Annotated in this window: 188 protein-coding genes, 3 pseudogenes and 1 riboswitch (2 of these 192 cut by a window edge); of the genes and pseudogenes, 104 read left to right on the plus strand and 87 right to left on the minus strand. The window is 44.0% G+C overall.

Annotation, left to right across the window (positions count from 1 at the left end; translation table 11 throughout):
* The 4 genes from AC0VYA_RS09715 to AC0VYA_RS09730 form a co-directional block, all read left to right on the plus strand.
* A protein-coding gene (locus tag AC0VYA_RS09715; RefSeq protein WP_011574730.1) for a 3-hydroxyacyl-CoA dehydrogenase NAD-binding domain-containing protein crosses the window boundary here: on the plus strand, positions 1-1420 show its 3' portion. 689 nt of this gene lie to the left of the window's left edge; 1420 of the gene's 2109 nt are visible here — the last part of the coding sequence; its start codon lies beyond the left edge, outside the window; its stop codon occupies positions 1418-1420.
* A gap of 34 nt (positions 1421-1454) precedes the next feature.
* The gene (locus AC0VYA_RS09720; RefSeq protein WP_475491054.1) at positions 1455-2636 is read left to right on the plus strand and encodes an acetyl-CoA C-acyltransferase; all 1182 of its coding nucleotides are present in this window, start codon (positions 1455-1457) and stop codon (positions 2634-2636) included.
* Positions 2637-2683: 47 nt separating this feature from the next.
* On the plus strand, positions 2684-4486 hold the full coding sequence (locus AC0VYA_RS09725; RefSeq protein ID WP_475490871.1) for an acyl-CoA dehydrogenase C-terminal domain-containing protein: 1803 nt from the start codon (positions 2684-2686) through the stop codon (positions 4484-4486).
* 81 nt (positions 4487-4567) lie between these two features.
* Positions 4568-5497: an alpha/beta fold hydrolase gene (locus AC0VYA_RS09730; RefSeq protein WP_475490872.1), complete on the plus strand. Its 930-nt coding sequence runs from the start codon at positions 4568-4570 to the stop codon at positions 5495-5497.
* Positions 5498-5599: 102 nt separating this feature from the next.
* Here AC0VYA_RS09730 and AC0VYA_RS09735 read toward each other — a convergent pair whose 3' ends face one another.
* From AC0VYA_RS09735 to AC0VYA_RS09750, 4 genes and pseudogenes are all read right to left on the minus strand, one after another.
* Positions 5600-6523: a GGDEF domain-containing protein gene (locus AC0VYA_RS09735; RefSeq protein WP_475490873.1), complete on the minus strand. Its 924-nt coding sequence runs from the start codon at positions 6521-6523 to the stop codon at positions 5600-5602.
* Positions 6524-6974: 451 nt separating this feature from the next.
* The gene (locus tag AC0VYA_RS09740; RefSeq protein WP_011574735.1) at positions 6975-7370 is read right to left on the minus strand and encodes a DUF3718 domain-containing protein; all 396 of its coding nucleotides are present in this window, start codon (positions 7368-7370) and stop codon (positions 6975-6977) included.
* A gap of 288 nt (positions 7371-7658) precedes the next feature.
* A pseudogene (locus tag AC0VYA_RS09745) lies at positions 7659-8177 on the minus strand (phytanoyl-CoA dioxygenase family protein); the annotation flags it as partial.
* 60 nt (positions 8178-8237) lie between these two features.
* Positions 8238-8831, minus strand: coding sequence for a hypothetical protein (locus AC0VYA_RS09750; RefSeq protein ID WP_475490874.1), 594 nt, complete (start codon positions 8829-8831; stop codon positions 8238-8240).
* Between the two features lie 123 nt (positions 8832-8954).
* On the opposite strand from AC0VYA_RS09750, the gene AC0VYA_RS09755 reads away from it, so the two are divergent.
* From AC0VYA_RS09755 to AC0VYA_RS09770, 4 genes are all read left to right on the plus strand, one after another.
* Entirely contained in the window at positions 8955-9626 is a 672-nt protein-coding gene (locus AC0VYA_RS09755; RefSeq protein WP_475490875.1) for a TetR/AcrR family transcriptional regulator, read from the plus strand.
* Between the two features lie 279 nt (positions 9627-9905).
* Complete coding sequence (locus AC0VYA_RS09760; protein WP_475490876.1) at positions 9906-10613, plus strand: substrate-binding periplasmic protein; 708 nt, start codon at positions 9906-9908, stop codon at positions 10611-10613.
* An 83-nt stretch (positions 10614-10696) separates the two neighbouring features.
* Positions 10697-11110: a hypothetical protein gene (locus AC0VYA_RS09765; protein WP_475490877.1), complete on the plus strand. Its 414-nt coding sequence runs from the start codon at positions 10697-10699 to the stop codon at positions 11108-11110.
* A gap of 76 nt (positions 11111-11186) precedes the next feature.
* Positions 11187-12143, plus strand: a complete 957-nt coding sequence (locus tag AC0VYA_RS09770) for a sulfotransferase family protein (protein ID WP_475490878.1) — start codon at positions 11187-11189, stop codon at positions 12141-12143.
* Positions 12144-12153: 10 nt separating this feature from the next.
* Here AC0VYA_RS09770 and AC0VYA_RS09775 read toward each other — a convergent pair whose 3' ends face one another.
* From AC0VYA_RS09775 to AC0VYA_RS09790, 4 genes are all read right to left on the minus strand, one after another.
* Entirely contained in the window at positions 12154-13380 is a 1227-nt protein-coding gene (locus AC0VYA_RS09775) for an MFS transporter (RefSeq protein ID WP_475490879.1), read from the minus strand.
* An 86-nt stretch (positions 13381-13466) separates the two neighbouring features.
* Positions 13467-14570 (minus strand): NADH:flavin oxidoreductase, encoded by a 1104-nt coding sequence (locus tag AC0VYA_RS09780; RefSeq protein WP_011574742.1) that lies wholly within the window; start codon positions 14568-14570, stop codon positions 13467-13469.
* 91 nt (positions 14571-14661) lie between these two features.
* Positions 14662-15282: a TetR/AcrR family transcriptional regulator gene (locus AC0VYA_RS09785; protein ID WP_475490880.1), complete on the minus strand. Its 621-nt coding sequence runs from the start codon at positions 15280-15282 to the stop codon at positions 14662-14664.
* Between the two features lie 727 nt (positions 15283-16009).
* A complete protein-coding gene (locus AC0VYA_RS09790) occupies positions 16010-16279 on the minus strand; it encodes an RNA recognition motif domain-containing protein (RefSeq protein WP_011574744.1) in 270 nt (89 codons plus the stop codon).
* A gap of 501 nt (positions 16280-16780) precedes the next feature.
* Positions 16781-16881: riboswitch (TPP riboswitch) on the plus strand.
* 55 nt (positions 16882-16936) lie between these two features.
* Between AC0VYA_RS09790 and thiC the strand changes: the two genes are divergently transcribed.
* The 12 genes from thiC (at position 16937) to AC0VYA_RS09850 (ending at position 39501) form a co-directional block, all read left to right on the plus strand.
* Positions 16937-18823 carry a phosphomethylpyrimidine synthase ThiC gene (gene thiC, locus AC0VYA_RS09795; protein ID WP_475490881.1) on the plus strand — a complete coding sequence of 629 codons (1887 nt, stop codon included), beginning with the start codon at positions 16937-16939 and terminating at the stop codon, positions 18821-18823.
* Positions 18824-18827: 4 nt separating this feature from the next.
* Entirely contained in the window at positions 18828-20060 is a 1233-nt protein-coding gene (locus AC0VYA_RS09800) for an FAD-dependent oxidoreductase (RefSeq protein ID WP_475490882.1), read from the plus strand.
* Positions 20054-20251 carry a sulfur carrier protein ThiS gene (thiS, locus tag AC0VYA_RS09805; RefSeq protein WP_473480286.1) on the plus strand — a complete coding sequence of 66 codons (198 nt, stop codon included), beginning with the start codon at positions 20054-20056 and terminating at the stop codon, positions 20249-20251. The genes AC0VYA_RS09800 and thiS overlap by 7 nt, the downstream gene beginning before the upstream one ends.
* Before the next feature lies 1 nt (position 20252).
* The gene (locus tag AC0VYA_RS09810) at positions 20253-21053 is read left to right on the plus strand and encodes a thiazole synthase (protein ID WP_475490883.1); all 801 of its coding nucleotides are present in this window, start codon (positions 20253-20255) and stop codon (positions 21051-21053) included.
* Between the two features lie 2 nt (positions 21054-21055).
* Positions 21056-22996 (plus strand): thiamine phosphate synthase, encoded by a 1941-nt coding sequence (gene thiE, locus AC0VYA_RS09815; RefSeq protein WP_475490884.1) that lies wholly within the window; start codon positions 21056-21058, stop codon positions 22994-22996.
* Positions 22993-24240: a ThiF family adenylyltransferase gene (locus tag AC0VYA_RS09820; RefSeq protein ID WP_475490885.1), complete on the plus strand. Its 1248-nt coding sequence runs from the start codon at positions 22993-22995 to the stop codon at positions 24238-24240. The genes thiE and AC0VYA_RS09820 overlap by 4 nt, the downstream gene beginning before the upstream one ends.
* 157 nt (positions 24241-24397) lie before the next feature.
* Positions 24398-24775, plus strand: coding sequence for a VOC family protein (locus tag AC0VYA_RS09825; protein ID WP_475490886.1), 378 nt, complete (start codon positions 24398-24400; stop codon positions 24773-24775).
* Between the two features lie 817 nt (positions 24776-25592).
* Positions 25593-28508 carry a TonB-dependent receptor gene (locus tag AC0VYA_RS09830; RefSeq protein ID WP_475490887.1) on the plus strand — a complete coding sequence of 972 codons (2916 nt, stop codon included), beginning with the start codon at positions 25593-25595 and terminating at the stop codon, positions 28506-28508.
* A gap of 178 nt (positions 28509-28686) precedes the next feature.
* Positions 28687-30183, plus strand: coding sequence for a tryptophan halogenase family protein (locus AC0VYA_RS09835; RefSeq protein ID WP_475490888.1), 1497 nt, complete (start codon positions 28687-28689; stop codon positions 30181-30183).
* A gap of 520 nt (positions 30184-30703) precedes the next feature.
* A complete protein-coding gene (locus tag AC0VYA_RS09840) occupies positions 30704-33736 on the plus strand; it encodes a TonB-dependent receptor (protein WP_475490889.1) in 3033 nt (1010 codons plus the stop codon).
* A gap of 95 nt (positions 33737-33831) precedes the next feature.
* Complete coding sequence (locus tag AC0VYA_RS09845; protein WP_475490890.1) at positions 33832-38184, plus strand: alpha-1,6-glucosidase domain-containing protein; 4353 nt, start codon at positions 33832-33834, stop codon at positions 38182-38184.
* A 933-nt stretch (positions 38185-39117) separates the two neighbouring features.
* On the plus strand, positions 39118-39501 hold the full coding sequence (locus AC0VYA_RS09850; protein WP_306724973.1) for a DUF6678 family protein: 384 nt from the start codon (positions 39118-39120) through the stop codon (positions 39499-39501).
* A gap of 104 nt (positions 39502-39605) precedes the next feature.
* Here the strand turns inward: AC0VYA_RS09850 and AC0VYA_RS09855 are convergent, their stop codons facing one another.
* A complete protein-coding gene (locus tag AC0VYA_RS09855) occupies positions 39606-40814 on the minus strand; it encodes an IS4-like element ISPat1 family transposase (RefSeq protein ID WP_475490891.1) in 1209 nt (402 codons plus the stop codon).
* A 165-nt stretch (positions 40815-40979) separates the two neighbouring features.
* Between AC0VYA_RS09855 and AC0VYA_RS09860 the strand changes: the two genes are divergently transcribed.
* On the plus strand, positions 40980-41435 hold the full coding sequence (locus AC0VYA_RS09860) for a hypothetical protein (RefSeq protein WP_473480316.1): 456 nt from the start codon (positions 40980-40982) through the stop codon (positions 41433-41435).
* 456 nt (positions 41436-41891) lie between these two features.
* Here the strand turns inward: AC0VYA_RS09860 and AC0VYA_RS09865 are convergent, their stop codons facing one another.
* From AC0VYA_RS09865 to AC0VYA_RS09875, 3 genes and pseudogenes are all read right to left on the minus strand, one after another.
* On the minus strand, positions 41892-42179 hold the full coding sequence (locus tag AC0VYA_RS09865; protein ID WP_473480318.1) for a type II toxin-antitoxin system mRNA interferase toxin, RelE/StbE family: 288 nt from the start codon (positions 42177-42179) through the stop codon (positions 41892-41894).
* Positions 42169-42417 carry a type II toxin-antitoxin system Phd/YefM family antitoxin gene (locus AC0VYA_RS09870; RefSeq protein WP_473480320.1) on the minus strand — a complete coding sequence of 83 codons (249 nt, stop codon included), beginning with the start codon at positions 42415-42417 and terminating at the stop codon, positions 42169-42171. Before AC0VYA_RS09870 ends, AC0VYA_RS09865 begins: the two co-directional genes overlap by 11 nt.
* A gap of 302 nt (positions 42418-42719) precedes the next feature.
* Positions 42720-43013: pseudogene (locus AC0VYA_RS09875) on the minus strand (hypothetical protein); the annotation flags it as partial.
* A 265-nt stretch (positions 43014-43278) separates the two neighbouring features.
* Here AC0VYA_RS09875 and AC0VYA_RS09880 point away from each other — a divergent pair.
* The gene (locus AC0VYA_RS09880) at positions 43279-43824 is read left to right on the plus strand and encodes a hypothetical protein (RefSeq protein WP_475490892.1); all 546 of its coding nucleotides are present in this window, start codon (positions 43279-43281) and stop codon (positions 43822-43824) included.
* A gap of 104 nt (positions 43825-43928) precedes the next feature.
* Here the strand turns inward: AC0VYA_RS09880 and AC0VYA_RS09885 are convergent, their stop codons facing one another.
* The gene (locus tag AC0VYA_RS09885) at positions 43929-44267 is read right to left on the minus strand and encodes a YggL 50S ribosome-binding family protein (protein ID WP_011574767.1); all 339 of its coding nucleotides are present in this window, start codon (positions 44265-44267) and stop codon (positions 43929-43931) included.
* A 358-nt stretch (positions 44268-44625) separates the two neighbouring features.
* On the opposite strand from AC0VYA_RS09885, the gene AC0VYA_RS09890 reads away from it, so the two are divergent.
* Positions 44626-44784, plus strand: coding sequence for a DUF2986 domain-containing protein (locus tag AC0VYA_RS09890; RefSeq protein ID WP_011574768.1), 159 nt, complete (start codon positions 44626-44628; stop codon positions 44782-44784).
* Positions 44785-44886: 102 nt separating this feature from the next.
* Positions 44887-45282 carry a DUF3465 domain-containing protein gene (locus AC0VYA_RS09895; protein ID WP_475490893.1) on the plus strand — a complete coding sequence of 132 codons (396 nt, stop codon included), beginning with the start codon at positions 44887-44889 and terminating at the stop codon, positions 45280-45282.
* A gap of 143 nt (positions 45283-45425) precedes the next feature.
* On the opposite strand, the gene AC0VYA_RS09900 is transcribed toward AC0VYA_RS09895, so the two are convergent.
* A complete protein-coding gene (locus AC0VYA_RS09900) occupies positions 45426-46697 on the minus strand; it encodes a flavin monoamine oxidase family protein (protein ID WP_475490894.1) in 1272 nt (423 codons plus the stop codon).
* Between the two features lie 525 nt (positions 46698-47222).
* Between AC0VYA_RS09900 and AC0VYA_RS09905 the strand changes: the two genes are divergently transcribed.
* The 3 genes from AC0VYA_RS09905 to AC0VYA_RS09915 all read left to right on the plus strand — a co-directional run bounded on the left by AC0VYA_RS09905 (position 47223) and on the right by AC0VYA_RS09915 (position 50091).
* The gene (locus tag AC0VYA_RS09905; protein WP_475490895.1) at positions 47223-48122 is read left to right on the plus strand and encodes a helix-turn-helix domain-containing protein; all 900 of its coding nucleotides are present in this window, start codon (positions 47223-47225) and stop codon (positions 48120-48122) included.
* A gap of 116 nt (positions 48123-48238) precedes the next feature.
* Positions 48239-49264, plus strand: coding sequence for an alpha/beta hydrolase family protein (locus AC0VYA_RS09910; protein ID WP_475490896.1), 1026 nt, complete (start codon positions 48239-48241; stop codon positions 49262-49264).
* Positions 49265-49470: 206 nt separating this feature from the next.
* A complete protein-coding gene (locus tag AC0VYA_RS09915) occupies positions 49471-50091 on the plus strand; it encodes a cytochrome c oxidase assembly factor Coa1 family protein (protein ID WP_475490897.1) in 621 nt (206 codons plus the stop codon).
* A 248-nt stretch (positions 50092-50339) separates the two neighbouring features.
* Here the strand turns inward: AC0VYA_RS09915 and AC0VYA_RS09920 are convergent, their stop codons facing one another.
* Together AC0VYA_RS09920 and AC0VYA_RS09925 are read right to left on the minus strand one after the other, a co-directional pair.
* Complete coding sequence (locus AC0VYA_RS09920; RefSeq protein ID WP_475490898.1) at positions 50340-51122, minus strand: zinc ribbon-containing protein; 783 nt, start codon at positions 51120-51122, stop codon at positions 50340-50342.
* A 162-nt stretch (positions 51123-51284) separates the two neighbouring features.
* Entirely contained in the window at positions 51285-52055 is a 771-nt protein-coding gene (locus tag AC0VYA_RS09925; protein WP_475490899.1) for an IclR family transcriptional regulator, read from the minus strand.
* 202 nt (positions 52056-52257) lie between these two features.
* On the opposite strand from AC0VYA_RS09925, the gene AC0VYA_RS09930 reads away from it, so the two are divergent.
* Both AC0VYA_RS09930 and AC0VYA_RS09935 read left to right on the plus strand, forming a co-directional pair.
* Positions 52258-53040: a phytanoyl-CoA dioxygenase family protein gene (locus AC0VYA_RS09930; RefSeq protein ID WP_011574774.1), complete on the plus strand. Its 783-nt coding sequence runs from the start codon at positions 52258-52260 to the stop codon at positions 53038-53040.
* On the plus strand, positions 53041-54168 hold the full coding sequence (locus tag AC0VYA_RS09935; protein WP_475490900.1) for an NHL repeat-containing protein: 1128 nt from the start codon (positions 53041-53043) through the stop codon (positions 54166-54168).
* A 260-nt stretch (positions 54169-54428) separates the two neighbouring features.
* Here AC0VYA_RS09935 and AC0VYA_RS09940 read toward each other — a convergent pair whose 3' ends face one another.
* The 8 genes from AC0VYA_RS09940 to AC0VYA_RS09975 all read right to left on the minus strand — a co-directional run bounded on the left by AC0VYA_RS09940 (position 54429) and on the right by AC0VYA_RS09975 (position 67810).
* Complete coding sequence (locus AC0VYA_RS09940; RefSeq protein ID WP_475490901.1) at positions 54429-55166, minus strand: SapC family protein; 738 nt, start codon at positions 55164-55166, stop codon at positions 54429-54431.
* Between the two features lie 50 nt (positions 55167-55216).
* Complete coding sequence (locus AC0VYA_RS09945) at positions 55217-56812, minus strand: tryptophan halogenase family protein (RefSeq protein ID WP_475490902.1); 1596 nt, start codon at positions 56810-56812, stop codon at positions 55217-55219.
* Between the two features lie 147 nt (positions 56813-56959).
* A complete protein-coding gene (locus AC0VYA_RS09950; RefSeq protein WP_475490903.1) occupies positions 56960-59095 on the minus strand; it encodes a hypothetical protein in 2136 nt (711 codons plus the stop codon).
* Between the two features lie 73 nt (positions 59096-59168).
* Positions 59169-62831: a TonB-dependent receptor gene (locus tag AC0VYA_RS09955; protein ID WP_475490904.1), complete on the minus strand. Its 3663-nt coding sequence runs from the start codon at positions 62829-62831 to the stop codon at positions 59169-59171.
* A gap of 923 nt (positions 62832-63754) precedes the next feature.
* Complete coding sequence (locus AC0VYA_RS09960; protein ID WP_011574780.1) at positions 63755-64024, minus strand: helix-turn-helix domain-containing protein; 270 nt, start codon at positions 64022-64024, stop codon at positions 63755-63757.
* A gap of 114 nt (positions 64025-64138) precedes the next feature.
* Positions 64139-65224: a glycoside hydrolase family 117 protein gene (locus tag AC0VYA_RS09965; RefSeq protein ID WP_475490905.1), complete on the minus strand. Its 1086-nt coding sequence runs from the start codon at positions 65222-65224 to the stop codon at positions 64139-64141.
* Between the two features lie 38 nt (positions 65225-65262).
* Positions 65263-66219, minus strand: a complete 957-nt coding sequence (locus tag AC0VYA_RS09970; protein WP_475490906.1) for a sugar kinase — start codon at positions 66217-66219, stop codon at positions 65263-65265.
* Position 66220: 1 nt separating this feature from the next.
* Complete coding sequence (locus AC0VYA_RS09975) at positions 66221-67810, minus strand: sugar porter family MFS transporter (protein ID WP_475490907.1); 1590 nt, start codon at positions 67808-67810, stop codon at positions 66221-66223.
* Between the two features lie 471 nt (positions 67811-68281).
* Here AC0VYA_RS09975 and AC0VYA_RS09980 point away from each other — a divergent pair, with 471 nt between their 5' ends.
* From AC0VYA_RS09980 to AC0VYA_RS09990, 3 genes are all read left to right on the plus strand, one after another.
* Positions 68282-70663 (plus strand): beta-galactosidase, encoded by a 2382-nt coding sequence (locus AC0VYA_RS09980; RefSeq protein WP_475490908.1) that lies wholly within the window; start codon positions 68282-68284, stop codon positions 70661-70663.
* Positions 70664-71009: 346 nt separating this feature from the next.
* Entirely contained in the window at positions 71010-71543 is a 534-nt protein-coding gene (locus AC0VYA_RS09985) for a prepilin-type N-terminal cleavage/methylation domain-containing protein (protein WP_473480350.1), read from the plus strand.
* Positions 71544-71771: 228 nt separating this feature from the next.
* Positions 71772-72962: a leucine-rich repeat-containing protein kinase family protein gene (locus AC0VYA_RS09990; protein ID WP_475490909.1), complete on the plus strand. Its 1191-nt coding sequence runs from the start codon at positions 71772-71774 to the stop codon at positions 72960-72962.
* Positions 72963-72988: 26 nt separating this feature from the next.
* Here the strand turns inward: AC0VYA_RS09990 and AC0VYA_RS09995 are convergent, their stop codons facing one another.
* Complete coding sequence (locus tag AC0VYA_RS09995) at positions 72989-73159, minus strand: hypothetical protein (protein ID WP_475266666.1); 171 nt, start codon at positions 73157-73159, stop codon at positions 72989-72991.
* Between the two features lie 228 nt (positions 73160-73387).
* Here AC0VYA_RS09995 and katG point away from each other — a divergent pair, with 228 nt between their 5' ends.
* The gene (katG, locus tag AC0VYA_RS10000) at positions 73388-75652 is read left to right on the plus strand and encodes a catalase/peroxidase HPI (RefSeq protein WP_475490910.1); all 2265 of its coding nucleotides are present in this window, start codon (positions 73388-73390) and stop codon (positions 75650-75652) included.
* A 67-nt stretch (positions 75653-75719) separates the two neighbouring features.
* On the opposite strand, the gene AC0VYA_RS10005 is transcribed toward katG, so the two are convergent.
* Together AC0VYA_RS10005 and AC0VYA_RS10010 are read right to left on the minus strand one after the other, a co-directional pair.
* Complete coding sequence (locus AC0VYA_RS10005; RefSeq protein WP_475490911.1) at positions 75720-78317, minus strand: TonB-dependent receptor; 2598 nt, start codon at positions 78315-78317, stop codon at positions 75720-75722.
* A 248-nt stretch (positions 78318-78565) separates the two neighbouring features.
* The gene (locus AC0VYA_RS10010) at positions 78566-79717 is read right to left on the minus strand and encodes an ROK family transcriptional regulator (protein WP_475490912.1); all 1152 of its coding nucleotides are present in this window, start codon (positions 79715-79717) and stop codon (positions 78566-78568) included.
* Between the two features lie 290 nt (positions 79718-80007).
* Here AC0VYA_RS10010 and fucP point away from each other — a divergent pair, with 290 nt between their 5' ends.
* On the plus strand, positions 80008-81342 hold the full coding sequence (fucP, locus tag AC0VYA_RS10015; protein ID WP_475490913.1) for an L-fucose:H+ symporter permease: 1335 nt from the start codon (positions 80008-80010) through the stop codon (positions 81340-81342).
* A gap of 139 nt (positions 81343-81481) precedes the next feature.
* Here fucP and AC0VYA_RS10020 read toward each other — a convergent pair whose 3' ends face one another.
* The 4 genes from AC0VYA_RS10020 to AC0VYA_RS10035 are packed head-to-tail and all read right to left on the minus strand — an operon-like array spanning position 81482 to position 85929.
* Positions 81482-82267 (minus strand): 3-hydroxybutyrate dehydrogenase, encoded by a 786-nt coding sequence (locus AC0VYA_RS10020; RefSeq protein ID WP_475490914.1) that lies wholly within the window; start codon positions 82265-82267, stop codon positions 81482-81484.
* Positions 82264-83373 carry an extracellular catalytic domain type 2 short-chain-length polyhydroxyalkanoate depolymerase gene (locus tag AC0VYA_RS10025; protein ID WP_475490915.1) on the minus strand — a complete coding sequence of 370 codons (1110 nt, stop codon included), beginning with the start codon at positions 83371-83373 and terminating at the stop codon, positions 82264-82266. The genes AC0VYA_RS10020 and AC0VYA_RS10025 overlap by 4 nt, the downstream gene beginning before the upstream one ends.
* A gap of 26 nt (positions 83374-83399) precedes the next feature.
* The gene (locus tag AC0VYA_RS10030; RefSeq protein ID WP_475490916.1) at positions 83400-84602 is read right to left on the minus strand and encodes an E22 family MetX-like putative esterase; all 1203 of its coding nucleotides are present in this window, start codon (positions 84600-84602) and stop codon (positions 83400-83402) included.
* A gap of 31 nt (positions 84603-84633) precedes the next feature.
* Positions 84634-85929, minus strand: a complete 1296-nt coding sequence (locus AC0VYA_RS10035) for a GntP family permease (protein ID WP_475490917.1) — start codon at positions 85927-85929, stop codon at positions 84634-84636.
* 193 nt (positions 85930-86122) lie between these two features.
* On the opposite strand from AC0VYA_RS10035, the gene AC0VYA_RS10040 reads away from it, so the two are divergent.
* Both AC0VYA_RS10040 and AC0VYA_RS10045 read left to right on the plus strand, forming a co-directional pair.
* A complete protein-coding gene (locus tag AC0VYA_RS10040) occupies positions 86123-88447 on the plus strand; it encodes a TonB-dependent receptor (RefSeq protein WP_475490918.1) in 2325 nt (774 codons plus the stop codon).
* 309 nt (positions 88448-88756) lie between these two features.
* Positions 88757-89398: a response regulator gene (locus AC0VYA_RS10045; protein WP_011574794.1), complete on the plus strand. Its 642-nt coding sequence runs from the start codon at positions 88757-88759 to the stop codon at positions 89396-89398.
* A gap of 75 nt (positions 89399-89473) precedes the next feature.
* Here the strand turns inward: AC0VYA_RS10045 and AC0VYA_RS10050 are convergent, their stop codons facing one another.
* From AC0VYA_RS10050 to AC0VYA_RS10060, 3 genes and pseudogenes are all read right to left on the minus strand, one after another.
* The gene (locus AC0VYA_RS10050) at positions 89474-91333 is read right to left on the minus strand and encodes a cation:proton antiporter domain-containing protein (protein WP_473480361.1); all 1860 of its coding nucleotides are present in this window, start codon (positions 91331-91333) and stop codon (positions 89474-89476) included.
* 255 nt (positions 91334-91588) lie between these two features.
* A pseudogene (locus AC0VYA_RS10055) lies at positions 91589-92504 on the minus strand (integron integrase).
* A 400-nt stretch (positions 92505-92904) separates the two neighbouring features.
* On the minus strand, positions 92905-96309 hold the full coding sequence (locus tag AC0VYA_RS10060) for a PAS domain-containing hybrid sensor histidine kinase/response regulator (protein ID WP_475490919.1): 3405 nt from the start codon (positions 96307-96309) through the stop codon (positions 92905-92907).
* A gap of 203 nt (positions 96310-96512) precedes the next feature.
* Here AC0VYA_RS10060 and grpE point away from each other — a divergent pair, with 203 nt between their 5' ends.
* The 24 genes from grpE to rmf all read left to right on the plus strand — a co-directional run bounded on the left by grpE (position 96513) and on the right by rmf (position 131494).
* Entirely contained in the window at positions 96513-97127 is a 615-nt protein-coding gene (gene grpE / locus AC0VYA_RS10065; RefSeq protein WP_011574799.1) for a nucleotide exchange factor GrpE, read from the plus strand.
* A 133-nt stretch (positions 97128-97260) separates the two neighbouring features.
* Positions 97261-99180: a molecular chaperone DnaK gene (dnaK, locus tag AC0VYA_RS10070; protein ID WP_011574800.1), complete on the plus strand. Its 1920-nt coding sequence runs from the start codon at positions 97261-97263 to the stop codon at positions 99178-99180.
* 199 nt (positions 99181-99379) lie between these two features.
* Positions 99380-100519: a molecular chaperone DnaJ gene (gene dnaJ, locus AC0VYA_RS10075; RefSeq protein ID WP_473480369.1), complete on the plus strand. Its 1140-nt coding sequence runs from the start codon at positions 99380-99382 to the stop codon at positions 100517-100519.
* Positions 100520-100875: 356 nt separating this feature from the next.
* Positions 100876-101343, plus strand: coding sequence for a cytochrome c (locus AC0VYA_RS10080; protein ID WP_473480371.1), 468 nt, complete (start codon positions 100876-100878; stop codon positions 101341-101343).
* A 278-nt stretch (positions 101344-101621) separates the two neighbouring features.
* On the plus strand, positions 101622-102086 hold the full coding sequence (locus tag AC0VYA_RS10085; RefSeq protein ID WP_011574803.1) for a GAF domain-containing protein: 465 nt from the start codon (positions 101622-101624) through the stop codon (positions 102084-102086).
* Positions 102083-102370 carry a hypothetical protein gene (locus tag AC0VYA_RS10090; RefSeq protein ID WP_006993993.1) on the plus strand — a complete coding sequence of 96 codons (288 nt, stop codon included), beginning with the start codon at positions 102083-102085 and terminating at the stop codon, positions 102368-102370. The genes AC0VYA_RS10085 and AC0VYA_RS10090 overlap by 4 nt, the downstream gene beginning before the upstream one ends.
* A 22-nt stretch (positions 102371-102392) precedes the next feature.
* The gene (gene proQ, locus AC0VYA_RS10095; RefSeq protein ID WP_011574804.1) at positions 102393-103043 is read left to right on the plus strand and encodes an RNA chaperone ProQ; all 651 of its coding nucleotides are present in this window, start codon (positions 102393-102395) and stop codon (positions 103041-103043) included.
* Between the two features lie 4 nt (positions 103044-103047).
* Entirely contained in the window at positions 103048-105087 is a 2040-nt protein-coding gene (gene prc, locus AC0VYA_RS10100; protein WP_475490920.1) for a carboxy terminal-processing peptidase, read from the plus strand.
* A 201-nt stretch (positions 105088-105288) separates the two neighbouring features.
* Entirely contained in the window at positions 105289-106635 is a 1347-nt protein-coding gene (locus AC0VYA_RS10105) for a sodium-dependent transporter (RefSeq protein ID WP_475490921.1), read from the plus strand.
* 2 nt (positions 106636-106637) lie between these two features.
* Entirely contained in the window at positions 106638-108155 is a 1518-nt protein-coding gene (gene nhaC, locus AC0VYA_RS10110; RefSeq protein ID WP_475491055.1) for a Na+/H+ antiporter NhaC, read from the plus strand.
* A gap of 99 nt (positions 108156-108254) precedes the next feature.
* A complete protein-coding gene (pepN, locus tag AC0VYA_RS10115) occupies positions 108255-110879 on the plus strand; it encodes an aminopeptidase N (RefSeq protein ID WP_475490922.1) in 2625 nt (874 codons plus the stop codon).
* Positions 110879-111100, plus strand: coding sequence for a DUF2835 family protein (locus AC0VYA_RS10120; RefSeq protein WP_006993987.1), 222 nt, complete (start codon positions 110879-110881; stop codon positions 111098-111100). The genes pepN and AC0VYA_RS10120 overlap by 1 nt, the downstream gene beginning before the upstream one ends.
* Before the next feature lie 180 nt (positions 111101-111280).
* Complete coding sequence (locus AC0VYA_RS10125; RefSeq protein ID WP_473480376.1) at positions 111281-113347, plus strand: DUF1302 family protein; 2067 nt, start codon at positions 111281-111283, stop codon at positions 113345-113347.
* 10 nt (positions 113348-113357) lie between these two features.
* The gene (locus tag AC0VYA_RS10130) at positions 113358-114725 is read left to right on the plus strand and encodes a DUF1329 domain-containing protein (RefSeq protein WP_011574810.1); all 1368 of its coding nucleotides are present in this window, start codon (positions 113358-113360) and stop codon (positions 114723-114725) included.
* A gap of 58 nt (positions 114726-114783) precedes the next feature.
* Positions 114784-115782, plus strand: a complete 999-nt coding sequence (locus AC0VYA_RS10135) for a YCF48-related protein (protein ID WP_475490923.1) — start codon at positions 114784-114786, stop codon at positions 115780-115782.
* A 6-nt stretch (positions 115783-115788) separates the two neighbouring features.
* Positions 115789-118104, plus strand: coding sequence for an efflux RND transporter permease subunit (locus tag AC0VYA_RS10140; protein ID WP_475490924.1), 2316 nt, complete (start codon positions 115789-115791; stop codon positions 118102-118104).
* Between the two features lie 284 nt (positions 118105-118388).
* Positions 118389-123227, plus strand: coding sequence for an NAD-glutamate dehydrogenase domain-containing protein (locus tag AC0VYA_RS10145; RefSeq protein ID WP_473480382.1), 4839 nt, complete (start codon positions 118389-118391; stop codon positions 123225-123227).
* A gap of 70 nt (positions 123228-123297) precedes the next feature.
* A complete protein-coding gene (gene pyrD, locus AC0VYA_RS10150) occupies positions 123298-124305 on the plus strand; it encodes a quinone-dependent dihydroorotate dehydrogenase (RefSeq protein ID WP_475490925.1) in 1008 nt (335 codons plus the stop codon).
* Positions 124306-124420: 115 nt separating this feature from the next.
* Entirely contained in the window at positions 124421-124957 is a 537-nt protein-coding gene (locus AC0VYA_RS10155) for a cell division protein ZapC domain-containing protein (protein ID WP_011574815.1), read from the plus strand.
* 135 nt (positions 124958-125092) lie between these two features.
* A complete protein-coding gene (gene rlmKL, locus AC0VYA_RS10160) occupies positions 125093-127198 on the plus strand; it encodes a bifunctional 23S rRNA (guanine(2069)-N(7))-methyltransferase RlmK/23S rRNA (guanine(2445)-N(2))-methyltransferase RlmL (protein ID WP_475490926.1) in 2106 nt (701 codons plus the stop codon).
* Positions 127191-127427, plus strand: a complete 237-nt coding sequence (locus AC0VYA_RS10165) for a glutaredoxin family protein (RefSeq protein ID WP_041713671.1) — start codon at positions 127191-127193, stop codon at positions 127425-127427. Before rlmKL ends, AC0VYA_RS10165 begins: the two co-directional genes overlap by 8 nt.
* A complete protein-coding gene (uup, locus tag AC0VYA_RS10170) occupies positions 127424-129328 on the plus strand; it encodes an ATP-binding cassette ATPase Uup (RefSeq protein WP_475490927.1) in 1905 nt (634 codons plus the stop codon). The genes AC0VYA_RS10165 and uup overlap by 4 nt, the downstream gene beginning before the upstream one ends.
* 30 nt (positions 129329-129358) lie before the next feature.
* Entirely contained in the window at positions 129359-131056 is a 1698-nt protein-coding gene (locus AC0VYA_RS10175) for a DUF3466 family protein (protein ID WP_475490928.1), read from the plus strand.
* Positions 131057-131320: 264 nt separating this feature from the next.
* On the plus strand, positions 131321-131494 hold the full coding sequence (rmf, locus tag AC0VYA_RS10180; protein ID WP_011574819.1) for a ribosome modulation factor: 174 nt from the start codon (positions 131321-131323) through the stop codon (positions 131492-131494).
* 106 nt (positions 131495-131600) lie between these two features.
* Here rmf and fabA read toward each other — a convergent pair whose 3' ends face one another.
* A complete protein-coding gene (gene fabA / locus AC0VYA_RS10185; protein WP_006993975.1) occupies positions 131601-132119 on the minus strand; it encodes a 3-hydroxyacyl-[acyl-carrier-protein] dehydratase FabA in 519 nt (172 codons plus the stop codon).
* 152 nt (positions 132120-132271) lie between these two features.
* Between fabA and AC0VYA_RS10190 the strand changes: the two genes are divergently transcribed.
* Positions 132272-132523 (plus strand): hypothetical protein, encoded by a 252-nt coding sequence (locus tag AC0VYA_RS10190; protein ID WP_033187345.1) that lies wholly within the window; start codon positions 132272-132274, stop codon positions 132521-132523.
* Positions 132524-132820: 297 nt separating this feature from the next.
* Here the strand turns inward: AC0VYA_RS10190 and AC0VYA_RS10195 are convergent, their stop codons facing one another.
* The 8 genes from AC0VYA_RS10195 to AC0VYA_RS10230 all read right to left on the minus strand — a co-directional run bounded on the left by AC0VYA_RS10195 (position 132821) and on the right by AC0VYA_RS10230 (position 139898).
* Positions 132821-133297, minus strand: a complete 477-nt coding sequence (locus AC0VYA_RS10195) for a YchJ family protein (RefSeq protein ID WP_475490929.1) — start codon at positions 133295-133297, stop codon at positions 132821-132823.
* A gap of 208 nt (positions 133298-133505) precedes the next feature.
* Positions 133506-133889, minus strand: coding sequence for a hypothetical protein (locus AC0VYA_RS10200; protein WP_011574822.1), 384 nt, complete (start codon positions 133887-133889; stop codon positions 133506-133508).
* A gap of 67 nt (positions 133890-133956) precedes the next feature.
* Entirely contained in the window at positions 133957-134604 is a 648-nt protein-coding gene (msrQ, locus tag AC0VYA_RS10205) for a protein-methionine-sulfoxide reductase heme-binding subunit MsrQ (protein WP_475490930.1), read from the minus strand.
* Positions 134604-135602, minus strand: a complete 999-nt coding sequence (gene msrP / locus AC0VYA_RS10210; protein WP_475490931.1) for a protein-methionine-sulfoxide reductase catalytic subunit MsrP — start codon at positions 135600-135602, stop codon at positions 134604-134606. Before msrP ends, msrQ begins: the two co-directional genes overlap by 1 nt.
* An 87-nt stretch (positions 135603-135689) precedes the next feature.
* Positions 135690-137084: an anti-phage deoxyguanosine triphosphatase gene (locus AC0VYA_RS10215; RefSeq protein ID WP_475490932.1), complete on the minus strand. Its 1395-nt coding sequence runs from the start codon at positions 137082-137084 to the stop codon at positions 135690-135692.
* Between the two features lie 20 nt (positions 137085-137104).
* Entirely contained in the window at positions 137105-137899 is a 795-nt protein-coding gene (locus AC0VYA_RS10220) for a ThuA domain-containing protein (protein WP_475490933.1), read from the minus strand.
* Positions 137900-138060: 161 nt separating this feature from the next.
* Complete coding sequence (yfbR, locus tag AC0VYA_RS10225) at positions 138061-138672, minus strand: 5'-deoxynucleotidase (RefSeq protein ID WP_475490934.1); 612 nt, start codon at positions 138670-138672, stop codon at positions 138061-138063.
* Positions 138669-139898 (minus strand): pyridoxal phosphate-dependent aminotransferase, encoded by a 1230-nt coding sequence (locus AC0VYA_RS10230; protein ID WP_475490935.1) that lies wholly within the window; start codon positions 139896-139898, stop codon positions 138669-138671. Before AC0VYA_RS10230 ends, yfbR begins: the two co-directional genes overlap by 4 nt.
* Positions 139899-140223: 325 nt before the next feature.
* Here AC0VYA_RS10230 and AC0VYA_RS10235 point away from each other — a divergent pair, with 325 nt between their 5' ends.
* The 16 genes from AC0VYA_RS10235 (at position 140224) to AC0VYA_RS10310 (ending at position 157355) form a co-directional block, all read left to right on the plus strand.
* Positions 140224-141018, plus strand: coding sequence for a DUF2189 domain-containing protein (locus AC0VYA_RS10235; RefSeq protein WP_011574844.1), 795 nt, complete (start codon positions 140224-140226; stop codon positions 141016-141018).
* 461 nt (positions 141019-141479) lie between these two features.
* On the plus strand, positions 141480-142676 hold the full coding sequence (locus AC0VYA_RS10240) for a thiamine pyrophosphate-dependent dehydrogenase E1 component subunit alpha (protein ID WP_475490936.1): 1197 nt from the start codon (positions 141480-141482) through the stop codon (positions 142674-142676).
* Entirely contained in the window at positions 142669-143646 is a 978-nt protein-coding gene (locus AC0VYA_RS10245) for an alpha-ketoacid dehydrogenase subunit beta (protein ID WP_475490937.1), read from the plus strand. The genes AC0VYA_RS10240 and AC0VYA_RS10245 overlap by 8 nt, the downstream gene beginning before the upstream one ends.
* Positions 143647-143670: 24 nt before the next feature.
* Positions 143671-145338 carry a dihydrolipoyllysine-residue acetyltransferase gene (locus AC0VYA_RS10250; RefSeq protein ID WP_475490938.1) on the plus strand — a complete coding sequence of 556 codons (1668 nt, stop codon included), beginning with the start codon at positions 143671-143673 and terminating at the stop codon, positions 145336-145338.
* 167 nt (positions 145339-145505) lie between these two features.
* Entirely contained in the window at positions 145506-146387 is an 882-nt protein-coding gene (locus AC0VYA_RS10255) for a 23S rRNA (adenine(2030)-N(6))-methyltransferase RlmJ (RefSeq protein ID WP_475490939.1), read from the plus strand.
* A gap of 24 nt (positions 146388-146411) precedes the next feature.
* Positions 146412-148262, plus strand: a complete 1851-nt coding sequence (locus AC0VYA_RS10260) for a serine/threonine protein kinase (RefSeq protein ID WP_475490940.1) — start codon at positions 146412-146414, stop codon at positions 148260-148262.
* A gap of 42 nt (positions 148263-148304) precedes the next feature.
* A complete protein-coding gene (locus AC0VYA_RS10265) occupies positions 148305-149159 on the plus strand; it encodes an acyl-CoA thioesterase domain-containing protein (RefSeq protein WP_011574850.1) in 855 nt (284 codons plus the stop codon).
* 14 nt (positions 149160-149173) lie between these two features.
* Positions 149174-149701 carry a gamma carbonic anhydrase family protein gene (locus AC0VYA_RS10270; protein ID WP_473480416.1) on the plus strand — a complete coding sequence of 176 codons (528 nt, stop codon included), beginning with the start codon at positions 149174-149176 and terminating at the stop codon, positions 149699-149701.
* A 369-nt stretch (positions 149702-150070) separates the two neighbouring features.
* Positions 150071-151198 (plus strand): pyridoxal-phosphate-dependent aminotransferase family protein, encoded by a 1128-nt coding sequence (locus AC0VYA_RS10275; RefSeq protein WP_475490941.1) that lies wholly within the window; start codon positions 150071-150073, stop codon positions 151196-151198.
* A 136-nt stretch (positions 151199-151334) separates the two neighbouring features.
* The gene (locus AC0VYA_RS10280; protein ID WP_475490942.1) at positions 151335-152096 is read left to right on the plus strand and encodes a glycosyltransferase family 2 protein; all 762 of its coding nucleotides are present in this window, start codon (positions 151335-151337) and stop codon (positions 152094-152096) included.
* Between the two features lie 402 nt (positions 152097-152498).
* On the plus strand, positions 152499-152921 hold the full coding sequence (locus AC0VYA_RS10285) for a MarR family transcriptional regulator (protein ID WP_473480422.1): 423 nt from the start codon (positions 152499-152501) through the stop codon (positions 152919-152921).
* A gap of 72 nt (positions 152922-152993) precedes the next feature.
* Positions 152994-154469, plus strand: a complete 1476-nt coding sequence (modF, locus tag AC0VYA_RS10290; RefSeq protein WP_475490943.1) for a molybdate ABC transporter ATP-binding protein ModF — start codon at positions 152994-152996, stop codon at positions 154467-154469.
* Between the two features lie 178 nt (positions 154470-154647).
* Positions 154648-155202, plus strand: coding sequence for a GNAT family N-acetyltransferase (locus tag AC0VYA_RS10295; RefSeq protein ID WP_475490944.1), 555 nt, complete (start codon positions 154648-154650; stop codon positions 155200-155202).
* A gap of 162 nt (positions 155203-155364) precedes the next feature.
* Positions 155365-156285 carry a glutaminase gene (locus tag AC0VYA_RS10300; protein ID WP_011574857.1) on the plus strand — a complete coding sequence of 307 codons (921 nt, stop codon included), beginning with the start codon at positions 155365-155367 and terminating at the stop codon, positions 156283-156285.
* A gap of 104 nt (positions 156286-156389) precedes the next feature.
* A complete protein-coding gene (locus tag AC0VYA_RS10305) occupies positions 156390-157007 on the plus strand; it encodes a flavin reductase family protein (protein WP_475490945.1) in 618 nt (205 codons plus the stop codon).
* A gap of 36 nt (positions 157008-157043) precedes the next feature.
* The gene (locus AC0VYA_RS10310) at positions 157044-157355 is read left to right on the plus strand and encodes a cupin domain-containing protein (protein WP_006993949.1); all 312 of its coding nucleotides are present in this window, start codon (positions 157044-157046) and stop codon (positions 157353-157355) included.
* Positions 157356-157414: 59 nt separating this feature from the next.
* On the opposite strand, the gene AC0VYA_RS10315 is transcribed toward AC0VYA_RS10310, so the two are convergent.
* The 7 genes from AC0VYA_RS10315 to AC0VYA_RS10345 all read right to left on the minus strand — a co-directional run bounded on the left by AC0VYA_RS10315 (position 157415) and on the right by AC0VYA_RS10345 (position 166336).
* A complete protein-coding gene (locus tag AC0VYA_RS10315) occupies positions 157415-158641 on the minus strand; it encodes an allantoate amidohydrolase (protein ID WP_011574859.1) in 1227 nt (408 codons plus the stop codon).
* Positions 158641-159828, minus strand: a complete 1188-nt coding sequence (locus AC0VYA_RS10320; RefSeq protein ID WP_198136287.1) for a pyridoxal-phosphate-dependent aminotransferase family protein — start codon at positions 159826-159828, stop codon at positions 158641-158643. Before AC0VYA_RS10320 ends, AC0VYA_RS10315 begins: the two co-directional genes overlap by 1 nt.
* A 96-nt stretch (positions 159829-159924) precedes the next feature.
* Positions 159925-160746 (minus strand): sulfite exporter TauE/SafE family protein, encoded by an 822-nt coding sequence (locus AC0VYA_RS10325; RefSeq protein ID WP_475491056.1) that lies wholly within the window; start codon positions 160744-160746, stop codon positions 159925-159927.
* Between the two features lie 61 nt (positions 160747-160807).
* On the minus strand, positions 160808-162394 hold the full coding sequence (locus AC0VYA_RS10330) for a gamma-glutamyltransferase family protein (RefSeq protein WP_475490946.1): 1587 nt from the start codon (positions 162392-162394) through the stop codon (positions 160808-160810).
* A 2-nt stretch (positions 162395-162396) separates the two neighbouring features.
* Positions 162397-163614 (minus strand): amidase, encoded by a 1218-nt coding sequence (locus AC0VYA_RS10335; RefSeq protein ID WP_475490947.1) that lies wholly within the window; start codon positions 163612-163614, stop codon positions 162397-162399.
* A 350-nt stretch (positions 163615-163964) separates the two neighbouring features.
* Complete coding sequence (locus tag AC0VYA_RS10340) at positions 163965-165374, minus strand: class II fumarate hydratase (protein WP_475490948.1); 1410 nt, start codon at positions 165372-165374, stop codon at positions 163965-163967.
* 143 nt (positions 165375-165517) lie between these two features.
* Positions 165518-166336, minus strand: a complete 819-nt coding sequence (locus tag AC0VYA_RS10345) for a MurR/RpiR family transcriptional regulator (protein WP_011574865.1) — start codon at positions 166334-166336, stop codon at positions 165518-165520.
* Positions 166337-166656: 320 nt separating this feature from the next.
* Between AC0VYA_RS10345 and cobB the strand changes: the two genes are divergently transcribed.
* From cobB to AC0VYA_RS10370, 5 genes are all read left to right on the plus strand, one after another.
* A complete protein-coding gene (gene cobB / locus AC0VYA_RS10350) occupies positions 166657-167376 on the plus strand; it encodes a Sir2 family NAD+-dependent deacetylase (RefSeq protein WP_475491057.1) in 720 nt (239 codons plus the stop codon).
* Entirely contained in the window at positions 167377-168012 is a 636-nt protein-coding gene (locus AC0VYA_RS10355; protein ID WP_473480438.1) for a LysE family transporter, read from the plus strand. It abuts the gene before it with no gap.
* A gap of 103 nt (positions 168013-168115) precedes the next feature.
* On the plus strand, positions 168116-168859 hold the full coding sequence (locus tag AC0VYA_RS10360; RefSeq protein ID WP_475490949.1) for a hypothetical protein: 744 nt from the start codon (positions 168116-168118) through the stop codon (positions 168857-168859).
* The gene (locus AC0VYA_RS10365; protein WP_473480442.1) at positions 168852-169712 is read left to right on the plus strand and encodes a glucosaminidase domain-containing protein; all 861 of its coding nucleotides are present in this window, start codon (positions 168852-168854) and stop codon (positions 169710-169712) included. Before AC0VYA_RS10360 ends, AC0VYA_RS10365 begins: the two co-directional genes overlap by 8 nt.
* Positions 169709-170380 (plus strand): DUF2987 domain-containing protein, encoded by a 672-nt coding sequence (locus tag AC0VYA_RS10370; RefSeq protein WP_475490950.1) that lies wholly within the window; start codon positions 169709-169711, stop codon positions 170378-170380. Before AC0VYA_RS10365 ends, AC0VYA_RS10370 begins: the two co-directional genes overlap by 4 nt.
* Positions 170381-170599: 219 nt before the next feature.
* Here AC0VYA_RS10370 and AC0VYA_RS10375 read toward each other — a convergent pair whose 3' ends face one another.
* The 11 genes from AC0VYA_RS10375 to ccoN form a co-directional block, all read right to left on the minus strand.
* Positions 170600-171583, minus strand: coding sequence for a patatin-like phospholipase family protein (locus AC0VYA_RS10375; protein WP_475490951.1), 984 nt, complete (start codon positions 171581-171583; stop codon positions 170600-170602).
* Between the two features lie 10 nt (positions 171584-171593).
* Positions 171594-172550: a tRNA 2-thiocytidine(32) synthetase TtcA gene (gene ttcA, locus AC0VYA_RS10380; RefSeq protein WP_475490952.1), complete on the minus strand. Its 957-nt coding sequence runs from the start codon at positions 172548-172550 to the stop codon at positions 171594-171596.
* A 364-nt stretch (positions 172551-172914) separates the two neighbouring features.
* A complete protein-coding gene (gene uspE / locus AC0VYA_RS10385) occupies positions 172915-173850 on the minus strand; it encodes a universal stress protein UspE (protein ID WP_475490953.1) in 936 nt (311 codons plus the stop codon).
* Positions 173851-174012: 162 nt separating this feature from the next.
* On the minus strand, positions 174013-174675 hold the full coding sequence (locus AC0VYA_RS10390; RefSeq protein WP_475490954.1) for a sulfite exporter TauE/SafE family protein: 663 nt from the start codon (positions 174673-174675) through the stop codon (positions 174013-174015).
* Positions 174662-174910 (minus strand): cbb3-type cytochrome oxidase assembly protein CcoS, encoded by a 249-nt coding sequence (gene ccoS, locus AC0VYA_RS10395; protein ID WP_475490955.1) that lies wholly within the window; start codon positions 174908-174910, stop codon positions 174662-174664. The genes AC0VYA_RS10390 and ccoS overlap by 14 nt, the downstream gene beginning before the upstream one ends.
* A 17-nt stretch (positions 174911-174927) precedes the next feature.
* Positions 174928-177303: a heavy metal translocating P-type ATPase gene (locus AC0VYA_RS10400; RefSeq protein WP_475490956.1), complete on the minus strand. Its 2376-nt coding sequence runs from the start codon at positions 177301-177303 to the stop codon at positions 174928-174930.
* A complete protein-coding gene (locus tag AC0VYA_RS10405) occupies positions 177303-177812 on the minus strand; it encodes a FixH family protein (protein WP_475490957.1) in 510 nt (169 codons plus the stop codon). The genes AC0VYA_RS10400 and AC0VYA_RS10405 overlap by 1 nt, the downstream gene beginning before the upstream one ends.
* Before the next feature lie 71 nt (positions 177813-177883).
* Entirely contained in the window at positions 177884-178837 is a 954-nt protein-coding gene (ccoP, locus tag AC0VYA_RS10410; protein WP_006993929.1) for a cytochrome-c oxidase, cbb3-type subunit III, read from the minus strand.
* On the minus strand, positions 178830-179003 hold the full coding sequence (locus AC0VYA_RS10415) for a CcoQ/FixQ family Cbb3-type cytochrome c oxidase assembly chaperone (RefSeq protein WP_006993928.1): 174 nt from the start codon (positions 179001-179003) through the stop codon (positions 178830-178832). Before AC0VYA_RS10415 ends, ccoP begins: the two co-directional genes overlap by 8 nt.
* Position 179004: 1 nt before the next feature.
* Positions 179005-179610: a cytochrome-c oxidase, cbb3-type subunit II gene (ccoO, locus tag AC0VYA_RS10420; protein WP_011574878.1), complete on the minus strand. Its 606-nt coding sequence runs from the start codon at positions 179608-179610 to the stop codon at positions 179005-179007.
* An 11-nt stretch (positions 179611-179621) separates the two neighbouring features.
* Complete coding sequence (ccoN, locus tag AC0VYA_RS10425; RefSeq protein ID WP_011574879.1) at positions 179622-181061, minus strand: cytochrome-c oxidase, cbb3-type subunit I; 1440 nt, start codon at positions 181059-181061, stop codon at positions 179622-179624.
* Positions 181062-181300: 239 nt separating this feature from the next.
* Here ccoN and AC0VYA_RS10430 point away from each other — a divergent pair, with 239 nt between their 5' ends.
* Entirely contained in the window at positions 181301-181762 is a 462-nt protein-coding gene (locus AC0VYA_RS10430) for a hypothetical protein (RefSeq protein WP_475490958.1), read from the plus strand.
* Between the two features lie 167 nt (positions 181763-181929).
* On the opposite strand, the gene bfr (AC0VYA_RS10435) is transcribed toward AC0VYA_RS10430, so the two are convergent.
* Both bfr (AC0VYA_RS10435) and bfr (AC0VYA_RS10440) read right to left on the minus strand, forming a co-directional pair.
* Positions 181930-182397: a bacterioferritin gene (gene bfr, locus AC0VYA_RS10435; RefSeq protein ID WP_475490959.1), complete on the minus strand. Its 468-nt coding sequence runs from the start codon at positions 182395-182397 to the stop codon at positions 181930-181932.
* On the minus strand, positions 182397-182876 hold the full coding sequence (bfr, locus tag AC0VYA_RS10440) for a bacterioferritin (RefSeq protein WP_473480459.1): 480 nt from the start codon (positions 182874-182876) through the stop codon (positions 182397-182399). The genes bfr (AC0VYA_RS10435) and bfr (AC0VYA_RS10440) overlap by 1 nt, the downstream gene beginning before the upstream one ends.
* 472 nt (positions 182877-183348) lie before the next feature.
* On the opposite strand from bfr (AC0VYA_RS10440), the gene AC0VYA_RS10445 reads away from it, so the two are divergent.
* The 6 genes from AC0VYA_RS10445 (at position 183349) to AC0VYA_RS10470 (ending at position 187864) form a co-directional block, all read left to right on the plus strand.
* Positions 183349-183582: a hypothetical protein gene (locus tag AC0VYA_RS10445; protein WP_011574883.1), complete on the plus strand. Its 234-nt coding sequence runs from the start codon at positions 183349-183351 to the stop codon at positions 183580-183582.
* The gene (locus AC0VYA_RS10450; protein WP_473480461.1) at positions 183579-184409 is read left to right on the plus strand and encodes a mechanosensitive ion channel family protein; all 831 of its coding nucleotides are present in this window, start codon (positions 183579-183581) and stop codon (positions 184407-184409) included. Before AC0VYA_RS10445 ends, AC0VYA_RS10450 begins: the two co-directional genes overlap by 4 nt.
* Before the next feature lie 23 nt (positions 184410-184432).
* Positions 184433-184963, plus strand: coding sequence for an RNA polymerase sigma factor (locus AC0VYA_RS10455; RefSeq protein WP_011574885.1), 531 nt, complete (start codon positions 184433-184435; stop codon positions 184961-184963).
* Positions 184964-185228: 265 nt separating this feature from the next.
* A complete protein-coding gene (locus tag AC0VYA_RS10460) occupies positions 185229-185447 on the plus strand; it encodes a DUF1049 domain-containing protein (RefSeq protein ID WP_041713686.1) in 219 nt (72 codons plus the stop codon).
* Between the two features lie 123 nt (positions 185448-185570).
* A complete protein-coding gene (locus AC0VYA_RS10465) occupies positions 185571-186671 on the plus strand; it encodes an OmpA family protein (protein WP_473480463.1) in 1101 nt (366 codons plus the stop codon).
* 302 nt (positions 186672-186973) lie between these two features.
* Entirely contained in the window at positions 186974-187864 is an 891-nt protein-coding gene (locus tag AC0VYA_RS10470; protein ID WP_473481288.1) for a phospholipase A, read from the plus strand.
* Between the two features lie 84 nt (positions 187865-187948).
* Here AC0VYA_RS10470 and AC0VYA_RS10475 read toward each other — a convergent pair whose 3' ends face one another.
* The gene (locus AC0VYA_RS10475) at positions 187949-190153 is read right to left on the minus strand and encodes a response regulator (protein ID WP_475490960.1); all 2205 of its coding nucleotides are present in this window, start codon (positions 190151-190153) and stop codon (positions 187949-187951) included.
* A gap of 60 nt (positions 190154-190213) precedes the next feature.
* Positions 190214-190729: a hypothetical protein gene (locus tag AC0VYA_RS10480; protein WP_475490961.1), complete on the minus strand. Its 516-nt coding sequence runs from the start codon at positions 190727-190729 to the stop codon at positions 190214-190216.
* Positions 190730-191082: 353 nt separating this feature from the next.
* On the opposite strand from AC0VYA_RS10480, the gene glgC reads away from it, so the two are divergent.
* The 3 genes from glgC (at position 191083) to AC0VYA_RS10495 (ending at position 193831) form a co-directional block, all read left to right on the plus strand.
* On the plus strand, positions 191083-192402 hold the full coding sequence (gene glgC / locus AC0VYA_RS10485; protein ID WP_475490962.1) for a glucose-1-phosphate adenylyltransferase: 1320 nt from the start codon (positions 191083-191085) through the stop codon (positions 192400-192402).
* A gap of 208 nt (positions 192403-192610) precedes the next feature.
* Positions 192611-193405 (plus strand): helix-turn-helix domain-containing protein, encoded by a 795-nt coding sequence (locus tag AC0VYA_RS10490; protein ID WP_475490963.1) that lies wholly within the window; start codon positions 192611-192613, stop codon positions 193403-193405.
* Positions 193406-193483: 78 nt separating this feature from the next.
* The gene (locus AC0VYA_RS10495; RefSeq protein ID WP_473480469.1) at positions 193484-193831 is read left to right on the plus strand and encodes a rhodanese-like domain-containing protein; all 348 of its coding nucleotides are present in this window, start codon (positions 193484-193486) and stop codon (positions 193829-193831) included.
* A gap of 19 nt (positions 193832-193850) precedes the next feature.
* Here AC0VYA_RS10495 and AC0VYA_RS10500 read toward each other — a convergent pair whose 3' ends face one another.
* Positions 193851-194969: a 6-phosphofructokinase gene (locus tag AC0VYA_RS10500; RefSeq protein WP_475490964.1), complete on the minus strand. Its 1119-nt coding sequence runs from the start codon at positions 194967-194969 to the stop codon at positions 193851-193853.
* Positions 194947-195945 (minus strand): 2-hydroxyacid dehydrogenase, encoded by a 999-nt coding sequence (locus AC0VYA_RS10505; protein WP_475490965.1) that lies wholly within the window; start codon positions 195943-195945, stop codon positions 194947-194949. Before AC0VYA_RS10505 ends, AC0VYA_RS10500 begins: the two co-directional genes overlap by 23 nt.
* Before the next feature lie 355 nt (positions 195946-196300).
* Between AC0VYA_RS10505 and AC0VYA_RS10510 the strand changes: the two genes are divergently transcribed.
* The 6 genes from AC0VYA_RS10510 to AC0VYA_RS10535 all read left to right on the plus strand — a co-directional run bounded on the left by AC0VYA_RS10510 (position 196301) and on the right by AC0VYA_RS10535 (position 201807).
* Positions 196301-197221 carry a diguanylate cyclase gene (locus AC0VYA_RS10510; RefSeq protein WP_475490966.1) on the plus strand — a complete coding sequence of 307 codons (921 nt, stop codon included), beginning with the start codon at positions 196301-196303 and terminating at the stop codon, positions 197219-197221.
* Between the two features lie 222 nt (positions 197222-197443).
* Positions 197444-197875 (plus strand): MerR family transcriptional regulator, encoded by a 432-nt coding sequence (locus tag AC0VYA_RS10515; RefSeq protein WP_475490967.1) that lies wholly within the window; start codon positions 197444-197446, stop codon positions 197873-197875.
* On the plus strand, positions 197865-200099 hold the full coding sequence (locus AC0VYA_RS10520; RefSeq protein WP_475490968.1) for a heavy metal translocating P-type ATPase: 2235 nt from the start codon (positions 197865-197867) through the stop codon (positions 200097-200099). Before AC0VYA_RS10515 ends, AC0VYA_RS10520 begins: the two co-directional genes overlap by 11 nt.
* A 54-nt stretch (positions 200100-200153) precedes the next feature.
* Complete coding sequence (locus AC0VYA_RS10525) at positions 200154-200507, plus strand: cupredoxin domain-containing protein (RefSeq protein WP_475490969.1); 354 nt, start codon at positions 200154-200156, stop codon at positions 200505-200507.
* 267 nt (positions 200508-200774) lie between these two features.
* Positions 200775-200954 carry a hypothetical protein gene (locus AC0VYA_RS10530; protein ID WP_473480478.1) on the plus strand — a complete coding sequence of 60 codons (180 nt, stop codon included), beginning with the start codon at positions 200775-200777 and terminating at the stop codon, positions 200952-200954.
* A gap of 430 nt (positions 200955-201384) precedes the next feature.
* Positions 201385-201807 carry a universal stress protein gene (locus tag AC0VYA_RS10535; protein ID WP_475490970.1) on the plus strand — a complete coding sequence of 141 codons (423 nt, stop codon included), beginning with the start codon at positions 201385-201387 and terminating at the stop codon, positions 201805-201807.
* Between the two features lie 179 nt (positions 201808-201986).
* On the opposite strand, the gene AC0VYA_RS10540 is transcribed toward AC0VYA_RS10535, so the two are convergent.
* The 3 genes from AC0VYA_RS10540 to AC0VYA_RS10550 form a co-directional block, all read right to left on the minus strand.
* Complete coding sequence (locus AC0VYA_RS10540; RefSeq protein WP_473480482.1) at positions 201987-202394, minus strand: response regulator; 408 nt, start codon at positions 202392-202394, stop codon at positions 201987-201989.
* Between the two features lie 137 nt (positions 202395-202531).
* Complete coding sequence (locus AC0VYA_RS10545) at positions 202532-203170, minus strand: response regulator transcription factor (protein ID WP_475490971.1); 639 nt, start codon at positions 203168-203170, stop codon at positions 202532-202534.
* On the minus strand, positions 203160-204356 hold the full coding sequence (locus tag AC0VYA_RS10550; RefSeq protein ID WP_475490972.1) for a two-component system sensor histidine kinase NtrB: 1197 nt from the start codon (positions 204354-204356) through the stop codon (positions 203160-203162). Before AC0VYA_RS10550 ends, AC0VYA_RS10545 begins: the two co-directional genes overlap by 11 nt.
* 202 nt (positions 204357-204558) lie before the next feature.
* On the opposite strand from AC0VYA_RS10550, the gene AC0VYA_RS10555 reads away from it, so the two are divergent.
* The gene (locus AC0VYA_RS10555) at positions 204559-205416 is read left to right on the plus strand and encodes a cation diffusion facilitator family transporter (RefSeq protein ID WP_475490973.1); all 858 of its coding nucleotides are present in this window, start codon (positions 204559-204561) and stop codon (positions 205414-205416) included.
* 33 nt (positions 205417-205449) lie between these two features.
* On the opposite strand, the gene AC0VYA_RS10560 is transcribed toward AC0VYA_RS10555, so the two are convergent.
* The 3 genes from AC0VYA_RS10560 to AC0VYA_RS10570 form a co-directional block, all read right to left on the minus strand.
* A complete protein-coding gene (locus tag AC0VYA_RS10560) occupies positions 205450-205755 on the minus strand; it encodes a chaperone modulator CbpM (protein WP_475490974.1) in 306 nt (101 codons plus the stop codon).
* Between the two features lie 4 nt (positions 205756-205759).
* Positions 205760-206722, minus strand: coding sequence for a DnaJ C-terminal domain-containing protein (locus AC0VYA_RS10565; RefSeq protein WP_475490975.1), 963 nt, complete (start codon positions 206720-206722; stop codon positions 205760-205762).
* A 156-nt stretch (positions 206723-206878) separates the two neighbouring features.
* Positions 206879-207343 carry a c-type cytochrome gene (locus AC0VYA_RS10570; RefSeq protein WP_475490976.1) on the minus strand — a complete coding sequence of 155 codons (465 nt, stop codon included), beginning with the start codon at positions 207341-207343 and terminating at the stop codon, positions 206879-206881.
* A gap of 464 nt (positions 207344-207807) precedes the next feature.
* Between AC0VYA_RS10570 and AC0VYA_RS10575 the strand changes: the two genes are divergently transcribed.
* The gene (locus AC0VYA_RS10575; protein ID WP_475490977.1) at positions 207808-208296 is read left to right on the plus strand and encodes an N-acetyltransferase family protein; all 489 of its coding nucleotides are present in this window, start codon (positions 207808-207810) and stop codon (positions 208294-208296) included.
* Between the two features lie 272 nt (positions 208297-208568).
* On the opposite strand, the gene AC0VYA_RS10580 is transcribed toward AC0VYA_RS10575, so the two are convergent.
* Positions 208569-209450 carry a universal stress protein gene (locus tag AC0VYA_RS10580; RefSeq protein WP_475490978.1) on the minus strand — a complete coding sequence of 294 codons (882 nt, stop codon included), beginning with the start codon at positions 209448-209450 and terminating at the stop codon, positions 208569-208571.
* 415 nt (positions 209451-209865) lie between these two features.
* On the opposite strand from AC0VYA_RS10580, the gene AC0VYA_RS10585 reads away from it, so the two are divergent.
* A complete protein-coding gene (locus tag AC0VYA_RS10585) occupies positions 209866-212994 on the plus strand; it encodes an ATP-binding protein (protein ID WP_475490979.1) in 3129 nt (1042 codons plus the stop codon).
* 37 nt (positions 212995-213031) lie between these two features.
* Here the strand turns inward: AC0VYA_RS10585 and AC0VYA_RS10590 are convergent, their stop codons facing one another.
* The 3 genes from AC0VYA_RS10590 to AC0VYA_RS10600 are packed head-to-tail and all read right to left on the minus strand — an operon-like array spanning position 213032 to position 214292.
* Positions 213032-213334 carry an ArsR/SmtB family transcription factor gene (locus AC0VYA_RS10590; RefSeq protein ID WP_475490980.1) on the minus strand — a complete coding sequence of 101 codons (303 nt, stop codon included), beginning with the start codon at positions 213332-213334 and terminating at the stop codon, positions 213032-213034.
* A 5-nt stretch (positions 213335-213339) separates the two neighbouring features.
* The gene (locus AC0VYA_RS10595; RefSeq protein WP_475490981.1) at positions 213340-213813 is read right to left on the minus strand and encodes a DUF6691 family protein; all 474 of its coding nucleotides are present in this window, start codon (positions 213811-213813) and stop codon (positions 213340-213342) included.
* Positions 213813-214292: a YeeE/YedE family protein gene (locus tag AC0VYA_RS10600; RefSeq protein ID WP_475490982.1), complete on the minus strand. Its 480-nt coding sequence runs from the start codon at positions 214290-214292 to the stop codon at positions 213813-213815. The genes AC0VYA_RS10595 and AC0VYA_RS10600 overlap by 1 nt, the downstream gene beginning before the upstream one ends.
* 949 nt (positions 214293-215241) lie before the next feature.
* On the opposite strand from AC0VYA_RS10600, the gene AC0VYA_RS10605 reads away from it, so the two are divergent.
* Complete coding sequence (locus tag AC0VYA_RS10605) at positions 215242-215517, plus strand: TIGR03643 family protein (protein WP_475490983.1); 276 nt, start codon at positions 215242-215244, stop codon at positions 215515-215517.
* Positions 215518-215525: 8 nt separating this feature from the next.
* On the opposite strand, the gene AC0VYA_RS10610 is transcribed toward AC0VYA_RS10605, so the two are convergent.
* Positions 215526-216341 (minus strand): TlpA family protein disulfide reductase, encoded by an 816-nt coding sequence (locus AC0VYA_RS10610; RefSeq protein ID WP_475490984.1) that lies wholly within the window; start codon positions 216339-216341, stop codon positions 215526-215528.
* Between the two features lie 606 nt (positions 216342-216947).
* Positions 216948-218417 carry a decarboxylating NADP(+)-dependent phosphogluconate dehydrogenase gene (gene gnd, locus AC0VYA_RS10615; RefSeq protein WP_006993883.1) on the minus strand — a complete coding sequence of 490 codons (1470 nt, stop codon included), beginning with the start codon at positions 218415-218417 and terminating at the stop codon, positions 216948-216950.
* 491 nt (positions 218418-218908) lie between these two features.
* Here gnd and AC0VYA_RS10620 point away from each other — a divergent pair, with 491 nt between their 5' ends.
* Entirely contained in the window at positions 218909-220144 is a 1236-nt protein-coding gene (locus tag AC0VYA_RS10620; RefSeq protein ID WP_475490985.1) for a tyrosine-type recombinase/integrase, read from the plus strand.
* 96 nt (positions 220145-220240) lie between these two features.
* Here the strand turns inward: AC0VYA_RS10620 and AC0VYA_RS10625 are convergent, their stop codons facing one another.
* Positions 220241-222685, minus strand: a complete 2445-nt coding sequence (locus tag AC0VYA_RS10625; protein WP_475490986.1) for a membrane-bound PQQ-dependent dehydrogenase, glucose/quinate/shikimate family — start codon at positions 222683-222685, stop codon at positions 220241-220243.
* Between the two features lie 292 nt (positions 222686-222977).
* Positions 222978-224750, minus strand: coding sequence for an alpha-amylase family glycosyl hydrolase (locus AC0VYA_RS10630; protein WP_475490987.1), 1773 nt, complete (start codon positions 224748-224750; stop codon positions 222978-222980).
* A gap of 413 nt (positions 224751-225163) precedes the next feature.
* On the opposite strand from AC0VYA_RS10630, the gene AC0VYA_RS10635 reads away from it, so the two are divergent.
* Positions 225164-225676: a hypothetical protein gene (locus AC0VYA_RS10635; protein WP_475490988.1), complete on the plus strand. Its 513-nt coding sequence runs from the start codon at positions 225164-225166 to the stop codon at positions 225674-225676.
* Between the two features lie 171 nt (positions 225677-225847).
* Here the strand turns inward: AC0VYA_RS10635 and AC0VYA_RS10640 are convergent, their stop codons facing one another.
* From AC0VYA_RS10640 to fabF, 6 genes are all read right to left on the minus strand, one after another.
* Positions 225848-226621: a TatD family hydrolase gene (locus AC0VYA_RS10640; RefSeq protein WP_011574921.1), complete on the minus strand. Its 774-nt coding sequence runs from the start codon at positions 226619-226621 to the stop codon at positions 225848-225850.
* Positions 226622-226683: 62 nt separating this feature from the next.
* Positions 226684-227586, minus strand: coding sequence for a DNA polymerase III subunit delta' (holB, locus tag AC0VYA_RS10645; RefSeq protein ID WP_475490989.1), 903 nt, complete (start codon positions 227584-227586; stop codon positions 226684-226686).
* Between the two features lies 1 nt (position 227587).
* A complete protein-coding gene (gene tmk / locus AC0VYA_RS10650; protein WP_475490990.1) occupies positions 227588-228217 on the minus strand; it encodes a dTMP kinase in 630 nt (209 codons plus the stop codon).
* A gap of 67 nt (positions 228218-228284) precedes the next feature.
* Positions 228285-229223 (minus strand): endolytic transglycosylase MltG, encoded by a 939-nt coding sequence (gene mltG, locus AC0VYA_RS10655; protein ID WP_475491058.1) that lies wholly within the window; start codon positions 229221-229223, stop codon positions 228285-228287.
* An 84-nt stretch (positions 229224-229307) separates the two neighbouring features.
* Positions 229308-230123 carry an aminodeoxychorismate lyase gene (pabC, locus tag AC0VYA_RS10660; RefSeq protein WP_475490991.1) on the minus strand — a complete coding sequence of 272 codons (816 nt, stop codon included), beginning with the start codon at positions 230121-230123 and terminating at the stop codon, positions 229308-229310.
* A gap of 115 nt (positions 230124-230238) precedes the next feature.
* Positions 230239-230686: the final stretch of a beta-ketoacyl-ACP synthase II gene (gene fabF, locus AC0VYA_RS10665; protein WP_475490992.1), read on the minus strand. Its footprint extends 791 nt past the window's final position; only the last 448 of its 1239 coding nucleotides appear in the window; its start codon lies beyond the right edge, outside the window; its stop codon occupies positions 230239-230241.

The following is a 230686-nucleotide window of genomic DNA, read 5'->3' on the forward strand; positions in this document are numbered from 1 at the left end:
CCCTGAGCGTTGTATCCAAGCTGTTGAAGCATCTGTTTCGTTGCCATTTGAGCAAGGCTTGGTGCGCGAAAGTGAATTGTTCATGGAATGCATGGGCTCGAAAGAAGCTCGCGCACAGCAGCACTTTTTCTTTGCAGAGCGCGCGGCTGCTCACGTGAGCGATTACGACAAATCTACACCCACTCGTGATATTAAAAAGGTCGGCATTATTGGCGCAGGCACCATGGGCGGCGGTATCGCTATGAACTTCGCCAATGCTGGTATACCGGTCATCATGCTTGAACTTAAGCAAGAAGCATTGGACAAGGGCCTTGCGCTTATTCGTAAGAACTACGAAAACTCCGCTAAGAAAGGCAAGCTTACCCAACAAGCTGTTGAAGATCGCATGGCGTTATTGCAAGGTTCAACTGAATACGAAGCACTAAGCGACGTAGATTTAGTTATTGAAGCCGTGTTCGAAAAGATGTCAGTCAAAAAAGAAGTATTCGGTGCACTGGATAAAGTATGTAAGAAAGGCGCCATACTCGCTTCAAACACCTCTACTTTAGATGTCAACGAAATTGCGGCGTCTACATCACGTCCTGAAGATGTGATTGGTTTGCACTTCTTTAGCCCAGCTAACGTGATGAAACTGCTTGAAGTCGTCAAAGCTGAAAAAACCTCTGCAGACGTTATCAAAACCTGTATGCAGATGGCGAAGAAAATTAATAAAGTCGCTGTGCTGGTTGGTGTTTGTTTCGGCTTTGTGGGTAACCGCATGATCGAACCGTACGGCCGTGAAGCCGCTCGCTTAATGCTTGAAGGGGCTACGCCGCAGCAAATCGACAAAGTGATTTACGATTTTGGTTTGCCTATGGGCCCATTCACCATGGGAGACATGGCAGGTTTAGACATCGGTTTTTACGTACGCGAATCACGACGTGAATTTATTGCCCATGATCCGAGTTACTGTGTGGTATCTGACCGCTTAGTGAAACAAGGTCGTGTGGGTCTTAAATCTGGTCGCGGTGCTTATATGTATGAGCCGGGTAACAGAATGCCGATCCCTGACCCTGAAGTGGTTGAAATGGCAAAAGAAGAGGCCGCACGTTTAGGTATCGCCCAACGTGACATCTCAGACCAAGAAATTTTAGAGCGCATTATCTTCCCTTTGATTAACGAAGGTGCATTGATTCTGGAAGAAGGTATTGCCGCTAAATCAAGCGATATCGATGTTATTTATGTTTATGGTTACGGCTTCCCGGTTTACCGCGGGGGTCCTATGCAATACGCAGATGAAATCGGCTTGAAAAAAGTTTATGACGCGATGTGTAAATATCGCGATGAATTAGGTGAGTACGGCGGCCACTGGTTTGAACCAGCTCCGTTGTTGAAACAACTGGCTGAGCAAGGCAAACGCTTTGCAGATTTCAAACAGTAACACCTACTTAACCGATTAAATAGAGAGAAAAATGATGAAAGAAGCAGTCATAGTATCAACCGCAAGAACTCCAATTGGCCGTGCTTATAAAGGTGCGTTTAATAATCTTGAAGCGCCAAGCATGGGCGGTCACGCTATTCGCGAAGCAGTGAAAAAATCTGGTATCGACCCTGCCTCAGTAGATGATGTGATCATGGGTAGTGCATTAACTCAAGGTAGCGGCGGCATGAACATCGGTCGTTTAGCCGGTCTTGCTGGTGGATTACCTACATCGGTATCAGGTATGACCCTGGACCGTCAATGTAGCTCGGGCATGTACGCTATCGCAACTGCGGCTAAGCACATCATCACGGACAACGTACCTGTGATGGTAGCCGGTGGTCTTGACCAAATTAGTTTGGTTCAAAACAAATACATGAATACTCATCGCATGGTTGATCCAGCGTTGGCTAAAATGCATAAAAACATTTACATGCCTATGCTGCAGACCGCTGAAGTGGTTGCTGCACGTTATGGTATCGACCGCGATGCGATGGATGAGTATGCACTACAAAGCCAAATGCGCACCGCAGCAGGTCAAGCCGCTGGTAAATTTGACGATGAAATCGTGCCAGTGACAGCCACTAAAGTGATTGTTGATCGCGAAACAAAAGAAGAAAGTTTTCAAGAAGTAACGTTAAGTAAAGATGAAGGTAATCGCGCAGATACCACGCTTGAAGGTCTCAAAAGCCTTAAGCCGGTTATCGAAGGCGGCGTGATCACGGCGGGTAATGCCAGTCAGTTGTCTGACGGTGCATCAGCCAGTGTACTAATGGATTCTAAGTTAGCCGAGCAACAAAACTTAACGCCACTAGGTGCTTATCGCGGTATCGCGGTAGCCGGTTGTGAACCAGATGAAATGGGCATTGGTCCAGTATTCGCTATTCCAAAGTTGCTTAAGCAACATGGCCTAACGATGAACGATATTGGTTTATGGGAGCTTAACGAAGCGTTCGCTGTTCAGGTAATGTACTGCCGTGACAAGTTGGGTATTCCAGACGAATTGCTTAACGTTAACGGTGGCGCCATTTCAATCGGTCACCCTTACGGTATGAGTGGTGCACGTATGGTCGGTCACGCACTTATCGAAGGTAAGCGCCGTGGTGCGAAATACGTGGTATGTACCATGTGTGTCGGCGGCGGCATGGGTGCGGCAGGTTTGTTCGAAGTTTATTAAATTTTAGGCGTCCTTAGGGGCGCCAAAATGCAAAAGAGGTTACAAAAATGGAAGGTTATAAAGCGCCGCAGAAAGATGCGTTGTTCGTGATGAACGAACTACTTGGCTTTGAAAAGCACTATGCAGATCTTGGCTTTGAAGATGCATCACCCGATATGGTTGAAGCGATTTTCTCTGAAGCCGCCAAGTTCAGCGAAAACGTATTGGCTCCGCTCAATGCGGTAGGTGATGACGAAGGCTGTACCTGGGAAAACTCAGTGGTGACCACACCTACAGGTTTTAAAGAAGCTTACCAGCAATATGTTGAGGGCGGTTGGCCGTCAATGACACATCCTGCTGAATTTGGTGGTCAAGAATTACCGTATTCACTTTCATCTGCGTTAGGCGAGTGGCTCTCTGGTGCAAACCATTCATGGGCCATGTACCCAGGTTTAAGCCAAGGTTGTATGGCGACACTTGAAGCACACGGTACGCCAGAGCAACAGAAGATGTTTTTGCACAAATTAGTCGCAGGTACATGGACGGGCACTATGTGTTTGACCGAACCTCATTGTGGCTCTGACCTTGGTATGCTTAAAACGAAGGCCGTCAAAAACGATGATGGTAGCTACAACTTAACCGGCACTAAGATTTTTATCTCAGCCGGTGAGCATGATATGTCTGAAAATATTGTGCATATTGTTATCGCGCGCTTACCTGATGCGCCTGAAGGCACGAAAGGGATTTCTTTGTTCGTTGTACCTAAATTCAATGTGAGTCCAGACGGTGAAAACGTAGATCGTAACGCCGTTACGTGTGGTTCAATTGAGCACAAAATGGGTATCAAAGGTTCTGCCACTTGTGTGATTAACTTTGATGGCGCAAAAGGTTATTTAGTGGGCACAGAAAACCGCGGTTTGAACTGCATGTTTACCTTCATGAACTCGGCACGTATCGGCACCGGCCTTGAAGGTTTGGCATCTAGCGAAACGGCGTTTCAAGGTGCCTTAGCTTACGCGAAAGACCGTTTGCAGTTTCGTTCAATGAAAGGTGTGCAGAACCCAGATGGGCCTGCAGATCCAATCATAGTGCACCCTGATGTACGCCGTATGTTATTAACCCAAAAAGCCTTTGCTGAAGGCAACCGTGCACTGGCGATTTATGCCATGAAGTTGGTTGATATTACCCTATACAGTAAAGATGAAGCCGCTAAACAAGTAAGCGAAGCTAAACTCGCTTTCTTAACGCCGATTGTGAAAGCCTTCTTAACTGAAACGGCACAAGAATCAACTAGTTACGGTATGCAAGTTTTCGGTGGACACGGTTTCATCAAAGAGTGGGGCATGGAGCAGTTGGCCCGTGATACGCGTATTTGTACTATGTATGAAGGCACTACGGGTATTCAAGCGATCGATTTGCTGGCGCGTAAAGTGGTTGGCTCAAACGGTAAATTGCTTGAAGTGTTCACTCAAGAAGTACGTGATTTCTGTGTCAGCATCCGTGACAAAGGCCAATTCAACGCATGGTCAAACGCGATTGAAGTGCATTTAGATGAGTGGAAGCAAATCACGGTCGATATTACTAAACGTGCAGCTAAAAACCCTGACGAATTAGGCGCTGCTTCGGTTGATTACTTAATGTACTCTGGTTACGTGACGGTAGGTTATTTCTGGCTGAAAATGGCCGTATTAGCCCAAGAAAAACTTGATGCAGGTGCAGATAACGCTGATTTTTACCAAGCGAAGTTACATACGGCTAAGTTTTACTTCGACCGTTTGTTAACCCGTACGCGCTCGCTTGTATCAGCAATCGAAACCGGATCTGACAGCTTAATGAGCATGCCAGTTGATCAATTCGATCTAGGTGCATAACACTTCACTTATTCATTAGAATAAGCAAAGGCGAACCTTTTCATGTGAAAGCGTTCGCCTTTTTTATTAAAGGGACAGACGATGCCTATTAGTCATCATTACGCGGATATAAACGGCGTGTCATTGCATTACGTCGAAGCGGCGTGTCACAGCGATAACCCCAATCCCGAAACCATTGTTTTCCTGCATGGGTTCCCTGAATACTGGGGCACGTGGCAGGCACAAATCGAGTATTTTCGTGAGCAATATCACGTCATTGTGCCTGACTTGATGGGCTACAACTTAAGCGATAAACCAAGTCAATTAGCTGCCTATACGGTGCCGAACCTTATTGCTTTGTACGCCAAATTTGTGGAAAAAGTAAGCCAAGATAATCCAGTGCACTTGGTCGCCCATGATTGGGGCGGGGCTGTAGCATGGCCATTGGCCGCGTTTCACCCGCAACTTTTCAATAAGTTGATTATTTTAAATGCGGCGCACCCAAGCACGTTTACCCGAGAAATGGCGAGCAACTCACAACAGAGACAAAAAAGCGCTTATATTCATCAGCTTGTCGCTGACAATGGTGTCGAGTTTGTGAAGAGTGACGGTTTTTCGATGTTAAGAAGTATGTTGTTTGAGGGAATGCATGAGACTCAGTTTAGTGAGCGTCAAAAAGCTGAGTACATACGTGCGTGGAAGCAACCTGGCGCCGTTAACGGAATGCTGCAGTATTATCGCGCCATGCCTCAATTACCTCCGGTAGAAGCTGCAGAGATAGTTATTAATGACGTAAAACAGACGTCTGAAAGCGAGCCCAACGGGTTCAAGATCCCCAATATTCGAATTGAGATGCCGACATTGATTTTGTGGGGGGAGCAAGATGAAGCGTTTGTCACAGACGTTTTACAAGGAATTGAGGCCTACGTACCGGATTGTGAAATTGTGCGTTTTAGCGATGCAACTCACTGGCTACATCATGAGAAACCTGACGAGGTAAACTCTGCGATTAAGCGCTTTCTTACAGCCTAGAAAGCTTGATGATATCCGACACGAACTTACCTTAAGGGGGAAAGTTTGGCGCGGTATTTTTAACGCGTTAGCTATCGTAAAAAATAGCTCGCGCGTGCCATATTATTGCTTGGCTCCATCATCATGAGCGATCACCTGATTACGGCCATTTTCTTTGGCATAATATAAACGTCTATCTGCTTTATTTAGCAGTTGGTTTAAATCCTCCCCGTCAGCACCGTAAGTAGACAATCCAGCACTTAGGGTAATTTTGATGTCACATTTAGTGGTTGAGAAAGGCGTACTCATTAGCTTTTTACGCAATTCATCAACTTGTGTAAAACCTTTTTCTATGGGGGGCGCTACCATTATTAGGGCGAACTCTTCGCCACCGAACCTGGCTAATAGGTCAGTTTTACGAGTATTTTTGCGTAAAAATGACGCCACATGGCGAAGCGCATCATCACCTACTAAATGTCCGTGGACATCATTAATGGTTTTAAATAAATCCAAATCAAACAACACAACGGTTAGAGGCGTATTGTGGCGAGTGGCTAGGGCGCTAAGTTGTTGAAACCCTTCATTGAGCTTCATGCGATTCGCAAGCCCGGTGAGTGGATCTGTGCCGGCAAGCGATAATAGACGCCCTTCATTCTCTTCTCTTGTCCGTTCATAGAGATGGGCGAATGCCATCATTAAAAGAGAACTCAATATCACGTTGGTGGATATAGCGACATTGAGTGACAACAAGTGGTCTTCGCGAATAAATCGCCAGTGATAGGCAAAAATACCACAAATAATGAAAGTCGTTGAAAACCAAAACCCTCTGACTCGGCCCATCAAAAGGTATGAAATAACGGGTATGGTTAATATCCATACGAAAATAGATTCAGATGATTGGGGCAGTGACAGCCCATAAATCATAATGATAAAAAACGGCACCACATAAATGGTAACCCAGCGCTGAAAGTGCTTGGTGTTCTGGATCCTAAACCAAAGCCAAAGTGAAAATACCCCATAGGATAATTCAATAGACGCAGAGACCATAAACCTCGATAAAAATTGATTATCGAGAAAATAACCCCACCGAGAAAGGTCACTATAAGCAACACGACCATGATATCTCTGCGATACTTATAGTTCTGTACTAACTGACCCGTCATTTTGTATCTCGCACAACACTTCCACTACAGGCTAGGGTAAATGAAAGTAAAAAAATGTTGGTGTTCCGACCGATAGGCGAATACACGTTCCTAAATAGACGCGGGTAGTCTACTCGAAATTGTGTTTAACATTATCACTAATGGGCAAGTTATCAATTGATTAGAGTTAATTATCACCAACTTGCGTAAATTATCGGTTGAGAAGGAATAGTTTATTGGTATTGATGTGAGGACTTTTCAGAGATATAAAAAAACGGCCTCAAAAGAGGCCGGTTTTAAGGGAGTCAGGTAGCGCTACCTGACTTACCATGTTGAAACTTTTATAAGTGTAGTGATTAGATACGGTCGTTCAATACCGCAACAATAGGCGACCCTGTTAAACCGTTTTCTGTGGCCCAAGCCACCACTGTTTTACCGTCTTGCTCTGGTGAACTTAAATCGCTCTTTGGCATCTTTTTTACCATCAGTGTGCCAGTCTCTACGGCATCATTTAGCATAGCTGTGCGTATTAAGCTGTTACCGCCGCAGCTGATGCCTGAATAGTAATCTTGTAATTTAAGACGGTAGTCAGACTGAACGCGTTTCATTTTTTTACGCAGTTCGCCTTTATCATCTGCTTTAACGATAGTGCAGATATTTTGCAATGCTTCTGCAACGTCAGCTTGAGCAGGCGCAGCGAAGATAATAGAAGTAGTAGCAATAGCGATAGAAGCTTTAACAATTTTCAACATGGTCAGTTCCTCGGTGTTTATGTATTTGGTATCTCGTTTCGATGGAGTGATTTAACCCGATCTAATCTGATTAAAAAATCTACAAGTTGATACTTTGGTATTAGGTTCAATACCTTTGGCTAATACGTGCAGAATGAATCGCTAAGATACGAACGCATCAATTAGCGTGTATGAAGAATGTTGAAAAGAAGGGCTTATGAGAAATGAGCGACGATGAAAAGCGACAAGCATAACGTTGTTTATGCTTGTCTTCTGAATTATAGCAATGTCACTGTTACATCAGGCGAATTAGATACTTAAATCAAGTAGGTTGTAATCTTTGAGCTTATCTAAGGTATTGGTTTGCCAACTGAAATCTACTTTGCTGTGGGCAAGTGGCTGATACTGGTAAGCGGTTTCATCTGGGTATCGTGCTTTTCGCGCCTCAATGGCGTAGCCCAGAGCATGGGAGCGCTGCTCAATTAGTTTTTCGTCATACACCACGGCTTCACTGTGAATACCCGCGCCTTTTACATCCAGCACAGACGAGCGCTTATGAAAGCCAAAGTTGATAGTAATACGTGGTTCGAACCCAGTATTAGCAAATGAACCGTGAACCAGTTGACGATTACAGATAACCACGTCGCCTGGGTTACAAATAATCGGTAGTGCATCTGGAATGCGTTCGCTGCCGGCCTCTTTGACCAACTGCTTTATGTCTTTTCTACCTTCTTTGTGTGAGCCAGGGACCACCCACACACCATTGACCGCTGTGCTGCCGTAAGCTTGTGCCATGAAATTAAAACCATGAATTTGTGAATCAAACTCAGGGTTGTCCCAATGGGTATCCCCATCTTGATGCCAAGAGACCGCTGCCCCTAAGCCCGGCTACTTGATAAATAAACATTCATGAAACGGCGCAAAGTCTCGCCCGTTAATCGCTTCCGCTACTTTTAATAATTCAGGATGAGCATACACGCGCAAGCAAGCAGGGGAGAACTGCAATGATCCTAGCAATACAAAAGGTGATTCTTTTGGGGCGTCACTGGCTGCGGTCGGCTCGAACAATTTCACTTGATGACGGCCGTTTGCGATGGGAGTTCCCCCTAAAGGATCCCCCAGTGGTTTAGCCCAAAGGAGATTAGGGGCTTTGCAATCTACGCCTAGTGCGGGCTCACCTTTTGCATTCACCGTTGCACCATTTTCAGTGGCAAATCGTTGCTTCAACTGAGCCAAATCTTGCTCTATATCTGCAAGTTCACGCGCACTTAACACATTTTCGAAGATATAAAACCCATATGTGTCGTACGCCTCTAAAATCTTCTTGTCTAACTGGCCCTGTTGATTAAATAGCAAAGGTCCGCGATTCGACAGAGCAACCGCTTTGGCTTGTCCGTCTAGTAGGTATTGTCGCATTGCGTCAGCATTGTCGCCATAGTGAGTCGCGCAGGCGTCGATAGACGCGCTGATATCTTTCATCATACCGTGTTCCTCTTTTGTAAATATTTCGTTAACACAATCATTCTTAATCTTTTGTAAATTTTATTCAACATAAAATTTAATGCATGTTAAAGTTTACGTTTTGAAAAAATACGAGAAAATTATATGAAGCCAGCTAGGGCACAGGGTGGGGTGGCAACACGCACAGCCAACAAACTGAAACGCAAGCAGACAATTCTGGATACCGCACGCAGTATTATCGCCAGTGGTGGGTTTTCTTCTTTTACGTTGGCTGAGTTGGCCAGCTCAGCCAACGTGACCGTGCCGACCATTCATAATTTGATTGGTAACAAGGCTGAAGTACTAAAACACCTTGTGGTGGATATGGTAGAGCGCACCGAACTTGTGCTGTCTTCAGATACGTTTAAAGATCCGATTTCTACAGTTGAATCGTTTACCGATAACTTAATGTCACTCTATCGAGATGATGAAGCCTTTTATAAAGCTGCCTTTGTGGTCGGTGAGCAAGAGTCATTATTTGAACATGGGCATGCGGCAGGTATTTTCAAGAAATCCTTAAAACTGGCTTATCATGTATGCGTGGACGCCAAAGAGCACGGCTTTTTAAATGGTGAGGTGGATACTGATTTACTCGCCGATCGTTTATTCGCCAACCAACGTATCGCTCGTTACGACTGGATGCATGGCTATATTGACCTTGCAGAATACCGCAAGCAGATGATTTGCGGCATGTTGTTAACGTTTGCTGCCGACGCCACCGTCACTTATCGCCCTGTGCTGTTAGCGAAAATCAACAGCGTATTTGCCCAAGGGTAAATCGATTTTATTGAGTACAAAATGGGGTTATCTTCTTTTGAACACCTATGCAGAGTGGGCGTAAATAAATTCACTCTGCGTAGCCCAAATGCAAAAGACTGTTATGTGGTTTTTATGGTGGTCTGTCATTCAAGCACCTTGATTAAGCCCTTTTAAATTTTTGCTAAGCGGTTAATTATTTGCTGGTGTTGGTATTATACTAGCGTTAGATGAAAGGATCAGATGCCGCTAAATAGTCGATATGAAAAAGAGTAAGCAAGTGTGGTTGTTTTTTTATTGATGTTTTTACCACTAAACTTGGTGGCCGAGTCCTATACGTCTCACTGTCGCAATCATCCCCCGGAACTATTTTTTGATGATGGTAAATGCCTCGGCGTCATCCCTGAACTAGTAGACGACATATTTCGCGAGCTCGGTCATGAAATAACGTGGTTAGAAGCACCGTGGGGGCGCTCATACCGAGAGGCTAAAAAAGGCACCGTCGATATATTGATTCGGCATTCTATGAATCCCTCCAGAGAGCCTTTTCTACGTGCTATTCCCTATGGATATAATATTAGAAATCTAGCGTTTTATATGTCGCCTACCTTATCTGCTGACATCTCCTCTTATGCCGATTTAGCCAAGCTTAATGTAGGAGCCGTTAGAGGGGCATACTATTCGCCCCACTTTTCTAACCTTGACCCACTTGCTATGACCTTGGTTGGTCAGAGTGAGCAATTATTAGCCATGTTGGAACGTGGCAGAATAGATGTAATGGTCACCTCCGAGACTCAATGGGAAGGCCTATTTAAAGGTCGTTTTAAAAAGGCGGCCTTAGTGGATAGCTTCGAGAATGTTTATTGCATAAGCATTGCTAAAAACGCCAAAGCCAATGCCATTTATGATGATGTAGCAAGGACCATGTTGGAATACCGAAAAAGCGGTAAAATAAACCGTTATTTCGAAAAATACGGGATAACGCCGCCATTACAAAATTTTGATTAAATGAAGCGTGTTTTGATTAGGTCAAATCAAATAGAACTAATCTCAAACATATCAAGTATGTTGAGCAAACTTAAGGGGGAGAAGTGGGACTGATTTTAGGGCCATTGGTGATATTCTGGTTAGCTATCACTATGTTTGTATTGGATATCGGTTATGTGCTTTTAGATGATTTAACTAGTGATAGTGATATTGCCTTAGTGTGCCTAATGGCTATTCTATGCTTTGTTTCTTACGTCTATTGGGGATTCGCACGATTCAAAAGGTGCGACGAACTCGCATGGCATGATATCCCACTTTTTTTCACTGCCAATAAGCTTAGTCTCATTGCTTTTGTTAGCGCATTAGGTGTTCATTGGCTGGGCGTGAATCAATGGATGAACGAGTTTCTATCATTCTTGCCCGTTATCATCATGTTTACCCTCTCATTTGGTGCGCTCTTTGGTACATTTTGGGCTCCTAGATTTATGAAGTATCGCGGTATTCAGCAGATCCATTAACTTTCAAGCAATCAGCAAAAGACTCTGATGCCATTAGCTGGTGCACCGTTGAATTAATATAAGGCTTAGCCATAGAATGGACGACCCCATAATGCGTTTTACCCGAGACTTAGTCGCCCAATTGGACTTACGCAGTCCCGCGACATCGAAAAATCACGCACAAGGGCCTGATGTCAATAAAATCAAACTCATCATTCATGCTGGCACGCCAAAAACAGGCACTACGAGTATTCAAACCTACCTAAGTAAGAAACAGCGTAAATTAAGAGGTAATGGAATTTTGTACCCGCATAACTTAGCGGCATCAAATAATCCCGGTGCACCTGCTCATCAATGGTTTGAGAAAAATCTAGTGACCACGCACGTGGAAAATTTTGTGGCCAACATGAGCAATGTCATCTCACAAATAAAAGATGATACCCATACCATTATTCTGTCATCAGAGGGGATCTATAACTACTGGTGGGATTTCCCAGATGCTTCAAAAACGTTATTGGGGGAGCTTGCCACGCTATTTGATGTGCAAGTGTGGGTATGGTTTCGCGAGCCTGTCGCATTTATCGAAAGTTATTACAAGCAATGTATTCGTAATCCTCAGGTGGCCAGTAACCCTTGTTATGGTAAAAATTTATCATTCGCTGAAATGTTAGACGTTAAGTGGTTTTCGCAACATCTTGATTACCGAGGTTTTGTAAATGAGTGCAAAACGATTTTCGGACAAAACAGTGTGTCGGCCTTTGAATATAACAATGATGTGGTTCAGCAAGTCAGTCAGCTGTTGGGCTTGGCAACCGCACATGACAACCCCACGCCTAGGCAGAATAATAGCTTAAATAATGCGTCAATCAGCTTGTTACGGGCACTCAATCAATACGATGTAAAAGCCAAAGACAAGGAACGTTTGATGCCTCTTTTGAAGGAAATTAACGGCATAATGGACAGCTATGTAAAGCCCAAGGACATGCGCGACAATTTGATTGACGAAGTGGTCAGGAAACGTGTTCTAGCGCTGGCATCGCCGGTCCATTTCTAACGGTGGCTACCTACTTTCGGTCTTTAAATTTCATAGTGAAGAAAAATAACAAAAAGTAGCAACCAAACGCGAACCAGTAAGGTAAAGCACCATCAATCGAGTACAAGTACGTGCCTAATAACGGCCCTACAGTAAATCCTAAAGGTGGACAGGCACCTGCTACGCCAGCAACGGCTCCTTGCTCGTCAGATGATACCGCAACTGATGCTCCCGCCATAAACCCAGGCCCAGCTAGGCCCATGCCTAAGCCAAGAATACACATGGCTAACATATACATGCTTTGGGTGTCCGTTGTCGCCATAATCGCAAATGCAATCATCATCATAGGCATGGATATGCGCAGCAGCACGAAAGGGCGTACAGATAATCGAGGGATAACCAGTAATTGGACAACCAGCGCCGCAGCGGCTGATAACATGAGGCTTATCCCCACGATTTTTGCGGTTTGTGTGCCATCAAGTCCAAGTACATCTTGAAAACGAAAGGCGATAGTTTGTTGCACTATGGCAAAGCCCATGAACAACATAACCCCAGCTATCACGAGGGGAAATATACGCGGGTCAGTGTATTTTAATTTCTGTGGCTTTCTAACATGCTCTGGTCTAGGCAAAATGGGTAGGGCGTAAACGGCCAATATGGCGGCTGCCAGCGTTAATAATACTGAGAAATACAAAGGAGTAATCAAGCTGATACTTGCCAACAAACCACCTATGGCGGGGCCTAATATTGATCCAATATTGGTTGCGGCGCCTATAGCTCCCATGCCTTTGATACGATCTTGTACTGTCGTTATGTCTGCCATGTAAGCGTTAGCAGAGGGAGAAACTGCTGCCATCACCACCGCATTGGCTACTCGTGTTGTGATCAAAAGCGCGAGGGCAATAAGGGGGATCAGGTAACCCAGCAGGGCGGCTTGAAATACACCCGCGAATAAAATGGTACCTGCTGAATAGCCAAACAAACCAATCAGCAGGACTTTTCTTCTGCCCCACATGTCACTGGCACGTCCCCACAAAGGACTGACCAAAAATATGGTTAACGAAGAACAAGAAATAATGGCTCCGATTTGCACTTCCACTAAACCGATTTCACGCCCAAGGGGAGCGAGTATGGCAAACAGCACGGTTTGGGCAAATCCCATGGCGCCTGCAGCTAACAATAAGGTGCGTTTGGCTAACGCATTCGCTGCACGTGGATGGTTTACATCACTGGCTTGATCATTGTTTGATTGGGTCATAAAAGGGTAATTTGAACACTGTATTTAAAGCGCTTTACACATTGGAAAATGTAAAGCGCTGATAATGTTACGACAAAGTCGCTAACTTACACTAAGGTCGTTAGCGCTTCACCTGAATACTGTTCTAGTTCTTCAAGTTTTCCGTTGCGAATTTTATTGGTCCAGTTTGCGTCTTGCAGTAACGCACGACCCACGGCAATTAAATCAAACTCGCCCTTGTCCATACGCTCGATCAAATCATCGATAGAACGTGTATTCGAACCTTGACCTGCAAAGGCACTGAAAAAGTCTTCATTCAAGCCCACAGAGCCAACGGATATAGTGGGTTTACCGGTGAGCTTTTTAGTCCAGCCAGCAAGGTTCAAATCGCTGCCTTCAAATTCATTTTCCCAGTAACGGCGCTGAGAGCAGTGGAATATATCCACACCTGCATCACTTAAGGGCGCTAAGAACTCTTCAAGTAACTGCGGCGTTTCAGCCAGCCTTGCGCTGTAATCTTGTTGTTTCCATTGTGAGTAACGTAATACGATGGGGAAGTCAGGTGAGGTAGCTGCGCGTATTGCTTTGACAATTTCTACCGCTAAACGAGAGCGATTAGCCATGCTACCACCCCATTCGTCGGTACGTTGGTTAGTGCCTTCCCAGAAGAATTGATCAATCAAATATCCGTGAGCACCGTGAATTTCAATGCCATCAAAACCAATTCGCTGAGCATCCGCAGCTGCAGTCGCAAAGCCGTTAATAACCGTTTCAATTTGTGCTTGGGTCATTGGCTCAGCACCTTGTTTACCTGGCTTGAACAGTCCAGAAGGGCCGACGCTAGGTAATTCAGGAAACGGCGCTTTTTGCGCTACGCGCGCCATGCCTACGTGCCACAATTGAGGCATGATTTTACCCCCGGCACCGTGTACTGCATCAACGGTTTTTTTCCATCCTGCAAGAGCAGCATCCCCATGAAACTGAGGAATACGATCACTCATGGTTGCCACAGGATCGTTTATGGTCGTGCCTTCGGTGATAATTAAGCCTGTTCCACCTTGTGCGCGGCGGCGATAATAATCGGCGACGTCTGAAGTAGGTACTCCACCAGGAGAAAACTCACGGGTCATTGGGGCCATTACTACGCGGTTATCTAGCGATAAGCCTTTGTGGGTAAAGGGGGCGAATAATGCGTCTACTTTGTTACTCATAGTGTTGTCCTTGATAATGTTTATTTTCGTTAGTTTTGTCTAATTTGAAACTCTAATTCGAAACTCTAATTTGAAATTTTCATTCGAATCCCTAAATTGAAACTGATAAAGCGGGTGCAACGCTAACTGAACGCACTAGGGACTCAATCATGACTGTTGCAAGCTGCGCTATATCTCGTTGTTCACCCAACATGTGCGATAAGTGCAACGATATCAAGCCGTGGACTCCGGCCCAAACTACATAACATATATCTGTTGGGTCACCTTTTAAGATCCCAGCGCTTACCGCTGACTTCACCACTTGGCGCATCGGCGCGCTACTACGTAAAATCTCACGTTCAAGAGCTGCATATTTGCTTAAGTCAGGCTGAGCTACGCTATACATGACGCGATAGGAATCTGGAAATTGCAATGCAAAATCAAAATAGGCATGACAAAGTGCGCTCAGCTGCTTATCTTGGGTTGGCTCTTGGGCTAAAGCATGTTCGAGGGTGTCGGCAATCCGTGCGAACTCACGCTGGCGCAGCGCTGCAAGGATATCAGCCTTGTTTTTAAAATAACGATAGGGCGTAGTGCGACTGCAACGTAAATCAGCGGCTAATCCGCGCAATGAAATACCCTCTACGCCACTTTTAGCAAATGAAACCAAGGCGAGATCGCACATTCGATTGCGAAAACACTGTATCTCTTCATCCGTTAACACTTTAGGCATTGAGGCTCTTTAGCGCTTCTGGCACATACATTTTTTGCATACACTTGGGTTTACTATTTGGGTGTTTGAAGCCCATAATATATTTTATATTGACACTGTCAATTTAAAATAAAGCACCCATAAGCCAGTCTCGATATAAGTGGACTACCATGGGTTTTTTATTATTAACTGCTCTTCAATTTGACAGTGATAATTGCGCAGTACTCAAGGAATGCTAATTATTTGGGTAAGATAGTTAATCCTTGATGCGCATCCGTACTTGAATTTGAATAGTTGGTTTCACTTTTAAAGTGATAGCGATAGTGAGTCGAGTAGATACAGTGGAATAATTATAAGTATTGACGGCGGGTTTGGGCGTAATCATTTTGCTTATCTGGGTTTGGGGAGCTTCTTCAGCTAAATAGAGCACTTAACCAAAGTGCATCATAGAAAGTCGTTAAGCAATGCAACCAACTGGTCTATCGCCGAAGCCTCAATCGGTTGTCGTAATTATTGTCGCAAGGCAAGTTCAGCTGTATCAGCTATCGTCCTGGTTTGATCAACTTGAGGGAGCCTTGATAGTAGAGCGGGTAGTAAGACGCTAACTGAGCTTTACTATTTTCAGTCTGTTGCGCCTCTAACCTGTAAGAAGATAAATAAATATTGTAAGAAGATAGATAAACGCTCAAAGAAAAACCCGCTTAAAAGCGGGTTTTAATAATATTTTCGCAATTGCTGTAAATATTCGTTACTCAGTGTCTTCTGGTTTATCTGTTGCCTTTTCTTCCGCTTTCTTCACGCGTATTTTATTTGCACCTAACGTATGGCCGTTCAGATTAATAGTAGCGGCTTTTGCATCGCCTGCTTTTGGCATTTCAACAAAGCCAAAGCCTTTTGAGCTTTGCGTTGCGGGATCAATCACAATAGTGCATGACTGAACAACACCATAACCTTCAAAGAGGGTGCGAAGCTCGTCTTGCGTGGTGGCTCGGTCTAAATTGCGGATCAATAATTTCATGGTAACGCCCTTATAAAAAATAATGGGCTAATGATAACAGCGTTTGCTGTGTATCAATACGGGTTAATGCTAGTGGCTGGTGATCCTTGATGTGGTTTTTTACATCCTTGTTATCTAGCTTCACTCCGAATTTGCATGAGGTCATTGAAAAAGACTTCACTTTTTTTGTTCTAGGATAAAATATTTTTGAACCTCTATCCTTGGTAATGCTCGTCCGAATTGTTTCCTATCGCCCTCGTTAACGTGTCGCTAAAAGCGGTTAACGTTAAATTTTTAGCACTTCTAAATTTCACAAAGTTAAGTGGTTAATATGATTTTTATGGAATTATATTAACAATTTTCAGTATTTTTGGTGAATTTACAGGTTTTTATAATTAAGGCGGTTTTAGCTTAAATGTGTCAATCGTGCTTTTATTCGAGTCAGCAATATATGTGTTTTTGGGTAAAATAAATACCTTTGGCGTGGGGCTAGTAATTCTAAATTTGTTGTCCTATTATCCGCACTCGCTCTCGGGGCGCCTTTTTTGGCTGAGATGTAGTAATACAAACCCGTAGAACCTGATCCGACTAGTATCGGCGTAGGAATGAGCAGCACATCCTCACAAGGGATGTTTGTTTTCGTTTTCCGCGCGCCTGTATTTTTTTAAGGAAAACAAAATGAACACTGTCCTTTCTTCCAGTGAAGCGGTTGCTAACGCACCGGCTAGTGCCTCCTCTGAAAGTCAAAAAATTACACGCACCCCCCTTCCAGTCAGTAAAAAAGTGTATGTTGCATCGCCTAACGATCCTAGCGTTCGTGTGCCAATGCGCGAAATCAGTTTAACCGACGGAACCGCCGTCACTTTGTACGATACCTCAGGTCCCTATACCGATGAAACCGTAGACATAGACGTCAACAAAGGCATTGCTGATGTGCGAGGTGAGTGGGTATTGTCTCGAAACGACACTGAACAATATCAAGGTCGTGAGGTACAACCCCAAGACAACGGACACTTCGATCAAGAACGCGCGTTTCAATATTACAATGATGCTTTGCAGCGCACGCCAAGACGTGCCTTACCTGGTAAAAATGTCAGCCAAATGCATTATGCCCGCAAAGGTATTATCACCAAAGAAATGGAGTACATTGCCGTTCGCGAAAACCAAGCTCGGGAAGCCATAAGCAATGAGTTCACTACGGATGAGCGCAATAAGCGACTAAAAGGCAATTCTTTGGGAGCCAATTTGCAGCCCATTACACCAGAGTTTGTGCGCAAAGAAGTGGCTGAAGGCAGAGCGATTATCCCAGCCAATATTAACCATACAGAACTCGAACCCATGATAATCGGGCGCAACTTTCTGGTTAAAATCAATGGCAACATTGGCAACTCAGCACTGCGTTCTTCGATTGAAGAAGAAGTCGAAAAGTTGGTGTGGTCAATTCGTTGGGGCGGTGACACCATTATGGACTTGTCAACGGGCAAGAATATTCACTCTACTCGTGACTATATCGTTAGAAACTCTCCCGTTCCCGTGGGCACCGTGCCTATTTACCAAGCGTTAGAAAAGGTCAAGGGTGTCGCTGAAGACCTGACCTGGGAAGTGTTTCGCGATACCTTGATTGAGCAAGCCGAGCAGGGCGTAGATTATTTCACCATTCATGCTGGGGTGCGGTTGCATCATATTCCTATGACGGTGGACCGCGTTACAGGCATCGTCTCCCGTGGTGGTTCTATCATGGCAAAATGGTGCATTGCTCACCATCAAGAAAACTTTTTATACACCCATTTTGAAGACATTTGTCACATCATGAAAGCATATGACGTGAGCTTTTCCCTCGGTGATGGCTTGCGTCCAGGCTCATTAGCGGATGCTAACGATGAAGCGCAATTTGCCGAGCTGATTACGCTTGGTGAGCTGACTAAAATTGCCTGGAAACACGATGTACAAACTATGATCGAAGGCCCAGGTCATGTGCCTATGCATATGATTAAAGAAAATATGGATATGCAACTTGAACATTGTCATGAAGCACCATTTTATACGCTTGGCCCGCTGACTACCGACATCGCCCCTGGTTACGATCATATTACGAGTGGAATAGGGGCTGCGATCATTGGTTGGTATGGTTGTGCAATGCTGTGCTACGTAACCCCCAAAGAGCATTTAGGCTTGCCGAACAAAGATGATGTTAAGCAAGGGATCATGGCCTATAAAATTGCCGCTCACGCAGCGGATATTGCTAAAGGTCACCCAGGCGCTCGCTACCGCGACGATTTACTGTCTAAGGCGCGTTTTGAGTTTCGTTGGGTCGATCAGTTTAATTTAGGCCTAGACCCTGATACTGCCCGCGCATTTCATGACGAAACCTTGCCTAAAGACGCAGCGAAGGTCGCCCATTTTTGCTCCATGTGTGGGCCTAAATTCTGCTCTATGAAAATCTCTCAAGAGGTGCGCGAATATTCAGCGGATTTGAAAAACACTGACATTGAAGCCGGTATGGCGCAAAAATCCGCTGAGTTTACCGCCGCAGGTGCACAGATATACGTCGCTCAGACGGAGTAACGCTGTGGCTGTGCAAAGTGAACACAAAATGCGCATTGCCATTGTGGGTGCAGGCATTATGGGGCGAATGATGGCGTGGCAATTATTACAACGCCAAGCGGATATTTCGCTCACTATATTTGATAAAGATCCCATCGAAAGTGGCAGTGCTGCAGCGTATACAGCAGCAGGTATGTTAGCACCGTATAGCGAGCTTGAAAGTGCAGAGCTGGCTGTGTTTTCTATGGGGATGGCGTCTTTAACGCGCTGGCCGGATGTTATTAACAGCCTAAATTTGCACTTGGCTAAACCACTCACGTTGTTCGCTCAGGGCACGTTAGTGGTGGCGCACCGCGAAGATAAAGCCGATTTTCAGCAGTTTTCCCGCCAGTTAATGGGTAAGTTGCCGGATTTCGCGCAAGATGAAGAGTTTTCACACATGCAGTTATTAACCCAAGCAGCGCTTCATCATTATGCTCCGCAATTAGCAAAACACTTTGAGGGCGGACTTTATCTCCCGAACGAAGCATGGGTTGATACCGCTGAGGTGATGACAGGTCTTGCATCCTACCTTGAGCAATCGGCTGTGACGTGGCAGTCAAACTCGCAGGTGCTCAGGGTTGATAACGAACAGCGAAGCAATAATGGCAATAGCGCAGCGGTAGTCTTGCCTGAGGGGAAACAGGTATTTGATTATGTGATTGACTGCCGCGGACTTGGCGCAAAGCAAGTCCCACTTGCTGATACCCAAAGGCGGACTAAGTTCAACTACAACGCCACTGAACAGAAAACGTTCGGGCAGCAAATACCTGAGTTACGCGGGGTGCGAGGTGAAGTCATTACCTTATATGCGCCAGAGGTAGAGCTTAAGCACGCAGTGCGACTGATGCATCCGAGATACAAGTTGTATATTGCACCGCGGCACAACCATCATTTTGTGATTGGTGCGAGTCAAATCGAAAGCGAAGATACTGGCCCAATCACAGTGCGCTCGACGCTTGAACTGCTGTCTGCAGCGTATTCCATTGACGTGGGTTTTGGTGAAGCAAAGATTGTACAAACTGCGACGAATTGTCGCCCAGCATACCCAGATAACCTACCTAAAATACATTTTAACCAGCGGGTTATAGGCATCAATGGTCTATTTCGTCACGGTTACTTGTTAGCGCCCATACTCGCTGAGCAAGCGTGCGACAGGTTGTTCAATAGCGATTTCAAATCAACATTTGAGAACTTAATTCAGGAAGTAGCATGTTAACTATTTATTTTAACGGCGAGCCGTTCAAGGTAACGCAACAGTCATTGCCTGACGTCCTTCGAGAACTCAATGCACCTGCTATGTGTGCGGTCGCGGTTAATGGACAGTTTGTGCCTAAAAATGAGCATGAGACTGTGATACTGCAAGAGCAGGATGCTCTTGATGCGTTCACACCTATGCAGGGCGGCTAGCATGAGTTGGAAACTTGCGGGTGAAGTACTCAGCAGTCGCTTTTTAGTTGGCTCTTCTTTATACCCATCCCCACACATTATGCAGCGCGCTATTCAAGCGTCGGGCGCTCAAGTGATCACCGTTTCATTGCGCCGCCAGTCTCCTAGTCAGAAAGGCGGCGAGAGCTTTTGGCAACATATAAAAAGCTTGAATTGCCATATACTGCCCAATACGGCTGGTTGCTATAGCGCAAAAGACGCTGTTCACACTGCCAATATGGCGCGAGAGGTGTTTAACACCCACTGGATAAAACTTGAAGTGTTGGGTGATGAATATAACTTACAACCCGACCCATTCGCATTGCTTGAAGCTACCAAAGAGCTTATCGCGCAGGGCTTTGAAGTTTTTCCCTATGCCACTGATGATTTGGTTTTAGCCGAACGATTGGTCGATGCTGGCTGCAATATAGTGATGCCGTGGGGAGCGCCAATTGGCACGGGACGGGGATTGATGAACCCGTATGCACTCAAAATCCTCAGAGCGCGTTTACCGGATACCACCTTGATTATTGACGCAGGACTTGGCGCACCTTCTCATGCTGTGCAAGCAATGGAGTTAGGTTTTGACGGAGTATTACTCAACACGGCTGTGGCTGAGGCGCAAAATCCTATATTAATGGCCCAAGCTTTTCGAGACGGTATTGTCGCAGGGCGAAGTGGTTTTGAGGCAGGTGTTATTCAACAACGGGACTTAGCGAAACCCAGTACGCCCGTGCTAGGTACCCCATTTTGGCACCAAGACAAAAATGAGCGAGGTGGCTGAGCATGATAAACCATGATGCAATAGTCAGCGATCCCCAGTCGTTAAATAACGGTATAAAGCCGTCGGTTTTGACCTTTTCTGGCAGCGACAGCGCAGGTCTAGCCGGCATGCAAATGGATGTAAAAGTCCAGCATGCGTTAGCTGTACATTGCACCAGCGTGTTAACAGCCGTGACAGCACAAAATAACCAGCAGGTTTTTGCGGTTAACGCTGTCGATAGCGCTATGTTTCGCGCACAAATTGAGGCCGTATCGGTCTTTCGTCCTAAGGCAATTAAAACAGGATTCGTTGCCAGCGAAGCACAAGCGCAACAAATCATTGCGGTTCGTCAAAGGTTAAAAATCCCGTTAATTTGTGACCCCGTTGGCGCCGCAACAAGTGGCGCTGAATTACACGGTAAGCAAAACACCGACAGCCATAGACATATAAATAGGCTGCTACTTGCTCACTGTAGTTTGCTCACCCCTAATATTCCTGAGACACAATCGCTTGTTGGGTTTGATATCGAAACTGCCAAGGATTTAAGAAGGGCTGCTAGAGCTTTGGTTGAAATTGGGGCTAAGGCGGTGCTAATCAAAGGCGGGCACTGGCAGTATGCTGATCATAAGGGTCTAGATTTTTTTTACAGCCCAGAAGAGCAGTTTTGGCTGCAAAATGAACCGGTAGACACACCTCATACACGGGGCACCGGCTGTGCGCTCGCCTCAGCAATAGCCAGCGCGATCGCCCTAGGTTACTGCTTAAAAGACGCTATTGTCATAGGGAAAATGGCCATTACCCAGGGCCTACAGGATGCAAAAGGCCTACTCGCCAAAAGCGTGCGTTATCAAGACGTGCGTTATCAAGACACCCATGATAAACAACGTTATCAAGACACCCATGATAAGCAGATTAAGGAACTCGCTTCTTTCGACACGCCTGAGTTAACAAGTGAGCAGAGTCTTCGACAGCAACAGAGCCAGCTGAATTATCAAGACACCCATGATAAGCAGATTAAGGAACTCGCTTCTTTCGACACGCCTGAGTTAACGAGTGAGCAGAGTCTTCGACGGCAACAGAGCCGGCTGAATTATCAAGACACCCATAATAGGCAGATTAAGGAAATCGCTTCTTTCGACGCGTCTGAGTTAACAAGTGAGCAAAGTCTCCGACAGCAACAGAGCCAGCTGAATTATCAAGACACCCATAACAAAGGTGGCGTCGAAATCCTTTGTTTTCCTGCCACTCAGCGCAGTTTACCCGGTCTGTATATTGAGTCTTTGATGGGGAGGAGCGAACTTAGCTCTCTCGTATTACAGAAACAAGGGAACCCATTTCCCAGTATTGGCGACGAATCACTGGGCTTATATCCCGTTGTTAATCGCGCACACTGGCTCGATACCTTGTTGCCACTTGGGGTGATTACCATTCAACTTAGAATAAAAGATTTAACTGGGCAGCCACTTGAAGAGGAAATCAAACGCGCGGTTGAAATAGCAAAGCGCTTCCGGTGTCGTTTGTTTATCAATGATTATTGGCAACTGGCTATCAAGCACGGGGCCTACGGCGTGCACTTAGGCCAAGAGGATTTAGTCGCTTCCGTTCAAAATGAGTCGAACCCAATTAAGCAATTGTTAGAAGCGGGAATGCGTTTAGGGATTAGTACCCATTGTCATTATGAAGTTGCACGCGCCCATGCGCTGAAACCTTCTTATATTGCATATGGACCGGTTTTCGCCACACAAAGCAAAGACATGCCGTGGGTCCCGCAAGGGTTAGCAGGGTTAGCGTACTGGCAAAAATTATTAGATTACCCTGTGGTTGCCATTGGGGGGATTGATTTTGAGCGAGCAAACGCGATCCACGGGCTTGGTGTATCGGGTATTGCTATGATTAGCTATATTACTCAAGCCGAGAACCCTATTAAAGTGACAAAATCGTTATTGAGAGCGCTGGCATTATGAGCTTGTTTAGCGCGGGTGAGTGGCGGCAATACCAACGCCATATACAATTAGATGCGGTGGGGGTTGATGGGCAATTTCGCCTTAAAAATGCCAAAGTGCTGGTTGTTGGTGCTGGCGGACTAGGGTGCCCCGTGGCGATGTACTTAGGTGCTGCAGGGGTCGGGAATATCACCATCATTGACGGTGACAGCATTTCTCAAACGAATTTGCATCGCCAAGTTTTGTTTGCCTACACAGACGTGGGTAAACCTAAAGCGCATGTTGCTGCAATCCGTATTCGTGAGAATAACCCTTTTATCACTGTGACAGCGCTGGATGAGCAGCTTAGCGAGTCGAATATTGATATCTTGGTAGCGCAAGCAGATATTGTGCTTGATTGTACCGACAACTTTGCGACACGCTTACAGATCAACGATACCTGCCGAGCGCATGATAAACCTTGGATTTATGCCAGTGTACTTGGGCTAGAAGGGCAAGTAGCCTTGTTCACACCTAGCTGCGCTTGCTTCAGGTGTATCTTTCCCGATATCCCGGCTGACGTCGCGGATTGCAATTCAGCGGGTGTATTGGGTAGCGTTGTCGGTGCAGTGGGGCTGCTGCAAGCCAATACCTGCTTGGGCTATCTTTTAGATTTACAGGATGAAAGCCAGGGCAAGTTACATTTCTTTTCAGGTACCAGTAATCAGGTTCGCAGTATTGCATTGCAGCAGAATAAGCTGTGTACTTGCGCGAGTCCGTCACAGGTACAACGTCGCCAACCTCTTAAAACTGCTGACCCGATTGAATCTAAAGAGCTTGAGCAAGAACCTGGGCTACACATCACTGATGACACTCAGTCGCAAATTCGGTCGCAAATTCGGTCGCAAATTCGGTCGCAAATTGAACTGAGCCCCGAGCAATTTGTTAAACAGCTCGGGCGCCTAGAGGGCGCTCCTGAAAGTTGCCTTAACAGTGCCCGTAAAAGTGAGGTGATAGACATCGGTTTAATTGATGTGCGAAGCATAGACGAGCATCGAGGCTTTAATATCGGTGGCCAATGCCTGCCCTTGAGTGATGACTTTGCTGATCGGGTTGGCACAAAACTCTCACATAAAACTCAGCCTATTTTACTCTATTGCCAGTCAGGCAAACGTAGCTACAAAGCGGCCTTACGTCTTCAAGCGAAGGGATATGGGCGGGTGTATAGCTTAAAGGGCGGTTTAGGCGAGTTACTTAGTCACTCTCAATTCGTAAAATGGTTTTAAATGTTGTTCAGTTTGAAGCGGTGACAGTATTGCATGACACTTGCAGTCAGCATTTTTGGCTTAGCAACTTGGTACTCAATCTCTTTACCGCCTTGCTAAATAAGGACACAGCGACAAAACTCATGACTCACCCACATCAGCAAAAAGAGGATACACAATGAGCAATCCAGTAGGATGGTTTGAGATATATGTAGATGACATGCCACGCGCACAAGCATTTTATCAAACGGTATTAGCGGTTGAACTGGAATCGTTAAGCGATCCTACAGACGGCAATGCGCAGATGTTAGTGTTTCCATCAGACATGGAGAATTACGGTGCCTCTGGGGCGTTGGTGAAAATGGACGGCTTTAGCGCTGGCGGTAACGGCACGCTTGTGTATTTTGCGTGTGAAGACTGCGCCATCCAAGAGAGCCGAGTCGAGGCTGCAGGTGGCAAGGTTGAACGGGCAAAAATGTGGTTAGGGGAACATGGGTTTTGCGCCTTAGTAACCGACACCGAAGGCAATATGTTTGGCCTGCATTCTCAGCAGTAACGCTCAACAGCAACTCGTTTTTAACGGCGCATGCTAAAGGCTGCGCTTTCTGATTGGCTTATAATGCAGTTGTACGCTTTTCTAGTGCTTAGTGCTTAACGTTTAATACACGCCTTTGGTCATACACTTTGCATTCCGCTTGGGTCTCAATTCAGCAAAGCTACCTCCGATAAAGACAGTTCTTAATATGTGTTTGGCAAGAAAGGGGCAATAGTAGCGACGCCAGCTAAGCAAGCGCATCATCCATGCTTGAATTTTGCGCATACTCTCTCTATCAATAGCAGCCTCTTAGTTCGCATTCTCGCAATACTTTTTGTGCTCAACGCCCTGTTGCTGTGTGCCTTAAATATTTGCAATAAATTTTCGTTGGCACTGCTTTCGCTGGCACCGCACTCCTTTACACGAGATTGGGTAAGGCTCTTAAAATGGTGCTGGCTGTTTTGCGTAACGTTGAAGGCGGGAGCTAATTTTTGTTGGCCTATGAACGCATAAAGCTAACATTGAAAATTGTACAAGATTAGATAGCAGAACAAATCTAGTCAGTTTGGATAGTTAACATAAACTTTTCATGCCCTAATAGCTTCTTGATTGTAACGTCAATTAAAACATTAGGTTACGTAGTTTTTGCCGTATCGTATCAAAAGTGTACTGTTAAAATTATGTTGTATATTTTTACTGAATACGTATGCAAGACATTGAGCATTCACCATGTGTAACTGTAATATCGCGGCAACTAGAACAAAGCTGTAACATTTGACTACAAGTTGTTAACCGATACCTAGGTTTCCATTTGAGTCTCGAACCGGGATACACACACATGAAAAATTTTAAACCTAATTTAATCAAGGCCGCGCTAATCACTAGCGGTTTTGCGTTTGGTATAACACCCGCAGCATTTGCTCAAGAAGCAGCTGCAGATGCCCCAGGGGATGACACAGAAGTTATTCAAGTCACGGGTATTCGTGGGTCTCTTATCCGTGCCCAAGCAGTAAAAATGGAAAACACCTCGATTGTTGAAGCCATTTCAGCTGAGGATATTGGTAAATTACCAGACTCGTCTATCGCTGAGTCGTTAGCGCGTTTGCCTGGTATGTCAGGTGAAAGGGTAGGCGGTCGTACTTCAGGTATCTCTGTTCGTGGATTTAAAGAAGACTTTACTGGTACCTCACTTAATGGTCGCGAGTTAATCGGCATTGGTGATAACCGAGGTGTAGAATACGATTTATACCCTTCAGAAATCATGACCGGAGCCACAATTTATAAGACCGCAGAGGCCGGCCTTATGGTGCAAGGCATTGGGGGTACGGTTGATTTACAAACTGTTCGCCCATTACAGGCTCAAGAAACCTTAACCATTAATGGTAACTATGAATTATCGGGCCGAGACTCTGACAACCCCGAGTTTGACAACACCGGCCATCGCTTATCTTTGTCATTTGTTGAAAAGTTTGCCGACGACACCATTGGCTTGGCCGTTGCACTCGCCAGCACAGAATCGCCAAACAACCAGCGTAAATATGGAGTGTGGGGATATAACACTAATGATGAAGGTCAAGTAACGCCATCTGGCCTAGATAGCCAAGCTATCAGCACCGTTCTTGAGCGAGACACTATCTCTGCTGTGTTGCAATTCCAGCCAACAGAAAACCTAGACATAGTGATTGATGCACTTGATATAAGCTACTCAGATTCTGGTGTTATTCGCGGCTTTATTGAACCTTTCTCTGCTGGCAGTATTTCAGGCACAGGTACCGAGACTACAGGTACTCAAGTTGGTGTTAACCCGGTCCTACGAACTGATCCATCTCAGAAGGACGGTGATTTACAGGTATTTGGTTTAAATGTTCAATACCATTTGAATGACAGTTGGTCAGTAGAAGTTGACGTAGCGAATAGTGAGTCTACGAAGCGTGATTTACGCGGAGAGTCATACGCAGGCTTAGCGCGCTCTGGCGCACTAGATTCTTCAGGGTTAGGCACGCGTGATTTTGTGATGAGTCAAGATGGGATCACCTTTACTGACTCTTCTGGTTTAGATGCATTCTCTGATCCAAGTGCTTTGCAACTGACAGGCCCACAAGAGTGGGGTGGTGGTTTAGCTAATTTAGCGGATCAGTTTACTAGCACTGAATTAACCGCCAATGGAGCTCCTTATAGTTACTTGAATGCCCAGGACGGGTTTTTGAATTATGCTGATTTCAGCGAAGAGTTGACCACCTATAAGTTTGAAGTGGTGGGATTGTTGGATGGTGATATCTTTACTCAAGTAACAGCGGGTGTTAATTACAGTGACAGATATAAAGACAAAGAAAATAAAGGTTTCTTTGCTACATCGTCATCATACCCAGCCTCTACTGCTATTCCTCAAGCGTATTTATACAATGGTTTAGCCGATTTAACCTGGGCGGGCATGGGATATGTTGTTGCATATGACGGTTTTGCACCATACAACGATGGCGAATATACCTTAAATGATGCGGGCTTATTAGAGCCGGATCGTTTAGGCGATACCTATGTTGTAGAAGAAGAAGTCACCACTTTGTATGCAAAAGTCGATTTCAATACTGAACTGGGTGATTTTCCTGTTATGGGTAACATCGGTGTTCAGTATGTACAAACAGATCAATCCTCTTCTGGTTTTACAGGTGTGGTTGGGTCAAATTTTGCCGTGTGTGATGCAAATAACGATCAGCAAATAGATGACGACTGCCGAACATCTGTTAGCTCAGACTATAGCCATGTTTTGCCAAGTCTGAACGTCAGTGTAGAAGTGGCAGACAACAAGTTTGTGCGTTTCGCTGCGAATAAGACGATCAGCCGTGCACGAATTGACCAAATGAAGGCCTCTGGTTTTGTGAAGTTCGACCAAAACATCGATTTGTTGTCTATACCGAACACGCAAGCTGCAGTGGACGAATATGGCTCACCTTGGTCTAAATTTGCCGGTAATCCATTGCTGAAACCGTTGGAAGCGAATAATTTTGACTTGTCATTTGAAAACTATTTTGAAGATGAAGGCTATGTTTCAGCCGCGGTCTTCTATAAAGATTTAGTCAATTGGACAAGAGACGGCGACCTAGACATCAATTTCAGAAATGATGTAACTAACGACGGTGCCGATTACTTCATCCCAGGGTTCCACGACCGCGTCGCTGTTGAAGATGGTCTATACGGGCCAGCAAACACGCCTTATTCAGCAGGAGATGTCATTACCCCCCCTGACTTTGGCACCTTTTCCTACTTTGAAGATGGCTTAACGGGTGATGTTAAAGGGCTAGAGCTAACAGCGAACGTGCCATTAAATATGCTTGCTGACGCACTTGAAGGCTTTGGTATTGCTGCTTCAGCTACGTTAATTGATGCGGAGCTAGAGGACGGTACTGCCATTCCAGGGCAATCGGATCGTACTTATTCATTGACCGCTTATTACGCAATGGGTGGCTTTGAGATTCGCCTTGCTGGCACCGACCGTTCTGAATTCAGCACATATCAACGTGGTGGCTCGAACAAGGTTGAAACGGCAACACGTAACGGCGTTACCTTGTTAGATGCACAAATCAGTTACGACTTTGAAGATTCAGACATTGATTATTTGCAAGGTTTACGCGTTTCGTTACAAGGAACGAATTTGACCGACGTCGATGAGGAGACGCTAGACAGCGATGGTATCGTGACAACTCGTCGTCAATTTGGCCCTTCATATATGATGAACTTTAATTATTCGTTTTACTAACCTCTATTGAGTTTATAAGTGCAAGGCCCCTTAGCGACACCGCTAAAGGGCCTTTTTGGTTTTTGCGACGTTCAACAAGGTAAAGAATGTAGGTATGATGTAATTCATGATCAGTGACTTATGTGTGAGTCAAAGATCTTAAGTTACAAATTCCCTGTTTAATTTAGTAAGGCGTAGTATGTCTCAACCATTTAATATTGTTATCCTTGGCGGCGGCTCAGCAGGTTGGATGGCGGCTAATTTATTTGCTCACAAGTGGGCTGACAAGTTGGTAGATAAGTCCTTAACAATAACCTTGGTTGAATCACCAGATATCGGTATTGTCGGGGTTGGTGAGGGTTCAACCCCCACACTGAAACGTTTTTTTAGCATGCTTGGTATTGGGGATAGCGATTGGATGCCTCAGTGCAACGCCACGTACAAAATGAATATCGCCTTTGAGAATTTCAGCCCTGCATCGGGTAACACGCGATACAGCCATCCGTTTATATCGCAAATAGACACCTTCACCCAACGGGCATTTATGGTGAACGCTCGTACTCGTCGCCTTGGGCTTGATACGCACACAAACCCTGGCGATTTTTTATTAAATGGCGTACTCGCTAAGCAGAACAAAGGCCCACACACACCGGCTAATTTTCCGTTTAGTATAGAATACGGTTATCACTTTGATTCCCACTTGTTAGGTGCCTTTCTACAGCAACATGCTATCGGTCTCGGCGTGGATCACGTTCAAGCAAATGTAGAAAGCATCAAGCAACATCCTAATGGTGATATCGCGGCGCTGCACTGTAAAGAAGGCATTGAGATAAGCGGTGATTTGTTTGTAGATTGCAGCGGCTTTTCCAGCGTACTGATGCAAAAGACCTTAGGCGTCAAATTTAACAGTTACAAAGACAATCTATTCAACGACTCTGCGGTTGTGGTGCCAACGCCTATAAGCGAACATATTCCGGTTGAGACGACATCCACGGCCTTATCAGCAGGCTGGTGCTGGAAGATCCCCCTAACGAATCGATTCGGTAACGGTTATGTCTATAGTTCCGATTTTGTCAGTAAACACGACGCTGAACGAGAGTTGAAGAACCATCTGCAACTAAATGAAAATACTGAATGTCGTCATTTATCCATGAAGGTGGGGGCCTTGGAGAAACAATGGCACAACAACTGTCTAGGTATTGGGCTGTCAGCAGGCTTTATCGAGCCCCTTGAAGCAACCGCTTTACACCTTACGCAGATATCCATCGAGCAATTCATATTAGAATTCGAAGAGGGCGACTTTTCTAATCGTTTGCAAGGGCAGTACAACGCCAAAATGCAATTTAGAACGGAGCGCACGCGGGATTATATTGTGGCGCACTACAAGCTCAATACCCGCAACGACAGTGAGTATTGGCGAGCGAACCGCAATAATATGCACCTGTCTGAATCACTGTTGCAGATATTGGACGTTTGGTATAAACGTGGGGATTTAGAAGCAGAGATCACGCGCCAAGACCTTTCTACGCACTTTAACGCCGTATCATGGAATTGCTTGTTAGCAGGGTATGGCGCATTTCCGGCACTGGCCGCAAAACAGCCTGGCACAGGCGATTTGTACAAAGAACAACACATCGAAACGTTCCTACAAGGGTGCGCATTAAACTTCACCAGTCACGCTGGTCAGTTGTTTTAGGTTTTGCTCTCACCGCTTCGGTCTTTCAATCAAAAACAGTCTTTGTTCATGTGCGGTTGACATGGACTGCCAATAACACCCATTGTATTTTAAAGGCTGTTTAAGTTGCCCTTTGGCACATCGACACATCGGCACATCGGCACATCTTCACATCGTCACCATATTTTTGTTTACAAAATATTGTGCTTGTAGCCGTTTTTCGGTCTTATCATTGTTCTTTGCGTTAAATACCCCTCTGTCGCCTTTTGCGAGTAAATAGCATCTAACGTTCGCGATATCATGCCTATCTTACAGGAAGTGTACCGCAGAGGTTTCATTTTCGTTGTGCATCCAAATCTTTGATGTTAATAAGTTGTTGAATACGTATGCAGTGCGTTGTGTTGCTTATTAGCTCGGCGTTAACATCTTTGGCTGGGAACAACAAGGTGTACTTCGTTTCAAAAGTTAACACTTATCTTGCGTTGATAAATGACCAAGAAGGTGTGAAACGGACGTTCGCCATACGTAATGGGACACACGCATGAAAAGATTTACACCGAATTTGGTTACCGCGGCGTTGCTGGCAAGTGGCACTGCGTTTATCGCAAGTTCAGCAGTAGCACAGCAATCGGTAGATGAACCAATCACAGCAGGAACCGTCAGTGAAAATGACGAACAAAAACAAGGCCAGGAACTCGAGCGCATAGAGGTCAGAGGCTTTGCCACCAGTTTGATCCAGTCACTTAACCAAAAACGTTTCAGTGATACAGTATCCGAGCAAATTTCAGCAGATGACTTGGGCGGCTTGCCCGATGTGTCCATGGCAGATGCATTGACTCGATTACCCGGTATTTCAGCCGTAAGAACAGGAGGGCAAGCAGCAGAAATCAACATTCGTGGTATGTCGGGGGATTTTGTATTCTCGACCCTCAACGGCCGGGAGCAAGTGTCTACTAGTGGCTCGCGCTCTATAGAATTTGACCAATATCCTTCAGAGCTAATTTCATCGGCTGCAGTGTATAAATCCCCTAAAGCATCGCTGATTGAAGGCGGTGTGGCCGGTAGTGTGGAGCTGCAAACTGCCAGCCCGTTAAGTAACGATCAGCAACATACTTTTAATGTTAATGCCCGAGGCATGTTTAACGACAGAGCCGGCGAAGTGTCTGATGCAGAAGAGTTTGGCCATCGCCTGAGTGTGTCTTACCAAGGTAAGTATCTAGACGATACCTTAGGGGTAGCCCTTGGCTACGCACGCTTATTTCAGCCAAGTGTGTCAACCCAATTCGTTGGCCTTGCCTACAACGCCACTAAAGATGTGGATAATGATGGTGACGAAGAGTTTCTAGGCGAGGGCTTTGAGTTACAACACAAAGGCGGCGAAGAAACTCGCGACGGTTATATGGGCGCGATTGAGTGGACGCCTGTTGATACCTTTACCCTAAAAGCGGATGCGTTTTTCTCAAAATTTGACTCTGAAGAATTCGCCCGTGGGTTTCGGGTCAAGCTAGGCGGTGCATCTGCTGCCGTAGCCAACCCTGTGCTCAATGGTAACGCTGTAATAGGGGGTACGTTTAATCGCACATCACAAAGCTTTACCCGTGTGGAGTTGGTCAACGATGACAACCAAGACTATGACCAAGTGTCCAGCTATGGCATTAACGCCGATTGGCAAGCGACAGACAACTTAACCTTGGCATTTGATGTGTCACAGTCAGTTGCTAAGAGTGACTTTAGAAATGGTTTGTTATGGGCCCTAGTGGGGGAAGATGCCAATGCTGAGCTACCCGTTTTTGATAACGACATCTCCATTAGTTACCTGTTGCACGGTTTAGATTTACCCGATGTCGGCTTTAGCCAAGCCGAGGCCTTCACTGATTTAGATAGGGTAATGGTCACAAAATACGGTATTTACCCTTACGAAAACGAAGATGAGCTGAACGCTTATCGCTTTGATTTGACCTACGAAATAGACGACAACGCTTTTTTCTCTTCAGTTGAATTTGGTGCGCGTTACTCTGATCGTGAATACAGCAACGACCGTTCAGTATTCGAATATGGCAGCGACTCTAGCTTTTCGGCCAGTCAACCGCCGCTGCGCTTAACGGACGATATGGTGGATGTGGTCGATTGGGAAGGTGACTTTGGTTATTTGCCTAGCTATCTTTCTATCGACTTAAATTCAGCGCTCAATGCGTGGTTCCCCTCTGGCATACCGCAGCCAGTTAAAACGTGGGGGGCAGGTAGCCCAGGGGTGATAAACGGACCGGGCGAGGGGCCTAACACCAGCTGGACCATGCTTGAAAGCGGTAAAGTGTTTGAAAAGGTCACCGCTGCATACATCATGGCAAACATAGATACTGAGCTGTTTGGCTTGCCCGTTACCGGAAACGTGGGTGTGCGTATGGTGGAAACCGAGCAATCATCTACAGTACTGCAAGACGTGTCTGAAGACATCATTGACCCAGATACAGGTGAAGTCATTGATACCCGAGGTAACCCAGCCAACGGTGCTCAATTTATTACGGATGATGCGGGCTTGGTGAATGACTTTTATCGCCCAGCACTGCTGACTGATAAATACCGAGATTACCTACCTTCAATCAACCTGAACTTCAAGCTGACTGACAGTGAACAGCTGCGCTTTGCGGCGGCGAAAGTGCTTGGCCGAGCGCCGATTAATCGTTTGTTTGCCAACGCCACTTTGCGGGTGGAAGACGTACAAGCGTTTCGCGACCAAGACACAGGCGAGATTGTTTTATCTAAACCGACGGCAGTTATCTCTGGCAGTGCCACGAACAGCCCGTATCTTCGCCCGTTCTATGCTGATCAATACGATATCTCTTACGAGAAGTACTTTGAAGATACTGATGGTGCCTTCATCGCGGCGTTATTTTACAAAGACATTAAGTCGTTCATCAATACCTTTAAAGAAGACCCGTTTGATTTCACCGGTAACGGATTCACCATCCCGGCAGACATTACCGTACTGGTGACAGATGAAGAGGGCGAGCCGTTATTTAATGACGATGGTTCACGCTTATCGGTGCAAGTACCCACTGAAAATGGTGGCTATGAAACCGCCGTGAATAACGACAAAGGCGGCTATATCCACGGCGCTGAGTTGTCATATACGCAAATCTATTCATTTCTTCCTGACATGTGGTCGGGCTTGGGCATGAGTGCCAGCTATTCCTACACAGAAAGTGAAATTCAAACCCAAACCACATTAGGCGGTGCATCGGTAGAGCAAACCTTGCCGGGTTTATCTGAAAACGTCGTCGCGGCCACGGTGTTCTGGGAATACGAAGATTTCGAAACTCGATTAAGTGTGCGCTGGCGTGATGCGTTTGTGTCAAAGCAGGTGGCGGTGAATGAACAAGTGGTTAATTTCGATTCAGAAACCGTGATTGATTATCAGGCGTCATACAACATCAACGAGAATCTCGGCATGTTGTTTCAAGTGAATAACCTGACCGACGAGCCAACCAAAAGTTATTTCGGCAGTGAAGCGCAAACGGGGACCATTCAGTACTTTGGTCGCCAGATATTTCTGGGCGTGACGTACTCGCTTTAATTGCTAACGCATTTTCATTTATGCATGACTAAATTCATTGCGCCAGCGTTGCGTGATGATTGTTATTTGATAAAAATTTTATGGAGTATAAACGTATGTTTACTCGCACCAATAGTCTGCCTTTGTTGGCAATTTCAATTAGTTTACTTAGCCTCAATGGCTGTGGTGGTTCAGGCTCCGAGCCCGGCACCACATTATTAACCTGTAGCATTCCTAATGTACCGGACGCGTCTGGCACCAGTTGTGTGGCGCCAGAGCCGATTAGCTGTGCGCCACCCACCGTGCCTGACGCCTTAAACGAGTCTTGCGTGGTAGGGGCTGACCCTACAGCACCTGCGCCTATGGCAAGCCCCGCGATGGATCAAGCCGTATTGTATTTTAACTTAGCCGCTAAAGGCGCTGACAACAGCCAAAATGATGAAACCTACACTGGCTATCGGCTGCATACTTGGAATAACGATACGTGTGACGCCTACGCCGATGCTGACACCGATTGGGCGAATGGCCGCGAACACACAGGCATCGACCCCAATTATGGTGCGTACTGGGTACTTGAATTAAAACCGGATTACGCTGGTACACTGGGTGCGTGCGGTAATTTCATTATTCACGTAGGCACTGATGACGCTGGCAAAGAGCTTGGTGGCGGTGACTTTACAATGCCTTTATCACAAGACGATCCCGAGTTTGCCAGAATGAACTTTACCTTCACTGACGTGGCTTCTATTTTCGAATTCCCGATTGTGTCGTTAGGGCCTCAACCGGTGAAAATTGATGGTGCGGCTGCCCATTGGATAGATGGCAATACGTTACTGTGGGATATAGACCCTACCGCTGTTAGCCAAGTGAAATTACATTATTCAGCCAATGCAGACTTAAGCGTTGACGTGGACACAGGTTTAAGCGGCACGGCAATCGAACTTGAAGAAATCGAACTCACCGACGCGCAAAAAGCCCGCGTACCTCATTTGGCCAATATGCAGGCATTTGCAGGCGACTGGAGCACGGATGAGGCAAAAGAGGTGCTTAAAACCCAAGCGGTGTTGGCCTCGTATGATGCCGAAGGCGTGCTTAATGGCGCGACCCAAATTCAGTTAGCTAACGCCATAGATGCGCTGTACACCCAGGGCGAAAATGATGCTGATGAAGCCCGCTTGGGGGCGGTTTATGCCGACGGGGGGATTCAAGTTAACCTATGGGCACCGACTGCTCAGTCAGTGAGTTTGAAACTGTTTAATGATGCAAAAGCAGAAACGGCCAGCTACCCCATGGCGCTTGATAGCAATAGTGGTATATGGCGCTATGAGGGCGGTGCAGAGCTTGACCGTCAATTGTATCGTTTCGAGGTAACAGCCTATCATCCAGTGACTATGTTGCTCGAAACCATGCTCACAACGGACCCTTATTCGTTAAGCTTATCCACCAATAGCCGCTTCTCGCAGTTTGTAAATTTAAATGACGAAGACCTCAAACCAGAGGGGTGGGAGACCCACGAGATCCCTACCATCTCCAACCCTGAAGATGCCGTGATCTACGAAGGGCATATTCGGGATTTCAGCGTGCGTGATGAAAGCACCAGTGCACAACATCGCGGTAAATATTTGGCGTTCACCGAACAGGGCAGTGTGCCCAATCAGCATTTAGCGAAATTAGTTGAAAACGGTTTGACTCATTTTCATGTGTTGCCAGCAAACGATATGGCAACGGTTGAAGAAGATGAAAGCCAAAGTGTTGACTTGACCAGTACCGTAGCGGATTTATGCCGCCTAAATCGCCAAGCGACCGTGTGCGATGAAGAAAACGCAGACGCGACCCTGCAATCTGTGTTTGATAGTTATGACGCTATCGCTGAGCCACAAAAAGCCCAAGCACTCACCGAGCAAATGCGCGGCGATGATAGGTTTAACTGGGGCTACGATCCTTATCACTTCAATGTGCCAGAAGGGAGCTATGCCACTGACGCGGATGGTGTAACACGCATAAAAGAGATGCGTGCGATGAATCAATCATTACATGAAATGGGCATGCGAGTAGCGCTAGATGTGGTGTACAACCATACCAATGCGTCTGGCTTAAATGGCAAGTCGGTATTGGATAAAGTCGTGCCGGGCTATTATCACAGATATGACACCGTTACCGGTGGCATCGTGCGCGAAACGTGCTGTGACGACACCGAGCCTCGCAATCGCATGATGGAAAAGTTCATGCAAGACTCGTTGGTGATGTGGGCCACGCAGTACAAGTTCGACTCATTCCGTTTTGACATTATGAGTCAAGCCACCAAAGACACCATGCTGCGCTTAGAATCCGCTGTTAAAGCGGTGGATGAAGACAACTATTTCTATGGTGAAGGTTGGATAAAAGAAGACCGAGGCTACGAGCAAGCTACGCAGATTAATATGGCAGGCACACAAATTGGCACCTACAACGACCGCATTCGCGAAGCTGTGCGCCAAGGCCAAATATTCAGTACCGAGCCAAGCGATAGCGCATTAGCCGCCCAAGATAAAGTTAAAATGAGCCTAGCAGGCACGTTAACTGACTATATTTTGGAAGATTACAAAGGCGCAGCGTCAGCCACCAGTAATCTAGGTGGCTACGCAACTGACCCAGCTGACATCATCAACTACGTGTCAAAGCATGATAATGAAACCTTGTGGGATCAATTGCAGTACACCTTACCCAACGATATGACCTTGGCCGAGCGGGTACGGGCGCAGAATATTGCGGCGACCCTTCCTTTGATGTCTCAAGGTATTCCGTTCTTTCAATTAGGCGGTGATTTCTTGCGCTCTAAATCGATGGATCGCAACACCTATGATGCCGGCGATTGGTTTAACTATGTAGATTTCACTATGAACAGTAATAACTGGCTGGTGGGGCTACCGTTAGCTCAAGATAACGAAGGTCGCTGGGCAGAAATGGCTAATTTCATCTACAGCCCTGAGCGCGCCGCCAGCATGACCGAAATCGAGTTTGCATCTAATGTGTTTAATGAGTTGCTTAAAATACGTAGCTCATCAGCGTTATTCCGCTTAACCACAGCTGAAGATATTATCGACCGTATTGGCTTTCATAACATCGGCGCCCGTCAAACCCAAGGTTTGATTGTGATGAGCATTGATGATGGCATAGCGGCTGACAACGCCGGGGAAGGTGAAAACCAAACACAACGAGCTGACATTGACCCAATGGCTGATGCGTTAGTGGTTATCGTAAACAGTAGCAGCGAACAGCAAACCCATGGCGTGCCTACCGCACAAGGCTTTGAGTTACATTCAGTGTTAATGAACTCGGTTGATAGCCAAGTGCGAGGAGCAAGCTTTGCCCAAGGTGAAGGGGATAACGAAGGCAAGGGCATGTTCACTGTACCTGCATTGACCACAGCCGTATTTGTTAAACCACAAATGGGCGCGCAAGATGTGGGCTTATCGGCTTATGCAACATCAGGTGCACCAGATGTTGTCCCGTATGGCAGCACATCTGTGTTCGTGCGCGGTGCGATGAATGGCTGGGGTGAAGTAGATGAAATGGCATATCAAGGCGATGGTGTTTACGTCGCAGCAATATCCATTGAGCCTGGTGATTATGAGTTCAAAGTGGCTTCAGCTGATTGGTCAACCGTGGATTTTGGTGCCAATAACGGCGATGAATCTGTGGTGCTTGGTACTGATAAAACCCTAACCGCTGGCGGCACAAATTTACAGTTATCCCTAAGCCAAGCACGCGTGCTTAAATTTACCTTAGATGCCAGTGATAAATCAGCACCGGTATTAACGGTGGATAACGAAGAGCCGTTTTTTGGGACGACCGTGTTTGTGCGCGGCTCACTCAATGGCTGGGGTGAAGATGACCCGATGGATTATGCGATTGGCGGGCAGTACAGCAGAACCATCGAAGTAACAGCAGGTTCGTACGAGTTTAAAGTGGCTTCTGCAGACTGGTCAACGGTCGACTTCGGCTCAGCAGATGCTGATGTAAATGTGACGGTAGGCCAAAGCAAGGCGCTCGCGCCAGGCGGATCGAACATGACGGTGACCTTCGACTATGATGGTCAATACACCTTTGTATTCGATGCCAGTGATAAAGCCGCACCGACCTTGAGCATATTTGACGCCGAAATGTTTGGTCAAAACACGGTCTTTATTCGCGGTGGGATGAATGGCTGGGGGGAAGTTGATGCGCTGGTATTCAACGCTGACGGTAGCTACACCGTTGATATTGCAATTGACGCCGGCAGTTACGAATTCAAAATTGCCACGGGCGATTGGTCAACGATAGATTTGGGCGGGGTAGGGGATGACACCCAAGTCATTGTTGGCCAGGCTAAGCAATTGACTTACGCCGGTGCTAATTTAATGATTGATATACCCACTACGGCTACTTATCGTTTTAGCGTTGTCGGGCCTGACCCATCAGCGCCAACAGTCTCGGTGACGCAGTTGTAGCTATGTCGTGGTAACTTTACAGCTTTAACTAAGTTGTGTGACCCAAGCAATAAAGCTTTAGCTAAACGAAAATAAGCAAAGCTTTATCAAATCAAAAACGCGATATGCATTATCGCGTTTTTTGTTTTTAGGCAGAGTGATAATTGTTCCGTGGCGTTGGTATTAACAGTATTTATTAGAGCAACGGCAGCAAAGTACGTAAAGCGGAAGTTGGCACTAGAAAAATTGACTGACGTCAATGAGCGATCAGGAGCCCCTCGACTGATTCTAACCTTCTGCATTCAGTAAAATAGCTGACTAAAATATTTTTGATTATTTAGGCGAAAACCCCTGTTTGGATATACAAGTTAAAGAGCTTTCCCATATATTCAGGAAAACGACCCAGTCGCTCGTTTTTGTTCTTATCATTTTATCTAGATCGCCAGTTTTCCTTTATGTAGCAATATGATAGTTAGTTTGGTATTAATAGCTGAAGTATAAAAGTGAGCGATGCGTCGGCAGAAAAACGCGCAAATCGCGCTATATTAAATTGTTCTCTTGGAATTGGGAAGAGGTAAACCTAGATATTATAGTCCATATAGAACATTTTGCTGTATAAATAAACAGTATATTTGGCGCTGTTTTAAGGACAATAAAATCTAGCAAGGAGACTTGACGGGACTATACTGTTCTTCAACCCTTAAGCTTAGTTATGAGGCTGTTGAAATACGCGTTAATTTCCATACAGACCTCTAACTAAGCTTAAGGTAATGAACTCCCTCTCAAGTACCATTTTTACGAATTTCCCAATCTTCGCAGCCAAAACGACTAAGGTCTGTCTGCCAGAGAACAAGTCAATAAATACGATTCCACTTGTTTGTCATTTTCTATTGCAAACAACACAATAAAACCGCCAAACTAGCTACACGTATTATTGAAGCGTTAGGTATACACATGAGTCTTCTACCAATGGCTGATGCAGTGTCCGATGAAAAGGACGTGAAGCAAGCTAAAAGGATTATTGCTGAAAAGCAATTAGTTGGTGCTGCCAACAACACAAAATGGAATGAACTCATCTCGGAAATGCGAGAACTACCCAATCCACCTTGCTACCGAACTAAGGTAGTTAATGACTACATATCAGGTTGGGATAGCGAATGGTATTATCATTTACCGTTCCCACTACTTTGCGTTGAGTGGATTGATATTGAATTAACCGATAATGTCTTATCTATAGTGAGTAGTATTGGATTTGAATTCGAAAAAACTGAATCAACAATCAGGATTTGGGGTTACTTTCCAAAGTGTTACGAGAGCTTTGGTGAAAAGTATACCTAACAAGAATTTCAAGCAGGACAAAATACAGTTGGCTTTTTGTTCACTACGTTCACCTATTTTAGCCAACTATATTTTGCCTCTTAAATGGGCGCTGGGGGATCCCCTCATAGAATTGGTCTTCCTTCTTTGTAAACCCAGGTAATATATTGGGCGATAGCCCATGTCATTTGAGCTGAGTTCATCCTGTAATCTTTTGCCCTTTTCCTGACTTCTCTGCCTAGCCTAATGATAGATAACACGCGCCGATGACGGATGGTGTTAGCTTGAAATGCTCTTTCCCAATTTTGTTTTTGAGCAATGATACCGAGTAACCGTAATAGCCATTCTGCGAGCATCGCTATCAGCAGTAATATGTCGAATCGTTTGGTACAGCGACTGTTGCTGTGGCGCAGTCCCATTCCGTATTGAGGGCTTTTAATATCGCGGAAGGTTTCTTCTATTTGCATCCGTCTTGCGTAAAGAGAAACCAGTTGTTTTGAGTTAAGTTTATCGTTCTCGGGAAGGTTAGTGGCGAGTAGCCAAGGCTCTTTGCTACCGGCACGATAGCTTTGCTGGGCGGTGTGGTTTCGACCTGCCTTTGAAGAGCGGTTGTCCTTTCGATGTTTGGCCTTTGCTTTGTACAAATGCAGGTGTGCATGAAGCGGGCTTTTACGCCCTAATTGCCCACACCCAAGGTATTTGGCCCGAGAATTTGCACTGGGATAAAACGACTTATTACTTTGCCATGATGCTTGCCCATCCCGCTTAAATCCCACATCACCGCGCACTCGGCCTAGCCAGAACCATCCATGCTTTTCGACTTCACGAAACCAAGGGTTACGATAGCCTGCATCGGTCACAATCAACGGGCAACAACCCGACGGCAGGATACTCGCCAACTCCCGTAAAAACGGATTATGACTAACAGGTGAATTGTATTCACCGAATGAAAATACGCGCTCATAAAGCGTGACAGAGCGCCCCTGAACACTGACCGATGCACGTAAGGTTAAATGCCTGAGCTGCTCACGCACATCAGACCAATCCACAAGAACAACCGGCATGGGGTTAGCACCGCAAAGTAGCTTTGCGTGCCAACGGTAGATGTCGAGCCGTTCATTATGTAGGTTGTTATTACCAAGCAGCCTGTCGATGCGTTTAATGTTGTGTTTCGGGGCCACTGATCCTGAGATATTTCGTCCCAATTCGGTCAACGACAGTTGCTGACCATCTAGCAAAGATTGGGTGGCAACCATCAAAGAGGAAAGACGTTTGGCATGTAGATTAGGGCATTGCTTTTTAAGCAAATCGTGTAAGATATGAATATCACGCATGGTGTTGTTATCTGGTTGGTTTTTGGCGAAATTTATTAGATCAAATGGCGCTATGCGTGTCTATATTATTGTTTCTGCTCATAATTATGAGGGGATTCATTAGAACGAGGCGTTAGCTTTAAAAATGAGGTAAGAATGAAATTTTCAAGAATACTAGGTATTTTCTTGTGTATGGCATCAATCAATGCGTACGCAGACAAAGAGATAGACAAGCTTACGTTACCTATTATGGATTCGATCCACGAGGGAGAGGTAAGTAATATATTTTCAATGGCATTTCCTGAAGGAAGTCCAAGCAGAAGATACTTCTCCGACTCAGATATAGCCCAGTACGACAATCAATTTGAAAATAGTTTCAAAGCCTTGGGGAAATCTAGTGGGTACTTTGAGTATCTCCACTCTGATATTCCAGATGTATTGGTGTTGAAATACTATGTGGTCAAATTCGACGTTGAGCCCGCTATTGTGAAGCTCGTCCTATACAAGCAAGACAAAGATTGGCGCATTAATTCAATACAAGTTGATGATGAGTTGGATGATTACCTTGAAGAGTCGGCCAAATATAGACTTGGAGCATTAGGTCTTCCCGATGTTCGCGAAGAAATTAAAGCTAACAAGTAAAGCCAGCCTCGCTCCTTCGAGGCTGGACTCGCTGCGCTCGCCGCTGCTTTAGGCGTTAGGGTTACTCGGGTATGCTGCTCCAGATAGGGATTATCATTTGTGCTTTAGTTGTAGGATTTATTGAGTCTTATTTTTACATGGGCTTCGCTGCACGATTAGCTAGAGATAAAAAGGAAATCGGTATTGCAAATTTTCGTTTAACTGAAGCACACGAGGCATTCACAAAAGGAAATAGTTACACTAAGCACATTCTTGAAAATGAGCGGTCAAAGTTTAAATGGTGTCGTCGGTTACGTATCTCACTTTTTATTGTCTTTGTGACATCAATATTCTTTGTAAGCAATTAACTAAGTGTAACCCTAACAAACTGTTTAAAGTGGACAAAATTACGTTGGCTTGGTTTCGCTCCGCTTCACATTTTAGCCAACATAATTTTGCCAATTAACAGGGCGTTCTCTAGCTTGTGCGTTTCATTGCAACTTTGTAGACTTTTCCTTTGTCGCGCTTTCCTACTGAAATCACAGTGACGGTAATGATAGAGTCATTTACTTCGTAAACTAGGCGATAACCAGCTTGTCTCAATTTAATTTTATAAAGTTCATTGGCACCTGATAATTTAGCACTTTGGATATGTGGTTTTTCTAAAACTTCACCTAGTTTCTTTTTAAACTGCTGCTGTACGGTTGAACCAAGCTTCTTCCATTCCTTCAGGGCTGTTTTTTTAAATTCTAACTCATAGGTCATTTATACTAACCTTTATGCTCTCTTCACTTTTTCTAGATTCAGCAATACTCAATAGCTCAAGATCTTCCATGTGATCCATCATAAATTCATAAGTATCTGCTGGTATGCAATAAAAAGCAGGCTCATTTCTATTTAAAACAGCAATTGCTTCACCGTCTGCGCTCATAGCAACTTTCATTGGGTTAGCTTTTAATTCACTAATGCTTGCTGCGGCTTCAGTTAATATTCTAGTAGTCATACGCTTCTCAGTACTTTAAAGTGGTCTTTATTTAGGTCTTAGTATAACCCTCGAAACATAACAAGGCAATTAAACGGACAAAAGATACTTACATAGACACCCATCTTTAGAATCGTATTAAAAAGCACACCTGCTCAGAGTGGGGAAATCCCCCTCAATGAGCGTCAAAGTACTTTTGGGTTTAGTGATTAAGAATTTTTCTGGAATATTGCGCCTATAGGAAGGAAACTGCGCGCAAGGTCAATTTTCGGGCAAGGGAGTAGGCTACAGGGTATGCATGATATGTAGTGTTCGAAATTGATTTAGGCGCGCCTTAACAACTCTCTCGCTTTGGTCATTCCTCGCAGCCGTTGATGGTGGGTATGGCGCTTAAACGCATTCATCATTTGCTCCGCACCGGCTGCGTAGCAGAAGTGTTTTTCAAACTCGGTCGTTAATGTTAGCCATTGAGCAGCATCTAAGCCTAATCTTTGTAGGATAGGGCTATGAGTGTTTTCGATATGACCGGCCTTATCATCACGAATGCATCGGCCTGTCGTGTCTATCAATTCACAATAGTCTTTGAGTGAGTAAGCGATACCTTTGGGCATTTCTTCAAAGGTCATTCCTCGTGATATCTGTATTTCATGTCGAAAGCTTCGCTCTTTCTCTGTCTTTATCGCGATGTAACCCATTATTGATGGGGCGTAAGCTTTAAACAACGTCTCAATGTAGGCGCGTGTTCAGCTACTTGTCAGGAGAGTGGTTGTAGCGCTGATATTGGCTCTCATGTTGGCGCTGAATGTGCTACTGCTTCAAGCGAACGTAGTTTATGTGTAAACACGTTAGGCGTGAATACATTGGCCGAAGGAGTACAGAACCATGATAGTGACGAGTTTCGAGTACGAAAAATGGCAAAACGAATATGCTGCAAGAGCAAATGATGTGGATAAAGCAACTCGCGGTGATAATGCCAATCAGCAAACGGCTTCCGGCAGTGGGCAAGCATTTGCCGCTGAATTGACAGTTCAACAATCACATCAGCAATCACATCAGCGAGATAGCATCACCGAATCTAATCACGTAAATGCCCCACAGCAAGGCGAACCAACGTTAGGCGATGAAGCCTTTGAGTACCTGTTAGCGAACAGACTAGGAGTAGATAAACGTACCCTCGATGAGCTCAAGGCTGAGCTTGAAGCGTTAGCGTCAGAGCGCGACAACCTGATAGAAAAAGAATCACTGAACGAAGCGCAACAACAAAGGCTTGAAGTGATAAATGAGCGTATTGATGCGTTAACACAGCTCATGCAAGACTTGGTGGAGCAAGCAAGTGAACGAACCGCCGAGCATGAAGCACAACAGGCGTTGTTGCCAGGCTTTGCACAAAGCAATCAAAATGAGACTAAGCGATCATTTGGGATATGATGATATGTGTCGCGGGAAATAGAAGAACATTGCGTTGCTGTGCATATAAAACACACGAGCAACGCTCGGTCATCTTTATGAGATGCCGTTGTTCAATATCGTTGTTAGATACCGTAAATTGCGTCAACCAATGGGCCAACTTTTACATCACTAGCGATGTTTTGGCCGTTTAAAAACGCTTCGATGGCGGTTTTGTCTTCTTCGGTAGCATTCCCGTAACGATCAGCAGAGGTAACGAACCCTTCCAATGTTTCGCTTTCATCATTCAGCGTAATGTAAAGGTTTTGCGCAATAACAACATCAGCAAATGTGTTGAAGAACGCTTCGTATTCGTCTTCTGATACTTCAGCCAAATTACAGCTAAATTCAAAGCCAAGAATGGCCCATTCGTCTAAATGAAGTTTCTTACGAATACGTCTGTTTCTCGTTGTTTTCTCTGTCATGGTATACCTGTAAAATATGTGCGAAATAAATGGCGCTAACATTTGCTCACGCATGTAAAACGTGAAGGCTAAACGTTGGTTACGCCGTTAACGCGCGCATACTAACAGCTTTTGCGCCGCTTTATTGAAACTAACAAAAAAATATAGAAAGAAAACTAGGCAATCAATCACATAAAGAAAAACGACAGTAACGAAAGAATCGTAACAGCCCATACCTGATCGGGTATAATACATTCACTTGGCGCTTTTCACGTGTCAATTGCCCCCTTTAGCTTGATGTTTGACGACATCATTTTGGCCGTTAAACAGAAAATCGTAATCAATAGACATAACACTTAGACATATAGAAAAATGAAACATGAATAGAAAGAAAAAGCTCACTCAAATCCACAAAAAACGTGTGAAGGCCGTTGCCGCCAAAAACAGTGGTAAAAAGAAATCAGGCTATGTGTCTAAGGCCGAGCGCGCAAAACTCGAAGCCGCTGCACAAGCCGAAGAGCAGGAGCAAACCGAATAACGGCTTTTACAAGCTTGTATGTTACACCATCCAATATTCAGTTCATTCAACTGCTCGCTTTGAGCCAGTTAATGGGGGTTTACCAAAACAAGGAACGTTTATATGCACAGCACTATCCTGGCATTATGCCTTTCAATCTTACTCTTGTTTACAGCCAATGCTGTGCAAGCAGTTACCGCAGAACAAGCGTTCGTCAGTCAAAAAAGTGATGTGCAAGTCAAGAGCATGGGGACTGTGACCAGAGTTTTAAGAGACGATAATAAGGGGTCACGTCATCAAAAATTCATTTTAAAGCTGGTCTCAGGGCAAACCATCTTGATAGCCCATAACATCGACCTAGCGCCGCGAATTGTTGGTATCGCCAAAGGCGATACAGTACAGTTTTATGGTGAATATGAATGGAGCAGTAAGGGCGGCGTAGTGCACTGGACTCACCACGACCCTCAGAATCGTCACGTACCGGGTTGGTTAAAACACAAAGGCAGAGTTTACCAGTGAACAATTTGCTAGGCTTTTGCTTCTAAAAGGGCATCAAAGCAAGGCTCCGATAGATAGCTTTACAATACCGCTTAGACACCCAGACTCGAAAACTGCTTTATATAGCAAAGGTACAAAACGAAAAATCCATTGCGCTAGCAGAGCTAATCAAAGGAATTACCTAGTGCTTGGTTAATCCCTGAAACTGCTTTGTCGGCTGCGTATAACGCGCCCTCTAAATAGCCCGCATCCTGTTGGGCAAACTCGCTACCAGCGAGATGCAATTTAAGCGTTTTTAGTTCGTCTTCTAATCCTCGATGATTGAAATCTGGGTGTTTCGATGGCTCATTAATGTCTGGCTCCGTAGCGCAAAACGGATCAACCGCCCAATCTTTCACGTAGCAATCAGTAGCGCTATACGCGTCATCACCATAAAAAAACGCGAGTTGATCGAGGCAGGCTTGTTTTAACTGATTTTCAGTCAGCTGATTTCGCTGCGATACGGGAATACCAATAAATCCGAATATTCCGAAACTGTTATTTTCACTGGCGCTGGCATCGTGCATTTCAACCATAGGGCCAACTTGGCTAAATGCTTGGCCAGAAAGGCCTTTGTCACGCCAAAACGGCTGAGGGTAGGTGGCCACAAATTTAGCCTGTGCACTCATCCATGTTTGCACCGTGCTTAAGCGTTGGTTTAGTAGAGGCGAGCCCCACACGTTTGACGCCAAATCACGCTGTATAATACGCGGAGGTAACGCGAGCACTAGATGCTCTGCACTGTAATCAAAACGTTGAAGTGCTTGAGATGGATGTTCGCTAGCTTGGATTTTGATAGATGTATGCGCTAGAGTGCTATCTTTGGGTACTTGGTTCGTGCCAGCAACGTGACCTGATACAGTCCAAAGTCCGTTTTCTTCGTCCCGCATTATATTGCTAACACAGTGCTCTAGTTTGATTTTGTCCTGAGAATTTACCCGAACTGTTTTATCTTTCGAGCTCTTCGGGTCAATGCTCGCATGTAGTTTTTGGATCAACTGAGTCATACCGCCTTCAACTCGAAACAACTGCATCGCTCCCGCACCGCTAATTTGTCTGGCCTTCGTTGTATTCGGTGCTTGATAAAGCACGTCACCCGCGGTGTATTGTTCAAACAACTTAACATCCAACTTTGCGGCTAGGGACTGCATTTTTTGCTGATGAGGGAAAATCCACGTCGGGCCCATATCGTGACTATTTTCAAGTTTATCGGCAACGTGAGCAGTAAACTCAGCGAGTTTGCGCGTAGCATATGCCGCCGGTACAGAGCTGATGCGCCCACCGAGTAGGCTTTTAGCTTCAAGTAAAACATAGGGAATGTGCAAAGCCTCAAGCCTTGCCGCAGAATATAAACCCGCTAAACCGCCGCCAATAATAATAACTTTTGTTTGTTTCACACGCGAACCTCTGATACTTGAATATCGTTACTATAGCAGTCTTTGTATGGTGTATCTATCGGTAGGTAGTTTTTGATTTTTGTAATGTTCCACTTGATACAAAGCACACTTTTATTAGCGATATAGTGATAGTGTTTTTGCGATTTTAATAGCCTGTTGAGCTGACGCTTTTTGTAAGGATTTAGATGCTGGAATGAAGCGGAATTCTTACCAACGTGAATTATCACAGCAGAAAAATTTAAACTTTTACAACGAATCAATGAGGATACTAAACGTTCTAAATACACCCATACTCAAAATGCGACCATATAGAGTTTCACGCATGATGAATACAATGAGACGACAAGTTTCAACTTAGATCATTTACATCGGTGTTTATGAAAGATACGTGTAAAAATACTTGAATTCATGAGTTTGCTAGCAGGCAAAGCGCTCATAGGGCTGCCATATACAAAGTGTTTTGAGTTCAGGCAAGCAATACGAAAGATGATAAAATAGTACATCGTGGACGTTGGATAGAAACTTATGGTAAATAACCCAAAGAATAATAATACAAAAATCATTAGTCAGGTTGGGCAGTATATTTATGACCATAGCGACCAGACTATCAGCTTGGCAGATTTGGCCCAGTATACAGGCTTTTCAAAGTACCATTTCAACCGAATATTTTTTGCGGCAACGGGTTACCAGTTAGGTGAGTTTATTCAGCGACACAAACTGGAAAAAGCGTTGCACATAATCAAACAGGGAAACCACAATATTATTGATGTCGCTCTTAGCGTTGGTTATGAATCTCCTTCATCTTTCTCTAGGGCATTTAAGAGAAATTTTTCTATTACGCCGAGTGATGTCGTTCAGGGAAATCTTCCGATCAATGCTCGCGCTGGCAGCTTAATACCTAAAAAGCGACTCACTGGGAACAAAATAGAACCTGTTTGGAAAACGTTACCTGAGAAGACGGTTTACGGTTTCTACGGCAAAGGTTTTACTGGGCAGTCTTTCTCGACGATCGCTACAACATTATACGGTCGATTAGCCGCTATTGCCGAGCCATTAAATTATGCCGAGTTGCAGCCTATTGGAGTGTCGGTTGATAACCCGTGGGCGGGTGAACAAACGCAAAGCCGTTTTTTTGCTGGCTTTGTAGAAGGTCTTTCCCATTGCCAAGAAAAACTGGACGTTTTTGAATGGCAGGCTGGTCTATGGGCCTGTTTCACGCATATCGGCCCACATGATTGTATGTGGCAAACTATTTCTCAAATTTACGCACAGTGGGTGCTACCTAATAGTATCAAGCTAAAAGACCAGCAAATTGTGCAGTGCTATCTTAACAACCCTTTGAAAACCAAGCCTGAAGTACTCAAAACAGCGTTATATTTTGCGGTAGAAGATTTAGCAATCGAGGACATGGCGATGAAAGAATAAAGCCAACGTTCTACCTAAAATGGCGTATCTTGTACAAAACGCACTTTCTGCACAGCTCGGTCTCAACAGCGGATGTATCTTGGCGCAATAGAATACTAAAGGGAAATACACCAAGAATGATGAAACTTAGAATAACGAAGCTTTGCTTTACCGCAATTACCTTGCTTGCTCTTTTTAATAGTGGTCACGTTTTATCGGAGACTTCAATTGAACTAAAGACCGCAGAAGTCGACTTTATAAACGAGAAAGTCAATAGACCCACTAAAATCAAGTTTTGGTATCAAGGTGGTGCAAAACAGTGTGAGGCAACAATTTGCTTATCACCAAAGCAAAACCCTCAGCGGGTTGCAGTTATCTCCCATGGTGCCTTTGGCTCTCCTCGTGAAATGAACTGGCTTGGCTATGCTTTAGCCTCCCAAGGGTGGCTTGTTGCTGGGGTAGCGCATTTCGGCGAGTCTTGGGTTTACGGGCCTGAGAACATAGATCCGAGTTCAGCCATGCGATTCTGGCAACGCCCGCAAGACGTGAGCTTTGCAATCGATAGTTTATCTCAAAAGGGACTATTTGATGCTTTTATAAAAACAGATAAAGTCATTATGTTTGGCCATTCTTCAGGCGGGTTTACGTCATTAGCATTGGCTGGTGCTCATCTCAAAGCAGGCAAGTCGGAAGCCTATTGTGGATCAGAAATCGCTAGAGAAGATAAAGGCTGTAATTATGCTCAGCAGACTGAGCGTAAACCCGTTAGTAGAGAAATGTTAAATGAAATTGGCTTGCTACAAAAGCAGATGTTAGATAAGCGTGTTGCAGGTGTTATTGCGTTAGATCCGGCCATGGGGCACGCGGCTAGTGAGCAAAGCCTACATAACATAAAGGTGCCTACCTTGATAATAGGTTCTGTTGAAAATGACTTTTTGCCTTATGCGATACATTCAAAATATTATGCAGAGCATATTGAAGATGCAAATTTAATCGGCCTTGAACAGGGGGCAGGTCATTTTGTGTACCTTGATCAATGTGACTATGACAGGAAAGTAAAAGGGGTTCCTTTGTGTGAAGACCTAGACGGGGTTGATCGCAAGGCAATACATAAAAAAATACTGAAGCACGTATTCGGTTTTATCTATAGAAATGGTTTCTAGCTAGAAATCCGTTATCTTGTTTTGCTCCAATAAATAACAAAGGTACTTGTAATAAATAAACTGGGACCAGAAGTTTTAAATCAAGTCATTTCATGTACTTATAAGAAGTCTATTATCACTACCATGGGTGTCTTGATAAAAGGGCCTATGAGCAAGTATACGTAAGCAGCTGTTAACACTAAGTAAAAAAGGGAGCACGATGACATATGGAGCAAAAGCACACAGAGCAAAAGTACATTTCCGGTATGGGCAAAGCGTCAGTGGTACCAAAAGAAATAAAGGGGTGGAATTGGGGCGCCTTTTTACTGAATTGGATATGGGGTATTGGGAATAGTACCTTCATTGCTTTGCTGATGTTTGTGCCACTGGTGAATGTTGTGATGATGTTTGTTTTAGGGGCTAAAGGAAATGAGTGGGCTTGGCAGAACCGCACTTGGCGTGATGTAGCACATTTCAAATCCGTCCAAAAAAAGTGGCGTAATGCGGGTCTTACTCTGGTGTTTGTTGTCTTCCCGCTAATGTTTGTCGCGGTGATGAGCATGATGAAAGGGGAGGCGTACGATTTGTCGGTACAAGCCGTCAAAACGCACCCTGGGGTTATCGCCTTGGTGGGTGAAAACCCTGAGCCTGGTTTTTTTGTGTTGGGTGAAATCACCTATTCAGGTGAAGGTGGTAAAGCAAATTTGAATTACACCATTAGCGGTGATAAATCCGCAGCCGAAGTTTATGTTTATGCCACTGACGTGGCAGATAAATGGGTACTGCGAGAGGTTGCGGTGATTAATAAGGAGCACGGCGAAATAATTTTTGCTGTGTCTGCGCAATAGTCAGGGGAAATGAACTTGGCAAGTTTTGAACGAGGATTGACTTGCGCAGGGGGAAGCCATTTTTTGTGTTGCAACTTAGCGTAAAACGCACTGTGAATATCAAATAGGCAGTGAACAAATGGTGTTCTTCACTGCCGTTATCTGCCGTGATATAGCGTGAATAGAATGAGCGACTGCGGCTAAGCCTATATTTTGCGTTCAGATGAATCGAATTACCATGAAATATAACGCTACCTCAGGCACATTGGTTACTCTACCTTATGAGTTTCTTTATAAAGCATATTGATCATTGCCATGGTCTTAAAATGATGAGTTTTTAGCGCATGATGCGCTTCGGCGGTTTTTGCATGTAATTGCCGTTCATGTTGATGCACTGATATTTCTTTACGATCAGCCTCTTCAAATACGTTACTGCTTGAGTCTTGCTCCGCTGCTTTCATGATTCTTTCGTGTTTATCATCACTTTTTGCATGTTCTTGAATCGCATTCACATGTTGAGACAGGGTGCTTGACTGTTGTTCAAGAACTCTCTCAATATCTTTAAGTTTGGTTATTGCTTGCTCATGTTCTTTTTTCCAGAATGCGACTTCATCTAACCATAAAGCATGCTCGGAAGCCCATAAATTGTGTTCTTGATGAGCCGCTTTATGGTTTTCTGTTACGGCATCTTGTGCTGTATTTTTTAGGGTAGTGGTGAATTCCAATAACTCTGTGGTACTCGCATTAGCAATACTCTGTAATTTGCTCCAAGCTGAGCTATTTACATAAGCGAGATCGAACTTGATTTGGTCCTTGTAAGCCTCACTTACGCCCTCAACAACGTCACCCCATAATCGCAAATGATCTTTTAATTCTTTGCTGGCCAATTGAATTTTTTCTTTGCTGATTTGTGCTGTCTCGCCTAGCTTTTCCTCTGCTGCGTGAAAAGCCTGCTGCAACGTTTTACCTTCTTTGACCACAAATTCCTCTACACTATCCACCATCGCGTGATAGCTCTCTTGTAACTCGCTTAACCGTTTGTTCGCGCTCATAGTCAGCTCCCTTTTAATCAAAAGTTTTAACCTACTTTAATCATGGGATAGCACGCCGTCATACGCTATTCGGCATTGTACGTAGCGTATTGCGGTAATTACCTAAGCCGGTTTTATGAGTTGACTGTGAATAAGACTGGCCGCTGACCCTTAGTCTGTCTGTTAACAACCCAACTGTTCGGTAATGATGTTTGCGGTGTCGGTTAGGTGGTTGATTAAACGGTCTTGTTCAAGTTGTTTACCGAGTTTGCTGTGTAGTGAAGAGACCGCTAATGATGCGATAACTTTTCCTTGGGGCTGGCCTATTAAGGTTGCGACATCGGTTACCCCGTCAATCAAGATGTTTGATTGCACATAAACACCATCTGCTTCGATGCGTGCTAGTTCTACTTGTAAGTCCTGCTGTTGTTTTTTGCTTAAGCTAGCAAAGTCAGGGTCGTGTTCGAGTAACATTTTTCTTACTGAGGGGTTACTGTTAGCCAGCAGTACCTTACCCGCTGTAGAAGTAAGAGTTGAGAATAATGATCCTTCGGTAATATTCAGAAACACAGGGCTGTGGCTGCGCGCTTGGATAATTACCATGGTTTGGCTTTGATACAGCATACATAGATAACATGACTGGCCAATTTTAACCGCAAGATCTTCCATGTAAGGCAGGGCGCATTGACGCATTTGGTCAATCGGCGAAATACTGCGAGATAAATTATACAGTTTGAATGAGATTCGATATCGCCCTGATAAATCATCTCGCAATAAATAACCTCTGGCCTCTAAGCCCACCAACACACGAAATATTTCATTTGGGCTGCGCCCTAAGCCATGGGCTATTTCGCTTTGGGAGCGGGGTAATTCTTGGCTGGCTAAATATTCCAGTATGTCTAAGCCCTTATCTAGGGCAGGTACCGCGTATTTGGTTGTAGGCTTGTCACTCAATGAATATTGCTCCGTGATTTTTCAGGTCTGATTTTACCTATCGATAGGCGCAAAGCCTAGCATGATATTGATACACAACAATAAATTAACATTCATATTTAAATATTATATTTTTATATGAATTTTAACTTGCGTTTATGCTGTTTCTATTTCAATATTGTTAACAATTTACGGTTGAGCTGAATAACAAGAGGACAACATTATGAGTAACATCACTTTAACTGAGCAACAAATTGCTGACTTTCATCGCGATGGTTACGTTATCGCTCGCGGCTACTACAGCCCTGAGGAAATAGATCGTTTACAAGAAAAAGCATTTAACGATGATTCGTTAAATGATCGAGCATGGCACAAGAAAGACGCGGGAGGCGCGGTAAGTAAAGTGTGCTTGTGGCAAGAAACCGGTAACGACTTATACAGTATGTTTTCACGTAGTCGCCGTTTATCTGATGTGTGTGAAACCCTTATCGGTGAGCCGATTTATCACACCAGCACTAAGATCATGATGAAAGAGCCCTTTGTAGGTGGAGCGTGGGAATGGCATCAAGATTTTGGTTATTGGCACCGTGACAACTATATGCTTTACCCAAAAGCGATCAGCTGCATGGTGGCGATTAACCGCGCAACGGTTGAAAACGGCTGCTTACAAGTATTAAAAGGCTCACATCATTTAGGCCGTTTAGATCACAATAAAACCGGCGACCAAAAAGGGGCTGCCCTCGACTTTGTTGAGGAAGCAATGAAATTTCACGAGTTAGTGAATGTAGAGCTTGAACCTGGTGATGTATTGTTTTTCCATTGTAATTTGTTGCACAAGTCAAATCAGAACCGTGCAGCGGAGCCTCGTTGGTCGATGATCTGCGCTTATAACGCCATCAGTAACCAATCTTTTGCAGAAAATGAAGCTAAATTCTATCCGTTTAGCCCTGTCGCTGATGACGCTATTATCAATTGGCAAGAAACTGAAGAAGCTAAGGCCTCTTAAATGCCGGTTATAGATTCTCAGAAATTTAATCACGAAAGCCCCCAAGGCGATAAGTTGCAATCAGGTTGGGTGTTGCCTAAATCTAAGCGTGACCCACATGGAATGATAGTGGGGCAAGGGCAGTTTAGGTATCGAGTTAATGCCTATTGGGGGCGACTTGATAATAGCCAAACACCGGTTGAGAACTGCCACGCTCTTGATATCGATGCTAAAGGGAGAGTGGTGATGATAACTGACGACCCGCGCAATAATATCGTGATTTACAATCGCGATGGCAAACTGCTCGATACCTTCAGCACACATATGCCAGGCGGCCACAGCATCAAAATAGTCAATGAGAATGGTGAGGACTTTATGTATCTCGTTGATAGCGGGTGGGTGAAAAACCGCTTATGGGATGGCCATTCTACTGAAGCATGGGATTCGCCGTATAATCGCGTTGTTGCCCAATCTGGTTTTATCGCGAAATTGGATATGGCTGGGCGACTCATATTCAGTATTGGTCATCCTCAAACCTACGGCGTTTATCGACCCGACCAACCTTTTAGGCCGACGGATATTGCTATTAGTGATAATGGCGATTTATACGTTACTGATGGCTATGGCTCTGACTACTTACTTCAGTACGATAACCAAGGGTGTTTTATTCGCCGTTGGGGCGGCCACGATAATATCGATGCAAACTACAATCTATCGAATACCCATGGTATAGGCATAGACAAACGTACAAACACACCTGAGTTGATTGTTAGCTCCAGAGGGGCACAATGCTTAAAGCGCTTCACCCTAAGTGGTGAGTATTTAGGCACTATTGATGCGAATGGTGCCTATATTGGCGGCCCCATATTTAAGGGCGAGCATTTCTACGCGCCGGTATGTTGGTCACATATTGATGGTAAAAACCAAGACGATTCGGGCTTTATCAGCGTGTTTGATAAAGACAACCGCGTGGTAGCGAATATTGGCGGCACTGCACCTGAGTATATCAACGATGTGTTACAGCCGATGCAAACCACCTGGGATGTGTTTAACCATTGTCACGGCTTGTGCGTGGATGATGACAGCAACCTTTACGTGGGCCAATGGAATGCGAATCAGAGTTACCCCATGAAGCTAGAGCGCCTGTAAACATGTGGCTGGTGCTTAAACCAAGCTAATCGATTTACCATGAAAGACCCGCTCTTGCGGGTTTAATGTTCTAAGCGAAAATGTAGCTTTTGGGCTATCAACCTCAGTGGGCTAAGGCCATCGAGTGCTGCCTAGGGCAGGGTAATAGCTCAAGATGCTTAGGTATTAACACAGATTGCTACCTCGTGAGCTTAGGTTGTTTGTCCTGCCTTAAGCTGTACTCCTGTTTCCGCGATATTGTTACATCAACAGGGATTACGTTACCTGTTGGCGCGCTCTATCATCGTTTCTAAGTGAGCCCCTGAGCTCATGACTAAATGGCATACTTGCAACACGCCTTTGTTGTGGCAGGCTTGCAAAGCTTCGCCGGTTAATCCGTTGAGTTTTTTTATATTTACCGCGTATAAGTCGTTAAGCGTAATGTCACCATTTTTGAGCGTTACGTTTAGTTCAACTGCTTCGAGTAACTCGTGAGCCACTAGTGTGGCTATGACACTTCGGGTCTGTTCGCTGGCACTGAGCAAATGAGAAAATAGCGTTTGATAATGCAATAACGTCGCTGTTGGCGAGCCATCGCCGTTATAGAGTGGCTCGCCCTTAGTCGCAGAGAACTGCGCACTGCTTGGGTCTATGGCTAAGTGCCCAGAGGTAGGCTTATTGCCCTGTCCCCCGACATTGTGAGCTGCGCTGCTTTGGGGAGCTGGTACATGCAACTGAAAAGGGCGGCGCTGAATGTCTAGTGGCACATAGCGAGACACCCACTTGCCACCGTTTAAAAACAGGTTTTGGCCAGATTCAAATCCAAGTAATGCCGCTAATTGAAACTCGCCACTGCGTGCAGATTTATAAAAAAACAGTGGATATTCGTGTACGAGAAATGCTAACTCAGACACCATCACCGTGCTTAGGTTAACCGCGAAGCTTGAGTCGAGGTATTCACCACGAATAACGTTAAGTTTGCTGTGCGCTTCAGAGGTAAGGAGTTGTAGTTGTGCCATCGTTTTGTCTCTTTTGGTTATCTATTAAACTGACTGATGCATTATTTAAATTAGAATTTTTGCAAGCCGAACTGGTGTATCTTGTTGATCAACGCGCGATTGCTTATCGCTTTGTTTGATAGCTGAGCGGTAAAACTTTGAATCGATGACAAGAGTTGTTCGCTGGCCTCAAGTATTCGTGGGTCTGGTGTACAAAGAAGCTTCGTTTTGAAACCCGCTCCGTACAGAACAAACTGATAACTGGCTGCTTGAAACACTTCATCCCTGGCCGGAAAATCGGCAAAATCCGGCACTTTGTGGCGCCACATGAGCAATAGTTTTTTGAGTGAGGCCGGAATTGAGAGCTCGGCTCTGTTGTCTTGCCAAAAAGCGGAGGTACGCTTGCTCAGCACATAATGTAGTTTTAAAAAATCAATGATACGTTGCCAGCGATAGGTGAACGTTTGATTAAACCGCTCGGCTACTATATCCATACTTTGGCGCGTCACAGGTAATTGTTCGGCTAACATATTGGCTGACATCTCAACCAGTACAATAGCTGACGCCTCCAAAGGCTCAATAAAACCTGCAGATAAACCAATGGCCACGCAGTTATTCTTCCAAAACTGCTGTTTATAACCTGGGGTGAAGCGGATATGTTTGAAGGTAAGTGAGTCGGTATCCTCATGTCGTCGCCGTATGTACTGCAATAACGTGTCTTTGGCGCTTTCATTGTTGGTGTAACGGTCACTGTAGACATAACCAACACCACGACGATTAGGTAAACCTATATCCCATATCCAGCCGTTGTCTTGGGCGGTTGATAAGGTAAATGATTCAATTGGGTCTTGGTCAGTCGCGTAAGGCACGTGCGTTGCGATGGCATTGTTGGCAAATAGTACATCTTCAACAGACGTATTTTGTACGCCTAAAGTTTGCCCTAACAGCAGGGCACTGAACCCTGTGCAGTCGATAAATAAATCACCAGTGAGATGTGACAAGGCGCCATTATTTGTCGGTATTGCTTCTGTTTCTGTTTCTGCCTCAACCACCTGCAAGCCCGAAATGTCGCCGTTGCTTTCTTGAATGACATGTTTGACCTTGGCGAATATGTGCTTAACCTGCAAATGATTAACGCAATGCTGACGTAATAATGTGGCGAATAGACCTGCGTCTAAATGGTAACCGTAATTGGCAAATCCGCTGTATTCAGCGATTGTGATCAACTTTGGCGCTAAATGCTGATTTGCCAGTGCACTTTGCAGGCAATAAGCGTGACTAAAGGGAACGTGCTTGTTGGTGTACAACCAATGCTGGGCTTGCGCCCCTTGGTTTGCCTGCTCTGGCACATCAAAAGGGTGATCGTACTGGCTAGCGATTTCATTCTCCCAATGCATAAAACGCGAGCCCTGTTTAAATGACACATTGCACTGGCGAATAAAATCCGTTTCCGATATGCCTATTGTGTGTAACGAGCTGCGAAGCGTGGGCCAACTGCCTTCACCTACACCTATGGTTGGCATGTCGGGGGATTCACATAAGGTGATAGTCAGTTCATCGTTGTTAATTCGCGAAGACAAACGGGCAGCGAGTAAACCCGCAGTAAGCCAACCTGCAGTGCCACCACCAACAATCACAACATGTTTTATCAGGTTACTCTGTTGCACTCATTTTCGCCTTTTGAACGTTTGTTTGCTTAGCATTAAATCGCCGAATATCGGCCCATTATTTCCAATCACTGGCAGTAAATAAAAAGCCCCATGAAAAATATTCATAGGGCTTTAATAGAGCGTACTAAGGTCATCTATTCGGCGTTAAGGAATAGCGATTAAACGTACGTTATCAATATAGTACTGGGCGTTTGTTTCCGTGAGCATCACGTTCAATGTCATGGTTTCTTGTGACCAATCAATCGCTGCGCTGCGGCCAAACTCTTCAGTAATGATAATGTCTGAGGTTTTACTGTCAGCTCCCTCAGTTGTACCGCTACCATTGGCGGCGATAGTTTCTGTGCCATTAGACAGGTTGATTTGGTACAGAACAACCGTACTCTCGCCCGCAGTATATAGAGTGTCGTGGTTTATTAGCTGCGCATCCAATACCACGGCGTAACGGCCACCAGCGTTAATTGCTCCAGCTTTGATGGGTAGGCTAATCGTCACGCCATCTATGGTACCTGTGGTATCAACGAATAATTTTTGCATGCCCTCGACGTCGCGTATTTCAACGGTCCCGCCGTCGCTGATAATGGTTTCAGCGTTTTCAAACAGACCGACATCATCGGTCAACATGTCATGCACAGCAGTATCAAAATGCCCATATTTGACCATATTAAGATCGTCAATATTGTGTTTACCACCGGCGTAAGAGTCATCGTACTTGAGCAAACCAAAGTGCACGGGAAGCGTTTCATAACCGTCCCAGTTACCATGTTCGCCAGTATTAATTAACTGCACATGTTCCATCCAAACATTTAGGGATTGATCGAAATATCGGCTACCCATCCAGAATCTATTATTCAGATCAGACCCTTCGTTCGGTGTCGTAAATAGTGGTACATATGGGTTGCCATTCGCTCCGTTAGAGGCTTCATTGTTTAGCCAATACGACATAGCGTATTTTTGATTGTCTTCTAAAGAAGTGACGATGTTATGTACTTCAAAATGGCAAAAACTACCTTGCATGAACAGCCCATAGTCACCGGTTTTCGCCGCATCACTGCGGATCTCTTTAACAGGACAGCCCCAGTTGGCGAATCCCCATACGAAGCCTGCTGGGTTGACCGATTTATCGAGTGGTCCTACAAATGTAGGATCTTCAAAATCGGCGTTAAACCCAGATGCCGCTACTAGGTTTGTTTCTTCTCCATTTATAGTAACGACTAAACTTCTCTCTCCATCAGCGGTATTACCGGCATCATCTGCTACCTTAAATAGGAATGAAAGGGCGATGCTTTGGCCGTTAGCGACATCATTAAAGTGGGCGTGAGGATCAACGTGAAGCATATTTCCGTCAAGCTCAACGCCGTAGGGTAACTCTGCTTCGCCATCGAGGGTTAGATCAGTTATGACAATTTCATCGCCCTCGCGTTCTAATGTTTCTTGAGTTAAATCATATATTTGAACGGCATCCGTTTCATTGGAACTCGCTTCTAAAAAGTAATTTAAGATAAGTGGAGCGCCAGGAATGTCTTGTACACCCAATATATTAATCATTAAATTGCGATCAATCTCAAAGCGGTGATCTTTGACTTTATAGGTATAACTGAACGTAACTTTTTCACCATCTGGTATTTGTGATTCAACCGCACTTACATCAAGCTCTAACTGGCTATCTTCATTGATAGTAAACGGGATGCTGTATGGATTATTGGGATCTGCGATGACATCAAATGCGGTTAATGGTTCTTCATCGCCATCCACAACATCTTTGAGCAAATCTACGACCGCCGTACCTGTATCACGCGTAAAGTTACCCGCAAGATCACCTTCTGCCACTGGCGCTACATCTTCGCCGGTAATAGTAATAGTGGCTGAACGAGCTGTGGTATTACTGCCATCAGTAATGTCGTAAGTGAGTGTCATTGTTAAAGACTCACCCGTGTCTAATGTGGGTGCGACAGCTTCTGGGCGTATGCCTAAATATAAGCCGTCTATCTCAAAGCCTGTCATGTCCGTTAGGTTTGAGCTGATGTTTGTGATGCGCAGGATATCGCCGTCCATGTCGGTGGCCACACCCGTACCACTATTTTCACCGGCAGGTGTACCTAGCAGAAAAAGACGTTTGAACGGATCTTTCTCTGAATAGGTCAGTGAAATATCGCCGCCATGGGAAGGTGAGTTACTTGAAACTGTGGGCGCTGAACTACCGCCACTGCTACCACCGCAGGCCGTAATGACCGAGCAGGCGACGCTAGCTAACAAAAATTTAGATGCTTGAGTTGATTTCATAATTTTATACCGTTGCTGTGAGTCAGGTGCGCTTCGTCACACACCTCACTTATGCCAATCTTAATAAGTCATTTTAAAACGTAACGTTCACACCTAAGCGATAAGTCGTGCCGACTTTATAACGTGTGTATGTGCGCGAACGTGTCGCGTCTCCGTCTAACGGGTTACCTTCTTCAAAGGCAACGAATTGATAGCCCACATCGTTGTCAGCGAAAATGCGGTCTACTTCTAATTCTCGGCTGGTGTAGTAGGTTCTAAATTCATCATCGAGCAAGTTGATGGCTTGCAATGAAAAGGTAACGTTATCGTTTAGTTTGTAAGATGCTGACAAGTCGAGGTTACCGCGACCTTCGTTCCAAATAGAGCCTTGGTTCCATGTACGCCCTTGTAAACCCGTGTTGTAATCAGTACCCACAAGTGAGTCACTGGTACCTCGGTAGGCTAAGCGGATTTGGTGGCCGTCTTGCTCCCAAAATAGGGTCGCGTTGTAGCTGTGCTCAGGTGTATCGGCCACAGGGAATGACGGTAAGGTTTTGCTTGGGTCAATGCTGGAACGGTCTGGATCATATTGACTGTCTTGATAGGTATAGTTAGCCGACACCCCTAAGCCAGATAAAAAGCCAGGTAAAAAGTCGTAGGTTTGTACATAGCCTAATTCCACACCGGTAATTTGAGCACCTTTACCGTTGATGATTTTGCTGACGCTGTATTGAGCACACAGATCACGCAAATCGTTACTGAAGCGGGTAGGGTCCGAAGGCCACCAACCGTAATCAGCTGTTGCGCGAAGCGGCATACAACCGGTTAATCCATTATCATCTGTTCCATCGTCTTCGGCGAGCAAAATGATTTCGCTGCCACTAACTGGGGTGTCAACGTTACGTACATCTTTTAGATAAGTAACTGCATTTTCAACCGTGGTAAAATTTGACATATCCTTATGGAATACTGCCACACTGAGCATAGAGCTTTCGTTAAAGTACCACTCAAATGATACGTCTAAATTGTTGGACTCTAACGGTTCAAGCTGGGTGTTGAACAATGAAACTTTACTACCGGTGTTCGGATTACCTGAGCCCCAATAACCGTTTTCGTTTAATTGAAAACCTGGGCGTAGCTGGTCTATTTCAGGACGGGTCATCGTTTTAGAAACCGAGAAACGGCCGACCATTTCATCAGAAATAGCGTAGTTTAAATTTAGACTTGGCAACCAATTTGTATAGGTGTGGCTGTCGCTAGAGCGAAATGATTGAAGCTCTCTGTTTCGAATCGATGACGACGAAAATTGATTGGCATTTACGGTTGGAATTGGGGTCGTCCCATCGTACGCAATGGTGCCATCCCAGCCATTATTGCGGGTGGTCGATACGTCAGCGTAGCGCCACATATTTAACCAAGTGATCGGGTCTGCTGGCTCGGGTAAGCTTGGGTCCTGCTGAAATGCAGACCACTGGGCAAATAGAGGGTCATGACAAGGACCCTGATCCGCAATGCGAGTCCAACCAGAGGGATCAGGACCACTGCTGGTATCCCAACCTTGACCATCAACCCGTTGGTATTTTTGCTCATAACCTAGCGGTTGATTCGGATCTGCGAAAACAGGTGAACGGCACTCAGGCAGGCTTGTATCTCGTAAGTCACGTAACATAACGCGGTCATATTCTCGCTCAAGTGTCTCAGTAAACTGCCAGAAGTCAGCGCCTGAATAGCCCTCTGCTGCGATGTCAGTTTTCACGTAGCGCATACCGATATTACCGGTCAAACGACCATCAAATAATTCAAAATTGGTTTTAAAGTAATAGGCTTGCGTATCGATATCTGTGATCCGTGATTCGGAGTCATTGGGCGTTCTTACGGTGTTTTCATCGTCTAACAGCAAGCTAACGGCGTAGGCTGGGTCTACTGGCGTCCAACCGGTTGTGGCTTCGTTGCGGTCGTAACCCAATGACTGCATGAAGTCGCTGGGTACGACACCGTCACGCGCTATCAAATTAGCGCGAATGTCTAATAACGCGCCGCCTGGAATAGCCACGGGGTTACCAAATTCGTCCTCGACGACCTCTGTGGCTGTGACTGAGTTAAATTGGTATTTTTGATTATCCACGTCCTTCGTACGTTTGGTAACTTTAGCGCCAAACTCGAACGAGGTAATGCCATAATCATCAAAGTCATATTCAAAATCGACTTGGCCATTTGCCAACTCATCGCTCACTGTTACGTCATTTTCACTTAAGAAGCTCAAATGCTGTGCGTTAATATCTGCGGGGTTGTAGCCCGTGAATACAGTATTATCTTCATATCCGGGGACAAATAAGCCAGTTTCCGGATCTGTTTGACTGACAATTTGCTCGCCAAGATCAGCAAATGAACTGCCAAATACCATGCTACACGTTCCGCTAGTGCAGTCATAACCAACAGGTTCGATATCTCGGCCTGCATCATAGAGTTTAATCGCGGGCACCTGGGGGAAATTTTGCATCGCTGCAAATGCACTGGGTAAGCTTTCCGATTCACTTTTGGAATAACCAAATTGGCTTGAGACACGAAGAGAGTCGGTTAATTCACGTTTGTACGTTAATGAGATGCTGCCATTTTTTTGATCATTACCGCCTTGTGAGGATTGTAAGTCCCCTGCACCGAAACGATTCAATTCGCGTAGCATGGTATTGTTCTGTGTATCGACTACATACCAATCTGTTTGTGGATCGGTGAAGGACGCAGCAGGACGTTGACTGCCCAGCGGCTCAATGCCCTCGACAAAATTTTGATTGCCCGTAGCTCGACTGATTACGGCGTCTTGACGTGTTGCATATTCTTGCTGCGAGTAAGTAATATCAAGATTCAATTCAGAAACATCGTCTGGTAGAAATTGCAGCCCTAGGGTTATGCCCTGACGTTCGGTGCTATTTTGATGCAGTTCGTAACGCGTGGCCGTAGGGCGTATCGCCTTGACGCCAGAGATGGCATTTCCGTCCATGTCGCTTGCTGATGCGATAATGGTAGAAGCTGCGAATCTGTCTATTCGGTATTGGTCGCGCCGAATACTTGAAGTTTGATCATAGGCTGAAAAGGCAACACCAAAGGTATCATCGAAAAATTTTTCAGTGAGGGTAAACTGTACTTTATGATCGTTCTCTTCAGAGAAATCATTGTATCTGCCCTGTGCAGTGAAGGAACGCACGCCTTTCTTTTGATCAAGAGGCTTGAGTGTTATGAGGTTAATATTGGCCCCCAGAGATCCTTCGTCTTGGTCGGCACTTGATGTTTTCACCACTTCAAGCTTTGACAATATGTCTGCAGAGAAGGAGCTTAAATCAACCGCTTGACTGAAGTCTGTTGAGGTGAGTTGCTGACCATTAATAGTAATATTATTTTGGTTAGCAGTGGCACCACGCACGGTGACTTGAGTACCTTCGCCATCACGCGTAACCAATGAAACGCCCGTTACGCGGCTTAATGCATCTGCTACGTTTTGGTCGGTCGACTTACCAATGTCTTCGGCATTAATTGTGTCGACTAAGTTCTGAGAGAAGCGCTTATCATTGATTGATTTTTTGAGGCTACTCTTCAAACCTGTAATTTCAATCACTTCAATGTCGCTTGTTTCGCTAGATTTCGCTTCAGGTGAATTCTGCGCGTTTTGTTCTTCCTGCGTTTGGCCAAATGCGTTAGATGCCATAAAAAGCGCAATTGAGATAGCGCTTAATTTAAAGGGTGTGGTGAATGCTTTAGACATAGTTAATTGTTCCCGGTAATTATAAATGTCGTTAATCGCCATGGCTTGGTTAGCGTGCATCACTAAACCAACCAGACTTACTTCAAGTGCTTATGTCTAATTTCATATGAACATTTTATTACACTTAAAATGTAAAGCATATGTAAACATTTGGCTTGGTTGTTGTCAAAGGTTTTTTGTTAACAATTAACTGTGGGGAGGTGGTTATTCATAATGATTGTATGAGTGCATTTAAATCAAGATAATCAATGGCTTACGCGTTATTAAAAGCGTATATTTTTAGAGGGGGTAGGTTAACAAAACGAGATGCATTGTAATTTTAATGGTTCTTTTATAACTGACTAGTTACTTTAAATAGTCATTTATGCCAAAAAATTAACGCCTGCCAGTGCAAAATGTTACACGCAGATGTCGGAAGAGTAGAAATAAATTTTTGTTAAAAATCAGTCAACATTCATGTTTGAATTAAACACGAGGCGTTCACACCATACTAGTTAAAAGAATAGATATATCAGGTCAAACGCACAGCACAAAAGCGCTAGCCTGGTACTCGCTGTATCATCAGGCTACTTAATTATTTTCCCACTAGAAAAACAGCATATGCAAGCAGTACAGACTAGATTTTAAACGTCCCGTTTAACGCGACGAATCATTTGTGTGATTTGCGGTTATGAAGAGCTGCTATGGCGAGCGATATTCAGACAGTGAATGAGCCTTTAGGAGCGCGGCAAACCTAAGAACCCTGGTTAATAAAAAGGGCGTGGTGATAGCGCGATGCCATGCACCCAATTCAAGGGCTGAATACCCACGTCGAAATGGGTAATTTAAAAAAAGCCCTTCAAGCCTACTTTGTAAAACACTTAATAACGAGCAGTACAGGGAAACTAGCTTCTAGTCTTTATTCTATCGTTCAAACGCGTCTTTTAAGCGGCGTACTTACGCCAAAAACTGATGTCCTTTGGGCAATTGTTGCGGGCTGCACGCTCACAACGCATAGATGCAATGACTTCAAACGGGTCAAGGGAAAGCATCTCGGCTATCTCTACAGCAAGTTTGTCATCGATTGAGCCGGTTTGATTACGATAACGACTTACCGCAGACCGAGACACACCGAGTTTTTTAGCCACAGTGTTATCAGAGCGAAGCCTATATTTGTGCCGTAACATATCGATTAGCTGCATGCTTTTATACATGGTGTCTTCCTTCTACTGTCGTTATTAAACCCTTATGTGGGTATCTATCTGCGAGTACCCATTTTCAATTTAATACCTAATGGGTGCTCGGGTTTACTGCTATATCTCAGTTTATTAGTTACTGTTTTGAAACGTGCCAGCGTCTAATACTTGTTTCTTTAGACGATAACGACAAATGTAATTCCAATTCCAACTGCTATCGTATTTATGGCATAAACCCCAATACAAGCCCGGGGGAGGGATGTCTTCTATGTTGCTTGGCCGGTATAAACCAATCGCTTCTGGCGCCCCTTTGATATGGGCTTTGATATCAAAATTAATACCGTCAGGGGCAAACTGAATGGTGTTTTTCTCGGGACCGTCAGTGGTCAATAAGCTTGCAACGCCACCTTGGTAATTCCACACCACCACTTCATGGCCGCTGTTGCTGATCGGGTTGTATTCTGATTTGTGATAAGGCCCTAAAATGTCGTCGGCGATGGCGACCCCATGCTTGATTTCGCGCCCACCAAAGTTCATTTCTTCGCCCATGGTCTCGCCTTTGTAATACAGGTGGAACTTGCCATTAAACACCAGTAAACATGGGTCATGCACTTTATGGCTATCAAAGCTGCCTTTTGAATGCACGTGGAAACGGTTGTCTTCATCACCGCGCCATTCGCCGTCCAAGGAAGGACTCAAAATCGGTGCGTTGGATTTTGTCCAAGGGCCAAAAGGGGAGTCGGCATGGGCAATGGCGATTTGCTCTATTTGTCGATTGGTATAAGGATATTGCACGGTTTGATAGACCAAATAGTATTTACCATTATGGGCGAGTACTTCGGGGGTAAATACGGCACGATCATCAAACGCACCAGGTGTACCACGGGTGATAGCAGGGCCTTGCTCTTGCCACGTTTCGCCGTCACTTGAGGTGGCGTGCCAAACTTCGGTTAAATCCCATGGAAACACTTTATCTTCTGGGTTAGTACTACCAAAGCCCACGGTTTCGCCAGTGCCTTTGGTGTACCAACAATGATAAACACCATCGACTGAAATGACCGACGTGGGGTCGCGGCGAATTACCCCTTCTTCAAATGCAAAGTCACCCTTTAATGGGCTGGTTTCAAATTCGATCATCCAGTCAGCATTTTTACTGTCATAGCCTCGCTCGATAGCGCGCTTGGTGGCAAGGCTTTGTTTTTGCTTAGCCTGAGTCATGTTATTTCCTCTTAAGATCTGTTAGATGCGATACCAATTCAAGCAACGGTGTGATTGGCTAAACGTTGACGAAATGCATCGAAAATAGTGTGCTCAACTATGGCGCCCTGATGTTGCACCACTAGCCCCGCTGCTGCGGATGCGTGTTCAATAGATAATTTCATAGGTTTATCAGCCATGCGGCAGGCCAAATATACACCTGCAAAAGAGTCTCCGGCTGCGGTGGTATCCAGCTGTCTGTCCGCAGGGGTAAAAGGCACATGGCAAACGGCTTGGCCACAATCGAAAGCGAAAACACCCTCTTTGCCTGCTTTGACGACCAGCTCCTGAACCTCGTACTGCTTACAGTAATCCACAATCTCAGAGACAGATGAATGTCCTAATAGGTCATGATGATCCTCGGTGCCTGGTAGTACTATGTCACTGACTGTGTATGCTGCTTCAAGCCATCGGATAGCATGCGCTTTGTTCGCCCACATCTTTGGACGGTAGTTAGGGTCAAAGGCCACTTTACTGCCTTTAGCTTTAAGACGGGTGATTAAATTGATTAACTTGTCTTTATCTTCATCGGATAAAATGCCTAGGGATATTCCACTGAAATAAACCAAATCAAAATGTGGCCAGTGGGACTCACAGTCGCTTTGTTCAATGAGGGACATGAGTTGGGTGGCCGCTGACTCCTTGCGCCAATAATCGAAGTGGCGCTCTCCACTGTCGTCGTTCTTAATCGCGTATATACCCACGTTATGATCATCAGAGGTAAGAGCAAACTCATCACTGATACCATGCTGTTGCCAGTGCGCTGTCATCAAGGTGCTAAAGCTGTCTTGGCCGATGCCTGATAGAAAGTAACAGTCTAACTCGTTGTGCCAACGCTTGGCATAAACCAAAGAGTTATAGGTATCACCGGCAAAAGAGTGTTGTAGTTTATTTTGAGCGGTAACACTCAGCTCGACCATGCATTCGCCGATCGCAATAAATATAGGGTTGCGCATCTTAGGCCACGCTCGCTTTATCTTTTGTGCTGTCTAAATCGAGTTCAATTTCTTCAATCGTCTTATTCTTGGTTTCAGGCATGATCTTAAACAAGATAACGAAACCTATAGCACCACTGATAGCGTAAAATAAGAAGATATCACTAGCCCCCATATGGCTTAACTGCCATGGGAAAAACTGCTGTACTAAATAACTCACAATACTAGCAAGCAATGCAAACATGGGAATGGCGGTTCCACGAATAGCGATTGGGAATATCTCTGAAAAAAGCACCCACATCACCGGCCCAATTGAGAAATGAAAAGCCGCTATATAACCCATGACGCCAAGTAAGATCATGTTTGCGTTTACATTAGTCGCCATTTGCATCAGCTGGCCTTCATGGCGTCTAAATTCTTCGATACCAATAACCGACTGCAGCATATTCTTAAATTCAATATCAGATGAAAACGCAGTGGACACCATATTCTGCATGCTGGCTAAGCCATGCTCAGTGGCAAAAGCGTTAATCTGCTCAGGGGTAAGGATATAAGTGGCCTGACTGAAAGCGTAGTGACACATAAATAGGCTAATAGTGCCCGCTGCAAGGCCGTAAATCACCAGTGGACGGCGGCCTAATCTATCGACTAACAACACTGCTGCTATGGTGAACAACACACTGACCAAACCGACGATAAGTGCTTGGAAAAAGGCAGCATTGGTGCCCAAACCGACTTGCTCAAAGACCGTCGGGGCATAAAACATGATCGCGTTAATTCCGGTAATTTGTTGCACCACCCCCATGGTTAAACCGATTAATGCGGCTTTACGCATTTTGCTGCCAAACATGGCTTTTATGGCTTCAGCGGTGGATAAAGCGTGTTTATCGCCTAAATCGACGCTGTGCTGAATTTGAACCAGTTCTTTTTCGACCTCTTCGTTATTCAAAAACTGATGTAGTACACGCTTTGCTTCATCCAAACGATTGTTCATGACCAACCAACGAGGGCTTCTTGGGATCGTAATAAGTAGGAATAGCCATACGATGGCTGGGATAATCTCAATGCCGAGCATCCACCGCCAAGTATGGGTATTGATACCAAGAGACATGACCCAGTCGGCCTCTAATTGCGACACCTTTAATATCATGTAATTGGCAAAATAAGCGGCTGAGAGACCGATAACGATATTTATCTGGATCATGGCCACCAATTTACCGCGTAGTTTTGGCGGTGCAATTTCGCCAATATACATAGCCGCTACTGACAGCGATGTAAACGCAAGCCCGCCAACAAATCGAGCCGTAACCAACATCTCAAAGGAAATAGCTCCAACAGACGCTACCGCAGACAATATGTATAAAACAGAAATAATGAGCAGGGCTTGGCGGCGACCATATTTGTCACAAATATAGCCAGTAATGAGTAACGCAAATAAAACACCGAAACCAGGTGCACTGACCACAGCCCCAATTTGCAAGTCAGAGAGGGCAAACTCGGCGGAAATAAAGCGCACAGTGCCTGAGATAAGCGCGGCATCTAAACCAAAAATGAATCCTCCGAATGCCACTACGATTGCGCAAAAGAATACATGCCTAACTTGATTATTCATTGGTGTTCCTATTTAGCTTGGATGACGTCTATTAACTTAGGGGGACCTTTGTTAACAAAGTTACGTAAATCGTCGATGAATTATGCTAACGCATATATTGATAATTGTTAACAATTAATTATCGCTGTAATGTCTCAGGTAAGTCAACATACTTTTACAATTTAGTTATTTAATAACACAATACGTAAAAGCGTTTGATTCTAATAATAAGAATATTAGTAGGCTTAGCCTTTGATTTAAGGCTATTAAATTTTTCAAAGACGAGAGTGCATATTGATAAAATTGACAGAGACATCATACGTTACTTTAGATTTTAACCTCAACACAATAGTCAAATATGGTGTTTCGCACGACTCGCATTAATGTTGTTTACTCGCACTATTTAATTAATTGTTAACAATTTACATGTTGAGCGTGCCGTGTATAATCCCAAAATGTAAATTTTGTTAATACTTCTCAAGAGGGATAATTATGAACGCCAGTAAAAAGCTTTTGTTTGTTGCGATTGTAACAGCGCTAACTGGATGCAGTGCGAGTGAAACGAGTGACGAGGTTAGTCACTCCTCAGCCGCAGAGGTGCAACCAGTTGATCACATTGAGCAACAGGTAAAAACACTTAAAACATTGTTTACTGCCAAAGATAGTGACTCCCTCAAGCAGGTTAAATACACAAATGCCAGCGGCAGCGTGGTTGGTACAGCAGGCGATTCTCTCAAAGTGCTCTTTCATGGGAAAGAGAATATCAACAGTGCTGTTGAGTTTATTCCTGATGTTGCTTGGGATTGGAGCGATTTAGACGATTTTAATATCGCTTTTGACATCGGTAATGAAGGAGAGCACTCAGTTCAGTTATTCCTAAATATATCTGATACCAATGGCGATACGTATACCCGTTCAGTCAGTGTGCCTGTTGGGCCACAAAGTACTTATTATGCAAAAATGGCGGGGCACGATCTCGCCAAATCAATCAGTGACGATAAAAACGAATTTAATTTTACCTCGGGCTTACGCTCTAATCCAGATACGTGGTATTCAGACGACAAGCAGTTTATCTCTTTGTGGGGTAAAAAAAATCTTAAACTCAGTGGTATAAGCAAGATTTCGTTAAGCGTACAAAACAATTTATTCGATAAACAAATCACTATAAACGATATTCGATTACGCCAAAATCCGCCTATGGATACGCACTACCTCACGGGTGTGGTTGATCAATTCGGGCAAAATGCAAAGCGCGAATTCGACGGGAAAGTGCACTCGTTAGAAGAGTTATACAGCGCAAGAGATAAAGAGTTGAAAACCTTAGACGGAAAATGGAATGCGCCGCGCTCAAAGTGGGGCGGTTGGCTGAACGGACCTAAGCTGGAAGGCACGGGCAACTTTCGAACAGCTAAATATCAAGGTCTATGGAGCTTAGTTGACCCCGACGGTTACCTGTATTTTGCCACTGGTGTCGATATCATTCGCTTGGCTAACTCGTCTACAATGACCGGTTATGATTTTCCGCCGGAGGTGTTAGTTAAAGCAGATAACGCTGATGTGACGCCATCTGATTCTCAGGGCCTTAATCGCGTTGCTGACAGTGCCGTGCCATCACGTTTTGTAGCATCTGAACTCAGAAAAGATCTGTTCACTTGGTTGCCAAGTTACGAGGAACCTATGGGGCAGCACTATGGTTACCGTACTGGGGTTCATTCAGGGCCACTAAAACAAGGCGAAACCTATAGTTTTTATGCAGCCAATTTAGATCGTAAATACAGTGAAATGACACCTGATTACATGCAAAAGTGGCACGATGTGACCCTAGATAGAATGCGTAATTGGGGGTTCACATCCTTAGGTAATTGGACAGATCCTGCATTTTACGACAACCAGAAAGTACCGTTTTTTGCTAACGGCTGGATCATCGGTGACTATAAAACCGTCTCTAGTGGCGATGACTTCTGGGGCAACATGCCGGATGTGTTCGACCCTACATTCAAAGAGCGTGCGTTGCATACTGTCAGCGTCATCGCACAAGAAGTGAAAAACACCCCTTGGTGTGTGGGTGTATTTATCGATAACGAGAAAAGTTTTGGCCGTAGTGAAACGCCTCAGTCGCGCTACGGCATCGTGTTCAATACCCTAAAACGCGATGGTAGTGAAGTGCCGACTAAGGCGGCGTTTACGACAATGCTTAAAGATAAATATGCCAGCATCGAGGCATTAAATGCCGCTTGGGGTAAAGATATTTCCTCTTGGTCTGAGTTTAATAAAGGCATTGATTCACTGCTAGCGACTGATGAAACGCACGCCGAACAGCAATTAGCTGATTACAGCGATATGCTGTATGCCTATGCCGAAAAATACTTTTCAACAGTTGATGCTGCTATGCAAACCTATTTGCCTAATCATCTCTATTTAGGGTCTCGCTTCGCGGATTGGGGCATGCCTATGGAGGTGGCAAAAGCGGCCACTCAGTACGTGGATGTGATGAGTTACAACGTATACAAAGAAGGCTTACATCCAAAGGGCTGGGGATTTCTAAAAGAGTTTGACATGCCATCAATTGTGGGCGAGTTCCACATCGGAGCTACTGACAGCGGTTTGTTTCACCCAGGCTTAGTACATGCTGCTAATCAGCAAGACAGAGCTGATATGTACCAAGATTATATGAGAACGATTATTGACAATCCGTACTTTATTGGTGCGCATTGGTTCCAATACATGGACTCGCCAATTACTGGTAGAGCCTTTGACGGCGAAAACTACAACGTAGGCTTTGTTAACGTGACTGACACCCCTTATGCGCCTATGGTCAATGCTGCCAAAGACCTACACAAAGGCATGTACGAACGTCGTTTTACATCTAACTAATAACCCTTTAAAGAGCGCGCAGCTCCTTGGCTGCGCGCTTTAAGGCAAGTATCGATTATAATCATACTTTCGGGTTTCACCCTGTCTAATCATTTTAACGTCACAGTTTAGGTGTTGGTAGCTGTCGTTATTGCAACTACAGCAACTACTGCGCACTGTTTCTGCCGTCCCTAGTTGAAATCAAAGCATCATTTCGATGCTTAGCACCGGTTAATAGTATACCTATGTATATTTTCCTAGATAAAAATATCGCCAAAATGTAGATATAATATAAGTTTACTGTGTGAGCGCGTCAATCATGAGCCTAATCGCCGCGTAACTATTCAAGGAACATCCGTTAATCAAAATGAATTTGCCCAACTCGACAAAGCCAAGTGCGCAAAGTGGATTTACTTTGATTGAGCTAATCATCGTCATCGTTATCTTGGGGACATTAGCCGTCACAGCTGCACCAAAGTTTCTCGATTTAAACGGTGATGCGAAAATTGCTGTGCTTGAATCTGTAGGGGGCGCAATGTTGTCTGCTAGCAAGTTGGTATATGCTAAATCAGCGATTCGAGGGCAGAATAGTTTGCAGCTTAGCAATATTGATATTGACGGTGACGGTTCTTCGGACATCGAAACACGATATGGATACCCAAGTGGCTCTCGAAATAGCGGAATTTCTGCGGCAATGAGCAGCAATTTTGAGAAAGATTGGATATGGTCAACAGATTATCGACGGACTAAATTATACCTTACTTTTGCGTCGCTCACCCACACGTCAGGTGCCTATGTAAACCAAGTACCGATAGTTGCCACCAATTGTTATTTGATCTATTACCGTGCAGAAAACTTGGGGGAAACCCCTAGCATAGAATACACGACTTCAGGTTGTTAACTCGGCTTAAGATGCCACTCATGCCAGACTATTATCGTAGAAAAAGACTCCTTTGAGATGATGGGCATGTACGTGATAATAAGTAATAGCTATTTCACCCTTGCAACTACTGTCCTCAGAGGGTCTATTGTCGCTAAACTATCTTTTTTAGATGATTTTCAGTAGGCTAGCGTCGCTTTTTTGCAGTACCGCTTCCCATTACTTTATCTCTTTATCAGGTTTCTCATTTTGCACACACTGAATCAGCTTAAAACCGGCCAACTTATTGGCACATCAAAACTCACTCTATCTGACAACCTCACGGAATTTCCTTTAGAGATTTTAACCCTCGCTGATACCTTGGAAGTACTTGATTTATCAAATAATAGATTGCGCCATCTACCCAATGAGTTTGCCCAATTAAAAAACCTTAAAATTCTATTTGCCTCTAACAACCAGTTTGAAGTTCTACCAGACGTATTGGGACAGTGCGAAAACCTTGAAATGGTCGGTTTCAAAGCCAACAAAATCAAGCGTGTGCCTGAGAACGCTTTACCCATAAAGTTGCGCTGGCTGATTTTAACCGATAATCAGATACAGAGACTGCCAAACTCGTTGGGTGAGCGACCTAGAATGCAAAAGTTAGCCCTTGCGGGTAATAAACTCACGTCATTACCTGAGAATATGAGCCAATTGCACAATCTTGAGTTGTTGCGAATTTCGGCGAATGATTTAGCGCAATGCCCAGACCAGCTATTAGATTTGCCCAGATTGGCTTGGTTTGCTTTTGCGGGTAATCCATTTTCCGCAGCGGATTTGCATATTGAAACAGTGCCTCATGTACCCTCTACGAGCTACCAATTGCATGATGTGCTAGGGCAGGGAGCATCTGGCGTAATATCAAAAGCGACTTGGCGTAAAGCACAACGTGACTTGCCCGCAGAGGTGGCGGTTAAAGTGTTCAAAGGCCAAGTCACCAGTGATGGCTACCCGAAAGATGAGCTACAGGTCTGCCTGAAAGTGGGTCAACATCGCAATATAGTCAAGCCGCTGGCACAGGTGACAGAGCCTGACTACTTGGCGTTGGTGATGGCGTTAATCCCAGAGCATTTCCGTAATTTAGGCTTGCCACCATCGTTAGACAGTTGCACTCGAGATACCTTCCCTGAAGGGTTTACATTGTCGTCTCAGCACGTTGAGAAAATCATTTCTCAGATGCAAGATGTGTATGAGCATTTGCATATAAACCAAGTTTGCCACGGCGATTTATACGCCCATAACACCTTATTTGATGATGAGGGAAATATCATATTCGGTGATTTCGGCGCCGCGAGCATGTACCACATGTTAAGCGAGCCACAACAAAAGAAAATCAAGCAAATTGAAGCTCGAGCATTAGAGCACTTTATAGAAGACATCCAAAGTTTGAACGTGGGCTAGCGTTTGTCGCTCGTCTGATAGGTGAATTAGTCTTTTTTCTCTACCGTGATGGTAATGTTCTTCGATGAGCCTGCGTACCATTTTTGTACATAGACTGAGCCTAACACCGGGGCTTTGCCTTCTTCTGGCACTTCCTTATAACGAACGCTGTTTTTAGTTTCTTTTTCTAGGGTGAAGGTAAGGGTAACGGCTGACATTTTTTAACTCTTTTTATATGAATGGTCGATATGATTGCGTATCTGCAAGAGTAACGCAATCTGAGATTTTGAGACTGTCTTTGGCCGCTAACTTTGTGTCGTACAACACACATTAGATTCACAATTGATTAACATTATCGATTAATACAATCTGTTTTTCCGTCTGCAATAAATTTACGTTGACTCCTATAGTCATTAAGCAAAGTGACTAATCTAAAGGACATCAGCATGTTACCTAGAGTAAATAAACGTTCAAATTGCATTGCTAAAAAACCCTCAAATCGCCTTATTAGCGCCGTATCTTTGGCAATAGCCTCATTGTGCATCAGCCAGAGTGCCTTAGCCGATGGTATGCCTAAGACCAATACATTTTGGTGGCCAGAGCAACTGAACTTGCAGCCGCTTAGGCAGAATGATGCGAAATCGAACCCCTTGGGCGGAGACTTTAATTATGCAGACGCATTTAAAACGTTAAATTTAGCGACTGTGAAAAGCGATATTAAAGCACTGTTAACCTCATCCCAAGATTGGTGGCCAGCAGACTATGGCCATTACGGACCGTTCTTTGTGCGAATGGCGTGGCACAGTACTGGTACCTATCGCATGTCAGATGGACGCGGGGGCGGGGCAGGTGGCCAGCAGCGGTTCGAGCCACTCAATAGCTGGCCGGACAATGTGAGTCTTGATAAAGCAAGGCGTTTGCTGTGGCCAATTAAGCAAAAATACGGTCGCAGTTTGTCCTGGGCTGATTTGATGGTGCTTACCGGAAATGTAGCGATGGAGTCTATGGGCTTTACTATTTATGGATTCGCCGGCGGTCGAGAAGACGACTTCGAACCAGATTTGGTTTACTGGGGGCCGGAAAAAGAATGGTTAGGGGGGAATGAGCGTTATTCTGGTGAGCGAAAATTAGAGGAGCCTCTGGCAGCGGTGCAAATGGGTCTAATTTACGTTAATCCTGAGGGGCCAAATGGTAATCACGACCCTATTTCAGCGGCTGCCGATATTCGTGATGTGTTTGCACGTATGGCCATGAATGACGAAGAAACGGTGGCACTAATCGCTGGGGGTCACACGTTTGGGAAAGCCCACGGTGCGCACAAACCAGATGAATGCTTAGATCCTGCTCCAGCCGGAGCAACGATTGAAGAGCAAGGTTTAGGCTGGAAAAATAAGTGCGGAAAAGGCAATGCAGAAGACACCATTACTAGCGGCTTGGAAGGGGCCTGGTCTGTCAGCCCAACTCAATGGACCATGCAATATTTAGATAATTTATTTGGATTTGAATGGGTTAAAACCCAAAGCCCCGCGGGAGCGACTCAGTGGATCCCTAAAGATAATGCGGGTGCGAATTTGGTGCCTGATGCACATGTCAAATCCAAGCGCCATGCGCCCATTATGTTTACGACCGATTTAGCGCTGAAAGAGGATCCTCAGTACAGAAAAATCGCTGAACGCTTTCATGCCAATCCGAAGGGGTTTGAGTTAGCGTTTTCAAAAGCATGGTTTAAATTAACCCATCGAGATATGGGCCCTCGCGCGCGTTACGTAGGTGATGAGTCGCCAACGGACGACTTCTTATGGCAAGACCCTATTCCTAGCGTGGACAATTCGCTAATTAATAAACGTGACATCCAACACCTAAAGACGAAATTACTTGATGGCGATGTTACGCCTGCTCAATTAGTCAAAACGGCATGGGCGGCAGCAGCCAGTTTCAGAGCGACAGATATGCGCGGTGGTGTTAACGGCGCTCGTATTCAACTCGCGCCACAAAAAAACTGGGAAGTGAACAATCCGGACGAATTGAACACGGTTTTAACGTTCCTTAACAAGGTGAAAAAAGACTTCAATGACGGGCAAAGCGGTAATAAACAAGTATCGTTAGCGGATTTAATTGTACTTGGCGGCGCAGCGGCCATTGAACACGCCGCGAGTAAAAATGACTTCGACGTTGAAGTGCCCTTTATACCGGGGCGCAGCGATGCAACCCAGGCTCAAACAGAAGTGGAATCTTTCGCGGTACTAGAGCCAAAAGCGGATGGGTTTAGAAACTACTACGCTCAGGTAAATACCTTATCACCGGTTGAGATGTTAGTGGACAAAGCGAATACCCTAGATTTATCCGTTCCCGAAATGAGTGTGTTAGTGGCAGGTTTGAGAGTGATGAATACCAATGCCGATGGCAGTGATAGGGGCGTACTGACAGATAATCCCGGAATTTTAAACAACGACTTTTTTGTTAATTTACTCGATATGTCAACGCGCTGGGAAAAGGCGAAAGACCAACAGGATCTCTATCTCGGAATTGATCGCAAAAGCAACAAACAACGTTGGTCCGCCTCTTCAGTGGACTTGATATTTGGCTCTAATTCAGAGCTAAGAGCGGTTGCTGAAGTGTATGCATCCGATGATGCTCACCAACAATTTGTGGATGATTTTGTTAACGCGTGGACTAAAGTCATGACCTTAGATCGCTTTGATTTGCAGTAGATATTGTTGCAACAGTAAGGGAAATCGCCTAAGGCAAACACAGTGTTTGACTTAGGCTTTCAGAGTGTTAAAAACGTTTACCTACCGTTAGAGAAAATGTTCTAGGTAAGACTACCCGTGCATTAAATGTAGTCGTTTGGCCGGCCAGTGTCTCCCCCGCTCTCGGATCGCCCTCTGATAACCCTTCCGAATTATTAAGGTTTTTAACGTCAGCGCGAAGGTAATATCCATCCTCGTTTTCCAGAGATAAGCCGATATTAAGCATACCATACATGGGTAACTCAGCTGTATTTGCATCATCTGCGTACCGTTTTCCACTCCATGAATAACTAGCGTGTACAGTCGCCATACCCCAAGAGAAATCCTCAAAGTCATAGCTAGTCGTTAGTTGTCCAAAATGTTTAGGTACGCGAACAGGAAGGTTGCCATTTATATTAACTGACCCGGTATTTCCATTTAGATCAATAAATTCTGCGTCCGGCGTATCGACAAATTCAGGTGATTGATACGTCCCAGAAAGCCCGATCCTCCAGCCTTCTGTCAATTGTAAATTGAATTCAGCTTCTAAGCCTATCGTTTCTGTGTTTCTAAAGGCTTGACGTTGAACTACTTGCCCATTTTCGATTGTAGGAACATTAAAAAACAAATCATCGGCAGAAGCGAAGTATCCGGTAACAAAAGCGGCTATATCGCCTTCGTTGTATTTAACGCCAATTTCGGCCATCACCGTTGAAGCGGGTTTGGTTTCACGTCGCTCTGAGCGATTAAACGCGTCAATTTCCTGTTGACTAGTGAGATCGGTGATCGCCATATACTTATCGACATCAGGCATTCGAAAGCCATCTGCGTAACGGGTAAATACAGCAAAATCATCATTAACTTTATAGTTTGCTGCTACAGTCCATGCTAACTCGTTGTATTCAACATCAAAATTGCGAAATGTACCATTTCCAAAAGGAAGTAAAATATCGCCATTAACGATATCGGTATCGCTTGCAAAACTACTTATCTGATAGTTGGCGCCATTCTCTGCTTCACCGTCAGCTTTTAACATTTCATAACGAGCACCTGCATTCAGAGTTAAGTCTTCGATTTCGTATTCGAAATCAGCATAGGGCGCGACTATTTTTTCACTGTATACGATATTGGCGAACCCGTGGGAACCGGCTTGCACCCCATGATAAGTGCCACTTGCGATATCATTTCCTTGTTGGTCGATAAAAGCGATATCAAGACGCTGTGGGAGTGGCTCGACAGATTGAAGGGTATTAATTCGATAGTCTGTTACTTGGCCATTAACATTAGAAACAAATAAACCAAATGTCGAATATAGCGTCCCTTGCGAAAAGTCTTCGTATATATGACTCAGTTTACTTTCATTTTGTAGGTTATCTCCCTCGAAACGACGATGCCAAAAGCCAGCGTTAATACCGAAGCCATTGGTGTTGAATGAGTCAGAGTTACCATTATTTGCTAGTTCAAAACCTGTACCTGCATCACGAATTTGATAGTTCAGTACACCATTACTGACAGCACCTGCAAGGGCGTCAGAGTTAGCGTCATATATCGCTTGCGCTTTTGTGGAAAGCAGTTCGGCGTTTCCCACATTGATGATCCCTGTGAATGTCGTTAGCATATCTGTGTATCTAATTTGGTTGCTGAAAGTCCATTCGTCATTGAGCTCAACTTCGGTGGTATTACCAATATAAGTTACATCTGCATAGTTACCATCGGCAACGTCCAAATCTAGATCACCGCTGGGTGTGTTTGCTAATCTGAGTATACGTGCACCCGCTGAGTTACCTGTGGTTCCATCTCTAATATCCATCCCTCCTGGAATCGTTTGAGCATCCGAAGTTGACCCAGTAAGAGGTTGAGGAATAAAGAAGAAAGATTTGTCGTCTTGTTTATTAAATTCGAAACGAGTGAAGCCGTCACCGTCAGCAAAAAAGTGCTTTATGTTAGCGTTTAGCTCGCCCCCTTGATTTGCTGTATAACCGGGGTCACGTGCCGAATCATCCTGTCTATACCAACCTCCAATGGCGTAAACAGTTTGCTCGTCGAGTGAACCACTTATCCATGCTTGGGCACCAAGTCTGTTATTGCTATTTGTTTCAAAGAACACGTCACCTTGAGTGTCATCTTCACCTTCTCTGGAAATGAAGTTAATAAAACCAGCAGGGGCACTGCCGACAAATATTGAAGAAGCTCCGCCTCTAATGGCTTCAACATTTCCTACAAAACTTGATAGGCGCGTAAAGCGGTCGTTTTGACTGAACAATACGTCTTGATTGTAGAAGACGGTCATGCCATCACGCATTAAAGCAGTAAATTCAGTTTGTGTGGATAGTGGAAACCCTCTAGGTGCGACGTTATTACCTGTTTCTCCACCTGTATCTTCTGCATGAAAACCAGGAATACTGCGGACTAACTCACCAACACTGTGGGGAGCTAGACGTTCCAATTTCTGTTCATCAAATGTAGTCATGGCATTGGTTGATTCGATTTTTTCTTTTGGGCGAGAGCTTCCGGTAACAATGATTTGCTCAAATCCTAGATTATCATTGTCTGCTTTGGGCTGTTCATTGGTTTGAGCATTTGCGGGTTGAGATAAAGCTGTGGCAACTGATGCATAAAGAATCGCTGATTTATATGTCTTGTTCATTGTGTTTGTCTCTTTTAAGTCCGTTGAGTGTGCTTGCGAAGCTTCATTAGCCCCTTCATTTCTAACTGAATGTATTGGTTGTAATAAAACTGTTAAATAAATGTAGGGCAGATAAATTAATAAATCAACTAATGTTATTAATTATTTGATGAAAATGACTTTATTCAGCGTTAAAACAGGAAAATAGAATTTAAAAATCAAGGCTGCGCAAGAACGAAGCCTTAACTATTAATCAAGATGAGGTGGGATTACTTACTGAAAATATGCTGGCTATCATGGGAAAAATGGACCAGAAGCGGCAGGTTTGCACTACCTATAGATTGGGCTTTTGGGCCGATCGAGCCACTGACTACCTTGGTCGGAGAAAGTCCACGGGTATCTGCGCGCGCGATTTTCTCTCTCGTTATTTGCACTATATTCTCTCTGACTGTGGCAGGTATTGCACCGTCAATTATAACAGCCTCGAAATCGAACACCGCCAAAGAGCAAAGTGCAGCATAGGCTAAGCCATCAGTCACTTGCTCGGTCCAATGTTCTAGTGGTGTGCCGAGCTCTCCCCAATGATCGGTGGAGCGCCAAAGAACACTGCTGTCAATGTCAGCATCTCGTAACATTTTCTCTAGAATAAACAGAGAAGATTGCATGATGAGCTGTTTAGAAACTAACTTTCCACTTTCATTAATACTGGGTTGAGGTAAAGAACCGATTGCTCCTGCATTACCTGTTTTCCCGGTAAATAATGAACCATTTATGACTATGCCACCCCCGATAAATGTTCCAACAAAAATGTACAAAAAATCGCTAAAGTGATTGATGTTGCCAAAGCTCAACTCCGCGGAGCAGGCTGCGGTGTCGTCGTTGCATACATAGATTGGGAGGTTGATTATGCTGCCTATTTTTAGTGAGAAATCAAAGCTCTTCCATTCGTCTAGCACTTCTTTTGGTGCCCCGGCTTCTTCGGCCCAACTCCAGATCTCATACGGCATGGCTACGCCTATACCTGTGATCCTGTGAGCATGATCGGCCTCTAAACTTAAGGTCAATACTTCGACCCCTTTTTTTATAAACAGCAGTAATTGACTGACTGTAGGGTAAGCACAGTTTTCGTGAAGCGTACCCTTTACATTACCTGTCATATCGACAAGCGTTAGATCAAAACTACGTCGTCCGACTTTCAGTCCAATACCAAATGCACCGTCAGGGTTTAGTGAAAAAGGAACAATAGGTTGGCCGACCTTGCCGCGTTTAGGGGCTTTGCGTACTACTAACTCTTCGGCTTCTAAACTTTTAATAATAACTGTGACCGCTTGAGCAGATAAGCCAAGTTGTTGTGCTATTTCTGACTTAGAAGCACTCCCTTTATGGCGTATGTAAGATAAAATCTTACGCTCATTATGCAATCTAAGGCCTGACTGGCTGCGTCCTTTACTAAATTCTTTTTTATTATTAGCTGTTTTAATTTTTGGCTCCTAATGTAGTTATTTCAAATGCACAGCTTATATTTTGTTCAAAAACACGGACCTATTTACTGCGTTCATTTTTATTGAACAATCATACCGCTTATTCAAGTTCTTCTGAATGTATATGTCAATTAGTAAAAAATACATTAATAATAAAAGTTGATTTATTGACATGATAAAAAATTGTTGCTTAAATGTGTTAACTAAACGTTAAATATTTATGTGTGAAAATGAAAAATAAAGCTCGCTTGGTTTCCAAAGAAATGCTCGTTCCTTTTATCCTTTTGACCTTGTGTTTTGCTGCGTGGGGAACGGCAGCGAATATGACTGACCCGTTGGTCAAAGTATTTAGCAAAATATTTACTATGACCTCACTTCAATCCGCGCTTGTGCAATTCAGTTACTATGGAGCGTACTTTTGCTTGGCGATTCCAGCGGCTTTTATCAACAAACGTTTTTCGTATAAAACAGGGGTGTTGACAGGATTAGGTTGCGCTGCAGCTGGCGCTTTTTTATTTTACCCAGCGAGTCAAACTATGACATACGGTTTTTTCCTAACCGCGCTATTTGTGCTTGCTGGAGGACTATCGATTTTAGAGACGTCCGCCAACCCTTACGTTATGGGAATGGGATGTGAAGAAAGTGCGACGCGGAGGTTGAACTTTGCTCAATCATTTAATCCTGTTGGCACCAGTTTTGGTGTTTTTTTAGCCGCTACATTGATTCTTCCTCAACTTAATCAAGCTACCCCTGAAGAGCGAATGGCTATGAGTGCGAGTGAGCTGACCTCAGTCGTGAGTGCTGAACTATCTGCTGTAATGACACCTTATGTGGGTTTTGCATGTGTCTTAGTGCTCATTTGGCTAGCGGTGGCGTTAACAAAAACACCCACTCGCTGTGAGAGATCCCCTGAGCAGAAGAACATTGATTTTCGAGGGACTATGAGACGTCTATTTAGAAATAGGCACTACCGTTTCGGCGTGATCGCTCAATTTTTTAACGTAGCTGCACAAACTTGTGTTTGGACCTTTACGATTCAATATGTAATGGAAGCGAAGAGCACTGATGAGGTGGGGGGTGGTCAAATACTGCAATACAGTATGTTGTTATTTTTAGTTTCACGTTTTTTTATGACCTGGTTAATGGGCAGGGTGAGGCCTGCGAAGCTATTGACTATTATGGCATCGCTAGCCTCTTTTTTGTGCTTATACATGATACTTAGCCCCGACGAGTCGGGAGTTTGGGCTTTAGTCGGAATATCAGGATGTCTATCGTTAATGTTCCCTACTATTTATGCCATAGCGCTGCATGGCTTAGGTGATGATGCCAAGTTTGGTGCAGCAGGGTTGGTTATGGCTATTTTAGGCGGTGCTGTCATGCCTTTGGCACAAGCGGCAATCATAGATAGTGTTAGTACTTCATTTTCTTACATAGTGCCGAGCTTATGTTTTCTTGTTGTGACTGGTTACGCAATTTTTGACCTAAGAGTTAAATTAAGAACATTCGATAAATCAACTATTCAATTTAATACTCATTCAAATAATGCTAAACCGTCTGCACATTAGAGTGGTGGTGTTACCTCACTAGGGTGGAAGTTTTGGTCGTTGATAATGTAAGCTGACCAAACTATATGTGATAAATTCAGCCTGAGGAGGTACCTATCTCTACAGGCCTTTTAAGCTTACCTAGTGTTAGTTAGTATGACTAACGCGCAGTCCAGCCGCCGTCTATAACGATGGTCTGCCCAGTAATATTACGCGCGCTGTTGTCCATTAAAAAAGCAGCGCTGCTGGCCAGCTCATCAATATCAATGAAGGACTTTTTCGGCATGGGTTCGAGCATGATTTTATTGATAACATCTTCTTCGCTCATACCATGTTCTTTGGCTTGGGCCGCTATTTGTTTCTCCACTAAAGGTGTTTTGACATAAGCGGGGCAAAGTGTGTTGATTGTGACATCACAATCACCCGTTTCCAGTGCCAGTGTTTTCGAAAAGCCAAGCAACCCATGTTTTGCCGCTACATATGCCGATTTATAAGGGGAGGCAATAAGGGAATGTACAGATCCAATATTAATAATTCGGCCGTAGTTTTTACTGCGCATGGTGGGCAATAACGCTTGCGTCAACATGGCGGGCGCCACCAGCATGATATTGATTAATTGTTGCCATTTATCCCCAGGGAATTCTTCCAGTTTGGCAACATGTTGAATACCTGCGTTGTTAATCAAAACATCTACCGTGTCAGGAGCAAGGTTAGCGCTAAGGTTATTGATATGATCTTGATTTGTGACGTCAAGTAAAAGGGCGCGTGCGCTGATCCCCTGTGCCCCTAGTTCTGCGACGGCATTTTCAGCCGCATCCATATTCATGTCTGCGATAACGATTTTATGGCCGTTGCTGCCCAATTGTTGGGCTATCCCTAAACCAATCCCGCTAGCGCCGCCTGTGATCAGAATCGTTCTGTGTTTCATAGCGTATGAGTTGTTCATTTTGTCGTCTCTTTTTTGGCTAATGCATGAATCATGTTTTTAACGGCTTTTATTTGTTGACCTTGGTTGTTGGCATAATCGTCTCCCGTGTATCCCCACCAATCCCAGCAACCTTGGGGATTTAACGGCATTATCATGGAGCTTTTAGTTTGCGGGTAAAGCACCAACATATGATTGGTATCTGCCCAGTTATTGAGGCCAGTTTGCGTCGCGTAGTCGTCACCTACGGCAGCTGTATTTTGGTTACAACCATGAAAGCTCACATGTACGGTGCAGGCTTCGCCTTGTTCGCACGCTTGTGGAACGTACACATACCCCGTATCAGCAAGCGTTGAAGCGGATTCACCGCCAAGTAAATGTTGGTCTATTTGCATCAACTTACCTTGGGGATGCGCACTGCGAGGGCTCAGTTCAGGGGACATAAAATTAAGCATTTCGCCCGCTGCATCGTAATCGCAGTTGCCGATAAAGGGGGCGCTTGATACATCGCATGTTGTGCCTGAATTAAGCGTAGGGAATAAATGCGCAAAGGGTTTGTCATTAACATAGTGAATGTTTTCAGGCGTCACCCACTGCTGATACTGTTCAAAAAGCGCATCGTTTACTTGCCCAAGTACCTTGGTATCAAGCGTACCGCTTAATAACCAAACCTTGTGTTGCTGTAAATGGCTTAAGTCGGGCAGTTTGCCTTGCTCCTGCCATTTTTGCGTTTGGGCATTGAGGGCAGCTAAGTCCAGCGGAGTTTTGATTTGATTAACGCACTGACTAAGGGCAGTTTGTATGCTGTTTTGAGCACAATAGTATGGCCCAGCGGCGATGATACCCACACCAGAGACCCAGTCTGAATGAGCGAGTTCGAACTGGGTAGCCATAAAGCCTCCACTTGATAATCCAGATAAAGTGATTTTATTTAGATCTAAATTGAAGCGTTTCTCGTCTTTTGTAGCTGCCTCTGGTTGCGCGTTTTGTTCAGGTAGCGCGATGGCTGAGGCACTTAATATTCCACTAAGTGACAGGGTTAGAACGGCGCTAACGGCCTTTGTAAGGAAACAACAGCGAGAACTGCGTTTACTTAACTGGGTAAATTCCGATAATGAGAAAGTCATAATAATCCTTTTTTGTTCTTATAAATCTATTGTTTGTCAGCTAAGAATGCGCTGATGTCTGACGCCGCTTGTTCGATACCTACTACACCATTGAGATGGCCTAGGTCCCCAGTTAACTCACGGTAAGAGGTATTTTTATGGAGTTGCTCTAAGGAATTTGCCGCGTCTTTGGCTAAATAGGGCATCAACAACAAGTCATTGAATGATGGCAGAAAGAGCGTTTTTGCTTTGACTGAGGATAGCGCTTGTTTCATGTCACCTGAATGGCCTGCCATATAAAGCTGTGAGGCCCGCACTAAATACAATAGATGGTTAGCATCCATCAATTTAGCTCGGCTTTGAGCTCGTTCTTTTAACCACTTAACAATACTATGCTGCTGGCGAATGTCGTTTAACGGCGCTTCTTCAAGGGCAAAGTAACCTATGCCTTTACCGGTTTGATTAAAAAAAGTCGGTGTAAGTGCGTCTTGGGTAATGAACATTAACGCAGCAATTAACCCTTGGGTTGGCGGTGTACTATCGTAGTAATCGCCGTTTTTCCAGTTGGCGTCCAGTTGAATGGGTATTGCCCATTTTTCTAGCAAGGCGGTGGTCCATGCATCACTTTGACCTGATCCTATCACTGAGATCATTCTAGGCACCCATTCAGGATAAGCCGTCGCCCAATCTAACGCTTGCATAGACCCCATTGAACCACCAACCACCGCATGTAGCTTGGTTACGCCTAACGATTCAAGCAATAATTTTTGCACGTTTACGAAGTCACGAATAGTCACCACAGGAAACGTTAGCCCGTAGTGTTTTCCAGTATCTGGGTTAATAGACGCAGGCCCAGTGGTAATCACATTGGGGTCGTAAGCATTTAAGTTTGCGAGTGTATCAACACTTAAAACAAAGTATTTGTCGGTATCAATTGCTTTACCTGGGCCTATTATGGCGTTCCAATATCCCGGCGTTGCGTCATCCGGATGATATTTACCTGCTGCATGTGAAGTCGCACTAAAGTAATGGGTGATCAGCACCACATTGTCTTTTGCTTGATTCAATGTACCGTAGCTTTCCCAACCGACGTGTACCTGCTTGATGGTTTTACCGCCGAAGGTTTCGAACCTTTCTATTTCAAAGCGCTTTTTCTCGACTAATTCGACCGATGCTGCGCACGCCTGCGCGCACATGATTAGGCTAAAAGTGGCCAAAAGCCCTTTTTTAAACACCTGGGTTAAGAACATAAAATGCACTCTCTCGTAAATAATTTGCACGCTAAAATAGGTTAAACAAGGCGATAGCCAACACAAGACCACATAATGGCACCACAACCGTTAGTGCGCCGACTGACCAATATGACCGCTGGTGAGTCTCATTACAAATTGCCCGGATTAATGTCACTACATAACCATTGTGTGGCAGAGAATCTAACGCACCTGATGAAATAGATACAACCCGATGTAGCTCTTCAGGGTTCACACCTTGGTCGATGTAATGCGGCGCGAGTAAGGGCAGGGCGATAACTTGCCCGCCTGAGGCCGAGCCTGTTAAGCCGGCTATAACACTGATGGCAATTGCTGCGCCAATTAACTCATTTCCCGGTATATGGGTCATGACTTCTACGGCGACCTGAAACGCCTCGGTAGCTTTAGCGATACTGCCAAACCCCACCACCGCTGCGGTGTTACCAATGGCGACCAAAGCACCTGTAGTGCCAGCGGTGATGGCATTTTGCATATTCATAAAGTAACGGTAGTTGATGATCATCAGGGTGAGCACACCGCCACCCAGCGCAATGATCAAGGCTAAATGACCTAGGCTATCGTGGAGCAAAAAGGAAAGTACGAGCACCACTAACAGTGGAATTAACCCAGTTATGGGGCTAGGAAGCGCCCGGTCTGTGATATGAGGATCTTGTTCCCAGTGTTCGAATTTTTCGCCATTCGCTAATGCTTTGTTGATCATCCGGCGCATCCACCAGAAACCAAACACCGCCATGAAAACCGCCACTGCTAAGCTTACTTCCCACGCGGCAAAAGGTGAGGTACCCAAGTATTTAATGGGGATCCAATTTTGAATTTCTGGGGAGCCAGCGGATGTCATGGTAAAGGTGACTGAACCAAATGCCAATGCAGCGGGAATGAAGCGTCTAGGCAAGTTGGCATCTTTGAATAAGCTCAACGCCATAGGATAAACCGAAAACGCCACAACAAAGAGGCTAACCCCGCCGTAGGTCAAAATAGCGCAGGCGAGCACTACCGCCGCAACCGCTTGGCTGCGGCCCAATCTTGCTATGATGAAGCGTGCTACTGCGTCGGCAGCGCCTGTGTCTTCCATGAATTTACCAAACAAGGAGCCAAGCAAAAACATGAAAAACCAAGAAGCAATAAATCCAGAGAAACCCTGCATATAGCTACTGACAAAATTAACATCGCCGATAAAAATCGGGATACCACTGGTAAGTGCGACAATAAGTGCGCACAAGGGGGCGGCGATAAACAAGTTCATGCCACGAATAGTGAGCACTATTAGCAGCAACAACCCGCCTATCAAACCAATTAAACTGAGCATATTATCTTCCTTTAAATGAATACTTGTGACCGCAAGCAAACACGTAAAGTGATGGTGCAAGTGTGTCTTAGCCCAATGAAATTGCCCATAGTACTATGGTACTAAGGACGACCTGGCAAAACTCGATTAAGGTATTTACGACCGCAGCAAGCAGACAATGAAAAAAACGAAATACTGCAATCAAGGACACACTATGAATAAACAACGATTCACCCAATCCCTTATCGCTGGCGCTGTTGCATCAGTGTTGTGTTACCAACCAGCGTTAATGGCTCAAGAAGCAGATAACGCCACTCAGGCTGAGAAAAAAGGGCTCGAGCGTATTGAAGTCACAGCGCGTAAAACCGTAGAAAGCCTGCAGGAAGTGCCTATTTCTGTTACATCTCTTGGCGCCGTTGAGTTAGATGAAAAGGGAATTTCGGTTATCACTGAAATCCAGCAATTCTCACCCAATACCACTTTGCAAAATAGCCGCGGCACCAATTCGACGCTCACTGCGTTTATTCGTGGTGTGGGCCAACAAGATCCACTTTGGGGTTACGAACCAGGCGTGGGTATCTACATTGATGATGTTTACGTGGCGAGGCCTCAAGGCGCTGTATTAGATTTACTCGATGTTGAACGTATTGAAGTACTCCGCGGCCCACAAGGCACGCTATATGGTAAAAATACCATAGGCGGCGCGATAAAATACGTGACGAAGCCCATGAGCGGCGACCCCACCTTGAACATTCAAGGCACCGTAGGCAGCTATTCACAGCGTGATATCAAGCTTACAGGACAGTTTCCCGTCATCGAAGACAAGCTTTATGTCGGTTTTGGGATCGCAGATTTAACTCGCGACGGGTATGGTGAATACCTTGAATCGGCTCTTGAAGGGCAAGACTTAGAAAACTATAACAAAGACTTAACCGCGGCTCGGGTGACGGTGGAATTTACTCCATCAGATGATTTATTTTTTCGCTTCGCGTGGGATAAAACCGAAGATGACTCTAATGCCAAAGGCGGTTATCGCTTATTGCCAAGTCGTTTGACTGATGCCCCCGTACCCAATAGCGTATTTGATTCTTACACCAGTTTACCCACTGAAAACAATGTTGAGCTCGAAGGGTATAGCTTAACGGCCAATTGGGATGTAAATGATGATATCAGCTTAAAATACATAGGCGCACATCGTGAAAGTTACTCGCCAACCAATATTGATTTTGATAATACAGCCATAGATATTTTTGATGTACCCGCCATTTATGAAGATGAAAACGACACTCACGAACTGCAATTAGCATACTCCGGTGATGGGTTTAACGCCGTGGGCGGTATTTATTATTATGACGGTGAATCGTGTGGTCAATTTGAAGCCATACTGGGCTTTCTTGGTCGCGCCGCATTCGGCGTGCCTGGTTTAACCCGCGAAGTGTCTGGCTGTAACAACAGCGAAAGTATTGCCGCGTACGTGCAGTCATCTATTGATGTAACCGAGCAACTGTCATTGACCCTTGGCGCACGTTATACCGATGAAGAAAAGCAAGCCACCGTTCGCAATGGTCTAATTTTCGACAACGTATACCCAGAGTCGAACTGGATCCCAGGTTACGTGCGCCCAGAAGGTGAAATAGTGCCACAAGTTTTGGGCAGCGATTCTGACGGTGACGGTATTTTGGATGCTCCAGCAAAAGAAAGCTGGTCACGCTTTACACCCCGCGTAGGTATTGAATATCAAGTGGATAATGATTTGATGTTTTTTGCCAGTTATTCACAAGGCTTTAAATCCGGTACTTACAATCCAAGAGCGACCATCAACGAGCCAGCGGTCGACCCAGAAGTAGTGGATTCGTTTGAGCTTGGCATGAAAAGCGACTGGAACGATAATTTACGGGCAAATGTTACTTTATTCGCTTTAGAGCATAACGACCGCCAGTACATCTCAGTGTTGCCCGTTACGTCACCTGAAGACTTACAACAAATCTTGGGTAATGTGGGTAAATCTAAAGCCAAAGGGGTTGAAGCTGAAATTACTTATGCCGCTACCGATGAGCTAACCTTTGATGTGTCACTAGGGTACATCGATGCTGAATTTGAAGAGGTATTCCAAGAGACACTGGAAGGGCGAGTCGATGTAGCCGATACCTTTGCTATCTCGAACACTCCTGAGTACACAGCCAATTTCGCTGCTAACTACCTACTTAGCACAGACATGGGCGATTTTGTTTTTAATGCTAACTACTACTACCGTGATGACTATACGATTACGGAAACGTCAAACAGTTTGATCACCCAAGACGGATACGGTTTAGTCAACTTAAGCGTGTCGTGGCAAAGTGAGGACGGCAACTGGTATGGCGGCATTCATGCTAAAAACCTGACCGATGAGGAATACGTAGTGGGTGGCTATCAGTTTGTGGTAGAAAACCCTGATGATCCTACAGGTTATACAGCCGGCACAGGTGGTGATAATACGTTAATTGGTTATTACGGCGACCCACGCACGGTCAGCTTAACGGTTGGCTATCGCTTTTAGTCGCAAAACCAAAAAGGGCGCGGGTGAACGTTCATTTTCACCGCGCCTGATTTCAAATAGACACGCGCACGATAAAAATAAGCATAAGGCGTGAAATGGTAATGACGTTTGGCAGTGAAAACTGCCTTTTTTCGTCTAGGCAACTTACCGTACTGCTCAGCAAACCACTACAAACCCACTTATTAACTGTAAATTTGGTGTAATTAATAAGGACAAGTGATAAATTTATTAAAAATCAGGTAGCTAGCGTCGAGACGTTATCCTACCCAGTGACAAATAAGCCTCCTTATTGATAACCGAGTACCTATAATGCACGCTAAAGCCATCGTTGCTGACGACCATCCCTTGTTTCGTAGCGCCATGAAACAGGCCATTCAAGGTGTATTGGGGAACGATATTCTTGAGTCTGCTTCCTATCAACAAACTATCGACTTATTAAAGCTACACAGCGACGTAGAGCTGATCTTTTTGGATTTGAACATGCCGGGCAATGACGGTCTAACAGGCTTGACTATGATCCGAAGTCATTTCCCTGATGTGTTGGTGGCGATTGTATCCGGTGATGAAAGCCCGAGTATGATCCGAAAAGCCATGGATTTTGGCGCCTGTGGTTATATCCCTAAATCAACACCGTTACCGGTAATAGCAGATGCTGTGCGCGAGTTGTTAGAAGGCGAGCAATGGTTACCTAATGAATTAGTAGAGCAGGTTCAAAAAATAGAAGACAGCCAAGAACAGGCTTTCGCGGGCAAACTTGCTCAATTGACTCCTCATCAACTAAAAGTTTTACAGCTTATGGCTGATGGCCTTTTGAACAAGCAAATTGCTTATGAATTAGGTGTCAGTGAATCGACTATTAAGCAGCATGTGTCTGCGGTGTTGCATAAGCTTGGCTTTAATAACCGTACCCAAGCAGGCGTGCTATTCAAACAAATGCTACAGGTCGAATAAGCTAAAGCGGTAGCGTAAAAAAGCCGGTAATGTTACCGGCCTTCTGCACATAATGTGGCATGCCATTGTTTGGCTTTAACCTGGTAGCTTAGATTCATCATTGCTGTTCTCAGCAGTGATTTCTGCTTTAGCAATCGCTTTTTCTATCGGCTTTTCTGGGTTCACTAAACTGACAATCTTCCAATCTGATTTAGGCTTAACGTTGTTTGATGTGGTGAACATATGCACATGATTATGTGTATCTAAGGCACACAATTTAATGGCTCGCTCGTTGTACTGCTCTTTGTAGTCTTCGTAGGTAAAAGAATCCGTTAAACGGGTCGTTTTAATTAACGACCCTTTTGCTACCAAGCCAGCCAGCTTGCCATACGTCGCATCATCACTGAATAAACCAAGCTTCTTGACGTAGGACTCTGACACCTGATGACTCGGGCGCTGCTGCTGTTCGTTATTGTTCAAACCAAGTACTGTGCCTTTGCCCATTTCGTGCTCAAAATGGTAGGTCACCATGGGGTTTAATTGACGATAGGGTGACATCACCAATACTTTGCCAAACATCGACAAATCAAGCGTACGCGCGGCATGTTCTGACATTGGGTTACCAAAGTAGGTGGGGATGTTCTCCATACGAGCTAAACGCATATTATTCCAGTTGGTATCCGTGATGCGTACTTGTACATCATGGCTCATCAATTCTTTAGCGAATAAACGGCTAAACAAACCACCCCCGAAGATTAAAAAACCGTGCGGGGCAGGGGCGCGCATATTGAGCTTTTTCGCCACTGTGACTGAGGTAAGACTCTGTAGCACAACCGTGGTGATGATCACCAAAAATACCATAGGCACCAGTAATTCAGCCTGTTCGTACTCTAAGACTTCTAGCTTTAATGAAAACAAAGCAGATACCGCTGCTGCAACTATGCCTCGCGGTGCTATCCAGCTAAGCAGCGCGATTTCGCGCCAGTTTAAACCAGTCCCTAACGAAGACAGAATGACACCCACGGGACGTGCGACAAACATGATAGCAACAAGCACTAAAATGGAGCCCCAACCAACACTTAACACAGAGTGCAAATCAATACGCGAAGCGAGCAGAATAAACAGGCCCGAAATGAGCAGTACGCTTAAGGTTTCTTTGAATTCTAGAATGTCTTCCACATCGACGTTTTTCATATTCGCCAGCCACATACCGATAATGGTTACGGTCAACAACCCTGATTCGTGGGCAATAACATTCGAGCCAGCGAACGCGCCTAACATCAACGTCAGTACTGCGGTGTTTTGTAAGTAGTGGGGGATCCAGCTATTACGCAGGGCCAAGCCGAGTAAATATCCTGTTGCAGCGCCAATACCTAAGCCGACGCCTAACGTTAACCCAAATGCGTACAAGGTGTGACTCAGCGCATCTTGGGTAGAGATAATATATTCGAACACAAGCACGGCCAATAACGCACCGATAGGATCGATGACAATGCCTTCCCAGCGTAAGATGTTGGCGACCTTACTGCTTGGGCGCACGGTACGCAGCATAGGGACAATCACCGTTGGACCGGTTACGGTTACAATCGCGCCAAACAAAAAGGCCAACTGCCATGAAACGCCTAACGCATAATGCGCAACGGGGGCAGTAACAAGCCAGGTGACTAACGTGCCCACGGTGCAAAGGTTACGCACCATAGAGCCATGACCCGCCAAATCACCAAAGCGCAGTGTTAACGAGCCCTCAAATAGAATGATGGCCACAGACAAGGACACAATAGGAAAGAGTAAATCACCGAATAGCGCATCGGCGTTGATTACGCCATACACAGGACCGACTAAAATCCCCACGACTAACAAGGGCAAAATGGCAGGTAATTTAATCCGATAAGCAAAATACTGACAAGCGATAGAAATAAGGCCTACCGCCACTAGAGGAATGATTGGGTCGCTCACGTGAGATCCTTGTAGAACGAATAAACATAATTACTTAGATCAGACCACAGGTCACTCGCTAAAAGCAATAATACCTTTGATTGTTTGAATCAGTGCTAGCGTCAAATTAGTCATATGCCGATGTGACATGTTCGGTTTTGCAGCACTACCCAATCCTGAACCATTTAATTTAATTGTTTAGATATAAGTGGCACTTAAAAACGTCACGTGCTTATTGTCGGAGCTGCGTCATTGGGTTGATATTAAATCGTTATGTTACAGTCTAGATAAAGGGCTGACGACAGAGTTACCCACACGTTGCAATATGTGCGTATATATCTGCGTGGTGCGCAAATCACTTTGGCCGAGCTGGTCTTGCACAGTGCGAATATCAGCGCCTGATTGTAAAAGATGGGTCGCACAAATTTGTCTGGAATTAAATTTGAACATCCGAAGGATGGCCCGTAGGGAAAAATGCAAGGACACATTTTTTAAATGCGTGGCGAAGCGTGTGCGGGGTAACGATTTTAGGGATATTGGCTTTTTTAGCGGCATGTCGTATTTCTTTTTGCACCGTAGACCCATCAATATGATGACGCCTTAATGATTGATTTTCGGGATCAATCGATAGTTGACGCGAAGCAAACACATATTGCCATGGTAACGAGCGATTGGCGTTCTTAAACTTAAGCCTTAGACGATGAGGTAGATAAACGCCATCGTATTCTGGGTTTAACAAGTCTGCATCCAGATATTGTTTTACGACAGTGATCTGTTGTTGCAAACTAGGTATAAGCTCATCGGCTAATGTAACAATCCGATGTTTGCCACCTTTACCATTCCAAACCCGTATGGATTTGAAATCAAAATCTATATCTATATCTATATCTTGGACTCTCAATCTCACACATTCCATTAAACGCAAGCCACTTGCATATAAAATTGATACCGCTAGTTTCTGTTGAGCACTTACAACTGCGAGTAAATTCCTCACTTCATCAGTAGTGAGAACGATTGGCAGTTTTTGTTGGCGAGTACTTTTAATAAAATTAAGTTTAAAATTTAATGGTTGACGAATTATATCGCGATATAGAAATACCAAGGCATTTAATGCTGATTTTTGGGTTGATGCAGCCACATCTAACGCTAAAACTAAATGTGAAAGGAAGGCTTCTACTTCTTTATCATGCATTAAATTAAGACAATTACATAGACACCCATCTTTAGAATCGTATTAAAAAGCACACCTGCTCAGAGTGGGGAATTCCCCCTCAATGAGCATCAAAGTACTTTTGGGTTTAGTGATTAAGAATTTTTCTGGAATATTGCGCCTATAGGAAGGAAACTGCGCGCAAGGTCAATTTTCGGGCAAGGGAGTAGGCTACAGGGTATCATAATATGTAGTGTTCGAAATTGATTTAGGCGCGCTTTAACAACTCTCTCGCTTTGGTCATTCCTCGCAGCCGTTGATGATGGGTGTGGCGCTTGAATGCATTCATCATTTGCTCCGCACCTGCTGCGTAGCAGAAGTGTTTTTAAACTCGGTGGTTAACGTTAGCTACTGTGCTCCTGCATCGCTAAAGCATAAAGCACTATTTTTTAGCCAGCAGTTGTTTAATCAGCCTTTTCAAAGCGAGGGGCTTAAGCGGTTTTGGTAAATAATGCATTTGCTCATCTATCGCTTGTTGCCTAATTTGCTCATCTTGGCGCGCAGAGTTAAGAATACTGGGAATGTGTAAGCCATCTTCGCCAATAAATACTTGCCTGATAGCGCGGGCCACATCTATACCGGTTTCACCATGGTCAAGTTGGTAATCGAGTATCATTAAGTCTATCGGCTGATTGAGTAATTGCAGCGCAGTTTTAGTGTCTTTGGCTGCAATCACGGTTGCGCCCCAATCAACTAATAACCGTTGTAGCGCGTCCAAGATCTGAGGCTCGTTATCAACAATCAGTACACGTTTGTTATGTAGCGGCAGGTTAACATCATTGCTTCCACGGGCTGCTGTTTTTGGGGAGTTAATTTGTTTATTCCCCATTGGTACGGCGATATCAAATGACGTACCTTTGCCCAGCGTTGAGTGTAACGTTACAGGGTGATTAAGTAGGGCACTGATACGCTCGACTATGGTTAAACCTAAGCCTAAACCTTGAGCACTAGGGTTGCTGTCTAACTGATGAAACTCTAAAAATATTTCTTGCTGTTTGTCTTCGGCTATCCCGGCACCAGTATCCATAACACATATTCTAGCCTGACCATTTTGCCTTTTTACGCCCAGTAATATACGCCCAGAATCGGTATATCGGATAGCATTTGATAATAGGTTTTGTATTATTCTTCTTAGCAACTTAGGGTCGGAGATTACCCATAAATTAGTGCGCACATAAGTTACGCGTAACTTTTTTTGTTCCGCAAGCACTGAAAATTCATTGAGCATGGGGCGTAAAATACTGTCTAACGGAAAGGTTTGTACATGTGGCGTCAACGCCCCTGATTCTAGACGCGTCATGTCGAGTAACATTGACAGTAAAGACTCAGCATTACTCAGTGAATCGACCAGATTGGAGCTCATCTCTGCCATTTCTCCTGGGGGCGATTTCTGTTTAAGCATGGCGGCAAACAAGGAAGCCGCATTGAAGGGCTGCATGAGATCATGACCCGCAGCGGCTAAGAACTTGGTTTTGCTCTCGTTAGCACTTTCCGCATCACGGCGTGCTTTCTCAAGATCAATATTGGCAATTTGTAGCTGCTCGGTGCGTTCTTGGACCCTGGATTCTAAGCTCGTTTTAGCCTGCTCAAGTTGCTGCTGAATATTGATGTATTCTGTAATGTCACTGTAGGTGGTAACAAAGCCTCCGCCGGGTAACGGGCGACCATTTAATTCAATGACCTGACCATTCTCTTGATGACGAACATATTTATAGGCGCTGCCTGATTGCATAAAGGCAACGCGCTTTTTAATCTCCATTTCTATATTGCTTTGCCCCGTGTCGGCGTTATGACCAAATAGTCCTCTTTTGGCATTAAATTCTAGCAATTGATAAATGGACATACCCACTTGTACAAAACCTCTGGGGTAGTTAAACAGTTCAACATAGCGCTGATTCCATGCGAGCAAATTCAGTTCCCGGTCAAGCACGACTATGCCTTGTTGAATATTCTCCACTGACGATTGGAGTAATTCATGGTTAAACTGAAAGGTTTGGCTAGCTTCTTCAACCAACTCTACGAGCTCTGACAGCTCAACATCCCGCTTCTCACCGATGGCAGAAAGCAAAATACGCGCACTGGCACTGCCTACTTGCCCCGCAAGTTCGCTTTCAATCGTAGATAACAGCTTGGGGCTAGCGTAGCCCGCAAGTTGTACTGGAGTCAGTTTATCCAGTAATGCTTGGTGACGCTCAGCCCCCCATACTCTCTCTGTAATGGTTAATAGGTTTGATACTTTTACCGCGTGACCAAAAGGTTGGGTATTGTGAGTAATGGCATCGTGTACCATGTTCTGGCTGCGCATACCTTGGATAAAAGACACCAAGAAAAAACACACAATATTGACCCCTAAACTGAATACAAATCCTTGTGCAAGTTGAATGTCTGAGGGAGCATCGTTGAAATAATAGCTTGCGGTAATACTGGGCCACAGTAACCAATACGCCCAACACAGGAAGCCACTGGCCAGAGCCAGCTGCGCGGCTAATCTGGTGCCCCTTTTCCAATATAAACCGAGTAATAAAATAGGAAATGTTTGCGACAACAGTGCTATCGCGATAACTCCACTTTGCACCAACGATGCCGATTGACTGATATTAACGTGATAAAAATAAGCCACTCCTAATACGACTAACACAGTGGCGCGTCGAATGAGTAAGATACTACTGGGTTTTAAGCGGTGTCGCTGTTGGGTGCGTAATTGCAAGGTTAACCACAATGGGGTGGCGATGTTATTGGATATCATGACACCCATAGCAAGGGTGGCCACTATGATCATGCTGGTCGCCGCTGCGAGCCCACCAATGAAGGCAATAATGGTGACCCATGCATTTCCTGACGCCACCGGTAAGGCAAGAGCGTAAGTGTCTGTGCTGACACTGCCTTCAGGAAAGAGCATGTGCCCAGCTAGGGCAATGGGTAGCACGAATAATGTCATCCCTAATAAATACAAAGGGAACAGCCAACGGGCAGTGGTGATTTCTTTGTCACCGTTGTTTTCGATAAAATTGATATGAAATTGCCGGGGCAAGCAGAACATCGAACAAACCCCAAGCAGCATTTGACTGGCGTAGACCCACATTCCTGAATCTGCGTTGATGGTTTCGCTCGCGCGTTGGTGTAACTGTGCTTTTCCTAACAAGTCAAATACACCGTCATATAAACTGTAACAAACGAACAGACCTACAATCACTAAACCTGCCAGTTTCACAACAGATTCGAACGCCACTGTAAACATCAAACCTGGATGTTTATCGGTGAGATTGAGGGAGCGAGTACCGAACAATACTGCGAAAATCGCCATTAATACTGCTACATAGAAACCTACGCCGTCAGGCCAGAGATTATCCGCTCCTGTTACCACGCGAATACCACCGGTTACGGCGTCTAATTGCAACGCGATATAAGGTACAACCCCAATAAAACACAGAAGCGTGACAAGAGCCGCCAAGAAGTGAGACTTGTCGTAACGCAAACTAAGAAAATCAGCGAGGGAGCTTATATTATGCTGGTGACATACATTGGCCACGCGTCGAAGGATAGGGTGAGCAAATAGGAAAACACAAATCACCCCCATATAAGTAGGAATAAAAGCCCACCCATAATGCGCGGCTTGAGTGGTGGTACCGAAAAATGCCCAAGACGTACAATGAACCCCAAGCGCCAGGCTATAGATATACGGATGTTGCTGATGGGCTTTTGCACGTTTATCGCCCCAGAAGGCCAATAGAAACAATATCAGTAAGTAGCCAACCACGATGGCCATCAAGGACAAGACACTAAACATAGGGATTCGCATTTATTATTATATCAACACTCTATCTCGAACATCGTTGATGTAAAAGAGCGTATTTTTATTGATCAGGCGCAATCTTTAGACACAATTTTTTTAAAACATCGAAAAAAGACCCTTGAAGAGCCTTAAAGCAACCCCATTAATAGCTGCAATCGAATTTAGCTTTAATGTGATATTTAAGAACGGAGTGAAAAATGAGTAACGAAGAGCAAGCTCAAAAAGATGACGCCCAGCCGGTCAATGAAGCCGCTATCGACGCCACTGCAGAACAAGCAGATGCAGAGGTTGAAGAGTTAAGCGCTGAGCAAGCACGTATTCTTGAGCTTGAAGCAGCATTAGCCGCATCGGAAGCCACGTTAGCTGCACAAAAGGACTCAGTTATGCGTGCCATTGCCGATGCCGACAACGTACGTAAACGTGCTGAAGGCGAAGTCGATAAAGCACGTAAATTTGCCCTTGAAAAGTTCGCATCAGAGCTTTTACCCGTTGCAGACAACTTAGAGCGTGCACTGCAGGTGGCAGATAAAGAAAACGAAGCGATTAAACCTGTGATTGAAGGCGTGGACATTACCCTTAAATCATTTGTGAGCAGCATCGAAAAATTCGGAATGAAAGTTATCGATCCACAGGGAGAAACTTTTAATCCAGAACAGCATCAGGCTATGTCGATGCAAGAAAACGCAGAATTGCCTGCTAATACAGTGATGGCAGTGATGCAAAAAGGTTACGAATTAAATGGTCGTCTTTTACGTCCAGCAATGGTGATGGTATCCCGTGCCCCTGAAGGCGGCGTTGATACCCAAGCTTAATTCGTGGGCTTTGACTAAAAAATACGAAAAATATTCACAAAAATGGGGAATTTTTTCAATTAGCTAATTGAAAACTGACGAAATAACCCCACAAAGTGTACAGGCATTATTAAACAAATTTGGAGAAAAACTAATGGGTAGAATCATTGGAATCGACTTAGGTACAACTAACTCTTGTGTTGCTGTACTTGATGGTGAAAAAGCAAAAGTAATCGAAAACGCTGAAGGCGATCGCACAACTCCCTCAATCATCGCTTACAGCCAAGACGGTGAGACATTGGTGGGTCAACCTGCAAAACGTCAGGCTATCACCAACCCTAAAAATACCTTATTCGCGATTAAGCGTCTTATCGGTCGCCGTTTTGAAGATAAAGAAGTACAGCGTGATATCGACATCATGCCTTTCGATATCATCAAAGCAGATAATGGTGATGCTTGGGTTCAAGCAAAAGACGAGAAATTAGCACCACCGCAAATCTCTGCTGAAGTTTTGAAAAAAATGAAAAAGACAGCTGAAGATTACCTTGGTGAAGAAGTAACAGCAGCGGTTATTACTGTTCCTGCATACTTCAACGATTCACAGCGTCAGGCAACTAAAGATGCAGGCCGTATCGCTGGTCTTGAAGTAAAACGTATTATTAACGAGCCAACAGCCGCGGCACTTGCATACGGCATGGACAAGAAAAAAGGCGACAGCGTTGTTGCAGTATACGATTTAGGTGGTGGTACGTTCGATATCTCTATCATTGAAATCGATGAAGCTGACGGCGAGCATACTTTTGAAGTACTTGCCACCAATGGTGATACACACTTAGGTGGTGAAGATTTCGATAACCAAGTTATCAACTACTTGGTAGAAGAGTTCAAGAAAGATTCAGGTATGGATTTACGTAAAGATCCATTAGCGATGCAACGTCTTAAAGAAGCTGGCGAGAAAGCGAAGATTGAATTGTCTTCTGCACAACAAACTGAAGTGAACTTGCCGTACATTACTGCTGATGCGTCTGGTCCTAAGCACTTAACCATCAAGCTTACTCGTGCAAAACTTGAGTCACTTGTTGAAAAAATGGTTAAAGCAACCCTTGAGCCACTAAAACAAGCGCTTGCGGATGCTGACTTATCAGTAGGTGATATCAACGATATCATCTTGGTCGGTGGTCAAACGCGTATGCCTTTAGTACAGAAATACGTCACTGAATTCTTTGGTAAAGAACCAAGAAAAGACGTTAACCCTGACGAAGCAGTTGCGGTAGGTGCAGCCATTCAAGGCGGCGTATTGTCTGGTGATGTTAAAGACGTATTGTTACTTGACGTAACACCTCTATCACTAGGTATTGAAACAATGGGCGGTGTAATGACAGCCTTGATCGAGAAGAACACAACTGTACCGACTAAGAAGTCTCAAACCTTCTCTACAGCTGAAGACAACCAGTCAGCAGTTACAGTACATGTACTTCAAGGTGAGCGTAAGCAAGCTGCTGGCAACAAATCTCTTGGTCAATTCAACCTTGAAGGCATTCGCCCAGCACAGCGCGGCGCGCCACAAATTGAAGTCACCTTCGACATCGATGCTGATGGTATCTTGCACGTATCTGCCAAAGATAAAGACACCAACAAAGAGCAGAAAATCACTATCAAGGCTTCTTCTGGCTTGAGTGATGACGAAGTCGAAAAAATGGTACAGGACGCGGAAGCGAACAAAGAAGCGGACAAGCAGTTCGAAGAAATGGTTCAAGCACGTAACCAAGCTGACGGCCTAATTCACGGTACGCGTAAGCAAGTGGAAGAAGCTGGTGATGCTTTGTCTGATGAAGATAAAGCAGAAATCGAAGCTGCAGTTGTTGCTCTTGAAGAAGCAGTAAAAGCAGGTGAGAAAGAAGCTATTGAGTCTAAAACTCAAGAGTTGATCCAAGCTTCTGCGAAGTTGATGGAAGTGGCGCAAGCACAGCAGGCAGCTGCCGGTGCTGAAGGCCAACCAGAAGACGCTTCTGCTAAGCAAGACGACGACGTTGTTGATGCCGAGTTCGAAGAAGTAAAAGACGACAAAAAGTAATTTTGTTGACTACATCAGTCCGAGCGTCTTAACGACGTTAGGGCAAGCTCGGGCGCATGGAGTTAATTCATAGCGCCCGCGTTTGTTTCATAACCTCATGTGTTTTGGCTATCACCAAACTCGCGACAAGGTATGAAATTGCAATAGAAGAATAGGTAGTCAGCGTTGTGGGCTACAAATATCAGGATAAACAAGCTATATGTCGAAGCGAGATTATTATGAAGTGCTGGGTGTCGAGAAGTCGGCTTCCGAGCGCGATATAAAAAAGGCTTACAAGCGCCTTGCGATGAAATACCACCCGGATAGAACTCAGGGTGACAAAGCCATGGAAGAGAAATTCAAAGAAGTGCAAGAGGCTTATGAAATTCTCACCGACTCGCAGAAACGTGCGGCGTACGACCAATATGGTCATGCGGGCGTTGATCCGAATCGTGGACATGGTGGCGGTCATGGTGCAGGTGATTTTGGCGACATTTTCGGCGATGTATTTGGCGATATATTCGGTGGTGGTCGCGGTGGCGGTCGTCAGTCGCGCGCTGCTCGTGGTTCCGATTTACGATACAACCTTGAGCTGAGCCTAGAAGAAGCTGTTCGCGGGAAAAGTGTTGAAATTCGCGTACCTACTTTGGCTGAATGCGATACTTGTGATGGTTCTGGTGCCAAAAAAGGTTCAAGTGCGAAGACGTGTACCACGTGTCATGGACAAGGCCAAGTGCAAATGCGTCAAGGCTTTTTTGCTGTACAGCAAGCGTGCCCAACCTGTGGTGGTAAAGGTAAAATCATCACTGATCCGTGTGATGTATGTCACGGCCAAGGACGAGTTGAGAAAACCAAAACCTTGTCTGTAAAAGTGCCAGCAGGGGTAGATACCGGCGACCGTATACGTCTTTCTAATGAAGGTGAAGCGGGTGAAAACGGTGCTCCAGCAGGCGACTTATACGTTCAAGTCCATGTTAAGCAGCATAAGATCTTCGAGCGTGACGGTAACAACCTGTACTGTGAAGTACCGCTTAGTTTCACTCGCGCTGCTATCGGTGGGGAAATTGAAGTCCCAACCCTTGAAGGCAAAGTTAAATTGAAGGTCACGCCAGAAACACAAACCGGTAAAATGTTCCGTTTGCGTAACAAGGGTGTGAAATCTGTACGCAGTGGCAGCGTCGGTGATTTGATCTGTAAAGTGGTTATTGAAACCCCGGTAAACTTAAATAGCCGTCAGAAAGAATTGCTTGAAGAGCTCGAAGAATCTATGGGTAAAGGTAAAGAAACCGCTAAGAACCGCCCGAAAGAGAGTGGCTTCTTTGACGGTGTTAAAAAATTCTTTGATGACTTAACTAACTAGCCACAGTAGCCATACTGCAGTTTAAACCGCTAGTCATTGTTGAAAGCCGCTGTAAAGCGGCTTTTTTATACCTGCTTGCCCAATGTGTGAACGCGATAAACACTAATGACTGTAAATTTGCATGTATTCAGCTTTGGTTTTTGGTAGCCTAAGTGAGTTGGCACTTTGCATTAATTTTCAGTATTTCAATGACCTAGGATACGAAAATGATGCAGAGTAAAAACAGTTATTCACATATTGTTGTATCAGGCAGGTTTATTGCTTCTACTGAATTGAAAGACGTAGCTTTAGTTTTATAGATAATCAATATATCTATAGGGAATGAATAAACCAAAACACCAAACAGGCGAGGGACTATGAAAAAATTATTAGTAAGTGCAATAGCCAGTACCATGTTACTAACCGCTGGAGCGTCAGCGCAAGAAGCCAGCTCTGAAAAACAAGCCAAAAGTGCGGCCCAATTTCGCCAAGCATTGTTGCAGCTCGTGCGCAGTAATGTAGGTGCTTTAGGCGCTATGGCGAAGGGCGCTATCCCTATGGATACGCAAACTATAGAGACGAACGCCACCCGCTTAGAGCAATTGTCTTTGATGATGGACGACTATTTTGCCTTAGATACGTCTAGTTTTGATATTGAAACAGAAGCGTTACCGAAAATTTGGCAAGACCGCGCAGATTTTGCTACTAAGGTAGACGCATTAACTGACGCTTCTCAAGGCCTAAAAACGGCTGCCATGAAGGGCGATGAGAGTGCATATAAAGCGGCTATCGGCAGTGTGTTAAAGAGTTGTAAAGGATGTCACGACAGCTACAAAGCTGAATAAAATAAAGATGTATTTTGACTAGAAGGCGCTGCGGCGCCTTTTCTGTTTTTTACGAGTAAATTTTTAGGAGCGCAAAAGGTAGCGATATAGTAACAGTTTTGGGTCTTTCGCCTTGAGTTACCCCTTTACAATAGGCAGTTAATTGAACAATTTTGATAAATATACCGTTAATCCTAAAAATATCCCTAATTTTCTTTATATTTGAACTTGATCCAGTTAACTTGAGCGCCATATCGAGCCCTTAGGTATTATTTTCATTATTTATTGGTGCATAACACGTGACATTAAGTAAAACAGACCTTTACCAAGAGGTCGCTCAGCAAGCGCAGGCCTTGATGGCCGGTGAAAAAGATTTAATTGCGAATTTGGCTAATTTGAGCGCGCTGATGTATATGCGTTTACCTGAGCTTAATTGGGCCGGTTTTTATTTACTCAAAGACAATGAATTGGTGTTAGGTCCGTTTCAAGGTAAGCCTGCCTGCATCCGGATACCAATGGGACGCGGTGTGTGCGGTAAAGCTGCTGAAACGGGGTTATCTCAGTGCATTCATGATGTGCATGCTTTTGACGGGCATATAGCATGTGACGCTGACTCTAACGCAGAAGCGGTGCTGCCTGTATATCAAAAGGGACAATTGCTTGGCGTGATGGATCTTGATAGCCCTCACACGGGGCGATTCGACCAAGATGACATGACCGGTCTACAAAACTTGGTCAACATATTGCAGGATGCAATTGCATGAAAAATTCTATCGATATTCATGTGGCACTCGCCACCCTAGACGATATGGAGTTTTGGGAGGATAATGCCGAAGAAGCGATGGACCGTTTCAACTCGTTGTTGCATATGCTGTACGACAATGCAGATGAAGATATAGAGACCGTCAGTTTAGAAAATATGATCCAATATATTTGGGAAAACTGGCGTAACGACAGTCATTTACTTGACATAGACGATGATGATTTATTTGATTGGGTTGACCAACTATTGTCAACTTGGGATGATGAGCATCAAGAACCCCGCTAACTACACACAACTAGAATATTTAATGGATAATCCTCAAAAGTTTTCAAACAGTAAAGAAGTCATCAATTTTTTAAGTGAGTCGTTTCCTGCATGCTTTAGCGTGACAGGGGATGCGAAGCCGCTAAAAATTGGCATTTTCCAAGATTTAGCTCAGCGCCTTGAAGAAGAAGAGCGTGTAAGTAAGACATTGCTTCGCTCCTCTCTTAGACACTATACAAATAGCTGGCGTTATTTGCATAGTGTGAAAGAAGGTGCTTTTCGCGTTGACCTTGACGGTCAGCAGGCTGCTCCTATTGAAAAAGAGCATGCAGACCACGCCCAAGCACAGCTTGAAGAAAGCAAAGCGAAAGTAGCAGAAAAGCGCAAAGCGCAGAATGCTGCCAAGCCTGGTGCAAAGAAAAGTTACAAATCCAAGACAGTTCCTGCATTTAAATCCTCGCCCAAGGGAACTAATCAGGATAATGTGAAGCCAAAAGCTAAGTTACCACCCCCAGAGAAGCTATCAGCTGAGCAATTAGTCGCGGGAACTTCCGTTACCGTAAAAATAGGTAAATCGCCTATGCCTGCTACAATTACTGATGTCAGTAAAGATGGTGTTCAAGTACAGCTTGATACAGGTATGGTGGTAAAGGTTCAAGTAGATAACTTGAGGTTGGCCCGTTCTAAGAGGTAGTTTAATGATCAATTCAATTCGCGTTACCGCTGTATCAGCACTTTTTGCATTTAGCTCGGTGGCCCTTGCGGTCACGCACGCAGAAAGTGTCGAAGAAATTCCTGTTCTTAAGCAGGAATCGCAACATGCAGTGTCGGTTAAACGCATTTCATCTAATTTTTTGCGTTCGCACTACAAGCCGATCACATTGGATGATGCCCTGTCAGAGAAAGTATTCGATCGTTACATGCGTTCTCTTGATATCAACCGTAACGTGTTTTTGAATGCTGATGTTGAAAAATTCAAAGCAGAGCAAGATCATTTTGATGAAGCCATTGAGATGGGCGACTTAGATATCGCCTATCAAATTTATCAACTGAATATGCAGCGCCGTATTGAACGATATGAGTATGCATTGACCTTACTTGATAAAGAATTCGATTTTGAAAAGAAGGGTGACACCTTCACTTTCGATAGAGAAGAAGCTGCTTGGCCAAAAAACACCGCTGAATTAGATGAGCTGTGGCGCGAGCGCGTGAAGTATGACGCCTTGAACCTAAAGTTAGCCGATAAAGAATGGCCAAAGATCCAAGAGTTGTTAACTAAGCGTTATGAGCGGGCTATTAAACGCTTAAAGCAAACGACCAGTGAAGATGTGTTTCAAACCTTGATGAATTCGTTTGCGCGCAGCATCGAAGCGCATACCAGTTATTTGTCACCGCGTAATGCAGAGCGTTTCCAAATGGAAATGAATTTGTCATTTGAAGGCATTGGTGCGGTATTGCTAAGTGAAGACGATTTCACCGTTATCCGCAGTGTTGTGCCTGGTGGTCCAGCAGATCTATCGAAAAAAATTAAGCCAGAAGATAAAATTGTCGGCGTCGCTCAAGATGACGAAGACTTTGTTGATGTTATCGGTTGGCGCTTAGATGAAGTAGTTGAACTGATCAAAGGGCCAAAGGGAAGTGTGGTTCGTCTTCAAATAGAGAAAGGCGATTCAGAAAGCACGGTTCCTGAAGTGGTGAGTTTAACCAGAGATAAAATTAAGCTAGAAGACAGAGCCGCTAAGTCTGAAGTGTATGTGCCTGAAACAGGCCCGCATAAAGGCGAAAAACTCGGTGTTATCACTATTCCCTCTTTCTACAACAAACTGAGCGTTGATGTTCGTAAAGAACTTGAAAGCTTAAAAGAGCAGAACGTCGAAGGCGTGATTGTTGATTTGCGCGGTAATGGCGGAGGCTCCTTAACTGAGGCTACGTTGTTGACCGGTTTGTTTATCGACAAAGGACCTGTGGTACAAATTCGTGACGGCGCAGGGCGCATACGTGTTGAACAAGATGTTGATGGTAAAACCTATTATGATGGTCCGCTCACCGTATTGGTCGATAGGTACAGTGCGTCTGCCTCTGAAATTTTCGCAGCGGCGATGCAAGACTACAGCCGCGCTTTGATTTTAGGTGAACAAACGTTCGGTAAAGGCACTGTGCAACAGCATCGTGGCTTAGGGCGTATTTATGATTTATATGAAAACCCCTTAGGCAGTGTGCAATTTACCATTGCAAAGTTTTACCGCATTGATGGCGGTAGTACGCAGCATCAAGGTGTGGTGCCTGACGTATTATTTCCCTCGGCGATTGATCCTAAAGATTGGGGTGAAAGCCAAGAAGAAAACGCATTACCATGGGACAGCATTAAACGCGCAACATACTCTACGTTTGGCGATACATCGCAAGCGGCTAAACAACTGAGTGAATTGCATGAAAAACGCGTGAAAGCAGATCCTGAGTTTGCTTATATTTTCGAAGATATCGCTCAGTATAAAAGCAAAGAAGATGATAAAACCCTTTCTTTGGTAGAGTCAGAGCGTATCAAAGAGCGTGAAGAGCGTGACGCAAAACGTCTAAAACGCGCCAATGAGCGTCTTGCTCGTCAAGGTTTAGAGCCGGTAAAAAGTTTAGATGATTTACCTGAGGACCAACCTGAGATTGACCCTTTCTTAGATGAAGCGGCAAACATTACTTATGATTTGCTGGGCACAGGCAAGTACGCCATTCACGCACAATAAGTGTAAAACGATATCGAGGGGCTAGTAAATCTAGCCCCTTTTTTGTTTGTGTTGCTTTTCTAATAGCATGGTACCAACCAAACCGATAAACTAACGGCAAATAAAATAACAATATCAGCTTGGTAGGTAGATGTTCTGATTTGCCACTTCTGATAGAAATAATAAACCTCATAAAAACTACAATAATGATAAAGGTGATTGATGAGTGCACGCGGAGAATTTTCGTCTCGTATAGGTTTTGTTCTAGCAGCGGCAGGGTCAGCTGTTGGTTTAGGTAATATTTGGGGGTTTCCGACTCAAGTTGCCAGTAACGGCGGTGCAGCGTTTGTACTCGTATACATTTTACTGGCGTTTGTGTTGGCTTATCCGGTCCTGATGGCCGAGCTTATTATTGGTCGTGCAACGCGCGCCAATATGGTGGACGCTCTAGGCAAAATATCAAACAGCAATATTGGCCGTGCAACGGGAGTATGGGGCTTTGTTACGGTTTCTATGATCCTCGCCTTTTATGCCATTGTTGCTGGTTGGATGATCAGTTATTTCTTCGAGTCCTTCACGCAAATTATTGGCCTAGACGAAGCGTCTCAATGGCTTACTGGCTCATCTACTGCCCGTAGTTTAATTTTTTGTGGTTTGTTTATTGCGTTAACCGCTTCTATTGTCGTCGGCGGTGTGAGCGATGGTATCGAGCGCTGGTCAGTAAGATTAATGCCCACCTTGATTTTGATTATCTTACTGTTAATCGGCTATGTAGCCACCTTGGACGGGGCGATGGAGGGCTGGAAGGCCTATTTAGTGCCAGATTTTAGTGCCATTTTAAATGCTGAATTGCTTATTAGTGCCATGGGGCAAGCATTCTTTTCTATGTCTCTGGGTGTGGGCACCATGCTAGTTTACGGCTCTTATGTGAGCAAAAATGAAAACTTACCTGTGCTTGGTGCATCCGTCGCGTTAGTCGATATTGGTGTTGCGATTTTGGCTGGCATGTTGATTATCCCTGCAATGTACGTAGCCCTAAATAATGGCGTACAAATATTTGCTGAAAATGGCGAGCTTATCGCCGGTGATAGTCTTATTTTCACCGTGTTGCCAGCACTCTTTAATACTATGGGCGTGGTAGGTTACTTTGTCGCTTTCGCTTTTTTTGCATTAATGGTCATAGCTGCATTAACGTCGTCCATTTCGATGCTCGAAGTGCCCGTTGCATATGTCGTTGAAAGTAAAGGACTCGCCCGCAAAAAAGCGGTTTGGCTGCTTGGCACCATTATTTTCATTATGAGCAGTACAATTATTTTCAATTTTGGTGCGCTATTTGGGCTGGTGATATCTGTTACCACTGAGTATAGCCAACCACTGCTTGGATTAGCGCTAAGTATTTTTGTCGGCTGGGTATGGAAGCGAGATCAGATCCTAGCCGAAATAAAGCATGGTAATGAACAAGCTGAGCATAGCTTTTTCTGGAAAATTTGGCCTTGGTATCTGAAGTTCGTGTGTCCGGTTATCATCCTTTTTATGTTCATCCGTTCACTTAATATTTTGGATTTCTAATGATGGAAAATACAACAATAAAACAAAAGAAAGAGCCTAGTTTATTAGATGCCCTTATTCCATTAGTGGTTCTAGTGACATTATTGAGTACATCGGTGTTTTTGTTTTCTGATAACTCATCGTTTGGCCCGAATCAGATTGCCTTACTTTTTTCTATGGGTGTCGCAGCTGTTATTGGTTTAAAAAACGGCTACACTTGGACGGAAATTGAGCAAGGCATCGTAAAAGGGATTTCATTGTCCCTTGGGGCGATACTGATCCTATTAGCTGTGGGGGCACTCATTGGGACGTGGATGTTGTCAGGCACAGTACCTACACTTATTTATTTTGGTTTAGAACTGTTAAATCCTTCATTCTTTTATGCTGCAACTTGCTTGATATGTGCCATTGTCGCCATGAGTATCGGCAGTTCTTGGACAACAGCTGCAACCGTTGGTGTTGCTCTGATGGGCGTAGCGTCAGGAATGGGGATGTCTGATGCGGTAACCGCAGGTGCGGTTATATCGGGTGCCTATTTTGGGGATAAGATATCGCCGTTGTCGGAGACCACCAACCTTGCGCCAGCTGTCGCTGGAACTGAACTATTCGAGCATATCCGCTACATGCTGTGGACGACCGTGCCGAGTTTTGTCATAGCCTTAATTCTGTTTACGATAATTGGATTTTCTGGCGCTGAGTCAGACACATCGAGCAACATCGAACAAATGCAAACCTTGCTTGCTCAAGAGTTTAATATTAGCTGGATGATGCTAGTGCCTTTAGTCGTTCTATTGACCTTAGCCATTAAAAAAATGCCAGCTTTTCCAGCGGTCGCCATTGGTGCTCTGTTGGGCGGTTTGTGGGCAGTGATATTTCAACCTGATGTAATACAGAGCATGTTAGATGAAAGCCAACAGGGCGTTTTGGGTGTAGCGTCTGTGGTATGGACTTCGTTATTCGATGGCGTTGCATTTACCACAGCCGATGAAAATCTAAATGCGCTACTTAGTCGCGGTGGTATGTCAAGCATGCTAAATACCATTTGGCTAATTATCTGCGCTATGAGTTTTGGTGCGGTGCTCGAGCGTACTGGATTATTAAAAGCGGTCGTTGCGCTGTTTTTACGTGGTGCCAAATCTGCTGGCAGTATGATTAGTCGTACTATTTTGACCTGTATCGGCACCAATGTAATCACTGCTGATCAGTATATTTCTATTGTGATGCCAGGTCGTATGTATAAAGAAGAATATGCTAAACGTGGTTTACATCAGTTAAATTTATCTCGCAGTCTGGAGGATGGCGGCACAATTACCTCCCCACTCATACCTTGGAATACCTGTGGTGCCTATATGCAAGGCGTGTTGCTTGTGCATCCTTTTGATTATTTCATGTATACGTTCTTTAATTTGATTAACCCAGTATTGGCAGTTATTTACGCCTATCTTGGGGTGAAAATATTGCGTATTCCCATTCCTGAAGTAGCGGTTGAAGTTGGCGACGAACAAGTGCCAGTGCATCAAGCTACCCAGACAAAAATCTAATAGCAGACTAAGTGATGCCGTTTGGTGGGGTGGGGCAAAAGCTTTGTGCTCAAGCATCAAACGGTATATTAGGCTCCTAGCTCATATTAAGAGGATACTATGACGGTTTCATCTCCTATTGCTAAAAAACGCAGTGATTATCAACAGCCCGATTTTTTGATTAGCCACGTCGATATGGTTTTTCACCTCGACATTCAAAAAACACGGGTAATTACTACCTGCCAATTCAGCCGAAATGGCAAGCACAATCGCCCGTTAGTGTTAGACGGTGAAAGTATCACTCTGATTAAAGTCGTCCTTAACGACAGCCTAGTTAGCGATTACGACGTGAATAGTGAACAGCTCACAATCCCCACTACGGAAGATGAATTCACCCTGTGCGTGGAAACCGCCATTAACCCTGAGGAAAATAAAACCCTGGAAGGGCTGTATTTTTCTGCCGGAGCATATTGCACTCAGTGTGAGGCTGAAGGTTTTCGAAAAATAACCTATTTTCTAGACCGCCCAGACGTGTTGGCAAAATATGATGTCACCATTTATGCCGATAAGGCGCGTTACCCACATTTGCTTTCAAACGGTAATCAAATTGATCAAGGCCAACTTGAAGACGGTCGCCATTGGGTAAAATGGCAAGATCCTTTCAATAAACCCAGTTATTTATTTGCCTTGGTCGCGGGTGATTTCGACTTGCTGACCGACAATTTTATAACCCAAAGCGGGCGTAGTGTTGCGTTAGAGTTGTACGTCGATAAAGGCGCACTGAATAAAGGTCATCACGCATTAGCATCTCTAAAAAAAGCCATGGCGTGGGATGAGCAGGTGTTTGGCTTAGAATACGATCTGGATATCTACATGGTGGTCGCCGTGGACTTCTTCAACATGGGCGCTATGGAAAACAAAGGCCTGAACGTGTTCAACAGCAAATTTGTGCTGGCTGATGCAGAGTCCGCTACTGATGATGATTTTTTCAATATTGAAGCCGTCATCGGGCATGAGTATTTTCATAACTGGACAGGCAACCGCGTTACTTGTCGAGATTGGTTCCAGTTAAGTCTAAAAGAAGGCTTAACGGTATTTCGTGATCAGCAGTTCAGTGCTGATATGTCGTCACCCGTGTTCAACCGCATTAAGAATGTACAGATAATTCGTGAACATCAGTTTGCAGAAGATGCCAGTGCTATGGCCCATCCTATACGTCCAGAAGAAGTTATCGAAATGAACAACTTCTATACGGTAACGGTGTACGACAAGGGCGCTGAAGTGATCCGCATGATGCACACCCTTCTCGGGGCGGATGGCTTCAGAAAAGGCATGGATCTTTACTTTGCTCGTTTTGATGGTCAAGCGGTCACTTGCGATGATTTTGTTCAGGCCATGCAAGATGCAACTGGCGTTAATTTAAGCCAGTTTACGCTTTGGTATAGTCAATCCGGCACCCCTAAGGTGATAGTGAGCGATGAGTTTGACGATAAAACAGGTCGTTATACGATAACCTTTAGTCAAACGACGCCGCCTACGGCAGATCAAAAAACCAAGCAAGCGCTGCACATTCCATTTCGGTTCGAGTTATTGGACGAGCAGGGGGGTGTCATCAGCGATGACTCCGTACCTGAACTAAAAGCTAAGATGATTCAATTGACACAAGATGTGCATTCAGTCTCGGTTAATGGTTTGAAAGCCAAGCCGACACCGTCTTTGTTGCATAATTTTAGTGCGCCAGTGAAAGTGGATTATGCGTACACCCATCAGCAACTAAGCAATATAATTTTGTATTCGGGTGATGAATTTGCCCGTTGGGATGCGAGTCAAAGCTTGTACAGTCGTTGCATCCACAATTTAGCCACTGCACCCGACAGCCCCGATAATGCGTTATTCGACAGTATGCTTGAATCCATCGGCGGCGTATTTGCATTAGCTGATGCTAAACCAGCTTTGGCTGCAGCGATGATGAGTATCCCGAGCTTTGAAACTCTGAGCCAGCAAGTGGACGAAATTCAAGTGGAAGCTCTATATCATGCCCAGCGCAGCGTTCGCCATTTAATTGCGACCGCGTTATCTGACAAATGGCTTGCCTTGTATAATAAACAGGCTGTTGGCGCGTACCAGTATAAAGCGGACGATGTCGATAAGCGGCGTCTTCGTAATGTGAGTTTGAGTTATCTAGTACAGGGTGATGCCCCTAATGCAAGTGAATTGCTTCACGCGCAATTTACTCAGGCGGACAACATGACGGATAGCCTAGGGGCACTGAAAGCAGCTCAATATGGCAATCTTGAACAGTTTGATCAGTTAATGGTTAAGTTTGAAGAGCGCTGGCGTCATGATCCCCTTGTGCTTGATAAATGGTTTGCGTTGCATGCCAATATGGAACGTAGCGATATACTCGCGCGTTTACCCTTATTGCTCAGCCACGAAAAGTTCAGCTTAGACAACCCCAACAGAGTGCGTTCGGTATTGGGGAGCTTTGCTTTTTATAATGTGCTGGGTTTCCATGCTATCGACGGCAGCGGTTACAAGTTTCTAGCGGATTATCTATTGAAGCTTAATAGCGTAAATCCGCAAGTTGCTGCGCGCATCATTACGCCATTAACTCAATGGCAAAAATTTGATCCTAAACGACAAGAGTTAATGCGTTATCAATTAGCTCGGATCGCAGATTGTAAAGAGCTGAGTAAAGATTTAATCGAAAAAGTCAGCAAGAGCCTTAACTACACAACAGACTAATGCAAACTCTATACTTTCGACTAGCGCTCAGTTATGAGCGCTGTGAACCCCTGTATTTAACCAGTACACAAAACGTAATTGTGCTTGCCGACAATGGGAAAAGAGTGCAATTACCGGCTAAAAATTTACGTCCTTTCATACAACATAATGGCATTCACGGCCGATTTCGCTTAATTATCACTGACACTAATAAGATAAGTAGCTTAGAAAAAATAGTCTAATCGGTTTGTTTTTTATACAATGAATACTGCAACACATTGAAAACATACAGGATATACGACTAAATACTGGTACGATTAGTACTTGCTATCGAGGCTATTTGGTGTAATCATTTTGTTAAATTTGAGTGGTTTAATTGAATGTCATGTTAGTACCTAGTGCTAACTAATAGGGAGGTATGGATGAGTCGTGAATTCTTCGGGTTTAAAAAGTCGCCTATAGCGTTAGGTGTGATGGGGCTTATGGGCGCAGCAATGATGCCAGCGCAAGCCGCCAGTTGGAGTGATGGCGATTGGTCAGTTACCTTTGACTCGAACTTTTCTTTGGGTACCAGCATACGTGTTGAAGAGCGCGATTTCTCACGCGTGGGTAATAGTAACGGTGTACAGTTTGATTGGACAGGTTATAACCCTGCTACCAATCCTATTTACAGCTCAGCTGACGTGTGGGCATTAGGTACAGGTGGTTACTCGACAAATGGTGACTTAAGCACCCTGAACTACGAAAAAGGAAATCCATTTTCGACGCTGTTCAAAGGCGTGCATGAACTTGATATCCAATACAAAAACATGGGCGTTTTCATGCGTGGAATGTATTTCTACGACTTTGAAATGAAAGATAGTTCGCGGGATTGGCAGAATCCGATTACAGGTAAAACACAAGACCCTTGTGCTTCGTCTACCGCTAATGATGAACTATGTTCAGATGTACGTTTGTTAGACGCCTACTTCTATTCTGATTTCTATATCGGTGATATGCCGGTCACATTCCGAGTGGGTGACCAAGTGGTGAGCTGGGGTGAAAGTACGTTCATTCAGCATGGTATTAACTCAACCAACCCTGTGGATGTCTCTCGTGCTCAAGCACCAGGTGCTGAGCTTAAAGAAGTCTTTATTCCAGTGGGGATGGTATTCGCTCAGTTCGGTTTGACCGAAAATTTAAGCTTGTCTATGTACTACCAGTACCAATGGGAGCGAAGCCGATTACCACAAGCAGGTAGTTACTTCGCAACCAATGACTTTGCTGGCGAAGGCGGTCAAGCGCAGAATATCCAGTTAGGTTTTAGTGGTAACCCTGATATTGATTTGGATTTCTTGTTATCAAGTTTGAACGGGCTTGGAGATTTACTACGAAGTGGTGCTGATGCAGCTCAAATAGGTCAGGCCTATTTAGCTTATCCAACTAAAGTGGCTGTGCGTGGTTATAGTGATTCTGCTCATGAAGATGCAGACGACCAAGGTCAGTACGGGATAAAAATTGGTTACTATGCAGAAGACTTGAACGAAACTGAGTTCAATTTCTATATGCTTAACTACCACAGCCAACGCCCATTAATCTCTGGGTTAACGTCTGATTTTACTTCTGCAAGTATTGCCGCTGATCTTGGTATGTTGGCCACAACTGAAATCACTAAAGACAATGTAACAGACCTTAAAGCTTTCACGAAAACAGGGTTTGTTTATCCTGAAGACTTGAAACTGTATGGCTTTAGTTTTAACACCAATGTAGGTACAACAGCTCTTGCGGGGGAAATAGCTTATCGTGTAGATGAACCTTTGCAACTTGATGACGTTGAATTGTTGTATGCTGCGATGCCACAGCAATTAGCAATTGCAGGTTTACGTCCTGATTTAGCGGGTATTTCTCAACTAGACGGATATCAAGGATTTACAACGGGGCCTGGGGAAACGGCAACGGGATACATTGAGTCTGATACATTGCAAATGCAAGTCACAGCAACACATATTTTTGGCCCTGCTTTGGGTACGGATAATTTAGTGGTGTTGGGCGAAGTTGGGTATGTCAGCATTCAAGACTTCCCGGATCCAAATGTTATTCGACTAAATGGTCCTGGTTCTGTGCGTACGCCTTCGCTTGAGCCAACCGCGGATGGTAACACCCGAGAAGGTTTGCATATTGGTCTGTCTGATGGCCCAGAAACAAACCCATTCCCAACGTCGAGTGCTTGGGGCTACCGCTTACTGGCTAATGCGTCATTCAACAACGTTTTCGCTGGTATTAATCTGCAAGCACGTGGCACCTTTGCACATGATGTAAATGGTATTACACCTGATCCATTATTCTTATTTATCGAAGATAGAAAATCAGCTAGCGCGTCATTAACGTTTGATTATTTAAGCAAATGGTCAGCAACGGCTTCTTATAACACGTTCTGGGGCGGTCAAGGCACCACCAACCAGCTGTCGGATCGTGATTATGTCTCTTTTAACATCAAGTATTCTATCTAGGAGCTATATTATGATTAGAAAATTTGCTCTCGTAGCGTCTGCAATGGCGTTAACATTTAATTCTGGCTTGATTCAAGCCAAGGTATCTGAAACTGAAGCCGCTAAACTAGGCGCTGAATTGTCGCCAGTTGGTGCTGTTGTAGCGGGCAACGCTGACGGCAGTATTCCTGCGTGGACCGGTGGTATTACCGAAGTTCCAGCGGGTTATAAAGAAGGTGATTTTCACCCTGACCCATATGCTGATGATAAAGTGTTGTTTACTATTACCGCTAAAAATTACCAAGAATACTCAGCGTTTTTAAGTGATGGTCAAAAAGAACTGTTCAAGGCATATCCTGACACATATAAGATGCCGGTTTATGAAAGCCGTCGTTCAGCGTCTTTACCTCAGTTTGTGTATGATGAAACGGCTAAAAATGCGGTCATGGCCGAATTAATCCAAGGTGGCAACGGCGTCAAAAATGCAGCAATTGGTATTCCATTTCCTATTCCGCAAAATGGGGTAGAAGCAATATGGAACCATATTTTGCGCTATCGCGGTGAAACGGTAAAACGCTTTGGTGGTCAGGCTGCGCCGACTGCATCTGGCGATTACAACGTGATCGGTTTTGACGAAGAGTTGATTCAAAAATACTCGGCAAAAGACGCGACACGCGAGAAACTGCTCGAAGAAAACGTCATTTCGAAATTTAAGCAAAGTGTTACGTCTCCTGCGCGTTTAGCCGGTACTGCTTTATTGGTACATGAAACCATGGACCAAATTCGTGAACCGCGTCAAGCATGGACATACAACACAGGTCAACGCCGTGTTCGTCGTGCTCCTAACGTTGCATATGATGCCCCAGGTACGGCGTCAGATGGCTTAAGAACATCCGATGACTTTGATATGTTCAATGGTGCCCCAGATCGTTACAACTGGGAGTTGAAAGGTAAGCAAGAATTGTACGTTGCTTATAATAATTACCACCTACACAGTGATAAAGTGAAGTACGAAGACATTCTTAAACCAGGTCATATCAATCCAGATTTAACACGCTTTGAGAAACATCGCGTCTGGGTTGTGGAAGCGACACTTAAACCTGAGTTTCGTCATATTTATCAAAAACGCGTGTTCTTTATTGATGAAGACAGCTGGCAGATCCAAGTTGCTGACATGTACGATAATCGTAACGAGTTGTATCGTGTAGGCATATCTCATGGTATTAACTATTATGAAGTTCCTACTCAGTGGTCGACATTAGATGTTTATCATGACTTGAACTCTCGTCGTTATCTCGCTTTAGGATTAGATAATGAAGAGAAAATGTATGAATTTAATGTAGATTTAAAAGATCGCGAATTTACCCCTGAGGCCATGCGCCGAGCCGGTAGACGCTAATCGAGAAAGAACGGTTGGCCATTGCCAACCGTTTTCATTTTTATGGAACTCAATTACTATGAAATTATCCCTTGCAAGTGCAGTGATTGCCGTTTTACTTGCGCCTTCAGCGTCTATCCAAGCCGCTCAGAGTAGTTTTCAAGCCCCTCTCGTTGACCAGTCTTTATTACTTGATATCGCCCACAGCGGTGACCAACTTATTGCCGTAGGTGAACGCGGACACATTATTCGTTCAAATGATGGTCGGGCATGGCAACAGATGGATGTACCGTCAACATCGACTTTGACTGGCGTTTATTTTGTTGGCCAACAAGGCTGGGCAGTCGGTCATGACTTCATCATTTTACATACTCAAAACAATGGCCTCGATTGGGAAATACAACATTTCGCTCCAGAACAAGAACGCCCATTGTTGGACGTTGTCTTTTTCAATGAAAATGAGGGCATTGCGATTGGCGCCTATGGCGCGTTTTTGCGGACTGAAGATGGCGGTAAATCATGGCGTAATGAATTACACGCCGAATTTGTGAATCAAGCTGACCAAGAGTATCTAAATGAATTACGCCTTGAAGATAAAGCGTTTTACCAGGAAGAACTCGCCGCCATTTTACCTCACTTAAACAGTGTTTCTGTTTCTGGCAATGAGGTTTATTTAGCTGGTGAAGCAGGCCTGCTAGCGATGAGTTCAGACAAAGGCCAAACGTGGAAAAGAATGGATATTGACTATCATGGCTCCTTTTTTAACATCGCCAAAACCGAGTCTGGCGATCTGATTGCCACAGGTCTACGCGGAAATGTATTTAGTTACAACAGTGAATTGCAAAACTGGCAAGCTGTTGACTCAGGTAGCAAGGCATCCATGAACGGTATTGTTTCTGTGGACGAGTCTCGTACGGTATTGCTTGGCAATAACGGCGCTGTGGTGACTATGCAGGGCGACGATGTTGACTATAAGCAACAAAGCGATGGCCAAGCGCTTATCAATGGTGTGTTGTTCAACAATCAAATTATCGCAGTGTCGGTCGACGGCATTAAACATTTGCAGCAAGCACGGTAGTCGTTCATGAGTAATATTATAAAATTTTTAGAATCCTTGATTTTCAAAAACCGTATCGCCGTTCTGTTGCTCTTTTTGGTAGCGACTATTTTTCTCGGATACCAATCGTCACAACTCCGTCTAGATGCGGGCTTTACCAAGAATATCCCCCTTAATCATGAGTACATGCAAAACTACATGAAGCATGTCAATGATTTTGGTGGTGCGAATAGTATTTTGGTCTCTGTTTGTGACAAAGACGGTGACATCTTTAATCAAAACTTTTTTGATACGTTGAAAGACGTACACGATCAGTTATTTTTCATTAATGGTGTTGACCGCTCTTTGGTTAAATCACTCTTTTCATCCTCAACGCGATTTACTGAGATTGTAGAGGGTGGTTTTGCAGGTGGTCCGGTTATCCCTGCTGATTTCAATTCTTCTGAGCAACGTGGCTTAGATAAAGTGTCATCCAATATTGAAAAAGCAGGTATTGTCGGCAGTTTGGTGTCTGATGATTATCAGTGTGCCATGGTCAACGCAAAATTATTGGATTTGGATCCAGAAACGGGTGAGAAGCTTGACACTCTGGCCTTAGCGGATGAGCTCGAAACTCAGCTTCGTGGTCAGTTTGAAACCGACGATATCTCTATACATATTATTGGCTTTGCAAAGATGATTGGTGATGTGGCCAATGGTGCTAAAGACGTATTGGTGTTTTTTGCCATCGCTATTGCGATTACCGCAGTGCTCGTTTATTTCTTCTGTAAATCGCTGATGTTGACCGTATTACCACTGCTGTGTTCAATCATTGCGGTGATTTGGCAGATGGGGTTGCTCACGTTACTGGGTTTTGGTCTTGACCCCATGTCGATATTAGTGCCTTTCCTCGTTTTTGCGATTGGGATTAGTCATGGTGTACAAATGATCAATTCTGTCGGTAAAGAGGTCACTAAAGGCAGTTCCTCGTTTGATGCCGCTAAGCTGGCCTTTACCACCTTGTTAATACCTGGTGGCGTGGCGCTACTGTCCGACACGATTGGCTTTATGACATTATTGGTTATTGATATTGGTATCATTCGCGAGCTTGCTATCACGGCAAGTATGGGTGTGGCGGTAATCATTTTAACGAACCTATTGTTGCTGCCTGTGCTGATGTCTTTCGTTAAATTTAGCGAAAAATATAAGCAAAAATTTGCAGGTAAGGAAAATCGCGCAGATAAGTTTTGGGATGGGATAGCAGCATGCTCTAGCCCGAAAGTGGCGATTGTTATACTCGTTGTCACCGCAGTCTTATTTGGTTCCGGTTGGATGCAAGCCCAAAAAATGAAAATTGGTGATTTGCACGCTGGTGCGCCTGCGCTTCATGCATCGTCTCGTTACAATCAAGACACGTTTTTGATTACTGACAAATATGAAATCAGCACTGATTACATGTCGATTCTGGTCGAAGCGACCAAAGATGCTTGTACTTCATATGACGTGATGAATTCAATTGACGAACTACAATGGCGCATGAGCAATATCGAGGGGGTGCAATCTGCAGTTAGCTTAGCCTCGGTGGCTAAAATTATTAATGCGGGCTACAACGAAGGAAACGCGAAATGGCGCGTACTTCCGCGCAATCAACAGACTTTAGTTCAGGATATCGCGCGGGTTGATACCTCATCTGGTTTGTTAAATGGTGATTGTTCTGTGATGCCGATTATTCTGTTTATGGAAGATCACAAAGCAGAAACCATTAATCGTGTGGTTGATGCGGTAAAAGCCTATCGTGTTGATTTTGAGACGCCTGAATTGCAATTTAAATTAGCCTCTGGGCCAATTGGGGTTATGGCCGCTCAAAATGAAGCGGTTGAAGCATCTCAAGATCCTATGATGTTATACGTGTTCGGGGCCGTTATTCTATTATGCTTGCTGAGCTTTAAGTCTTTACGTGCAACACTTGCGGTGGTTATTCCTTTGTATGTGGTATCGGTTTTAGCCCAGGCGTTAATGACGTATTTGCAGATTGGTTTAACGGTTTCTACATTGCCGGTTATTGCGCTAGGCGTGGGTATCGGTGTTGATTATGGTATTTATATCTTATCGACTATGAATGCGAAATTAAAAGCGGGTATGGCTGTGCGTCAAGCGTACTTTGAAGCACTTAAAGAGCGGGGCAGTGCCGTATTGTTTACTGGTGCAACCTTAGCCGTTGGCGTAAGTACTTGGGTATTCTCATCACTTAAATTCCAAATGGATATGGGAATTTTACTCACGTTCATGTTTATCGTGAATATGATGGGGGCAATTATTGTATTACCCGCGTTAGCCAGTGTGTTTTGGCGCAAACAAAAATAATTCCGCATAATTATTTAAAAATTTGCATAAAAAAGGCCGTAAGGCCTTTTTTTATGTTCGAAATTCAAATAACTATATTAGTTGTAAATACGGCGTAAATTTAGGGCTTTTCAAGGCCGAAAATTTTAGCGAGAATAGCGTTATAAAGGCTAAAAACTGTATATATCTCAGTCTATTGTCTAGTCTCATTAATTGTCGTCGATAGAACTAACACTGTAACAATTTGTTAATGCATCGATTAAATACCACTGTTACTTCCATAAAAGTAAGGAATAGGTAAATTCATGACGGTTGCAACACACCAGCATTCAGTTTTGTTAGAAAACGTAGTCAAACTCATTGAGAAGAAAGTCGATAAATCCCAAGTTGACCTTGTAAAAAATTTCTCGCGTATTTTGTTCAACAATATTTCCCCAGAAGACCTTGATAATCGCAATGACAGCGATCTTTACGGTGCAACATTGAGTCTGTGGAATAAGTTTTTAAACTTTGATGCCAGTAAGCAAATTATTCGTGTCTTCAACCCTGAAGTTGGTAAGCATGGATGGCAGTCCACCCATACTATCGTTGAAATTCTGGTTCAGGACATGCCGTTTTTAGTAGACTCAGTGCGTATGGCGCTTAACAGAATGGGTGTTACCGCTCATTTGTTGTTGCACAGCCCAATCACATTACAACGTGATGAGGAGCATAAGTTTAGTGGTTTCGTTGATGGCAAAAAGACAGTAAAAGATGCAAAAAAGGAAACAATTTTCTTAATTGAGGTAGACCGTCAGACAACCAAGAAAGCTCTAGACGCCCTCGCTACAGAGTTAATGTCTGTGGTGAATGAAGTCTTCTTGGCGGTGCAAGATTGGAATGCAATGAGTGATAAGCTCAATGCGATTATTGAAGCGTTTCCGACTAGCCCGTCGCCGGCATCAGAAGAACAGAAAGAGCAAACCATAAAATTTCTAACATGGTTAAATGATCATAATTTCACCATCATGGGATATCGCTCATACAGTGCGAAAGCGGTTAAAGGAGACTACCGTTGGTTAGCCGATAACGAATCGAGTTTAGGGTTGATGAAAAACTCAGCCAGTGAGCGCGAGCGAGTGTTATCTAATATTCCAGCTTCAGCTCGAGAAGAAGCGTTAAGTAATCACCCGTTACTGTTGACTAAAACGAACAGTCGCTCCCGTGTGCATCGCCCAGCGTATATGGATTACATCGGTATAAAACGCTTCGATGCTCAAGGAAATGTTGTAGGAGAAGACCGCTTCATTGGCCTTTATTCCGCTTCATTTTATAACAGTAGCGCTACGCAAGTACCTGTACTACAAAATAAAATTGATAACATCTGTCAAAAGTCCGGTTTTGAAAAAGACTCTCATGGTCATAAAGCATTCTTAAACATTATTGAAACCTATCCCCGAGATGAGCTATTGCAGGGCAGCGAAGATGAGTTAGCACAAATAGCCTTGGGTATTTTCCAAATGCAGGAAAGGGGGATTTCGCGTTTGTTTGTGCGTAAAGATGTGTTCGGGCGTTTTATTTCTTGTATGGTTTATGTGCCAAGAGAGCGTTACAACACCCAATTGCGAAAAGACACCCAAGTTTTGCTGCAAAAGTCATTTAACAGCCAAGAAGAAGTGGAGTTTACCACTTACTTCTCAGAATCTGTGTATGCCAGAACGCAATATATCGTTAGAGTGAAAGACAACAATTCGGAATATAATGTGAAGGAAATTGAAAAGAACATCATTGAGCTCACAAAAAGTTGGAACGATAAGTTAACCGCCACCATTCGTTCTACCTACGGTGAAGCCGCAGGCAAAGTGCTTGAACAAAAGTACGACGATGCGTTTCCCCCAAGTTACAAAGAGCATAATGTTCCTAGTGCCGCGTTAGTTGATTTAGAAAAAATCGAGTTACTCAGTGCTGAGCACACTTTGGACATGTTGTTCTATCGTCCACAAGAAGAGACAAACGACAGCGAAGTCGTCAAGTTAAAGCTATTTCACAAGAATGAACCAATACATTTATCCGCTGTATTACCCATGCTGGAAAACTTTGGTCTGCGAGTAATTGATGAAAGTCCTTATCGGGTGAAATCCAGTGACGGGGAAGTAAACTGGATCATGGAATTTTCCATGTTGCACAGTACCAGTAATCGCATGGACTTAGAGCGTGCTCAAACACTTTTCCAAAATGCCTTTGCTAAGGTTTGGTCGAATGAATTAGAAGATGACGCGTTTAACCGTTTAGTGTTAGGGGCTGGCTTGCCTGGTAGAAACGTGACTATTCTGCGTGCGTATGCCAAATACATGCGTCAAATTGGCAGTTCATTTAGTAAAGACTATATCGCTAACACCTTGGCTCATTACCCAGATATTGCCAAAATTTTGGTGTCTTTGTTTAACCAACGTTATAACCCCAAAGTGCGTCGTTCTAATAAACGCGAAGAAACTTTATTGAACGAGGTGAAAAAGCACTTAGATAATGTTTCGAATCTGGATGATGATCGTATTATTCGTCGTTACTTGGATTTGATCTTGGCCACAACACGCACCAACTTTTATCAAAGTGATGACCAAGGCAATGAAAAATCTTACGCCTCATTTAAAATGTTGCCTGAGCTCATCCCTGATATGCCGCTACCTCGTCCGAAATTTGAGATATTTGTATATTCACCGCGTATAGAAGGTGTACACCTTCGTGGCGGAAAAGTCGCGCGTGGTGGGTTGCGTTGGTCTGATAGACAAGAAGATTTCCGTACTGAAATATTAGGTTTAGTTAAAGCGCAGCAAGTTAAAAATACCGTGATTGTTCCTGTGGGCGCTAAAGGGGGTTTTGTATGTAAAAATCTGCCGCTAAATCAAGGTCGCGAAGCGTTTCAAAAAGAAGGCCAAGCCTGTTACAAAATTTTCATCCGTAGCTTGTTAGATATAACCGATAACATCGTCGATGGTAATATTGTTCATCCTAAAGAAGTTGTGCGCTTAGATGAAGACGATGCCTATTTGGTTGTTGCTGCAGATAAAGGGACCGCGACATTCTCAGATATTGCCAACGGGATCTCAGAAGAATTTAATTTTTGGTTGGGTGATGCGTTTGCATCCGGTGGCAGTATTGGCTACGACCATAAGAAAATGGGCATCACCGCGCGCGGTGGATGGGAGTCTGTTAAACGTCATTTCCGAGAAATGGATATTGATTGTCAAACCACAGATTTCACCTGTGTCGCCGTTGGTGATATGGCGGGTGATGTATTTGGTAATGGCATGTTGTTGTCAGAGCACACTAAATTAATATGTGCATTCAACCATTTACACATCTTCTTTGACCCCGACCCTGATATTAAAACCAGTTATGCAGAGCGTAAGCGTTTGTTCGAAAACCCATCCTTGGGATGGGATGATTATGATAAGTCGCTGATCTCGACAGGTGGCGATGTATTTAGCCGCGCATCTAAATCTATCAAGCTAACAGCTGAAATGAAAAAATGGTTAGGGACCAAACAACAAACCATGACCCCTAACGAGCTTATTCATAACGTATTGCAGATGGAAGTCGACTTGCTGTGGAACGGCGGCATTGGTACATACGTAAAAAGCAGTAAAGAGAGTCACTCACAAGTTGGCGATAGAGCCAATGATGATACCCGCGTTAACGGCGCTCAGGTGAGAGCGAAAATCATAGGGGAAGGCGGTAATCTTGGTTTGACCCAACTTGGGCGAATCGAATTTGCCCGCAACGGTGGTCGCGTTAATACTGACTTCATTGACAATGTAGGCGGTGTAGATTGTTCTGATAACGAAGTTAATATCAAGATCTTACTCAATGCTCTGGTTAGTGCAGGGGACCTAACCCTGAAACAACGCAATAACTTGTTGTTTGAAATGACGGACGATGTGGGCGAATTGGTGATCCAAGATTGCTATCGTCAAACTGAGTCTATTTCCATTACTCAATTAAGCGGCGGTAGTCAGTTAAAAGAGCAACTTCGCTTTATCCATAACTTAGAAAAAGAAGGCAATCTAAATCGTGAGATTGAATTCATTCCCACTGATGATGAAATATCCGATCGCTTAGCCGCGTCTCAAGGTTTGACCCGTCCTGAGCTTTCAGTATTGATTGCCTATGGAAAAATGATGTTGAAAGAACGATTCAACATACCTGAGATCACTGAGAACCCTTATCATCAAAAATTGTTGATAGGCGCCTTTCCTGAAGTCTTGCAAAAACGTTATGCGGCTCAAATGGAACAACATCCATTGCGTAGAGAAATTATCGCCACCAAGTTGACCAATAACTTGATCAATGACATGGGAATGAATTTCGTTTTTCGTATGCAAGAAGAAACGGGCGCCACGATAGATGAAATTGCCAATGCCTATTGTGTTGTTAAAGGCATCTTTGGCATGGAATCGTTATGGGAAGACGTGGAAGCGTTAGATAACAAAATTAGTGCCAATACTCAGCTGTCGATGCTTGAAAGTATGCGCCGTACTTTGCGCAGAGCATCTCGTTGGTATTTACGCCACGGCGTGAAATCCATGAGTATTCAAGATGCCATCGACAGTTACAAGTCGACGTTTGCTGACTTGTTTAAAAATCTAAAAGACTATTTGGTTGAAGACGAATACAGTGAACTTGAAGAAAACTGTACACGATTGACCAAGGAAGGTGTACCTAAAGATATCGCTTACAAAGTATCAAGCTTAAGTAATTTGTTCCCATGTTTAGATTTGGCACAAATTGCTAAAGCAGAAGGTCGCAGTATTAAATTGGTGGCCAATTTATATTTCAAATTAGGTTCGCGTTTAGAATTGCATTGGTTCTTGGAACAGATAAACCATCAAACAGTGTCGAATCATTGGCAAGCATTGGCTAGAGCATCTTATCGTGAAGAACTTGACTGGCAACAACGTGCGTTGGCAACAGTTTTGCTAAATGGTGCACTTGAATGTGATGATGCAGAAATTATTTTAGGTACATGGATGGAACATAATCAGGCTCTATTAGAGCGCTGGTATAGTATGATGTCGGAATTCAAAACCAGTAGTACTCATGAATTTGCGAAATTTTCGGTCGCATTACGTGAATTAATGTTGCTTAGCATTAACGCTAACGCTTAATATTAAACGTACGGTCTATAATGCCCTGGTGATAACCGGGGCTTTTTTTTGTCTAAGGAAAACACACACCATGTATGCCATTTTACAGAAATTTCTTTTCACCCAAGACGCTGAGTGGAGCCATGATTTCACGATCAACTGGCTCAAGCGGACTCAACATAATTTTTTGAACGTGGCTTACAAACAACATATTGCTGACAAGCCTGTGGAATTTCTTGGCATAACGTTCAAGAACCCAGTTGGTTTAGCTGCAGGGCTAGATAAAAACGCAGAGTGCATTGATGCATTTGCCGCAATGGGATTTGGTTTTATAGAAGTAGGAACGGTCACGCCAAAGGCGCAAGCAGGTAATGACAAGCCAAGAATGTTTAGATTGCCAGCGGGACAGGCGATCATTAATCGTATGGGCTTTAACAACAAAGGGGTTGATTATTTAGTTGAGCAAGTGAAGAAAGCTAAATACAAGGGTGTCCTTGGGATCAATATAGGCAAAAACAAAACCACGCCTGAAGATGAAGCGCTAAATGATTATTTGATCTGCTTACGCAAAGTGTACGCCCATGCGAGTTACGTCACCGTTAACATCTCATCTCCGAACACACCAGGCTTACGAAACTTGCAATACGGGGACGCTTTAACCCAATTATTGGAAGGTTTAAAAGAAGAGCAGGCCAAGCTAGAAGTAAAACACAATAAGCGTGTGCCTATTCTTATTAAGATCGCTCCCGATCTAGAGGGTTCTGAATTAGATTCTATGGTTGATTCATTTTTAACCGTCGGGATCGATGGCGTGATCGCAACGAACACCACGCTCGATCGAGATAGGGTAAAGGGTCAAGAACACGCCGAGGAAGCTGGCGGTCTAAGTGGGTCAGTACTTACTGACAAAAGTCAGCGGATCGTTAGCTCATTATGCGCTAAGCTCGCTGGTAACGTGCCTGTGATAGGCGTTGGGGGAATTGATTCACCACATGCAGCCAAGGCGCGGATCGAAGCGGGATCACCTTTAATTCAAGTGTATTCTGCGCTGATCTACCAGGGGCCAAAATTAATAAAAGAGATCGTGGACTCGTTATAATGATCAAGGTGTGATCGCCTTTCTTTATCACAAATAGATATGACGAAAGTGCATGATTTCTAAGTCATTTATGCTAGTTTCTTATTAGGATTTAATAATAATAGGCTAGGGGATCATGTTACTTCCGAACACGAATTGGTTTTGGTATACACATGAAAATGAATTGCGTCTTGACTTAGGTGACACACTGACCTTTGTTGCGCCCTTTGCATTAAAAAACTTAGTCAATCTTCCCAGCGATAAACAATTGTTCAGTTTAGAAGACACTGAGCATTACGTGGCACTAGCTGAAAGCCTAGACAATAGTGGACTCGAGTTATCAGACGGTGAGTTGGTTCAAATACTATTGAATGCGACTGCAGCCCTTAAGTTTCATAAACCAATAGGGATGAAAAGCTGGTTGTATAAAACACAAAGCACCAGTGGTGTACATTATCAATTGGCCTTGCTTGAGCCTACTGATACTGCATACCCTGAGTTAGGCCAAGTCATTGTGATTGAGCAAGATGGTGCCTGTGCCACGTGTATGTTGATATCAAACGAATTTGCAGTAAATAGCAGCAAAAAGTTCTCTAAGTTTGAAATGATTAAGGTAATGAATGACCGTCTTATCCCGTGCTTAGTGGATATTCCTGTATACAAACGCGCTTAGCCTCATATCACTGTAAATCCCTCACAACGCTTCTGTTTCATCTCTTCAAGAACAAATTGATTTTTACGTATTTAGCCATGCGACATGCATTTATTTGCCGTATAATCGCGCCCGAAGAATTAACTGAGTTGGTATATGTTTGAATTTTTAGTCACCACGTCCAAAGGGCTCGATGAGCTGCTTGCCCAAGAAATAACGAAGTTGTGTCCACAACTGTCTGTAAAAACCAAACCTGGCCAAGTGCTGTTCACCGGTGAGATCGAACAAGCATATAAAATTTGCTTGTGGTCACGCCTTGCGAACAGGGTGATGTTGAAATTAGCCGATGGCCATGTAGATAGCGCGGATGATGTATATCAAATTACTAGCAGCGTAAACTGGACATCGCACTTCAGCGTGAATAGTACATTTGTCGTTGATTTCGTCGGCGCGAGTCATTGCATTAACAATAGCCAGTTCGGGGCGTTGAAAATTAAAGATGCGGTGGTAGACCAATTTAATGAATTATTTGAGTCGCGGCCCTCAGTGAGCAAAATAGAGCCCGATATTCGTATTCAAGGGCGTATGTGGAGCGACAAGTTGACTGTGTATTTAGACTTGTCAGGTTCAAGTTTACACCAACGCCATTACCGTACCAAAACTGGTTTGGCTCCTGTTAAAGAGCATATCGCGTGCGCTATGTTGGTTCGCAGCGGATGGGCCAATGATCAGCAAGCGCCATTAGTTGACCCTATGTGCGGTGCGGGCACTATTGCTATTGAAGCGGCGTTAATGGCAGCCAATATTGCCCCTGCACTTAAGCGTGAACGATGGGGTTTTACCCGTTGGTTACAGCATGATGCGACGTTGTGGCAGTCATTATTAGACGACGCAAACGCTCAAATTATTACCCCTAACTGTGTGATTAACGCCAGTGACATTGACCATGGTGTTGTGTCGATAGCGAAAGAAAATGCGGATGCAGCAGGGGTTTTCTCTGGGATAAAATTTAACACCATAGATGCCTGCAAAGTTATTCCACCTAAAGGACACACCACGGGTTACATTGTGAGTAACCCTCCTTATGGCGAGCGCTTGAGCGAAATAACAGCACTGTTACCGTTATTTCAGGCGTGGGGAACAAGTCTTAAAGAGCATTTTAAAGGTTGGAACTTATCTCTATTAACGTCTAATCGAGATTTGTTACGCAGCATGAAGATGTTTGCTCACAAAGAATACAAGTTAATGAATGGCAAACTTGAATGTCAGTTAGTCAATTTCGCTTTGGATGAAAAAAACTGTATTACCCGTGAAACGAGTCTGAGTAATAATGATTTCGCGAATCGTTTGAATAAGAACATCAAACGTTTGAGCAAATGGCTCAAAAGTGAGAATACAAATTGTTACCGTATTTATGATGCTGATTTGCCAGAATACAACGTCGCTATTGACCGCTATGGTGATTGGTTGGTCGTACAAGAGTATGCTGCACCAAAAAACGTACCTGAAGCCAAGGCGAAACGCCGGTTGCATGAAGTGATTGTGGCATTGCCGCAAGTCGTTGATGTACCAGCTGAACAAATTGTCATGAAGGTAAGAGCGCAGCAAAAAGGTAAGAGTCAGTACGAAAAGGTATCGCAAAAACAAAAAATGCTGGAAGTGTTTGAAAATGGTGCCAAATTCAAGCTGAATCTGACCGATTACCTTGATACCGGTTTGTTTTTAGATCACCGAGTAACACGTCAACTTGTGCAGCAACGGGTTAAAGACAAGGACGTTCTAAATTTGTTTGCCTACACAGGCAGCGTTTCCGTGCATGCAGCGTTGGGTAAGGCAAAGTCAGTTACCACGGTAGATATGTCAAATACCTATGTGGATTGGGCGAAAGAAAACTTTGCTTTAAATAAGCTAAAAGGCCCTTATGAATTTATTCAAGCTGACTGTTTAACCTGGCTTGAGCGCCACAACAATCAATATGATTTTATCTTTATAGATCCACCGTCGTTTTCTAACTCAAAGCGTATGGATACGACGTGGGATGTACAACGTGACCACGTCACGCTTTTACGTAACGCGGTTAAATGCTTGCGCCCAGGTGGAGAGATTATGTTTTCAAATAACCTGCGCCAGTTCAAGTTAGATGAAGAGGGCGTAAGTCAATTAGGCTTAACGATTCAAGATATAACCCAAAAAACACTGCCGGAAGATTTTAAGCGTAACCCTAAAATTCATGGCTGCTGGGTATTAACACTTAATGCGTAGGCCTGATATATATTTTTACACAGGCAAGAATTGTTGCCTGTGTGATGACGCACAATTGATATTAAATCGAGCTGCGCCAGATGTAGATTGCGTCAAACTTGACGTCAGAGAATCTACCGAGCTGTACCATTTATATGGCGCACGGATCCCAGTACTGAAACGCCAAGATTCAGAGCAAGAGCTCGGTTGGCCTTTCGACGAACAACAATTAAGAGAGTTTTTGTCTTGAGTTTATTACAACTTAAAAATGCCAGTATTATCTTCGGTCACCCACCTTTATTAAGTGGTGTCGAACTTGTCATTCAACCTGGTGAAAGAGTCTGTTTAGTAGGCCGTAATGGTTGCGGTAAGTCTACTTTGCTTAAAATTATTGCCGGTGAGCTAAAACTTGATGATGGCCAGCGCTTAGTTGGCAACCAAGTTAAAATTTCGCGTCTACCGCAAGATCCACCGCAAAGTGTAGAGTGCAGCTTATTTGATTATGTCGCTGAAGGCATGGCTGAGGTAGGGGAGCTACTTAAAGCCTACTTCCACCAGACGCATGTTATTGCAACAGATTACAGTGAAGCGCAAATGGACAAGTTGGAAAAGCTTCAGCAGCAATTAGACCATCACAACGCCTGGCAGTTTGAACAAAAAATCATGCAGGTGTTAACCCAGTTAAAGCTAGACCCTGATCAGCAGTTATCTTCATTATCTGGTGGCTGGCGTCGTAAGGCTGCACTTGCTCGTGCCTTAGCGAATCAACCCGACATTTTATTATTGGATGAACCAACCAACCACCTTGATATTAGTATGATCAAGTGGTTAGAGAACACCGTACTGGATTACCAAGGTGCGGTTGTGTTTGTCAGCCATGACAGAGCGTTTATTCGCAATGTTGCCACCCGTATTGTTGATTTAGACCGTGGTCAGTTGGTCAGTTATCCAGGTAATTATCAAGAATACTTAGATAAAAAAGCCCACGATTTGGAAGTCGAAGAAACCCAGAATGCATTATTCGATAAGAAGTTAAGCCAAGAAGAAGCATGGATCCGCCAAGGTGTGAAAGCGCGCCGTACTCGCAATGAAGGGCGCGTTCGTGCACTGAAGGCTCTGCGCAATGAGCGTAGCGAGAGGCGGGATGTTCAAGGCAGAGCGGTTGTTACCTTAGGGCAAGGGCAAAATTCAGGCAAAATTATATTCGAAGCAGAGAACCTCAGTTATAAAATTGAGGATAAGAATATTGTCGACCATCTAGATTTTACCGTGTTTCGTGGTGACAAAATTGCACTTATTGGCCCCAATGGTTGTGGTAAAAGTACGCTTATAAAATTGCTGCTTGAGCAACTAAAACCTTCGTCAGGCACAGTCCGCTGTGGCACTAAAATAGATTTGGCTTATTTCGATCAGCATCGTTCACAGCTAGACGTATCACTAAAAGTGATTGATGCCATTGCTGATGGTAAGCGTGAAGTTGATATAAACGGTAACAGCAAGCATGTTATTAGCTATTTGCAAGATTACTTGTTTACACCTGAAAGAGTTAATGTACCCGTCAGTTCTTTATCTGGGGGAGAAAAAAACCGCTTGTTACTCGCTAAGCTCATGTTAAAGCCGAACAATCTATTGATACTCGATGAACCCACCAATGACTTGGACGTGGAAACACTGGAGTTACTTGAAGACATCTTAGGCAACTACAAAGGCACGCTTATTTTGGTGAGCCACGATAGAGAGTTCGTTGACAATGTAGTGACCTCTAGTTTGTTTTTCGAAGGTGAGGGCAAGATCAAAGAGTTTGTTGGTGGTTATGCCGATATTTATCAATGGTATGCCGCCAATGCGGTCGCTAAAAAAGGAAATAAGGCTGAAACTTCTAAGCAAAGTGAGAGTCCTAAAACCAAGCCGAAAACCGTTCCTAGTAAAAAGCTATCGTATAAGCAGCAATTAGAACTCGAAAAATTACCGGTTTCTATCGATAAACTAGAGCGAGAGATAACGCAGTTACAGTCGCTCATTAGCGATGGAGATTTTTTCAAGCAAGATAACGATTCTACATCTAAAACATTGGCACAACTTGCTGATGCTGAAAGTAGCCTCAGTGAGGCATACGCTAGATGGGACGAACTTGAAGCATTAACTGAATAAAACTAAATATAAAAGAAATCAGGATTTTAAATGAATAAAACAAGACTGGCAGTATTCACACTTTCTGCATTGACGATGTCCATGGCAAACGCTGCTCAATATACAGTGGTTGAGCTAGAAGCGAATGATAAAGGTGTGAATGTCTTTCCAACGGATATAAACGCCAGCGGGCAAATCGCTGTCAATGTTTCTACACCTTATAATCCGCTGATTGATGAAACGTTGATTGATTTTGACTCTCAATTGCTGATTGATAACCTAACCGATATCGAAGCGGCTAAAGTGGGTAACTATAACGACGCAGATTACATACTTTTATATGCCTTAATTACCGATAACCGTGAAGGGTTGACGACGCAACAAATTGCTAGTCGACATGCTTATCTAGAATCTGATGGTAGTGATATGTTTATTCCTGGCTTTGATGTCCTAGATACAGATAGCAACGAATATACCTTCAGTAATGATATAACGGTGCGTGGTTTAAATGATGTAGGCACAACAGTCGGCAGTAGTTTTGATGTTTTTTACCCCCTTGATTACACATTAGAAGATGGCACCGAGTTAACTTATGTTGTTAATGATTTCTATACCAGAGCATATGCCACAGTAAACAACACCACTGTTGAACTACCGCCAATTGACGATACCGCTGGGGGGTTGAGTGTTGCTTATGATGTAAATAACAATAACCAAGTCGCAGGTTATAGCACTTCGTTGTTAAATTCGACCTCTTTGCAAACGTCTGTGGACAACTGCAACGATGATGACATACGTGCTGATGAGCCGGTTGAAGTGTGCCTAAGGCGTATCAACCTAGCTACCTCAACAAATGGTGAGAAAGCTCTAGAGTTCAGCTTTCAGCGCCGCGCTACTATTTGGCAGTTAGATAATCAAGGTCAAATCATCAGCACCAAAGAGCTTGGTTTGTTGTATACCCCAGAGGAAGATGACACTAATAGTTATGAAAGTAAGGCTTTGGCTATTAACGACAATGGAGTAGCAGTCGGTGAATCCCAGGATGAGTATAGGGACAGCGGTTTTATACGAACATTTGCCGCGGTTTTTGAAGGCGATACCGTTAAAGGTATTACGGATGATGAAGATTTTACCTCAAGCACGGCCACAGACATCAACAATAATGGTTTAGTGGTTGGCTCCGGTGTTAAGCAAGTGAATGGTATATCACGCAGTAAATTTTTTGTGCATGATATCAACACCGATGAAACCATTTTTCCAGAAGACTTCTTCTTAGGCTCCTCAAGCTTTGCTACCGCAATTAATAACTCAGGTATTGTTGTGGGTCGAGGTGAGGTGGAAACGGGGGTATCAGCACGTAGAAGCAACGCATTTCGTTATGATACGAATACATCAGAGTTCGTTAACATGAACGATTTAATTCAATGTAACTCACCATACACTTTGGTGAATGCAACGGGCATTAATGATAATGGTGTGGTGACAGCATCAGCTTTAACGCGTGTACCTTCCAAAAATATTTTGGGGGAGACATTACTAGACAGCAATGGTGACGAAGTTATAGTTGATAAAGTCATCAGTGTTCGCCTTGAGCCAATAATGGGTGGGACCGTTGAAGATTGTGATGTGACTGAGCCAGGAGAAGACCCTAGTGACGGTAATGATTCAGACCGTAAAGGTGCAGGTTTTGGTGTGCTATCACTTTTCGGTTTAATGGTTGTGGCAATCCGCAGACGTTTTAAAGCGTAGAGAAAAATACACCTCTGTGAAGCCCGCATCTAGCGGGCTTTTTTATGCCTATATGACATTACTATTACAAAAAATCATAAGCAGTACCTTTGCTATTCTAAATAGGTTTAATGAAAATATTCAATAAAATTCAATTGGTTACCTATTAATAGGTATTAAGATCAACAAACATTATTGAACCAAAAAGGCAGTTCAACTATCTCTATACACGTGCTTATTTAAAGCACGATTTTAGATAGCTACGTAAAAAGGAAACTCGATTAAATGAAGAGACAAAAGAGAGACAAACTTTCCAGAGCGCATTCAAAAGGGTACCACGCTGGTATATCCGGCAAATCTAAAGAAATATGTCCATTTCAAGCTTCAGAAGCTCGTTCAGAATGGTTAGGAGGGTGGCGCGAAGCGATGGGAGACCGAAGCTTTGGCCTTAAACTCTAGTTAATTTTAGCCCCTAACGGGGCTTTATCATTTTAACGAGGCAATAAAAAAGCGCGTTATATAAACGCGCAATTTAGAGGCACAGGATTAGTTCACCAGAATGAGATTAGAAATTGCTGGTATCTTGGAACAAACCTACTTTTAGATCTTTCGCTTGATAGATAACGCGTCCATCTACAGACACTTCACCATCACCGATACCCATAAATAATTTGCGTTTAATGACACGCTTCATATCGATTTTATAGGTTACTTTCTTAGCGGTTGGCAGAATTTGACCAGAGAACTTTACTTCACCCACACCTAGCGCACGGCCTTTGCCCGGTCCGCCGCACCAACCTAAAAAGAAACCAACTAATTGCCACATAGCGTCCAAGCCTAGACATCCAGGCATAACAGGATCGCCAGGGAAGTGACAGTCAAAGAACCATAGATCTGGCGTAATATCTAATTCAGCAATAATGACCCCTTTTCCGTGCTCTCCGTCTTCTTCAGATATTTTGACGATACGATCCATCATTAACATGTTAGGGGCGGGTAGTTGGCTATTGCCTGGGCCAAATAACTCACCTCGACTACAGGCCAATAATTCTTCTTTTGTAAAACTGTCTTGGTTGATTGTCATAGTATTCCGAGTTTAATATTTGAAAGGACGTAATTTAGCGAACAGTTGTACGCTAAACAACTCTGAACAGTGAATTATTTTACATCTTTGTCATAGTAAAGGATGATAACCACGAAATTATCCTCCTTTTAATAGTGAAAAATGACACCCAAATGAAAAACCCTAAAATGGTTGCCAACGCAGAAAAGCAACGCAGATTCAGAGAAAGACAGAAAGAACAGGGAAAACAGCAAGTTCGCGGCTATGTTTCCCCCCAAGGCATGGAAAGCTATAAAGAATTATCTGCTAAGACTGGATGGTCTGATAGTGAGCTGTTATCCAATGCGTTACGCATAACCTATGCAGCCTACAAGTGTGGGCAAATAAAGCTCTTAAATGAGTGGCTCAAAGATAACGATAAGTAATCCCGCTATACCGTGTAAATAACCTCTGTAAGAATTCTCGTTTTGCTGCTCGAGTCTGCTTTAGGTGCCTTTTACTTATTTTTATTCCTGGAGTGTGGCTCGCCGGTCAAACGAGCAAAGAATTGTGGTGTAAGAAATCAAATAGATAAGCATTTTAGTGATTGGCCCGTCATGATTAGAGACTCAATGCCAAGAGTGCTCTGATTATGGAGCACACTTTTGTACGCTGTTCGTATACCACTGCCAGTAAATAATTAACCACTGGACCATTATTTATTGGCATTGATATTAGGTGTGTTAAAGGCAACACTTTTTATATTTCTTACCACTGCCACACAAACATAGATCGTTGCGTTGTGGCTTATATAAACCACCATCTTCGAACAAGGTACCATTGTCGTAGCGCCACAGATTGTTTTCCCGATAGAAAGTCGAGCGTTCGTGCAATTTATATTTCGTATCGTTTACTTGATAGTAGGCGACAAATTCAACTTGCCCGCTGAGATCATCTTTACGGGTCTGCGTGTTCAGCACATCAAGTCGTAACCACTGCGTTTCATTTCCGCCTCGCTGCAGGTCTTCAAGTGTCAACGATTCACGCTGATTGACAGTGTAAGTATCTAATACGTATTGGTAGTTGCTGGTTGCGTATGCACTGTAACGCGAACGCATGAGTTGTTCAGGTGTATCAGGAGAGCTCAAACCTTGTAGGTAAGGTTCGCAGCACTGCTCATAGCGAAGACCGCTATGACAAAAACACAGGTGTAAATTCATTAATCTAAATTATCAGCCTCTAGTGAGCTGATCCCTCTAACGCGTTATTTTCAATATGAGCTGATCATACACGGTTAGAGACTAAAAATAGCGCATGACCTTAACTTATAAAAATTCTAGCCAGCGCAAGCGAATCACTATAGGTGTATCGGCTTGCATGATTATCTTGCTCCAATCGTTACCCAGTTACACGAAACAACAAACGAGCTCAGCTATTCAGCCAAGGTCCTCTTACAACGTCGCCGTGGGCATGGGTCATGACGTTTACTAGATTAACATTGTGTAGAACACAAAGCTGGCTAAGGCGAGCCTGACTCATCTCATCTAGCACTACATGCTCAACGAATATATTGGCACATTGGCCGCAAGTAATTAATTTTTCTAGCCACATGACTAATTGCTCAGGGCTAGGCATGTTGAGTTTAATGCAATGCTCATCCGCTTGCTTGAATGCAATTTTATCTGCAATAAGATAAGACCACTTCGCCTTATCTGCACTATTGTGTATGGCTTGTAACCGTTGCTGGTTGAAAACCGAAACGCTATCGAAGTGACTGGATTTAGAGACTGATATTGCGTGTACGCTCGCCATGTGTTTATACCTGTTTGTTTATACAGTGGTTGAGGTAACAATAGTACTGTATAAAAATACATGCAAGTTATTTCTTTCTAATTTGGTTGCTTTTTATTCGCTTTCTAAACCACCGCTTAAGCTTATCTTGTCTGTAGGCCAGTAAAAAAGCGGTCAATACCATATAAATTGTAGGCTCTAATATGGCTGACTTAACGGACCATAAAAAATGTATCGATACTAGAATCGCTGCTAAATACACCCAGTTATGCAGACCTTGCCAGTGTTTACCTAATCTTCGCTGTGCTTTTTTAGTGGATGTGAGTGCTAACGCTAGCAGAATAAGCCAACCAGCAAAGCCTAGGGTGATGTATGGGCGCTTCACTATTTCACTTACCAGTAGGGGCCAGTCAAGTTGTAAGTCGAACAACACGTAACTAGCGATATGGGCTAGCGCATAGGTGAAGCTGTATAACCCGAGAAGTCTACGAACATGCATTAATGGACCTTGTTTTAAAAAACGCGCTAAAGGGGTCACTAGCAATGAAAGCAGCAGTAATTTAAATGCACCTAAGCCAGTAAAATGCAGTAATGCGCTGACAGGATCCGCCCCTAATTCATCATTAAAGGCATGAAAAAAGGTTAATAATAATGGAACGAGCGCGCTCGAATGAATAATCAACTTTAACCAGGGCAGGTGTGCAGGTTTAAGTTTAAAAAAATGTAGTTGCGCCATTAAAAATGCTTTCTTAGATCCATGCCTTGATATAAAGCAGCGACTTCTTCGTAGCCATTAAACATCTTAGTATCAATTCTATTTCTGGAGAATAGACCAGCACCGCTAATGCGTCTCTCGCTGGCTTGGCTCCAACGGGGATGATCAACATTAGGGTTAACATTTGCGTAAAAGCCGTACTCGTTAGCTGCTAACCGGTTCCAGCTTGTAGGCGGGCGCTTATCCGTTAGACGGATCCGGGTAATAGATTTAATACTTTTGAAGCCGTATTTCCATGGTACGACTAATCTAATTGGCGCGCCATTTTGGGCTGGCAGTGTTTTGCCGTAAAGACCTACCGAGAGTATGGTGAGGGGGTGCATCGCTTCGTCTATCCGTAAACCCTCAATATAGGGGTAGTCTATTCCTCCTCCAGTAAAACGACTCCTTTGGCCAGGCATTTGTTTAGGATCGTATAAGGTCTCAAATGCGACGTATTTTGCTGAGCTCAAGGGTTTGGCCTTTTTTATCAAAGAAGCCAGAGAGAAACCAACCCAAGGCACGACCATTGACCATGCTTCTACGCAGCGTAAACGGTATATCCGTTCTTCTAACGGAAAACGCTTAAATAAATCATCATAATCTAACGTAAAGGGCGTTTCGGCCAACCCTTCAATACTCAAGCGCCAAGGATTAACCTTAAACTGCTGCGCATTTTCTACGGGGTCAGACTTACTGGTACCAAATTCGTAAAAATTATTGTGAGAAATGATTTTTTCTTCAGGCGTTAACGCGGTACTGGTTTTTTTAGGGGAGGCCGAAAAGCTAAGTTTTTCAGTTTTGAACGTTTCAGCATCGTCACCACCGAAAAAGCTCGCACGAGCGGGTGTGCTGGTAAGCAGCGCTGAAGCGCCCATAAAGCCCATAGATTTAATAATGTCGCGTCTTTGGTTGTATACGCTTTCGTCTGTTATCTGGTTTTCACGGATAACACTTGCTTTCGGGGTTTTGATTAACATATCGGCCTTAATTCAACATAAACCATACTGATTACTACTTAAGACAATGAATTAAGACCAAAAATTTCAATTGTTTTTATCTAGGTGTTAAATTCCAATACTATCCGCACTCGCCCCGCTCTTAGGAATAAACAAGTTGGCATAGAGTCGAGAGGCAAATTCATCTGTCATACCGGCTATATAATCGCTGATTATGCGCATGCCGTTATCGCGACTTTGTGCTTTCAACCAGCGCTGACGTGTGTTCTCCGGTAGCAATCGTTCGGGATCTGAGGCGAACGCTTCAAATAAACCCATCACCACTTGTTGACCCTTATATTCAAGCATCTGTATCTCAGGTTTACGTATCACTTGCCTGAACACGAATTGTTTAAAAATAGCCAAAGCTTGCTCGTATTCAGTTAAAAAAACTGCGTTGTACTTTAACAGGTCATTTTGATAGGCAGGGTCGGTGAGGGTGATATCAATGTGCGTGATGAAACTATTGACCAATGCACCGATAGCGTCTTTACGTTCATGGTGGTGTTGGCTGAACAGTTTTTTGGCTAGCATTGAAATATGTCCCGCCAACCAAGTGTCACTTAATGCCTCAATTGGCTCTACGATCTGGGCTTCAAATTGCTGTAAATTAACAATACCCATGACTATGGCATCTTCTAAATCATGAATGCCATAAGCGATATCATCGGCGAGCTCCATAATTGAGCAATCGAAGGATTTATATTTGGTTTTATGATGTCTCTGTTCAGATGGGCTGCTGAGTATCTGGCCGAACAACGACTGATCCTCTTGTGAAAGCGGCGCCACCAACCAATCGAACATACTTTTATCACACTCGTATAATCCCTTGGGTGGCACCCAGTCTGCTGCTTTTACATTACGATGTGACCGTGCTCTCTCAGTGTCTGAAGGTGTAATATTAGCCAACGCGGGAATAAAATTAGGGTACTTAACCAGCCCAAGCAGTGTTCGCCGACTTAGGTTCATCCCATTTTCAGGCGTGTAGGGTTCAAGTTGTGTCACTATCCGAAATGTTTGGCCATTGCCTTCAAAACCGCCGTGGTCGCGCATCATGTAATGCAAAGCAACTTCACCCCCGTGACCAAAAGGAGGATGTCCGATGTCATGCGCCAAGCACAGCGCTTCAATCAACGTATCGTTTAACCCTAAGGTTTCGGTTAACTGAGGGTGTTTCTGGCGAAGTTGCGCTGCTATTCCTTGGCCAATTTGTGACGCTTCTAACGAATGAGTGAGGCGAGTACGGTAAAAATCGCTCATGCCTACACCCAATACCTGTGTTTTTGCTTGAAGACGCCTAAATGCGGCGGAGTGAAGAATTCGGGCTTTGTCGCGTTGAAAAGGTGAACGGTGATCACCGTCGCGTAGAACATGCTGCGAAAAATGGCGGGCTGACCACATCGTGTTTAGTTGCGTTATTTCTTGCGTTACTTTTTGGGTAGTGTGTTGCGCCTTTCGCTGCATCTAGCTGTTCACCTTATCAATTATGGAGTAACACTTATTCCTTTACCGGTCGCTGCCCAATATAACCCACCATATATGTGCTGTAAAAACGCATTATCTTGATAGGTAATGGGTTTGTGCCCCAAGGCGGTATAAAAAGCACGTCCACCAGCATACTCGTGGTACCAGGCAATAGGATGAAGTGTGCCCATACCCTTGCCAATGTTATCTCCCCACTTAGCTTCGGGATTAAATGTTCTCTCATCCACCGTAAGTAAGTACGTTAAATCATTAACTGTTGCGGGGCCAAACTCGTACCATTCATCCGTCCACAACACCGAGTTCGGAAAATATTCGAGCCCGGGAAAGTTTCTTGTTTCGACGTTAAGTTGGGCACTTTGAATTTCTGGATGGATCTTAAATACGTGGCCCACAAGTTTAGTGTACCAAGGCCAATCTTTTTCGGTATCAGTGGCACTGTGGATCCCCACAAACCCCTTTCCTGATGCAATGAACCGTTGTAGTGCTGCTTCTTGTTGGGTATTTAAAATGTCACCGGTGGTGAGAAGAAAAACGATCGCATCGTATTTCTGAAGATTTTCATCATGAATTAAGCTTGCATCTTTTTGCCAATCAACCCCAAAGTGATGCTTTTCTCCTAATTGCTCTATGGCTTGAACCGCCCCATTAATCGATTTGTGATGCCAGCCAGCTGTTTTAGTAAATAGCAGTACGTTAAATTGTGTCGAATAGGCGAGCGAGGAATAGGTAATAACAATGCTGGCGGCAAATAAGTGGGTTACGGTTTTAATCAATATTTTACAGAGACGACGCATACATACTGTCCATTTTTTAAAGTGACCAAACATATTAATCGCCAATGTTTGTTAGGGTATTCAGTTAATTGGTTTTCGGCCTCTGTTATTTGTTTTTTCAGGTTTGATTCACTTATTGAGCGACGTTTAGCTAACGCGTCGCTTATATGGCCATTCTTGGTTTACAACTCATGCTCTTTTTGGGTGATTTCATCCAAACTCAAACTAAAGCTTGGCACATAAGCTCGCATAAAATAGTCCACCTCTTCTGAGTGGTAATCTTTTAGAATTTTGTCTAAGCGTTTTTTAGCCAATACAAATTCTTGGTTACCGGCTGAAAGTTCTTCTAGTGTTTTTAGATACGCACAGATTACATCGGCGGCTTTAATGATGAATGCTTCGCTTTCGTCTTGACCCTCATGCTGAATAAGCGCTGCATAATCTTCTTTAAAGTCTGCAGGTGCCATATCAATCAATTTTTGCTCAGCAATTTTTTCAATCTTCTTGTATTCAGTTTGAATGGCCGGATTGTAATACTTTACCGGGGTAGGTAAGTCGCCCGTAAGAACCTCCGATACATCGTGAAACATTGCTTGAGTGGCAATTTTGTATGGGTTAACACTGCCATTAAAATACTTGTTGCGGATTAACGCTAACGAATGCGCCACCATGGCCACTTGTAAGCTGTGCTCTTGCACATTTTCAGTACGCACGTTACGCATCAACGGCCAGCGGTTAATGAGTTTCATGCGGGCTAAATGGGCGAAAAAATGGCTTTTTTGTGGGGTACTCATAATAAAGGGTCTGCCTGACGATAGTGTTTAAAGAAATTGGCGATACGCTCGATGGCAGGGCGCAGCACATCAACGTGGGGTAAGAAGACTAAACGGAAATAACAGCCATGGATTAAATTAAAGGCGTTGCCATGCACAAGCAGTACTTTTTCGCTGCGCAATAAGTCCATGATCATTTGTTCATCACTGGTGATATTAAACTTCTGAGCATCCACCTTAACAAAGCAGTACATAGCCCCCATAGGTGCCACGCATTCGAGGCCGTCTACTTGGTTTAGCATCGAAGTAGCAAGGTCTCGCTGCTGCTTTAAGCGCCCGCCATCAACAATTAAATCATTAATGCTTTGATACCCACCCAGTGCCGTTTGTATCGCATGTTGACTTGGAACATTGGCGCACATGCGCATTGAAGACAACATATTTAAGCCATCAATATAATTGCTGGCTAACGCTTTATGCCCGCTTACTACTAACCAACCAGCGCGAAAACCGGCTACTCTGTAGTTTTTGGACAGGCCACCTAAGGTGATAAAGAAAATATCGTCTGCCAGCGCAGCTATACACTGGTGCTTAGCTTGGTCGTACAAAATTTTGTCGTAAATTTCATCACTGAAGACCATTAAGCCGTGCTCACGCGCCACTTCGATCACCTGTAAAAGCAATGCTTTACTGTAAACCGCCCCTGTCGGGTTATTGGGGTTGATCAACACAATTGCTTTGGTGTTCTCGGTGATCTTACTCTTTATATCTTCTATATCAGGCTGCCAATCAGCATTTTCGTCACAGCGATAGTGCACAGGCTTACCTGATGACAGGCTGACCGAAGCCGTCCACAACGGATAGTCAGGACTAGGGAGAAGTACTTCGTCGCCATTATCTAATAACGCCTGCATCGCCATGACAATAAGCTCGCTCACACCGTTACCAATGTAGATATCATTAACTGAGATGTTTTTAATGCGTTGTTGCTGGTAGTACTGCATCACCGCAACCCTAGCAGGGTAAATCCCCTTTGAATCAGAGTAACCTTGGGATTTAGGTAAATGATGGATAACATCTTTTAAAATGTCATCGGGAGCTTCAAAGCCAAAAGGTGCCGGATTGCCAATATTTAACTTCAAAATACGGTGACCTTCGTCTTCCATTTTTTGTGCTTGCTCTAGAATGGGACCACGAATGTCATAACAAACATTATCGAGCTTTTTAGATTTATTGAAAGTGCGCATGAATTACGTTAGCTAACGGTAGGTGGCTCCAAGAGTAATACAGCGCACTAGGGGATGTTAAGCATAAATGTATGTTCTGTGCGTTTATTTCGTCATAGGAGATACATGAAATTTTAAAGCTAATGGAAGAGGAGGTTAATTTTGCGACTAAACCTGTAACAGGCGATACAACACAACCAATATACAATCAATATGTTGCAATTAATCGACAAATGTTATGAGTTAGATCTTTTTACCTGACAAGTCCCGTATATAGGATTAGTCTAAAAGAGCTGTAAAACAAAACAGACGATAAATTTCTTTATTTTGTTTGGAGTACCTCACTATGTCACAGTCTTTTAAAGACGCCCCGCAAAATGCGATTACAGATAGTCGTATTGCCCGCGTTATACCATGCCGCCAATTGTCGATATCTGATCCCATCACGTGGCTTAAGCTCGCATTTCAAGATGCCATGCGAGCACCCATATTAACGTTAATTTTTGGTGTTTTCTTTGCCGCAATTCCATGGTTTATCACATATTTAGTCAAACTAACGGGTTGGCATTTAGTGATTATGCCGGCAATCGTGTGTTTTATGTTGATTGGTCCCTTTCTGGCCGCCGGTCTTTATGACATTTCCTGGGAGCTTGAGAAGGGGCATAAGCCTTCGTTGTGGCACAGTATTAAAGCAGTTAAACGCAACGCCGTGAACGAATGGGGATTGGGCATTTTATTAATGGTGTTAATGATCTTCTGGTTACGTGTTGCATCGTTGATCCATGCACTTTACCCGCCTTATTTGGATGAAAACTACGCGAATCTATTTCCATTTCTTGCATTAGGAGGAGTGATCGGAGCGGGCTTTACTTTGCTGGTGTTCTTTTTAAGCGCTTTTACTCAGCCTATTTTAATGGAGCGCAAAGTCGATTTGGCCACTGCGGTACTAACAAGTATGAACGCAGTGTGGAGCAATAAAATTCCCATGTTATTTTGGGCCAGTATTATTTTTGTAAGCGTTTTGATTGGTTTCGCCACACAGTTCTTTGGTTTTATCATTCTTATGCCCTTGATTGGCTACGCCACGTGGCACGGCTATATCGACTGCATTGAAGTTAAACGCAAACGCCTTTATGCCTAAATGGCTTACAGGCAAATGCAATAAGAGCTGCAAAAGGTAACTAATCCAGTTTTAGCAGAATGCGTCGCCTCTATCTATGTAGTAAGGGTAGAAAGAGGCATCGATCTTTGCATAGGATGTTTATCTACGTCTTACACGTTTTTGTGTGCCTTCTATTTCCTTGAACCAATTCCAATACGTAATTTTCCCTGAGCGGCAAATTGTGTATTGGAGCCTTTATTCATCTCGACGTCTTATTTCTTAACCGCCAATCAACTTTGACGGTCATAGTAGCGTTGCTATTTAAATAAGCGGATAAACATCATGTTTCGGCGTATTAATTAGAATGCTTATTCCTTCTTTTGTTAATTTCCCTTGGAATTTGGAAACGAATCATCCTAGCAATTGCACTAGCATTAACACTCAAATAACAATTTATAAACATCATCAATTTTGGCGGTGTTGGTTATATAAGAGGGTTTATGGTGGACGAAAGAAATCATCTCTCGGATGTGGGGATCAGTCACAAGGTTAATGTTATTGATAAAGGCACGGTTGATATCCCTATGCTGCAAATATTGCGGCCAGATGGCAGTGTGCACAGTGACGCAGACATGCCTGAAATTCATAAAGAGGCAGCGTTAAAGATTTTCAGAACTATGCACTATATACGCGTTCTGGATGAGCGAATGGTCGGGGCTCAGCGCCAAGGTCGTATCAGTTTTTATCTAGCGTGCAGCGGCGAAGAAGCATCTACCATAGGGAGTGCAGCAGCCCTGAGTGATAGCGATATGATAATGTCGCAATATCGTGAGCAAGGCGCATTAGCCTATCGAGGTTATCGTACTGAACAATTCATGAATCAGATGTTTAGTAATAAACTTGACCCTAACAAAGGTCGCCAGATGCCGATTCACTACGGTGATAAAGCCCTTAACTTTATGACCATATCATCACCATTAGGTACGCAAATTCCCCAAGCAGCAGGTTATGCCTATGGCCAAAAAATGGCAGGAAATGAAGCCTTAACCATTTGTTATTTTGGCGAGGGCGCCGCTTCTGAAGGGGATTTTCACGCCGGCCTGAACATGGCTTCGGTGTTAAATTGCCCCGTAATCTTCTTTTGCCGAAATAATGGCTACGCGATTTCGACACCGGCCAATGAGCAATTCAGCGGCGATGGTATTGCGTCTCGCGGATTAGGTTATGGCATCAAAACGATTCGAGTCGATGGTAATGATGTACTTGCCGTATACCTCGCAACACAAAAAGCCAGGGAAATAGCCCTTAAAGAGCATTGCCCAGTATTAATTGAGGCCATGACGTACAGATTGGCGGCGCACTCTACGTCAGACGATCCAACGGGTTATCGTTCAAAAGAAGAAGAACAAAAATGGCGCGAGAAAGACCCAGTTCAACGCTTCGAAAACTGGATGAAAAGCAAAGATTGGATCGACGAAGAGCAACACAAGCAATTTGTTGAACAAACTCGTCAAGACGTGCTCGCTGCAATGAAAAAAGCGGAGCAAGTCGATATTTGTGACATTGATGATTTGATTAACGATGTGTATGACGCCCCCCCTTGGCATTTAAAGGAGCAATTGAGCCAATTGAAACAACACATCAGTTTGTACCCAGAAGCGTATCCGAAAACAGCTGGGAGGATCCGCCATGACTAAAATGAACATGTTACAGGCGATCAATAATGCCTTGATTACGGCCATGTCTGATGATGAAAAAGTCATGGTATTTGGTGAGGACGTAGGTCACTTCGGTGGTGTATTTAGAGCGACCAGTAATTTACAGCACCAATTTGGTAAAGGTCGCTGTTTTAATACACCGTTAACTGAACAGGGGATTATAGGCTTTGCTAATGGCCTGGCATCGCAAGGCTCTGTGCCGGTGGCTGAAATTCAATTCGGTGATTATATCTTCCCTGCGTTTGATCAAATTGTGAATGAAACTGCCAAATTTCGCTATCGCTCTGGTGGTCAGTTCACCTGCGGCACCCTGACTATTCGTACTCCATATGGCGGTGGTATTGCTGGTGGCTTATATCACTCACAATCTCCAGAAGCTTTTTTTGCTCACATACCCGGCATGAAAATCATTATCCCGCGTAATCCATATCAAGCTAAAGGCTTGCTGTTGGCGTCTATTCGTGACGATAACCCTGTTTTGTTCATGGAGCCTAAGCGGTTATACCGCGCGTCTGTAGGGGACGTACCTGAGGACGATTATGAGCTACCTTTAGGCAAAGCCGAGGTGGTTAAAAAAGGTGAGCATATTACCTTACTGGCCTGGGGGGCTCAGGTTGAGGTCATCGAAAAAGCAGCTGAAATGGCCGAAAACGATGGCATTTCGTGTGAAATTATCGATTTGCGCAGTATTTTGCCTTGGGATGCCCAAACGGTGAGCGAGTCAGTGAAAAAGACCGGGCGATTACTTATCAACCATGAAGCACCGCAAACGGGCGGGTTTGCCAGTGAAATATCCGCTACCGTACAAGAGCGTTGCTTCTTGTATTTAGAGTCACCGATAACCCGAGTGTGTGGATTAGACACGCCATATCCGCTGGCACATGAAAAAGAATACATGCCGGATCATCTTAAAACTTACGAAGCCATTAAGCGCTGCGTGAATTTTTAATCAACCATATCGAGGAAAAATGAAATGAAAGACTTTATTTTGCCAGATATTGGTGAAGGGATCGTAGAGTGTGAATTGTTAGAATGGCTCGTCTGTGAAGGCGATAGCATAGTAGAAGATCAGCCCGTCGCTGAGGTCATGACAGACAAAGCCACAGTGCAAATTCCCGCTATGTACAGTGGCACGGTAAAGAAACTCTACTATCAAGCCGGTGAAATAGCTCAGGTCCACAAACCTTTGTTTGCCATGGATATTGAAGGGCACGAAAGTAGCCCATCCATCGATTTACACGACACTACAGATAAATGCGCTACCGATTATGCTAACGACAATGACCCCAGTAAAAAAACCAGTAACGTTAATCAACAAAATAACAAAAATGGCCAGGCGACAGCGTTTGAAGCAGCTCCAGATGGTCCCTTAGAAACTTTTATTTTACCAGATATTGGAGAGGGAATTGTAGAGTGCGAACTCGTCAAGTGGCTGGTGAGCGAAGGTGAAGACGTAATTGAAGATCAGCCCGTGGTGGAAGTCATGACCGACAAGGCATTGGTGGAAATTCCGGCTAAGCACAGTGGTACGATTGTTAGCCTGTGTTACCAGCAAGGTGATATCGCTAACGTTCATTCAGCACTTTTTACCATGCGTGTGGCTGGAGTTGACGACAAAGCGCTGCCGCCATTGGCAAGCGCTACGCCAATGACATCAACAACTGAGATAACACAGACGTCAACCCCATTGGCTGACGTCCAAGCGAAGCAGGATACTTCGTCTAAGATGTCAAAGGTAAATCACAAAGTTCTAGCTAGCCCAGCGGTTCGTCGTGTGGCCCGAGAGCAAGACATTGATTTATCTAACGTGCAAGGGTCAGGAGAAAAAGGACGTATTTTGAAATGCGATTTAACGAAGCAGCCATCGAAGGCTAGTGTTGTTAGCGCACAAACGCAAAGTGATTCTGTAGGCGTCATCCAGAGTAAAGTACAAGGTGGAACGCGAGTAGAGCGTATTAGCGGGATAAAGGCCGCGATGGCTAGGCAGATGAAGCACAGTGTGTCGACTATTCCGCATTTCACAGTCAGTGAAGAGATCCAAATGGATGCTTTAATTGCCCTTCGCAGTCAATTGAAAGATGACTTTAGTGAACAGGGTGTAAAATTAAGTTTTATGCCGTTTTTCATCAAAGCCTTATCATTGGCATTGAAAGCCTATCCTGTGATCAACAGTCAAGTTAACGATGACTGTACACAGCTAACTTATTTCAACGAGCACAATATTGGATTTGCGGTGGACGGAAAACTCGGTTTGATGGTACCTAACATCAAAGGCGTGCAAGATATGTCGATATTCGATATTGCCAAGCGTGCTTCTGAGTTGATTGACCAGGCAAGAGAAGGGTGTTTAAAAACGGCTGATATCTCTGGTGGTACTATTAGTATTTCAAATATCGGTGTACTGGGTGGCACCGTCGCAACCCCGGTGATCAATCATCCTGAAGCCGCGATTGTGGCCTTAGGGAAAATTCAGCGCTTGCCGCGCTTTGATGAAAACGATCAGGTGCGAGCTGTGAACATCATGCATGTAAGTTGGTCAGGTGATCATCGCATTATCGATGGCGCCACTATGGTCAGGTTTAATAACCTATGGAAGTCGTATATTGAACAACCAATAAAAATGCTAGGCACACTGCGTTAGCGTGTACATCAGCGAAGTAAGATACTGAGAATATGGCCAAACCCAAGCCCGCTACATGCGGGTTTGTTTTTGCTTAACGTCAATGACAAGGTAAACTAGGCCCTATTGGCTATCACGCCAAAACTATCACGCCAAAAAAAGTATCGAGTTATCAAGGAGTCAATCAGTTGTTTAGTTATCGCCACGGCTACCATGCAGGTAATCACGCAGATGTGTTGAAACATATTTGCCAGATGTTGATCATCGACAAGTTAAAACAAAAAGACAAAGGGTTCACTTATATTGACACCCACAGTGGCGCGGGCTTGTACGACTTGTCCTCTGAACAATCTTTAAAGACCAATGAGTTTCAGCAAGGTATTTCACGGTTAGCTGATTATTCGGGGGCTGAACCAACGGTTTTGGCATATCAAGCGCTTACCAGTCGTTATTTAAAGCATCAGCAATATCCTGGATCACCTGAAATTGCCCGTATGTTAATGCGAGATCAAGACCAGCTGCACCTGATGGAGTGGAATAATCAAGAGGTGATTAATTTGAAGCGCCAAATAAAAGGCACGCATATTTCAGTTCATCACAGAGATGGCTACGAAGGTTTGATTGCGTTGACGCCTCCAAAGCTAAAGCGCGGTCTCGTGCTGACAGATCCGTCATACGAAACACCTGAAGATTATCAATTAGTGGTTGACGCTATCAGTAAGGCCTATAAACGTTGGCCGACTGCTATTTATGCTATTTGGTATCCTTTGCTATCGAAACGCGATGAAGACCAAAATGATGGTTTTGAACGGGCCACGACTAAGCATAAGAAAAGTCAAAAAATGCTCGACGATCTTACTCAGCAAGGCTTTAAGAATGTACTGCAAGTCGAGCTGGCGGTTCAAAACCCTGATACATTTGCCGGGATGTATGGCTCAGGTATGGCGATCATCAATGCGCCGTGGCAGTTAGACGTGCAAATTCGTGATTGCTTGGGCGAACTAACACCTGTTATGGCTCAACACAAACACGCTTCATTTGTGGTTAACTGGCTGGTGGAAGAGGCCTAAGGCCCTCGCAGTCTCAAGGAATCTATGGTTGCCCAAACAGATCTTAAACACTTTTACATCCCTGATGAACAGTCTATCTATTTGTTGTCCCACAAGGACGCGAAAAAGCTAAAAGATTGGTTCAAGCTGTGTACTGAACAGCTAACACGATTGGGATATCAACACATAGAGCTTATCGGTAAAGGCGCGTTTGGTTTTGCCTTTGCGGGTAGGCCAACGCATGATCCGTCAAAGCATTATGTGTTTAAGTTCTCCCGGGCCAACTTACCTCAGCACGTTCAAGATCGCCTCGAAGAAGAAGCGTATATGCTGGGTCATGTTGCCCACGCTCACGTTCCGAGCTTAGTCACTTTCCAGCGTATCAAAAAGCAATCTATCTTGGTAATGCAACGAGCCCAAGGTAAAGATCTGGAAAAAGTGTCACTAGAATACGGGCCATTATCCCCAAGGCTGGTAGTAAAAATTGCCGTGCAGTTAGCTGATATTCTGCAAACATTGCGCACCTTTAGCCAAAATGGACACCCAAAGCCGATAGTACATGGGGACATAAAACCGTCTAACATTGTGTTTGACCCTAAGACCGAAGAAGTGGGTTTAATCGATTGGGGCTCATCTGTTTTTGCTCAACTAGATGCCCAGGGCAATTATTTGGCAAATAATGTGATGGACCTTATGTCCAGTGATATGCAGCAGACCAATGCTAGGTTAGGGGATGTATACTTCATCGGACCCGAACAACTGAGCGGTAATTTATCATCCCCACGATTTGATGAACAAGGTTTGGCAAGTACCTTATACGCGTTGGCGTCTGGTCAATCTAGTCGTTTTGGGGCACAAGTTATCAGGCCGAACGCGTTGGGATTACCTAAAATGCTGGCTGAAATATTAACCGCCATGCTCAGTGATGATAAGCAAAAGCGCGCTCAGGGCGGTGATTATTTACTCAACAATATTCAGTATTTAAAAAATCTGGTGTTTAGTCCGCAGGATCCTCCACAATCGACAGCCATGATCCCAGGTTGGAGTCATCAAAAATCTCGAGAGATAGACACGGTCGTATACAGCTCAAGAAAGTCATTTTTGCGCGCCGAAGCATACCAAAGCACTGAAGAATTGCGTTATCTCAACGACGAACAATTTGAACGCTATTATAAGAATTACTTACAAGGGATGGGTGAAACTGAAAAAGCCTTTATTTCAGAGGTCAGTCGCTTAGGTAAATACCCAGTAGTGGGCGGTTTAGCCGTGCGCTGGACTCCGCAAGGAGTGTATATCGACTCCAGCTTAAACATTTACGACCCACAGCTAAAAAGCGCCTTTGATGCCACGGTGAATAACATTGTGACATTAGCGCGCTCTATTCATCGGGTAGGGGTATTTAAAAGTTGCATGTTCAACGCACGTGATACCTTACATATTGAACGGGATGATGAGAACACGCCCTTTGTCCCAGAGACCAACATGCGTATAGCTTATGAGCTTAACAACATATCAGTGCAAGAAGATGAAAGTCGCATGCATTCCTATTTCGAAGATGGGGCTGATCCTGATGAGCTGCTAACTTTGCCCGATGAGTTAATGAGTATTATTCACCAGCTAAACGCAATTCATCACACTGGTTGTATCATTTTCGAGGCCTTGCCGACCCACCTTAAAATTCACAGTTATTACACCTTGCTTGATCACACATCAGAAGTTGAATTTGCTCATTTACTGAGTGAAATTATTGCCTTAGTACCGACCATTGAAGGGATCGGCATGTCAGGTTTTATGAAGCTACCCTACAAAGATACGCGTTTTTTCGAGCATCAAGCCCATTTACCTGATAAATTTTATCCACGAAACCCTTACATTGACCGAGCAGCAGGCTCGTGAGTTTGTTAACACAACACACATTATGCATACCTTTGAGAGATTATGAGCGATATTAAATTAGTAGATTTACTCACCCTAGAAAAAATAGAAGACGGGTTATTTCGCGGACAAAGCTGGGATCTTGGCTTTCGCGCTTTATTTGGCGGCCAAGTGATGGGACAAGCTATAGCAGCGGCGCAATTAACCTTGCCAGAGGGGCGAGTTGCGCATTCATTTCATGCCTATTTTTTGTTACCAGGGGATGCTAAAAAACCAGTGGTGTTTGATGTGCAAACCGTACGTGACGGGCGCAGTTTTTCGACTCGTCGGGTAAAAGCTATTCAAAATGGTCGCAGTATTTTTTATATGACAGCGTCTTTTCAGCAACCGGAGCAAGGATTAGAGCACCAGTTTGCCCAAATGCCAGATGTACCCATGCCAGAAGATTTGCCCAGAGACACCACATTCGATGATAAGGAATTGGGAAAGTTATCAACACGCATGCGCGAAGCCATTGCCTATCATAAACCCTTAGATATGCGCTCTGTTCAGCAAATTGATCCGGTGAATCCAGGTGTGCATGAGCCAAAACGCTATATTTGGATGAAAGCGGAGGAGGCGTTGCTTGGTAATGTTCATTTGAACCAAGCGATGCTGTCATATGCGTCAGATTATCATTTTCTGTCTACTGCCATTCAGCCCCACGGTGTGTCCGTTCGAGATAAAAATCTAATTATGGCGACAATCGACCATGCGGTGTGGTTTCACCATCCATTCGATTTTGATGATTGGGTTTTATATTGCGCTGAAAGCCCGTTTAGCGGCGGTGCACGTGGTTTAGTGCGTGGTCAATTCTTTAATCGTCAAGGTAAGCTAGTTGCGTCAAGTATGCAAGAAGGCTTAATGCGCAAAATTTAATCTAAGGAGGAGTCATGTTGTATTCACTAGGAAAGGACACCGTTAGCGTTGGTAAAGATGTTTTTATCGCGCCCGGTAGTCATGTTATGGGTAAAGTGGTTTTAGCAGACAATGCCAGTGTTTGGTTTAATGCTGTTCTTCGTGGCGATTGTGACGTTATTTCGATTGGTGAGGGCAGTAATGTGCAAGACGGCAGTGTGCTGCATACCGATTTTGGTGTGCCTCTGACCGTTGGTAAGGGCGTTACCATTGGTCACAAAGTTATGTTGCATGGTTGCGAAGTAGGTGACTACACGCTCGTAGGTATCAATAGCGTGATTTTAAACGGCGCTAAAATTGGCAAGCACTGTGTGATTGGTGCCAATAGTCTAGTCACAGAGAATATGGTGATACCCGATGGTTCATTAGTGATGGGCTCGCCAGCCAAAGTCGTAAAGAGTATTCCTGATCCTCAGAAAAAGATGCTTGAAGCGTCTGGTCAACATTATGTTGAGAATGCTAAGCGTTTTTTGGCAGACCTAAAAGTACAAGAGCAGGAGTAGCAGACAAAAAAATGCTCGGATCGTAAGGACAGATCCGAGCAGAGGGTATGGCTCATATAGAGCCTTGCGCTAACTATATCCAATGTACTTATAGAGTGTAGAAGAGTTACTGGAATTTACTATTTTATTGCCATTTAACTTATGTACGAGCAAATAAATCTCTCAATGAAGCGCTAATTCACTACCAGTGTGGATTGACACACCTTCAGCGCTAAAGTGATTTTCATGTTTTTTCGAAAGTATATTCACTGAACGAAACTCTACCTGATAATCTATTCATGCTGTTTATGTCGATTATCCACCTCTTGTTGCGAACTTATTTATAGGTAACATGGCCTTATACCAACTTATATAAGGCTAAGGATAATCATGACAGCGCAATTCAATACTTTTATTCCACCTGTTAGGACATTAATGGGCCCAGGGCCATCAGATGTCGATCCTCGTATTTTAAACGCACTTTCTCGTCCGACACTTGGGCACCTAGACCCAGCGTTTATTCAGTTGATGGACGAAGTTAAATCATTACTGCAATTTGCATTCAAAACCGACAATCAATTGACAATGCCCGTGTCTGCGCCCGGATCAGCAGGTATGGAGTCCGTCTTTGTAAACTTGCTTGAGCCAGGAGATAAAGTCATTGTGTGCCAAAATGGCGTGTTCGGTGGCCGTATGCAGCAAAATGTTCTGCGCTGCGGCGCGACAGCTGTAATGGTTCAGGATACATGGGGTAAGCAAACCGATTTACACAAGGTCGAAGATGCCCTTAAGGCAAATCCTGATGCAAAAGCTGTGGCATTCGTTCACGCAGAAACCTCCACCGGTGTGCGTAACGATGCCAAGGCAATTTGTGAGCTTGCCAAGCGATACGATTGCTTAACCATAGTCGATGCAGTGACCTCATTGGGCGGCATTGAGCTGGACGTTGATGGTTGGAATATTGATGCTATTTATTCAGGAACTCAAAAGTGTCTGTCATGTGTACCTGGCCTATCACCTGTTTCATTCAGCCCGACTGCCGTAGAAGTGATCAAAAATCGCAAGACCCCCGTGCAAAGTTGGTTTTTGGATATGGATTTGGTGATGGGGTACTGGGGCAAGGGCGGCAAACGCGCGTATCATCACACAGCACCAGTAAATAGTTTATATGCCTTGCATGAATCGTTACGCATTTTACATAACGAAGGGCTTGAGAAGGCGTGGAAACGCCACGCAGACATGCATCAAGCATTAAAGACAGGCCTTGAAGGCATTGGCCTGGAGTTTGTTGTTGATGAAGCCTATCGTTTACCGCAGCTCAACATGGTGAGCATTCCAAGCGGCGTGGACGATGCACAAGTCCGCGGCCAATTGCTAAATGAATTTGGCTTAGAGATTGGTGCCGGGCTAGGGGAGTTGGCTGGAAAAGTATGGCGTATCGGCCTGATGGGATATGGTAGCAACAAGAAAAACGTTGATTACTGCGTGAGTGCACTCACACGCGTGCTTAAGCGCTAATTAATAAAATTGCAGACCCAGATAAATGGGTCTGCTTACTTCACTATAAATTTCAAATTCCATTCTATACAACAGTTAAGCGACTGTTATACAATCGATTTTCGTGTTATCCCTATCTAATCAAGTATATGTATAAATGAAAAATAAATTATCTGTGGTTATTATTTGTAAAAACGAAGAGCGAATTATAAAGCGCTGTTTAGAGTCAGTAACATGGGCAGATGAAATTGTAATCGTTGATTCTGGTAGTACAGATAAAACAATCGACATTGTGTCAGAGTACACCGATAAGATATTTGTTAATACTGATTGGCAAGGATTTGGGTACCAAAAAAAATTAGCAGTGAGCAAAGCCACTAATGATTGGATTTTGTCCCTTGACTCAGATGAGGTGGTGAGCGAAGAATTAAAAGCTGAGTTGTTATCGCACTTAGATTCACTAGACAATGAAAAAGTTTATCGCATCAATCGTTTGACCCATTTTTGTGGGAAATTTATCTATCACAGCGGGTGGTATCCAAGCCGCATCGTACGCTTATTTAACAAAAAGTATTATACTTTTAATGATAAAATTGTACATGAAACGGTATCTTGCAAATCCGCAGAGAAAGTGAACATTGACGGTAAACTTTACCATTACACTTTTGACTCGCTAGAGGAGTATATAGATAAACGGAATAGATACGCTAAGGCATGGGCTAAAGGCAAGTATGAGCAGGGCAAAAAGGTAAGTGTACTTTCTATTATCTCTCACTCTCTTTTTGCTTTCATACGTCATTATGTAATTCAGTTAGGGTTCTTGGACGGTTACCATGGATATTTAATCGCTAAGATCCAAATGCAATACACATTCAATAAATACAATTTTTTAAAGTTTAAATATCTAACTAACAGTTAACTCAATTCCAAACTAAAACCTGGTTGCTAGTCTCAGCAACCAAGTTTGATATGGTATGGCAAAATCTACCGCGCTTTAAAGGTTCTTCCCTCCGGCTGTTTGCCTACAACTTAATATAAAGTAGTTACTGTTTTATCAGCCAAAATTCAATCAAGCACCTTCCAAACATAATATATTCTCGAACAGTAGATAGATAGCAAGCGCTGACTACCATTTAAAGTCATGCTAGTAGTGGGTTTAAGAATATACCCTTAATTTATTTTTTTGAGGCTTCCTGTTTAATTAATTGATTAATGCTGCATGTATACTTGATTAGTCAAAGATTTGTCATCCATTGTTCTTTGTTATAAAGTATTCGTCTAGGGGTACTCAACGAGTACTTTTTCAATTGGAGAAAACGGCATGGAACAACTTCCTTCCTCTTTAGCGTTACTATTCTCATTGTCGGGAACGGTTGGGAAATTAAGTAAAAAAGCAGACCGTGCGCTTGGTGTACACGGCATTAGTTTGAGTGAATTTATGGTGCTGCATCATTTACATTATGCTCAGAATCAAGTGATGAGTCGCACCGAGCTTGCTGATGCTGTCAACCTCACCGCGTCTGGGGTGACACGCCTATTGATACCGATGGAGAAGATCCATCTCGTTGAAAAAGAAAAAAACAATCGAGATGCACGGGTCAGTTTAGTTAAACTGACTTTCACAGGGCGTGACATATACAAGTACGCATTTCTCAGTTGTAAAAATACGTTTGATGAAGCCGTTAAAGATATCAGCCCTAAGCAGCTATCAACCGTACTAGACGTGTTGAAAAAACTTTCTTAAGCAAAAGCGCATCTGTTCGCCAATTTTTGCAAAGATACATTGAATGACAATGGGATAAGAGAAAGGACGTACATGAGTATCAGTTTATTAAACGTTAGCGCCGAGTTTTCATCAACGTTTGGGTTGCATGAAATCAATTGGTCCATTGAAAAAGGTCAACATTGGGTGCTCGTAGGCCATAACGGTGCGGGAAAGTCCGCCTTAGCCGCACTTCTTGCAGGCTATGGGGAGCTGCAAGACGGAGCGCTAACTTCAGATTTCAAACGTATCGAGCTCGTGTCCTATGAAAGCCAACAAGCGTTGATTGAAAAAGAACGAGAAAAAGACTCTGCTGATATTTTAGATGTCATAGCGGTTCCCACCAAGGTGCATGAACTACTGTGTGCCGCTGATGGAAGTGGGTGTACCAGCTTGCAGTCACCATTGTGTCTTAGGCTGATTGAACTGTTTAAGTTTAGCGGCCTTTTATCAAGAGATTTCGTGGCGTTGTCGACTGGAGAAACGCGAAAACTATTGCTTATTAAAGCACTATTGGCCAAACCAGATTTGCTTATTTTGGATGAACCTTTTGATGGTTTAGACGCTGATATGCAGCTCAGATTACGTCAGTTATTAGATGAGCTTTCAGTGGATATTACCCTAGTTTTTGTCCTCAATCGTTGGTCGGAAATTCCTCAATTTGTCTCTCATTACGCACTGGTTTCCCGGGGGGAATTACAGGCGACTATCTCAGCGAAAGATACATCAGCCGTTGGGGATTTATCGCGCTTATTGTCCCTTCAGCAGTCTAATTTTGTGCTTCCTGAAGCTGATTCCAATGTTACGCGTAACTATTTCGTGCCAGGAGATACAGTAGTCTCCCTTAATAAAGTCGCCATCAATTATCCACAAGGAGCTATAATCGAAGATTTGTCTTGGCAGATAAAATTGGGGCAACATTGGCAATTAAGTGGCCCTAATGGCTCGGGTAAAACCTGTCTTTTGCAGCTTATTTCTGGCGATCATCCTCAATGTTATATAAACGATATTTTTGTGTTCGGCTTTAAACGTGGAAGTGGTGAAAGTATCTGGGACATTAAGAAGCACATAGGGTTTCTTTCCAATGCGTTTCACCTTTCATACAGAGTAAATTGCAGCTTGGTGCATGTGGTGCTTTCTGGGTTTTATGACAGTATCGGTTTGTATCAACAGCCGACGAAAAAACAAATACAGTTAGCGCAACAATGGTTAGGCGTGATTGGCTTAGCCGATCACGAAGCCACGCCTTTTCAGCAATTATCATTTGGCGATCAGCGGTTAGCTCTCATTGTAAGGGCTATGGTCAAACACCCACCTTTGTTGATTTTAGATGAGCCGTGTAATGGTCTTGACGAAATCAATCGTCAACGTATTCTCGCGGTCATTGAAACTATCGCTAAGTCTACTAGTACATCGGTTATTTACGTCAATCATCACAGTGATGACGTGATTGATGGTATCACTAACCACATTTTACTGGATGGCGATTCTCCTGACTGTGAAGTTCGTTATGCCTGCAGTGATGCATAACTAAAGATCTGACCCTAGGAGTTTATACCAATCCGCATTAATAAATGCCCCTCAGAATGCGTCCAGCGTTTTTGATTGAGGCGTTACTATGTAGTAATGGTTGTTCCCTTTCAAATAGTGAAAACGCAGAGCAGAAGTCGCTGGATAAAGCGCGAATGAACAAAAGAGATAAAGAAAAATGAGCAATATTGAGATCAGAGATGTCAGCGAACAAGATTTTGAGCGAATTGTCGAACTTAACCTTGCTGAAGTGGCACATACCAGCACCATGAGCATTGAAGACGTAGCGCGTTTGCATGCCATATCAGCCTACCACCGAGTCATAATGTTTGACGATATCATTGCTGGTTTTTTACTCGCTATGGGGCCTAAGAGCCCTTACATAAATGACAATTATGCATGGTTTAAAGTGTATTATCCTAGCTGTATGTACATCGATCGCATTGTGCTTGATGCCAAATACCAAGGTAAGCAACTGGGACAACTATTATATCAAGATCTATTTTCATGGACTCAAGAACAAAACGTTATCCATGTCGTGTGCGAATATAATGTGATGCCACCGAATCTGCCATCAGCCAAATTTCATCAACGATTAGGTTTCAAAGAAGTGGGTTTTCAATGGTTGCCTCTTAATAAGAGCAGCACGGCGACATTAACGACTGATGATGAGATTAATGTCAATACACATAAAAAAGTCTCTATGCAATGCTGTGACTTGTCCCGCTGTTGAGGTACCTTGCTCATCGGTATGGGATTACTTTACCTAGCGACACATAAAGAAGGCGTAAGCGCGTTTTAACACTACTGCTTACAGGTATGTCAAACACCTGCAATGGCGCGATAAAATCGCAATAAAAAAGCAGAATAAAGAGAAAAATAAGAAGGGCTATAAATGCAAAATATTGTGGATAGCATTTACCAAGAGATGCGTAGTCGCACGGATCGCGGCAAAGTCGCTAATTATATACCGCAACTAGCCTGTGTTGATCCCAACCAATTCGCGCTGACAGTGGTCACTCAAGAAGGTGAGGTGTTTAGTGCTGGTTGTGCACAGACTTTGTTTTCTATTCAAAGTATTTCCAAAGTGTTTACCCTAACGATGGCATTAGGCAAACTCGGCGATGCTTTATGGGCACAAGTAGGAAGAGAGCCCTCTGGTGACCCATTCAACTCCATTGTTCAGCTTGAGCATGAAGGCGGGATCCCGCGAAACCCATTTATTAACGCCGGGGCCATTGCGGTCGCTGATGCTATTATGGGCCACAATGAACCTAAAGAAACCTTAGCTGAAATCCTGCATTTTGTGCGTTTTGTGGCAAATGATGACAGTATCTCAATTGATGAGAAGGTCGCTCAATCAGAAATGATGACGGGCAGCAGAAATGCCTCTCTAGCGCATTTTATGGCGTCTTTTGAGCGCTTAGAAAACCCAGTAGACAAGGTACTGGGCACCTATTTTCATCACTGTTCGATATCCATGACCACAGAACAATTGGCCAGAGCTGGCATGTTTTTAGTGTCAAACGGCACTAATCACTGCACGGGTATGCGTGTTGTACCTGAGCATCGTGCCAGGCGCATTAATTCATTAATGTTGATGTGTGGTCATTACGATGGTTCAGGGGAGTTTGCTTATCGAGTAGGCTTACCGGGTAAAAGTGGAGTAGGCGGTGGTATTTTGGCCATTGCCCCTGGCAAAGCGTCTATCGCAGTGTGGTCCCCTGGGTTAGACAAGATTGGTAACAGTAAATTAGGTACTGAAGCGTTGGAAATGCTAGTACAAGAAACTGGTTGGTCCATTTTTGGCCACTAAGACACTACCTTTTCTAAAAATAGTATATAAAATAAGGAGATACGGCTTTAGGTAGCACTCTAGCTATAACCTGCTTTTTTATTGTGCCTCGTTAGGAAAACTGCATGTCAACCCATCGTCATTTTTATCAGCCTCATCAAGGGCACGCATTAAAACATGATCCGTTTAATGCGATTGTCGCGCCGCGTCCTATTGGGTGGATTTCTACTAAAGCATCTTCGGGGGAATTAAACCTCGCTCCTTACAGCTTTTTTAATGCGTTCAACTATCATCCACCTATCATCGGTTTTGCCAGTATCGGTTATAAAGACACCGTTAAAAATATCGAACAAAGTGGCGAGTTCTGCTGGAACCTAGTGACGGAATCGCTTGCTCAAGCGATGAATCAGACCAGCGCAACCCTGCCAAGCCATGAGAGTGAATTTGACTTCGCTGGCTTGGCATTAGGTAAATCACATGTGATTGATGTACCTCACGTCGCGGCGAGCCCATCTGTTTTGGAGTGCCGAAAAAGTCAAATCATTCAGTTGACTGGTGCCGATGGGAAGTTGGTCGATACATGGATGGTAATGGGTGAAGTAGTCGGTGTACATATTGATACAGCATTCATTGTTGATGGCGTTTATAACACAGCATTAGCAAAGCCCGTATTACGAGGCGGTGGAGCCGGGGATTATTTTAAAATCGATCCCGCACAGAAATTTACCTTATCTAGGCCATAATAAAGAAGCTAATGAAATACTTGATATAGAGGAAATATGGAAATTATCAGAAGTAAAAAATTTACCGCATCACTTCCTTGGGGATCAATGAAAATAGCTAACATGAACGGGATAACCACTAAGCTGCATTGGGCAAACGAACCCTATCGCTGGCACGTTAATGAAGGTGAGGAAGTGTTTGCCGTACTTGATGGTATGGTTGAAATGCAATACATGAAGGACGGGGTGGTGCACACCAGTTTGCTCAATCAAGGTGATATTTTTTATGCCAATGAGGGAACCGAGCATGTCGCCAGCCCGGTGGGAGAAGCACGTATTTTAGTGGTGGAAACTGAAGGCAGTATTTAAGGTTTGTGCAATAAAATGCAAGCTAAGCCCAAGTCGAGGCGACGACTCGGGCGGCTTGCTTATGCATAATTTTGTAAGAATGCAAACATGACTTTCAGTGCGATTTCTATATCTGGAACCTCTATCGCTTCGCCAGGATGATGACTTAATCCTTTTTCACAGCGCATAAACAGCATAGCAACGGGGCATACATCAGCCATAGCCATGGTGTCATGCCCAGCACCAGATGCGAGCGTAAAAGGTAGAACCTCGCTGGTTTTACACGCATCTAACAATTGTTGCTGCAAATTCTCGTCACATTTTACCGCTGGCGCTTGGTGCGTTGGCGCGATATCCATTTTTACACGTCTTTTCTGGGCGATAAGGTTTAATTCATCAATGATGAGTTTTAAGGTTTCATCCCTTAGGGCGTCATCAATACTGCGTATGTCTAAACTAAAAGTGGTCGCGCCTGATATAACATTAACCGCACCTGACAAACATTTTAGATGACCCACAGTCGCTACTATGCCTTTTTCTGTGGCCAAACGCTCAATGGCTAAAATCATTTCACTCGCTGCAGCAAGTGCATCTTGGCGCATGGGCATGGGGACTGTCCCCGCGTGACCTGCTAAGCCTTTTAGGGTGATAGCAAAACGTTTTGCTCCAGCAATGCCATTGACCACACCAACGGCTAAATCGTTGTCTTCAAGTACTGGGCCTTGTTCGATATGAAACTCGAAAAAGTCGCTGACATTAGATTGGCTGCGGGATGCGTTGTGTACTTCGGCAATATCAAGCCCAGCATCGAGAAACGCTTGGGTCAACGACACACCATTTTCATCAGTCAAATCGTTCCATTTTTCTTGCCACGTACCGGCGACCGCACAGCTACCTAATAAGGTTGCTCCAAATCGTGTGCCTTCTTCGTCACCAAACCCCACTAATTCTAGATGAAAAGGTAACTTGATATGATGATCATGTAGATAATGAATTAAGCTCAATGGCGCCAATACACCTAAGATCCCATCGTATTTACCGCTATTGGGCACGGTATCTAAGTGGCTACCTATGACTAACGTTTTGGCATCAGGATGACTACTTGGATAACGCCCCCATTGATTGGCGGCTGCATCTTGCCAGGTTTCCATGCCTGCTTGTTCCATCCATAAAGCCACCTGACGGTTAGCTTGTAAATGCTCAGGCGTTAGGTACTGCCGGTCAATACAATCTGGGTCTTGACTAATATGGGCGAGCACATCACAGCGCTCGTATGTCTGAATAGCGTAGGGGGCTAATGTGGTCATTAACCTTTCCCGCTGTACACAGAGAACGCGCTATCAATGGCTTGGCCAGCCTGTAATGTGTGGCCGGCTCTGCGCAGTAGGGTTTCAAGGGATTGCAACGTATGCAATACCGTGTCCTGACGAGCGTTATAACCCATGGTGCCGATACGCCAAATTTTACCGTGTAGCGGCCCAAAGCTCGTGCCGATCTCTATATTAAAATCGTGCAGTAATTGATGACGAATTTGTTCACCATCGACACCCTGTGGAATATAGACCCCGACCACGTTGTTCATCTTGTGACGCAAGTCCCCAAAAGGTTTTAGGTTCATCCCTTGAATACCAGCCAGCATGGCATTTCCGTGTAATTCATGACGGGCGATGGACGCTTCAACGCCTTCTTCTAACAAATTTATCGCGCATTCGCGGGCACAATAAAGCATGGACGTTGCTTCGGTGTGATGGTTTAAGCGCTCTTCTCCCCAGTAATCAAGGATCATGGGAATATCAAAGTAGTTCGAACGAATGCGGCTACCATTGCCGGCATTATGATGATCGGCTTTTATGCCGGCCTCAACATGCTGTCGTCCGCGGACTAATTCGACGTAACGTTCGCTTAGTGTAATTGGCGCACTTCCACTGGGGCCGCCTAAACATTTTTGTAAACCAACGGACACTGCATCTAATTGCCACTTATCGGTTTCAAAGGGGTTGCCGCCTATGGAGGCTGTGGCGTCTGAGTAAAAAATGACATCATGGCGACGGCAAATTTCACCTATGTGCTCAAGCGGCTGCAACATGGTAGTAGAGGTGTCACCTTGCACTAAAGCGAGGACTTTAGGCTGAACACGCTTAATTGCCTCTTCAATTTGCTCAGGCTCGAATATTTCGCCCCATGTGGCTTCAATGCAGTGCACATCTGCGCCTGCTCGTTCGGCAATTTCTTTAAGTAAATGCCCGAAACGACCAAAAATGGGTACCAGAACTTTATCTCCTGGTTCGATGCATGACACCAAAACAGCTTCAATTCCAGCTCTTGAGGTACCGTCAATCAATAGTGTTGCCTTATTTTTGGTCATAAACACATCACGATATAAACTCATGACTTCGTTCATATAACCGGTCATAACTGGGTCGTACTGACCGATCAGTTGCGTAGACATGGCACTCAACACCCGGGGATAACAGTTTATTGGTCCAGGGCCCATTAGCAGGCGAGGAGGGGGAGTAAGGTGTTTCACTATGCGTTGCGCTCCAAGGTAAACATTAAAAGATAAAATTAAAAATGGGTTTTACTCACACCGTTATATAAATAACTGTGCAAGCATGCGTGTGCCGGTAATGAGTAACACCACGGCGAAGATTTTTTTCAACATATTGGCATCAAGTTTAGAGGCGATACCTGCACCGATAGGCGCGCAAATAACGGTTAACGGCACAATGCAAGCGAAGCCTACAAGATTGATGTAACCGAAAGTGCCAAGTGGTGCATCTTGCGGTGTTTGGCCGAAAATCAGTAAGTAAAGTGCAGCAGGAAACGAGATGATCAGGCCAATCGCAGCGGCCGTGCCCACGGCCTTGTGGGCAGGATAATTAAAAGCGGTTAAAATCGGCACGGATAACGTACCGCCACCGATGCCCACCATTGAACTGAAAAAACCGATACAACCTGCAATAATAGATTGACCTATACGGCCAGGTAAGCTATTCGCTAGCGCTGATTTCCCTGTTCTAAACAACATGTTAAGGGCAGATAGCGTCGCTACGATCCCAAATAAGGTTGTTAGGTATCGGCCATCTACTTTGGTCACAAGCCAACTGCCAATCAGTACGCCAACTAAAATCAATAACCCCCATTGCTTGAGTAAGTCTGCATCAACATTGCCTTTTTTGCGGTGTGAGCGAATCGAGCTGATCGAGGTCGGAATAATGGTTGCTAAAGAGGTGCCTGTTGCAATATACATGGCACTTTCTGGGCTGACACCGAAGGACTGGAACAAGAAAAACAACACGGGTACGATCACTATTCCGCCGCCCACACCAAGCAATCCTGCCAGTAAACCTGCGAAAATGCCTGTGCCGATCAATGCGGCGATTGTTGGCAGGTTGTTTAACACTAATTCCATCATTTTATTATTCGTCTCTATAAAGTTGTAAAGTATGTTTTCAGTTATGCGTGTAGCGCGATTACTCTAAAGTGTGTGCTGCAAATGCGTTTCCGTCACTGCGAGGGTCGGTGGCAGCTGTTACCGTATTGTCAGGTCGTTTAACAACCGCGCCAGCGTGACCCATTAATTCATTACATGAATCAACCAGCGCAATATCATGACCTTTAGCTATGAGTTCGTTTTGAATAGTCTTTGCTAAGTCTTGCTCAATTTTCAAATTGTGACTCTCATCACCCCAAGTTCTGCCAAGTAACCAGCGACCTAAGCGAATAGATTCAGGCAACGACTTTTGCTGATAAATATAGCGCGCGAACAAGGCGGCTTGTGTTTGAGGTTGGCCTTCGCCGCCCATGGTGCCATAGCTTAAGCGTCGACCGTCTTTCAGCTCAGCAAAGGCAGGGTTTAAGGTATGAAATGGTTTCATGCCTGGGGCCAGTTCTTGTAAGTTATCAGGGGTTAACGAGAATGATGTGCCACGGTTATTCCACACAATCCCGGTTTGTGGCGAGACAACACCACTACCAAATTCCCAGTAAATACTTTGGATGTAACTAACCATACGGCCTTCACCATCACATGCCCCCATCCATATTGTGTCTCCGGGTTTCGCTTGATGTGGCCAAGGTAACGCGTGTTCAAGTGTGATGTCAGCCAGCATACTATCTAGTGATTCTGCCGATAGCAGGCTTTGCAAATCGACGTTTAAGCGACTAGCATCACCGACAAATTGATTGCGCTTGATAAAGGCTTGCTTTGTGCACTCCACTAACAAATGCACAAACTCGGCTTCTGTTGTGGCCAAGTGTTGTACTTTATCGAATAAGGCCAGTATTAATAACGAAGCAACGCCTTGAGTAGGGGCCGGTAAGTTGTATAAGGTACCTACAGATGTGGTTACCGAGAGCGGCTCAACAATTTTAGCTTCGTAAGCGTTAATATCTTCAAGGGTGATAGGGGAGCCGGCTGCGTGCAAATCTTCTGCTAACGCCTGGGCTATTTCGCCTTGGTAAAAATCCTGCAATCCATTTTCTGCTAATTTGTTCAAGGTTTTTGCGATGGTTGGCAGTTTTAGGATCTTACCTTTTTTCAAACTCTTACCTTTGATCAAAAATTGTTCAAAATGAGGGATTGTTGATAAGTCCTCAAATGTTTTTTCACTGGCGTCTTGCAAACTTTGTGTGACTTCGATACCCCATTCAGCTTGGCCTATCGCTGGCGCGAGTAGTTCACTCAGCGGCAGAGGTGTTTGCCATGTTTTACTGATCTCCAATGCTTTATGCCAACCTGCGACAGCGCCTGCCATGGTCAACGCGGCTTTAGAACCTCTTGAAGGAATAGCAGATTGCCCAGCGTAATAACTAAGAGTAGCGTTTTTACACGCCGTACCGCTGGCATCAATCGCTATGGGGGCTTTTCCGGGCTCACTGATTAACCAAAAGCCGTCACCGCCCATGCTGTTCATGTGTGGGTAGACCACTGAAATAGACGCAGCAGCAGCCACCATGGCTTCTATGGCGGTACCACCATGTTGCAAGACATTTTGTCCAACTTGACTCGCTGCGTAATGTGGCGCTGTAAATGCGACAGGTTTTGATGTGTTACTCATTGTTATTCATTCTCTAAAAGCATGCGTGCGATTTCGATTAACTGTTTGTCATGATTTTTTTGGCCAATTAATGAAAATCCAATAGGCGCCTGCGGGTTAATGGCTAGCGGAATATGTAACTGAGGTAGACCACATAGACCTGCAATGCAGGTAAGGTTCATCAGGGTATTCCGATAGGTGGCTAATTGTTCACTCGGCGTATTTATTAGTGGCGCGGCGCCGGGCGTTGTTGGTAAAAATATCACATCGCATTGACTAAATAGATGTTGGATGTGAGAAATAAATTGTTTTTGTTTTTTCTTTGCATTTTGCTGCTGATCTTCAGTGATAGTGGCACACCATTCGAATCGCTCTTGTATATCAGAAGCAAAGGTAGGTTTTTGCTCTGTTATCCACTGCCCATGGGTTTCCCAGATTTCATAGCCTTGCAAGATACGAAAGGTTCCGCTGGCCTGTGTTAATAAATCCGAAGATAAACCGGAGGATAAAGTGCACTGGCGCTTAACCATTCTATTGTACGCAGTACCCAGTGTGTCAGAGTATTCACATTGGGCGGCTAACTCTTCAGCGAAGCCGATTTTAGCGTCTTTCACTGGGCAAGGTGTTTGGTCGTCGTCCTTGTTAAGCAATACCTGCGCGACCTTATCTAAGGTCGATAAATCCCGGGTTATCCAACCCACAGTATCAAAACTAGGTGCAAGGCTGACCATATGCTCACAGCTAACACGCCCATGCGTGGGGCGCAAACCAAACAAGCCGTTATAGCTAGCCGGTACACGTATTGAGCCACCGGTATCAGTGCCCAAACCTACTTGTGCGCTGCCTTCGCGCACAGCCACTGCCGATCCACTTGATGAGCCTCCGGGCAGTCTATCTGGTGCGGATATATTAAATGGCGTTCCGTAATGAATATTCTGGCCATTTAAGCTATACGCCAATTCGTCGGTGATGGTTTTACCGACCAGAGATGCACCGGCATGTAAAAGAGCGTTAACTGCAGGTGACGTTTGCTGCGGTGCAGGGTGGCTCGCTAACCAATCAGGATTCCCAGCGGTGGTGGGTAATCCCTTTATATGAAATAAGTCTTTAACCGCTAACGACACACCGTTGAGGGATGCATCGCTGCTTTGCTTGTCTTGGTCTGATTTTTGGCCGGGTTCTTGGTTTAGTTGTAATACGTATGGTGTCTGACTGATAAAATGCGATGCAGCGTTACTCATATAAACTTAGAAAGTTGACCAAATGGTCCTATATGAAACAAATGTTTCATCAAATAGTCAAGAGAAACATGTGTAATATTTACTATATCGGGATCATTATGCGCTGCATATAAAATAACCGCGATAAATCAGCGGCTAAAGAGCAATGAACTGAAACGTGAGCGAGCCACAAGGCTTGAAACGAAATAGGCATAAATCATCGTTTATTAGGTTGAGATCATACTGAGTGGGCGCTGCTCTTAGCGAAGAGGGCTACTCACAATAGATGGGATCACCGCGCAGGCGCTACTGTGGATTGCGCCACTTGAGGAAGGCCTCATTAAACCTGCGCGGTTTCGTCGATACGTTAATTAAGTCATCGATTTAGGATCGAGTAATTTTTCTAGTTCCTCCCGAGGAATGTGTGTCATTTGTGCGGCAACATCTATGACTGGGCGTTTTTCCTCATACGCCGCTTTGGCAATCAATGCGCCTTTCTCATAACCCACTCTATTGTTTAATGCTGTAACTAATATGGGGTTCATGCTGATTGATTCGGCCATACGATCACTGTTGGCCCTCATAGTGACAATCGCTTTATGGGTGAGGGCGTTAATGCCGTTACTTAAGATGGAAATGCTGGTTAACAAGTTGTACCCAACAAGAGGTAGCATGGTATTTAGTTGAAAATTACCTGACTGGCCTGCAATCGTGATGCTTTGGTGATACCCCATGACTTGTGCGCACACCATAGCCAAAGCTTCAGGTATCACGGGGTTCACCTTCCCCGGCATGATGCTACTTCCTGCTTGCAGTTTATCTAGCGCTATTTCCCCAAGTCCAGTCAGTGGGCCGCTGTTCATCCACCTGAGGTCATTGCATATCTTCATTAAGCTTACTGCCAGCGTATTGAGATGTCCGCTGACTTCAACCGCTGTGTCTTGACTGCTGATGGCAGAAAAATAATTATCCACTGGCATAAAACGCAGGCCAGTTAATTGACTTAAATGGCGACACGCAGTGGCGGCGAAATCCCGGTGGGTATTGATCCCAGTGCCGACGGCTGTGCCCCCTAATGCCAATGCGGAAATACGCGGTAATACTTCAATTAGACGGCTAATTGATTGTTGAATTTGCTTGCTCCAACCACTCAATTCTTGGCCCAGCGTAATTGGCATAGCATCCATTAAATGAGTGCGACCTGTTTTCACCGTATCTCGATACAAAATGCTTTTGGCATCAATGGCTGATTGTAAACTTTGCAATCCAGGTATTAAGTGCTGGCTTAGGGCTAATGTTGCGCTTACATGAATAGCGCTAGGGATAACATCGTTTGAACTTTGCCCCATGTTAACATGATCGTTAGGGTGTACATGCCTGCCAAGTTTTCGTTCGGCTAAGGTCGCAATAACTTCGTTGGCGTTCATATTGGTGCTGGTGCCAGATCCTGTTTGATACACATCAACCATAAATGCGTTATCGTGATCGCCTTGTGCAACCTCCATAGCAGCGCGCTGTATGTCGATGGCTATTTCACTGTCTAACCCAGCTACTTCAGCATTGGCATACGCCGCGCTTGCTTTTAGTAAGGCTAACGCATGAATGAACTCCCTTGGCATGGGCGTGCCGCTTATTTTGAAATTATCTAACGCGAGGGAAGTTTGCTCTTTATATAGCGTTTCGGGTGCTTGAGAGTCGCCAGATAAGGTCTCAGATGATGAACTTAGTGAAGTTAGATGTTCTGGAGATGAATCAGCGTTCTTGTCACGTGGGCTATGCATAGGTGTTCCTTACAGTACTGTAGGGGAATAAAAATTATCTACAGTATACCTTGGTGTGAATAGATGGTTTTCAAGGGAGCAACTGCTTATTTACTCATTGTCAGCCTTAAAGCCAAGCCATCATGCAGCCCACCACGTAGTCTTTAGCGCTTTTCTAGCTCGTCTAACTCTTCATACAAAGAAGAGATTTCACTGATGCGACGATCAGCGGTTTTATCAAGCAAGGTGAAAACTTGATTGCAGATAATTGATATCACACTCATGGGCGCTGCATAGCTATCTAAGGCTTGCTCTTGCCCGAGTTGACAGATTATCAATTGCTTGACTTGATCAGCATAAATTTGCCCCGAGGGATCGGCTAATAAGGCCACGTTGTGGTGTTGAATTTTATCCAGTAAGGGTTTAAATATTTTAGGACGGCGGCGAAAGCCAACCAGAATAACCAATTCGTCTTCACTTATATCTCGTAATTCTTCACTTAAAGTTTGCCCTGGTTGGGGTAATAAGCGCACTTTGCTGCGGATCTGCAGCAATTGCTGCCTAAAATGCAGTGCAACTGGGTAGCTATTGCGAAAACCAATGAGGGTAATTCGAGACGCCTGGCAAATAGATTGGATCAGGCCATTTAACTGAGTCTGATCAAGATTGCTCCACGTCTGCTCTATGCGCTGGATCTCCCGATTAAGGGCTCCACCTTGATCGGACTCCATATACATGGGGTAACCATTGGCGCGAAACGTGTTCAGCTCTTGTTTGGCGTCATGATGTGAGTCATAGCCTAATTGGCGAAAAAAACGGCTCACCGTGGCTTTAGACGTTTGTGTCTTTTCGGCGATTTGCGCCACAGAACAACTGAGAACATCTAACGGGGTATGCTGTAAATGATCGGCAATTAATCGGGCATTTGGAGAAAGGCCTTGATACTGCTGTTCAATGCGCTCAATGAAGGGTATTTTTGCCAAAATGTCGTGTTCATTATAATAAGTGGCTGTATAGCTTATACCAATTTGTTGTTATAAAGGAACCATTGCTCCACTCAGTTGCTCTTTGCAGCTTGAAGAATTCGCCCGGTAATTTGATCGATACCCTATAAATGACCATTAGAATTTTTGGTGTATTTGACGGCAATTGTAACCCTAGGTCGATTAAACCTAGCTACCCTAACCACGCGATGATAGCGCTTAGAAAGCCATAAGGTTAAAATAGGCCATTGCATTCATTTAGATACACCTAATAGAGAGCGTTCCTAGTGTTTGAAAGAGGATCTCAATTTAGCCCTACGATGGCAGCTGAGGGTTGGCCAAAAATCGTTATTTTAACAGGGGCAGGCATTTCAGCGGAATCAGGTTTAAAGACGTTCCGCGATAATAACGGATTATGGGAAGAGCATTCAGTACAGGATGTTGCAACGCCAGAAGCCTTTGTTCGAAACCCTGAATTGGTCTATCGATTTTACAACCAGCGCAGAGCGCAATTGCAAAGTGACAATGTAAAGCCGAATGCAGCACATATTGCACTTGCTCAATTAGAATCTGTATTACCTGGTCAAGTATTGGTGATTACCCAAAACGTTGATGACTTGCATGAGCGGGCAGGAAGTAAAAATGTATTGCACATGCACGGTGAGTTATTATCTGCTCGCTGCTGCCATAGTCAACGCCGCTTTTCGATGAAAAACCAGTTTGATGGCAACAGCCGATGTAAATGTTGTACACCAAGCCAAAATATTAGACCGGATATTGTCTGGTTTGGTGAAATGCCCTTTTATATGCAGGAGATAGAGCGTTCAGTGCAAGAGGCCGACGTGTTTATATCCATCGGTACGTCAGGCAACATTTATCCTGCAGCGGGTTTAGTGCAAATAGCGAATGAATATGGAGCACATACTGTTGAGCTTAATTTAGCGCCAAGTGAGGGGAACAATAATTTTTTAGAGGCGTACTACGGTTTAGCCAGTGATGTCGTACCTAACTACATAAAAAAATATATTAAGGGTAATTAAATGGAGCTGAGTCTTTATTGGGGCGAGTTCTTAACAATCGCCGGGGTACACTTGTTGGCAGTGGCAAGTCCAGGTCCAGACTTCGCAATTGTGCTAAAGCACAGCATCAGTTATGGTCGGCGCATCGCGATGATCACCAGTGTAGGGGTCGGCACTGCGATACTCTTGCATGTGACTTACTCTTTGCTGGGTATTGGTCTGCTGCTTAAAACGAACCCTTTGGTATACACCATATTTAGTTATTTAGCAGCGGCTTATCTAGTCTATATCGCGATAGGCGCACTTAAAAGTAAGGCGCCAGATAACACTGCACCGGTGTCGGCCAACGTGACACAAAGCACCATCAGTGACAAAAAAGCATTTGCTGTGGGATTTTTAACGAACGGATTGAACCCCAAGGCAACCTTGTTCTTTTTATCGGTATTTGCTGTGGCTGTATCAGCCGAAACGCCAAGTAGTATCAAATTGGTCTATGGATTGTATCTCGCAGTAGCAACAGGCGTATGGTTTTGCTTCTTGTCATATTTACTTGGCACGCGAAAAGTCCGTGCTTTTATTCGCCAATATAGCCATTGGTTTGACCGCATCATGGGGGGAGTTCTTTTGCTGCTGGCAGCAAAATTAGTCATGACGTAAGCTAGAAGAGCGCGCGTTGGCGTTCGTCGTTGACGCGTCTATCTTCGCAACTTTTCTGCATTTCAGATAAAATAATTAAGTCGTAAGAGCAAAAGGTAATTTGGTGGAAAAAAACAATAAAAACACACTGGGCGGTGACATTAATCAATCGTTGTCTGGCGATACGCAGCTTGATCTCAATGCATGCGTTAAAGAAGGCTGGTTACTGTCAAAACGTCACTTTTATCGTATTTTGCAAGGGGCATTATTCACCTTAGGCATGATCCTGCTGTTGCTGATGTTGATAGGTCGATTCGTCAGCATTGAAGAATTACAAAACCCGTCGGTGTCCCTCAGTTTCGGCCTAAACTTGCTTTTTACACTCATTACCACGCCGCTTATCACTGCGCTAATGATGATGGGGATTGGCCATAGCGTTGGCCTACAAGTGGCCTTTATGAGCTTGGTAAAGCGAATGGCGGGGTCGGCTATGTTGATTTTCTGTGCTTTGATGCTAGGTGCTCTAGTCAATTTGGGATTGGGCTTATATATTTTGCCTGGGATATATCTGGCTATGTCCACCGGATTTACCCTAATTCTTTTAGTTGAAAAGAAATACCGACCCAGCCAAGCCATATTGGTATCAATGCGAGTGTTTAATCGCTATTGGTTGTCGTTGAGCCAGTTTTATATTGTCTCTTTTGTCCTCTTTATTGCAGGCCTGTTTACCTTTGGTATTGCGCTTGTTTGGATTGTGCCTTGGTACCTTCATACTAAAGGCGTGTTGTACCGTACTTTGTTTGGTGTTGAAGTCAGTGGCCAACCTTCGGATAAAACAGACAATAAAGACTCGGTTTTTTATGCATAACACCCATAAAACATATCAAAAATTTCGATATTTTGCAGTCGCATGTGGCCTGTTCGCCATTATGTATATTGCCGATGATTATTTTAAAAACCAATTGCCTGATACTGCACTGCAACTCAGTGACGATGAGATGCGTATTTTAATTGATGATATTGGCCGGCAGTCTCAAGCTTCCCCTCATTCCCTTGAGGCCAAAAAAATCCCAAACTTCAAAAAATATGATGACGTCATTGAAAAGAAGCGTGCATTTTTCGCCTATTTATTACCTGAAATACAACATCAAAATACGGTAACATTGATTAAGCGCCGCGCGGTCAAAAGCATCGCCCAACAACTTGAAGCCCATCATACTTTAAGCCCCTTTACTGTTAAATTGCTGAAAAATATGCGCCGCGAGTACAAGATTGACAAGGGTTTGACAGATCTTCAAGCGACAGCAGTGTTGCTGCATCGGGTAGATATGATCCCCCCTGAGCTGGTGCTCATTCAAGCGGCTAACGAATCAGGATGGGGCACATCTCGCTTCGCCAGAAAGGGCTATAACTTCTTTGGCTTGTGGTGTTTTAAAAAAGGTTGCGGTTTTGTTCCTAAGCGCAGAAATGAAGGCACTGTGCACGAAGTGGCAAAATTTAAAGACTTATCCCACGCAGTTAAAACCTATATCAGAAACCTAAACCGACATTATGCTTATAAGGAACTACGGGATATTCGCGCTGACCTTCGCGCTCAAGATAAAACAATTACCGCTAGCGCGTTAGTGCATGGCTTGCAAAGCTATTCAGAGCGCGGCCAAGATTATATCGATGAATTATTAAGCATGATGAGAGTCAATAAAGAGTACATGAATTTATGAAAAAGTGGTTATTAGCCGCTTGGGTCATACCAAGCTGCTTCGCAGTAGCGCAACAACAAAGTCACAATCAATCATCAATCGCGAAAACGCCTACATTAAATGTTGAGTACAGCAGTTTTTACAGTCATGTGCGCAAATTGGATGACAAAGATACCAGTGCTCTACAATTTGCGTTTGGCTTCAAGCACGTGCAGAGCAAAGCGCTTTGTCATATTACTCAGGCGTATATTCACACTCAAAAGCAGGATATTCCACTCACGGTTACAAACGAACAACGCTTTACTGTACCTAGTGAAAAAGCCTTGAATATGGCGAAAGCCCAAGTCGCGTTAACGTTGACTGAGCCTGCGAATCAATGTGATATGTCAGTGCAGCTTGAAACCAAGCCAGAGTGGCTAAAAAGGCAATATACTGCAGACGAATTAGCAACCCTGTTCACTCAATACCAAACTTTCTTTGATGACATGGGCAGTTTTCTGTCGTTTCTGATGCCCTCTGTCGATGGGCTAGTCGTGCACTTCTCTGACCTTTCCCTCAACAAAACGCTTGCGGACGGTGCTGTAATCGAACATGGCAGTTTGCACCTTTCTAAGGACTGGTTGAACGAGAAACACAGCTTGGAATTACCGGTTTCACCGTTACGCATAACCGCTAAGACCACTAAGTAAGCTGGTTTTTATATTAAATGTCTGTTTTATAAAGGCTAGTGAAGATGCTAGCCTTATAAGCGGATAATCTGTGATGCTATGAAACAAAAAAGTATACAATCGACACCATGCTAGGCAAAAAAGCTAACATATTTAGTCATAAATCAGATGCCAAATTGCTTCAGGTAAACGCGTTAACGCAACCACTGTAAACGGCTCATTAGTAGTGTGTTGTCTGAACTAATCTAAGCGTAATTGATAGCGAATTTGATCAGCAATACGCTTTACACTGTTTCGACCTTCTTCAATTAGTTCTCCCGCCCGGTAGAACTCCATCATGCCGAAATCACGTAGTTGTGGCTCTATCAGAATATCAGGGGGATTACCGGCTAAACGTGAACGGGTGACACGTGCTTGTAATATATCTAAAGAGCCAGCCATAACACCTATCATGCTGGGGGGATGGTTTTTAGCCGCCCGGGGGCGAGCTGCTTCACTGTGAAGCTCCACATCATCTTGATCATCAGGTTTGCTGTCTTCATCAATGTCTTTGCTGTCTTTGTCTTTCTTATCGCTTTTGAACCATTTTGACAGTGAGTTTTGACTTTTACTGAACATGTCTGAGATTTTTTGTTGATTACGCTCACGTTCTTTTTCGTTGTTATCCATAGCTTGTGGCCGAAAATCAGCACTGAGGTTAACGGCAAAAACAATATCTGCACCTAAGTGACGACATAAGTTTACGGGGACCGGGTTAACCACACCACCGTCAACTAGCCAGCGGTCGTTGAAGGTTGTAGGGGGGAATAAGCCTGGAATAGCACAAGATGCGCGCACCGCATCAACCACAGAGCCAGTTAAAAAATTGATTTCTCGGCCGCTGTATAAATCGGTTGCGACACAAGCAAACGGTTTACATAGCTCTTCAAACGTTTCTTCACTGAAGTTATCTTGCAATGCTTTGAAAACTTTCAAACCACTGACTAAACCGCCGCGGTACAAGCCGACACCCATTAATGCAAACACTTGCCATTCGGTTAAACTGCGAACCCACTCTTCTAATGGGTCTAGTTTGTTCGACGAATAGGCTGCGCCAACGTAAGCACCAATTGAGCAACCGGCAACGACATCAATTTTTATCCCCAGCTCTTCAAGCGCTTGGATCACACCTATGTGTGCCCAGCCACGAGCGGCTCCACTGCCGAGGGCTATTCCTATCTTCAATGTGTGGCTCCTAATCTATTCGTGTAATGGGGACTGCCAAGGTATCCACTTTTGTTACGGGCGTTAATTCAAGGGGATCAAACGCGGTATCGCCTTCAATGCTTGTGCTGTTGCTGTGGTCAAGATCATTGAAATCAAACGCACTAGGGTCTGCTAGATGTGACGGCACGACATTCTGCAGCGCCTTAAACATGGTTTCAATACGACCAGGAAATTGCGTATTCCATTGCGCTAACATTAGTTTGACTTGCTTACGTTGTAAGTTTTCTTGAGAGCCGCATAGGTTACAGGGGATAATAGGGAAGCCTGATAAAATCGAATAATCCGCAATATCTTGTTCAGCACAATAGGCAAGGGGGCGGATCACCACATTGCGGCCATCATCACTGGTTAACTTGGGTGGCATAGATTTTAAACGTCCATTATGAAACATGTTCAAGAACAATGTTTCGAGCATATCATCCCGGTGGTGACCCAAAGCGATTTTTGTGACGCCCATTTTAATCGCGTTGGAATACAAAATTCCGCGACGCAAACGTGAGCAAAGCGAGCAGGTCGTTTTTCCTTCAGGTACCTTATCTACGACGATTGAGTACGTATCTTCTTCGATAATGGCGAAGTCTACGCCTAGGCTCTTAAGATAATTTGGTAAAACGTGCTCGGGAAAGCCAGGTTGTTTCTGATCTAGGTTTACAGCAATAATCGAAAAGCTAATCGGGGCAGCCTTTTGCATATGTAACAACATGTCGAGCATGGTGTAACTGTCTTTACCTCCTGATAAGCACAGCATGACTTTGTCGCCTTCTTCAATCATATTAAAATCAGCGATGGCTTGACCGGTTTTACGACGAAGTTTTGTTGTGAGTTTTTTTAGGCGCTTGTTGTGTTGGTCTGTCGCATCAGTGTGTGATGAGGTGAGGTGCTTACTTGGCGCGGTGTCAGGTTTGGTACTAGAAACATGGTTCATGGATTAGGCAACTGTTGGATAATAAAAAGAAAATACCAAAGGATTATAGCGAAGTTATTGGTTTAATTTAAGCGACATTCACTTGCTAAAGCACAAAGGTGCTTGTCGTATCCTCGAATTTTTGAGCACTTTTTCTGAAGAGGTCAAATCGTTTTGGTCGATTTCGAAAATCTCAGTTTCATTGAGTTTGAGCGAAACACGCTTAAATTGACCATTTTTACCGAAAGTGCCCTCAAGCGCTATGTGCTAACAGCCGATGACCTAGATAAAACACGCTGGACCCCAAGTACAAAGGGTATTCTAATGTAATACTAAGCAACCTTCGCGGCGGTCTAAAGAAGTGGACTATCACTCATTATTCTTTTCAAGAGCAGTCCACCGGGGACTCGTAACCGTCAGGTTTGATGGCCAGTACGTCACAATTTAGCTTATCAATGACATGTTCAGCAGTATTGCCGATCAATACCCCTGAAATACCTTGACGCCCAACAGTGCCAAGGATCACAAGCTCAGTATCAATTTTTTCAGCAAGGGCAGGGATAACGTCTTCTGGTAATCCTTCTTCAATATGACTACATATTTCAGGAATGGCGTGTTTTTGAGCGTGTCGCGTCATGGCACCTTGATGATGGTCTTTGACTGAATCACTGTACACTTGTGGGTCAAACTCAGGAATTTCGATGGCAATGTTAACTGGCGTGCCGGGATACGCATTGACTAAATGCACTTCTGCTGAGAGTAACCCAGCAAACGCTTTGGCAGTGCGTGTTACGCAATCGTTGAGGGCGGTATGGTCGTCATCTTCAACACCCACGCTAACAGCCGCAAGTACTTTGCCCCCTGTGGGCCAATCATGATCTTTAACCAATAAAACCGGCACAGGGCTTTTTCGCATAATATGCCAATCTGTGGGGGTAAAAATAACCGCTTTGAGGGTGTCATTGAGTTGCGTGCCTTTCACGATCAGGTCGTAGTCATGTTTGATAACACGGCAAATAATGCTTTCCCACGCGCGATTATGCCACTCTACATTCAGATCAATTTTAATTCCGTGTTGTTTCTCAATGGGCGCTACCATTTCAGCGAGCCAAGCGCTTTTGTCTTCAATCACAGCGAAACGCATATTTTCGCGTTCGTCAGTGGACAACATAGTGGTCATTTCGTATGACAAGTCATAAATGGGTAAAAACGCAGTGATTTTGGCGCGGGTTATTTGTGCGATTTCGATGGCACGCAAAAGCGATTTTTGCTCTTCGTCTTCAGGATCGATAACTGCGAGTATTTTTTGATATTTCATCATTATTCTCCGTCGCTGATGTGACACTTTGAGTGTATGAGAGTAACGTTATAATTGCCATTTAAGTTACTATTTTACTGATTTAACGCAAGTTATTTTGATAAAAGGCGATGCGCTAGTTAGAAACGGTAAGTGAAAACGAGTATGGTCATCGGCGTCAACAGATTAGGCATAAGCTTGCCAGAGCATATATAGCCCGAACACCAGCAAGCATATTGCAACCACTTGACGGGTTTTAGGGGCCGCTAAAATCTGTTTAATCGATTCTACGCCCGCCGCCATAACCACTAAAGCCGGTAATGTGCCCAAACCAAAGAACAGCATGACTAAAGCGCCATTTATAAAGCTACCACTGGCTAAACTCCAAGTTAGTGTCGAGTAGACTAAGCCGCAGGGAAGCCAGCCCCAAATAATGCCATAGGGCAGCGCATAAAGCGGGTTTTTAAAAGGTAGTAATGCTTTAGAAAGTGGACGAATGTGAACCCAAAGTTTTGCGCCAACTCTTTCTACATAATGTAAACCCCGCCACCAGTTTCCCACATAACATGCCATTGCAATTAGAAATAAGGCACTGATGGTGTGTAGCAGTGGTATGGCTTTTAATATTTCAGCTCGCTCAACAATACTGCCTAAATAGCCGGTCAGAGCACCTAAAGCGGTATAACTGGCGATACGACCTACATTATAGGTTAATACATAAGGCCACTGTTTTGCCCCTTTTGGCACCGCAAAGCTGAAGGCGCTGACAACGCCGCCACACATACCAAAGCAATGCACACTGCCCGCTAATCCGATTAAAAAGGCTGAAGCAATACTAAGGCTGTTCATTGCCACTCTGGGTTTTTTCGCCTTGGGAGCGGTTCTTATGCTCAGTGGCGGCGAGCGGTTGGCTCGACTGGTTTTTTTGGGTTGATTCGGGTTTTATGTCATCGTCAAAAAGTATGCTGTAGCCATGGCGCTCTAGATCTTCAAACTGGTTACTTTTGACCGCCCAGAAAAAAATCCCGATGGCCAGAGCAACAATAATAATAGCGAGCGGGATTAAGATATAAATGATACTCATGAAGAAGCCTTAGGTGTTTATTTAAGTAACCGCACGGAATTAACCACAACAATAATGGAGCTAAGGGACATACCAATGACTGCCATCCAAGGCGTTAGAGCCCCACTTACTGCTAAGGGAAGTACCAACACATTGTACCCTAAGGCCCAAGCCATATTTTGTCTGATTTTTTGCTTGCAGCGCTGGGCCACAATGAATACATCGGGCAGCTTACCTAACGCATTTTTAAGCAAAATAATATCTGCCGATGATTTTGCTAAATCAGCTCCGGCACCTAAGGTGACAGCTACATCAGCTTGGGCCAATACGGGGGCATCGTTTATACCGTCCCCAATCATCAACACGCTATGCTCGTTTGCTTGTAATTTTTGAACGTAAGCTAGTTTATCCTGTGGCGTTTGTTGAGCCAGCCAATTAGAAATGCCGATATCTGATGCGATTTGACTTACATTTTTTTGATTGTCGCCGCTTAATAACGTGATGTCCTTGCGGCTCATTCGCAATAGCATGTCAGGTACATCAGGTCTAAGTGTGTCGCTTAGCTCAAATCCGCAAACTAGCTCACCGTCGATATGCATAATCACACTGCTAGTTTTTAATGCCGGATCGTTAGGGCGTTCATGACTATGCGCTGCACTTATTTCGACTTGTTGGTGATTAACTATCGCACTTACACCTTCACCCAGGGTAAAGCTGAACGCCTTTACATCAGAGAAAACCGGATATGCTTCAAACGCTTTAGCAATAGGGTGCTCAGAATATTGCTCTACACTGTGAGCGTACATAAGAAGTGTTTCATCATCGAATGATGAAATATTATGTATGGCCGCCAATGACACTTCGCCTTCGGTTAAGGTGCCGGTTTTATCTAATACAATATGATCTACCTGCGTCAGTTGTTCTAGGACATCGGAGCGCTTCAACAGCACCCCTTGTTTGTTCAAATTTGCCATCGCAAATGATAACGCCGAGGGCGTTGCTAGGCCTAGCGCACAGGGGCAGGTAGCGATAAGTACCGAAATAGCAATCCAAAATGCATCAGGATCACCTTGTAACCACCAATAAATAAAACTGCCAGATGCAAAAAACAGTACTGCGACAACGAAGTACTGGGAGAATTGGTCTGCCATGGCGGCAATTCTTGGTTTGTTGGCCATGGCTTGCTCTTGCAAACGGGCAATTTGATTGACTAAAGCGTATTTAAATTGTGAGGTGACTTTTAAGGTCAAAGTACCGCTTTTGTTGATAGTGCCGCCGTATGCCGCATCGCCAACAGTTTTATTGACTGGGTAGAATTCTCCCGTCAGCAGTGATTCATCAACCTGTGCATGCCCGCTTAGCACAGTGCCATCGATAGGCACGGTTTCGCCAGCCTTAACTAAAATAACATCGTCGAGCTGCAGTGATTTTGCAAGCGTTGGCTGAATTTCGTTTTCTACCATCAAATTTGCAGTGAGGGGAATATATTGCAGCATATTAGCCGAAATTTGTGCTGCTTTGTGCCGCGCCTGATGCTCAATAAAACGGCTCACGAGTAACAGGAAGATAAACATACAAACGGACTCAAAATACACCTGCCCCTGTTCGAATACTGTCGCCCAAACGCCAGAAAAATAGGTGGCGAGGAGCGCTATTGACACGGGGACATCCATGTTCACGCTTTTGGCCCTGAGGGCTTTAAAGGCACTTTGATAAAACCCCGCACCCGAATAGAACACCACTGGTGTGCTCAACACCAGACTGATCCAATTGAAAAATGAGCTAGTTTCCCTCTCTAAATCACCAAATAAATCAAAATACACGCCTATTGCAAGCATCATAACTTGCATTGTCATCAAGCCAGCGAGCCCAATACGTTTCAATTGTGCTTTGTGAGATTGTTGAAATAGGGCCTCGTGCTGTTCTTGTTGAAAGGGGCTAGGGTGATAACCAATACGTTCAATGGATGCCATGATCTGGCTCAAGCTTAACGCGTCAGAATACCAACTGACTAATGCGCGGTTCGCCGTAACGTTAACAGAGACTTGCTTAATGCCGCTGACTTTTGATAATTGCTTTTCAATTAACCAACCACATGCAGCACAGCTGATCCCACTCAAGCTAAGTTGAATTTCGCTAATATCACCTTGATGAACAACAAAATCTTGTTGAATACTCTGTTCGTCGAATATGGATAATTGGTCGAGCGTGTCTTGAATATTATCACTGGCTTTTACCCCAGGCTCGGTACGAAATCGGTAATAATCGTCTAAGCCATTCTCTACGATGGCTCGAGCGACCGCTTGGCAGCCTGGGCAACACATTTGCCGCTCTTGGCCTAAAACGGAGACGTTATATTTATCGCCATCTACCGCAGGTAGGCCGCAGTGGTAACAAGATACGCTGTCAGTCATTAGGGATTAAAAGCTATGCTGTCGTCACTTGGAAAAGAAAGTGTCTGTTGAATCTTCCATACTTGATCGTATGGCATCAATGCTACCTGCCATTTACCGGTCAAGTCATTTTCAGCACTGCCACGATAGATGCCTTGAGCATCGCGAAACAAATCAATGGTTTGATCTTTAGGGGCCTGCGTGACGTGATAAAAGGCTAAGCGCAAAGCTGCACCGGTTTGGGGAGCACCGCTGATAAAACGTACACTGACATCTTTTTCAGTGATATTGAGTTCAGTTTGAATGTTAAGGGCTTTTGCGGCTTGAATTTTCTCAAGGCTAATATTGATTGCTTTACCTTGTTTATAGTAATCATCGACTACCATGGCGTCTTGTCCGTCAAACGCGAAACGCAGCATATTAAAGCTTAGAATCATGGAGCACACTGGAATGGTAATAAGAAACCATGGCCAGAATTGTTTATACCATTTTTTGTTATCTGTAATGGACGGCTCAGAAGTAGGGGACATAACAACCTTAAATAAATGATGTATATAAAAAAGCCTCGCACAAGCGAGGCTTATTCTAACCGAAAACGGTGCTATTTATCTTGCGATAAACTGTAAACATATGCTGCAACCAAGTGAATTTTCTCATCTCCCAAGGTTTTCTTGAATGATGGCATTACACCGTTACGACCATAGGTTAAGGTTTCCGTTACCGCTTTGTGGCTGCCGCCATATAACCAAATATTATCGGTTAAGTTCGGCGCGCCAAGTGCTTGATTACCTTTACCGTCAGGACCATGACACGCTGAACAGATAGCAAAACGAACTTTACCTTTTTCAGCTAAGTCTGGGTCAACCTGACGTCCGCTTAGGCTCAATGCATACGCAGCAACTTCTTCAATGCCTTTTTCACCCATAGATGCTAGCTGTGCAGGCATCGCTGCTTGGCGGCCCAAGGTCAAGGTTTCAATAATTTTGGCAGGCGTGCCGCCATATAACCAATCGTGATCCGTTAGGTTAGGGAAACCGCGCTGACCGCGAGCATCAGAACCGTGGCACTGTGAACAGTTTTGGCTAAACAAGCGCTGACCCACTTTTAACGCTTCAGGATCCTTCGCTAATGTTTCGATAGGTTGCTTTGCATACGCATCAAAAATAGGTGCGAAACGCTCTTCGGCAAAATCTAATTCGCGGTCGTATTGAACGATGTCGCCATTTTCTTTTGCATCAATGCGAGCTTGTTCAGACTCCGCCAGTGAACGTATATCTTGGTTAGAACTCTTCCAACCTAGCACACCTTCAAAACTACCTAGCCCAGGGTAAAGTATGAAGTACAAGAAGCCCCAAACGATGGTGGCGTAAAACATAATTGTCCACCAGCGAGGTAACTGATTGTTGATTTCGATGATGCCATCAAATTCATGATGCATATCTTCACCTTCAGCAACGCCGGTTTTATTGCTTAAACACCACCGCAATAACAAAAAACATCCAATAATTGTTCCCAGTGTAATAACTGTGATCCAAATGCTCCAAAAGCTACTCATGTGTGCCTGACTCCCGCTTTTCTTTTTTGTCCTCATCAGCAAAAATCAAATTGGCGGCTTCGTCGAAGCCGGCCTTAGAACGTTTGCTGTAGGCCCAAATAACAATACCTATAAATACAACGAATACGATTAGGGTAAATATGGTTCCTGTAATTGCGTAATCCATATTACTTCAACGCAGTTCCAAGAGACTGTAGGTATGCAACCAACGCATCAATCTCATATTTACCTTCAACCGCAGCTTTCGCCCCTGCAATATCTTCGTCGGTGTAAGGCACACCAAAGTCACGAAATACAGCAAGTTTTTTCGCAGTTAAATCGCCCGAAAGCTGATTTTCAAATAACCACGGAAAACCAGGCATATTCGATTCAGGTACCACATCACGTGGGTTTCTTAAATGAACACGGTGCCATTCATCACTGTAGCGACCACCCACACGGGCCAAATCAGGACCTGTGCGCTTTGAGCCCCACAGGAATGGGTGTTCCCAAACTGACTCACCAGCAACAGAGTAGTGGCCGTAGCGTTCAGTTTCAGCTCGAAAAGGACGGATCATCTGGCTATGACAACCAACACACCCTTCTCGAATGTAAATGTCACGACCTTCCATTTCTAGGGCAGTGTACGGCTCAAGACCATCCACTGGTTTCATTGTTTGTTGTTGAAACATTAACGGGGTGATTTCAACCATGGCACCAAAACTGATGGCGACCAAAATTAAGATTGTTAATAAACCAACGTTCTTTTCTACTATCTCGTGTGCATTCTTCATCTATGCGACTCCTACGCTGGTTGAACTTCGGCGTCTGAACGAGCAGTCTCGTCTTCAGACTTAGAACGGATGGTCATGTAGCAGTTGTAAGCCATAATCAGCATACCAACGACAACAAAGACACCGCCTAGGAAGCGTACAAAGTAGAAAGGTTTAGACGCTTCAAGCGCTTCAACAAAGCTATAGGTAAGTGTGCCATCAGCATTCACCGCGCGCCACATTAGACCTTGTAGAACACCTGACATCCACATCGCTACTATGTATAACACCACGCCAATTGTCGCTAACCAGAAGTGAACGTTGATAAGGTAGATGCTGTGCATTTTGGGTTTATTAAATAGCACAGGAATAAGGTGGTAAATAGAGCCGATAGACACCATCGCTACCCAACCTAATGCACCTGAGTGAACATGTCCTATAGTCCAGTCAGTATAGTGAGACAGTGCATTAACCGTTTTGATTGCCATCATCGGGCCTTCAAACGTAGACATCCCGTAGAATGACAATGAAACCACTAAGAAGCGCAAAATGGGATCGGTGCGCAGTTTATGCCAAGCGCCTGATAGGGTCATAATACCGTTTATCATGCCGCCCCATGAAGGAACGAACAGGATGATGGACATCACCATACCGACAGATTGGGTCCAATCTGGCAAGGCAGTGTAATGAAGGTGATGAGGACCAGCCCAAATGTAAAGTGAAATCAAGGCCCAGAAGTGAACAACTGACAAACGGTAAGAGTACACCGGACGTCCAGCTTGCTTAGGTACGAAGTAGTACATCATCCCTAAGAATCCGGCTGTTAAGAAGAAACCAACAGCGTTGTGTCCATACCACCACTGCATGATGGCATCTACCGCACCAGCATACATTGAATAAGATTTAAACAACGAAACGGGCACGGCCATACTGTTACCAATGTGAAGTACAAGCACGGTAAGGATAAATGCACCGAAGAACCAGTTGGCTACATATATATGAGAAACCTTTCGGATAATCATCGTTCCGAAAAAGTTAATCATGTATGCGGACCACACTAAGGCGATAAGGATATCGATAGGCCACTCTAATTCAGCGTATTCTTTGGTTGAGGTCAAACCCATAGGTAAGGTGACTACCGCCGAAAGAATAACCGCTTGCCATCCCCAAAAAGTGAATGCCGCGAGCTTGTCACTGAATATACGTACCTGAGAGGTACGTTGAACCACATAAAATGAGGTTGCCATCAATGCACACCCACCAAACGCGAAAATAACGGCATTGGTGTGTAAAGGCCTTAAACGTGAAAACGTTAACCATGGTGTGTCAAAATTAAGGGCTGGCCAATATAACTGGGCCGCAATAAACACGCCTAACGACATGCCAATAATGCCCCAGACGACCGTCATAACTGCAAACTGACGAACAACTTTGTAGTTGTAGTCAGGGTGTACTTGAATCGCTTCACTCATTTTAATGAATCTTCCACTTCAATAAGGATGTATGTGTGTCTCGTGTGTGTTCTAGCGCATGTTCGTTTTGTGTATAAGTACATCATTTAAGGTAAGCAATACCCATACACAAAATTAGCATGCTAAAAACCCGCGTATAATAATCAAAATGAGCCCAAAAAGATAGGCTCAAACACACTTGTAAGCCGTGTTTCTATATTGCAAACTTGATACAAATCAAGTTATTAAAATAGCAGCTCGTGAATCGTATAATTATCACTCGTTTTTGGCCATTTGCATTAATTTTACTCATCATTTGTATTGTTTACGTTAATTCAGTCGTTAATGTGAGTGCGCAAAAGGGAGCCCAGTGTCAGTTAAGCGGCACAAACAAGTGCCAGATAGATCTAAATGGCGTGCGATTTTCTGGGCGTTTTTTACAAAATGCTGAAGTTGAAGAGGAACTGAGCATAGAATTGGTCTACCCAAGTCAATACGATTTACAGCAGAGTTACGTGCAAGGTGTGAATATGTATATGGGCCAGACTGCATTGTTGAATAGCAGTGTTTCGACCGTAGACAATAAAACTATCTCAGAGAATCTGTTGTTTCTAGGGGCATGCAGTGAACGAGATATGCGCTGGCAACTAGTGTTACTTTTTGTCAATCCAGCTACAGAGGATGAGAAACGAGTGTTCTTTAACTTTGAAACACATTATTGAGTGGCTATTGAAAATGTCGAAGGTTAGTCATTGGGCGGTTCAAGCACGATGATAATGTTAAGTGTAAAGTAAGCAACCGAGAACTCGTTGTACACGTCAGACTCAAAAAAAATGCCTAGACAGGGGCTGACTAGGCATTGATGACAGAAATAATTTGCTGCTGTAGTTTACATCTGAGACTGCAAGTAATTAGACAGACCAATACGTTTAATTAAACCAAGTTGTTGCTCTAGCCAATGGGCATGATCCATTTCCGTGTCATCGAGTAAAACCATTAACATGTCCCGAGTGACATAATCTCGTTCAGTTTCTGCCAGAGCGATGACTTCTTTTAGTTTGTCACCCACTGCATATTCTACGCGCAAATCACTTTCCAGCATCGAAGGAACATCAGTACCAATCACCAAACCGTCACGATCAACCATGTTCGGCGTGCCTTCAAGAAACAACATACGCTCTATCAACTTAGTTGCATGACCTTTTTCATCATCAAACTCATGATTGATACGTTCATACAATTTGTTTAAGCCCCAGTCTAAGTACATTTGTGAATGTACAAAGTACTGATCCATCGCAGCTAATTCGTAAGCGAGTAGGGCATTAAGGCCTGAAATAACGTTACTTTTACCTTTCATTAGTCTTCCCCTTCAGTCACTTGAGCTTGAAGATAGTTTTGCAAGCCCATGTGTTGTATTTGATATTCTTGCGTCTCAATCCAATCTAGATGATCTTCTTCGTACTCTAGAATATCTTCTAATAGTTCGCGGGACACATAGTCCTGCTCCTGCTCACATAAACTAATGGCGTCTTTGAGCACAGGTATCTGATGTTTTTGAAACGTTGCATCGCATTGCAACATTTCTTCGGTGTCTTCACCGATCAACAACTTGCCTAACATTTGCAAGTTGGGTAAGCCTTGTAAGAATAATACGCGCTCGATGATTGCATCCGCTTGTTTCATATCCTTAATAGACTTCTTATAGCATTTTTTATCTAGCGCATTTAAGCCCCAGTTTTTATACATTCGAGCATGCAGAAAATACTGGTTAATTGACGTAAGCTCGCCAGTTAACACATCGTTTAATGCAGAAACAACTTTTTTGCTGCGCAACATAATTTCACCTATTGAATAGTGTGATAAGGTGCAAAGCAGCCCTATCTGTAACCGAATGCGCGGAGTATAGAATACTATTGCGAGTAAATCAAAAAAACCTTTTATTTCATATAGATAGATAATAGAAATGAGAATAATTGATGATTGTATCTTGATTCTTAACTGCGCAGAAAACGTGGCTAAAATGATACAGTCGACACTCCGTTCTGTGTCGTTAATCAGCAAGTATAATAGCAGTGGTGTCGTAAGACAGCATAGTCGGGTATAAAATCACACAACGCCATATTTACTTGCCTTAATGAGTAACTTGCTGATGAGTGCAGAAATTTACATTAAATGTGTGACTTTTTAGCGTCGCACTTCGTCCAATATATAATACATCGCCTCTAGCGCTTATCTGGAAAGTGTTACACGTTCCTAGTTGGGATCTGTTCGGGTGATAAAGTGTACATCTGCACGTAGGAGAAAATACATGAGTGATGATGAATATAAAGCACTTGAGCGTCAGCTTGCTAAAGGTGCATTGACCAATCAAGTGCTTCCAGAGCCTGAGGCCATGGCAGCGAAAGTGGTGAAGCACGATAAATCAAAAGAACTCGTGCGCTTAGGCGTGCATGGTGTTTTCTCTATGTTGTTAACGCTCTTTGCCCCACTGATGATGAGCCACAGTAAAAAACTATTAAAGAAAAAGGTTAAACCTCAATGAAAGAGAATATTAGTATTTGGTTTGAAGCGGTGTCGGGCTCCCTTGCTGCGCTGCTAGAAGAAATCGCCGCATTCATCCCTTCGTTATTTGCAGCACTCGTCATACTGCTTGTGGGCTATTTTATATCACGGGTTTTGCGCTTCGCAGTGTTTGCAGTACTGAATAAAGTGGGCCTAGACAAATTAGCGAAGGCCACTGGTATAGATCAGCAGTTGGCCAAGTTTGGTAAAGACGTGTCTGTATCTAGCACACTCGCCATGTTGGTATTTTGGATTACTTTTTTGGTCTTTATCGTAACCGCCGCAGATTCGTTAGGCTTATCACAATTGGGCGAAACGATGGATCAGTTCCTACGTTTTATTCCTAAAATCATTGCTGCCACGTTAATCCTGCTTTTTGGACTTGCCGCTGCCAACTTAATTAAAAACGCTATTTTCAATGCCGCCAAAGCCGCAGAGTTTGATTTCGCTCGGCCGTTGTCAAAAGCGGCATATGGATTGGTCGCTATTTTAACCTTGTCTTTGACTATCAATCAGCTTGATATTGACACTGTGTTACTGGATACGATCATCGCCATTGCTCTGGCGACGCTAGGGGTTGGTACTGCTATCTCGTTAGGTTTAGGAAGCCGTGAAGCCTCGCAGAACATTATTTACTCATTATATATATCCGACACGGTCAAAGTTGGAGATACCGTCACGACAAAGGACGGTATTAAGGGCAACGTGGTAGAGATTACGGCTGTGGTCACCATTATTCGTACATCGGACGAAAGCCTAAAAGTAATTGATAACAAAGTGTTTTTGGACGGACTGACCATACATTAAGCCTGATGTAGCGGTTAATTAATGTGCATGACTTAACGGATGTTCAACTAGTAAAACGTACTTTGCAGCGCCGCGGCGATGCATCGATGGCCTTTGCTAAGCTGTATGGACGATACCAAGGGAAAATCGCCGCTTATATTGCAGCGAAGGTTCTGTACAACTCGTCCTTAGTAGACGATGTACTGCAAGACACCTTCATGACTGCATGGCACAAGCTAGAGCAACTCAAAGAGCATGATAAGTTTTTTCCTTGGGTGGTTACCATTGCGCGTAACACCGCTATGGATGTATTACGTGAAAAAAAGCGCGTAGACGATATCAGTCATCTGTTAAATCAAGAAGAGTCCGAAACCGAGGAAGAGCTCGACCTTGGAGCAACTGAACAAATGCTCGCAAGCTTGGAGCCCCTAGACCGGGAAATAGTGGTCATGAAAGCGATACTAGAGTGCTCATTTGACGAAATAAGCTTGCAGTTAGGTTTAGCGTTAAGTGCCAGTAAGATGCGCTATTATCGCGCACTCGACAAAGTGAAAAGCGATTTATCCCAGCAGTGACATCTGCCTTCATAAGACCCGTCACCATTAAGCAAAATCATAATATTATGAACATTGATTAATAATTTTCGCTGTTTATAACTCGCTCCATTAATGACTTCCTCCAGTAATAACCCCTCTGTTCATAAACCTCTGCATTTACATTGAATTTGTGACTTTTTGGTTACAACCAGCGTCTATTTCTCAAAGCAGGTTAACAGCAAGGGTATATAGAAACCTTTGCGCGACGTTAACGCGCAATATTGACTAGTACAGGAGTGATTCAATGAATTTATTCAAAGGCCATTTTAAACGCAACACTTACATAGTGTTGGTCGTCCTATTTGCCATATTTGTGTTGCAAAATATGCAGTTAGATTATGTCTCTTTTCTCTTTTGGGATTTTGCGATGCCGCGATTACTTTTAATTTTAAGCACGCTGCTTGTCGGCATTATTATAGGGGCCCTCGTTCCATTTAGAAAATTACTGCCCCAGAAAAAATAAACGGCAATTCAGTGACTTTTTTGAATAGGCAGCGTCTATTCAGCAACTATCTCGCTAATGCAGCCTTAGCAGTGTTGGCGACGTTAAAAAATAAAAATATAAACACTTAATGGAGAAATAATAATGAAAAAACACACGCTAGCAGTAGCCATTTCTTGTGCCTTGATTGGCGCAACTGCTCACGCTCAATCATCATCTGAAAAAGAGATTTGGGGCGGCGTATTTGGTGAGTATTACTCAGTTTATCCTGACAAATTTGAGCCTAACACTGACTATGACAGTGGGTTAGGCTGGGGCGGCGAAATTGGAATTAAACTAAATCCAGATTGGGGTTTTCGTTTTGAAGTGGCTAAGTTAGACATAGATGCCGACACAGGTAATGGCAACATAACCGGTGAGCGTATCGGTGTAGATGCGATGTACTTCATCAATCAGAGCAACTATTACATTTTTGGTGGTCTGAAAAACCAGCGCTTTGACGAAAGCTACCGTATGGCTGATCTAGGTTTAGGTGCCCATTGGCAGTTGAACGACAAATGGAAAGTGATCACCGAACTTGCAGGGTACTATGACTTTGGTCAAGGTAACCCTGAGTACAGCGCCAAACTTGGTTTAGCGTATAGTTTTGGTAAAACCGGTGGTAAGCGAGTCAGTAAAGATTCAGATAACGATGGTGTCATTGACCAACGCGATTTATGCCCGAATACACCTTATGGAACAAGCGTTGATGTTGATGGTTGCCCGATGACAGCGGTTGATAGCGACAATGATGGTGTAATCGATGCCAAAGATGCGTGTGCTAACACGCCAATGAACGACAAAGTAGATGACAAAGGTTGCAGTATTTTCACTGAAGAGTCTAAAACAATGTCGCTAAAAATTATGTTCGACAATAATTCAAGTAAGTTGAAGAATATTGATAGTGCTAGCGTGCAAGAGTTTGTTGATTTTATGCGCCGTTACGGAACAACCAACGCTGTAATAGAAGGTTACGCTTCAGCGCCAGGCACGGATGCATACAATATGAAATTGTCAGTTGAGCGAGCACAAAATGTTCGTCAATATCTAGTCGCTCAGTACAACATTGCTGGCTCGCGCTTAGAAGCAGTCGGCTACGGTGAAACGAAATTATTGGACTCGGCCAATACCCGAGAAGCGCACCAGAAAAACCGTCGTATAGAAGCTTATGTCACAGCAACGGTTAAGATTGCAGTATCAAAATAAAACACGTTAGTCTTTTGCTGTGCAATGCATTAACTAATTAGCACTGTAAAAGCAGTCGTGATATCGATATTTATGCTAAAGGCACTCTAATGAGTGCCTTTTTTATGACATACTATTTGCAGAACAAGCCTTATCAATATGCTTGAGCATTAACATTGCGAACTGTATAAAACGATAACTCTACACAGGTATTTATTGTGCAAATCTTTTTAACCTATTCATTTTCCTGCGCTTTAGCGTTAATTCCATGCATAAGCACGGCGCAGCAGCTTGCTTCTGGTGAAAAATCGTTGGAGCAATGTATGCTCAAGCAAATGGAATTATCTGCCGATGAAATAACGCTCGGGGAGATACGAGCAATCTGCTCACAAGACAGTGCCAACCGTGTGCAAAAACGAGATCGCCTCGAACATAGAGCGTCACTCAATCCATTTGCGCTCTTACCTCACAAACCGAATTACTTATTACCCGTTACTTTTGCGAATATCAGCAAGCGGCCCTACGAGGGCGATCCTAAAGCTGAAAAATACCAAGACACAGAAGCAAAATTTCAAATCTCTTTGAAATATTTAGCGGTTGAAGATTTAATGTGGGATGGACTTGATGTACAAGTTGCCTTTACGGTCGCTAGCTATTGGCAAGCTTACAATGGGGAGATATCGGCACCATTTCGAGAAACAAATTACGAGCCTGAAATTATTTTTAACTATAGCCGTCCATGGACTTTACTCGGGTTACCGATAGAGCAAACTTTCGTATCGCTAAACCATCAATCTAATGGTCAAACAGGCGAGTTATCCAGAAGTTGGAATCGTATTATTGGTGGTGTTGTTTTTGCGCAGAATGCGAATGTCACTTGGGGTTTACGAACATGGTGGCGAATACCAGAAGAAGATAAGCAGTCTTTTGATGATCCAGACGGAGACGACAACCCTTATATCGAGCGCTACATGGGGTATGGTGAAATTGGCGGAGTATGGAGTATATCTGACAATCACACCTTAGAACTCTTGTTGAGAAATAACTTTAGAAGTGATAATCGCGGCGCAGTGCAACTGGGCTGGACCTTTCCAATCACTCGTCATCTCAGAGGGTATGTGGAGTACTTCAATGGGTACGGAGAAAGCTTAATCTATTACAATCAACATACTCAACGCTTGGGTCTTGGGGTTAAACTTACCAACTGGTTATAAGTGAAATCGGTAAGTGGCTCTGCGTGATAAAGTGGACGGTTAGCATAAATTCTAACCATGCTAACGCATTTTGTCCTCACTAGCTTAATGTACAACGCGTAGAGCTAATTTAATCACGTTGTTCAATTCATGATACATAACGGGTTTCACCAAGTGATAGCTCATGCCAGCTTCCTTTGTTTTTAGTTTGTCTTCTTCGTAGGCATTGCCGGTAAGCGCTACAATTTCAGTATCCACACCTTGGGCTTTAATGCATTTTGTTGTTTCAATACCACTCATATCAGGCAGGTTAATATCCATTAAGATTAAGTTGAAAGGTACCGTTGTTGCTAAATGAAGAGCCGCTGCACCAGTCGTTGCCACTTCGACTGTGTGTCCGTTTCGCTCGAGCATTGTTTTAACGACCTCTGCATTAATTGGCTCGTCCTCCACAAGAAGTACGCTAGCAGGCTCAAAGGCTTCTGTTTTTAAAGAGCTTTTGTCAGACAGCACTCTGATTGAGTCAATAAATCGATTTTTATCCATTGGTTTTGCGAAACCTTGCCACATATGTTCGGTATTAAATCGATCATGACGAATGGACTCAGGCGAAGCTGATATGAAGATAAAGGGCGGGGCACTGGTACCAAACATCGCATGGATAGTTTCCGCTAATTCATAGCCGTTATACCCAGGCATATGAATATCAATAATTAACCCTGCATAATCTAAAATTTCGTCTTTCATAAGCAAGAATTGGGTAGCGGAGTCAAACAAATCTACCGTGAAACCATCTTCTTGCAGTATATGTGAAATGTGTAAACGGCTAGTTTCTAGATCATCAATTACGGCGAACTTCGCTTTAGGATTAAGGTTCAGTGGCGTATTTGACCCGACACACTTTTCACTTCGCCCAAGTGGTACAGAAAGTGTAAACGTGCTGCCTCTTCCCAAAGTACTGCTTAACGCAAGATCCCCGCCCATTCCTTGTGCAAATTCTTTCGCAATGGTTAATCCCAACCCCGCACCGCTCATCGCAATGTTTTTTGTTTTGTCGACTTGGAAAAATTTATTAAAAATTTGATCTTGCTTGTCTTGCTCTATGCCAACGCCAGTATCATTTATAAAAACGTCCAGCATGTAATGCTTGTTAACGATACTGAGTTTAACGTTGACTGAAATTCCACCGTTTACCGTAAATTTTACTGCATTATCTAGCAGGCTCTTTAATGCTTGAGTGAGCCTAAGTGGGTCTCCTATAGCGAATTGAGGAAGGGCGGAAGCCGCATTGTAGGAAAAGGTTAAGCCTTTCGTTTCAGCACTAGAAGCAGTCGGGGCGATAACTGAATCTAATACGGTCAGCAGTTCAAAATCAATGTTGTCAAAGGTTAGTACTTTTGCTTCGATGCGTGATATGTCTAATAACTCATCCACGAGGGACAAAAGTTGATTGCCCGCTTTTTGCGCTTTTTGAATGTAAGCTTTTTGATTATCTAGATCTGTTTCTTGGCTGGCTAGCTCAAGCATGCCAAACATGCCACTAATAGGAGAGCGTAGTTTGTGGCTCATATTTGACAGAAATTGATTCTTTGTTTGTTGGTCCAAACCGGCATCTCGCTTTACTCGATATGCGCGCTTGGTATTAAGAGAAAATCGATTTATCAGTTTAAAAAGCATTTGTTCGATAGGATAGATTAGGGCCACGATCGTTATTGCAAAGACAATCAAACTGATAATGCTAGCAAGAATGCTAACGTTAACCATATGTCGACGGGCTTGTTTTTCATTTTCAGTAAATTGTGCTTCTGCCTGATCTAAATGATCTACTAGCGGATTATACTTGTTGGATTCAATGGCTTGGTTGTTTCGGGTTTCGATCAATCCTGATGTAATAATCTGTTCAACATAAGCAAAAAATGCTTTTGACAAGCTATCGATGTTAGCTGAGTTAGAAAAATACAGATCATGAACGGAGTGATTACCTCCTTGAAAGACATTCCGTGGTAAGTCAGCAATTAAAAAGTAACTGTGATTATCACTAAATTGCTTCATCAAAACGATACTCTGACGTCTCAAAACGCGCTTTTCTTTAATGGCGAGCGGCTGTTCAAAACGATATAAATTTAGCGTGATGTCACGAACAAGCAATGACTGCTGAGAGGATAATTGAACAAACTCACTCGCTTTAGCTCTATCTTGTGCGCTGGAATAAGCATACAACCAAGGCAGACAAAGTAATATCAAGCTCACGACTGCGTAAATGACATAGCAACGCCTAATCTTTTGTTTAACAATGTGTTCAATATTCAAAATATGTCATCCAAGTGCGTTAGTAGTTGGGTTGTCGAGCTGATTACCGCTCAGTCAGTGCTAATAACTGAGCTGCACGTGACGGGGCTGAATAAGTAATCCAATCACTGTTTCGGGGGCCAGGGAGGCGCCTAAAAAATTAAAATTAGCCAGCGTGATATCAGGAAAATGCTCCACAATGGTTTGCTCAATCATCTCCACTACTTTGGAAGATTGACTTACCAGTTCGCTCCTCGCTAGCGCATTGTCGAATAACAGGCCGTTTAAAATTAGCTGTCTATTGATTGGATCAAACACAATATTGCCGGTTAATTTAAACGGAATATTAATGCTCTCACCATGGCGCTGAGCAAGCATCGAAAACTCAACGGTCACGTGTTGTTCTAAAACGTTTAATACTAATTTTGGGGCAAAAAATGCGGCTTTAATGCCATTAAAATCCAATGCAAATGGGAACTGCTGGTTAAGTTGATGGCTGATCTGCCTGATTGAAACACGATGCTTACCGTGATCATCTGCTGATGCAGGGAAACTCAAAACAATTAAAGCGACACACACTGTTATTAAGCTCTGCATAACATTACCTACTTCTATCTACTTATGTTCAGAGTAATCTTTTACGCAAAATAGTCACTTGTACTTTAGGCGTATGTTTCACGCTTTGGGTTAAGAACACCTACGTAGTACATATTCAAGCATTAACGGTCTGCGCATTAAATTGCAGTAAATGAATGGTAAATAAACTTCACCAGGTATAACATTGAACAGACGATTTGTTCAGCATTTGGCATTAAAACGTTGTTTTTATATAGGTAGAATGCTACCGGGCAGGGGAATGTGTCGTGTCGTTTTACTTTAAGATGAAGAGGCGCATACTGTTGGCTGCTTATTCTGCCATGTGTTTATTGCTCATTAAAGGAGGTTAAATCATGGTTTATGCCGCATCGAGATATGTTAGTCAGTTAACGAAAGATACGCTTGCATTGGTGCTTGCCGGTGGCAAGGGCACGCGGTTAAAAGAGTTAACTGAGCATCAGTCAAAACCCGCATTGCATTTCGGGGGCAAATTCCGTGTCATAGATTTCACTTTGTCAAATTGTGTTAACTCAGGCATTCGGCAAATTGGTATTGCCACCCAATATAAATCGCACTCACTATTACGTCATTTGTCACAAGGCTGGAGCCACCTTAATCGTGACATGGGTGAATTCGTAGAATTGTTGCCAGCTAGTCAGCAATGTTCATCGCGTTGGTACCAAGGCACTGCAGACGCCTTGTTTCAAAATATCGAATTCATCAAAGAGCAGTCCCCCAAATATGTATTGGTGCTTGCGGGTGATCATATCTACAAGATGGATTATGCAGACATGTTAGCTCAGCATGTGCAAAGCGGTGCGGACGTTACAATAGGGGGGATTGAAGTACCTGTCCATGAGGCGGCGAATGCTTTTGGTGTGATGCAAATAAATAAGTCAGGGCGTGTTGTGTCTTTTGATGAAAAGCCTGACTCGCCGTCGCCTTTGCCCGAGGATCCCGCCTTGGCATTGGCGTCAATGGGTATATATGTGTTTAATACTGAATTTCTGCTCAACGAATTACAAAAAGATGCTCATTCCTTAACCTCGGAGCATGGCTTTGGTAATGATATCGTTCCTCAATGTATTGCCGATTACGAAGTGCATGCGTTTCGCTTCGCTGACTCTCTTTACGGACTCAAACCTTATTGGAAAGATGTTGGTACATTGGATGCTTTCTGGCAGGCAAATATCGATTTAATTGAGGTGACACCGAAATTAGATATTTATGATGATTCGTGGCCTATCTGGACTTATCAAAAACAATCCCCCCCAGCAAAATTTGTGTTTAACAATGACAATCGACGAGGTAGTGCAACTGACTCAATGGTCTCGGGCGGTTGTGTTATCTCGGGGGCGACTATTGACCGCTCTTTGCTTTTTGTAGATGTGCGTGTTCATTCCTACAGCAAAATAACAGAGTCAGTCATCTTGCCCAACGTAGAGATTGGCCGTGATGTGAATATTCATCGCGCCATTATTGCTGCTAATTGCAGTGTTCCTAGTGGGATGAACATTGGGTTTGATCACGATGAAGATCAAGCGCGTGGCTTTAGGGTAAGTCCGAATGGCATTGTATTGGTTACCCAGAACATGCTTGAAAACCTGCGGGAACAAGCGCCCTGGGAGCATGCGATTCAACGTTATTCACAGCCTAAACACCTTCATTCTTAAGTGGTCATTTTATGGTCTATAGAAGGCCGAAAGTTGGGCGTGTAACACCTTATAAAATCGAACCATGCGGGTTTAAAAGAGTCGTCGCTTAAGTCTATAGGTATAAACCGAAACCGATTACGCACAACACCGCATATCGAATAGCTGAGCAGGTGGTTATTATAATAAACACTACCTGCTTAGCCAGAACGTTTATAAGGAATTCACTATGACCCAGTCTCATTCTATACAAGGCCCAACGTGTGAACATTGCGCTCTATCAAGAAACTGTACAGAAAAAGCGGAACAACTAGCAAATAAATCAAATAATCCGGTTTTGACCCACAAAATTTACCATAAGGGTGACAAACTGTTTTGTGCTGGTGATGCGTTCAACGCTTTATATATTGTGCGCTCTGGCTCAGCTAAAGCGAGTATTTCATCTATGGATGCTGAAGAGCAAATCGTTGACTTCTGCTTTCCGGGCGATTTAGTAGGTACTGATGGCTTTGCACAACTGCAACACGCGCAAACGGTCACATTTTTAGAAACTAGCAGTGTGTGCTATATCAGTCTGCATTCAGTGAATGCTTTGCTGGCGAATTCCGAGCAGGGTCGTCAACAGCTTTTGGGTAATATGAGCCGAAGCTTACTGATGCAACAACAACTAACCATGAGCTATCACTGTATGACATCTGCACAGCGCGTGGCAGGATTTTTACTAGATCTCTCGGCTCGACTCGCTAAAAGAGGGCTGTCTAGCAACCAGCTAACGTTAAGTATGACACGTATCGATATTGCTAATTACCTTGGCATGGCAATCGAAACCATTAGTCGTTTGCTTACGACGATGCAACAACAAGGCCTAATTCAAGTTCAAAGACGCCAAGTTACCTTGTTGGATATACCTCAATTACAAGTATTGAGTCGTTTTGAAGTAGAAGAAAACGATTCACTATTTATGCAATCCAATACGGCGTTATTACATGCGAATTCGTATACTTCGCAAGCCATGATCCAGTAATACCCAAAACCATCAATGACTCACTAAGGACGTTGGGTTGAGCTAAACAGATCATTTTCAATGAATTTAAGGCTAGATATGGCTAAAACGTTATTAGAAATAGTTGAAGAAATTAAACAGCATATCCCACATTTTGATTGCGATACGGCTGCAGCTAATCGAGCGAAAGACAATGGTCTACTGATTGATGTTCGTGAGCCATCAGAGCATGAAACAGAAAGTGTCACAGGGGCAATAAATATTCCTCGTGGCATATTAGAAATGAAAATGCTCACCTTAGAGCCGAATAGATCCCGGCCTATATATTTACATTGTGCCAGTGCGGTGCGCGCAGCACTGAGTGCGGAGCAATTGCACCGAGTAGGATATACCCATCTCTATGTAGTGACTGGAGAATTAAAAAATATCATTCAGGCCCATGCTTGATCATTCGAGGAATAGGCGTTTAGTCCAGTATTAAGTCTCGACTTGTGTTGGGCGTCAAGTCCGGGGTGCCGAAGCAAATTCCCATCGCGATAGCGGTTTGAAGTGTTAAGTCATCAGCGGGTACATTACGCGTCTTGTTTGCCACGCTCTCAAGTGCGACGTGGGAAAGTCTATTGCCTTTTTGGATCACAGCGCGGTTGAATTGTTTACTTTCCACTAATTTGGCGGCATAACTGCCCAAATTAGTGGCAAATACTCTATCGAAAGATGTAGGGGAGCCGCCACGCTGAATATGGCCTAAGGTGGTTGCTCGTATCTCTGCATCCATAAACTCGCCTAATTGCACCTTCAATTGTTCTCCGATCCCCCCTAATCGGGAAGGCTCAGGACTATCCGCAATATTTTCTCTTACGCTTACTTGGCCATTGACTGGCCTTGCTCCCTCTGCAACCACCACGATAGAAAAGTGATGGGAGCCCATACGTTCAGTGCACGCTTTGGCAACACGTTGTATATCGTAAGGATATTCAGGTATAAGAATGCTATCTGCCCCCCCGGCAACTCCTGCATGCAGGGCTATCCAACCGGCGTTACGTCCCATTGTTTCAACAATCATGATCCGCTTATGAGATTGTCCTGTGGTGCGTAAACGGTCAATAGCATCGGTAACAATACTAACCGCTGTGTCAAAACCAAATGTTCGCTCAGTACACATCAAGTCGTTATCTATGGTTTTAGGGACGCCAACGACATTGATGCCTAATTTACTCAGCTCATAGCCAATACTTAACGTACCTTCTCCGCCTATGATAACCAGAGCATCTAATTGCAGTAGATCGTAATAGGCTTTCACCTCACCAGAGCAGTCTTTGCCTTTATAGTTAAAGGGATCTGCACGGTTACAGGTACCGATTATCGTACCGCCTAACGCAAAGATTCCACTGCAATCTTGATAGCTTATGGATCGACTACGACGCTCAATAAACCCTAAAAATCCATCTTCAATGCCTACGATTTCAGCGTTTGATGTCAGCATAAGTGTTTTCGCGACACTACGTATCGCCGCGTTTAGACCAGGACAGTCGCCACCGCCGGTCAATATTCCAACGCGCAGGTTATTGTGGGTTAGTAACGCCATTAACGACGGCTCCGTTGTGTTCAAACTGATCGATATTATCTAAGGTGACCTGTGCAATTTTTGTCATTGCTTCTTTGGTGAAAAAAGCTTGATGACAAGTCACGAGTACATTTGGAAAGGTAGTCAAGCGCGAAAACACGTCATCTTGAATGACGCTGTCTGATAAGTCTTCAAAAAAGAGTGCTTCTTCTTCCTCGTAAACGTCTAATCCTAATAATCCGATTTTGCCTGCTTTAAGCACTTTAATCGCCGCCTTAGTATCAATTAACTTACCACGGCTCGTGTTGATAATCGTTACGTTAGGTTTCATTTTTGTTAATGCTGCTTCATCAATCAAATGATGAGTCGAATCATTAAGGGGGCAGTGCAGTGAAATAATATCACTTCGTTGAAACAGTGTTTCTAGCGACACGTACTCAACGCCGTCATCGATACATAAGTCATTTTTTTGCACATCATAGGCGATAACACGACAGCCAAAGCCAAGCATTATTTTGCTGAAAATTTGGCCAATCTTGCCTGTGCCAATAACGCCTACCGTTTTGCCATGAATGTCGTAACCCATTAAATTATTGAGTGAAAAGTCACCTTCTCGTACGCGGTTATAGGCTCTATGAACCCGCCGGTTAAGGGTCATCAGTAAGGCGACAGCATGTTCAGCAATGGCGTAAGGTGAGTATGCTGGTACGCGAACCACGCTTAAACCTAGCTGTTCTGCAGATACTAAATCAACATGGTTAAAGCCCGCAGAGCGAAGTGCTATTAATTGAATGCCTTTGTTTTTTAACGCGCTAAGCACCTCGGCATTTAGGCAATCGTTAATGAAGGCACACACTGCTACTTCGTCGGTTATCAAGTTTACCGTCTGAGCATTTAAATGCGGTTCAAAATAGCGAATGTCGTGATGATGCTCTTTGTTTTCTTGCGTAAAATATTCTCGGTCGTAGGCTTTGGTATTATAAAAAGCAATTTTCATCAATTTGTTCCTTAAGCGTGATACCCGTTAGCAAAAAAATATTGTACTCATTGTCTGTTCGGACAAATTGATAGTGAGCAATTTTCTCATTTCTTTACTCGTCCTTTTTATTATAATTTTTTTTAAGATTTATCTATATAATATTTAGATTAACTTACTCAAATAGAGCACCGACAATATGAATTGCTTGTCGCTTTTAGCGTATCTTGTAGTGATTTTTATTCAGTTAACGTGATATTTTTTATAAGCCACTGCCGTGTTATTTTGTTCCCAAGTTTAGGAATGGATTTTGCTTAATGATTACTATTGAAAAAGCAAAACTGATGTTTTTTATTCACTAGAAAGGAGTTTACTTTTGAATCAACCCACTACATTCCTGACTAACGACTCGTTAGCGAATGCAAAAATTTTAGTGGTGGACGATCAACCTATTAATATTCAGGTGATCAACCAGATACTGGGGGATAGCTACCAATTAAACTTCGCTAAAACGGGCCAAGAAGCGTTAGATATTTGCTTACGTGACGCACCGGATCTAATCCTGATGGACGTTATTATGCCGAATTTAGATGGCCTTACCACCTGTAGAATTATTAAGAACGATCCTGAAATAAGTGACATTCCTATTGTATTTATTACCTCATTGCAGCGCTCAGAAGAAGAAAACGCGTGCTGGCAAGCCGGTGGCATTGATTATATAACCAAGCCGGTGAATCCGTTGCCGTTGAAAAACCGTGTTAAGGCGCACCTCACATTAAAATTTCAAGCTGATGTTCTTAAGAAGCTAGCCTATCTGGATGGCCTAACTGGGGTGTACAACCGGCGCTATTTGGATGAGTACTTGGCGAATCAGGTAGCGCAAGCAAAACGGATTAATCAGCCAATTTCTTTACTCATGGTCGACGTTGATCTGTTCAAGCAGTACAACGACGAATACGGCCATCTGGTGGCCGACGACCAGTTGAAACTTGTGGCCTTAACGGTAAGGAGCAGTTTGAACCGCCCAACTGATATTGCGGCAAGATATGGTGGTGAGGAATTCACGTGCGTGTTACCTAACACAGACGAACGCGGCGCAAAGCATGTTGCTAAAAAAATTCAACAGGCTGTTGACCAACTTAAAATCTCTCATCGGCTCTCACCGCATCAAATTTTGACGGTCAGTATAGGGGTATCTACTATCTTGCCAGACCAAGATTATTCAAGTGATCTTATTTCTATAGCAGATAAAAACCTCTATAAAGCCAAACACACAGGGCGTAACAAGGTCATATAAGGCTTCACCATTTCACTGCTGTTCATTCTCGTTTGTTGTCTCAAGCATTCTGGCCCGTTAAGTCAAGCACACTCGTACTGTCTTACCTTCGAGGGGCTCAGTGCATTTGGCTTCCAGCATAGATCTGGTTGTCGTCTAACACTTTGTACTTGACCTGTGAGTAGCACATAGGTTTAACATGCACTCACTCGCTCAAAGTCAGCCTACGCAGAGGAGCACAATATGTTGGTCAAGCAATTAGCAGATCTTGTCGGTGTAACATCCGACACAGTGCGCTATTACACTCGGGTGAAACTACTAAACCCTGCTATTAGTGACACGAATGGCTATCACTCATATGGCGCTAGCGATTTACGCCGCTTGCGTTTTATTTTAAGTGCAAGGCAATTGGGATTTTCGGTAAAAGACATACACAGCATTATCAGCGAATCGGAGCTGGGCAATTGTCCGTGCCCGTTAACAAGAAAGCTCATTACCCAACGACTAGCTGAAACTGAGGTGCTGTTTAACGAAACGTTAGCGCTGCGTAATCGCATGCAATCAGCAGTAGCACAATGGAACCAGGCACCAGATGGTGCCAGTGCAGAACAGGTGTGTAGTTTGATTGAATCGTTTGTCGACCCCATAGCGACGGAGGCCCAAAATGAGCAGTAAAAGCAAAGTAAAAACACAATCCTTTATGATTGAGGGAGCAAGCTGCGCAAGTTGTGTGAGTAAGATTGAGAAAGCGTTATTAAGTGTAGAGGGAGTGACCGGTGTAGAAATGAATTTTGCACAACGAACCGTCACGATTGACGGCGATGCAAACAGTCATGCATTAATCCATTCTGTGACGGATATTGGTTATAACGCCACACCGATGAATTCGGGGTCAGAGCAGGATGCATTAGCTGAAAAAGCCCAAGCCGATGAAGCGCATTACAACAAATTGATGCGCAATATGGTAATTGCTTTGGGCCTAGGTATCCCTTTAATGCTGTATGGCTTATTTATTGGCGATATGAGTGTTAACACGTTTAATCAGCGCATCGGATGGGCGATTGTAGGGCTTGTTACGTTAAGCGTAATGATAGGCACAGGAAAACACTTTTATATTGGTGCTTGGCAGTCCTTCAAACATCACTCAGCAAATATGGATACCTTGATAGCACTTGGGACGGGCACTGCTTGGGCTTACTCTATGTTGGTCATACTAGTACCCAACCTGTTACCTGAAATGGCGAGACACGTCTACTTTGAAGCATCAGCAATGATCATAGGGCTTATTAATCTCGGGCTAGCGTTTGAAGTCAAGGCAAGAGGGCGCACATCTGAGGCGATTAAAAGACTGATTGGCTTGCAACCCAATACCGCACGAGTGGTGAGAAATGGGGAAGAGGAAGACGTTGACATAGCACAAGTTCAACTTAACGATATCGTGCGCGTGCGACCCGGTGAAAAAATCCCTGTGGACGGCGAACTGACAGATGGGCAAAGCACAGTGGATGAATCGATGTTAACCGGTGAGCCCATGCCGATTAGCAAGACTGTGGGTGACAAGGTGGTTGCCGGCAGTATTAATAAGACCGGGAGTATGTTGTTTAGTGCGACCCATGTGGGCAAAGACACCACTCTATCTCATATTATTAATATGGTTAAAAAGGCGCAAAATTCGAAGCCGTCAATAGGGCGCTTAGCGGACGTGATTTCTGGTTACTTTGTACCAATTGTCATGATTTTGGCAGTGATATCAGGTTTGGCCTGGCTCAACTTTGGGCCCCAGCCAGCCATTGCCTATGCCATAACGGCTATGACTACCGTGCTGATTATTGCTTGTCCTTGTGCGCTCGGCTTAGCGACACCTATGTCTGTTATGGTAGGAATTGGTAAAGCGGCCGAGGCTGGGGTGCTGATCAGGAATGGCGAGGCATTACAAAGCGCCTCAAAAATCACCACTATGCTGCTGGACAAAACAGGAACAATTACCCAAGGCCAGCCCGAAGTAACCGAAATATCAACGTTTGAACAACGTCAAGAGTCTTGTGTCATGGCGTTAGTAGCCAGTTTAGAGAGTCAATCTGAGCACCCCTTAGCCCAAGCAATTGTGGGGTATGCGAAACAGCGCGATTACCCGCTTAATGCAGTCACCAAGTTTGACGCGATAACCGGTAAAGGGGTGACAGGCTACCTAAACGGTGAGCATTTGTTATTTGGTAATGAAGCACTAATGCATCAATTTGGGATAGACGTTAGCGTTGCTGTTGAACAAGCAGGGACGCTAGCAAATGATGCTAAAACGCCTATGTATTTTGCGGTCGACCAAAAACTGAGTGCTTTGATCGCGGTATCAGACCCGATTAAAAGCGATTCTTTAGCTGCCATAAAACGGTTGCAAAACAAAGGTATTCACCTTGTCATGCTCACCGGTGATAACGAGGCTACAGCGAAAGCAGTAGCACAACGAGTGGGCATTGATGATTACATCGCCCAGATTATGCCCCAAGACAAGGTGGAGGAAGTAATCAAGCGTCAAAAACACGGAGAAGTTGTTGGTATGACAGGGGATGGCATCAATGATGCCCCGGCACTTGCGCAAGCTGATGTGGGGTTTGCGATAGGGACAGGCACAGATGTCGCGATTGAAAGTGCAGATGTGACGTTAATGCGCGGTTCCCTGCATGGTTTGGCTGATGCGTTGGCAATAAGTCAAGCCACCATTACCAATATAAAACAAAATCTGGTCGGCGCGTTTATGTATAACATTGCTGGAATTCCTATTGCCGCCGGCGTGTTATTTCCATTTTTTGGCATTTTACTTAATCCTGTTGTCGCAGGCGCGGCCATGGCATTGTCGTCGTTAACCGTGGTGAGTAACGCAAATCGATTACGTTTTTTTTAAAGCTAATAAATCAGCTTAGAGCGTATTTCCTTAAGACATGTTTGGAGTTAACAGATGTTGTTCATAAACCTACTAGGTGCACTGCTTATCGTGGCTATCGTGTGGTGGTTTTGGCTTTATACGCCTAAGCGTGCGCAATCTACCAGTAACCAAATTAAGATTTTAGTCAATAATGGGGTTTACCAACCTAGCAATATAACGGTGAGCGCGGGTACGAAGATAACGTTGGATTTTGACCGTCAGGATCCTGCACCTTGCGCTGAAACAGTGATTTTCCCCCAATTGGACTTAAGCTTGGCGTTAAAAACGGGACAAAGTAACCGTATTGAGCTACCTGCGCTAAGTGAAGGCCAATACGACTTTCACTGCCAGATGCAAATGTATAAGGGAAAGCTCATCGCAGAGTGATGATTGAGGGCGAGTTAGAGTTACGTGTAATTATTTCATCTTCATGGTGGCATTTACTTTCCTAATGCCCTTAAGTATATGTTTCCATCTACGAACTTAGCGCTCTTTGCCTTGAATCCTTTGGGATAGGGGCGCTTTGTTGATGACAATAAGGCTGGCATATCCATTGCTATTACATTGACAAGACAACTTGTTTTAACAAATGCACGTGATAACGGATAGCAAAAATACGTTACACCACTGATATAGCCAGCAAGGAGAGTCACAATGAAAACATTCCAAGACAGATACAACCTACACGCAGACATTGAGTCTATCGAAAATTATATTGATGGTACGTTTCGAAAGCTAAACAGAACGTCTCGCTCTTTGCATAAACCTTTACAGGTCAACAGGTATAAGTCTAAGTGGAATGATGAAGACCAACCTCATCGCTTCTCGCACTAATAGTGCAAGATTAGCTTCACCCATGCCGATTTAGTAACACCTCACCTTTAAAAAGCGCCTATATCGATGGGTATTGCTCAGTTGACTATACTGATATAGGCGTTGATTAAACAACTTCACCGTTCGCGATACGCCAAATTAAGCTTTGATAACTTCTGCGTATCAAGCCTCTCCTTTTACAGCACATTCAAAATTAGTTAACCCTCATGCTACCACGTTATGTTTGTTGGCCTCATTTGCTATGGAGCATGTTCCGACAGTTGTCTCACTTGCGCTTGCTGGCTACGTTCGTTTTATTCGGACTTGGCTTGACATGGATCAAGCTTCTTTTTCTCAAATCGACTTTAATTATATTGTGGGATTAGTGTTAATAAATCCATATGCGGAATGAAAATGTCACCTTTGACATTAATATAATGAGGAGAAAACAATGCTCGGTTATCAAAAGATATTGGTTGCGTTAGATATTAACAGTCCTGGAAACTTAGTGATGAGCAAAGCGCTCGCAGTGGCTGATTCACCCTCGAAGCTGAATCTGATATATGTCACGTTTGCACAAACGTATTTCGAACCCTATGGTATTGCGTTTGAAAATGACGAACTAATAAATCTGCAAGCACAATCTGAACGCAGACTAGAAGAAATTGCCGTGACATCAGGGATACCGAAAGAGAACACGCACGTTGCGGTGGGCTCTCCTGCTGATGAAATACACCGATATGCAGAGCGCATCGAAGCTGACTTAATTGTTATCGGTACGCATGGCCAAAGTGGGCTAAAACTGCTGTTAGGATCCACCGCCAACGGTGTACTGCATGGGGTAAAATGTGATGTTTTGGCGGTAAAAGTGTAGGGTACTGAACTCAAAAATAGAGCGTAGCGCCATGTTAGAATGGGCACAGCTAAACGTGGCGAGACGTGCTACAAGCTTGGCTCGTGCTATTAAGTACTATTAAGTGTATTGAGAAGTGTATTAAGTCATTAGGAATGAAGGATAGTTTATAGCGCTATATGTTTTGAATGACGCAAAACTTAATGCGGCTTTGCGCCATTTATTATCTGTTGTACATCATGCACCAATACATGCTCTATAAAGGGTTTTTCAATAAAATCAGCAGCGCTAGCTCGCATAGCTCTTACCGCAGTGGGTATGTCACTGGAACTTGCCATAACAATAGTCGGTAAATGAAAACCACGTTTGACGAGCGTTTCTAGTAGCTCTATGCCACTGTCTTTTTTATCCTCGAGATGCGCTTCAATGATCATGCCGATTGCGTCATCACTGATTTGCTGACGCATAAAACTTTCAGCACTGGCAAAACATTGAATCGTTACATCCAGGGGGGAAAGTAATTTTGAAAGCGCCGCCCAAGCATCCTTCTGGTGATCTACCAAATAGATGATTGGATGGTGATTTTTGGTTACAAGAGTACTAATCATAGAGATATTCGACGCACGATTAAAGATATACTAAGTAAAGATATATTCCACGCCAAAAAAGATGTTGCGCTAGATCAAATTACCGCCACATTAGGTGATCTGAATTAAAGATATGAATTGTAGATGATGAGTATTGATTACTCTTTAGCCACCACCAGGGTAACAAGTTCAGCTAAAGACCTTACCTGCATTTTGTCCATAACATTTGCACGGTGGATCTCAACCGTGCGTTGACTTAAATTTAGCTCACTGGCTATCACTTTATTTGCTTGACCGGCAATCACCCTATGCATCACTTCAGTTTCTCGCTCAGTAAGAGATTGGCATCTTTTTTCTACCTCTAATGCGTGTAGAGTACGCTGTTGGTTGTCTCGGTTGACCTGTAAAGCGTGCTGTATGCAGTCGAGCAGAACCTGTTCACGAAATGGCTTCTGAATAAACTCTATCGCGCCTTTTTTCATCGCTTCGACAGCCATTGGTACATCGCCATGTCCGGTAATAAATATGATGGGTAAGGGGCACTTAAGCGCTTCTAAGCGCTGTTGGCATTCCATTCCACTCATGCCAGGCATGCGGATATCCAAAACAATGCAGCCACTTAGCATACTAATATCGTCTGATGAAAAGCTGTTTAAGAATACTTGTGCGTTAGCATAAATGGCGTTGTGCACACCAACGGAATCCAACAACATACTGAGAGAGTCAAGTACTGCCTCGTCATCATCAATAATATGTACGATTTGTTCTGTTTCAAACGACGTGCTTTTATTCTTCATTGTTGGTTACTTCATCGGTTTTGTGATTAACGATAGGTTTAGCGGGCAGGGTAAACGAAAAAACACTTCCTTGAGGGCTACCAGGGCTATGCTTTAGTTCACCTCCGTGCGACTGTATGATGGACTGACAAATAGGCAGCCCCATGCCCATACCAGACGTTTTAGTAGTGAAAAAAGGGTGAAAGAGTCGCGCCCTATTTTCTTCTGTTATGCCATAGCCAGTATCGCAAATAGACACTTCCAGATATTGTTCGTTTATCCATTTTGTGTGGATCATTACAGGCGCCGAGGGTTGATCTTCCATAGCGTCAATCGCGTTACGAATAAGGTTAAAGAGGACTTGTTGTAACTGTACTTGATCTATGAGCAAGCACGGGGCGGGAGCGTTACATAACGTTAGTTTTATGCCATGATCGAGTAGGCGAGTATCAACTTTCGCCAAATCAATAGTGTCTTGAATAAGGTCATTAAAGTTAATGTATTCTCTTTCTGTATTGCGCTTTTTGACAAATTCTCGTAGGCGCCGAATAACTTCACCGGCTCTTAGGGCTTGGTTACTGATTTTTTCTAGTGTATCAGTTAATTTTTGTTTTTGAGATGCATTGGCTAAGCTGTTTTCGCGCTGCAATAAATTCTTGCACGCTTGGGCATAACTACTTACGGCTGATAAGGGTTGATTGATTTCATGGGCAATCCCTGCAGCCATTTCTCCCATAGTGCTAAGCCGGGTTACGTGAGCTAATCTTTCTCGATTAGCAATAGCATCAGAGCGCGCTTGCACTTGATCGGAAATATCACGAATAATACCAACAAACTGTTTATGGCTTGACTCTTTTACTTCGCCAACAGAAAGCTCGATAGGAAATATCTCACCGTCTTTCTTGCACGCCTTTACCTCACGCCCAATACCAATAATCCGTGCTTGATTGGTTCTCATATAGTTGTCTAAATATTGGTCATGCTCTTTACGATAGGGTTCAGGCATTAGCATCTTAATATTTTGGCCAATTACCTCATGCACTGAGTAGCCAAACATTCTTTGGGCTGCTGCATTAAACAATTCAATCGTGCCGGTATGGTCGATAATGATCATTGCATCGACAGCCGCGTTAAGTAATGCGTTTAATTTGGCGAGGGCATCCGCTTCATCCTGATCAGGGGGAGGTCGCTTATTTATGCTGTCCACAGTGCTCCAGGGCAATCATGTTAAGCCTAATGCTTAGGTTATATCTCGCTGCCAAATATTATTCGACAATCATTAGCTCTAGATTTTAAAATACCCAAAATTATTATCTTAGGAAAGGTAAACTTCTTTTTATCTGCGTATTTTGGGCGTTTATAGACAGGTAAGAGTCCAGCGACTGGGCTTTTCAAAGGGATCATAAGTAATGAACGTGAAGCGTGTTTTACTAATAGAAGGTTGCGTAAACTTATTTATATGTTGCGTTAAGTTAGTCGTAGGGATCAGCGCTAATTCAGCCGCTGTCATTGCTGATGCGGTACATTCTTTTACGGATGTGGTGAATAACATCATGGCTTGGATGGCGACCAATATTGCTAATTCGCCTGCCGATAAGGACCACCAATATGGTCATCAGAAATTTGAACAGTTAGCAGTGTTTGGTCTTGCTTCTTTGTTGAGTATCGTCGCATTTGAAATGTTAATTAATGCATACAACCGCTTCGGTCAGGCGGTGGAGCAGAACTACTTAGGGCTTATCGTGCTGACCGGTACGCTTGTTGTTAACATCTTGCTGACGATATGGCAGAGGTACTGGGCAAAAAAGTTAGCGTCAGACTTGTTACAGGCTGACGCTAGCCATACCTTAAGTGACGTATTAACCACAATTGTAGTAATAGTCGGCTGGCAACTTGCTGCGCGCGGTTACTATTGGCTAGATACTGCTTTTGCTATTCTGGTGTCTTTACTCATTTTTTATTTGGCCTTCAAACTTTTTCAGCGCGCTATCCCAATATTGGTCGATTATAGCGATGTAGACCCTGGCGCTGTTTCAGCTGAAATTAATCGCTTGGATAGCGTCGACTCAGTTATTCGCGTGCGCTCAAGAAAAGTACCGAATGGACGGGTGGCGGATCTTGTCGTCACAGTTGACCCAGAACTCAGCACGGCAGATTCACATCTCATCGCTGATGAAATTGAACGGGTATTAGCCAAAAAATTTAATATTCAAGATGTGTTAGTACACATAGAGCCAAGACACAGCGTAACTGATTATGAAACTTGATGCTTGATAGCTAATTTTTGCCCTGTAGACTGATTATGTTTCTAAGAATCGCGCGAGTTGCCGTTGCAGGGCATGGTTTTCATATTCGAGTGCTTCTCGTTGCTTCAAAAGCTCAATCACCATCGCCACACCTACCCAGTCAATTTCTAACTGTCGGTTAAGACGAATCGCTTTTTTTAACCAATGCACAGTGGAAGTGTCAAACTTCCAGTCTTGAATTGTATTTCCCTCTACAGGCCGAGCAATGCCAAATTCCACCACTTCTATTACCATAGTCTGGTCAATGTCATCACTTTTACATAGCTCTTCAATGGAAACGCTGAGTATTGAATCGTTCATATTGCTAACTCCATTCTTTTCTGGGATCGAAAGCACTTGTTTTAGCAAGTTCATTCCATAGGGTTAACGTTCGTTCGTCAGGTTCAGGCGGATTAACAATTTTGAGCACGGCAAAAAGATCGCCGTTGCCGGATTTACGTTTCAAACCTTTTCCTTTAATTCGTAATTTTTGACCTGTTTGGCTGTTAGGTTGCACGGTCATTTTGACTTTGCCGTCCAGTGTAGGAATAGTGATTTCTGTACCCAATATTGCTTCCCATGGGGCAAGTGGCAGCGTAATCGTCAAGTCATGACCTTGCACATCGAAAAGTGGGTGGGGGACCAAACGAATATGTAAATACAAATCGCCGTTTTCACCGCCTTGACTACCTTTACCACCTTGCCCTTTAAGACGTATGCGCTGGCCATCTACTACCCCTTGCGGTATTTTTACTTTCAGGGTTTTCTTTTTCTTGACCAATTGAGCGTTAACCACTTCAGATTGCATAAACTCAACAGTTTTTGCAGATGAATGCAGGGTATCTTCTAAAAATATAGGCACTTCAAGCTCAGCATCTTGCCCCGTCATTGGATAATCAGCCCGAGTGTACCCTTGACTAAATGGGTCGTTGTGAGGCTGCTGGCGAGAACGACGAGCTGAAAATACAGAATTGAAAAAATCTGAAAAGTCCTCACTATTGCCATCCCAATGGGTATTTTGTGAGCCACTTTGCCAACCTGGCGGAGGCGTAAAGCCTTGCTTTTGTCCCGCGCCATATTTGCGAAGCTCATCATATTCTGCACGTTTTTCAGTATCCTTGAGGACTTCGTATGCTTCAGCAACTTCTTTAAACTTTTCTTCGGCATCGTCTGCGGCATTCATATCAGGATGGAATTCAAGCGCAAGTTTACGGTACGCTCTTTTAATCTCTTTAAGCTCGGCGTCTTTGGCAACACCAAGGATGGCATAGTAATCTTTAAATTCCATTATCTATCTCGCGGTAATCATGCCTGAGGTGCGCGATGTGCACGAACTTTAGGCATACAAGTATTGCGATATATACTAATAATGTCTGATGAAAAGCGCGGCTCTACCGCGTTTAACCTTGTATTGTTTAGTATGAATTTTCTGTGTTACAGCTTCTTAGGGCACTTGATATTGTAGGTAATTAGTATATTGAATCGGTTTAACTTTATATTTTGGTTGTAAAAAAGCCACCACGTCTATCATCTCTGTAACCGTCATAACGTCGTTAAATACGGTCATTTTTGACTGACCATTTTCATCAACGACAGGCACTAACGCGCGCGAGCGCGGCGCAAGCTCATGTGAGGGATTAATGATCGAAGTCACAAGCTGAGCATAAGTTTTCACTTTGGCTGATGTGCCACCAAGTGGGATCGGATCAGCAAATACTTTGCCCAAGGCCGCATCGTCATAACCGTCAAGGGTGTGACACGCCAAACACTGGTACTTGTTAAATACTAGTTCTCCGTTTTCTACACTCCCTTTAGGTAGACTAAAGCCCTTAGGTGAATCAGCTCCTTTTCCGCACCCAGCTATAAACATCACCAGAGTGATTAAACTGATAAACAATAAATTTTTCATGTTAGCACCTTTTAAAATCAGCGATTAATGTTGCTCTTACGCATAAAAAATAACCAAGCCGGGCATAAAAAGGAAGTACCTATCTAAATCCTTATTGATGCTGATCAAGATTGCTGAAAATTGTGTTGGTGTAAGCGTCGTTGGCGTTATTTTCACTGGTGTTAGCCGCTCTGTGAAAAATAATTGTAACGAGTTCGCCGCTATCTTTTGCCATTACAGACAGATTGTTGACTTGCCTTACTGGTTAATTGATCGGCGTCAAATTCTCTGTTTCTTTATCAATTAACGTAGATAGGAATAAACTGGCAAGAGATTGAATCATTTTTAATCTCTTACATAAATCAATGAAGAGAGTGAGTGATTAAAAATGAAAGATACTATGCAAAGCACAGGGCATGCAGATAGCGCTGCATCAACTATCAATCCGTCTCATGTGCCTGGCGAGTTGTGCCATCATATTTTGGATGGTAAAAAAGATTACCATTAGGCCTATCAATCTAAAAGATAAGGCATTAGAGGCAGATTTCGTTAAAAATCTATCTGCTCAGACCAAACATTATCGCTTCTTAGGCGGCATTAACACATTATCTGAGTCTATGTTAAAAACCTTGTGTACCATCGATGGTGAAGATTCGATGGCATTTATCGCCACAGAGCACGATCCTATTACTGGGACTGAAAAAGAAATTGGTGAGAGCCGTTATGCCTATACGGGCGATGAAGACGCACATGAGATTGCAATAACCATCAGTGATGCTTGGCAACACAAAGGCTTGGGTAAACTATTGACCGAACATTTAATTGACTATGCAAAAGTACATAATATCGGCTCTTTATACGCCATCGAATTGGCAGATAACCAAGATATGCGGGCGTTAGCGCGCGAACTGAACATGAGTGAAAAGCGAGATCGAGATGATGCCCATCAAGTTATTTACTCATTGACCCTATAAAGTTCAATGTTATCAGCCTTTATGTCCCTTTAATCGTTAGCCTTGTTGTTATCGATTAAAGGGGTTCTAAAGGGGGCTGTGGTTTTTATCGCGACAATTGGGCGCAGGGGGGAGCTTAGCAGTGCCTTTATTTAATATCGGATTTGCATGTGCAGTGATGCCGATATTCTTTCATAGTATATACAAAATTAAATTAAGCTCAGATTTGCAAACGGTCTGGACTGCCATCCCCACACCTTCGGGTAAATGGCAATACCAATATGGGTACTAAACTAGGGTTGAATGATCAGCACATCGGTTTTCAGCAAGGTCAAAACGCTTTCTGCTGTGTTGCCTAACACTTTCGCTTTAAGGCCCTTGCGGCCAACACTGCCCATAATGACCAAGGCCGCTCCCACATCTGATGCAACACTGGGTACCACTTTGTCGGCGTAACCTACTTTAATATGTATGTTTTCTTCTAGGATACCTTGGCTGCCAAACATAGCCTGTATTTTGGGTATGTATTTCTTTTTAGCCTCTTTTAACGATTTACGCTTATCGATGATGCCTAAATCTTTGAGAACAGGTGACAAGGCGAGACTAAAACATACATGTATTGGCATATTGTTCGCGTTGGCTAGCACTTTCCCCGCATCGATCACTTTTTGATTAAGTGCTTGCTTGGTCTTTTTAGTCGAAGCCATGTCAAGAGTGAGCATGATCGATTGCTTTTTGCGCCATTTCTTTTCAGCCACTAAGAGCAATGGCACATCACCGCTGCGTAATAGTTGCCAGTCAGTAGGTACATAAAACGCGTGTTCGCTGCGATGCCCAGTTTTGATAATTAAATCATATTGGTGAGTTGAGCAATGTTTAGTGACCCAAGCGGCAATGTCTTTACTCCACACCATTTCGTCCGTTGTTGATACTGGTAATGACGATTCAGACACGGTTTCATCTAACCACGCTTGGCTGGCTTGGACGATCTTTTGCTTAGCAGTATCGATGTCACTTTTAGACATGCTTTCATCTAGCACGGACAAGCGTTCGTAACAAAAACCGGCTACATGAATTGATGCATTAAACTGTTTAGCCATCAAAGTTGCATGGGCTAAGGCTTGTTGCGAAGAATCCTTACGATCGGCGATAACTAAAATACGCTTAACATTCACTGGGGAACTCCTTGGTTGTAAAGGCAACTTACAATTGCTTTAGTAACTGCTCTATTATCATACTATTTTAATTTTTATACCAAAATATTGTGCTAAAACAAGTTTTTAAACGAAGGTTACAACTAAATGATTGGCTGAACAGCATACGCATTTCGGATGTGAATTCACGCGGAAAACCACATAAACGAAGAGACAATATAACGCCCCTATGACCGAAATTACGCGCCAGATGATGACGTCAGGAAAAAAAATCGCTTTCTACTAAAATATAGAAGGGTAATAAAAACACTCTCATTGAAGCAAAAAAAGACTGCCGTCCCACTGGTCTTATTATACTAAAGTATATAGTCTGTACGTCCTGAATGTTTGGTATTTCGCCAATGTTGTAAGACTCAGGGCTAACTAAGGATTATTAATGGCGCAGGCGATTCCTCCTCTTCGTAGTCAATTTAAATTTCATAAGCATGTACTACCAATAACGTTAGTGGCTATTTTGCTCCTATTGGCCAGCGCAGTGGCGGTTTTCGAATTTCAACTAAGCCAGTCTGTTACAGATGAGTTAAAGAGCACTCTGTCTGCAGCGGGGGATCAAATCAATGCACAGGCTCAAGAGGACATCGAAAATTATCGACAAGATTTACGCTTTCTGCACGCGACTCCACCAGTCAGTGGGTTACCCAGAGCATTGGAACACAACGGTGTAGACCCGCTCGACAACACTACATCTGCCCAATGGCGTCAACGCTTGGAAATGATCTTTTCTGCTTTTTTAACCAGTAACCCTGAGTACGATCAAATAAGGGTGATAAGCGCTGATAAGTCCGCCATGGAGTTAGTGAGGGTTGATAGGGTGGCCGGTAATCTTGAAGTAGTGTCACCAGAGCAATTGCAAAGTAAACGGGCCAGTGAGTACGCCCAAAAGAGCGCAGCTTTGTCAGAAGGTGAAATTTACATGTCGCGCATTTCGCTTAACAAAGAGTATGGCAAACTGGATTATCCATATCGACCTATGTTGCGATTATCGCTGCCGATATTCGACGACAGTGGCAAACGCTTTGGTTTCCTTATTGTTAACATTAATACCTTGCCGCTGTTTAACTCATTGAGCAATACGTTGGACTCGCCAAACTTTCTAACGTTAACTGACAGTGATGGATTTTTTCTTATCACTCCCGATGAACAATATCAGTACAGTCGCGACCTCTCGCCGGAATTTAACTGGAACTCAGTATTTAGTGTTACAGAAAACATCTCACATCGATTTGCACAAATCCGCTATCGCAATAAAGAAGGTGATGTTTTTTACGTATTAGATCAGAAAGTGACGCTCAATGACGATGTGGATGGTGGCTTTCTTCAAGCTAAGTTGATTGCACCAGCGCGTTTCGTTCACGCCATAGAAACGACCAGAAGAACCACGGTTTATACTTTTTTATTCAGCGCGACAATTGTTATGTTGATTGTGCTCGCTTTTTTTAATCGCAGTGCAAACAAAAGCAAACAGCTAGCAGATGCTCGCGCCGAGTCAGCTGCGATCGTCAGCGCCTCTAAAGATGCGATTATCAGTGTTGATCTGACGGGTAGGGTAAAGAGTTGGAACAATGCGGCCCAGGGGTTACTTAGCTTAAGTGCTGTAGATGTGATTGGCAAAACCTTGATGGAACTTCGGGTATTTGATGACATTGAATTGAGCGATATATTTGAGCGGCTGTCGAATAAACACCGCCAATTGAATACTGAAACGCAAATTGAATCACAAGAAAATTCACCAATATTTTTAGCGCTTTCATTTTCTCCTATTGCGAATAGCGAAGACCGGATCGAAGGCATCGCTATTATTGCCCGGGATGTAACTCAAGAGCGCATTGCAGATGAAAAAATAAAACAGGCTAACGCTGAACTTGAGGAAAAAGTCGCCCTTCGCACAGTAGAATTGCAAAAAGCCAGCGGCATCAAAAGTGCGTTTATTTCCAACATTAGCCATGAAATGCGAACGCCCCTCAATGGGATCATAGGCACATTAAACTTGGTTAAACGTGAGCACTTATCTGAAAACCAGCAGCGATATATTGAGATGACGGAAGTCAGTGTCAATACGTTATCGACGCTGGTAAATGACGTTCTAGACCTGTCAAAAATTGAAGCGGGCAAGTTAGATTTAGATATCAAGCCTTTCAATCCAGTGAATTTAATTGAGAGTCTGTGCGGCAGTATGGCGGTCAAGGCTCAAGAAAAAGGCCTAGAATTTATCATTGATGTGTCAGCCCTAAATTACCAGTCAATGGTTAGCGATCCTCATCGTTTTTCACAGATTCTGACTAATTTAGTCAACAACGCGATTAAATTTACTGAAACGGGATACATAAAAGTATCCGCTCATACTGAACTTGTGAAGGACAAGGTACATTTGCATTGCGCTATCGCCGATTCAGGAGAAGGAATCGCTAAAGAAAACCAGGACAAACTTTTCAGCGCTTTTTCGCAAGCAGACAGTAGCGTTGCCTCGAAGCATGGGGGCACGGGGTTAGGATTATCTATTTGCCGGCAATTAGTCACTTTATTAAAAGGTGAGGTTAATTTTACGTCACAGAAAAACCAAGGAAGCGTATTTTATTTTTCTATCAGCGCAGATGCCAATTTGTGTCAATTATCACCACCTTCCACTTGCTTAGCGAATACCAGCACGGCGGTGTTTATTGAGCATAAAGCGCTATATCAAAGCACTTGCCAGATGATCGAGGCCTTGGGTGGAGCGATAATCCCTGCTGAGAGTTTCGATAAAATGTTTACTGCTGAGATGCCTAGCACTTGGTCAGAGCCGCTAGTAGATTATATTGTGATTGACCAGCAACATCCTGACTTAATGGCGCTGGATGATAAGTGGTTAGAATGTATCGCCATAGATGATGGAAGCGCTAAAGTGGTTTTACTTAAACGTGACGGTGAGCCCACCGCGTGGTTGAAAAATATCAAGCCAACCGTGCTGACTAAACCAATTTTGCGTACTGAATTTCTGCAAAAAGTGACACGGTTAAATACCAATTCTTCGAGTGTTGAGGCTGCAAATGTAAACCGCCCCCCAGAGATTAACGGCCAGATTGAAAACCCTCCCGGTGATTTTGAGAAAATAAAAGGGGCTCGGGTACTGGTGGTGGATGACAACGAAATAAATGTTGAAGTGGCCAAAGGCGTGCTGTCGAGATTGCCTGTGACCTTACTTCAAGCGACAAATGGCAAAGAAGCCTTACAACAACTGATATTGGCCGAGCGCAGGAATGAAGTCATTCACTGCGTACTAATGGATTGCCAAATGCCCATCATGAATGGATATGAGGCCAGTCAGCGTATTCGGAAAGGCGAAGTAGGGGAGCTGTATAAAAATATTCCTATTATTGCCATGACAGCTAACGCAATGTTAGGCGAGCGAAATAAGTGCTTAAGTGCAGGCATGGATGACTACTTAACAAAACCCGTCAACGAAGACATTATGCAAGAAAAAGTCACTAAGTGGACATTGTCGGTTTATCAGGCACCTCAACGTTAATTTCTATTAGGCTGTTTGTTTTCGATAATAGCGCGTTTTAATCTTGGGGCGCGCAGTACAAAGTATACAAGGTATTAATGATCGCTTTTACTTCATCACTGGCCAAAGAATAATAGATCGTTTGGGCGTCACGTCTGGTCACCACTAATTTTTCGCGTCTCAACGCCGCCAAGTGCTGAGATAAACTAGATTGGGGGATCGCCACTTGTTGATTTAACGAGGAAACTGACATTTCACCGTTATTCAATAAGCACAACAACATTAACCTATGCTGATTAGCCATTGCCTTTAAGAGCGCTGCGGCTTTATCTGCGTTGTCGCGCATATCTTCAAGTGTCATATGGGTTATCCTAATTTTTTGCTCATTTTAGAGGCGCTAATCATACCAACTACCATAGAAAGTATGAAAGCATATATACCCATATCGCCACTGGTTATGTTGGTTAATACAGGCCCTGGGCAAATTCCGGATATTCCCCAGCCGATACCAAACAGCAATGCACCGAAGATCAGCGGTTTATCTATGTCAGTTTTTGTTGGCAGATGAAGTGAGCTACCAAGTACCGTTCTATTTTTGGGTTTAACGAATGCCCAATACAAAGGCATGTACACGGATATTCCACCCATCATCACAAAGGCGAGGGTTGGCTCCCATGCACCAAATACATCAAGAAAGCCAATGACACGAGCAGGGTCAACCATAGTTGAAATTGTTAAACCGGCGCCAAATAAAATCCCCGACAACAAAGCAACTAGATTATACGTCGAAGTAGAAACCTGTGATGTAACCGCATTGTTACGCGCATTAGTCACTTGCATTATGCACCTCCAAACAGGTGTTTAATCATTGCAACTGTGATAATGGCGGAAACCATAAACACACAGGTTGCGGTAATTGAGCGACCAGATAATCGACTAATACCGCATATACCATGGCCGCTGGTGCAGCCTGAACCCAGGTTAGTACCAAAACCCACTAACAAACCGCCAATTACCATCAATGATAAATTGATGACATTGTTGCTACTCGCACTAAAAGCATTGGGAAAGGTATCAGGCAATGAAAAGCCAAACACACTGGTGATCAATGGCGCAATCACTAACCCAAGAATGAAGAACCAACGCCATTTGTTGCTCTCGCTATTATTATTTTTACCGCCATCATTGTGACTAAAAATAGCGCCGAAGGTGATACCGGAAATACCGGCAATTCTGCCATTAAACAGCATCAGCGCAAAAGCACCTAAGCCGATTAAACCGCCGCCTAAAAAGGCCTGTAGAATCAAATTAGTGTTCATATCTAGATAAACCAGGTTATAAATATCGTTATTCGTAAATATACGATATTAAATGGGCAATTTAAAGTGGTAGTTATTGCAAAGGTATATTGTTGCGTGAATATAAAGGCGGTAATCCAGTAATACGTCGTTTAGCGCCTCGATGTCTCATATCATTGCGCAAACCGATTTACGTCATATCTGCTGATGGCTCATACCAAGAATTGGTCGCTATGCATGAGGGTTTAGATTCATTTTAGAAATGTGATTTTCATAAGAAGCTGCTTCTACGGGAATTGATAATTTCGCGTGTTAGTAAAGATGACAAGATTTTTAAGAGTATTACTTGAATCACACAAATTTGGGGGATATTCCACAAGGCCGAAAAAGCAGGCGCTAACGATTATTTGAATGATGCACAGACTGCTCGTAGATATTACGCAAGCGGATAGGTAATAAATGGTGCTGTGCAAAGTCGACACTGTAATTTGCATCATAGGCCAAACATCAGCACAAATGAAAATGTTATGTAATGGGATAGCTGGTTACGCCGGTAAACGTGAAAGCGTGCAAGACGGGCTCAGATTATCAAAATGATGAATCTGCAGTGAGCCCAAATGCTCGCACAGATAATAACACCAATATTCGTATAATGTATATTATGTTAAATTAACTATATTAAGCGGTAAACAAGCTGGTACTCAACAGCGAGCGAAATGCGTGCCCTTCGAAAATAGAATTTTTAATCTTATTATAAGTTGTTCGGTTTACTCCCCAGCATACTCATGGCATCAGACTTATTCACTAAAGACAGCTGTTCACTATAAACAGACCAATGTATTTCGCGTACTTGCGCACTCACACCACAAGCATAACTTAGCGTATCAAAGTGATCTTAGCTGACGCTGATTGTCGTATACAGTCGCTATGAAAAATGCACTATCACACGGTGCGCTTTAATAGAGGCAATATGAACTTGGATAAACACAACTCAATGTCACCAGAGATATCACGCATTATCGAGATGGCCTGGGAAGACCGCACACCGTTTGAGGCTATTCATCGGGAGTATGGTTTCAGTGAATCACAAACCATTAAGCTGATGCGCGCTAACTTACATCACAAGGCATTTAAAAACTGGCGAGCCCGTGTCGCGGGACGTAAAACTAAACATCAGAAAATACGCAATCCGTTAGTGACCCGCGGTTATTGTATGTCCCAATACAAAGTACGCTCTGGGAAATAACAGTAGCGTTACTGAGTACTTTTTTGAGTTAAATGTTGCAACTCAGCCTGTAAGCTCGCTGCAGATACTTCGCCAAAGTGGCTGGAAATCATTTCGCCACTTGCATCGTAAAATAAGGTCATGGGTAAGCCATGAGCCCCCATCATTGTGGCGATATCTCCTTTAGTGTCGAGTAAGACATAATTAAAATGTAAATCGATCTCTGCTAGAAACTCGGTGACCACATTCGCGGGCTCTCTTTGATTTAACATAATAAACTTGACGCTTGGGAAACGTTGTTCAGCGCTATAAAGCACCGGCATTTCGCGTCTACAAGGTCCACACCAAGAAGCCCAAAGATTAATCACTGTTATATTTTGATTCGAGACGTGTTGCAAATTAACTGAAGCGCCCTGTGGTGTATTGAAGGCTAAATTAGGAAGTGCTGATTGTTCATTGCCTGCGTTGATAACTCCTTGAATACTGGTAAATAGCAGGACCGTTGTCGCTGCACCCGCTATGAGTATTTTTCGTTGCTGCGGGTGCCGGTGTATTTGTAACAACAGGATGAGAAGACCTGCAATGAAGCTGGAAAACATATCAAAACCACGGTCACGTATATCTAACACTTGCCATAGCGAGTCGTAACTATCGAAAAACTTAATGACAAATACAATCCTGCCTACCACCAAACTGTAAATGACAATGCTGACCAGGGAGTCTCCAACGGAAATACTTTGTTTTCTGCCTAAAATAGCCACCACTAACAGCCCTACCATGAGGCTAACCAGTAGAATAATAGGTGATACAGGAAGCGCGAAAGAACCGAATGTGATTGATGACAAAAGTGGGCCCTTACTGTTTGTGATAATACATTGAGAGAAATTAGCTAAAACACAGGTATAGCGCCAATTGGCATTCTAAATTGACTGACTGCTGTGGATTACACTTGAATATCGGTAAATTGTATCACTCTTCTCGACTTTATCTCCATGTCAGCGGCAACCCACAGGATGAATTCTGAGACGGCAATGAATGATTGCAATGGTATTACACCCATATAATTAGCGTTATACGGGTATGAAGATCGATAGTATGCCCTTTGTATCTATCGTTTTATTGAAGCCAAATTTTAAGTGTGATTAATTTATTCAAATCACATAAACGGATAGGCTATTTATTGCACTACACACCAGATGCCTAGTTGGAGCGCAGCGTAAATAAACTATTGTTAATGCTTAATACGCTTGCAGAACGCATCAAGAGAAATGTTGAATAATGTGATGATAAAACTAAGATAAATTTGAAGTTATTAGATGAATAGGCTTGCTGAAATCGCGATCCGAATGGGATACATCACTCAATATTAAATGAGTTAAGAGCAACATGTACCCTGCCCTTAACTCATTATATTGGTTGACGTTAGTTAGGAACTAAACGTTAGTTAAACACTATACGTCGTAAGTGGTTGAGGCTGTATCGCCACCACGACCAGTCCAATTGGTGTGGAAAAACTCACCTCTTGGCTTGTCAGTGCGCTCATACGTGTGGGCACCGAAATAGTCGCGTTGGGCTTGCAACAAATTCGCTGGAAGGCGCGCAGTTCTAAACCCATCAAAATAGGTTAATGCTGAGCTTAAGCAAGGAATGGCAATACCATTCATTACTGCAGTGCCAACCACATTCCTCCACCCTGCTTGAGCAGATTCCACGGTGTCTTTGAAATAAGGCGTTAGCAATAAATTTTCTAGCTTTGGATCGGTATCATAAGCTTCTTTTATCTTGCCTAAAAACGCTGAACGGATAATACAACCGCCACGCCACATTAGCGCGATTCCGCCATAGTTAAGCTCCCAGCCGAACTCTTTTGCAGCTTCTTGCATTAGCATATAACCTTGCGCATAGGATACGATTTTAGCAGCAAGCACTGCTTGGCGAAGGTTTTCGATAAAGGCTTCTTTATCTCCTGTGAAGTTAACCTCAGGTCCAGTCACAACCTTGGATGCTTCTACACGCTGCTCTTTTTTTGCAGAAATACAACGAGCAAATACAGAATCAGCGATTAACGTCAATGGTACGCCCAAATCCAGTGCGGTCACCCCAGTCCATTTACCCGTACCCTTTTGCCCTGCTGTATCGAGGATTTTTTCAACCAGAGGTTCGCCGTCTTCATCTTTGAAGGCAAAGATGTCTTTGGTGATGTCGATAAGGTAGCTGTCTAATTCGGTGGTATTCCAATGCGCAAAGACTTTTTGGATCTCATCAGAGTTTAAGCCAAGTACTACTTTCATTAATTGGTAGGCTTCGCAGATGAGTTGCATGTCACCGTATTCGATACCGTTGTGCACCATTTTTACAAAATGACCCGCGCCAGCATCGCCGACCCAATCACAGCAAGGAACAACTTCGTTACCATCTTCATCAGCCACTTTAGCTGAGATAGCTTGGAAAATATCCTTAACTAATGGCCACGCTTTTTTTGAGCCGCCAGGCATAATAGAAGGACCCTTTAAAGCCCCCTCTTCGCCACCAGACACACCCGTACCGATATACAATAAGCCTTTGCTCTCTAAATACTCAGTTCTGCGATTTGAATCTGGGAAGTGTGTATTGCCACCGTCAATGATGATGTCGCCTTCGTCCAGAAAAGGAATAAGCTGTTCGATGAAATCATCTACAGCTTGGCCTGCTTTGACCATCAGCATCACTTTACGTGGAGTGGCAAGAGATTCCACTAAGGATTGTACGCTGTCTGCACCGCGGATATTTTTACCTTTAGCGCGCCCGCCAATAAATTTTTCAACCTTTGAATAACTTCTGTTATAGGCAGTTACAGTGAAACCTTTTGATTCCATATTAAGGATCAAATTCTCACCCATTACGGCTAAACCGACTAAACCGATGTCCGACTTGCTTTTCATTTCACATTCCTTAATAACGTGTACTGAGTAAAAAAACGCATACCATTATTGCTAAAACAAGGCATGGCTATTAAATCTGATTGGCTTATAAACACTGCATGATTACTGGGGGCAAAAGCGCAATTTATCAAGGTCAACTTTAGCTCTGTGCCCAATCAGTTCAGTGTTTCGATGAGTAACCGCGTAATTTGAATAATCTCTCATCACCGAACGACGTTTTATTCGACAACTTGGTGACGACCAACCCGCCGTGATCAACATTACTATAAGAAGGTTTCAGGTTATCTTACTAGGCTACGATTGAAGAGTATGACATTTACTGCTGTTAAGACGCCAGTTACAAGAGCGAAAAAATTGTTTTAACGTTAAATTTAGCCCGTAATTAATCACGCCAAGCATGATTTCGCCGCTAATTTTGTATCAAGCCCTATTAACTGTATCAATATACAGTTAATATGCCGTAATTCGTAAACATTGCTTACTGTTAATTCATGTCAATTATATTTATGCCGCTATTTCCTCATGCTGAACAACTGGACGTGGGGGTTGCTTATATTAACCAACAAGTGATGGACTTTGACCTATCAATAAAGGACGCCGCCTACAGTTACGAGTTAGCCATTGAGTATTTGAGTGAGAACCGTTTTAACGCTAACAACTTTAAGTCGATCCGTAGTGAACTAAATCTTTTATTTAACTGGGCGTGGCGGGTGAAACAGCTCTCTATTGCTGAAATAGACAGAGTGCAATTACGTAAGTTTGTGGACTTTTGTAATCAACCGCCATCAGAACTCATCACACATGCATCATACCCGTTCTTTGTCGCGCACAAGCAAGACGGTACAATTGAGCCTAATCCCAAATGGCGGCCGTTCGTATTACGAGACGCAACACGCTATGTGCGAAAAACATCCACCTTAAAAGCACAGCTGTCTCTATTAAGCGGGTTCTTTTTATTTTTAAGTGACATGGAATACTGTGATAAGAATCCTGCGGCTGTGTTGTTGCGCAGGCTAAACGTAAATAATACGCACGTTATCGAGTCTTCTGATGATGAAAAAGCGTTGAGTGAATTACAATGGCGGAGTGTCTGGCAGCAGGTTAATCATCTTGCGGATACTCAACCAGAAAAACACCAACGCACCCGCCTACTCTTCGCCATGTTGTACTTACTCTATCCGAGGGTCTCTGAAATAGCCGCTAGGCCTGGCTATACGCCTATGATGAGCAGCTTTATACGCCACAGAAGCGGGCATTGGGTGTTTAAAATTCCACGTAGTAAAGGTGGCAAAAGCCGTATGATCCCCTGCCCTGATGAGTTAATTCAATGCTTGAGTCACTATCGACGTTATATAGGGCTCAGTGATTTGCCTTTACCTAATGAACAAGTTCCCTTGTTTGTGCGTCACAAAGCCGGTACTCACGGGCGCGAAACAGGTATTTTAACCGCACAGCTAGGTATCGAATCTATACGTAGTATTGTGCGCTTCGTGTTTGATACTACAGCAGATAACTTAGAGGAAACAGCACCTCAAGAAGCTCATGAGCTTAGACAATTTAGCGTTCATTCGTTACGCCATACAGGAATTACCACCTCCATTACTGCGGGGACGCCGCTACAAGTGGTGATGAAAAACGCGGGGCATGCTGACTTATCCACGCTTTCAATTTACATCTCTACGGATATTCAACAACAAGCTGAGGCAACAGTGCCGCGTAAATTATAAAAGCAATTTTTACTCTCACGGGCGTACTTTTTTAAAGAGTAAGCCCAAGAAAGCTTGGGCTTTTAAATATAGCGCTTGTTTTTAAGCCAGCCTCGTTTATTCATCTAGTGCGTAAGCGATGACATAATCCCCTGGAGGCGTTTCCATAAAATGATGCCCCGCAGCGACGATAACCAAGTAACTTTTACCATTTTCTCGGTACATCATTGGGTTCGCTTGACCGCCAGCGGGTAACTCGTCTTGCCACACTGTTTGCCCGGTATTGATGTCAATAGCGCGGATAAGGTTATCCGTCGCTGCCGCTATGAATATCAAACCGCTTTTAGTCACAACGCTGCCACCATTGTTCGGCGTGCCTATGGTTATTGGTAATCCTGATGCAATACCGAAGGGACCATTGTTGCGAGCGGTTCCCAGAGGACGATCCCATAAGGTTTTTCCATTTTCTAGGTTAATAGCTCGTATCCCACCGTAGGGTGGTTGTTTGCACAGTAGTCCAGTCAAAGGCAAACGCCACCCTGCATTCACATCAACTGCGTAGGGGGTTCCTTGCTGAGGGTCTCCAGCACCTTCGGCTCCTCCATCATCATGATCCATTTCGTCTCTCGGTTTCCACCCTTTTTCATTGGCTTCCTCACGCGAAACGAGTCGGTTGTAGTTTGGCATATCATTGTAATTTGCAATCAACACACCTCTTTGCGGGTCGATGGCAACACTTCCCCAGTCTGATCCGCCGTTATATCCTGGGTATTCAATCCAATGCTGTTCTGTGGTTGGTGGCGTGTAGATACCATGATAACTAGCGGTTTGAAATTGAATACGGCATGCCAGTTGATCGAACATAGTGACCCCCCACATGTCTTTAGCGGTGAGATCTGGCTTACGTAGAGTATGAAATGTTGAAAATGGCTGCGTGTCAGATCGCAACTCCGGTACCACTCCCCCGGTAGGTACTGTGCGCTCCTCAACACCCGTTAGCACTTCGCCGGTTTCACGATTGAGTATGTAAATGTCCCCTTGTTTGCTCGTTAGCACTAATGCTGGAACCTGACCATTATTGGTAGGGTAATCAATTAAGCTAACTTGTGAGCCTAAGTCGTAGTCCCAAACGTCTTTGTGTACGGTTTGAAATGACCACGCTGGTTTACCGGTATTTACGTCCATGGCAACAAGGGATGTGGCATATTTTAGTTCTGCTTTAGTGCGCGAACTACTCCAGTAATCGGCAGATGAATTACCCATGGGTAAATACGCTAACCCTAAATCGTTATCACCTGTAGCTGAGGTCCACATATTGGGTGTGCCTCGTGTATATGTTTCTCCTGCAGGGGGTAACTTATCAATATTAGGTTTGACCATGTCCCACGCCCAACGAAGTTCTCCGGTTTGTACGTCAAATCCTTTGATCACGCCTGATGGTGCGTAACGTTTTTGTCCATCTAGAACTTGGTGCCCAGTGATGATCACACCTTTAACAATCACTGGAACACCCGTAATAGCAACAAAGCCACTGGGGGTTTTGCCCGTATGTTCCTTGATATCAACTTCACCTTTATTCCCGAAGCTAGAACAGGGTTTACCTGTTTGCGCATCTACTTCTATGATCCTCCCGTCTAACGTGCCACTAATGATCCTTTCGCGACACGCTAGTGAGCCGTCTGTAATGGCGTTCGTACTGTTTTCGTTTCGTTTTTCAATATGTACTTCCTCAGTGAGAGGTACTTTATAATAAGCTACACCTCGGCATGCTGCAGTATAGGGTATGTCTTCGTCAGCTACTTTGGGATCATAGCGCCATATCTCTTTGCCATTCTGTGCATTCAAGGCGATTAATTTATTCCTAGCGGTACACAAGTAAAGTTTGTCATCAATTTTAATAGGTGTCGTTTCAGCGCCGTAGCGTTTAGAGGGGATGTCTTTTGTCCTGTATTGCCATGCTTTTTTTAAAGATGTGACGTTTTCAGGTGTTATATCGGTCACAGGTGAATACCTACTGGCATGGTTATCTCGACCATACACGGGCCAGTCATCAGCACTAATATCGTTTATGCCGTTTTGGTTGCCAAGCTTGACCAAGCTACTTCCTGCTTGAGGAGCCGTGGCATTGTGAGTCCAGCCTGTGGGTACGAAAGCCATACTAAACGCGCCAACAAAAATTACCGCGAATGCCCCTGCAAGAGAAAGGCTCGCGCGTTTCGAAAACCCCAGACTAGGCAGTAACAACGCGAGAACAAAACAAAGGACTACAGGCACGCCCATACGAGGAACCCATCGCCAATAATCTGTGCCTGACTCCCAAATAGTCCACCCTAGCGTGCCGAAAAAAAGCAGAGCAAAAACCCACAAGCCTAATCGTTGCTTAAAGTAGAGTAAGGAACTACTTAATATTAAAGTTCCGCCTGCGATAGCGTAGTAATAAGAGCCGTTTTCGGCGACTAACCAAACGCCACCTATTGCTAAATAGAGTCCGATGAGAAAGCTAACCACTGAAAACATCCGCAGCGGCCAATTAGATATGCGTCGGTTTGTAGAAGAAGACATTTAGCGTTTTCCTTTTTGAGATAATTAGAAGAGTGACTGAATGTCGAAAACTGACGTGCGACATTGTAGCAAGACAGCACAAATTGCTTATTTTATGACTTCAATCAAGGCAGATGGTGCAAAGCATGCACCACACTTGATGAGCCAGAAATTGGGAGGTACAGGGAAAAAGTACCCGCCTGAAATGTAATAATTTCAACGCGGGGGTAATAATTACCAATAAAATTTAGATTAGAGACTTGTAGAGCACATCTTTATGCAAATGCACCAGCTTTAGCACATTTAATGGTCATTATCGTTTCGCCTCGAAGATCAACACTTGGTATTCACCAATATTCAGCTGAGTGGCGTTATCCTCACCATGCTCAAAATGAAATTCATTCGGTTCATGATAACCATTTTGCCAATTGAACAGACATTGCCATTTGGCATTATCAAAATGGCTTAATTTGTAATTATCAAAGCGCTGATTCTTAAAGTTTATAATCACCAGCAAAGGCTCGGCTCCTTCTTTTCGTTCACCGCGCTGATACGCCAGTACTTTGTTCTGGTGGTCCATATGAGTGATATTAAGATGTACACTTTGCAATGACGGATGCTCTTTACGCAAGGCTATTAGTCTTGTATACGCCTTATGAAGTTGCGGGAATTGTTGTTTACGAGACCAATCGATGGGATCTTTGTCATCAAACCATAAATCTTCAAGCAACTCTTGGCCTTGAAACAACATAGGGGTGCCAGGGGCCGTGAGTGTTAGAGCAGCACCAATAGCAGAGCGCTGGCGTGCAAAATAGTCTTTATCAACATTACCGGGGGCTATTTCTTCCGCCAACCGTGCGCTGCCATTAGCCACTTCATCATGAGATTCAACATACACCACACGACTTAATGGATCACCAGAGTATTGCCTGGTTAATGCTTTTTCGACCAAATTTAGATCTCGGCTATCATCTTCAGGTTGTGTTAGTACATCTCTTATTGGATGAACAAAGTCTGCATCCCATTGCGCGGTATATCCTAACCCACCATGTTCAGTTTTATCTGTGACAAAATCGTTTCCATGTAGGTCCTCTGCGACAACGATTTTCCCGGGGTGACGACGTTGAATTTCGCTATTTAACCAACGAATTAAATCGTATGCTTCTTCAATTGCATCGTCCGGATCCTCAGAGCCACTGACTGAGCGCATGTAGGGGATCATGTCCATGCGCAATCCATCAAGACGGAACTCTTCCAGCCACATCATTGCGTTATCGTATATGTACTGGCGTACTTCTGGTCGGCCATAATCGGGTCTTGTGTCACCCCATGGAGTATCACTGCGCCAATCGTTATAAAAGTAGATCCCACCTTTGTTATTTTCAGACCATCCATCAAATTGCCATAAATGAAGGTCGCTTGGTCCAAAATGGTTGTAGACCACATCAAGCACAACAGCGATGCCTCTGGCGTGAGCCTCGCGTACTAGATCTTTTAAACCATCAGGCCCGCCGTAAGCTTCCTCCACCGCGAATGGGTATGCTGGGTTGTAACCCCAACTGAAGTCACCCGCAAATTCATTTACCGGCATGACTTCAATACAGTTAATGCCTAGCTTTGCGAGGTAGTCTAATTTTTCGATGGTGCTTTTAAAGGTACCAGGCTCATTTGGTTCGCCGGTTTCACCGATAGCTTTGCAGTTAAACGTTCCTATGTGGAGTTCATAAATAACAAGAGCGCTTCTTTCTGGCATTTGAAAAGGGGTTTCGGGCCACTGGTAATCGTCATCATAAACGACTGATGCGCCCACACTGTTCGTTAGTAATCGCGCTCTAGGGTCGTTGCGTTTGAGCACATCACCAGATTGCGTGGTAATACTAAATTGGTATTTTTGATGATTCTTTAATTGGGGAATTTGACCAATCCATACACCATCATTTTCAAGCGTAAGAGCAACGCCCTTCTCACTCCAATCATCAAACTCACCGCGGATGGCTACGGCTTTGGCGTTGGGCGCCCATAGCGCGACTTCATAGCCTTTATCTGATTTGAATAATCCCATGGATGCAATGCGTTCTTTTGACATAAAAGGTCTCGATAAAGGAAATAGAAGAACTGTGCACTAAGCGGAATACGCGCCAACTTGGTGGATTTTTAGTTTGTGAAATAGATTTGCGGTCGGCTTATTGATTTTGTTGGTCTTATTTAACCGTTTTTTGTTCAAACATAAAACTTATAGCAAATCTCTTAAACGGCTAATACCGCATTCAGTTGAGTAAAATTTTCACTGAAAGAGTAATTTTGTCGTCTATCAATCCCTTATATAGACCCAAACAATTTGTTAATTGCTCCACAAAATACGCTGGACAGCGTTAATTTGCGATGAGTCGAGCCGCGTGCTTATCACTACGTTTAGAGGTATGAGTTTTGCAGCGCTCTTACCACTGAAAGCACATCCAACTTGCTGTGAGAAGATGAATAATTTAAAAGGAAATCGAAATGAGCCAAGAAATCAGAGGTAAAGTAAGTGCCATTTATGGTGACGAGATGGCTGCTAAAAATGCAGCATCAGCAGTGATGCAGTCAACAGGCCTGTTACATGATGAAGTGAGTATCGTGGCACCGCATGATCCACATTTTGGTGAGAAATTAGAGAACGACGACAAGAAAGTCGGACTGTTTATGCTAAAAGCCCATATGGGGTTAGCCCTCATGGGTGTGGTGTTAGGCGTTTTCTGCGGTTTACTATTAGGGTTTTATGGGCCCGCTTACACCCAAACCAGCCCAGTATTGACTGTTATTGCATTAGCCATCTTAGGCTTTTTTGTAGGCCTGATGATCGCTGGGTTGGCTTCGCTAAGACCAGATCAGGACGCAGTCGTTAATCAAACTCGTGATGCGACCTCAGCCGGAAAATGGGTTGTGGTGGTGAACAGCCCTTCTCATGAAAAAACCGAAAAAGGCTATAACGTTCTGAGTACCTCAGCTGAGTCAATATCAACGAGTTTGTAATACCGCTCCAGTAAATAACTGGCCACTCAACGCCGTGATTTATCACAATGGGTATGAACGCAGCCCAGACCGGACATCAAGGGAATATTTTTAAGTACGGCTAGAATATCCGATTGATCTAACGATGCCGCGCATTATGCGGCATGACTAAATCAAATAAACAACCAATCACTAGATGGTTCTGGGGATATTAAATAAGGTATAAAAGTTTTCAGTGGTGGCTTTGGCCAGCTCATCCACGGAAACCCCTTTTAGCTTAGCAATGAACTCCCCTACTTCTCGTACGTAACCGGGTTGGTTCTGCTTACCTCGATAGGGAACAGGCGCGAGCCAAGGGGAGTCTGTTTCAATCAGTAGGTTTTCCAGTGGAATTTTCTTAACCACGTCTTGTAATTCTTGGGCACTCTTGAAGGTGACAATCCCTGAAATAGAAATGTAAAACCCTAATTCTATAGCCGCTTGAGCCATTTCCCAGTCTTCTGTAAAGCAGTGCAACACACCGCGTGTGTGAGGCGCTTTGTATTCTTTCAATAAGGAAATGGTGTCTTGGCGCGCATCTCGTGTATGAATGATCAAAGGCTTATTCAATTCGTTGGCTACTTTTATGTGATCGACAAAAGATGTTAACTGCACTTCTTTTGTATCTGCACTGTAAAAATAATCCAAGCCTGTTTCACCTATCGCGACGATATTCTCGGACTTGGCCATTGTGAGTAACTCTTCATAAGTGCAAGCCTCATCTTGGTGAAGTGGGTGTACACCACAGGATGCTGAAACGTTATTGAAGGGTTTAATGGATTGCATCATAGCTGGAAAGTCATTGACGGACACGCAAACACACAGGAAATGCTCGACACCGCGCTGCTGTGCAAAATGGATGACTTCCGCTAATTCTTCTGGGCTTTTATCTAATCGGTCTAAGTGACAATGTGAATCTACAAACAAAGAATATTCCTACTTTAAATCGTTAATCTAGTATCAAGCAAAGTATCAAGCAAAATAGGTTTTCAGGCCTTTAATGCCATCGACTGTAATATGTTGACGAGCACCAGGGTTTTATTAACGCCTGGGTTACGTAATTGCTCGTTAGCGTTGACGCATCGCGCGTGCATCTGCCATAAGTGTTCGGTGTTGGGCTGGCCAGTTTTAAGTTGGTTTACAAGCCATACCTGTAACCACTTTACAATTGTTATGGCTTCGTCTTGCCATTTCGTTGCCAGCGCGGCTGGGTCCGCCGTACCCACCTTCAAATAACCTAGATTTTCAACTAGTTCTTGATAATTGACTTTGGACGGTGTTTTTAAGTGCTCAATCAGTACTAAAGGAGACGTACCGTATAAACGCAACAAAGCGTCATCAACATTTGCATAACCTTCCTTATTCAACCAATCAATACACTCTTGTTGAGTGGGACTTAATAACGCTACCTTTTCGCAGCGGCTCAAAATGGTCGGTAGTAAGCGCTCAGGGTGACTGCTTAATAAGAGCAAGAAGGTGTTGTTTGTAGGCTCTTCTAGGGTTTTTAATAATGCGTTGGCACTAGACTCTGTCATAGTGTGTGCGTCATGAATAAGCAGCACTTTAGCGCCTGACAGTTGAGCCGAGCCTGAAAGCTTTTTAATTGCGTCGCGAATAGCATCGACACCAATTTGCTTGTCAGAACGAATTTCGTATAAATCTGGATGATTTCCAGCCGCTGACAATAAGCACGACTGGCAGTGACCACAAGGACCTAAGTTATCTTGCGAGAGAGCAGGTTTATTCGCACACAGTAAAAACCGCCCTAGCTGTTGTGCAAATTCCGTTTTACCTATGCCTTTTTCACCTTTTAGCAATAACGCATGATGCAACGACAACGTCGCCGCGCGCTGGGACAATTGCTGTAAAGAAGCGTGTAACCAAGAATACACTTTACACCGCCAAAAACTGTTGCATGGCGTGTTGAATATCGTGGTGCACTTGCTCGATTGACTGCATTGTATCGATGACAACACAGTTCTCATCTTGCTCAGCCAAGCTGAGATAACGTGCACGGGTACGCTCAAAAAAGGATATATCAAGCTGTTCTATGCGATCCAACTCACCACGGCCTCGTGCACGTGCTAAGCCTATACTTGGTTCAACATCTAAGTATAAGGTGAAGTCAGGCACGAACCCCTTCAAGGTAATATCACGCAGAGGTTGAATCAATGTTTGGGGTATTTCACGCCCTCCGCCTTGATAGGCTTGAGATGACATATCATGTCGATCGCCCAGCACCCAAGATCCTGACGTTAATGCAGGGTGAATAACATTGTGCAGCAGCTGAGCGCGGGCTGCATACATGAGTAACAATTCAGCTTCTGTGGTTACCGTTTCGTTTGGCCAATCTTTTTTTACACATTCACGAATGGCCTCAGCCATAGCCGTTCCACCTGGCTCACGAGTGCAGGTTAAACTATGCCCAGCTTGCTCTATGCAGGATTTCACGATACTGATAGCGGTGCTTTTGCCCGCACCTTCTAATCCTTCAATGACAATAAATTTACCTGGGTGTATCAAACTTCATTTCCTTTACGCTCACTGTGCGTGTTTGTAGGGTGTTCTTAAGTAGCCTGCGTTAACCAAATTAACGATTTAATTGGTACTGCCGTACGGCGCGATTATGTTCTTGTAACGTTTCTGAAAAGTGATGACTGCCATCCCCTTTAGACACAAAATACAGCTCGTCAGTGGCTAACGGGTTGAGGGCTGCATTTATCGCTAGCTTACTGGGCATGGCGATGGGGGTTGGTGTTAAACCTTTAATCACGTAGGTATTATAAGGCGTTGCTTGTCTTAAGTCTTTACGCCTGATATTACCGTCGAAATCTTCAATGCCATAAATAACAGTCGGATCGGTTTGTAAACGCATATTTAACCGCAGGCGATTAACAAATACGCCTGCTATACGACTTCGCTCTTCGCCTAATGCGGTTTCTTTTTCAATAATGGACGCCATAATAAGCGCTTCGTAAGGCGTTGCATAAGGCACATTCTGGTCGCGATGTTGCCATTGCAGTGCGAGTTCCTTTTGCATTGCGCTGTATGCCCATTTTACGATGGTAAATGCACTGGTGCCTGCCACAAAATGATAGGTGTCCGGCATCAGCCATCCCTCTAGAGATTGGCCTTCAATGTCGTGGCTAAAGCTTTTTGCATTTTCGCTAAAGTCATCACCCACCTTAACGTAGGGATGACTCGTAAGCTGCTTTTCCCAATCTTGCCACCTAAGGCCTTCTACCAATGTAAGGGCGAATTGCTTCTCCTTACCACTGGCAATAAGTTGGAAAACATCGATACCGTTCATGCCTGGCTCGATTTCGTAAGTGCCTGCTTTGACATTAGCGATCTCCGGCATTACTTTGAGCATCACTTTAAGACCGAGGGTGTCATCAATCAGTGATTGTTCTTTCAGCTGCTTTAAAATGCTGTTAGAGAATTGCCCTTTCTTGACAGTAAGTAAAAGTGGCTCATTAAGCGTTAATGGTCTTTCTGCTTGTTGCTTTAGATAATGCAAGCCTGTCATTAACGTAACAATCACTAGAGTCACCAATAACGAGGACACTTTGATTACGTTGATTTTCAAATCTTCGTTCCTTGTTCTTTAATACTAATAATTCATTACTCCGTTTTGTAAATCGCGTGTTTTCTCATTTAAATAATATGCCCTGTGACCATCACTAAACTCAATTGCTGATACCGGGACAATGCCCATCAGGCTATTGCACACGAAAACCTCTGAGGCAGATTGTATGCTATTGAGTCCTTCTCTACACTGATGGATGGGTACTTGATTAGCCAATAAGTATGCCATTACTTGGTTACGCATAACGCCTTCGACGCCACTAAAATTAAGCGAAGGTGTATGCCAAGCATTTTCGCAATACCAAAATATGTTTCCCACCGAGGTTTCAACAATCACATCATCAGTATCGAGAACCAAGCAATCATGAAAGGCATCATTAGCTAATTCATGCTTTATCAATACTTGCTCTAAGCGGTTTAAATGTTTCAAACCCGCAAGCAATGGCTGCTTGGCCAAGGTAATACTGCTGACATTAAGTTCGATACCCTTTTGCTGCCAGTCTTGGTAGTGAGCAGGAAATGGATGTTGACTAACGATGTAAACAGGGGTATTCGCCCCCTCAGGGCTATAACCACGTCCACCGGAGCCTCGTGAAATTAACACTTTCAACACACCAAGCGTTTTTTGTTCTGCCAGAGCTGAGACATGTAGCGCTAACTCATCCCAATTTATCGAAGAAATTAACAAACGTTCACAGGTTGATTGTAAGCGTGTTAGGTGTGCATCCCAGTACTCGACCTTTCCGTCTCTAACTAACATGGTGGTGAAGCACCCATCGCCATATTGGGTCGCTCTATCTGTGATAGCGAGTTGTGTCGCGGATGAACCATTTACAATCATATGTGAGTCTTTGAAAAAATCATGTCTTAGAATAAAGAGAGTAATCTGATGCAAAAAAGCCTGTAATAGCAATGATATTACAGGCTTCGTTTAGATACTATTCGTGCGTGATAAATTACACTTTTTTAAATAGCAACGAACCGTTAGTACCGCCAAAACCAAATGAATTACACAAGCCGTACTCCATTTTGATTGAGCGGGCTTCGTGTGCAACAAAGTCTAGATCGCACCCTTCACCTGGATTATCTAAATTAATAGTCGGTGGGGCTACTTGGTCTTTCAACGCTAAGATAGTGAAGATAGCCTCAACTGCACCAGCGGCACCTAATAAATGGCCGGTCATGGATTTTGTTGAACTAACAAGTACCTTCTTGGCGCTGTCCTGAAAAATAGTCTTTACTGCAGCAACTTCCGCCACATCACCCGCCGGTGTAGATGTACCATGAGCGTTGATATAGCCTACTTGATGCGCATTCACTGAGGCGTCATTGAGTGCATTGTGCATTGCAGCGGCTGCACCTTCACCATTTTCAGGCGGTGATGTCATGTGATGAGCATCGCCA

The organism is Paraglaciecola sp. QJM3NY_14 (assembly GCF_056173245.1).

Excerpts from the sequence above, each read along its gene's own strand:
- AC0VYA_RS10200 (WP_011574822.1), bottom strand. The coding sequence starts at position 133,889 with ATGGCGAGCGTACACGCAATATCAGTCTCTAAATCCAGTCACTTCGAT.
- AC0VYA_RS09720 (WP_475491054.1), top strand. The coding sequence starts at position 1,455 with ATGAAAGAAGCAGTCATAGTATCAACCGCAAGAACTCCAATTGGCCGT.
- pyrD (WP_475490925.1), top strand. The coding sequence starts at position 123,298 with ATGTATGCCATTTTACAGAAATTTCTTTTCACCCAAGACGCTGAGTGG.
- AC0VYA_RS09845 (WP_475490890.1), top strand. The coding sequence starts at position 33,832 with ATGTTTACTCGCACCAATAGTCTGCCTTTGTTGGCAATTTCAATTAGT.
- AC0VYA_RS10460 (WP_041713686.1), top strand. The coding sequence starts at position 185,229 with ATGAATTTATTCAAAGGCCATTTTAAACGCAACACTTACATAGTGTTG.
- AC0VYA_RS09755 (WP_475490875.1), top strand. The coding sequence starts at position 8,955 with ATGAAGCCAGCTAGGGCACAGGGTGGGGTGGCAACACGCACAGCCAAC.
- AC0VYA_RS10370 (WP_475490950.1), top strand. The coding sequence starts at position 169,709 with ATGAAAAAGTGGTTATTAGCCGCTTGGGTCATACCAAGCTGCTTCGCA.
- dnaK (WP_011574800.1), top strand. The coding sequence starts at position 97,261 with ATGGGTAGAATCATTGGAATCGACTTAGGTACAACTAACTCTTGTGTT.
- AC0VYA_RS10035 (WP_475490917.1), bottom strand. The coding sequence starts at position 85,929 with ATGCTCAGTTTAATTGGTTTGATAGGCGGGTTGTTGCTGCTAATAGTG.
- fabA (WP_006993975.1), bottom strand. The coding sequence starts at position 132,119 with ATGACAATCAACCAAGACAGTTTTACAAAAGAAGAATTATTGGCCTGT.
- AC0VYA_RS09820 (WP_475490885.1), top strand. The coding sequence starts at position 22,993 with ATGAGCTTGTTTAGCGCGGGTGAGTGGCGGCAATACCAACGCCATATA.
- AC0VYA_RS09810 (WP_475490883.1), top strand. The coding sequence starts at position 20,253 with ATGAGTTGGAAACTTGCGGGTGAAGTACTCAGCAGTCGCTTTTTAGTT.
- AC0VYA_RS09950 (WP_475490903.1), bottom strand. The coding sequence starts at position 59,095 with ATGAAATCAACTCAAGCATCTAAATTTTTGTTAGCTAGCGTCGCCTGC.
- gnd (WP_006993883.1), bottom strand. The coding sequence starts at position 218,417 with ATGAAAAGCAAGTCGGACATCGGTTTAGTCGGTTTAGCCGTAATGGGT.
- AC0VYA_RS09985 (WP_473480350.1), top strand. The coding sequence starts at position 71,010 with ATGAATTTGCCCAACTCGACAAAGCCAAGTGCGCAAAGTGGATTTACT.
- rmf (WP_011574819.1), top strand. The coding sequence starts at position 131,321 with ATGAAGAGACAAAAGAGAGACAAACTTTCCAGAGCGCATTCAAAAGGG.
- msrQ (WP_475490930.1), bottom strand. The coding sequence starts at position 134,604 with ATGGCGCAACTACATTTTTTTAAACTTAAACCTGCACACCTGCCCTGG.
- pepN (WP_475490922.1), top strand. The coding sequence starts at position 108,255 with ATGACGGTTTCATCTCCTATTGCTAAAAAACGCAGTGATTATCAACAG.
- AC0VYA_RS09850 (WP_306724973.1), top strand. The coding sequence starts at position 39,118 with ATGAGTCTTCTACCAATGGCTGATGCAGTGTCCGATGAAAAGGACGTG.
- AC0VYA_RS10545 (WP_475490971.1), bottom strand. The coding sequence starts at position 203,170 with ATGAAGAATAAAAGCACGTCGTTTGAAACAGAACAAATCGTACATATT.
- thiC (WP_475490881.1), top strand. The coding sequence starts at position 16,937 with ATGAACACTGTCCTTTCTTCCAGTGAAGCGGTTGCTAACGCACCGGCT.
- proQ (WP_011574804.1), top strand. The coding sequence starts at position 102,393 with ATGGATAATCCTCAAAAGTTTTCAAACAGTAAAGAAGTCATCAATTTT.
- AC0VYA_RS10415 (WP_006993928.1), bottom strand. The coding sequence starts at position 179,003 with ATGGATTACGCAATTACAGGAACCATATTTACCCTAATCGTATTCGTT.
- AC0VYA_RS10500 (WP_475490964.1), bottom strand. The coding sequence starts at position 194,969 with ATGGCGTTACTAACCCACAATAACCTGCGCGTTGGAATATTGACCGGC.
- AC0VYA_RS10320 (WP_198136287.1), bottom strand. The coding sequence starts at position 159,828 with ATGGGCCCTGGACCAATAAACTGTTATCCCCGGGTGTTGAGTGCCATG.
- AC0VYA_RS09905 (WP_475490895.1), top strand. The coding sequence starts at position 47,223 with ATGGTAAATAACCCAAAGAATAATAATACAAAAATCATTAGTCAGGTT.
- AC0VYA_RS10140 (WP_475490924.1), top strand. The coding sequence starts at position 115,789 with ATGAGTAATATTATAAAATTTTTAGAATCCTTGATTTTCAAAAACCGT.
- AC0VYA_RS10315 (WP_011574859.1), bottom strand. The coding sequence starts at position 158,641 with ATGACCACATTAGCCCCCTACGCTATTCAGACATACGAGCGCTGTGAT.
- AC0VYA_RS10635 (WP_475490988.1), top strand. The coding sequence starts at position 225,164 with ATGAGCCAAGAAATCAGAGGTAAAGTAAGTGCCATTTATGGTGACGAG.
- AC0VYA_RS10285 (WP_473480422.1), top strand. The coding sequence starts at position 152,499 with ATGGAACAACTTCCTTCCTCTTTAGCGTTACTATTCTCATTGTCGGGA.
- AC0VYA_RS09915 (WP_475490897.1), top strand. The coding sequence starts at position 49,471 with ATGGAGCAAAAGCACACAGAGCAAAAGTACATTTCCGGTATGGGCAAA.
- AC0VYA_RS10480 (WP_475490961.1), bottom strand. The coding sequence starts at position 190,729 with ATGCAGAGCTTAATAACAGTGTGTGTCGCTTTAATTGTTTTGAGTTTC.
- AC0VYA_RS10405 (WP_475490957.1), bottom strand. The coding sequence starts at position 177,812 with ATGTCCCCTACTTCTGAGCCGTCCATTACAGATAACAAAAAATGGTAT.
- AC0VYA_RS10535 (WP_475490970.1), top strand. The coding sequence starts at position 201,385 with ATGCTCGGTTATCAAAAGATATTGGTTGCGTTAGATATTAACAGTCCT.
- AC0VYA_RS10470 (WP_473481288.1), top strand. The coding sequence starts at position 186,974 with ATGCTCAAGCAAATGGAATTATCTGCCGATGAAATAACGCTCGGGGAG.
- AC0VYA_RS10280 (WP_475490942.1), top strand. The coding sequence starts at position 151,335 with ATGAAAAATAAATTATCTGTGGTTATTATTTGTAAAAACGAAGAGCGA.
- AC0VYA_RS10565 (WP_475490975.1), bottom strand. The coding sequence starts at position 206,722 with ATGGAATTTAAAGATTACTATGCCATCCTTGGTGTTGCCAAAGACGCC.
- AC0VYA_RS10450 (WP_473480461.1), top strand. The coding sequence starts at position 183,579 with ATGAAAGAGAATATTAGTATTTGGTTTGAAGCGGTGTCGGGCTCCCTT.
- AC0VYA_RS09835 (WP_475490888.1), top strand. The coding sequence starts at position 28,687 with ATGTCTCAACCATTTAATATTGTTATCCTTGGCGGCGGCTCAGCAGGT.
- AC0VYA_RS09935 (WP_475490900.1), top strand. The coding sequence starts at position 53,041 with ATGCCGGTTATAGATTCTCAGAAATTTAATCACGAAAGCCCCCAAGGC.
- AC0VYA_RS09840 (WP_475490889.1), top strand. The coding sequence starts at position 30,704 with ATGAAAAGATTTACACCGAATTTGGTTACCGCGGCGTTGCTGGCAAGT.
- AC0VYA_RS09930 (WP_011574774.1), top strand. The coding sequence starts at position 52,258 with ATGAGTAACATCACTTTAACTGAGCAACAAATTGCTGACTTTCATCGC.
- AC0VYA_RS10390 (WP_475490954.1), bottom strand. The coding sequence starts at position 174,675 with ATGAACAGCCTTAGTATTGCTTCAGCCTTTTTAATCGGATTAGCGGGC.
- AC0VYA_RS09790 (WP_011574744.1), bottom strand. The coding sequence starts at position 16,279 with ATGAAATTATTGATCCGCAATTTAGACCGAGCCACCACGCAAGACGAG.
- AC0VYA_RS10250 (WP_475490938.1), top strand. The coding sequence starts at position 143,671 with ATGAAAGACTTTATTTTGCCAGATATTGGTGAAGGGATCGTAGAGTGT.
- AC0VYA_RS10570 (WP_475490976.1), bottom strand. The coding sequence starts at position 207,343 with ATGAAAAATTTATTGTTTATCAGTTTAATCACTCTGGTGATGTTTATA.
- AC0VYA_RS09870 (WP_473480320.1), bottom strand. The coding sequence starts at position 42,417 with ATGACTACTAGAATATTAACTGAAGCCGCAGCAAGCATTAGTGAATTA.
- AC0VYA_RS09910 (WP_475490896.1), top strand. The coding sequence starts at position 48,239 with ATGATGAAACTTAGAATAACGAAGCTTTGCTTTACCGCAATTACCTTG.
- AC0VYA_RS10120 (WP_006993987.1), top strand. The coding sequence starts at position 110,879 with ATGCAAACTCTATACTTTCGACTAGCGCTCAGTTATGAGCGCTGTGAA.
- AC0VYA_RS10600 (WP_475490982.1), bottom strand. The coding sequence starts at position 214,292 with ATGAACACTAATTTGATTCTACAGGCCTTTTTAGGCGGCGGTTTAATC.
- AC0VYA_RS10305 (WP_475490945.1), top strand. The coding sequence starts at position 156,390 with ATGTCAACCCATCGTCATTTTTATCAGCCTCATCAAGGGCACGCATTA.
- AC0VYA_RS09980 (WP_475490908.1), top strand. The coding sequence starts at position 68,282 with ATGAACGCCAGTAAAAAGCTTTTGTTTGTTGCGATTGTAACAGCGCTA.
- AC0VYA_RS10235 (WP_011574844.1), top strand. The coding sequence starts at position 140,224 with ATGTCACAGTCTTTTAAAGACGCCCCGCAAAATGCGATTACAGATAGT.
- AC0VYA_RS10625 (WP_475490986.1), bottom strand. The coding sequence starts at position 222,685 with ATGTCTTCTTCTACAAACCGACGCATATCTAATTGGCCGCTGCGGATG.
- cobB (WP_475491057.1), top strand. The coding sequence starts at position 166,657 with ATGGCAGCTGAGGGTTGGCCAAAAATCGTTATTTTAACAGGGGCAGGC.
- AC0VYA_RS09960 (WP_011574780.1), bottom strand. The coding sequence starts at position 64,024 with ATGTATAAAAGCATGCAGCTAATCGATATGTTACGGCACAAATATAGG.
- fucP (WP_475490913.1), top strand. The coding sequence starts at position 80,008 with ATGAAAAATAAAGCTCGCTTGGTTTCCAAAGAAATGCTCGTTCCTTTT.
- AC0VYA_RS10265 (WP_011574850.1), top strand. The coding sequence starts at position 148,305 with ATGAGCGATATTAAATTAGTAGATTTACTCACCCTAGAAAAAATAGAA.
- AC0VYA_RS10575 (WP_475490977.1), top strand. The coding sequence starts at position 207,808 with ATGGTAAAAAAGATTACCATTAGGCCTATCAATCTAAAAGATAAGGCA.
- AC0VYA_RS09940 (WP_475490901.1), bottom strand. The coding sequence starts at position 55,166 with ATGGCACAACTACAACTCCTTACCTCTGAAGCGCACAGCAAACTTAAC.
- AC0VYA_RS10515 (WP_475490967.1), top strand. The coding sequence starts at position 197,444 with ATGTTGGTCAAGCAATTAGCAGATCTTGTCGGTGTAACATCCGACACA.
- ttcA (WP_475490952.1), bottom strand. The coding sequence starts at position 172,550 with ATGAACCATGTTTCTAGTACCAAACCTGACACCGCGCCAAGTAAGCAC.
- AC0VYA_RS10030 (WP_475490916.1), bottom strand. The coding sequence starts at position 84,602 with ATGTTCTTAACCCAGGTGTTTAAAAAAGGGCTTTTGGCCACTTTTAGC.
- AC0VYA_RS09865 (WP_473480318.1), bottom strand. The coding sequence starts at position 42,179 with ATGACCTATGAGTTAGAATTTAAAAAAACAGCCCTGAAGGAATGGAAG.
- AC0VYA_RS09825 (WP_475490886.1), top strand. The coding sequence starts at position 24,398 with ATGAGCAATCCAGTAGGATGGTTTGAGATATATGTAGATGACATGCCA.
- AC0VYA_RS10040 (WP_475490918.1), top strand. The coding sequence starts at position 86,123 with ATGAATAAACAACGATTCACCCAATCCCTTATCGCTGGCGCTGTTGCA.
- AC0VYA_RS09770 (WP_475490878.1), top strand. The coding sequence starts at position 11,187 with ATGGACGACCCCATAATGCGTTTTACCCGAGACTTAGTCGCCCAATTG.
- AC0VYA_RS09890 (WP_011574768.1), top strand. The coding sequence starts at position 44,626 with ATGAATAGAAAGAAAAAGCTCACTCAAATCCACAAAAAACGTGTGAAG.
- ccoN (WP_011574879.1), bottom strand. The coding sequence starts at position 181,061 with ATGAGTGAAGCGATTCAAGTACACCCTGACTACAACTACAAAGTTGTT.
- AC0VYA_RS10275 (WP_475490941.1), top strand. The coding sequence starts at position 150,071 with ATGACAGCGCAATTCAATACTTTTATTCCACCTGTTAGGACATTAATG.
- AC0VYA_RS10540 (WP_473480482.1), bottom strand. The coding sequence starts at position 202,394 with ATGATTAGTACTCTTGTAACCAAAAATCACCATCCAATCATCTATTTG.
- AC0VYA_RS10340 (WP_475490948.1), bottom strand. The coding sequence starts at position 165,374 with ATGCATAGCCCACGTGACAAGAACGCTGATTCATCTCCAGAACATCTA.
- AC0VYA_RS10245 (WP_475490937.1), top strand. The coding sequence starts at position 142,669 with ATGACTAAAATGAACATGTTACAGGCGATCAATAATGCCTTGATTACG.
- ccoO (WP_011574878.1), bottom strand. The coding sequence starts at position 179,610 with ATGAAGAATGCACACGAGATAGTAGAAAAGAACGTTGGTTTATTAACA.
- AC0VYA_RS09970 (WP_475490906.1), bottom strand. The coding sequence starts at position 66,219 with ATGCGCAACCCTATATTTATTGCGATCGGCGAATGCATGGTCGAGCTG.
- AC0VYA_RS09830 (WP_475490887.1), top strand. The coding sequence starts at position 25,593 with ATGAAAAATTTTAAACCTAATTTAATCAAGGCCGCGCTAATCACTAGC.
- ccoS (WP_475490955.1), bottom strand. The coding sequence starts at position 174,910 with ATGAGTATCATTTATATCTTAATCCCGCTCGCTATTATTATTGTTGCT.
- AC0VYA_RS10230 (WP_475490935.1), bottom strand. The coding sequence starts at position 139,898 with ATGCGCACTTTCAATAAATCTAAAAAGCTCGATAATGTTTGTTATGAC.
- AC0VYA_RS10135 (WP_475490923.1), top strand. The coding sequence starts at position 114,784 with ATGAAATTATCCCTTGCAAGTGCAGTGATTGCCGTTTTACTTGCGCCT.
- AC0VYA_RS10260 (WP_475490940.1), top strand. The coding sequence starts at position 146,412 with ATGGTTGCCCAAACAGATCTTAAACACTTTTACATCCCTGATGAACAG.
- dnaJ (WP_473480369.1), top strand. The coding sequence starts at position 99,380 with ATGTCGAAGCGAGATTATTATGAAGTGCTGGGTGTCGAGAAGTCGGCT.
- AC0VYA_RS09895 (WP_475490893.1), top strand. The coding sequence starts at position 44,887 with ATGCACAGCACTATCCTGGCATTATGCCTTTCAATCTTACTCTTGTTT.
- AC0VYA_RS10165 (WP_041713671.1), top strand. The coding sequence starts at position 127,191 with ATGCGTAGGCCTGATATATATTTTTACACAGGCAAGAATTGTTGCCTG.
- AC0VYA_RS10325 (WP_475491056.1), bottom strand. The coding sequence starts at position 160,746 with ATGGAATTAGTGTTAAACAACCTGCCAACAATCGCCGCATTGATCGGC.
- AC0VYA_RS10605 (WP_475490983.1), top strand. The coding sequence starts at position 215,242 with ATGAACTTGGATAAACACAACTCAATGTCACCAGAGATATCACGCATT.
- AC0VYA_RS09725 (WP_475490871.1), top strand. The coding sequence starts at position 2,684 with ATGGAAGGTTATAAAGCGCCGCAGAAAGATGCGTTGTTCGTGATGAAC.
- AC0VYA_RS09780 (WP_011574742.1), bottom strand. The coding sequence starts at position 14,570 with ATGAGTAACAAAGTAGACGCATTATTCGCCCCCTTTACCCACAAAGGC.
- AC0VYA_RS09750 (WP_475490874.1), bottom strand. The coding sequence starts at position 8,831 with ATGATGAAAGATATCAGCGCGTCTATCGACGCCTGCGCGACTCACTAT.
- AC0VYA_RS10630 (WP_475490987.1), bottom strand. The coding sequence starts at position 224,750 with ATGTCAAAAGAACGCATTGCATCCATGGGATTATTCAAATCAGATAAA.
- AC0VYA_RS10105 (WP_475490921.1), top strand. The coding sequence starts at position 105,289 with ATGAGTGCACGCGGAGAATTTTCGTCTCGTATAGGTTTTGTTCTAGCA.
- AC0VYA_RS09855 (WP_475490891.1), bottom strand. The coding sequence starts at position 40,814 with ATGCGTGATATTCATATCTTACACGATTTGCTTAAAAAGCAATGCCCT.
- AC0VYA_RS10215 (WP_475490932.1), bottom strand. The coding sequence starts at position 137,084 with ATGCAGCGAAAGGCGCAACACACTACCCAAAAAGTAACGCAAGAAATA.
- AC0VYA_RS10465 (WP_473480463.1), top strand. The coding sequence starts at position 185,571 with ATGAAAAAACACACGCTAGCAGTAGCCATTTCTTGTGCCTTGATTGGC.
- bfr (WP_475490959.1), bottom strand. The coding sequence starts at position 182,397 with ATGAAAGGTAAAAGTAACGTTATTTCAGGCCTTAATGCCCTACTCGCT.
- AC0VYA_RS09920 (WP_475490898.1), bottom strand. The coding sequence starts at position 51,122 with ATGAGCGCGAACAAACGGTTAAGCGAGTTACAAGAGAGCTATCACGCG.
- AC0VYA_RS09785 (WP_475490880.1), bottom strand. The coding sequence starts at position 15,282 with ATGCCTAAAGTGTTAACGGATGAAGAGATACAGTGTTTTCGCAATCGA.
- AC0VYA_RS09735 (WP_475490873.1), bottom strand. The coding sequence starts at position 6,523 with ATGGTCTCTGCGTCTATTGAATTATCCTATGGGGTATTTTCACTTTGG.
- AC0VYA_RS09965 (WP_475490905.1), bottom strand. The coding sequence starts at position 65,224 with ATGACTCAGGCTAAGCAAAAACAAAGCCTTGCCACCAAGCGCGCTATC.
- AC0VYA_RS10590 (WP_475490980.1), bottom strand. The coding sequence starts at position 213,334 with ATGACACTTGAAGATATGCGCGACAACGCAGATAAAGCCGCAGCGCTC.
- AC0VYA_RS10270 (WP_473480416.1), top strand. The coding sequence starts at position 149,174 with ATGTTGTATTCACTAGGAAAGGACACCGTTAGCGTTGGTAAAGATGTT.
- AC0VYA_RS10240 (WP_475490936.1), top strand. The coding sequence starts at position 141,480 with ATGGTGGACGAAAGAAATCATCTCTCGGATGTGGGGATCAGTCACAAG.
- AC0VYA_RS10495 (WP_473480469.1), top strand. The coding sequence starts at position 193,484 with ATGGCTAAAACGTTATTAGAAATAGTTGAAGAAATTAAACAGCATATC.
- glgC (WP_475490962.1), top strand. The coding sequence starts at position 191,083 with ATGGTTTATGCCGCATCGAGATATGTTAGTCAGTTAACGAAAGATACG.
- AC0VYA_RS09730 (WP_475490872.1), top strand. The coding sequence starts at position 4,568 with ATGCCTATTAGTCATCATTACGCGGATATAAACGGCGTGTCATTGCAT.
- AC0VYA_RS10130 (WP_011574810.1), top strand. The coding sequence starts at position 113,358 with ATGATTAGAAAATTTGCTCTCGTAGCGTCTGCAATGGCGTTAACATTT.
- AC0VYA_RS10175 (WP_475490928.1), top strand. The coding sequence starts at position 129,359 with ATGAATAAAACAAGACTGGCAGTATTCACACTTTCTGCATTGACGATG.
- uspE (WP_475490953.1), bottom strand. The coding sequence starts at position 173,850 with ATGATGAAATATCAAAAAATACTCGCAGTTATCGATCCTGAAGACGAA.
- AC0VYA_RS10300 (WP_011574857.1), top strand. The coding sequence starts at position 155,365 with ATGCAAAATATTGTGGATAGCATTTACCAAGAGATGCGTAGTCGCACG.
- rlmKL (WP_475490926.1), top strand. The coding sequence starts at position 125,093 with ATGTTTGAATTTTTAGTCACCACGTCCAAAGGGCTCGATGAGCTGCTT.
- AC0VYA_RS09955 (WP_475490904.1), bottom strand. The coding sequence starts at position 62,831 with ATGTCTAAAGCATTCACCACACCCTTTAAATTAAGCGCTATCTCAATT.
- AC0VYA_RS10330 (WP_475490946.1), bottom strand. The coding sequence starts at position 162,394 with ATGAGTAACACATCAAAACCTGTCGCATTTACAGCGCCACATTACGCA.
- AC0VYA_RS10365 (WP_473480442.1), top strand. The coding sequence starts at position 168,852 with ATGCATAACACCCATAAAACATATCAAAAATTTCGATATTTTGCAGTC.
- AC0VYA_RS10005 (WP_475490911.1), bottom strand. The coding sequence starts at position 78,317 with ATGAACAAGACATATAAATCAGCGATTCTTTATGCATCAGTTGCCACA.
- AC0VYA_RS10045 (WP_011574794.1), top strand. The coding sequence starts at position 88,757 with ATGCACGCTAAAGCCATCGTTGCTGACGACCATCCCTTGTTTCGTAGC.
- AC0VYA_RS10530 (WP_473480478.1), top strand. The coding sequence starts at position 200,775 with ATGAAAACATTCCAAGACAGATACAACCTACACGCAGACATTGAGTCT.
- AC0VYA_RS09760 (WP_475490876.1), top strand. The coding sequence starts at position 9,906 with ATGTTTTTACCACTAAACTTGGTGGCCGAGTCCTATACGTCTCACTGT.
- mltG (WP_475491058.1), bottom strand. The coding sequence starts at position 229,223 with ATGACAGGCTTGCATTATCTAAAGCAACAAGCAGAAAGACCATTAACG.
- AC0VYA_RS10190 (WP_033187345.1), top strand. The coding sequence starts at position 132,272 with ATGAAAAACCCTAAAATGGTTGCCAACGCAGAAAAGCAACGCAGATTC.
- AC0VYA_RS10525 (WP_475490969.1), top strand. The coding sequence starts at position 200,154 with ATGTTGTTCATAAACCTACTAGGTGCACTGCTTATCGTGGCTATCGTG.
- AC0VYA_RS10445 (WP_011574883.1), top strand. The coding sequence starts at position 183,349 with ATGAGTGATGATGAATATAAAGCACTTGAGCGTCAGCTTGCTAAAGGT.
- AC0VYA_RS09740 (WP_011574735.1), bottom strand. The coding sequence starts at position 7,370 with ATGTTGAAAATTGTTAAAGCTTCTATCGCTATTGCTACTACTTCTATT.
- AC0VYA_RS10505 (WP_475490965.1), bottom strand. The coding sequence starts at position 195,945 with ATGAAAATTGCTTTTTATAATACCAAAGCCTACGACCGAGAATATTTT.
- AC0VYA_RS10020 (WP_475490914.1), bottom strand. The coding sequence starts at position 82,267 with ATGAACAACTCATACGCTATGAAACACAGAACGATTCTGATCACAGGC.
- AC0VYA_RS10220 (WP_475490933.1), bottom strand. The coding sequence starts at position 137,899 with ATGCGTCGTCTCTGTAAAATATTGATTAAAACCGTAACCCACTTATTT.
- AC0VYA_RS09975 (WP_475490907.1), bottom strand. The coding sequence starts at position 67,810 with ATGAATAATCAAGTTAGGCATGTATTCTTTTGCGCAATCGTAGTGGCA.
- AC0VYA_RS10195 (WP_475490929.1), bottom strand. The coding sequence starts at position 133,297 with ATGAATTTACACCTGTGTTTTTGTCATAGCGGTCTTCGCTATGAGCAG.
- AC0VYA_RS10595 (WP_475490981.1), bottom strand. The coding sequence starts at position 213,813 with ATGCAAGTGACTAATGCGCGTAACAATGCGGTTACATCACAGGTTTCT.
- pabC (WP_475490991.1), bottom strand. The coding sequence starts at position 230,123 with ATGATTGTAAATGGTTCATCCGCGACACAACTCGCTATCACAGATAGA.
- AC0VYA_RS09775 (WP_475490879.1), bottom strand. The coding sequence starts at position 13,380 with ATGACCCAATCAAACAATGATCAAGCCAGTGATGTAAACCATCCACGT.
- AC0VYA_RS10620 (WP_475490985.1), top strand. The coding sequence starts at position 218,909 with ATGTCAATTATATTTATGCCGCTATTTCCTCATGCTGAACAACTGGAC.
- AC0VYA_RS09885 (WP_011574767.1), bottom strand. The coding sequence starts at position 44,267 with ATGACAGAGAAAACAACGAGAAACAGACGTATTCGTAAGAAACTTCAT.
- AC0VYA_RS09880 (WP_475490892.1), top strand. The coding sequence starts at position 43,279 with ATGATAGTGACGAGTTTCGAGTACGAAAAATGGCAAAACGAATATGCT.
- AC0VYA_RS10080 (WP_473480371.1), top strand. The coding sequence starts at position 100,876 with ATGAAAAAATTATTAGTAAGTGCAATAGCCAGTACCATGTTACTAACC.
- thiS (WP_473480286.1), top strand. The coding sequence starts at position 20,054 with ATGTTAACTATTTATTTTAACGGCGAGCCGTTCAAGGTAACGCAACAG.
- AC0VYA_RS10585 (WP_475490979.1), top strand. The coding sequence starts at position 209,866 with ATGGCGCAGGCGATTCCTCCTCTTCGTAGTCAATTTAAATTTCATAAG.
- AC0VYA_RS09995 (WP_475266666.1), bottom strand. The coding sequence starts at position 73,159 with ATGTCAGCCGTTACCCTTACCTTCACCCTAGAAAAAGAAACTAAAAAC.
- prc (WP_475490920.1), top strand. The coding sequence starts at position 103,048 with ATGATCAATTCAATTCGCGTTACCGCTGTATCAGCACTTTTTGCATTT.
- AC0VYA_RS10555 (WP_475490973.1), top strand. The coding sequence starts at position 204,559 with ATGAACGTGAAGCGTGTTTTACTAATAGAAGGTTGCGTAAACTTATTT.
- AC0VYA_RS10335 (WP_475490947.1), bottom strand. The coding sequence starts at position 163,614 with ATGAGTAACGCTGCATCGCATTTTATCAGTCAGACACCATACGTATTA.
- AC0VYA_RS10490 (WP_475490963.1), top strand. The coding sequence starts at position 192,611 with ATGACCCAGTCTCATTCTATACAAGGCCCAACGTGTGAACATTGCGCT.
- AC0VYA_RS10060 (WP_475490919.1), bottom strand. The coding sequence starts at position 96,309 with ATGTTTAGTGTCTTGTCCTTGATGGCCATCGTGGTTGGCTACTTACTG.
- nhaC (WP_475491055.1), top strand. The coding sequence starts at position 106,638 with ATGGAAAATACAACAATAAAACAAAAGAAAGAGCCTAGTTTATTAGAT.
- msrP (WP_475490931.1), bottom strand. The coding sequence starts at position 135,602 with ATGTTAATCAAAACCCCGAAAGCAAGTGTTATCCGTGAAAACCAGATA.
- AC0VYA_RS10560 (WP_475490974.1), bottom strand. The coding sequence starts at position 205,755 with ATGAACGATTCAATACTCAGCGTTTCCATTGAAGAGCTATGTAAAAGT.
- katG (WP_475490910.1), top strand. The coding sequence starts at position 73,388 with ATGTTACCTAGAGTAAATAAACGTTCAAATTGCATTGCTAAAAAACCC.
- AC0VYA_RS10145 (WP_473480382.1), top strand. The coding sequence starts at position 118,389 with ATGACGGTTGCAACACACCAGCATTCAGTTTTGTTAGAAAACGTAGTC.
- AC0VYA_RS10025 (WP_475490915.1), bottom strand. The coding sequence starts at position 83,373 with ATGACTTTCTCATTATCGGAATTTACCCAGTTAAGTAAACGCAGTTCT.
- AC0VYA_RS10125 (WP_473480376.1), top strand. The coding sequence starts at position 111,281 with ATGAGTCGTGAATTCTTCGGGTTTAAAAAGTCGCCTATAGCGTTAGGT.
- AC0VYA_RS10295 (WP_475490944.1), top strand. The coding sequence starts at position 154,648 with ATGAGCAATATTGAGATCAGAGATGTCAGCGAACAAGATTTTGAGCGA.
- thiE (WP_475490884.1), top strand. The coding sequence starts at position 21,056 with ATGATAAACCATGATGCAATAGTCAGCGATCCCCAGTCGTTAAATAAC.
- AC0VYA_RS10310 (WP_006993949.1), top strand. The coding sequence starts at position 157,044 with ATGGAAATTATCAGAAGTAAAAAATTTACCGCATCACTTCCTTGGGGA.
- AC0VYA_RS10090 (WP_006993993.1), top strand. The coding sequence starts at position 102,083 with ATGAAAAATTCTATCGATATTCATGTGGCACTCGCCACCCTAGACGAT.
- yfbR (WP_475490934.1), bottom strand. The coding sequence starts at position 138,672 with ATGAGTACCCCACAAAAAAGCCATTTTTTCGCCCATTTAGCCCGCATG.
- AC0VYA_RS10520 (WP_475490968.1), top strand. The coding sequence starts at position 197,865 with ATGAGCAGTAAAAGCAAAGTAAAAACACAATCCTTTATGATTGAGGGA.
- ccoP (WP_006993929.1), bottom strand. The coding sequence starts at position 178,837 with ATGAGTAGCTTTTGGAGCATTTGGATCACAGTTATTACACTGGGAACA.
- AC0VYA_RS10355 (WP_473480438.1), top strand. The coding sequence starts at position 167,377 with ATGGAGCTGAGTCTTTATTGGGGCGAGTTCTTAACAATCGCCGGGGTA.
- AC0VYA_RS10155 (WP_011574815.1), top strand. The coding sequence starts at position 124,421 with ATGTTACTTCCGAACACGAATTGGTTTTGGTATACACATGAAAATGAA.
- modF (WP_475490943.1), top strand. The coding sequence starts at position 152,994 with ATGAGTATCAGTTTATTAAACGTTAGCGCCGAGTTTTCATCAACGTTT.
- grpE (WP_011574799.1), top strand. The coding sequence starts at position 96,513 with ATGAGTAACGAAGAGCAAGCTCAAAAAGATGACGCCCAGCCGGTCAAT.
- bfr (WP_473480459.1), bottom strand. The coding sequence starts at position 182,876 with ATGTTGCGCAGCAAAAAAGTTGTTTCTGCATTAAACGATGTGTTAACT.
- AC0VYA_RS10400 (WP_475490956.1), bottom strand. The coding sequence starts at position 177,303 with ATGACTGACAGCGTATCTTGTTACCACTGCGGCCTACCTGCGGTAGAT.